This is a genomic window from Acinetobacter celticus, from assembly GCF_001707755.1.
Classification (GTDB): domain Bacteria; phylum Pseudomonadota; class Gammaproteobacteria; order Pseudomonadales; family Moraxellaceae; genus Acinetobacter; species Acinetobacter celticus.
On sequence record NZ_MBDL01000009.1, the window covers coordinates 230687 to 461372 of the forward strand.

A 230686-nucleotide genomic window follows, 5' to 3' on the forward strand; every position below is an offset into this window, starting at 1 on the left:
GGCCACAGTAAAATTTTGGAAAAGCATGGGGCTAACCCGCGTGATTTTGTCACGTGAGTTGTCTATGGATGAAATTGAGGAAATTAAACAAAACGTACCTGACATGGAAATTGAAGTTTTCGTACATGGTGCGTTATGCATGGCTTATTCCGGTCGTTGCTTACTTTCAGGCTATATGAACAAACGTGATGCAAATCAAGGCGCTTGCACCAATGCGTGCCGCTGGGACTATAAAATTCACGAGGCAGCAGAAGATAATACTGGTGATGTTATTCCAGTAACACAACTAGAAAAATCAACATGCTGTCAAAATAAAGATGCCGATGAGCAACACGCCATACAACAACACCAATTTGGCGAGCCGGTTTTATTACAACGCAATGAAGAAGAACAGTTCGTAGCTGAAGAAGACGAACATGGCACTTACTTCATGAACTCAAAAGATTTACGTGCCGTACAGCATGTAGAGCGTCTAACCCAAATGGGCATTCATTCGCTCAAAATTGAAGGTCGTACAAAATCTTATTTCTACTGTGCTCGCACCGCCCAAATTTACCGTAAAGCCATCGATGATGCTTTAGAAGGGAAAGCCTTTGATCCTGCATTAATGTCTCAGTTAGAAGGCTTAGCAAACCGTGGTTATACCGAAGGATTTCTGCGTCGCCATGTACATAGCGAATATCAAAATTACGAAACCGGTTCATCACGTTTTGACCACCAACAGTTTGTTGGAGAAGTTTTGGAGCGCAATGGCGATTACCTCAAAATTGAAGTCAAAAACCGTTTTGTTGTCGGCGACTCCTTAGAATTAATGACCACATCAGGCAATATCACTTTTACTTTAACCGAAATGAAAGATAAGAAAGGTAATCTGATTGAAGATGCAAAAGGTTCTGGTCACTTTGTAGATATTCCACTGCCTGCCGATGTTGATATGAACTACGCTCTGCTGATTCGAAACTTACCTCATTCTACAGCAGATATTTCAGCACCTTCTTTGGCCTATCAAGCAGTTTAATATGGCTTTATCGATTACAAATCAGTGTATTAACTGTGATATGTGTTTAGCTGAATGCCCAAATGACGCCATTTATGAAGGCACCAAGGTTTATGAAATAGACGTAGCACGTTGTACAGAATGTATCGGATTTTATGCACACCAAACCTGCGTTGCCGTATGTCCAATTGAGTGTATTGTTCCACACCCTGAGCATGTAGAAACACCAGAGCAACTGTTACATAAATTTAAGAATTTGAATTTATTCAAAACTTTAAAATGAAATAAAAATTATCTAATTAAAAAAAATAACCTTGGGGGAAGGCTAAATAAGAGGAACGCAAATTGTCAAAGTTCCCAATAAAAAAAGAATAATGAATATGATAAAAACTAACACACTGTGTTAAAGGGCAAAGTTGAAGTGCGTGGGGACACTTTGGCTTTGCTCTTTCTTTTTACGCTTAACCTAAAAGACACAACATCAAAATGAAAAAAGGAACTTTAGTGTTAGCGACCAAAGTTCCTATAAAAGTTAAATCTAATCTTTATTTTAAAATATTCAATATAAAGGAACTGAAGATGCGTACATCTTCAGTTCCTTTTCACTGTTTTACTGACCTGAACGAATAATGTAATCAAATGCAGATAATGCTGCTTTTGCGCCTTCACCTGTTGCAATGATGATTTGTTTGTATGGCACTGTGGTACAGTCACCCGCAGCAAATACACCTTTTACATTGGTTTCATTACGGTCATTAATCACAATTTCACCGCGGTTTGAAAGCTCAACGGTTGTCTCTTTTAAGAAATCGGTATTTGGTAACAAGCCAATCTGGACAAAAATACCCGCTAATTCAACCGTTTTAACTTCATCTGTTGCGCGGTCTTTGTATTTTAATGCAGTGACTTGTGAACCATCACCCACCACTTCCGTTGAAAGTGCATTCAAAATAACCGTGGTATTTGGCAAACTGTGTAATTTATCTTGCAATACTTGGTCTGCACGTAATTTAGTATCAAACTCAACCAAAGTGACATGTTCAACAATACCTGCAAGGTCAATGGCTGCTTCTACACCCGAGTTACCGCCACCAATCACGGCTACACGTTTGCCTTTAAATAATGGGCCATCACAGTGTGGGCAATATGCGACACCGCGTGTTTTATACTCTTTTTCACCTGGGACATTCATTTCTCTCCAGCGTGCGCCAGTTGAAAGAATCACCGTTTTAGATTCAAGCTTCGCGCCATTTTCTAAAGTCACTTCAACCAAACCATTTGCTGTTTGATCTGCGCCTTTTATGCCAGAGACACGTTGCAAATTCATAATATCAACACCGTACTCACGTACGTGTGCTTCCATTTCAGCGGCAAACTTCGGCCCTTGGGTCTTTTGAATAGAGGTATAGTTTTCAATATCCATGGTGTCCATCACCTGACCACCCATGCGCTCTGCCACAATACCAGTACGAATACCTTTACGTGCGGCATAAATTGCAGATGTATTCCCTGCTGGGCCACCACCAACAATAAGGACATCAAACGCTTCTTTTGCATTTAATTTTTCTGCATCTTTCACAGCCGACTGTGTATCTAACTTAGCGACAATTTCTTCCAAAGTCATACGACCCTGACCAATATGCTCACCATTTTGGAACACCATTGGAACAGCCATAATTTTGCGTTCTTCAACTTCATCTTGGAAGAAAGCACCATCAATCATGGTTGCTGTTGTACCAGGGTTATTAATGGCAATTAAGTTCAGCGCTTGTACAACGTCAGGACAGTTATGACAGCTTAAAGATACAAAGACATCAAAATCAGCTGTTAAGTTTAAACCCTTAATTTGCGCTAAAATTTCATCAGAAACTTTTGGTGCATAACCTGAAACTTGTAACAATGCCAAAATCAAAGACGTAAATTCGTGACCCATTGGCAAGCCTGCAAAATTTACACGTGGTTGCTCACCCACTTTTGCAATACCAAAACTTGGCGCACGAGAGTTTGTACCATCAAAACGCACTGTTACTTGATCAGAAAGTGCAGCAATTTCAGTTACCAGTTCTTTGATTTTGTCTGATTTATCAGAACCATTCAAAGTTGCCACAATTTCAATTGGGCTTTCCAAACGTTCAAGTAAAGTTTTTAATTGAGCAGAAGTATTTTGATCTAACATTGCTAACGCCTCCAAAGGAGTAAATATTTATTTGATGGAATAATCATAAGTGATTTAATTAAATAGATAAAACAGTTTGTTTTTATAACAATGATCGTTTTATTAAATCAAAGAATAAAAACAAGCTGAATAACAATAATTTATATATGAGGACAAAAGCCTAAAATTTCAATATTTATGATTCAAAACATGAATATTCATGTAGAAAAACGAAATCCGCTACCATTTTAATAAATACGTTGCTCAATCCGAATTACTCGACTTTTAATTCGTGAAGCCAATATAAACATCGCCATACTGATTAATGCAGTCACCACAATAATAAAAAGTAGCGCCCAATATACAACGCGATTTAAGATTTCAGCCTGAGCCACCTGCTTGCTCACACTTTCAGCCATGGGCGTTAAGGTTTGATTAAACAACTGGTTTTGCATCGTCCATAATTGTTCAGGCTTAAAACCATAGTCTAAAAAATGCGGGTCATTTTTTTCTGCCTGAATTAAAACCCGAACTTGCGGAATAGCCGTCGCCCGATCTATAGGTCGATGTAACATTGCCGTCTGTGCCAATAAATAAGATTTCACAGCGGGCGCAATTTCTGCATCCCTTAATTCTTGCGCTAATGCACTGTCCTGAATATTTTTATCATATCGCACCAGTTGCTGATATTCCTGATGATGATCATCGCGCAAATCATATTGCACATAAGTTAGCCCAGACCAAATAACAATAAAAGCAACAAGCCAACCGACAAATTTCAGAACAAATGATTGAAAGCGAATAGAAAAAAACTTAATTTTACGCAGTACATGTATTGTAAGAAATGCACCAATAAATGAAGCAAAAATCTTTAAAAACAGCCAACCAAACCAAGACAATAAATTCACAAAATAATCAGATTGGTAGCCAAAAGATGTCAGACTTTCACCGATACTACTGGGGATGTGCAACTGTTCAACTTGCGTACTTAGACCAAAAAAACTGTAGACAAAGTCTTGTTGCACAAACAATCCCATCACTGAAACCAATAAAATACTGGTCGAAGTAATACCCAACAACATCAAATTTCTCTGGCGCTTTTTTAATAGCTTCACGCCAGACTCAAGATGCTGTGGATTGAGTGCGTATTCATCTATAGCAGGCAAATAATTCTCCTGAACATCAATTAAAAGCAGTCTTTCTGCCGATTTGACATCAATATTTAGCTGGACTTGGAGTCGCCTGAGCTAGACTCAAGCACCAATTGATTCAAATTATTCTGAAGTGCACGTAAACGCGTGGTTGCTTCCTCACGCTTTTGTACCCCTTCTTTTTGGATTTGTATCACATCATTAACGGTTTTAATGAGGATATTTTGTACATGTTCAAGGGTTTCAATATCAATCACTGAACGCTGGTTGGCGCGTGCGGTATCTACAGAGTTTTGGTGCAACAAATCTGCATTGCGCTTTAACAGCTCATTGGTGGCATCATCTATCGTATTGGCTAATTGCACACTGTTCTTCTGCTCTTGTAACGAAATTGCCAAACTAATCTGATTTTTCCATGCAGGTAAAGTAATATTTTTAATGGCATAAAACTTATCAACCAACATTAAATTATTCGATTGAATAATACGAATCATCGGCAAAGTTTGCATGGCAGATTGTTGTAGTATCTGTAAATCACTCACCCGTTTTTCTAAATTATTCGCCAAATGATTTAAATCATAAATTCTTTGCGTGGTGTTTTGGTCTTGCACTTGCGCTGTTAAAGTAGAAATTTCTTGTTGAATTTCCTGCTCTTTCATTTTTCCTGCCGCAATATACACACCCAACTGTTTATATTCTTCCTGCACACCGCCAAACATCTTATCTAAAGTATTGACCCTAGCTTTTAAACCATTTTGCGAAGTTTCAATTTCTTTCACTAAGGCATCAATCTGTTCTTTAGTGGTATTAAAATGCTGATCAAAACTGCTTTTTGCCCCTCTAAATTTACTTAAAATACCGCCAAAAAAACCCGAACTTTTGGATTTATTTAAAATGCTACTGGTATTCAATTGCTGTGCCACCTGTACCACTTGATTCAACTTTTGTCCCGTTGTATCTAAATCTTTATTTTGCACCAAGTTCAGTAATTCATCGGTATAACCCGACGTTTTAGACGCAATATTTTTGCCATATTCAGCCACCGAATTGTGACTAATTTCAGCCAATTCTTTACGGGCAGCCATGACTTCCTGAAAGTCTGTGGCTTGCAACCCAATACTTTGTAAATCTAATTGCTGAAATTTTTGCTCTGCCAAATCTATTGTGGCTTCAATCGGTAAAATAGTTGATTCGGGATGGGTCATAGCTCACCTTGTACTGATTATGATTTAGAGGTTTTCTCTAATGATTTTCTTAAAGTTTTAATTAAGTCTTCACGGCTATTATCCAGTTTTTCAAGCGAACTTGTCGAGCCACTTTGCTGGCTTTGTTTAACATGATATTGCCATGCTGGAATCAGAACCTGCTGTGCCTCTTTAAAACGGTCTAACAATGAAAATGACAGTTGTTGCGACAGTTGCATTTGTGTAATGGCAATATCATTACTACTTTGTATGGTTCGTAATGTATAAATTTTCTTTGCCAAGCGCTCTGCAAAATTATCTAAGGGATGTTGATTTTGCACAAAAGTTGGATATTCACGCAAAAACTCTTCAGCGGCTTGTATGTATTTGGCCATTTGTTCACGCAGACCTTGTAACTGCTTAAACCGTGATTGAGATTTTTGAATTTCTAATTGTAATTTTTGGCTCAAATGATTGGCTTGATCTAATATTGCTTCTAAATTTTTATAATATTCAACCTGATTAGAACCAAACTCTAAATCGATACCCAACCATTTTTGCAGGGCGTTAAATTTTCGCTGTTTGAGCACTTTTTTAGAGGCAGACAATGTCTGAATCAATTGCTCAATGGTCTGACTAAGTTTCTGCGTTAATTGCGGATCAATTCCCTTCAAAAGGACAGACTGCGCTTGAATCAACGCATCTGCATAATGATTCAGCCGATATTGATCATTCAACAAAGGTACCAGTTCATTGCGTTTAATCGACAGCACTTCAGCCGGAATCACCGCAATGTCTGTTAATGGAACCAGAACCTCAATTTGAGACATAAACACTTAAACTCAATGAAATTATTTCTATATTACGTCTTTTATAACAAAGTTTTTGTCGCTTTTTGCAAATAAGTTTTAAGAAGTTTATTCACTGACCTAAGCGCTCATGCAATCATGACTTAAATTTAAAATGAGCAGTTCCTACTTGGACAGGTTAGTCTATTTCTTATCTTAAAAATCAACATCATACTTTATATCTTCTCGGCATTATTGCTGTTGAACTTTTTAGCATTGAACAATGCCTATGTGCGGCTTTATCTCGTCAATGAAAATAAAATTCAACGGTATTATCTATTTGTACAATACCTCATTATTTTTTCTCATCTTATTTTTAATTTATTATCGTAAAGCATTGCTGTAAAAACTAAAAAAGCCATGATCTACATGGCTTTTACAAACAAAAAGTGAGTGACTACTATAAATAGTCGCCTTCACGTTCTGGCTGATACAACACTTTTTCAATTTTAACTTTCATTGTATGCCCATCTGGTTGTGGCCATTCAATTTCTTGACCTTCAGCCAGACCTAAAATTGCGGCACCCACTGGTGCAAGAATGTTCACCTGCCCTTTATCACCACGGAAATCATGTGGATAAACCAAAGTAATTTCAGTCGGCTCAATTGCAGGTGCAATCGTAACCAATACCTTGGCATTCATACTGACCACATTCACAGGCACATCTTTCGGTGCCACAATTTGCGCACGTGCCAGTTCATCTTCTAAATGTTCCATAGTCGGCGTTAACTTAGACTGATGCTCTAACATCGTTTCCAAGCGGCGCAAATCCTGTTCAGAAAGAATGATACTTGGTTTTGTCATATCGTTTAATCCTTGGTAACTTGGTTAAATTAAATCAATTCGGTCGATTTATTCTTGTTATTACAGATTATTCTGTTATATCAGAATTTCGTCATATTGAATAATGTGCTTTTTTTACAGCTGTAAAAAAAGCCTCCTAAAAAGGAGGCCTTTTTAAAGTTCAAAACTTAGTTTGCGTATACAGGGTATTTCGCACAAACAGCTTCAACTTTCGCTTTCACAGTGTTAATCACTGCTTCGTCGCCTTTCGCATCTAAAATGTCAGCAATCCAGCCAGCCAAATCACGAACTTCAGCTACGCCGAAACCACGAGTGGTTACAGCTGGTGTACCAATACGGATACCAGAAGTCACAAATGGAGAGCGTGGATCGTTTGGTACGGCATTTTTGTTCACAGTAATGTGAGCAGCACCTAACCATGCATCTGCTTCTTTACCTGTTACGTCTTGTTTAATTAAAGACAAGAGGAACAAGTGATTTTCTGTACCACCAGAAACAATATCAAAACCACGTGCAATTAATACTTCAGCCATTGCTTTAGCATTTACCACAACTTGTTTTTGATATTCTTTATATTCAGGTGTCATTGCTTCTTTAAAGCAAATTGCTTTAGCCGCAACAGCGTGAACCAATGGGCCACCTTGGTTACCTGGGAATACAGCTGACTGTAATTTTTTCTCAATTTCTTCGTTGGCTTTTGCAAGGATTAAACCTGAACGTGGACCACGAAGTGTTTTATGTGTAGTCGTTGTTGTTACGTCAGCAATTTGCACAGGGCTTGGGTAAACGCCCGCAGCAACTAAACCAGCAACGTGTGCCATATCTACAAATAGGTAAGCGCCAACTTTGTCCGCGATGTCGCGGAAACGTTGCCAGTCTACAATTTGGCTATACGCAGAGAAACCAGCAACAATCATACGTGGTTTGTGTTCTAACGCTAAACGTTCAACTTCTTCATAATCGATTGCGCCAGTTTCAGTGTTTAAACCGTACTGAATCGCATTATATGTTTTACCAGAGAAGCTAACTTTTGCACCGTGAGTCAAGTGACCACCGTGAGCCAAGCTCATACCCAATACTGTATCGCCAGGGTTAAGAAGCGCTAAGTAAACAGCAGAGTTTGCTTGTGAACCAGCGTGTGGCTGAACGTTTGCATAATCTGCACCGAAAAGTTCTTTAGCACGGTCAATAGCAAGTTGTTCAATGATGTCTACATATTCACAACCGCCGTAGTAGCGTTTGCCTGGGTAGCCTTCAGCATATTTGTTTGTAAGTTTTGAGCCTTGTGCTTCCATTACTGCTGGTGAGCAATAGTTTTCAGAAGCGATCAGTTCGATGTGCGCTTCTTGGCGAGCATCTTCCTGTGTGATTGCTTGCGCGATTTCTGGATCAAATTCAGCAATTGAGATGTTGGCAAACATTAGCGAGGTCCTATTAAATTAGGGCTTTTAAGCCGTGCTAAGATTGGCGCATATTGTAGCATGAAGTTTATAAATTTCGAGAATGAAGTTTTCTCAGTTTTAAATAAAAAAAGCGCATGTAAATACAAACATGAGCTTTTTTTATTCAAATCAAGTTATTGAATTGGCATGAGAGATTTTACATCTACCACAATATTGTCAATATTCAATGTATAAGCGGTGTTGTGATCCCATTTTTCTTCATATACAGGTATAATCTTAGTTCCAAGTTTCGCTGCATTCGAAATCAACTCAGCTGTTGCATTTGCTGGAACAGTAGAATCATATCCACCTTGATATATCTTCACTGGCGTCGTAACTTTCACAGATAACGGCTGAGAAGTTGTATTCAAAAATGTTGTAATTGCAGGTATTTTCATAAAATTACTTTGTGTTAAATAACCTGATAATGAACTAGTTGCTGTTGCAGCAACTGTCATTTGAACACCAAAATTTTGGCCTAACGCTCCTGCACAAACTGTTCCAGCTTGAGTGGCTATTACTGCCGCATTCGGTTGAAATACTTGAATATATGTAGGAGCCGAAGATTGGTCTTGCATTCCAGCAGTAATCAGTGCCGCATAGGTATTTAGAGAAGCTAACATTGGGACTTGATCTATGGCTGGTAAATTAGCTACAAGATCCTCTCCTGTTTTAAAAATAGTTTTTAGATTAGATGCAGGAGCCACTGCCACTGTCCCTTTATAATTTAATTGCGCCCGCGATGCATATTGCGCTGCACCCAAAGCAGCTTGACCACCCTGCGAATGCCCAACAGTTACCCATTGCTTAGATGCTTTAGTACCCAACCAATTTCGCGCAGCAACCACAGCATCAGTAATGGAATATGCTTCACTTTTTACATTTAAGAAAGGATGATCGCCGGCAGAGCCCAACCCCTCATAATCTGGTGCAACAACAACATAGCCTTCTGCTAAAAACTTACTAATCATATTCTTAACATCAGAACCAAGTGCTAAGCGACTTGGCGCACAAATATCCGCTACACCTGTGGTACCATGTGCCCAAATTACAATCGGCCAACCATCCTTGGGTACTGGCGTTTTAGGTGTAAAAACTAGAGAAGTTGCTTGAACTTCTTTACCATTTACCCCCAACATTTTATACGTCATCACCACACTATCAGCAGCGGAGGCAGACATATCTGTTAAAGTATATGCAGTAGGTGTAGCTACAACTGGATTTACAATATTATTTTTCGGAATCCCATCATCAAATACAGAAGAATCATCATCTCCCCCACAGGCTGTGAGTAAAAATGCACTGCTCATTAAAACTGCCAATAACTTTTTATTCATCCCTAATTTCCTTCGTTTTTTGTTTTAAAATATTTATTTGAAATTTATTGCATGTATTTTCATCTAACACAATAGGATTACAGACCAATTACACACTATTCAAAAAATAAAGTGCTACAAAATTATTTCCTTTTGCTAAAAAAGGAAAAAAACTTAATCAATAGATTGAAACAATAATATTCACACGAAAAACAAAATGAGAAAATTAACTGATAAAACACAAATTTTATCAAATAGATAAAAGTTTGATGATTTAGCTATATTTCCATCATCCAAATGTTAAAGCGCCCACATTTAGAAGCCTTTCATTTGTGAATGTTCCATGCAAATGATAAATTGACGCTTTAATAATCTTCCAGATGAGATAAGCGATGCAAGCCATTATTCTCGATACAGAAACACATACTTTAAATGGTCAACCTATTGAGATTGCATACGCGCCAATTCAAATTTCCGACCATAAAATCACTTTAGATAAATCACAGCTTTTTGATCAACTTTATAGTGTGGATGAACCTATTTCTTTTGCTGCAATGGCTGTGCATCATATTCTTGAATCAGATTTAACTGATCAGCCTCATTACACAAGCTTTAAGTTACCCAAAGAAACAGTTTATATTATTGGTCATAATATTGATTATGATATTCGTGCCTTAGAAAAGTGTGGGGTTGAAACGTCCAATATTAAAGCTATTTGTACCCTTGCACTTGCCCGCCTTGTTTGGCCAGATGCCGAAGCACATAATATTTCTGCACTCATTTATATGATTAGTAAAGGCAGTGAGAAAGCGCGTGAAATGATTCGCAAAGCACACCGTGCAGACATGGATATTATTTTAACGGCAAATATTTTGATGCATATTGTGCATCATCTCAAACTCAATAGTATTGAAGAACTTTACGAAGCTTCTGAAGATGCTCGTATTCCGCGTAGTATTAATTTTGGTAAACACCGTGGTACAGCAATTACAGAATTACCATCAGATTATGTGCAATGGTTACTTCGCCAAGAAGATTTAGATCCTTATTTACGCAAAGCACTTGAAAATAAGGCAATTGCCACTTTATAAACTGACCTTAGATTCTCACTTAAAGTGCAATACCATGCTCTTGCAATAATACTAGACTCGGACTTTTAAATCCGAGTCTTTTTCTTGGACGATGATTTAACCCATATTTTTCTAGATTGATTTAACATTGAACAAATACGAAAAAATGGAAAGCCTCTTTCAATGTATAAAGCAAATAATAAGCAGGGTGAAATATGCAAGTCACGCAAAGTTTTGCCAATATGGCATCAAAATTATATTAACAGAATATCTATATGACTTATTTCTAAACGACATGCATGCTACAGGTAATTTTAATGCTCAAAAATTAAAAACCCGTAAGTAAATACTTGCGGGTTTTTAATTGAAGACTTAAATTGAACTTAGAACAAACGGTTCATACCATTTAATGTTGCTACACGGTACGCTTCAGCCATCGTTGGATAGTTAAACGTGGTTTCCACAAAATACTTAATAGTATTGTTTGGACTATTCATAACTGCTTGACCAATATGAATAATTTCCGCCGCATTATTACCAAAGCAATGTACACCAAGAATTTCTAAAGTGTCACGATGGAATAAAATTTTCAACTCACCTACAGTATCGCCCGTAATTTGTGCACGTGCCAAATGACGGAAAGATGCTTGACCAACTTCATAAGGAATTTTTTCCTCTGTCAGTTGCTGTTCATTCTTACCAATAGATGAAATTTCTGGAATAGTATAAATACCTGTTGGAATGTCTGTAACTGGTGCGACATCTTTTTCGCCACTCATATTCGCACCCGCGCAACGACCTTGGTCATATGCAGCCGACGCCAAAGATGGCCAACCAATGACATCCCCGGCAGCGTAAATATTATCAATTTCAGTTTGATATTTTTCATTTACCGTTAATTGCCCACGGCTATTCGGATGCAAGCCAATATTTTCTAAACCTAAACCATCGGTATTACCCGAACGGCCGTTACACCACAAAATAGCATCGGCTTTAATTTTTTTGCCACTTTGTAAATGCATCACAACATGGTCATCAAAGGTTTCTAAATGATCAATTTGTTCATTATGACGAATCAACACCCCTTGTTCACGTAAGTGATATGACAAAGCATCTGAAATTTCATCATCCAAATAACTAAGAAGTTTGTGCTGGGTATTAATCAAATCTACTTTGTGGTCTAAACCAATAAAGATAGATGCATATTCACAACCAATGACGCCTGCACCATAAATAATGATTTTCTTGATAGAAAAATCCAGATCCAAAATTTTGTCTGAATCAAACACACGTGGATGATTAAAGTCTAAAATACTTGGGCGATATGGACGCGAACCTGTAGCAATGACCAATTGTTGGAAAACAATCGTTTCCGTGATGCCGTCTTCGCTAAATACCAAAATTGTATTTTTATCCTGCACATACGCACGACCATGATAAATATCAATTTTATTACGATCATAAAAACGCGAGTGTGTATCAACTTGAAGCTGAATCACTTTGTGCGCATTACGAAGTACTTGCTTCATGGTGAACTGTTTCCAATCCCCCACTTTTTGAAACATTGGATCACGCTGATAGCGAATAATACTAGATACAGTTTGACGCAATGCCTTACTTGGAATTGTACCCACATGAGTACAGTTACCACCAAGCTGTTCACGCATATCGACAATTGCAACACGCTTGCCTGATTTCGCAAGTTTCATTGCCGCGCCTTCGCCCGCTGGGCCTGAACCGAGAACTACCGCATCGTATTTCACGAAATTCCCACTAATGACCTCTTTCTTACGTGGCATTCAACGCTCCTTTAAAACTAACTTTTCACTTATCTTGCCCATATTATGACTTAATTAATATGACTTTGCTGTATTTAGCTCACATATATTAAATGATAACTACATTTAGTAAATGAATAGTATTTTTACCCTATCATTTCGCATTTCCGCTATAATAATGATGCTATTTTTTTAGAATATCTCCTCGTCAAAACAGTGGAAAAGTTGAATATGTCTGAAAACCGTAAACCAGAACAGGGTGTCAAACTTCGTGGCGCAGAAAAGGTCGCCCGCATTCCTGTAAAAGTTATTCCTACGGTTGAAGCGCCCCGTAAGCCCGACTGGATTCGGGTAAAAATGGCCGCACCAGATGAAGTGCAGCGCATTAAAACAACCTTACGTGCGCAAAAATTGCATACTGTCTGTGAAGAAGCAGCTTGCCCCAATTTGCCTGAATGCTTTGGTGGTGGTACAGCAACCTTTATGATTATGGGTGATATTTGTACCCGTCGTTGCCCATTCTGCGATGTTGCACATGGTCGTCCAAATGCACTCGATGCAGATGAACCTCGTCATATGGCAGAAACCATTGCCAATTTAGGCCTTAAGTATGCCGTCATTACATCTGTAGACCGTGATGACTTGCTTGATGGTGGCGCACAACATTTTGTTGACTGTATTAAAGAAGCCCGTAATTTAAGCCCAAAAACCTTATTAGAAATTTTGGTGCCTGACTTCCGTGGTCGTATGGATGTGGCTCTTCGTATTATGACGGAATGCCCACCAGATGTGTTTAACCACAATATTGAAACTGTGCCACGTCTGTACAAAGCCATGCGCCCTGGTTCAGATTATCAACATTCTTTAAACTTACTGAAAATGTTTAAAGAATACTGTCCTGAAGTGCCAACGAAATGTGGTTTGATGGTTGGACTGGGTGAAACTGAAGAAGAAGTACTTGCATTACTGGATGATTTACGTGCACACGATGTTGACTATATTACGATTGGTCAATATTTACAGCCATCTAAAGAACATGCGCCTATTTCGCGTTTTGTAACACCTGAAGAGTTCGAACGTTACACCGCACATGGTCAAAAACTGGGCTTTCGCAATATCTGGGCAGCACCTATGGTACGTTCAAGCTATTTTGCAGACCGTCAATACTATGGCGAACCTGTTCCAGCTGTACGTCGTAAAGCAGATCCTGCTAAAAAAATTACCGTACAAACTATTGAAGCTTAATTAAACTTTAAGCCCTAAATCAGCCCTCATTATTGAGGGCTTTTTAATTGATCTATTTTTTAATTCCTTCTTTTCAATATTTCACCCTGTATTAATTACCTAACTCTACATTTCTTTGCATGAAGGTGCTAGCAATGTGTCGTTTTTTTATTCAATCTAAATCTAGAGCCAAATACTCTTCTTTCTATATTTTTAAGATTTCCTCTTATTTTTGTCATTTAGACCACATCAAGAACAGTTCAAGATATATTTTTATTTTAAGTAACGTTAACTGTTTCAATATGGCAAAAATACATAATAACCATTCACTGGAGGCAAAAAATAATGCTATTTATTCTCAGTGTCATCCTTTTACTTGTAGCCGTTTGGGCAATTTTTCTCTTTGAATTAGCTAGATTAACTGGTTCTTCCCTTCTTATTGTTGTGGTGCTATTGGTTGCTTTTCTTAGTCCGTGGTCACTCCTTTTGGGTATTCCATTAATTTTAATCAGTTTGATTGTACTCATTGAACCGCTTCGTATGCGCTTAATTAGCCAACCTGCCTATAATATTTTAGCCAATGCCATGCCCAGTATGAGTAGTACTGAACGTGAAGCACTGGATGCGGGCACCAGTTGGTGGGAAAAAGAACTGTTTATGGGAGCACCAGATTGGAAAAAATTCGATAGTTACCCCTACCCACAACTAAGTTCAGAAGAACAATCTTTTTTAGACAATGAGGTTGAACAACTATGTGGCATGCTGAATGAATGGGATATTCATCATAAACATAAAGATTTACCACCTGAAGCATGGCAATTCATTAAAGATCATGGTTTTTTGGGGCTCATTATTCCCAAAGAATTTGGCGGACGCCAATTTAGTTCCTTTGCACAAAGCCGAATTATGAGCAAAATTGCATCACGATCTTTAACAGCAGCGGTGTGTTGTATGGTCCCGAACTCTTTAGGACCCGGTGAATTGCTATTAAATTACGGTACAGAAGAACAAAAAAAGCGCTATTTACCCGGTCTCGCTAAAGGTGAGGAAATCCCTTGTTTTGGTTTAACCAGCCCTGAAGCTGGTTCAGATGCCGGCTCTATTCCAGATTCAGGTATGGTTTGTTATGGCCAGTTTGAAGGTCAACAAGTTCTAGGTCTGAAGATGAATTTTTCTAAGCGTTGGATTACCCTTGCGCCAATTGCTACCGTCATTGGTTTGGCTTTTAAAATGTATGATCCAGATGGTCTATTGGGTGATGCAAATAAAAAAGAATACGGTATTACTTGTGCCTTACTCCCCGCTAGTCATGAAGGTGTTGTGACTGGTCCACGGCATAATCCTGGCTCACCTTTTATGAATGGCACTGTTGAAGGTAAAGATGTGTTCATTCCGTTGGACTGGATTATTGGCGGTGTAAAAAATGCAGGTAAAGGCTGGCGCATGTTGATGGAATGCTTAGCGGTTGGTCGTGGTATTTCCCTACCCGCGCTGTCCACAGCAGCAGGTGAAATGGCCTATTTAAATGTCGGTGCATTTGCCAAAGTTCGTCAGCAATTTAAAATTTCTGTGGGTAATTTTGAAGGTGTGCAAGAAGCAACCAGTGAAATTGCCAGCGATGCTTACATGTTAGAGGCATTCCGCTATCTGGTCACTTGTGGTCTGAACCAAGGTGGTAAACCTGCTGTGATGACTGCAATGGCAAAATACTACGCTACAGAAACCATGCGACGGATGCTCAATCATGGCATGGATGTCGTTGGAGGTCGTGCCGTACAACTGGGTCCACGCAACTTTATTGCCCTTGGGTATCAGGCAATTCCTGTTTCGATTACCGTAGAAGGTGCCAATATCCTGAGTCGTTCACTGATGATTTTTGGTCAAGGGTCTATGCGTTGTCACCCTTATTTATTTGAAGAACTACAATTGTTACAGGCTGAAGATAAAAACACGGCACTCAAAACCTTCAATGACATGTTGTTTAAGCATTTAGCTTATACCTTCAACCGTACAGCGCGTGCATTTACTTATGGCTTTACAGGTGGTTCTGCACATGCCTCAGAAAATGCAGATACATTTAGTCGTCCTTATTATAAAATCATTAATCGTTTCAGTGCCAATTTCGCCCTAACCGCCGATATGTGTTTAGGTTTATTGGCCGGTGATATTAAACGTAAAGAAATGCTGTCTGGGCGTTTAGCCGATATTCATGCTCAAATGTTCATCGCCACAGCTATTTTGAAATTTTATGAACATGGGCAAAAAACAGATGCAGAGCAAGCTCATGCACGACTGGCCTTAGACAAAGCCCTCTACAAAACTCAAGATGCCTTTTATGATCTTTTTGAAAATTTCCCTATCAAATTCGCTTCGGCTTTAGTCAAATTTATCTGCTTCCCTTTGGGTCGTGCAGTAACCAAACCAACAGATCAATTAAAACGTGATGTTGCTACATATATGTTGCAAGACAATGCTTTTCGCCAGCAATTAAAACAACACGTTTGTTACAGCACAGACACGAATGACGTTTCTGGACGTATGGAATCTGCTTTTCAAATGTTGCTAAAAATAGAACCGCTTTGGAATAAATTCAAAAAGGCCGAATCTAAAGGACAATTTCAAGGTCTGACTTTTGAAGCACATATTGCCGATGCTGTGACTACGAATTTCATTACACAATCTGAAGCAGATCAGCTTATTGCATACAATATTCAACGCTATGACAGCATGCTCACCGATATTTTTGATGAACAACTATTCAATGAATTAACGCTAGATAATCCACATCTATTGCACAAAAAAACGGATTCAGCGCAACCCCAGAAAACGGACGATGAACCTGAGGCATTTCTACGATTTTAATTTCAAGCTAAAGTCAGGACAACTCAAAATAGATTGTTCTGACTCTCTACAATCATCAGCCCATGACACGATAACTTTAGCAATATTGGCAATGGAAAATAACAGAATAGAAGGTTTGAACAGAAACAGGAACATCTAAACCAATTTCTATCAAAGATGCTGAATGTATTCTAAAAACAAGTAACTAGGTAAAACTGTACATACCATTGTATTGCCTTGTAATTTATTACTTTCAATCACTTAAGCTAAATATCACTAATTAAACTCAATGTTTAAATTAAAAGGGCTGAGTCCTGTTGAATACAAAACTCAGCCCTTAAAAGTTGTTTAATCAATCCATCCAACTTATTGGAGGCAGATCATTATGCGAGATTTTTTTAGTGAAAATTAACGTGGCAATGGAATATATTGCGACTCGCCATTTTTCTCTTGTAGTTTTCTTTCAGTAATTTTGACATCAACAATCATTGGCTTCTTATCACGTTCAATAGAGACCCTTACGGTGCTATTTGGTGCTTGTAAAGCCACATAGTTAATTAAATGAGAGGCTGAAGTAATCACTTCATCATTCACTTTCAAAATTTTATCGCCACGTTTTAGACCCGCTTTAGCAGAAGGGCCATTAGGTTGTACATGCGCAACAATAACTCCTTGCTCTTTCGGTGCAAAAACATCTTCCTGTTCAATAGGAAGCAAACTAATCCCTAAATAACCACGTACTACTCGCCCATCCTTCAAAATAGCATTCAGGACTTGCTGACAAATTTTTGCAGGAATTGCGAAACCAATACCCAATGAACCGCCAGATTGCGAGAAAATTGCAGTATTTACACCAATTAAATTACCAGCAACATCAATTAATGCACCACCTGAATTACCGGGGTTAATGGCCGCATCGGTCTGAATAAAGTCTTCATAGGTATTGATGCCTAAATCTGAACGACCTGTTGCAGAAATAATACCCTGCGTTACGGTTTGACCAACGCCAAATGGGTTACCAATAGCCAGTACAACATCACCCACTTCATTGCCACTTAGTTTGAAAGGCAACACTGGAAGCTGATCCATTTCAATTTTAATTACTGCAATATCAGTGTCTGGGTCTGTTCCCACCACTCTTGCTTCTGCACGACGACCATCATTTAAAGCCACAATAATTTGATCAGCCTGAGCAATTACATGATTGTTGGTTAAAATATACCCATCTGGTCGTACAATAACACCTGAACCCAAACTATTTTCATTCGGTTCTTGCTTCAGTTGATCGGGGATTTGATTGCCAAAAAATTCACGAAATGCAGGATCATTTAACAAAGGATGATCTAGCTGTTTCACTTTTTGAGTGGTAAAAATATTTACAACAGCAGGTGCTGCTACTTTAACAGCAGCACTGTATGACACGACCCCACCTGTACGTGAAGTATTGATCAGTGGTTCTACTTTTTCTGCGGGTAGTTTTACCCCATCTGGAGAAATAGGTGCTTTTGGCTTTTGTAGTTGTTGCCAACCTAAAAAACCAATGATGACTAGAATCAGTAACACCCAAGGTAACCAAGTAAAGGTCCGGCGCACAGTTGTATCCTCTAAAATTTTTATTCGTTGATGACTCAATTATTTAAGTCATATTGTAAAGTAATTTTTCAACCATTCTTTAAAAAATATTCAGAGTTTTGTCACTCTTTAGTTACAATTAAATGCATGTTTAAATAGTAAAAATTGATTTTGAATTGGCAGAATACAGATGGCTCAGTTAAACGACATTATTCAGTGGTGTAATCAAACATTGAAGTCACATGAATTTAAAGATTATGCACCCAATGGCTTACAGATTGAAGGCAAATCTGAAGTTAATAAAATTGTATGTGCTGTCACGGCCTCTCAAGAAGCAATTGAAGCCGCTATTGCACAAGGTGCTGACCTTCTTTTAGTGCATCATGGCTATTTCTGGAAAGGCGAACCCTACCCCATTACAGGTATGCGTGGCAAACGCATTAAAGCGCTCATTCAGCATGATATTTCATTGGTTGGCTACCACCTTCCTTTAGATAGTCATCCTGTACTAGGTAATAATGCAGCCATTGCTGATATTTTAGAATTAGATAATATTGAAGCTTTAGATCCTGCGGAACGCAACCCAATTGGTAATATTGGTTATTTAAAACAGCCCATGTCTGCGACAGAATTTAAAGTGTTTGTATCGGAACGCTTAGGGTTTAACGCAATTCATCTACCCGCAGATAAAACCTCCATCCAAAAAGTTGGGTTTTGTACTGGCGGTGCGCAAGATTATATTTCCAAGGCAGCTGAACAAAATTGTGATGCTTATATTTCAGGCGAAGTCAGTGAACGGACATTTTACGAAGCCAAAGAATTAAACGTGCATTATTATGCCTGTGGCCATCATGCAACGGAAAAATATGGTGTTCAGCGCTTAGCAAAAGCTATTTCAGAACAGTTCAATATTGAGTATAGTTATTTCGAATTAAACAATCCGATTTAATTTAGTTAAGGCGTGCTTTTGGCATTTTTCTTTATACGTATACGTTCGAGCCTTATTCTGTATTGTTATTTATCAGCAATGCGCAATTTGAGTTCATAATCCATTACAATAAAGCCACTTAATGTCAAAACCCAGCAAAATGCAAGGAATTGAAAACATGACAACCATTACTTTACCTGCTCTACCTTACGGTTACGAAGATCTTGCGCCGTACATCAGCAAAGAAACTTTAGAATTCCATCACGACAAACACCATAACACTTATGTTGTTAACCTAAACAACCTTATCAAAGGCACTGACCTTGAAGGTAAATCTTTAGAAGAAATCATCAAAGCTTCTGCTGGTGATGCTGCTAAAGCAGGCATTTTCAACAATGCTGCTCAAGTTTGGAACCACACATTCTATTGGAACTGTATGGCTAAAAACGGTGGCGGTAAAGCAACTGGCGCTTTGGCTGCTAAAATTGATGAAGCTTTCGGTTCTTATGAAAAGTTTGCTGAAGAATTTGCAGTTGCTGCTACAACTCAATTCGGTTCAGGCTGGGCTTGGTTGGTTGCTGACGAAGTAAATGGCAACTTGTCTATTCTTAAAACTGCCAATGCAGATACGCCACTTGCTCATGGCAAAGTTGCAGTATTAACAATTGACGTTTGGGAACATGCTTACTACATCGACTTCCGCAATGCACGCCCTGTATATATCAAAACTTTCTTAGAAAGCCTTGTAAACTGGGATTATGCAAATGCTAAATATGCTGGTCAAGAAGCTGGCGTTGAAAAATAAGATTTGAAATAATTTTATTTATTGCACAAAAATCACCCGAAATGGGTGATTTTTTTATTTTTAAATCTTAAATGTCTATTAATAAAGCAAATGATTCATTTCTTTACATTATATTATTGACGGTATGGGTTTTCACCCCTAAAATGCGCATCAGATTCTCCAATAGCTCAGTCGGTAGAGCGACGGACTGTTAATCCGCAGGTCCCTGGTTCGAGCCCAGGTTGGAGAGCCATCTATTTATTCTTCCATAGCTCAGTCGGTAGAGCGACGGACTGTTAATCCGCAGGTCCCTGGTTCGAACCCAGGTGGAAGAGCCAAGATTATAAAAAGCCCATGCATTGCGACATGGGCTTTTTTTATTATCAGAATTTCTTTAAAGCAGAAGTAATATTCATATTTTCTAAGTTGCCTACATGGCAGTGAACAAGGTCACTTATTTTACCAAGTATCAAGTGGCTTTCTAAGCTGCCTACATGGCAGTGAACCTTGTGTTGGGTAAATTTTCCCAATTTGTAGGTTTCTAAGCTGCCTACATGGCAGTGAACATTAACACCGAGTTGAAGAAAATTCTAAATAATTTCTAAGCTGCCTACATGGCAGTGAACCATTGATTGAAATAACATCACCAACATTTGATTTTCTAAGCTGCCTACATGGCAGTGAACGGCTTATATCAAGCTATGGATGACTTGGAATCTTTCTAAGCTGCCTACATGGCAGTGAACTAAACTTAATGTCTCTGCATGCTGTTGATTCATTTCTAAGCTGCCTACATGGCAGTGAACGTAATACCTATCTTGTAATGCTTACAGGCCGTTTTCTAAGCTGCCTACATGGCAGTGAACAATGAGTTCAAAATCAACTTACTGGGTCGCTTTTTCTAAGCTGCCTACATGGCAGTGAACTGGTAACTCTCAAAATTATCGTCGCACTTGTTTTTCTAAGCTGCCTACATGGCAGTGAACAAGGCTTACTTGCAAAACCTTCATGATGAGAATTTCTAAGCTGCCTACATGGCAGTGAACAAAACAATCCCAAATCAGTTGGGATCGTTCAATTTTCTAAGCTGCCTACATGGCAGTGAACCCATGACCTTTAACCTCAACACACTTACCGTTTTTCTAAGCTGCCTACATGGCAGTGAACTTCTTTGTTGATGCGTTTAATGATCTCATTGATTTCTAAGCTGCCTACATGGCAGTGAACTGTCAGCCCAGCGAAGTGCAATTAATTCTGATTTTCTAAGCTGCCTACATGGCAGTGAACTAAATTATATTTACGCGTCTGCTGAATCTGCTTTTCTAAGCTGCCTACATGGCAGTGAACTGGTAAAAAAGAGGGAAGTCCGCTAAGCCCTTTTTCTAAGCTGCCTACATGGCAGTGAACCGTAAATTGAGATTCATCACCATTTACGCCAATTTCTAAGCTGCCTACATGGCAGTGAACTGCTCCGTCTTTCTTTCGTGGTTTTTAATACTTTTCTAAGCTGCCTACATGGCAGTGAACTTCGCCACAAAAATTATTTTATCTTTATTATTTTTCTAAGCTGCCTACATGGCAGTGAACATCACTTACTCCCTGATTACCTGATCCCTTCATTTCTAAGCTGCCTACATGGCAGTGAACAGCGTCAGAACAGATTACAGTAATAGTAGCCTTTTCTAAGCTGCCTACATGGCAGTGAACTTCTTTGTTGATGCGTTTAATGATCTCATTTATTTCTAAGCTGCCTACATGGCAGTGAACTGAACCAAATCGTTTTTTCTGCAATATCTTTGTTTCTAAGCTGCCTACATGGCAGTGAACTAGATAAAGCTAAACAAGACGTTTTAGACATCTTTCTAAGCTGCCTACATGGCAGTGAACTTTACTGTGAAATCCCGATGGATTTATCACAATTTCTAAGCTGCCTACATGGCAGTGAACACTCAACTTCTGGATGAAACTCATTGGCTTTGTTTCTAAGCTGCCTACATGGCAGTGAACAGTAATTTTATAGCAAAAAATAAAGTGATAACAGTAAGTTAACCCTATAAACTCACAAAAGACCCAAGTTTTTACTCATAGTAACAACTCATTGATTTTATTAATATGTTAAAGAATGAATTTTATATTGGAGTAAAAAACTCTTTGTCAAAAACTATTCAAAACATATAAAAAAAGCCAGAGCATTGCTCCAGCCTTCTGCCTTTTTACACCATAAACAATAAAGTAAATTAAATGGGTAAACCGCTATGGAAACGGAACATTTCATCTGGACTTAATATCAAGTTTTTTTCAACTTCACGAATATGTGCAATACGTTGCTGAATATCTTCTTTCGGATTTTTCAGTTTTGACGATGTTGCCACATCCATCGCCAATGCCAAATAATCTTCATAATGTCGAGATTCTGACTTCAGCAAATAACGATAATAACGTGCCAGTTCATCATCAACACGCGAAGCAAGCGCATAGAAACGCTCACATGAACGTGCTTCAACAAATGCACCAATAATCATGACATCAATTAAAGCCTCAGGCTCATAAGTCCGAATTTCTTTACGTAATACGCCTGCATAACGGCCAGCACTTAAACTCTTAAGTTCCAGACCACGCTTGCTCATCAACTCTAAAACTTGCTCATAATGCAACATTTCTTCGCGTACTAGTTGCGCTAGTTTCACTTGCAGATCTGTAAAAAAGCTGTAACGGAACATCAAATTCATGGCCGTACTGGCCGCTTTCTTTTCACAATTAGCATGATCAAGCATCAAAATATCAAGATTCTGTATTGCTTTATCTAGCCACTCTTTTGGGGTTTCACAGCCTAAAAAGCCAATTACAGGCTTCATCAGCTTCTCATAATCAATGTTCGACATATTTCTTTATCAATAACTTAACGGGCAGCTTGAATAACAGCTTTCATTTGTTGAACGGCTTGTGCCAAACCTACAAATACAGCATCGGCAATAATTGAATGTCCAATATTCAATTCATGGATTTGTGGAATTTTGGCAATAGGTGTGACATTTTCTAAATTTAAACCATGACCTGCATTGACCACTAAGCCTTTTGAAGACGCATATTCAGCACCCACAATAATCCGCTCAAGCTCATACTGCTGTGCTTCTGCGGTTTCTGCATCTGCATAAGCACCTGTATGCAATTCAATTGTCGGCGCGCCACAAGCAACAGCAGCATCAATTTGCGCTATATCCGCATCAATAAACAAAGAAACACCACAACCTAATGCTGTTAATTCCTGTGTTGCTTTCTTCACATCCTCAAAATTCCCCAATACATCCAAACCACCTTCAGTAGTAACTTCTTGACGCTTTTCAGGGACAAAACATACATGCTGTGGCTTAATCTCTTTGGCGAATTCGATCATTTCTGCTGTGACAGCTATTTCTAAATTCATTTGTGTTTTTAATACTGGGCGCATACGTCGTACATCTTCATCTTGAATATGGCGACGATCTTCACGCAAATGTAAAGTAATCCCCTCAGCGCCCGCTTGTTCGCAAATCAGTGCAGCATTAACAGGGTCAGGGTAAGTGGTGCCACGCGCTTGACGCAATGTTGCCACATGGTCAATATTTACACCAAGTAATGCAGCCATAATACTTTCCTAAATTACGATTATGTTTGAGAATTCTGTATCCAAAGTTGGCGACTCTTTAACGGTCGATCGCCCAGCAATGACGTAATCATTTGCCGATAAAGCTTAGACAATAATTGTAACTGTTCTGAATCAAAATCCCTACCCTTTTCATATTCACACATCGACAGGATTTGCTGTCCAGAGATTGCTAGGCGGGAGTCTTGCGCCGAAGGAATAAAACCATCATTTAATTGAAATAAGTAATGTTGGTTTGCAGTAATATTTTGTTGATTTGAGTCCATAGAAAAATCTAGAGGATAGCCCAACTCTTGTAATAACTCATGTTCAAACTGACGTAAAATCTGCTTTAAAAAATGGTTGGGATGGGTTTGTTTTGTAATGTGCTGTAATTGCGCCAAAGTTTCTGCATATTGCAAATACGTTTCTGGCATTTCAACTTCTGGTGGACAAAGTCGTAGTAAAATTTCATTTAAATAAAAACCTGAAAAAAAAGCATCACCAAAAAAGAAAATCGGCTGATTAACTATTTCTAGTTTCGTAAAATTTTTTAAATCAGATTTGCCCGAAGCTTGTAAACAAATGGGCTGATATTGCGGTGGTGGCGTTTGTCGCAGAATACCATCAACACGACCATGCTCCTGTGTAAACAGATGCACAATATGACTGCGTTCTCTATATTTTCGATGATGGATGAGATAACCATGCAATATTTCATTACGCATGATTAGATGAGTTAATCCTTATCTTTTTTATGGTCTTTTTCATCATCGCCATCCGGTATAACAGCGCCAACGACAGCTGCTGTACCTTTTACAACACCTTTTGTGGTCTTATAAGCGATTTTAACAGGAACGGTAACAATTTTATGAATACAGCCTTGCAAAAACAACACGCAAGCCATTATTGCCAATACTTTCATCATTACCATTCCTTCTTAGCTTAAGTAAAATGATTAAATATCGCTATAACCCAAACTCTTTAATGCTCGCTCATCATCAGACCAACCACCTTTCACTTTCACCCAAAGCGTCAGCATGATTTTTTGCTCAAACATTTTTTCCATATCGACACGAGCATCCATCCCGATTTTTTTCAGTTTAGCGCCCTTTTCACCAATCACAATCGCTTTTTGGCCTGGACGATCCACAAAAATTGTCGCATCGATATAGGTACAAGCAGGCTTTGGACGACCTGTTTTTTCATTAATTGTCGCATCTTCAGTCTTAAAAGACTCAATTTGTACAGTTAAATCATATGGAAGCTCTTCACCCAATTGACGCATGATTTTTTCGCGAATCACTTCAGAAGCAAGAAAGCGTTCTGAACGGTCAGTTAACTGCTCCATCGAATATAGCGGTGGCTGGAAAGGTAAATAATTTTCAATCACATTGCGCAAATGATCTAAGTTTGCACCACGCAATGCAGAAACAGGAACAACTTCTGCAAAATTCATTAATTTTGCACGTTCTTGAATCAATGGTAATGCATGATTTTTATTTTCAAGCGTATCAATTTTATTAATGACCAGAATAACTGGCATATCTGCGTTTTTAAGTTTTTCCAAAACAAGGTCATCGTTTTGCGTCCACTTATCTGCATCAAGAACAAACAATACCAAGTTCACATCACGCAATGCAGAAGATGCCGCACGGTTCATCATTTTATTGATAGCGCGAACTTCTTTTTTATGCATCCCAGGTGTATCAACAAACACCGCTTGAGATTTTTCACGTGAATCAATACCAATAATCTTATGACGTGTAGTTTGAGGCTTACGTGAAGTAATTGATAACTTTTGACCCAAAAGATGGTTCATCAGGGTAGATTTACCCACGTTCGGACGGCCAACAATAGCAACAAAGCCACTACGGTAGTCTGAAGGAATTTCTGTGCCTTGCGCACTGAAAAATTGACTAATAAGGTCGTTACTGTCGCTTTGCGACTCGTGATCAGCATCGTTGTGATCGGAATGAGTAGTCATTAAGACTTTTGCTCCAAAATTTCTAAAAAATCTGCCGCTACAGCCTGTTCTGCGAAGCGACGGCTTGATCCTTCACCATATTTAATTGGCATGCCTTCCACAATACATTCCACTTTGAAATGTTGATTGGGTGCATCACCTTGAATATCAACAACTTCGTAAACCGGGAGAGGCTTTTTACGCGCTTGTAAATACTCTTGTAAACGTGATTTAGGATCTTTCAGTTGATCTGTTGGTTCAATATGATCTAAATAAGGTATATACCATTTTAGAACAATGGGCTCCAGAATTTTTAAATCCTGACAATCTACATATATCGCCCCAATAATCGACTCTACGGTATCGGCAAGTATAGACTCGCGATGATGACCGCCAGATTTCAACTCACCTGTACTTAAAATTAAACTTTGGCTCAATTTTAAGTCATTGGCAATTTTACCTAAGGCTTCCTGACGCACTAACGTAGCACGCATGCGTGTCAGTCTACCTTCATTTTCATGCGGATATGCATGATAGAGATAATTAGCAACAATCATCCCCAATAAAGAATCGCCTAAATATTCCAGACGCTCATAGTTGTACTTATGGCTCACCGATCGGTGAGTCAAAGCCAGTTGTAACAATTCAGGTTGTTTAAACTGATAACCGATTCGACTGGCTAAACGTGCATCATTTAGCTTGGACTGAGCTTTGATCAAAACTTTTCTCGAACTTTAACACAATATCTATATTCAATAAGAAAGGCTTTCTTATCTCATAATCTTTTTTCACTTGTATGCCATCTACATCTGTCACTTGAGCGATATCTACAAATTTCATATCTATCATATTCATATTAAAGCGCTTATCCATTTCAGAAACAAATTTAGCAGGACTAAGGTTTTTAGGTCCATTTTTCAATTGCTCTTCAATTTGATTGTTAATCAATCGATCGTCAACGTAGGGCCCCCAAACTGCAATTGCAATTTTAGCCATAAATGCAAAACCAATCACTGCCAATAAAATGGCTATATATGATGCCCCTTTTTGATGTCGCATTGTTATTTTCCTAATTATGCATTAATCAATTTTACCGTTACGGCTAAATGACGGTAATTTAAACCCAGGTTCTTTATGCATCCATTTATAAAATGCACGACCTGTTAGGTTTTCTTCAGGTACAAATCCCCAAAAACGACTGTCAGCACTTTGATCGCGATTATCCCCCATCGCAAAGTAATGACCCGCTGGAACTTTGACTTCCCAATATAAACCATTTTCGTTCGAATATTTACCATTGTCGACATAATTAATAAATGGTGCCTGACGGGCAACATTCACCCCTTCCAGTTCACGCATAGTATACGTATGTTCACCCAAGGTTTCTTGGTGATAAATCGATGTTGGCGTATCTTGCACATCTTTAGCACGACTAAATTCCACAGGAACTTTAGGTACTTTTTTACCATTAATAATCAATTGACCATGATCATAAACAATATGATCGCCTGGTAAACCCACTACACGCTTAATATAACTGATGGTCGGTTGTGGCGGATAGCGAAATACAATCACATCACCGCGTTCGGGTTCGCTCACATCAATAATTTTTTTATTGATAATAGGCAAACGAACACCGTATTCAAATTTATTGACCAAAATAAAATCGCCTGTTTCTAAAGTTGGTACCATAGAATCTGACGGGATATTAAAAGGTTCATATAAAAAAGAACGTAGAACAAGAACAACCGCTAGTACTGGCCAGAAATCATACGCCCAAGTAATAATGACATTTTCATTGCCCTTGCCTTTGGTTTGCCTTTGTTTCCAAACCAATTTATCTAACAGCCACACGATGAAAAAAACCAATGTGACAGGTACAAGGATTAAATTAAAATCAAAATCCATGAGCGTAATGACCTCGAGTTATTATCTTTCTACTTTTAGTACAGCAAGGAACGCTTCTTGCGGAATTTCAACACTTCCGACTTGCTTCATGCGTTTCTTACCTTCTTTTTGTTTCGATAAGAGTTTCTTCTTACGTGAAACGTCACCACCATAACACTTGGCCAATACGTTTTTACGCATCGCTTTCACTGTTGAGCGCGCAATAATTTGTGCGCCAATAGCTGCCTGAATGGCCACATCAAACATTTGACGTGGAATCAATTCTTTCATTTTTTCAACCAAGGCAATACCACGATGACGAGCATCGTTACGGTGACAGATCATGGCTAAAGCATCGACTTTATCGCCATTAATTAGCACGTCCACCTTAACCAAAGATGAAGATTCAAAACGAACAAAGTTATAATCCAATGATGCGAAACCACGTGAACATGATTTCAAGCGATCAAAGAAATCCATGACCACTTCTGCCATTGGAATTTCAAAGCTAATTGCAACTTGGTTACCCAAGAACTTCATGTCTTTTTGCACACCGCGGCGTTCAACGCACAATGTCATGACATTACCTAAGTATTCTTGTGGCACAAGAATATTACATTCTGCAATCGGTTCACGTAGGTCTTCGACAGTAGAACCTTCTGGCATTTTAGATGGACTATCGACATAAATTGTTGCACCGTTCTTCATCACTGCTTCGTAAATTACAGTTGGTGCAGAACTAATGAGGTCTAAATCATACTCACGCTCTAAACGTTCTTGTACGATCTCCATATGGAGCATCCCCAAGAAACCACAGCGGAAACCAAAACCTAAAGCATCTGAACTTTCAGGTTCAAAAAACAAGGCCGAATCGTTGATTTGTAATTTATGTAAAGCTTCACGGAACGGTTCAAAATCGCTGGCATCAATTGGGAACAAACCTGCATATACCTGCGGTTTAACCTTTTTAAAGCCTGGTAACGTTGGAACATCTGGCGTGGTTGCCAATGTAATCGTATCACCGACTGGCGCACCAAAAATGTCTTTAATCCCTGCAATAATAAAGCCCACTTCGCCTGCTTCTAGCATACCTGTGTCAGTATGTTTTGGATTAAAAACACCCACAGAGGTAATAATGTGCGTTTGGCCTGTTGATTTCATCAACATTTTATCGCCTTTACGCACACGACCTTGTTTGATTCGAACCAAAGACACAACGCCTAAGTAGTTATCAAACCACGAGTCAATAATCAGTGCTTGTAAAGGTGCCTCACGGTCACCTGTAGGTGCAGGAATAATCTCTACCAGTGTTTCTAATACCGATTCAACACCAAGACCCGTTTTTGCAGAACACGTTGGCGCATGCGTGGCTTCAATCCCAATAATTTCTTCAATTTCGTGAATGACGCGCTCAGGTTCAGCTTGAGGCAAATCAATTTTATTCAAAACTGGAAGAACTTCTAAGCCTTGTTCAAGTGCGGTATAACAGTTCGCAACAGATTGTGCTTCAACACCTTGCGCTGCATCTACAACCAATAAAGCGCCTTCACATGCCGCCAAAGAGCGTGAAACTTCATAAGAAAAGTCAACGTGCCCAGGCGTATCAATAAAGTTCAACTGGTATTCTTGACCATTTGGATGCGTATAGTACAAGGTAACTGATGTTGCTTTAATGGTAATACCACGCTCGCGCTCCAACTCCATAGAGTCTAAAACTTGAGCCTGCATTTCACGATCTTGTAAGCCACCACACATTTGAATGAAGCGGTCTGCAAGTGTCGATTTACCATGATCGATATGTGCAATAATCGAAAAGTTACGAATGTTTTTAATATCAACAGATTTTTTAGCTTGCGCCATGAGTTACCTTGAAGAAAAACGCGCCATGCACACAGTTTAAAATGCACAGCAAAAGCTGAAAAGAAATTGCGAAGGATTATAGCAGATGGTTTTTTCAATGTATCCATAATAATGAACTCGTTTGTGCTTTAAACAGCAAGGTTGAGTTCCTGATAAATACAAAGTACCAAAATCATGTGTTAGTTAAGCATCGTAAGCGCTGAAATCCAGAGGGTTTTCTGTATCTAAAATAGGTTGATAGGCTTGCGTAAATGTCGGAGACATCCGTTTAGGACGACCTGTAGCAATTTCAATACATGCCCATTGAGTATTGCCCATGAACAATACTGCTTTGTCTTTTGGTCGATAGAACACATACTGCCGAAAAGAATACAGTGCATTAATATCATTCAACCAAGTGCGTAAAATAATTTCTTCGCCTTCTACCGCCGCTTTTCTGTATTGCACATGATGCTCTACAGCCACCATAGCGTGTTTTAACACGATATATTCTTTTAACCCTAAACCTAACTGCTCAATATGCGCAGTTGCAACATCTTGCATCCAACTGACATAAACCACGTTATTAACATGACCAAGCACATCAATATGTTCGGGTTGTACAGTCAGCTTTAAATCAAATACGCTACTCATTTCACCCTAATCCCTTTGCTTTAAATACTTTATTAATCATAGTCTACGGTACTATCACATGCGTAAATTGCAAAAACAAAAAACCGCTTAAAGTCAGCGGTTTTTTGTTTAATTTAAACGTTATTCAATCCGCATTCCAACAATTGCACGTTGACCTTCACGAATAATCGTGACACGTGCAACGGTGTTCTTTTTCAAGTCAGAAACCACATCCACAAAGTCTTTGGTATTATTAATAACCTTGTTATTAATTTGAGCCACGACATCTCCTGACATTAAACGAGCCTGAGCAGCAATGCCGTCACGGCGTACATCTTGAATTAAAATACCGCCTTTAATATCTAACTTACTTAATTCAGAGGCATTCAAATCACGAATACTCACTCCTAAAACAGGCCCTTTACTTGGTGGTTGAATGGCTTCTGATTTTGCTGGCGTATCATCTGGTGCGGTAGACAATGTTGCTGAAATATTACGACGACTGTCATCACGCAGTACTTCTAATTGAATACTTTGATTCGGAACAGCGCGGTTCAAATAATTTAATAATTCAGATGTTCTAGAAATTGGTAGGCCATTAAATTTCAGAATCACATCTCCAGCTTTAAAGCCTGCTTTGGCCGCAGGTGAATTGGGTGCAATTTGCGTAATTAATGAACCTTCTGGTTTGTCTAATTTATAAGACTCGGCCAAGTTACGGTCAATATCTTGCAAACTTACGCCCAAATATGCACGTGTAACTTTCCCATATTTTTTCAATTGATCTGCTACGTCCATAGCCACATCAATTGGAATGGAAAATGACAAGCCCATGTAGCCCCCCGTTCCACTAAAAATACGTGAATTCACCCCAACCACTTCACCACGTTGATTAAACAGTGGCCCACCCGAATTACCCGGATTTAATGCCACATCAGTTTGAATAAACGGTACAGAGGTTTCCCCCATCATATTGCGCATTTTAGCGCTAACAATACCCGCAGATGCTGAATAATCGAAGCCAAAAGGCGAACCAATAGCCAATACTGGTTCACCTACTCTCAGCTGACCAACATTGCCTGTACGTAATTCAGGAAAACCTGAGCCTGCCACTTTCAATAACGCCACATCTGTGCGCTCATCACTACCGACAACGGTCGCGTCTATTTCACGGCGGTCATTTAATACAATGGTCACTTTAGACGCATTTTCTACGACATGATGGTTCGTTAATAAATAGCCATCTTTACTGATAAAAAATGCACTGCCATAACCCGTTTTTTCTTGTGGAATTTGTTGCTGTGGAATAATGACCTGATTTCCAAAAAAGCGTTTTAAAATTTCAGGCACTTGTTGTTGCAAAAGCTCTTCTTGAGTCAATTTTTTAACAACACTCACACTTACGACGGCAGGACTCACTTGCTCAACTAAATTAGAAAAATCGACTGGCGTAGCTGCATGCGATTGAACAGCTACAACAGCAAATACCACTGCGTATAACCCTGTTTGCATTGTTTGAATTTTCATCTCAAGTATTCACTCAAATTATTGATGTTTTGGAATATGATCGGTTTTATCATAAAGCATCTAAGTGCTTCGTAATAAAATGTTTATTATGTTTTGTATAAACAGTAGCTTAATTCAAGCTTAAAATTTAGATCTTGATTCATATTATTCATCATACTAAAGCATTTATGCTCTTGCCTTTTGTGCAAAAAAGCGGTGTTATTACCAGACTTTTTTTCAAATTAGCTGATGGATATGTCTAATTTAGAAACAACACATCATTTTGATGTGATTATTGTGGGTAGTGGCGGTGCAGGCTTAAGCTTAGCGTTATCGCTTCCGAATCATTTTAATATTGCTGTTCTGGCGAAGTCGATACTGACTGATGCAAGTACTTATTTTGCGCAAGGTGGTGTGGCAGCAGTATTGGATCAGACGGACTCTATTGAGCAGCATATAGATGACACAATGATTGCAGGCGCAGATTTATGTGAATTTGGCGCTGTTAAACAGACTGTTGAAGGCGGGAAGCCCTCTGTAGACTTTCTATTAAAACATGGTGTGCAATTTACCTTAGATGAACAAGAACAATTACATTTAACCCGTGAAGGAGGTCATTCGCAGCGTCGTATTATTCATGCTGCCGATGCCACAGGACGTGCCATTTCAACTACGCTGGTACAGCGTGCACAAGAAAAATCCAATATTCATATTTTTGAAAATTATATTGCTATAGATTTAATTACCTCACACAAGCTAAATCTGGATGAAGACAACCGTGCATTGGGTTTATACGCCCTAGATGAAAAAAACGAAAAAGTGCATACCTTTTTAGCTCCATTCACAGCACTGGCGTGTGGTGGCGCAATGAAAGCTTATTTATATACATCCAATCCAGATATTGCCACAGGTGATGGCATTGCCATGGCTTACCGCGCGGGATGCCGTGTCGCCAATATGGAATTTAACCAATTTCATCCAACCTGTTTATATCATCCGCAAGCGCGTTCTTTTTTAATTACAGAAGCTATGCGCGGTGAAGGTGCTTATTTACGCCTACCTGATGGTGAGCGTTTTATGTTGCGTTTTGATGAGCGCGCTGAACTTGCACCACGCGATATTGTAGCGCGGGCCATCGACTACGAAATTAAGCGCTTAGGTATTCGTCATGTTTGGTTAGACATTACCCACAAACCTGAAAGTTTTGTAAAAGAACATTTTCCAACCTTGTATGAACGACTGCTTGAATTGGGTATCGACATTACCAAAGAAATGATACCCGTTGTACCTGCCGCACATTACACCTGTGGTGGCGTAGTGGTAGATGAAAACAGCGAAACCGATATTGCTGGTTTATATGCGATTGGCGAGACCTCTTATACAGGTTTGCATGGCGCTAACCGAATGGCCAGTAACTCACTTTTAGAATGCTTCGTATATGGCATGGCCGCCGCTAAACACATTGAAATTGGATTACCAACTGATTATCAATCGCCACAAGTGCCTGCTTGGGATGATTCGCAAGTGATGAACCCTGACGAAGACGTGGTGATTTTACAAAACTGGGATGAACTGCGCCAAACCATGTGGAATTATGTCGGTATTGTGCGTAGTACCAAACGTTTGCAACGTGCGTTACACCGTATAGAAATGCTCAAGCGGGAAATCACCGAATATTATCAAGACTATCAGGTCAGTAAGAATTTGATTGAATTACGTAATTTAGTCTTAGTTTCAGAAATGATTGTGCGCTGTGCCATGGAACGCAAAGAATCACGTGGTTTGCACTTCACTTTAGATTACCCTGAACTTGGCCCTGAACTGCGTAAAACTGTACTCACGCCACCAAACTTTCAAGTTGAACAACCTTTGCTGAATGCCTAGTATTTAAAAAGCCGAATCGAATGATTCGGCTTTTTATATCGCAAGAGTTATCAATAATAAGTTTTCAGCGCAGCCTCAAAAGTCAATAAATGCAATTTTAGTAAATCGGGCAAAGGTTGATACCCGCCAGCCAATACAAACATGATGGGCAATTGATGACGCTTGGCTAATTGAAAAACCATCTCTTCACGTTTTTGAATTAATTCTGTCGTCAACCAACTTGACCCAAACGGATCGAGCTGATGGCAGTCCATCCCTGCTTGATAAATAATTAAATCTGCACCCCAAGCCAAGGCTTGCTGAAAACCTTCATGCACAGCCATGGTATATTGCGCAAAATTCCCACGGTCTTTATGTATATGACAAGTCAGCGCACGCTCATAGGTCGGGCAACCAAAGGCTAAACCATAAATACTATAATTAAATAAATTATCTAATCGGCGGGTAAAATCGGCAGTACCATCGCCCCCATGCTGATCGCAATCTAAGATAAAAATTTTCTTGTCTGGGAACTGCTGCGCGACCAAAGCCAATCCATTAAAAGTACAAAATGAACCACCAAAGTGATAGGCCGCATGATGAAAACCTTGTGCAATATTGGCTGAAATACCATTTTTCAATGCCAATTCTGCTGCCAAAATCTGTCCTGCATTAATGCTTAATACCGCATCGCGGTGTTTTTCAGACCATGGTTTAAACCCTGACATGACTGCCAGTTTTTCAGGGGTTCCAGTCTGAAAAGCACTGACATAGGCAGGATCATGCAACAACTTCAGTATTTCAATATCTAAAGTTTCAGGCTCGTGAAATTGAATCCCTTGCCATGTACTCAGCGCATCAGCTACGGCTTTTAACTTCTCCATACTGTTGGTATGGGTCGTAGAAATATAATTCGGTGAATAACAAACATCCAACATAGAAAGCTACCTAAATTGTGTAAGCGCGACATCAAGTAACTGCTGAATTTGAGTCGTTTCTGGACTATATAGCCCATTTGCAACTTGCTGATCAAAATGCGTGCTAAATGCCCGTTTTCTATTTTTAGGCGATACTGCCAATGTCGTCAGTCTTAAAAACCAAAATCCATTAATAGCAGAATATGGCAGAATAAAACCTTTGAATTCTTTATTTGGGGTCTTATTTTCAATGTGCTCAGATGAATAATCGACAGAGAACAATGAGCCTTGAGGGACTCGAATACCATTCATCAAAATGGGTTTTAAACTAATACAAGAATGATTATCCCCCATATTTAATTTTTCCATCAGCAAAGGTTCATTTTGCTCATCGACAAAAATATTAATTGAACCACTGCGGAGCACACGGCGATGAGCAATTTTCAGGAAAAAATTTTCAGCCATGGGACACGAACCCACTTTAGGACGCTCGGCTAAACTTTTTAATTCTGTTAAACCCGTCTGCTGCGTATCTTTCGGTAAAATGATATCTTCAATTAGGTCGCAAATTAATTTACTTTCTTCTAATTCTGCATACTGGCTAATCTGCCTCAGTTGCTGTTGAAATTTGATTTCATTCTGCAAATGACTCAACTCATTGGGCGTATTTTGTACAAAATATTGCAACGGTGGCTGTATATCTAAATTATGCCAATCCGCTAAGTTATGAAGATGTTTTAGCTCACCAAGAGCATGTTGGCGTTTAACACTAAAATCATCAAAAATTTTTAAATCATAAAACGTATTACAGTCGCGTGGCGTATTAATATAATCGGCCAAAACACGCGTGGCTTGCGTATAACCACAGCCCCTACGTTCAGTTTGATGTGAATAATGCTCATTTAACATTTCTGTCAATTTTACCGATAACGGCTGAGCCCGCTCACGAAATAACTGTACAACTTCCTGCTCTTTTATAGTCATTTAGTTTCCTACTTGACGCTCTACTTTATTATCGTTTTTAAAATCATTTTCGCGATTTGACCCATTCAGCACCTTGCATTCAATGTGCATAAACTGAATCAGCTCATGTTTTAAAACCCCAAATGAAACACAAAAAAATCGGATTACCATCTCATTTTTTATACTTCGTTATACATTTTTAAAAGCGCAGACTCGCCCTTATTTAGCAAAATCGTTTGGTGGAATCGAATACGTTCCTGTCACATGCGCGACAGGATCATCCAAATCAACAGAATAAATCCAGACCTCGGCAACAATTAATGCTTTCCCTACTTTCATTAATTTACACGTCCCACGCAGGTTTTGGCTACCAGAGGGCTTACGTAAAAAATTAATATTCATATTGGTGGTCACAGCCAATCCCACAATCCCAATTTCACCCATAATGGCGACATACATGGCAAAATCAGCCAAGGCCATCATGGTTGGGCCAGAAATGGTATTTCCTGGTCGTAAATCATTTTCGCTCACACGCCACAATAAAGACGCGCCTTTTTCAGTCACGGCCTCAATATCACATTGAGCTAAACTTTGTGGAAAAAATTGCGTTAAAAATTGCAATATCTCTTGCTGTGTACTGCGCATAAAAAAAATCATCCATAATCATTATCATGCATGATTTTTTAAATGATTTTACCGAACAAAGCTATGGCATTTTAAATAGATTAAAAATACGTTAAAGCTTGCTCAAAAACCTGTTCTGGACTTTGAGATGCATCTAAACGCTTCACCCGTTCAGGATGGCGTACAGACAAAGTTTCATAGCCGGCCCTTACTTTCTCAAAGAAAGTAACTTTCTCTTGTTCAAAGCGATCGAGTTCACCCCGTGCACGTGCTCGATTCATCCCAATTTCAATGGGTGCATCTAGCCAAAAAGTGAAATCTGGCATACGACTGACAAAGTTAGCATTCAGCAACAGTAATTTGTCTTCACTTAAACCGCGACCAGCACATTGATAGGCAAAACTGGCATCGGTAAAACGGTCACACAGCACTGTTTTACCCGCTTCTAACGCAGGCAAAATCACTTGACTCAAATGTTGTGCACGAGCCGCATACATCAGTAGCAGTTCAGTGTCATTACACATTTTTTCTTCATGATTTACAGACAATAGCAATGCGCGAATTTGCTCTGCCATCGGTGTTCCACCCGGTTCACGGGTTAAGACCACATCTTGACCTTGTGCAATAAAATGATCATAAATTTTACGGATGAGCGTGGTTTTGCCAACCCCTTCGGTGCCTTCAAAACTAATAAACATGCTCACTCCTTAATTCTTTGAACGTATAACGGCAAGATAGTCCTGCACAGCGCGATTATGGTCCTGCAATGTTGCAGTAAAATTGTGCCCCCCATTACCTGTCGCCACAAAGTAAATATTGTTGGAACGATCTGGATGCATTGCGGCTTCAATGGCTTTTTTGCTTGGCAAGGCAATTGGTGTTGGCGGTAAGCCATTGATGGTATAGGTGTTATATGCTGTTGGTGTACGTAAATCTTGACGGGTAATATTACCTGCATATTTATCACCCATACCATAAATAACGGTTGGGTCAGTCTGTAGGCGCATCCCTAATTTCAAACGACGGACAAATACACCCGACACTTGTTCAAGCTCTTTATCTAAACTGGTTTCTTTTTCTACAATTGAAGCCATGATTAGGGCTTCATATTTATCTTTATACGGTAAATCAGCTGCGCGATTCGCCCAAGCCTGATCCAATGCTTTCATTTGGCGCACATATAAATCTTTCAAAATTTTCTTGTCAGATTCACCTTTGGCAAAGAAATACGTATCTGGTGCAAACAAACCTTCAGGATGATGATACGGAATTTCTAAGGCTTTCAAGATTTCATCATGGGGCAAATGACTGATGTCGTGCGTCACCAACTGATCTTTTTTCAGAGTATCGATTAACTGTTTAAAGGTTGTGCCTTCAATCACTAAAATACGGTTCATCTGCGCATTATCAACATTGGAAATCATCTGCATGACTTCACGTACACTCATGCCTTGACGCACTTCATACACCCCTGCTTTTAAGGTGTCATGAATCATCAGTTTTTGATAAAGTTTTAATATAATTGGGAAACTTACTTTATCTTCTTTGGCTAAGCGGTCAATAAAACCCGAATAGGTATCGCCTTCGCCAATGGCCAGCATTTGCTTTTTGCCTTCTATAGGATAAGCCTTAAATAGACTAGACCATAAAACAATGCAAAGTAGTACAACAAAGCCAACGGCAAACCCCAAAAAAACTTTCGGTTTAGACGTGGATTGTGAATTTTTCTTTTGGGCTTTTGGCTTGGCTGATGACATATTTAACGGATCTGATTCAATTGAAGCGTTTGAAATAGTTCAGTACAGGCCTGAACATCTAAAGGTTTTCCATTTAAACTGGATGCAATTTTCATGGGATGCAAAGCATTACAGAAGAAAACACTTTGAAATGTCGGTATTTCTTCCATATCGACCAATCGTTGTGTACACGTTATACCTTGCAATTGCATACGCGATAAAATTTCTGCGCGCATAGTCCCGTGCACGCCATTATAGCGAAGTTCGGGCGTAATCCACCTATCATTTATACGAATAAAACAATTACTGCTTACCCCTTCAACCACAGATCCCTGAATATCCATCACCAAGGCTTCTGCCCAACCCTTCTGGTCTGCTTCTTGTTTCAACAGAACTTGTTCTAAACGGTTTAAGGTTTTTAGACCGACTAAATTCGGCATACTAAAACCAATCACTTGCTCTAAAACACCACTGGAAAAGGTTTCATACTCAAAATCGGCAAGCTCTTTCGGATAAAAAAACACCCAAACATCGGCAGGATGTTCTGGCAAGCTATAACCACGTTGCCCTTCACCACGGCTTAGAATAATTTTTAAAGTGCCACTTGCAGAAGAATTTTGTTGTTGAATCAATTGTATGCTTTGCTGAACCAAGTTTAAATTTGCGCCTAAGTACAAACGCTCATTACTGTTATGCAAACGAGCAAAATGTAAATCATTTAGCTCAAGAACACCCTGTCGCATACGAGCCGTACTAAAACATCCATCGCCATAATGAAATGCGCGGTCTAATACTGAAACGGTATTCATTTCTTGTGCATTCTTAAAACATTGCATTAAAAAGACTTCCTGTTCATCGGCTTCTAGTTTAAGAACAGTCACACTGGTTTGATAGCTTTTTTATTCATATAAAATTCATTTCTTCTTATTTTTTCATCATAAAAGTTAACGTTACTCTTTGCCTTGTCATCACACCTATTTCAAATTTCAAGGATATCCACATGCGTACATTAAAAATTGGGGTTTTAGCCATACTTATTTCAGCAACATCATTTAGTGCCCTTGCAAAAGACTTTTTAAATGTCTCTTACGACCCCACTCGTGAATTGTATGAAAACTTTAATAAAGAATTTGGCAGTTATTGGAAAAAAAATACAGGTCAAGACATTAACTTTAAACAATCGCATGGTGGTTCTGGTAAACAAGCCCGCTCGGTCATTGATGGTTTAGATGCCGATGTAGTGACCTTAGCTTTAGCCGCCGATATTGATGCTATTGCAGAAAAATCAAATTTATTGCCAAAAGACTGGCAGAAAAAATTCCCAAACAATTCGACACCGTATACATCAACCATTGTATTTTTAGTACGTAAGGGCAACCCAAAAGGCATTAAAGATTGGGGCGATTTAATTAAAAATGATGTCGGTATTATTACCCCAAACCCAAAAACATCGGGTGGTGCGCGCTGGAACTATTTGGCAGCTTGGGCTTGGGCCAAACATCAAGCGGGTGGAACTGATGCCAAAGCACAAGAATTTGTCCGTCAAATTTATAAAAATACCAAAGTGCTTGATTCTGGCGCACGTGGCGCAACCACAACATTTGCTGAACGTGGTATTGGCGACGTATTACTGGCTTGGGAAAATGAAGCCCATTTAGCCTTACGTGAACAACCCGGAAAATTCGAAATTGTGACTCCGTCGCTGTCTATTTTGGCTGAACCTCCTGTCGCAATTGTCGAAAAAAATGCCCAAAAAGATGGCAACCTAACCCTTGCCAAAGCCTATTTGAATTATCTTTATTCCCCTGCAGGTCAGACTATTGCTGCCAACAATTTTTACCGTCCACGCAATACAGCAGTCGCAGCCAAATATAAAACCGTATTCAAACCTTTAAAACTGGTCACGATTGATAAAGAATTTGGAGGGTGGAGCAAAGTGCAAAAACGTCACTTTGAAAATGGTGGTGTGTTCGATCAAATCGTCAAAACCAACAGCACCAAATAATTAAAAACCAATAGGAAAAAACTGGCATTTTTTTATTGCTTGAATACTTGAAGTGTAGAGTAACCAACATATCTCTTTTATTCATATAGAATTCATTTTTTATTATTTTTTATGCATAAAAGAAGGCGTTATTCTGTCTTTATGTTACAAAATCATTCAGCATATTAGAGGTCTACATGAGCATTCCAACGCTTTCATTGGGTGCAGTCAAAAGACCTTTTCAATGTGTTTTATGATCCAATGCTTGAACGCTCTAAAAGTGTCAATCAAACATTTGGCAAATATTGAAAAAGTCGTACCAGTCAAAAAATTAATTTTAAACAGCTTTATGGTCGCTCTACTAAGCAAGCCCATAATGGTGGTTTTTCTCGACCAAAGCGTAAAAGCAAATAGCACTGAAAAATAGTACCAGAAGGATGAAGGAGTAACGACATGACTCATACTGTAATTGTTCCGGGTGTTGGTGGTAGTGAAAATACTCACTGGCAATCATGGTTACAACGCCAATTCATGTCGTGCTCTCGTGTGCATCAAGCCAATTGGAATCATCCTGTATTAAAGGATTGGGTGGCACAGTTTGTAAAAACTGTCACGCCAATTCAGGACGATATTCAAATTGTGGCGCATAGTTTTGGTTGCTTAACAACGGTGGCAGCACTAGCACAGCACCCAGAACTCAAACCTAAAATCAAAAAAATGATTTTAGTTGCACCTGCAAACCCTGCTCGTTTTGGTGATGCGGGTTTCGCCCATGATAGTCAAAATGATTATGCTACGTATTTTCATCAATTAAAAATTGATGTACCAACCACTCTGCTCATTAGTGAAAATGACCCTTGGCTGACCTTTAAAGATGCCAAGCACCTTGCAAAAACTTGGAAATTAAAGCCAATCAACATGGGCTTAGCAGGTCACATTAATGTTGCATCGGGTTATGGCCCTTTTCCTGAAATTTTTGATTATTTAATTTCAGAAAAAACCATGCAACATATTAATATTACTGATGAGCACAAGTACTTATTTAAATTTGCAATTTAGTCTTTGCAAATTATGCTTGATCCGAATTTTTATCTTTACTGACTGTATTTAATCAATTTTCTCTTTTTGGGAGTCATCATGTCACAGCGATCCCGAGTGCTGCCAGGATTTGGTCTTTCTCTAGGCTTTACCCTAGCGTATTTATCATTAATTGTACTGATTCCTTTGTCTGCGGTTTTTATTAAATCATTAGACATTGGTTGGGACGGTTTATGGGAAATTTTAAGCTCAGAACGTATCTTAAAATCTTTACAATTAAGTTTTAGCACCGCCATTATTGCAGCCTTAATCAATGTAGTCTTTGGTTTATTATTGGCATGGTGCTTAGTACGCTACAGTTTTCCGGGTAAACGTATTGTTGATGCATTGGTAGATTTACCTTTTGCACTGCCAACGGCTGTTGCGGGTATTGCCCTAACGTCTTTATATGCACCCACAGGATGGCTTGGTCAATATCTAGAACCTTTAGGGATTAAAGTTGCCTATACCCCAATCGGGATTACGTTGGCACTGATTTTTATTGGTATTCCATTTGTTGTGCGTACTGTCCAGCCTGTATTAAGTGACCTTGAAACCGAATTGGAAGAAGCCGCTTCTGCTTTAGGTGCAAACCGTTTTCAAATTATTACTAAAATTATTTTGCCTATTTTGCTTCCTGCGCTCATTACAGGTTTTGCTTTGGCATTTGCACGTGGTGTCGGCGAATACGGTTCGGTGATTTTTATTGCAGGTAACCAACCCTTTGAAACAGAAATTGCCCCACTGATGATTATTTCGCGCTTAGAAGAATATGACTATGCAGGTGCAACAACCATTGCCGTAGTGATGTTGGTGATTTCATTTACGATTTTATTTTTGATTAATTTAGTTCAAGCATGGGCAAGCCGTCGTACGGGGAGAACTGCACAATGAGTTCACATACCAACAGCAACGCCTTAGCTAAAAAACTACAATCACGCGATGCCACACGTGAACCCGCTATCGTCCGTATCATCTTAATTAGCATTGCACTTATTTTCTTTTTAAGTTGCTTAATGTTGCCCCTGATTTTGGTTTTTGTAGAAGCCTTTAAACAAGGTGTTGGGGTTTATTTTCAAGCTTTGGTCAACCCAGACACCTTATCAGCAGTGAAGTTAACCTTATTGACGGCAGCCATTGCTGTGCCTTTGAACGTGGTATTTGGTGTCGCTGCAGCATGGTCGGTTGCTAAGTTTAATTTCCGTGGTAAATCTATTTTAACCACCATTATTGATATGCCATTTTCAGTTTCACCGGTCATTGCAGGTCTAATGTTGGTACTGATTTTTGGTACACAAGGCTGGTTTGGTGGTTGGCTGATGGATCATGATATTAAAGTGCTATATGCCGTTCCTGCTATTGTCATGGCGACGATCTTTATTACTGTACCTTTTGTTGCACGTGAATTGATTCCACTGATGGAAGCACAAGGCACTGAAGAAGAAGAAGCGGCAATTGTACTGGGTGCAAATGGCTGGCAAACCTTTTGGAAAGTGACACTTCCCAATATTAAATGGGGTTTAATTTACGGCGTAATTCTGTGTAATGCCCGTGCAATGGGTGAGTTTGGTGCAGTATCTGTGGTTTCTGGTCATATTCGCGGCGAAACCAATACCCTGCCACTACACGTCGAAATCCTTTATAACGAATATACCTTCAGTGCAGCCTTTGCTGTTTCATCCCTCTTGGCATTACTGGCAATTGTCACCCTCATCTTAAAAACATGGGTCGAAATTCGTCAAGAAAAACAAGACCAACGCAATGAAGATTCAACTGCTTCTTAAGGAATGACCTCATGAGTATTCAAGTAAAAAATATTGAAAAACACTTTGGTGCATTCCACGCACTGAACAATATCTCTTTAGATTTTCCAGATGGCCAATTGGTAGCATTATTGGGGCCATCGGGCTGTGGTAAAACCACCCTACTGCGTATTATTGCGGGTTTAGAGTCTGCAGACGGCGGTCAAGTTATTTTAGAGGGTGAAGATGCAACCAATGTTCACGTGCGTGAACGTGAAGTTGGTTTTGTATTTCAGCACTATGCCCTGTTCCGACACATGACTGTGTTTGAAAACATTGCTTTTGGTTTACGTGTACGCCCACGTTCAACACGCCCAAATGAAGCAGAAATTAAAAAGCGTGTGACCCGTTTGCTAGATTTGGTGCAATTGAGCTTTTTAGCTGACCGTTATCCTGCACAGCTTTCTGGCGGTCAACGTCAACGTATTGCACTTGCACGCGCCTTAGCAGTTGAACCACGTGTATTATTACTCGATGAACCTTTTGGTGCTTTAGATGCCAAAGTTCGTAAAGAACTACGCCGTTGGTTACGGACTTTACATGACGAATTACACATCACTTCTATTTTTGTCACACACGATCAGGAAGAAGCCCTTGAAGTAGCTGACCAAATTATTGTGATGAACAAAGGAAATGTCGAACAGATTGGTTCACCACGTGAAGTCTATGAAAAACCTGCTACGCCATTTGTATTTGACTTTTTAGGACAAGCCAACCGCTTTGAAGGTCAAAATAGCAACGGCATCATTCAAATTGGGGAAGACCGCATTCAATTGCCACAACAACCCAATGCGCCACAAGGATCAGTCATTGCCTTTGCACGTCCAAATGAACTTCGTATTCATGCACAGCCTCAGGACAATGCCATTCAAGCCACCTTCCTTCGTGAAATCTGGATTGCAGGAAAAGTTTTAGCCGAACTACAAGATCGTCAAGGCAACTTAATTGAAATTTCACTGACGCCAGATGAAGCTAAATTGCATCAATACCGTCCAAACCAAACCGTTTGGCTCAGTGCATCTGCTTTGCATTTATTTGAAAACCAAGTCGCTTAAGGCTTTATGATGGGGTATAGCACCCCGTCAACTTAGAGGTACGCAACAACATGAATTTCCAACAACTTAGAATTATTAGAGAAACAGTTAGACAGAATTTCAACTTAACTGAAGCGTCGGCGGCCTTATATACCTCACAATCGGGTGTGAGTAAGCATATTAAAGACTTGGAAGATGAATTAGGTGTTCAGCTATTTATTCGTAAAGGCAAACGCTTATTGGGCCTAACTGAGCCCGGTCAATCTTTATTGGGTATTGTAGAGCGCATGTTGGTCGATGCAGATAATATTAAACGTCTTGCAGATGACTTTAACAAAGTCGATGAAGGCACATTGACGATTGCCACCACACATACGCAAGCACGTTATGTTTTACCGCCAATTGTGAATCAGTTTAAAAAAGATTTTCCAAAAGTTCACCTCATTTTGCAACAGGCCAGCCCTGTCGAAATTACTGAAATGCTTTTAAAAGGTGATGCCGATATTGGGATTGCCACGGAATCGTTAACAACCGAAGATAATTTGGCCAGCGTGCCATTTTATAATTGGCAACACAGCATTATTACCCCACAAAATCATCCACTGACATTCAATGAAAATATCAGCATTGAAGATTTATCACATTATCCTATCATTACCTATCATGGTGGCTTCACAGGTCGCTCTAAAATTGATGAGGCCTTTGAAGAGGCCGGCTTTGATGTTGATATTGTGATGTCTGCCCTAGATGCCGACGTCATTAAAACCTATGTCGAACTGAACATGGGCGTGGGTATTGTCAACAATGTTGCCTATGATGCAGAACGTGATTACCGTTTAAAACAAATTGCAACTGATCTTTTTGGCATTAACACCACATGGCTTGCCGTACGCAAAGGACATCTATTACGTGGCTATGGCTATGAATTTATTTCTCTGTGCTCACCAGATGCAGATGTGAAAGCTTTAAAAAAAGTGGCTTATCCAGAAGACTAAATAAAATAAACCACAAAAAAAGAGACCTAGGTCTCTTTTTTTAAGCGTAAATTTTTTTTTATTATCACATAATTACTACACATTAAAAAAACAAAAAACACTTTAAATTCTAGGCCAGATTGATTATGAAGAATAGGATACCGCTCTTATTAATTGTCTTGTGTATTTCTGTACACAGTCACGGTGCCGCCTTAGAAAAATCAGGCCAAAGTATTTTGCCTTTTTTTGAAAAGGGCAATTATGCAGAGTTTTCAGTTGGCCAAATTCACGCCGATATTAGTGGAAAAAATCCCAATACAGGCTTTTCATCTGGCAATTTGGTGGATGACTACCGTTTGTTTCAGGCAACCATTAAGGCTCAGCTTCATTCACAGGTTTCTATTGGTCTATTACTCGACCAACCTTTTGGAATTAAAGTCAATTACTTCTACGCTCCTGAAGCAAGCTCTGATCATGCGCCATCCGAAGCGGTTAATGTTGATATTAATACCTACAATATTACTGCTTTAACGGGTTTTCAGCCGACTGTAAACTGGAATTTTTATGCAGGTTTAACACGACAACGTTTTGAAGGAAATATCCATTTATTTGGCAAAAATTACTCCTTTTTAAATGGCTATACTGCACAATTAAAACCTGATGATGCAACGGGATGGTTGCTTGGTCTGAATTATCAGCGTCCAGAAATTGCCTTACGCACCAGCCTGACCTATCGTTCAGAAGTTAAACATCGTGTCCGTACCACAGAGCTTTCTCCTTTATATAATTTATCCGAACAATCGACAGCTATTGATACACCACAATCTGTAAATTTTGATTTTATGAGCGCCATCAGTACATCAAATTTAGTTTTTGGCACAGTGCGTTGGGTCAATTGGGAAGATTTTGAAATTCAGCCTGCGGGCTTTCAAAGTATTCTTAATCCATACATTCATATCCCCTCCGTTTCTGGTTTGAAGCTAATCAATTACCAATCAGATCAATGGTCTGCAAAACTTGGAATTGCCCATTTACTGAATGAAAAGTTATATCTCAGTGCAGAAACCTCATGGGATTCTGGAAGCAATAATCCTGCATCTGCAACCAATCCTGCCAATGGCTATAATGGTATTGGTGCTGGCTTTAGATATAATATTTCACCTAAAACATTTGTTTCTAGTGGACTCTATTATTTAAAGTTAAAGCCCGCAAAAACAGATACAACCAGTCTTGCCGTCACCTCTTTGTCCACCCTTGAAGATAAAGATGTATGGGCTTATGGTTTTAAGGTCGGCCATTATTTTTAAAATATAGAATTAAAAAACGGGCCAAAGCCCGTTTTTATTGCAATTACAGTTGAATAGATTTTACCAGTGGTAACTTACACCAACTTTACCCACTGGCATCCATTGGTATTTGTCATCTTGTTCAATACTACGTTGATGATCTTCAAGTAACTCACGGTCAGCAGTTGTACCACCTACAGCAGTTAATCTAGCAGTTGGGTTACCTGTATAATATGCACCCACTTCACCAAATACGCCCCAATTTTTATTCAATTTAGGTGCAAAACCGAATCCTAAGTATGGTGCAATATCGTTGTCATAAGAAACTTTACCATTTAAGCTTTCAAAAGAAGTTTTTTTGCCACCAATTTCAATTTCACCGCTTTTCGCTGTAGATTTCAAACCATATTCTGTGTCTACATAACCCACACCTGCAGCCACATAAACACCTTGAGCCCAACGGTTTGCGCTTGCGCCCCAAGGACGAATTTCAGCATTTAAATAACCTAGTGTGTTATCCATATCCATATCGTATTTCACACCATCTACAGATAAGTCGTCAGACCATGAAATATCGCCACCATTATAACCCAGTGCTAAACCCACATACGGGTTTGCAGTCCAAAGTAATGCACCACCGTAACCCGTGGTTCCCACTTCGGCACGAACACCAGTCGGAATTAATTTATTTTGATCAAAAATATAACCATCATCTATAACAGATGAATCTGCCATTGCAGTACCCGCAGATACCAATAGTGATGTTGCTAAAATTGTGCGTAAAATTTTCATTATGTTTTTCCTCAAATACAAACGTTTAAAATTATTGACCATTTGTATGGTTCCTTCGCATGCCGTGAAATATAAGCGATAAATTGCTCACCGTTTATTCAAATTTCACTTGGTTTTTGTTATTTTTTGATACATCTTTTTTCTTCATGTTAATTTAAAAAGGTTTTTCATCTTTCCTTAACTAAACGAAACAAAAAAATTCTACTTCTCATACTTTTAGTAATTAATTCCAATCTATTGTTCATTTTCCACCTCTTGCTCGCCCAATATAGTGTAAAATCTAGGAAATTTTTTTCTGGAAGGAAGATCATGTCTCAGCTTTCAACAATCATTGAACAAGCTTTTGAAGACCGTGCTAATTTTACAGCAGCGGATTGCTCAACTGAAATTCGCCAAGCCGTTGAAGAAGTTATTGCGGGTCTAGATAACGGTACTTTACGTGTCGCTGAAAAAATTGATGGAACATGGGTTGTTCATCAATGGGTTAAAAAAGCGGTATTGTTATCATTTAAATTAAATGACAACAAACCAATGGAAGCTGGCGATCTTCGTTTCTATGACAAAGTTGATACTAAGTTTGCTGATTGGACTGAAGAACAATTTAAAGCAGCGGGTGTACGTGTAGTTCCTCCTGCTGTTGCACGTAAAGGTTCTTTCCAAGCGAAAAATGTTGTGTTAATGCCATCTTATGTGAACATTGGTGCATATGTAGATGAAGGCACAATGGTTGACACTTGGGCAACTGTTGGTTCATGCGCTCAAATTGGTAAAAACGTTCATTTATCTGGTGGCGTAGGTATTGGTGGTGTACTTGAACCGCTTCAAGCCAATCCAACAATCATTGAAGATAACTGCTTTATCGGTGCGCGTTCTGAAATTGTTGAAGGCGTAATTGTTGAAGAAGGTTCTGTCATTTCTATGGGTGTGTTCATTGGTCAATCGACTAAGATTTATGACCGCGCAACAGGTGAAATCCATTACGGCCGTGTACCTGCAGGTTCAGTGGTTGTTTCTGGTAGCCTTCCATCTAAATGCGGTACTTACAGTCTTTATGCTGCAATTATTGTGAAAAAAGTGGACGCAAAAACACGTGCGAAAACGAGCTTGAATGATTTACTACGCGAAGACTAAGCATATGTCTTAATGCTCTTACGGAGCTATCGCACCTCATCTCTACGGTCAGCCATGATCGTAGAGATTTTTGTTTTTCTACATCTGGTTTAATTTTGTTATGAATACGCTTCGATCTTCCGCAATTCCTGTTTCCGATCCTTCTGCGGGGCTACGCATTACGGAGATTTTTTATTCTTTGCAAGGCGAAGCCAATGCCGCAGGTTTACCTACAGTTTTTATCCGTTTAACCGGTTGCCCTTTACGCTGTACTTATTGCGATACAACCTATTCGTTTGAAGGTGGTGAGCGAAAATCATTAGAAGAAATTATTCAAACCACTTTAGATTTTAAAACGCCTTATATTTGTGTGACTGGCGGTGAACCGCTTGCTCAACCCAATGCATTGCCATTAATGAGCCGTCTTGCAGATTTAGGCTGTGACGTTTCTCTTGAAACCAGTGGTGCTTTAGATGTATCTAAAGTTGACCCACGTGTTTCCAAAATTTTAGACTTAAAAACCCCCACTTCGGGTGAAGTTACACGCAATTTACTCAGCAACTTCGATCATTTAACTCAGCATGATCAGATTAAATTTGTGATCTGTAATCGCGAAGATTATGAATGGTCAAAACAGCAAGTTGAACAGTATGCTTTAAATGAGAAAGTCAGCACTGTATGGTTCTCTCCGGCTTTTGCTGTCGAAAAAGGCGTTGTGCGTTTGCCACAACTTGCACGTGATTTAGCACAATGGATTTTAGAAGACCATCTCCCTGTTCGTTTTCAACTACAGTTGCATAAACTGTTATGGAACGATGAAACTGGTCGTTAATTTTTTTCTATATTGTATATAGATTCATTTTTGGAGATTTAAATATGCGCCGTCGCGCCATAGTTTTATTATCTGGAGGCTTAGACTCAACAACTTGTTTGGCTTGGGCTCAAGCGCAATATGAATGTATTGCTTTAAGCTTTATGTATGGTCAGCGCTCAACCACAGAACTGGATGCAGCGCGTATATTGACTAAACAAGCAGGTGTAGAACATCGTGTCATTAATATCGATTTAGGTAACTTAGGCGGTTCTGCCTTAACAGACCTAAGTATTGATATTCCAGATCATGAACAAGAAGGGATTCCTATAACGTATGTCCCTGCACGTAACACGATTTTCTTATCTTATGCATTAGCAGCTGCCGAAGTTTTTGATGCAGAAGCCATTGTGATTGGTATTAATGCTGTTGATTACTCAGGTTATCCAGACTGCCGTCCTGAATTTATTGAAGCTTTTGCCAATATGGCTCGCCTTGCAACGAAGGTTGGCGTAGAAGGAAAACCGCTTAAATTTGAAACACCTCTGTTACATTTATCCAAAGCAAATATTATTCGCTTAGGTATAGAACATGGCGTAAACTACAGTCAAACGGTATCTTGCTATCAAGCAGATGACCAAGGGCGCGCTTGTGGTACATGCGATAGCTGTCGTCTTCGCAAACAAGGTTTTGCCGATGCGGAAGTTCAAGACCCAACCCGTTATATACCGAAATAACAAGGTTCAGTTTATGAAAAATTTAAAATCAAACATTATTCTTTCTGCTACATTCTCTGCTGTTGCCTTATTTGCATCGGCAGCGCACGCTGACAACGACAAACTTCAGCAAGCCTACAAAAGTACTAACGTAAAATCTGCGTTAATTAATGTTTGTAAAGAAGAAACGGGTAAAGGTAAAAAATTATCTACAGCAGAAGTAAGCAAATACTGTACTTGTGCTGTAGAAGCAGATGGTCGTTTGACCAATGCTCAAAAATGGGACATTCAAAGTACCATTAACCAAAAGAAAAGCCCTGCAACTTTAACTTTTGTTCAGAAACAAAATAAAGATTTACAAACTTGTTTTGGCCCACAGCTAACCAGCAAGCTTAAAAGCTTAACTGAAGAAGCAATGAAAGCTGCACAGGCTGCTCAAGCGAAAAAATAAGTTGATTTAAATACCACGAAAAGCCTGCAATTGCAGGCTTTTTTAGCTATGGATAATGTATGCAACACCAATGGAAAACCAACGCGAGCCAACAAAAATTTATCGTGTCTTATAGCGGTGGCAAAGACAGTACCCTCGCCTTGTATCACACAATGCAGGTCGGTAAAGCCCTTGGCTTAATTGTCATGCTTGAAGAACAAGGACTGCGTTCTCGTTCACATGCCATGAGCATGGAGATCATTCAAGCGCAAGCCAATGCCTTGGGCTTACCGATCATTACCGCATCTTCAAGTTGGAATGACTATGAAACTGAATTTTTAAAATTGTTAGCAGATGCCAAACAGCAAGGTGCAGACGTTTTAGTCACAGGTGATTTAGATATGCCTGAACATGGTTGTTGGCATGATCGGATGACGCAACAAACTGGGCTGAAACTCTGTATGCCACTGTGGCAACGCCCACATCGGGAAGTGATTGAGGAATTCATTCAGCTTGGTTTTAAGACCATGATTGTGACTGTTAATCTTGACTTGGGCATGAAAGTTGATGATTTAGGAAAAATTTTAACTCTGGACTATATTCAAGAATTAGAAAATCGAGGTATTGATCCTTGCGGTGAAGGCGGTGAATTTCACAGCACTGTGATTGATGGACCTTTATTTACAGCACCAATTGCTGTACGCAAAGGTGATATTCTATATCATGAAAATTATGCCTTTTTAGCACTCGAATTAGAAAGCAATTCATTTTAATCAAGGATTAAAGCATGACTGAAAATATTCAATTGCCAAACCAAGACTTCCCAACAACCACTGGCGAAGTTAACTTATCTACCCTTCCGTCAGAATGGCTGATTGTGTATTTTTATCCAAAAGATTCAACGCCAGGTTGTACGACACAAGCAGTCGATTTTTCTGCTTTGAAAGATCAATTTGAAGCGTTAAATACTACAATTATTGGTATCTCACGTGACTCGGTAAAAGCGCATCAAAACTTCACTGAAAAGCAATCACTGAGCATTAACTTGATTAGTGATAAAGAAGAAGTGCTGTGTAAGCACTTTGATGTGATTAAAGAAAAAAATATGTATGGTAAAAAAGTGATGGGCATTGAACGCTCAACCTTCATTTTCCATCATGGCAAACTGGTCAAAGAATACCGCAAAGTCAAAGCAGCGGGACATGCTGAACAAGTCCTAGAAGACCTTAAAGCACTTCAAGCTTAATTTTTCAATCTCAAAACCCCAAAATTATTGGGTTTTGAGATTATGTGTTTACTAGCAAAGAGCTTGCAATTCCCCACATGATGAAGGCAATTATGGCATCTAAAACTCGCCAAGCTTTTGGGCTTTCAAAAATTGGAATTAGTACACGCGCACCATAACCTAAGGCAAAGAAAAATAACCAAGATGCACTCACAGCACCTAACGCAAAATATACCGTGTGCTCAAATTGCGTTGAAATAGAACCCATAAAAATGACGGTATCTAAATAAACATGCGGATTGAGCCAAGTCAGTGCCAAACACATTAAAATACTCTGAATGAGATTACTTTCATTGCCAGAACTCATTTGCATTGTTTGCTGAGATTTCAATGCTTGTACCGCATGTTGATAACCATACCAAATTAGAAATAAAGCCCCGCCCCACTTCGCAAACTGAATAATCGAGGGGTAATGATGCAAAATGCTTGAAAAACCTGCTATTCCTAACGTAGTTAAAACTGAATCGGAAAGTGCACAAACAAAACACACCCAAAAAATATTTTGTTTCTTCAAGCCTTGTTTTAAGACAAAGGTATTTTGCGCGCCAATGGCCACAATCAAACTCAAACCAATCATCAAACCTTGTAAATATGTACTGAACATCGTGCTTAAACATTTAAATCGTGTGGCGCTATTATCTGTTCTTTTGTATTAAATTAAGTATTATTTAGAAAATATCAATTTAACTAAATTATTTTAAGTTAGGACAGGAATAGAGCATGCTAAATCATAAACAGTGTGATGCCTTTTTGGCTGTTGCTGAAACTGGAAGTTTTGATTTAGCTGCATCACGCCTTTGCATTACTGCCTCTGCCATTACGTTACGCGTACAAAGTTTAGAAAAAAATTTAGGTCATATGCTCATTGTGCGGGAACGCCCGTGTCGTGTGACAAAAGCAGGACAATCCCTCTTACATTATTTACAACATAGTCGGCTGTTGGAACATCGTTTAATGCAAGATTTAACGGGACAATCGGCTACAACTTTTTATCAAGTAAATATCGCCACAAATGCAGATTCACTTGCAACTTGGCTGTTGCCCCTCTTAAAACCTACCTTGATTGAACACAAAATTGTGGTGCATTTTCAGGTCGATGATCAATCGAAAACCCATCATTTAATGCAAGCTGGATTGGTAAATGCCTGTATCTCTACAGAATCTAATGCCATGAAGGGTTGCGTCACTCAGTTACTGGGTCAAATGACATATCGCATGGTGGCGACACCTGAATTTATTGAAAAGTGGTTTCATCAAGGTTTCAACCGAGAAGCTTTTAGATGTGCTCCCGCTATTATTTATAATAATAAAGATCATTTACATCATGATGTGATGCTTCAGCAATTTGGCTTAACTTGCGAAAGCTACCCACATTATTACATTCCATCTTCTCATGCATTTGCAGAAGCCATTTTTTTAGGCTTGGGTTTTGGCTTCGTACCTGACTATCAAATTGCTGAACGTATTCAGATGGGCGAACTGGTCGAAATTTTGCCTGAAACGCGGTGTAATTTACATTTATATTGGCATCATTGGAAACAACAATCTGAGATACTCAATACTTTAAGTGATGTTTTATTTACGCAAGCGGGTCAAGTTATGAATACTTTTAAATATTAATTACTTACTATTTCACTTGCCATTGACCAATCAGCTGTATATTGACCTTTTCACCCACGCCCCCATAGGCTTTTTTCATTCCAAAATCGCTTCGGTTAATTATCCCCGAAGCATCAACATCCAATAACTTTGGGTTCGAAACATTTGGCTTAAGCATGGCTTCAAAAATTACTGGCTTAGTAATGCCACGTAAAGTTAAATCACCTGCCACCGTATAATAATCTTGCCCTTGTGGTAAAAATTCTGTGCTTTTAAAAGTCGCTGTTTGATATTTTGCTGAATAAAAAAAACTTTCCCCCAATACAATAGCTCTTAAAGCAGGGTTATTAAACTTTAAGCTATTTGTGGGAAAAACTACCTGAACCGATGCATTTTGGGGTGTATTTATATCAAAATACAGCTTGGCCTGTGACTGATTAGAAACGCCCTTAACCGCTGAAAGTCCAACTGTTTTAATATCAAAACTAATACGACTGGTATCGGTCAATACCCAAGTTTTCGCATACACTGAGGATAATAGCCCCCAAACGACAAAACCAGTTAAAAGCCCGTGTTGTGCTAATTTTATAACGTTCATCCCATGCCCCACTTAACCATTTCTCCCCTTCACGTGCTGTTTACTGCTATAAAATTATGTCAATTCAAGATACCCAAATTCAGCTTAAATTGCTCTTATCTTTGGTCAAAAATTTGTGTTGTAATTGTAGATAGAGCGGTGTTTCTTTGAATTTTTGTAAAAAATCACGCGTACCTAGGGGAAAAGCAGCTTCAATAATTTCACCACGATAATAGGCTTCACGCATTGGTGTTGCAGACATTGAACCTTGCAGGCTATCTAGCTCGACCATTTCCCATTCAGGGAAAAACTTTAAATAATAAGATGAATCATCTTTAAAGTGCCCAATCAGACCAATATGATCTGTAAGTTGTGTTATATCCGAAACCAAAGATTTAACTAATGTTTGCCATTTGACATCGTCATATACATCAATCACGGGTACAAACTTAATTCGTTTTTGATGCTCCGCTGAAAAATTAGATAAGATCATTTCCTCTCGCTCATCTACGGTGAAAGGATTTTTAATATTGCGTTCATTTTGTGCAGAACCAAGCGCTAAAATGACGTAACGGCTTTCTTTTAGCGCTATTTGTATGGTTTGCATATGCGCCAAATGAAAGGGCTGAAAACGGCCAATAAAGACCAAATAATCATATTTATAGTTCATAACAAAATCATCGTTTTTTATGAACTCATGAGTTGCGCCAGCATGCTGAAAATGCGACATAATAAGCCCATAAAATTTGAATTAAATTGGAAGCAAGGATAGTACGATGACACTGAGCTGTATTCAACAACCTCATGAACATTTGGATGCGAATTTAGAAAATGGCGTACTGACTTTAGCCATTAATCGACCAAAAGCAAAAAATGCCTTATATGGCGAACTTTATTTATGGATTGCTAAAGCCTTAGATGAAGCCGATCTAGACAAAGACGTTCGCGTGGTCATTTTACGTGGTGCCGATGCTGATTTTAGTGCTGGTAATGACATGCAGGACTTCATGCAGTTTATTCAAACACCGTTGGCTGGAAAAGCAGGTGATGCTCCGCCATTTGTGGTATTAAAATCTGCCGCGAGACTCTCTAAACCACTCATCTGTGCTGTGCGCGGTGTTGCCATTGGCATTGGTGTAACCATTCTACTGCATGCCGATTTGGTATATAGCGATAACACTGCTTTATTCCAAATTCCGTTTGTCAGCCTAGGGCTTTCTCCAGAAGGCGCTTCAAGCAAATTACTAATTCAACAAGCAGGTTACCACAAAGCTGCTGAGCTTCTATTTACTGCACAAAAATTTAACAGTGAAAAAGCCTTAAATGCAGGTTTGGTCAATAGCATTGAAGATGATGTTTATGCGCATGCATTAAAACAAGCACACACTTTAGCAGCACTACCATTAGCTTCTATTAAGCAAACCAAAGCTTTAATGAAACATAATTTACAAGAAATTTTAGATTGTGTAGATGATGAAGCGGTAATTTTTATGCAGCGAGTTTCTTCACCAGAAATGGCTGAAGCCGTGGCTGCATTTATGCAAAAGCGTAAACCTGACTTTGCTCAATTCAACTAATCCTGTTGTCTTTAGTAAAAGATAGAAAAAACCACTTAGTACTATAAACAAAGTGGTTTTTTTCTTTTTCACCCTCATTGATTAATCATCCTTCAAAGAGTTCAAAGTAATGACTGAATCAACTAAAACTGCAAAAAATCGCTATTACGAACCAGCCCCGCAAGATATTGATGTCGAAAATTTTAAGAAGGTCATTACAAGCCGTCGTTCTGTACGCAAATTTACCGACAAAGCCATTCCAGCAGAGGTGTTAGATGACTGTCTAGATTTGGCATTACTTGCACCCAACTCATCTAATTTACAACCTTGGACTTTTTATGTGGTACAAACCTCAGCCAAAAAAAAGCAACTGGTAAAAGCATGTTTGGGTCAATTGGCAGCTAAAACTGCATCTGAATTAATTGTTTGCGTGGCACGTACTGACCGTGTAGATGAAATGGCAAAACTTAATATTTCTGAGTTTCCATTTCCTGAGGCACCTACAGCTGTACAAAAATATTACAAGTTTATTCCTTACAACTATAAGACCGGTTACTTTAATGCCCTAGGTAACTTTAAGAAAGTGGCTTTCAAAGTTGCACGTAGCTTAGATAAACAACTTCCTGTCACCGCATTTAACCCAGCAGATGCCAAATTATGGGCCAGTAAAACTACAGCTTTGGCCTGTGAAAATTTGGTCTTAGCTTTACGTGCTTATGGTTTTGACAGTTGTATGATGGAAGGTTTCGATGAGCCTTTGGTCAAGAAAATTTTAAACTTAAATGATCAGCAATTCCCTGTGATGGTGATTGGTGCAGGTGAACGTGCGAAAGATGGCGTATTTTTCCCGCAGTATCGTTTTGATCGTAAGTTATTTATTCAGAAGGTTTAAATTTCATAAAAATAAACAAATTACAGCCATTCGATACGCGGTAAAGTCATCAGCAACTGTTCGAGGCAGGATTAATATGCACCATAAAGTTTCTGTGATCAGTTTAATCGAATGATGGACTCTGCCGAGTTTTGCTGATGACAATGGTTTTGCCTACTTTTCCCGAAAGAAAAGTAGGTCGAACCGAAGGTTAAACCTTGCATCAAACATTAAACTTAAAGACACCGCTAAGGTTTTTTAATATCAAATCTCTACTATTTGAACAAACTCAAAAGCAGGCTCTTCATACGGATGGCTGGCTTTTAAAGCTTTTGCAACAACAGATGCTTTATCTTCAGGAACAATGGTTTCGACACGCCACTCTAGAATTTGCTCCAAAGTATCTAACGCACCTATAAACGGACTTGCCCCATTTATAGGTTTAAATTGTCCAGTTCCTAGAACTTGCCATGCACAATGTTCATAGTTACCAATACCACCTGCCCCTGCTTCAAAAATAGCAAGTTTGGTAGATTCAAGGTGGGTTTCAGGAACGTAGTAGATCAATTTGAGCATAGCGATTTAATGTAGATTTTATTAATATCAAATCAATCATATTGATCGACTGCACTTATGTCTAATAAAAATATTGCCCGTGAACTTACTTTAACTGCAACTGAAAATTTAGCAGATGAAATTATCTTTAAAACAGCCAACACTCTGCTAGAAGATACAATTAAATCTATCCCTTTTGCATCTGTAATTACAGGTTCAATTGAAAGCTATACCAAATTTCGTATTTTGAAAGAGCAAAAACAATTATTAGCTTTTATTCAAGAAGCTGAAAATATAAATATTGGATTTATCGAGAAGTTTTTTAAAGACAAAGACAATTTAGAATTAGGTCTTGAGGTTTTAGGAATACTTGATCAAACCTACCTAGAAAAACAAGCAAAAATGATGGGACGAGCCACCATTCTTTTTAAAAGCCTTAGTATTTCAAAGCAAAAATTTGATAAATATACTTATATTATTACTAAGTTAAATAATCATTTAATAACTATTATTGAACACTTACAAACTGAAATCACTACAAACTCGTCAATGTCGATAATTAGCCTACCTATACCCAATATGGATCTTATAAGCTTTGGATTTATCCAAAAACTACCTAACGGATCATGGTTTTCAGAGGCTCAAAATAAAACACCCTTTGATCATAAAATTACAGATGAATATTTCTACTTTTACGAAAACATCTTCAAAGACTAAAACCAATCACATGCTCTGCGACCTGAATATCGCACATTTAGCAGGGATATAAAGATCTATTCTCTGCCCAATAAAGGGGTTTTATCTTGCGAACTCAAAATATATTTTGAGAATCCTCATGTCCCATCAAAAGTAAAAGAAAGTATCAACCAATAAAAAACCATCTCATGGTGGTTTTTTAATTCACAAAATTACATCTGCAAAGCATAACCCAAAATCACAAAGACCACTTGCAAGCCCAAAACTATGGCAAACAACTTCCAGCCCTTTCTGCGTAGTGCAACTTTATCAACTACTTCATACGTAACTGTTTTAATCATGTCATCACCTTATACATGAATGTGGACACTAAATACTAAGCAATCCACCCTTTTATATAGCATGATCTTTAATCGACTGATTACACCATATCACCTTCACACAAATATAAAAGCAAAATCTAAACCAACGTCAGCACAAGAAATAAATAAAAGTACCATCCAATAAAAAACCACCCGAAGGTGGCTTTTCAAAACACTAGCTTTAAATTAACCAATGAACTTACGTGCATTACGGAACATACGTAACCAAGCACCATCTTCAGTCCAATCTTCAGGCTTCCAAGAATGCTGTATAGCACGGAAGTTACGTTCAGGATGTGGCATCATAATTGTTGCACGACCATCTGTAGACGTTACACCCGAAATTGCTTCTGGTGAACCATTCGGGTTCATTGGATACTGCTGTGTCGCATTCCCCAAGCTGTCTACATAACGCAGAATCACTTGATTACCTGCATTAAGCGTCGCAATATTCGCATCAGATGTAACTACACGACCTTCACCATGCGCAACCGCGATTGGTAAAATAGAACCGTCCATATCTTGTAATAACACTGAGTTTGATTTTTCAACACGAACGTTTACAGCACGCGCTTCAAACATTTCAGAAGTATTACGATGGAAACGTGGCCACGCTTCAGCACCTGGAATTAACGGTGCAAGTTGTGACAACATTTGGCAACCGTTACAAATACCTAAAGAGAAGGTTTCGTCACGATTAAAGAATTTTTCGAATTGGTCACGAAGTTTCGGGTTAAATAACACCGATTTCGCCCAACCACCGCCTGCGCCCATTACGTCACCGTAAGAGAAACCGCCACACGCCACTAAGCCTTCAAAATCATCTAAGTCAATACGGCCTGCAAGCAAATCACTCATGTGAACGTCCACAGTATTAAAGCCCACTTTATCAAATGCAGCAGCCATTTCCACATGACCGTTTACACCTTGTTCGCGTAAAATAACCATGTTTGGACGGCGTAAATTGATATACGGTGCTTCCACAGATTCATTCAAATCAAATGTCGGTAATGCGATTAAGCCTTTGTGTTCTTTATTAGCAATCAAGCTATATTCTTGATCTGCTGTTTCTACGTTGTCACGTAAGCGTTGAATTTGATGTGATACTTCAGTCCATGCTTGTTGTAACTCAACACGGTCAAAATTCAAACCATTTACAGTCAAAGCATCAGTACTATTCACTGTACCCACTACTGTAATTGCATCTTTCAAGCTAGATGTTGCAACTTCAGCTTCTAGTGCAGTCCAATCCGCTTTTGAAATTTGCAATACTGCACCAATTTCTTCTGCAAATAGGCTTGCTGTAGATTGATCTTCTAATGCTACGCCTAAACGTGAAGCGAACATCATTTCTGCAACAGTTGCCAATAAACCGCCATCACCGATGTCATGGTAAGCCTGAATTAAGCCACGGTTGTTCCAATCTTGCACCAATGCAAAGAAGGCTTTGAAGTCATCGAAGCTGTCTACATCTGGTGTGATTGAACCAATTGCTTTGTACACTTGCGCTAAAATTGAACCACCTAAACGGAATTGACCTTTAGACAAGTCAATACGTACAAGTACAGACTCTAGGTTTTTAAGTTCAGGGGTTAATGTTTTGCGAACATCAGTTACGGGTGCAAATGCTGTAATTACACCTGTCATTGGTGACGTTACAGACTTGTCGATACCTTCGTCATTCCACGTGGTACGCATAGACAACGAGTCTTTACCCACTGGAATTGCAATACCTAACGCAGGACACATTTCCATACCAATGGCTTTTACGCCTTCGAATAGGGCTTGGTCTTCGCCTTGTTGACCTGCAGCTGCCATCCAGTTTGCAGACAATTTAATGTCACTAATCTGGTCAATTTTGGCACACATAATATTAGAAATAGACTCTGCAACTGACAAACGCGCAGATGCCGCTGGATTTAACAATGCCACTGGCGGACGTTCGCCCATTGCCATTGCTTCACCCGTGTAACCCACTAAACTGGTCGTTGTAACTGCAGCATCCGCTACAGGCACTTGCCAAGGGCCAACCATTTGGTCACGTGCAACCATACCTGTAATTGAACGGTCACCAATGGTGATTAGGAATGACTTAGATGCAACCGTTGGATTTTTAAGAACACGGTAAATCGCATCTTTCAAATCTGTTACAGATTCGGCTGTGAAATCATCGCCTTGGCGTTCAATTGTTTCATATGAACGGCTCATACGCGGTGTACCACCAAGCATTACTTGCATTGGCATATCCACAGCTTTGTTTTCAAACAATGGATCTTCAACGGTTAAGTGACGTGCTTCAGTCGCCTCACCCAATACCGCAAACGGACAACGTTCACGTGCACAGATCGATTCAAATAACTCTAAAGAACTTGGACGAATTGCCAATACATAACGTTCTTGCGCTTCGTTTGACCAGATTTCCATTGGAGACATACCTGACTCTAATGAAGGAATCTTACGAAGGTCAAGCACCGCACCCAATTCATGGTCATTTACAAGCTCAGGCATCGCATTCGATACACCGCCCGCGCCTACATCATGTACAGACACGATTGGGTTGTAATCTTCCATGCGCCAGCAAGTATCAATCACTTCTTGGCAACGGCGTTCCATTTCAGGATTTTCACGTTGTACTGAAGCGAAATCTAAGTTTTCACCCAATTTACCGCTATCGACAGAAGATGCTGCACCACCGCCTAAACCAATCAGCATGGCAGGCCCACCCAAAACAATGAGTAAGTCACCCGGTAGAATTGGGTCTTTTTCGACATGATCTGGACGAATGTTACCGTAACCGCCTGCAATCATAATTGGCTTGTGAAAACCTTTTACATCGCCATTCACGTTTTGTTCAAAAGTACGGAAATAACCATTTAAAGCAGGACGGCCAAATTCGTTATTAAACGCTGCACCACCTAAAGGACCATCAATCATGATCTGAAGTGCTGACGCCATACGTGATGGTTTGCCGTAATTATCTTCCCAAGGTTGTTCAAAACCAGGAATATTTAAGTTTGAAACAGTAAACGCAGTTAAACCCGCTTTCGGTTTACCACCGCGACCTGTTGCACCTTCATCACGAATTTCACCACCCGAACCTGTCGCCGCACCAGCAAACGGTGCAATCGCTGTAGGATGATTGTGCGTTTCTACCTTCATTAAGATATGAGCAGCTTGACTCTTATATTTATAAACGTGACGACCATTTTCATCTGCTTTTGGATAAAAACGTTGTGTGTCAAAGCCCACAATCACTGATGCGTTGTCTTTATATGCTGACAATACATCTGTTGGTGATTCTTTATAGGTGTTCTTAATCATTTGGAACAATGACAATGGTTGTTTTTCACCATCAATTGTCCATTCAGAACCAAAAATTTTATGACGGCAATGTTCAGAGTTTGCTTGCGCAAACATCATCAATTCGATGTCATGTGGGTTACGACCCATTTTGGTAAATGCAGCGGTTAAATAATCAATTTCTTCATCAGAAAGTGCAAAACCGAACTCTGAATTGGCTTTCACTAAAGCAGGCTTGCCTTCACCCAAAATATCAATTGAGTTTAAAGGTTTTGGCTCAGTTTCAGAAAATAATGTCGATGCATCATCAATCTGATTGAACGTACTTTCTGTCATACGGTCATGCAACACTTGTTTAACTTCATCAGTGATGTTAGCAACACCTTTTAAAGTAAACAAAACACCGCGTTCAAGGCGGTGTATCGGGGTATTACAGTTAGCAAAAATATCGGTTGCTTTAGATGACCACGGCGAAATTGTGCCGACGCGCGGTGTAACAAAAATCTGAACTTCATCACTTGCAGCTGGGTGTAATGCAAAAGATTGACCATCATTCAAAAGCTGTAAAGCAGCTTGTTGCTGTTGCTCGTTGAGCGCTTGGTCAAACAGATAGACCCATTGGCTTTCTATTGATTGGACAGAACTGATTGACGATAGACGTGTTAATAGTTGCGTTTTCTTAAAAGAAGAGTGTGCAGATGCACCGGCCACGATAAACATGCTGATTTTGGCTCCACGGGCTGGTCTTTTGAACCATGCCGCAATGTGACTTGAAGAGAGCGCATATTCTACTGCTAAAGCATATTTTCAGCTAGTGGTTAAAGCGCATAACACGACTTTCCCTCACTTTTTTTCAGTAAATAATTCAGTTTTTCTCTAATATTTAAACTGAAAAAATCAAAATGCAGAAATTAAATTGTACAAAAATAAACCACTTATCATTTTTTAACCAACTTCGACTCATACTTTATACTGCCCAATAATCAGAAAAAGGACATAAAAATTGATTTTTTTATTTACAAAACAATCTTGAATTTAAACACAGTCAGACCACTCGCTTATATCCAAAATATTGCTTTAAAATTTTGTTACTCTTTTTATTTTTTGGCTAAACAATTCAAATGCCAATGTACTTAAAATAATGCAATAGGATGATTTTTAATGTTATATTTTAAATATTCTGTATTTATATACTTTTTTAGTTACTTTACCCACGCCCATATATCAGCATTCACACACAATAAACAAAGCATTCATCAATAAATTTGATATAAATATGCTAAGCTCACCCTACTGTCTCTTTTCAATGTCCATTCTATCGGGCTTATAGACCAGTATTCTCTATCTGCTGTAGTCACAGATCTCACGCGTGTTTTTCGACATCTCTCTTACATGACTTACTACAGCATCTTTCCGCTCTATCGTTGAGCATCAAACCTAACCACTTAATAATTCTAATAATAAATGGTCATTACTATCTTTCAGGAGTAACTATGTTTCAGTTCTCTAGTACAGCAATTGTACTATTGATGATCCTATTTTATGGCATTACCTTTTTAATCTCATTACGAATTGGTCGTAAACATGAAAATGTTGATGGCTATATGGTTTCAAATGGTTCCATAGGCTTTGGTATGTCCGCCGCTAGTATGACGGCAACATGGATCTGGGCAGCCTCTTTTTATGCAGCAGCTTCCGCTGGATATAAATATGGTCTTTCTGGTGCGCTGCATTACGGTTTTTGGGGCGCGCTAATGATTTTGTTTATTTACCCTTTTGGAAAGCGCTTTAGAAAACTTGCACCAAATGCACATACCCTTGCAGAAATTATGCATGCGCGACATGGTAATCAAAGCCAATTGATTTTGGCAGGCTCCAATATTATTGGTAGTGTCATTAGCCTGATGGTCAATTTCACAGCTGCAGGGGCGCTGGTTGAAATTCTCTCTCCTTTAAGCTTTACCCAAGGCGTAATTATTACCGGTATTGGGGTATTGTCTTATACCTTATGGTCGGGTTTCCGTGCCTCTGTCTATACTGACTTTGCACAACTTATTGCCATGATTGTTGCCGCTGTCGTGATTATTCCAATTTTATTCTTCACTTTAGGTGGTCCTTCATTATTCCAAACAGGTATGCATCACTTAAATGCCGAACAAATGGATTTTTTCTCTAAAACAGCAGCACTCGAACAAGGTGCACCATTTTTTGTCGCGGTACTGGCTTATGCCATTGGTAATCAAACCATTGCACAACGCCTATTTGCAGTCCGCCAAGATCTGATCAAACCCAGTTTCATCACTGCCACAATTGGCTATGGCGCTATTGTCATTGGCTTAGGGATGTTGGGTTTATTCGCTTTATTTGCAGGTATCCATCCAATTGATGGCGATTTAAATAACTTAATTCCACAAATGGCGGCGACGTATCTTCCGCCATTTTTAGTTGGATTGTTATTTATCATGGTTATTGGTGCTTTATCATCTACTGCTGATGCTGATCTTTGCGCCTTATCTGCCATTATCATGACCGATATTTATGGCAAACAAATTGCAAAAAATCGGCCTCATCCTCAAAAAATGCTTTGGATTGGCCGTATCACCATGATCATTGCAACTGTATGCGGCATCATTTTTGCCACGTTTAAATTCGATATTTTGTCGATGTTGATTTTTGTTGGTGCATTATGGGGCGCGATTGTTTTTCCCGTCATTTCCAGTCTGTATTGGGACAAAGTGACAGCCAAAGCCTTTAATTGGTCTGTACTCATTGCTTTTATTAGTTTTTTAATGGTTCGTTTAAATTGGGTTTCATTAACAGGAATCACGGCATATTTATTTGAAATTATTGCCACGATTGGTGCGGGTGTCGTACTGGGTTTAATGAGCTTTGGCTTTTTTGGTAAAAAAGTTGGCGTCATTGTTGGGTGTATTACAACCATTATTCTACTGCCATATTGTCTTGGTTTTTTACGTAATTATCTTACTTTACTGAGTTCCTTAACCGCCTATGGGGCAAGCGCATTGGTATGCACAGTCATTACATTATTGTCATCACAAAAACGTTTTGATTTCCGTCGCATTAATGAATTGGTTGTTGAGTTTCATAGCCTCTCTAAAAAGCAAAAATAAGGAAAATTTTATGTCTACTTCACTTTTAACTTTCTATGTTCTAATTTGGCCATTTATTGCTAGCTTAGTTTTATTCGTACTCTGCTATGGTCTTTATAAAGACATCCAAGAGGCCAAAACAACGGGTAATGAGTTGGTTTAATCTAACCAATGAGCATTACATAAAATCCCCCCCATCAAACAGGATTGACTACGTTCAATCCTGTTTTTCAATCCCAAATAACTGACTCAAAGATCTTGGTAGCAATTAAACGACATTACGAAAACAACCGACAATTCATGTCGCACGACTCTAGTGCTTTTTTTAGTTTTTTGGCATGATGTTTTTAGCAAATAACTGAATAATGATAAATGACTCAAATGCGTTGGCTTGAACTACTTTCCACAGTTCGTATTGGCAGTAAAAAACAAAGCTCTGAACAGGCACGTAGTCCTTTTCACAAAGATTATGACCGTATTATTTTTTCACAAAGCTTTCGACAACTAAACCGAAAAACCCAAGTTCACCCACTAACACAACATGATGGAATTCACACCCGTTTGACCCATTCATTGGAAGTGTCCTGTATTGGTCGCTCACTAGGTATGTTGGCTGCTGAAAAAATTAAAGACCAACTCCCTGTCTGGATTTCCCCCGCCGATGTTGGCGCGATTATTCAAGCCGCTTGCCTTGCACACGACATTGGCAACCCCCCTTTTGGTCATGCAGGTGAATATGCCATTCGCGAATGGTTTGATGATGCCTCTCATACCGACTTTTTACGCGATTTAAGCCCTGAACAAGAAGCCGATGTGCGCCAATTTGAAGGCAATGCACAAGGCCTACGCCTGCTCACTAAAATTGATTATCACCCTAATGATGGTGGTATGCGCCTAACTTACGCAACTTTAGGGGCTTACTTAAAGTACCCATGGCTGTCTAAAACCATTGCATCACAAGGTAATATCCCTGCCAGTCAACGTGCCAAATTTGGTTGTTACCAAGCCGAAAAAGATATTTTGCAACAAATTGCAGAGCAACTTGGTTTAATTCAACTAGGCGATTATCACTATTGTCGCCATCCGCTAACTTACTTACTCGAAGCTGCCGATGATATGTGCTATGCACTCATTGATTTAGAAGACGGTATTATTTTGAACATGTTGCAGTATGAAGAAGTTGAACCCATTTTTCTGGAACTGATTGCAGATTACGGCGTACCCGAAGAACTTTCTATGCAAACCACCACATGGCAACAAAAAATTGCAGCCTTACGCGGGCGCGCCATGAAACGTTTGGTCGATGAAGTATCTACAGCATTTGCCAAACACCATTTTGAAATTTTATCAGGTCAACTGAAAGGTTCTTTATTGCAGTATTGTTCACCAGATATTGAAATAGGCATCAACCGAGCTAAAGAATTGGCGCGTGATAAAATTTTTGAACATCCACAAAAAGCAGGGCTAGAAATTATTGCGCATCAAAGCCTACAAAATATATTGGATGCCTTTATTCCCTTAACCACGCCACACAAAACTTTAAGCTTTAAAGAACAACGTTTAATTTCTATTTTGAACCGTTCTGGCGCACACTTTAATGATGATCATTACAGCAATATTATGCAGGTACTGGATATTATTTCTAAGTTTTCAGATCATCAGGCTTATCATTTATCTCAGGAACTACAAGGCAATAAAGTCGGTCTGATTTAGAAAAACCCATCGACTGCACCTAAAAATGATGCTTAAAGCAACATATTTTTAAAAATTAACTGTGTGCATTTTGCCTTTCTAGCAAATGCTCACTACTATGCAACTATTGATAGATAAGTGAAAAATTTAAAATGATTGGATGTCTGATTGGTGAAGTATTAGCTTTAGAAGCACCCACTGTTTTACTGAATGTAAATGGTGTAGGTTATGAAATTGACACGCCACTCACCACATTTTGCCAATTGCAAAAAGGTCAAAAAGTCACACTATGGACACATCTGACAGTACGTGAAGACGCCCAATTACTTTATGGCTTCTTAAACCAACAGGAAAAAACTATTTTCCGTACCCTGTTAAAAGTAAATGGTGTTGGCCCTAAAATGGCATTGGGTATTTTATCGACTTTAAGTGTCGACATGCTGATTCATACTGTAGAACATGAAGATATCAACACTTTAATTAAAGTACCAGGTGTCGGTAAAAAAACCGCTGAACGTTTAATGATTGAACTGCGTGACCGATTCAAAGCCATGTCTTCTGGCTTCGCACCGACCAATTCAACCACAACGCAAATTAAATTTACAGGTAACTCGGCTGTGGCAGAAGCCGAAGCCGCCTTACAATCTTTAGGCTATAAACCACTCGAGGCACAAAAATTAATTAATGCGGTAAAAGCAGACTATACAGAAGCCAGTGATATCATTCGCGCAGCTTTAAAATCAATGAATAAATAAATTCTATTTTTATATTACATCTATATCTCTTAAGGTCTAAAGTTCTAGACAAAATTAGATATATGAAGGCGACATGGATGTCGCCGTTAAACTGTGCTACATGGAAGTAGCATCAGTTTAATAAATGGGTTTTGTCACTTTTGCCCAGTCAAAAGTGAGAAGCGCCTATAAAATGGCATATAAAAGTTCAATCACTTTTTGAGGCTATAGCTCCTCTTCAACGATATAGAGATTAGTTCAATCAATATGCAAGACCGTCTTATCAGTGGTTCAGAAAAACCTGAAGATCACTTTGATCGTGCCATCCGCCCTGCCACACTAGAAGACTATATTGGTCAGCCAGTCGTGCGCGAGCAAATGGAAATCTTTATTGGCGCTGCCCGTGGCCGTGGCGAGGCACTGGATCACACCTTAATTTTTGGCCCACCTGGTTTAGGTAAAACCACGCTGGCCAATATCATTGCACGTGAAATGGGGGGCAATCTGAAATCGACCTCTGGCCCAGTGCTTGAGCGTGCAGGCGATTTAGCGGCCATGCTCACCAATCTGGAAGAAGGTGATGTTTTATTTATTGATGAAATTCACCGTCTTTCACCCGTCATTGAAGAAATTTTATATCCTGCGATGGAAGACTATCAGCTGGATATTATGATTGGTGAAGGCCCTGCTGCCCGTTCAATCAAACTGGATTTACCACCCTTTACCTTGGTGGCCGCAACCACACGTGCAGGTTTACTGACCTCACCACTTCGTGACCGTTTTGGTATTGTGCAACGCTTAGAGTTTTATTCAGTAGAAGACCTAACGCATATTGTAACGCGCTCGGCTTTATTGATGGATGTACCCATGACAGGTGACGGCGCTAAAGAGATTGCCCGTCGTGCACGTGGTACACCACGTATTGCCAACCGTTTATTACGTCGTGTTCGTGATTATGCACAAGTCAAAGGCACAGGTGAAGTTAACCAAGATATGGCACAACGTGCTTTGGATATGCTGAAAGTAGATAAAGATGGTTTAGATACTTTAGACCGTCGTTATTTAAGTATGTTACTTGAACGTTTTGATGGTGGGCCTGCTGGTGTAGAAGCACTGGCTGCAGCTATGGCAGAAGACTCAGGAACCTTAGAAGATGTCATTGAACCCTACTTAATTCAACAAGGTTATGTAATGCGTACTGCACGTGGACGTATTGCCACCAATATGGCGTATTTACAATTTGGCATGACACCGCCTGAGCCAAAGTAAAACTTAAAAACTAAACCTGCTACTGACTTCATTTAGTCAGGTTTAGTTAACTCAATAGCTAAAATAGAACTGTCTTTTAATGTCTTGGTTATAAAAAACTAACGGTATCAACGTGATCTTTTAGAATCTTACATTTTTCAGCAATGTCATTTCTATTATTGGAAACTTATAATCGCTGTAAATCTAAGAAAGGCTCCTGCACTCTGTTTAAAATTTCAATAAGCTGACTCAACTTTATCTAACCCCCAAATAGCACCATCATACTTGAAATTTTATTTACCAATATTATCAAATAGATAAATTCATTTAAACTTTATTTTTATGTAAAACACAACATTACTTACAAAGAAGAAATCACCCTCACTTCTTCCACCAACATCAATTCACAAGCACCTGCACCCGTATCATCTCTACTTAAGGAACTGCGCCATGTCCAACCATCTGTGGCTATAACTTCCACCAATTGCCCTTTCAAAGAAATTAAATCATCTTTATCAATGCTTTTTAATTTTTGAGCAATGTCTGCCGTTGCTGGTATTAAATGTGTATTCGCGCTGTGTGTTGATATTTCATTGACAGGTATAGGCGGGTTATTTTCATAACGCCAATGATACCATCGCCCACTTTGTCGGATGGATAATTGCTGATACACACTCGGTTCAGCCATTGCACCCCAACCCAATGCAAAATCGACAGGGCTCAACTCTGCTTCACGCCCAAGACTATAATTTTCTTTAGATAACACACGAAATTCACCTGAATATGGTGCTAAATTGGTAATGGTATAGCCTTTAAACTGATGAACCGCTTCAGTTGCTGAACCTTGTGAATTTTCTAAAATACCAACGTCAGATTTGGGCCAATACGACCACAGTGCAAAACCAATCGCGATAATGATAAGAATTTTAAACCAACGGCTCATCTTGATCCCTCAAAAACCCACTTGCATATTAACTAATATTTATCTTAAAAATAATCAATCTAATTTGATTTGAAACCTTGTGCCATTGGTCTAAACACTCAGGATGCTAAACTCCACAGCGTTACAGCGCTTGACCTTCAACAAATAAAGCGTCACCTTAAATGGCCTTATTATCTTGCTTAATCATAGCGATAATTCAGCAAATAGATTCAAAACGGAACATACTCATGGCGAATAAATTCGAGTTCAACATTCGTGTCTACATTGAAGATACAGATGCGGGCGGCATTGTCTATCACGCTAACCACATCCGTTTTATGGAACGGTCACGTACTGAATGGCTTCGCGCATCTGGTATTAGTCACTACTGGCATCAAAAAGATTACAACTTTGTTGTACACAAAATAAATGTCAAATATTCACGTCCCATTTTAATGGATGATTTGATTACTGTTACAGCCAGCGTTGTTTCTTGTAAAGCTACGTCATTTGTATTGCAACAAAATATTTATCGTGGTGATATTATGCTTGCTTCAGGTGAGGTAGAATTGGCCTGTATCAGTGTAGATGGTATGCGACCTACTCGACTTCCAGAAGAAATTCGTCAGCTGATTCTGAAAGAATTGGAACAAGATTAAAAAAATTAATTGGCTCAATGTAACTATGGCAACTCAACTCGATTCAACGCTTCACATATCAGATCTTATTTTACAAGCAAGTCCTGTCGTCCAACTGGTTATGCTTTTGCTTTTATTGGCTTCGCTATACAGTTGGTATCTGATTGCCAAGTTGCATATGGGTTACAAAAAAGCGCAGGCAGATGATGAACATTTTCAAAAAATCTTCTGGTCTGGTGCTGAATTAAATACCCTATATAACAATGCCCAACTCAACTCTAAACGTGTTGGATTGGAAGATATTTTCTATCAAGGTTTAGGTGAGTTTTTAAAACTTAAAAAGCATAAAGCCCCTACTACGCAAATGGTCGAAGGCACTGAGCGTATGTTACGGGTCGGCTTAAGTCGCGACCAAAGTCAATTGGAACAAGGCTTAGGTGCTTTGGCCAGTATTGGCTCTGTTGCTCCTTATATTGGTCTATTTGGTACTGTTTGGGGCATTATGAATGCCTTTATTGGTCTAGCCGATGTAGACCAAGTCACGCTTGCAACTGTTGCACCCGGCATTGCAGAAGCCTTAATTGCGACTGCAATTGGTTTATTTGCCGCCATTCCAGCAGTATTGGCATTTAACCATTACACAGCAAAAGGTGAAACAGTCTACTCAGACCGTGCTTTATTTTCAGAAGAAATGGTGGCTTTATTACAACGTCAGTCATTGGGTTCTGATCAGGAACATCACTAATGGCTATTCAACGTTCTGGACGCTTCGAGCGTATTAAGAAACCACTAAAAAGTGATATGAATGTCGTTCCGTACATTGACGTCATGTTGGTGCTTTTGGTTATTTTTATGGTCACAGCACCCATGATTACCAGTGGGATTAAAGTTGACCTCCCTCAAGCCAGTGGTAATCCCATCGAATCTAAAGACGCCCCTGCAATGGTAACTTTAGATCAAGATGGTAAATACTATTTAGAATATAAAGAACATAAAGCTGAACCTTTAGACTTAGCACAACTCACTCAAGTTTTAACCGACGCTCAAATTCAAGCTAAGGCTGACAATAAAGAATTGAATGTGGTGATTCGCGGTCACAATACCCGTCCTTATGGAGATATTATTTCTCTTATGGGGGGGTTACAAGATGCGGGTTTAACTCAAGTTGGACTGCTGACAGAGCCATTAAAGTAATTTATGAAAGATTTTAAAAAGCCTCCTTTTCAACAAAAAGCAGTCGCAATTGGCTTCACCGTTGGTGTGCATGTCATTGTTATTGTGGGCTTGCTTTATCTTGGCATGAGCAAACCGCCTGAGCAGCCGAAACCCATTAGAACGGTCTTAATCAAACCCGAAGACTTAATTTCTACACCGCGTGAAGAAACTGAGTTTACTGAAACAGCACATGAAAATGTGGCCAAAGAAATCACTCAAACAGCTGAACCCGTGCAAGAACCTGCACCAGTGATTCCAACAGCAACACCTCCAATGCCAGTACCATTCCCTAAACCTGTGCCAGCAAAACCAGAAACCTCACAGCAAGATGCACAAAAAGCCGCTCAACAGGCAAAATTGGCTGAATTAGCAGCGCGTAAAATTGCAGATGACGCCAAACGTGTAGAACAAAAGCGCAAAGCAGATGAAGTTGCCCAACTTAAAGCACAAGCCGATGCGCAGGCTAAAGCAGAAAATAAGGCCAAAGCGGATGCACAAGCCAAAGCCAATGCAGATAGCAAACGCCAAGCCGATGCTGAAGCCAAAGCTGCACAAGCCAAGGCCAGCGCGGAGTCTAAACGCAAAGCAGATTTAGACGCAAAACGCTTAGCTGACAATGCCAAGCTAAAAGCTCAACAAGACGAAAAAGCTAAGGCAAATGCAGAGGCGAAAAAAATTGCCGATGCGAAAGCTAAAACTGACGCACTGGCCAAAGCAAACGCTGATGCAAAAACCAAAGCAGATGCACAAGCGAGAGCCAATGCAGACGCGAAAGCGAAAGCTGATGCAAAAACCAAGGCCGATGCACAAGCGAAGGCCAATGCGGATGCAAAAGCGAAAGCAGACGCAAAAACCAAGACGGATGCACAAACGAAGGCCAATACAGACGCAAAAGCAAAAGCTGATGCAAAAACTAAGGCCGATGCACAAGCGAAAGCCAATGCAGACGCGAAAGCGAAAGCAGATGCAAAAACTAAGGCCGATGCACAGGCCAAAGCCAATGCAGACGCGAAAGCGAAAGCAGATGCCGAAGCAAAAGAATATGCGGCTGCAGAAGCAAAAGCATCTTCAGCCAAAAAAGCCGCTGAAGAAGCTGCTCAGAAAAAAGCGGAAGCCAAACAAATTGCTTCTACTGCAAAACGTGACTTTGAAAGCAAAATTAAACGCGCTTGGGACACACCAATAGGTTCGACAGGAAAATCAGCAACTGCACGTATTACACTAACGGAAAGTGGTGCTGTACGTTCTGTCATTGTAAATTCTAGTGACCCCGATATGAAAGCCAGTATCGAAGCTGCCGTTCGTGCGGCTGCGCCATATCCAATGCCATCAGACCCTGATGCACGTCGTGAAGCACAAAATCTAACATCTACATTTAAATCATCCAATTAAAACCCAATACCCTTTGAACATTCAGAGGGTTTTTAAATATTAACCAATGACACAATGATGAAAATATTTAGAATGTCGCACCTATTTAAATATAGCCCCACCAAACAGTTCTTCTTCTGACATTTTTTCACAGTCGAATAACAGATTAGTCATAATGTTGTACTTTAAATATTTTTAAAACATGCCATTATGTGGCACATTCACATTAACAAGAATTCATAGATTTAGAGTATTTAGCGAATGATGGAAATGACGCGAAAACATCTGCTCTGCTTAACCGTATTAACCGCTTTAAGTCCAGTTTTAATAAGCCAATCACATGCACAGTTGCATTTGGAAATTACTAAAGCTCCCGAAGAAGCGCCTAAAATTGCGATTGTGCCGTTCAGTAATGATCAGAACCTTTATCCAATTATTGAAAATGATTTAAACCGTTCTGGAAAATTCACCAGTTCGTCAAAAAATCTGCCTGCAACCGCTACACTGAACAGTCCCAATGCTGAAGCTTGGCAAGCAGCAGATGTACCTTATGTGGTTACAGGATCAATAAAACCTATAGCCGATGGTTCATATGAAATTCATTATCAACTGTACGATGTACAAAAAAAGCAGTATTTACTGAATGAATTACTGACTGTACCTGCTTCACGTACCCGACAAGCAGCACACATGATCAGTGATGCGATTTATCAGGCACTCACAGGTATTGCAGGTGATTTTAGTGGTCGTATCGCCTATGTACTGCGTAATCCAACCACACCTGAACAGCGCTATACATTGCAAATTGCCGATACAGATGGCGAGCAACCTAAAACTATTTTAACGTCACGTGATCCAATTTTATCCCCTGCTTGGACACCTGACGCTAAAAAAATTGCCTATGTTTCATTTGAAACCAAACGTCCTGCTATTTATGTACAAGACCTAGCAACAGGTGGACGTGAAAAATTAGCCAGTTTCCGTGGGCTAAATGGTGCGCCAAGCTTCTCGCCTGATGGCAAAAGTATGCTGTTCACGGCATCTATGCATGGCAATCCTGAAATCTATCAAATGGATTTAAATACGCGTCAGTTAAAACGCATGACCAATGATAGTGCGATTGACACCGAAGCACGCTATGCCCCTGATGGTAAATCATTTATTTACACTTCTGACCGTGGTGGCTCACCGCAAATCTATCGCTATAATTTAGATGATGGCAGTAGTAAACGCCTGACCTTCCGCGGTGCATTTAATGCACGTGGTAGCTTAAGTGCCGATGGCAAAAAGCTGGCACTTGTCCATCGACCAAGTGGCAGTAATTACAAAGTCGCTGTACAAAATATTGACTCTGGCGTGACGAATATTTTAACCCCGACCAGTCTGGACGAATCACCAAGTTTCTCTCCAAATGGACAAATGGTGGTTTATGCAACGCGCGAAAATAACCGTGGCTTACTGTCTATTATGTCCTTAGATGGTCGTTTCCGCATGAACTTACCAAGTGAACAAGGTGAAGTGCGTGAACCTGCTTGGGCACCAAAATAATTTTTATTCAAAATCAATTTCATGGAGATAACAATGAACGCAGTTAAATTATTCATACTTCCAGTTTTAGCCACAGCTCTCATCATGACAGGTTGTGCGAACCGCAAACCGACAACAACAGTCGATCCAACACAAAACCCAAATGGTTCTTCAAGTGTAAATACTGATGGACTCAGCGAAGATGCAGCCCTTAATGCACAAAATCTTGTAGGCGCATCATCAAAAGGTGTAACTGAAGCCAACAAAGCATTTTTAGCAAAGCGTGTTGTACATTTTGACTATGACAGTACAGAACTTTCTAATACCGATTTACAAACCCTTCAGGCACATGCACAGTTCCTTGTTGCAAATGCAAATTCACGTGTGGCTTTAACAGGCCATACCGATGAACGTGGTACACGTGAATACAATATGGCACTGGGCGAACGTCGTGCGAAAGCAGTAGAAAGCTTCCTTGTGACAAGTGGTGTCAGCGCGAATCAGTTAGAAGCTGTCAGTTACGGCAAAGAAATGCCAATTAATGCAGGTCATGATGAAAACGCCTGGAAAGAAAACCGCCGTGTAGAAATCAACTACGAAGCCGTTCCACCGCTGTTAAAATAATTCGATAATTTATGACAGCACTATTTACTGTCTAAAGTATAAAAAAAGCACTCTATTTTGAGTGCTTTTTTTATAGACCTGAAAGAGCTATCGCATTTTCACTTTAAGCTTGTTCAGGTTTCTCTTCTGAGCTTTCTTGGGTATTTTGCATAGATTCAATTAAATCATGTTTATTGAACTTTTTATATTCAGCTTTAGACTCGTAACCACTCCACGCTTCTTTCACGTTATCTTTAGAAATTTCGTCTAAATTCAAGCCTTCACTCGCGGTTGGAGTCGCATCAAATTTTTGTGTAGTCATTGTTGTGCTCCGTGCATTCTATTTAATATCTACTTTCAACATAGCAGGTTCCCCAAGACTTGCAAGGGTAAAATCACAACAGATCGTACAGTTTAATTGTCCTTTTCCCTCATTCTCATCTAAAATACTCGGTTATTCTATTCCGATCATTTTTGACCGCTTTTAATTTTGGAGCATTCCCGTTATGTCACATTTAAGCCTTTCCCAATTTTTACAACAACAAAGTGGAAATTTAACACCTGCATTAGCACAAGTAATTGAAACTATTGGCGATACATGCAAAGCCATTGATCAATTATTACAAAAAGGCGCTTTGGCTGGTGTATTAGGCAGTGCACAACATGAAAATGTTCAAGGTGAAGAGCAAAAAAAATTAGATGTTATTTCTAATGATTATTTAATTGATGCGTTAAAAGTTCATCCACATGTTGGTGGTTTGGCTTCAGAAGAGCTTGATGAATTTACAGCGGGTCAAGAAAATGGCGACTATTTAGTATTATTTGACCCTTTAGATGGTTCAAGCAATATCGATATTAATATGTGTGTGGGTACAATTTTTTCTATTCTTCCTGCAAAAAATGCAGTGACGCAAGCTGAAGATTTTCTGCAAGCTGGTGTTCAGCAAGTCTCTGCTGGTTATGTCCTGTATGGCCCATCGACCATGATGGCTTTAACTGTTGGTGCTGGTGTGGTGTTCTTTACCTTCGACCCAGAAAGCCAAGAGTTTTTACTTACTACAAATGCGATTACCGTCGCTGCTGACACCAAAGAATATGCCATTAATGCATCTAATCAGCGTCATTGGGAAGAACCTGTAAAACGCTATGTAGATGAATTACTTGCGGGCACAACTGGTCCACGTGAAAAAGACTTCAATATGCGTTGGGTCGCATGTATGGTAGGTGATATTCACCGTATTCTTTGCCGTAGCGGTATTTTTATGTATCCATACGACCTTAAAGACCCTAAAAAAGCCGGTCGCCTACGTTTAATGTACGAAGCAAACCCAATGAGCATGTTACTTGAACAAGCTGGTGGCGCATCAACCACTGGACGCGTACGCATTTTGGATATTCAACCTACTGAACTTCATCAACGTGTGCCAGTCATTATTGGCTCTAAAAATGAAGTCGAACTGGTAACCAGCTACCATAACTAATTACTTAAACGGTGGTTAGTTGGTCTGATCACCGTGGACTATATCTCCCATGTCGACTATTTTTCTTGAATCTAAAGATAACCCTAAAATTAAACATTTACGTGGGTTAATCGAACAGAATTCTTTTCGTAAAAAGCAAGGCCAAACGGTTCTTGAAGGAACGCATTTAGCGCTTTCATGGTTACAAGCAAATAGAAAAATTAATTCTATTTTCACCACAGAACATGCACTCGAACACCCTGATTTTGAAGAAATTCTGAATAGCTACACAGGTCATGTTTTTGTAATTGGCGAATCTTTGTATAAAGATTTAAGTACACTTGGAACAACATTGGCATGCTTGGCAATTGTCGACTTACCAAACTCACGCCAAGCCTTACAATACGATCAAGACACCTTAATTTTAGAAAATGTTCAAGATCCTGGCAATGCGGGTACATTACTACGCTCTGCAGCTGCAGCAGGTATTAAGCAAGTTGTGTGTACCAAAGGTTCGGCATCATTATGGTCACCTCGCGTTCTTCGCGCAGGTATGGGCGCACATTTTTCATTGCAAACTTTTGAAAACTTAGTATTGGAAGATTTTCTAGAGCGCTTTGAGATTCCAGTTTATGTCACCAGCTCACACCAAGCTGAGAGTTTATACTCAAAAGACTTAAGCAAAGCCTGTGTCTGGGTTTTAGGCAATGAAGGACAAGGCGTAAGCGATTATGCCTTAGCACATGCAGAAGCCGTATGTATTCCACAGCCTGGAGGTCAAGAATCATTGAATGTCGCCATTGCGGGTTCAGTGTGTTTCTTTGAAATGGTTCGCCAACGCCTTTAAATCGTTATTTTATTTTAATTGAGCCCGCTCAGTTAAAAAAATAGATTAAACTAGAAAAATAACAATTTGTTTGTCAACCAAACCATCATTTTCAGCGTTGTATGTATATGAATTTGGAAATGATGGTGGGTATCCAATGACAGGATTTTCCATCTCTATGGATTTAGCGCCAAAACAGTCAGATGTGGCAGATTCTAGTGCTTTAAAAAGTACTGCTGAGTCTCGTCTAAAGAACTTCATGAAAGAAGTGACTGGTCGTGCGCTCGTTATGATGGAAAGTGCAACCCAAAGCCAACATGGCATTGCCACGGACTTGGTTCAGGAAGCGTTTATCTCATTGCATAAATCTTATGCAGATAAATCTACTGAAGAATGGTATCCCCTGTTCTACACCATCTTAAACAACAAGTTACAAGATTGGCGTCGTAAAGAAGCACGACGTGCTCAACCTTTCTCTTTCTTTAGAAAAGTGACTTTAGATGATGAAGACCTTGAGCTTAATGATGTTATAGATGAGTCCACACCAAATCCATTCGATTTTATTGACCGAGCTGTCACTGCTGATGAAATTAAAGCAGCGATATCTCAATTACCTGCCAGACAACAACAGGCTTTCATGCTTCGGGCTTGGGAAGGGTTTGATACACATACCACTGCTGAAATTATGAATTGTTCTGAAGGCAGTGTAAAAACGCATTATCATCGTGCTATACAAGGTTTACGTACTTCTCTGGCACATTTAAATCCTAATATGGGAGGGTCATCCGAATGAAACAAGATGATTTCTTAAAACAAGTAACTTCCAAACTTGATGGACTTGCACAGCAAAATAAACATAAAGCGACTGTGATGAATAATGTTCTTGAAGAAATTCATGAGCAAAAAACATCACGCTACAGCTTTTTGAAAATGTCAGGCTTTGCATTGGCTGCCGCCATTACTGGCTTTGTGATCTTGCCTAATGCTGTCACATTAAATGAGACGCCACAAACTCAAGTTGTTTCTGTACCTAAACTTTCACCGCAAATGGTAGAAGATTTAGAAATGTTGATGGTTTTAGGCGAGGACAAAACTCCCCATGGTAGCTAAAAAGTTGGTAATTGCTTTTTGCGCATTCAGTTTTCTGCAAACCAGTTTTGCTGGGTTTGATCGTTTTTGGCTTTTTTCGAAAAATGCCGATACACAAGTGAATGAAACATGGGGCTCACTTTCTGATAGTGAACAATCAGCGTTAATTAAACGCTATCAATCATTAAAAGAAATTCCGACGGAACAGAGTGTCAGCCTACAGCAACGTATGGATTGGTTTACCCAACTTCCTGAAACAGAAAAACAGAAAATGCGTGAAACTTGGCAAAAAATGAGTAGCCAAGAACGTAAAGATCTTGCTCATCGCCTACAAAAAGCAACACCAAATGAACGTAGTACGATTCGCGAAGAATACGTGAATAAATATCTGAATGTTGAAACCAGTGAACATTAATCAACCTACTTCAGTAATACCAAGCTAAAGACCGCCAATATTATTATCTATAATTTTAACTTAATCCTTATCATTGCCATTGAGCTTAAATCCCCCCTATAACTAGGTAATCCCAATCAATGAAGGGGTTTTACCATTAAGCCTTCTTAGCTTTTAGCTCTTTACGACAGGTTTTTATCTTTGTTGCTCTTCGTCTGAGAAGCTAAAAATCAAATACTTTAGATCAGCTTAAACAAGACATTCAAAATATATTTTGAGCCCGAAAAAAGCTTCTTGCGGTACACTTCATCTCGAAACTCATCAAATCTCTTTTATTGATTAATGAATCACAAAAATCTTGTTTTTTCAAAGCGATTTTGCCTCGAACCATTGCCGATGATGTGTGCATATATCGAAGATATCTAATGAATTTAAAAAAGAAAATGCCAGTCATTTTTAACTGACTGGCATTTCTATAAGTAGGGTTTTTTATTGCTTCCTACTGGTATTTTCTACTCTTTATAACTTTTACGCATTCTAAAGAAAGCCAAACCCGCCAGTGCTAGGACGCCAAATCCACCTATAGAACCACCACCACTTGAACTCGAATTCGTATCTTTTGCACCATTCAATAAACTGATCGTTGCGGTACCAGATTCAGCTCCTTCTGAGTCATAGACTTTATAGACAATATCGTATGAGAATTGGCTAAAATTATTTTTAGCTGAAAACTCCATTGTGCCACCATAACACGTGTTTTTCTCATTCACACCTGGACAAGGGCCACTATATTCAGCTGTAAAGTTTAGACCACTGGGAATATTTTCAAAGTAGATTGGAATATCTTTACCATCTATATTCTTGTGCCATAACTTCTTATCAGTTGGTAATTTTGATACAGGGCCATCTCCATCATCACTGTCATTTTCTAAAGGATTAACCCGAACTGTTAAATTGTTGTCCGTGCTTAATCCATATTGATCACTCAGTGCAATTGGGGCAATATTGCTAAACTTCGCTTTTAATATGCCTGAGGATTCAAGCTTACTGCCCGTTTTTTCTTTCAGTGTGTATTGGCAATATGCAAATTGATCTGGCGTTGTATTACCACCCTTCCGGTAAACTAATATTTTGCTTAAATTCGCATTCCACTCACAAACCAAATCAGATAAATCACCTTTTATTTGTGGCTTACCCGAACTATCCACAGTCAATTCAGTTCCAATTCCAATGGTTTTAACATCAACATCATAATTTTCAGCATTCACCATTTTATACTTTCGTTCTTCGGTACTGCCTACATTGATTTCTTGTGGTAGGGCCATTGCAAACGGGTTCATATAAATAGCACGGTAAATTAAATTATTTTTTAATTTAGATAAATAAGATTCAGCTTCTTTCAAATCTGCTTCATTGGCCAGCTTATACTCTTGACGCGCTGGTTCAGCAATATCTGCTTTTAATTGATCAATGACTGCTTGTATATCTGCGATCATTTCCTTCTGTGAAATATTACCTAAGTCGTCGACATCTGCTGCATTAAATTTCAGCATTTCAACTGAACCAATTTCACAAGAGTTCCTTAAACTGGTATTCAGCATTAAAGTAGCATCAGCATTTCGCGCAACACCACGCTGATCAAATCTAGAACAGTCATTTGCTCCAATATTTACTAAACTTACACCTGAAGCACTTTCTTTAGGGTAATACAGTGGTAAATACAGGTTATAAACTGATGCTTGCTGAAAATCAGTCAAAAGTGTCGAAAATGCCACACCCGAAATATCTAAATTTTTAGCACTATCTTTTGCTGCTTCTAGCGCTTTTGCTGGAAGAATACACTTATTTTCAGATAACTCTAGCGCATTATTGATCACGGTAAATGGTAATGTTTCATCTGGTGTCTGATTATTTAAATATCGACAAGATTGACCTTTGCCATCAGCTGTTCCGTTATATGCAATGATATTATAAGAAAAATATTTAGAGGCATTCGAGTCATAATAAAAAGTACTAAACGCATTATTTTGTACAATCGTATTGCTCTTCAAAACAATAACAGAATTAGAACTCAACCGATCCAGTTCACTAGAAACAGCTCGAATAATACTCCCATCTGAGGCACGTGCTGTATTTTTTGCAATAGTATTGGCTTCCAGACCAACCGTATTACTCCCACATAAATCCAGTACACTCAGACTATCTGCCTGACCATTATGAACAATACTGCTTTGAGAAATAGTAATAATCGGCTTATTATCATTCATATTCCCAAGGCAACTCATGGCCATCACACTACCTTTAGGCGCGTGGTTATTTTCAATTCGGGTATTATTAATTCTAATCTCTTTCTCTACATCAAGCGCAATGGTATAAATTGCACCTCCCGCTTTTACTGCTTTAGAATTCAATATTGCGCCACGAACAAGAGTAAAATTCCCACCCGCATAGACTGCACCACCATAATCTTTAGCATAACCATTTTTTAAAGCAATATCTGTTAATGTTAAATCTACGCGTGTTTCAGCCGTATTGAAAACTCGTGAATCACCCTCCTTAACTTGTATAATCGTTTGTATGTCTTCAAACTCTGGGTATTCATCCGTTAAAGCACTTCTCGTTTGATAGTTCTTTCGGCTCTTTCCTAATATTGTTACCGCAGACTCTGGCTTTAATTCACCACGCGTTAAAGTATATGTGCCTGCTTCTAATTCAATAACATCAGCTAGTCCAACACCAGTTCTGCCCGCATTACACCCGCCAAATGAGGTGTTTTTTTGGGCAGTTATAATTGCTTCACGCAGTGAACATTTATTCGGGTTTTCCCCCATTTCATCATCAAAAGTATTTACATAAATAGATTTACTATCTGCAGCCATTAATGACATGGCTGAAAGAACCATTATGCACAATAGCCCCTTTTTATACTGTTTCATGGCTTGTCCCTAATTATTATTTGAATCGACGCAAACCTAATAAGCCAAAGAGCGTTATTAGACCGTATAAACCAAAGGATCCACCAGAGGTTTCGACTGTTTTACTTTCCATTGTATTGTCTGGTTCTTGAAAAATGGTGACGGCTACATTGATGTACTTTGTTTCAACTTCTTGATTAAACCGTGTAGAGGAGGTAATCACCTGAATTTCAAAATCATCTGCACCATGCCAGTTTCCATTTGGGGTATAAGCCAAATCACCATCTAGATTAAGTTCTGTCCGACCTTTAGATACCGTATTACGTTGCTTTATCCGTAAACAACCGTCTTGCCATGGTGTACCTGCAGGATTAGGCCCTACTTCTGCATTACACTGTTCTTTTGGTAAAAGATCACTATCACCCAAGCTTGCAAGAATATTAAATTTTGCAATTTGACCCGGCTTAATATCTTGACCTAATTTACCAATACTGGTCGGAACTGTAACCTCAATTGCGCCACGGTCACACCAAATATCATTATCTAAACGTGCCGTACCACGCTGATCTGAGGCTTCACAATAAACAAAATTTTTATTTTCACTAGATTTCGTCTGCCCTTTATTCAAAATAGGGCTGGAAAATACGTCTACATACGTCAGTAAAATGCGTGGGCGTAAATACCCCAAAAATGCCTTTTCAGGTGTCGCATATGGACAGAATAATGCTGCACCATCTTCAAATAAGTTTTTACATGTAGCTTCATCATCACCAGCCAATAATTTGGGGTTTTCTACAATGGTATTTGCATTGCTACTTGCCCCAACTGGACAGTCGGCTTGAGACACCAAATTATTAAATAAAATGCTCTTATCTGTAGAAGCATTTTCAATTTGACAATCTTTAACTGAACTTGCTGTTCCATTCCCAACAATGACACTGTTGGCAACATAGCCATGATCATTCGTCACATCAAACGCGACACCGCCTGCATTTTGAATAATACTTAGGTTGTTTAACCCAATACCATTTTTAACATTCACAGCAAAGCCATTATTTTTAAAAAAGGTACTGCTGGCAATAATATTTAAGCGCGAAGGAAAAGTTAATTTTGAGGTGTCCGCTATACCATTCAAGGTATAGACAATCGCCCGACCTGAAGTACTGGTATTTCCCTTAAAGACAGAATTATAAATTTTAAAACTGGGTGCAAGCGTATAAATTGCGCCGCCATCCACGGCCTGATTATTTTCAACAAGCACGTTTCGTAGTTCGATACTACTAGACGCAATGGTCACATCTGAAGATAACCCGACGTTATAGATTGCCCCACCGAAGTTTGCGAAGCCGTTCTTTAATTTGACACTTTCTAAGGTTAAATTTTCATTGTTAAAAATAATGCCGCCTTTCTCCGCGCAGACATTTTTACCGCATCCTTGAAAGGTAATTTCTTTAATACTCACTCGAATTGATGAGTTATCATTATTATCAATATGGAAGATTTGGTCCTGACCGCTCATTTCAATTATGGCATTGTTCAGACCTGACACCGCATCTTCCGTGACAGCACTATCATAAAGCGTCTTTATATTCATAGATGCTTTAAGCTCGATCTTTTTTTCGAGTTTATAGACTTTGTTTTTTTCTAATACAATAATCGCTAAAGCATTTTTACCACCACAGCCCATATAACCAGCTTCGGGTCTGCTTTTTTCATCTATATTAAGATAGTCGACAGCTTCGCGAAGTGAACATTCTTTGTCATCTTTGACAATGTCTTCTGTGGTTGTAACAGCAATTTCTGCACTATAAGCATGTCCTGCAAAAAACAGCATACCTATCCCTATGCTCTGTTTGAGCATAACCTTCTCCTTAGTATCTTTTTATTTCTTTTTTTATTCTTTAGCCGCAAATTCCCTGCAGCATCGAATTATTTTGTGTACTTTGTCATAGCTTGAGTAATTACTCAAGAATTTTTATAGTTTATCGATATTCATCAATTAAGGCATAAATTTGGCGTAATGTGACATTGCTCAGCTTGGTTTTTTCGCCCTTAAGCAATTGAATTAATTGTTCTAACGTTTGTAACAACACCGATGCCTGATGGGGCCCATGCAATAATAAATAATCGACAATTTGCTGATCTATTTGAATTCCTCTGCGCGATAATACCGAAACCACTAAAGCCTGACGGTCTGCATATAAACTGCCATTCGGAACTCTGACACTGACAGCTTGCGTCAGGCGTGACTGTAAATCGGGCAATTCAAGTTTAAGTTCTATCGGGGCATAACGTGATGAAAATACCAGTTGCCCACCACCTTCATTATTATAATTAATTAAATGAAAAACAGCGCGTTGCCAATGTGGCACACCACTAATGGCTTCAATGTCATCTAAAGCCACCAAATCATATCGATCTAAAGCAGTTATAGCCTCAGTCGGTGCATCTAACAGTTCCAGTAAAGAGACTTGAATAGCGGACTTACCTATTTCTAAATAAGAATCGCAAATGGCAGACAATAAATGACTTTTTCCTGCGCCTGCACCACCATAAATATAGAAACGGCTCATCAACCCCGCGTGTAATTGGCGAACGCCATCAACCACATGCCCCCAACTTGGCCCAGAAAAATCGCTAATTCGGGCATCAAGCTGAGGTTCTATATCTAACTGCAATTGGCGCATATTTATGAATTGGCCTTATGAATCTTTATTGTTTGACGTATCGATCTTACTCGATTTTTCAAGATCTTGCAGAGGTTTTACCGTCGGTTCTTTGAGATCAATATCGACATTCATCTGGTCTGTTTCTATAGAAATAGAACCTGTGTTGGCATGTTGTGTAAGTACGACATTTGAGTCATATAACTGACTTTTTTCGTACCATTCACGTGCATGACGTAACAGCACAACAATAATAGCCGCCACTGGCAATGCGATTAACATACCGAGGAAACCAGCCAACTGTGCGCCCGCCAATACTGCAAAAACGACAGCCACTGGAGAAAGACCAATTTTATCGCCCAATAGGAAAGGTTGAAGAATATAACCTTCAATGGCTTGTCCAATCATGAACACCACTAAAACCAGTGCTAAATGTGTCCATTCCAAGCCAAATTGGAACAGTGCGGCAATAACGGCAGCAATAATGCCAACCCCAAAACCTAAATAAGGAATAATACTGGCCAGTCCCGCAATCATTCCAATAATTAAACCAACTTCAAGTCCAATTAACTGTAAGCCTACTGCATAAACAACGCCCAATAAAAACATCACCAGAAATTGTCCTTTAACAAATGCACCAAGTACACTGTGGCACTCACCTACAATTTTCAACGTACTTTCTTCATAAGGGCGTGGAATTAAACGACGTAGGCTTTCTAACATGCGGTCCCAATCGAGTAAGAAATAGAACGCAATAATTGGAATTAAAACAACAGTCCCACCAATTTGAATAAAGTTTAAGCCTGACTGAGCCACTTTTAACACTACAGATTGAATACTGTCCGCACTGTAATTGGTTTGAATATAATCCATAACCGCTTTAGAAATTTGGTCAGTATCAATTTCCATTGGAACAAGGTTAAACGTATGCGACAACCAAGGTAAAAACGTATAATTAACCCAATGAATACCTGCAGGAATACTGGTTTTGGCGTACATGAGCTGTTTCCACACCAAAGGCATTAAGTACCAAATCGCAATGGTTACTACTACACCAATTCCAACAAATACGAAACTGATAGACATCCAACGTGGTAAGCCTATTTTATGTAGTTTATCGACCAGAGGACTAAATAAGTACGCTATTAAAAATGCGCCAATAAAAGGAAGCACCACAGGCTTTAATAAATAAAGTACCCATAAGATGAGTGCTATGCCAGCAAGAATAAAAATGCGACGTAAGGTTTTATCACCCATGCAATTTCGCCCTTTTTTCAGTTTAATCGTTATAGTGAAAAAATATTTAAGTAAAGATAGCATTTTAGCGCATAAATAACAGATGTGTTTCGTATATTCAGGTTATAATCCCGCCCGCGAATGCGGAGACTTCATTATGAGCAACTCAACTTCTACTCCTACCACTGGTTTAAGCTATAAAGACGCGGGTGTCGATATTGAAGCGGGCGACGCGTTAGTCGATCGAATCAAATCTGTCGCTAAACGTACTGCCCGTCCCGAAGTTATGGGCGGATTAGGTGGCTTTGGTGCACTTTGTAAAATCCCTAAAGGTTATGAAGAACCTGTTCTCGTATCTGGCACCGATGGTGTAGGTACAAAATTACGTTTAGCCCTCAATTTGAACCGTCATGACACTATTGGTCAAGACTTGGTTGCAATGTGTGTAAACGATCTAATTGTTTGTGGTGCAGAACCATTATTCTTTTTAGACTACTATGCAACAGGCCACTTAAATGTGGACGTGGCGGCAAATGTCGTCACAGGTATTGGCGCTGGTTGTGAGCTAGCAGGCTGTGCATTAGTCGGCGGTGAAACTGCTGAAATGCCTGGTATGTATGAAGGCGAAGACTATGACCTTGCAGGTTTCTGTGTAGGTGTCGTTGAACAAAGCAAAATTATCGATGGCTCTAAAGTAAAATCAGGTGACGTTTTAATTGGTGTTGCATCTTCTGGCGCACACTCAAACGGTTACTCTTTACTTCGTAAAATTTTAGACGTGAAAAACGTCGATTTAACTCAAATTGTTGATGGTCGCCCACTTGCAGATGTTGCAATGGAACCAACACGAATTTACGTTAAATCATTACTTCAACTTTGCAAAGAAGTTGATGTTCATGCTATGGCACACATTACGGGTGGCGGTTTACCAGGTAACTTACCTCGTGTACTTCCAAACGGCGCTCAAGCAGTGGTGAATGAATCCTCTTGGGAATGGCCAGAATTGTTCAAACTTCTTCAACGTGAAGGTGGTGTTGAACAACACGAAATGTACCGTACATTTAACTGTGGCGTAGGCATGGTCATTGCTGTAGATGCAGCCGATGCTGAAAAAACAGTTGAATTGCTCACAAGCCTTGGCGAAAAAGCATGGAATATGGGTCATATTTTAGACAATGCTGAATCTGTAGCTGGCGCTGACGAAAAAATCCGCGTTATCTTTGCATAAGTATTTCGCATGATCAAAATTGCTGTGCTAGTTTCAGGCAGTGGAAGCAACCTGCAAGCCCTGATAGATGCCAATCTTTCAGGGAAAATTGCAGGTGTTATTTCCAATAAACCTGATACTTTTGCTTTAAAACGTGCTCAAAAAGCAGGTATTGCAACTGCTGTTATTGAACACAAACAATACCCAAACCGAGAAGCATTTGATGATGTTATGCATCAACAACTCCTTGATTGGGATATTGATTTAGTGGTTTTAGCAGGCTTTATGCGTATTTTAAGCACTAAGTTTGTGAACGCATGGGAAGGGAAAATGGTGAATATCCACCCTTCTTTATTGCCTCACTACAAAGGTATGCATACGCATCAACGTGTTTTAAATACGGGTGATACTTTGCATGGTTGCACTGTGCATTATGTGACTGCTGAATTAGATGCAGGTCAAGCTTTAGCACAAGGTGTTATCCAAGTGCATACACATGATAATCTTGCGACATTAGCAAGTCGTGTGCATGTGCTTGAACATGTTATTTATCCACAAGTTGTAGAATGGATTTGTACAGGTGCAATTCAGCATAGCGTACAAGGCGTTCTATATCGTGGGCATGTCATACAAGAGCCAGTTCAGTTCTGCAAAATCTAAAAAAATTATTTTCATAAAAAAACGCATCCTTGGATGCGTTTTTTTATGCTTCAAACATCTCAAATAGATTAAACATGCCCAGTATTTGATTGAATCAAGGACTTAATTAAATCTACCGTCTCTTGTGGCTTCTCTAATGGGAACATATGACTACCAGACATAACCTTGTATGGAATACCAAATTTCTTTTTCACCATTTGTGGAAATTTTCGTCCAATAAATGGCCCTTTTTCAGCAAAAACCAATTGAACAGGTACTTTCAGTTTTGGCTGTGGTAACCACCATAGTGATGGATTTGTACGGAAAATATTGACTTCATCCATCTTTGGAATCGTCAACTCCACCCCACCCCGTACTTTATCTTCGGTCAATGCGTAGTCAATATAAGCCTGAAAACAATCTGCATCAAAGGCTTTATAAAAGCCTTTAGGGCGCAATAATTCAGCTGCTTGCGCTCGACTTTGCCAATGATCTCTACGACGCAGTGACAAAGATGCAGGAGACATACGATCTACTGCTTTTAATTTAAATGTTTTTGCAATATGTAGCGCAAAACCATCTTTCCCCATAATCAACGGTGGGTCGAGCATAATGACTTGTGAAAACAGTTCAGGGTGTTTTAAAGCAGCCTGAAAGGTCAACACGGAACCCAATGAGTGACCTAAGCCAATCACTTTACGTCCCTGAGCCTGTTGCACAATACTATCAATCACCTGTTGCGTCAGACTGGCCCAATGATTATCAATAGGATAGCGTTTATCTGGCCCAAGTAATGACACAAAAATTATGTCATAGTCATCTTTTAACAGATCAAACAGCTTCTGGTAAACTTTAGATGGCACGCCATTGGCGTGCGCAAAGTGGATCAGTGGTTTCATTGTAATTTCGTCGTTTGCTCAGATTGAACTTGTTGAGACAATGACGTTGCAAAACCTTGCCCAATTGAACTTCCCATACGCCCTAGTACAGAATCAAAAGGACTATATTCAATAGTATAGTTCACTGCTTTGTCTGTTTTCAGTTCACGTTTTAACGTATTTAAACTGCCAACACGGTCTGCAATACCCAGTTTAATCGCTTGCTCACCTGTCCAGAACAAACCTGAGAAAATAGCTGGATCATTCGATTTCAATTTGTTACCACGGCCTTGCTTAACCGCATTAATAAAATGATCATGAACATTATCTAATAGTGCTTGAACATGCGCTTTTTGTGTAGCATCAACAGGTTGTGTCATCGACAAAATCGCTTTGTTCTCACCCGATGTCATTGTGCGGTCTTCAACACCTAACTTCTGCATTAAGCCACTTACACCATAGTTCGGCATGATGACACCAATGGAACCCACTAAGCTGGATGGATTCACAATAATTTCATCGGCAGCAGAAGCAATGTAATACGCGCCTGAAGCACCGGTATCACCAATCACTGCATAGAGTTTTTTATCCGCATGCTGTTTTTTCAAATATTGAATTTCTTGCCAGATTTCATCGGACTGAACAGGTGAACCACCCGGCGAATTAATATTTAAAACCACAGCTTTACTTTGTTTATTTTCAAAGGCTTTCTTTAATGAACGAATCGTATTAGTGCTGTTGACACTTTGCTTATCGGCCGCAATCGTACCTACAATATCAACTACAGCAATATGCGAACCTGTCGCACCAACATCTTCTGTAGATGTCGTACTGCAACTTTTACCCAATGCAATTAAAATAAATAACAAATAAGCAAAAGTTAAAAATTTAAAGAAAATTCCCCAACGACGTGCGCGCCGCTGTTCTTCAACCGAAGCCAAGACAACTTTTTCTAGCAATTTCCACTCATTGCCTGTCGGTTGTTGTTGCGTATTATGTGTTTCATTTTGAGGTTTTGGTGGCCAATCGGACATAAAAAATCCAAAAAACAGTTAAAATGTATCTCATTATATACACTGAAAATGCTAGAACTGTCTAAACAATCTATTTTATCCTATAATTAATTCATCACTTCCTTTTATTCGAATTGACAACAAGATAATGACCGATCAAAACCTGCAGAATACAACGTATCGTCTATTAAAATTTATTAGCCGTCAACCTATTCAATTTTCTCGTTTTTTTGCGAGGAATCTAGCAGGTTTAGTGAATATTTTAAAAGTTTCAAAAACATCTGAAACGATTCGTTTAAATTTAAAAATTGCACTTCCTGAATTGAGTGATGAAGCGCGTGAACAAATTACAGCACGGGCTATTCGTAATGAACTGATGTCTTATTTTGAATTTTTTAGTATTTGGGGTTCTAGTAATAAAAAAAACTTATCCCGTATCCATCATGTTTATGGCGAGCAATATTTCCATGAAGCCTTAGCTGAAAATAAAGGTTTGGTGTTGATTGTTCCCCATTTTGGTACATGGGAAATTATGAATGCTTGGTTTGCACAATATACACAAATGACCATCATGTATAAACCTGTCAAAAACCCCACTGCCGATGCCTTTGTCCGTAGTGCACGTAGCCGTGAACAAGCCAATTTAGTTCCAACAGATGAATCAGGTGTCCGCCAAATTTTTAAAGCCTTAAAACAAGGGGGTACGACCGTTATTTTACCCGACCATACACCCAATATGGGCGGAGAAATGATTCCCTATTTTGGTATCCCTTTGGCAACCAGTAATTTAAGCGCCAAGCTAATTCAAAAAACCAAAGCCAAAGCACTCTTTCTTTATGCCATCCGTCATGAACGTGGTGGTTTTGATATGCATATTGAGCCAATGGATGATGCTATTTATCAGGGTACGGCAAATGATGGTTCTAAAATCATTTTTAAAGCAATCGAAAATCTAATTCGAAAGTACCCTGAACATTACCATTGGAGCTATAAACGATTTAAAGCCAGTCCTGAAACCGATAATATTTATCATTTAAAATTAGATGAAGCTGTTGCATTGGCGCAGAGCATTCGCGAAAAGGCCCAAGAACAAAGCACAGCTGAATTCACTCCGCCAACTGAAATTATAGATTCATCTGCCAGTTAGTTTCTTTTTAGCCATTTCCAATGATCACGTGCATAACTTAAATGCACCTGATTACCCTGTTGCTTAAATTGAATGCTCCCCTGCTGTATGGTGGTTATCAATGGAATGTCTAACTGTGCCAAACGAGCTTGCGTAATTAAACTCGGATGTCCATAACGGTTAAATTTTCCTGCTGAAGCAATCACTAGCTTCGGCTTTAAGGCTTTTAAAAAGGCATAAGCAGAACTGTGTCGGCTACCATGATGACCTAAAACCAAAACATCGACCTGTAAATTCGGATAATCCTGTAACAATTGAAATTCAGTTTGCCAACCTGCATCGCCCATCAATAAAAAACTTTGATAGGGAAATCCATCTTTGAGTTGTACATACAGTACACACGAGCTTTCATTTTTATTTTGCGATGCCCATTTCACTTGTTCAGATTTTGGAGACAAAACTTCAATACTCAGCGTCTTGCTCCATTGCCAACGCTGTCCTTGCACACAATAATCAAATTTCGTCTGTGCGGGTGGGTCGAGCTTTTCACTAGAATATAACTGCTGAATAGGCAATTGATGTTTAATGGAAAAATAACCGCCACTGTGATCTTGATCCAAATGTGTTAAAACCAGCTGATCCAGTTTACTCACTGCATTTACCGACAAAAACGGCTGAATAATTTGTTTGCCAACACTGAATTTTTCTTCATTATAATGCCCTCCCATATCAACCATTATGCTACGTTGCTGATCTCGAATAAAAATGGCCTGCCCTTGTCCCACATCTAAAATCGTCAGTTCAAAAGGATAAGGCTTCGTGTCTTTCATCAATAAAGCCAACACACCTAAAACCACCCACCCCTTGGGCAATAAACCTTGAGGCATAAAGACGATTATTAACAATAGCGCCAAAAGTGCAACCATATAGCCATTTAGGGCAATTGGCTGTAATTGTGGTTCAAACAGCGCATCCAAGCCATCTAAAAAAGCCAACAGTAAACTTAGGCAAAAATCATTGAATTGAAATAATACTGCAGATAGCGATTCCGACACACTAAAGCTTAAAGCGGCCACAATATCTAAAGGAACGACGATAAGCCCTAGCCATGGAATTGCCACAATATTGCTCACAGGTGTAATCCAAGAAACTTGCTTAAAAAATAGAATCATTAAAGGAAATAAGGCACAAAAAATTTTCCACTGCGATTCAATCAATAACCGAAGATAAAACCACACTTTTTTTTGCCAAGTATGTGCTGTATTTAAGGCCTGCTGGTGTTGTTGCAAAGTTTGATAAATACGAAGCAAAATAAAACAAGCGCCATAAGACAACCAAAATGCAGCCGATAAAATACTAAAAGGATCAATGAACAATAAAAGTGAAGCACTGAACAGCAATAGTTTTAAAGGCTGAAGTTTTTGCTGTAACAGTAAAATCACACTACCTAAAACACACATCAACAAGGTTCGCACTGCTGGTATTTCAAAGCCCGCAAAAACACAATACATAGCTACACAGCAAAGAAACGGCAAAATGAGTAAATATTGTCTAGGAATCATCAAATACAATTGTGGTCGATATCTCGCAATTATTTTCTGCAATGTCCAACACACCATCATGGCAAAAATAACCACATGTGGACCTGAAATAGCCAGTAAGTGACTCATACCAAAGCGCTGAAACTGCATTTTTGTGTCTTTGCTCAGCAGACTTTCATCGCCTGTGAGTAAGGCTAATAGCAAGCCTTGATGTCTTAACGGTTGACGTTGAATAAATTCACGAAAATTTAAGCGCTGTTTTTCAATCCATAGCGGAAATTGATGAATGAGAGCTTGGTTCGATGCTAACACCCGTGAATATCCTAAAGCAGCAATTTGCTGTTCGGTTAAAGGTTCAATCTCATTCACTTTAAAACCAGAGGAGATATTTTGTTGTACGTACCATTTTTCTTGATCAAACGTACCTGCGGTCGCATAACCATGTGCTGGCCTAAGCACTCCATTTAAACGGTAATACTTTCCTAACTCGAGTTTAAGCTGCTCAGAAGCTTCTTTTGCTTTGGGCACATAAGCCAAATATTGCACAGTGGAATTTTCTATAGCATTTTTAGGCACATTCAACACAGTAATTTTTTGCTGAATGGTGTTTTCACTCAATTCATTCAAGTGTTCAATATAAACAATTAAAGTTTGAGATGAAGGCTCATGTACAACATTGGATAATCGCTGGTCTAGCGCATTATTGGCAAAACCGAAACCAAGCCATATCCCTAAAAACAGACTAAAGATGAGAGTGAAGAATGTGGCAAAAATAGAAATTTGTCGTAAATAAGGTTGTATCCATCTTTCAAACATCAACCAAATCAAAACGAAAAAAACAACCCAACCTGCAGTAATGTGGTAGTTCAGCCACATTTTTCCCATGTAGGCAATTCCTAAAATCCAGCCAAGGCAAAGCCATTGCAACATAATTGTTTTTCTTATTTATTGTTAGTGCGCGCAATAATAAAGCCCGCCGAGGCGAGCTTCAATCTATAGCGGAAAAATCAAATGAATTAGGTCTTATCTACCCAAAGTCCATCTTGCATATGTAAAACTGAGTCTGCAGACTGCGCCAAATGCTCATCATGTGTCACAATCAACATGGCCATATTGAATTCTTTACGTAACTCAGACAATAATTCAAAAATTTTCACAGCTGTTTTACGGTCTAAATTCCCTGTCGGTTCATCAGCCATCATCAACTTCGGTTTGGTCACTAAAGCGCGCGCTAAAGCCACACGTTGACGCTCACCGCCAGAAAGCTCCCCTGGCTTATGGGTTAAACGATGTGATAAACCAACACGTTCAAGCAAATATTCAGCCTGTTTTTGCACATCTTTATAATTGGTGCCTTTCCTTAACATCAACGGCATTGCCACATTTTCTAAGGCAGAAAATTCAGGTAATAAATGATGAAATTGGTACACAAAGCCAAGATGTTCATTCCGAATATAACCACGCTCTGCTTCACCCAAGGTATCAAAACGCTGTCCATGAATAAAAACTTGACCCGATGTTGGACGATCTAAGCCTCCAACTACATGCAGTAACGTACTTTTACCTGAACCACTTGAACCGACAATCGAAACAAATTCACCTGCTGCAACCTGCAAAGACAAACCACGAATGACATCAACCGTAGATTTACCATCTGTAAATGATTTGGTAATATTTTGAGCATCTAAAATTAAATTACTCATAACGCAATGCCTCCGCTGGCTGAATTTTGGCTGCACGGAAAGCTGGATAAATCGTGGCAATAAAACTGAGTCCTAAAGACAAACTGACAATCACCACAACATCTTGCCAGCGTAAATAAGATGGCAAATAATTAATAAAATACGCATCAAACATATTCAGTCCAAGTGTAGAGTTCAGCCAACCGACCAATCCACTAATACTTGATGCCGCGATAATACCTAAAATAGCACCCGATACTGTCCCAATCACACCAATCACTGTACCTTGAACCATAAAAATACGCGTGATGGTTGCAGGCGACGCACCTAAGGTACGCAAAATTGCAATGTCAGATTTTTTGTCAGTCACGACCATGACCAATGAAGACACAATATTAAAAGCAGCCACCAAAACAATAAGGAAAAGTAACAAGCTCACCATGGCTTTTTCCATCTGAATGGCACTGAACAAATTACCGTGTGTATATGTCCAATCTGATGCATAAAAATTTGCAGGCAAGTCACGTACAATTTCTTGCGACACTTGTGGGGCTGCAAAAATATCATCCAGCTTCATCCGCACGCCTTGTGCGCCATCGGGTAAGCGAAGCAAAGTTGAGGCATCATTTAAGGCGATATAGCCCATCATTGAATCAACTTCTGCACCTATACTAAAAATACCGACAATTTTAAAACGCTTGAAACGTGGTACAACCCCTGCAGGTGATGGCGTGGCTTCAGGTAGCACCAATGTGATGCTATCATTCAAGCCTAGGCCCAATGCATCGGTCATTTGTTTACCCAAGACAATACCAAATTCGCCTTTTTTTAGGTTATCAATACTGCCTTCAACCATGTGGTCCTGAATAATTGAAACCTTTTTTTCATACTTGGGTTCAATTCCCGTGACCATTACCCCAGAAACTTGGCCCTGCGCTGTGAGCATGCCTTGTAGCTGTGTAAATGGCGCCACGCCCACAACATGCTTATGTTTTTCAATTTTCGTTGCAAGTTCTGGCCAATTTGTTAAAATTTGTGTTGAAGAAACAGTGGCTTGAGGTATCATTCCCAAGACGCGATTTTTTAATTCCCGATCAAAGCCGTTCATAACAGATAAAACGGTAATAAGCACGGCTACACCTAGGGTGAGACCGATCATGGAAACCAGAGCAATAAAAGAAATAAAGTGGTTACTGCGCCGTGCGCGAGTGTATCTCAACCCTATATATAGCGAGATTGGTTTAAACATAACCATCTAGTCCGAGGTAATAATTATGGAAAATGTACAGCATCAAAGCGAAACGACGGAACGTCGCGTCATGTCACGTATCGATGCTGCCTTGCGAATTAATTATCAGATTATTTCTGATGATGTTGCGCTGAATGACCCTTACGATCCTAATTTTGTCTTGCCACGCTATTTTCTACTACTTGCAGAATTAGATCAATTTGATCATGCGCTTAACTACGAATTAGAACAATTAGCTGAAAAAGATCAACAAATTGCTCGAATATTATCCTTATTTAATAAAAAGTTAAACCTTATTACAGGTTCTTTATACGACACCATTGTACAAAGCATGTTACCGATTCCAGAACATGTGAACTTTTCAGAGACAGGTTTAAGCTTTTTTAGTGAGCGCCCAATTAAGGAGGGCACTTATTTACATGTGACTTTAAGTCACCCAGAAAACTTCTTTCACATTGCAGCAACTACTCAAGTGGTTTACAGCCGTGAAGAAGAAAATGGGCAATATCGTACAGGTGCGTACTTTATTAGCTTACATCCTCAGGACCGTGTGAAACTAGCAGAATCTGTTTCACTGTCCTCATTTAAAGTTTAATCAATCTGTTTTCATTTTGTGGGCGAGCGCTCTACTCGCCTTAAAATCTTGATAAAAATAGGCAAATAACCCTGAAAGTAACACTGCCGCACCAAGTAAAACCATCATGGTAATTTTTTCATCATTTAATATAGCACCCACCACCAATGCAAGAATGGGTGTAAGTACTGTCGTTAATGACAGCGTTGCGGGCTGAATGTTTTGTACCAGTTTGAAATAGCAAAACATTGCGACCAGCGATGCCATAACGACCGAATAGCTCAAACCAATAAGAGACCTTAGACCTGGCATCTCTGTCGGTGCGTAAGACCAAATAAATGGCAACATACAAGCAGCAAATAGGCTAGAAACCATAATTGAACCCGTTGCTTGCGCCATCGGTTCTAACGGTGCACCAATTTTTTTAACCCAGAAAATAGAGGCACAATAAATAAAGACACTCAGCAACATCAACCCAATACCCAATGGTTTTACCTGATGTTCACTGCCACCCAAACAAATAATGCCTAAGCCAGTGACCGCAATTAACATACCCAGCCATTGCATACGGCGCAAATGAATATGAAATACAAAATAGCCAATAAGCCCCGTAATAATCGGCGCAAGCCCAAACATTAAAGCGATAATGCCTGAACTTAAGTAAGTTGCTGCTAAATAAGTAAAAAACTGTGAACCAATAAAACTACAAGCGCCTGCAAGATAGCTATGTAACGACTGTGCATTAATGGGAAATTTAGCACGAACAATCAAAAGTAAAACAATAGACAAAGGCAAAGCAATAAAGAAACGCAATGCCAAAGCCCATAGGCTATGCAAATCTGTCACGCTCCAAATAATGGCTAATGGCGTGGTTGCCCAAATTAAAACCAATAAGACATATGTGGACATAAGATTTATTTTTGACGGTGTCATAAGCTTATAGATTCGCCGTTTTACGTTTTTGTTTCTGAATGGTCTGATCTAAACTACTAGAAAATTCACGCTTATCACGTTCTGAAATAGGCGGTGGTCCACCCGTTTGTACCCCTGCACCACGCAGGCTGTCCATAAAGTCACGTAAATGTAGCCGTGCTTTTACATTTTCTGTGGTGTATACCTCACCACGTGGGTGAATGGCAATGCCACCTTTTTCAATCACTTCTGCAGCCAACGGAATATCTTGTGTCATGACAATGTCATGCTCTTTCATACGTTCAATAATTTCTTTATCGGCAGCATCTGCACCGCTCATGACTTGAATAGAGTTAATACGAATTGAAGGCGTAATTCCCACATTTTGATTTGCAACAAAAGTGACTTCTAGTTGATAACGATCTGAGGCCCGAAGAATCACTTCACGCAAAATTTTAGGCAATGCATCTGCATCAACCCAAAGTTTAAATGGCAACACAATGATATCCAGTAGAAAAAACGAGAATCTTATTTTAACAAATCTATATGAGATAATTCAGTGAAACTATAGACAATTATGTAAGGTACGATTAAAGATTGATAAATCCAATCACCTAAATACTGACATGAGTTTAAATTCAGCCAGATCTAAATTAAAACAAAAATCTATTCTGCTATTTTGTGACATTTACAAGTTAAACGATATTTTTAACATGACAGACTTGAAAATTTCAAATAACCCTCGATTTAATAAATAAATACAACCCTATATCAATGGTGCATATGAAAAATCAAAACAGACCAGAAATTATCACTATTGAAGATCAAAACTTTGGTAGCCATGTCGAACATTGGAATTTGCTCACAGCTCAACCAAACACAGAAGTTCCTCAGTGGTTAGGTCAAGCGCTTGATGCACCAGTCATGCCAATGGGTTTATGCAAAGCAGAATGCGATATGGATGCCAATATTTGGCTGATTCAAGGCCCCAATAAAGCACCGGTTCAGTTAGCACAAGTGATTGAAGTTGAAAACAATAAACCGAAAGCGGTAAAAACTGCATTTCCTTGCTTCGACAGCCCTTACAAAATTAAAGCCAGTATCGACCGTATTATTACCTGTAAATCTAATGTTCAAGCAGTGCTCTGTCTAAACTTAGGTGCCGATACTGCCGTCTATGCATTTGATAGTCTTTACAGTGTAAACCATGACCAATACCAAAAAGACCAAGAGTATTTGGTGCAATTGAATGGCTGGGCTTATGAATTAGAAGCGGTCGCAGACCATGAACATCTAATTGTTGATGATCCTGCATCAATCAAACACCACCGCGCACTCAATGATATTTTAGCCGCCAATAATGGGGTTGCTCCCGCCAATCTTCAGGAACAAATTGAAGCATGGCAACCTAAATCTGATGATGACAAAGAACCCGTCACTGTCGATTTTTCTAAAATGGTCGCATACTTATACGGCGAAAATATGGGGCAAGAAGATGAAGCTTGGTTCCAAGGCAATATTGTAGGTAAATCGTCCATGCAATTTATGGATCAAGAATATACCTTATATGATGTCACGCTCATTCATGAAGAAAACCAACCTGCGGTTTTAATTCGTATTGCAACCAAAAATGCGGACTACAAAAACTTTAACATTGGTCAATTTATTCGTGGCAATATTTGGATTCAAGCCAATATTTACGCAAAATCTGCTTAATTTTCTTTAAAAAAACCGCTTTAATCTATAGCTAAGATAGATTAAAGCGGTTTTTTTATGGCGAAACTTTTCTTCACTTAAAGCGTTTAAATTATTTTTTCATCATCACGCAGATAAACTGAGTCAGTTTAGAGAAATCATTTCAAACACGCGCAAGAGAACAGTGTCAAAGAAATTATCAACATTATTAAAAATTGCATGTGGAAGCATATTAAAAAATGGACTAATCCATCAATATCATGATTAAAATTTTAAAAAACAGAGATGATATAAAACAATATAGAGGCTTAAGATTTTAATTTTTAATATATTTAGGATGAATTAGGACTTTAAAAAAAGCGAAAATGGTGCGCTCAGCGGGACTCGAACCCACGCCACAGGCTTCGGAGACCTGTACTCTATCCAGTTGAGCTATGAGCGCGCGTGCACATCATAACAAAAAAATCAGTAAGGTAAAGCACCTATCTACCACTCAGGCATTTTAGTGCCTATCCTTTATACAATGTTCTAAATTTGCAACGCAGAATTCCCTGCGAATTACTTGGTTTATTGTGTCAGATCACTCACAATACTCACATTATTACGAGGTGAGATGTTTATGACTGATGCATTGATGTTAAAAGATTTGTCTAAAACCTATAAAAATGGGTTTCAAGCACTTAAAGGTATTAACTTAACTGTACCTGAAGGCGAATTTTATGCACTTTTGGGGCCAAATGGTGCAGGCAAATCGACAACTATCAGTATCATCAGTTCTTTAACCAAGAAAACTGCGGGTACAGTCGAAATTTTTGGCCATAATTTAGAAACTCACCCATCTCAAGCCAAACAATGTCTAGGCATCGTTCCGCAAGAATTTAATTTTGGTCAATTTGAAAAAACATTTGATATTTTAGTGACTCAAGCGGGTTATTACGGCATTCCTAAAAAAATTGCAGAACAACGTGCCGAACAATATTTAGAAAAGCTTGGTCTTTGGGATAAACGTGGCATACAAGCGCGCATGCTTTCTGGTGGTATGAAACGTCGTTTAATGATTGCACGTGCCATGATGCATCAACCCAAACTACTGATTTTAGATGAACCTACTGCGGGTGTAGATATTGAATTACGCCGTTCGATGTGGGATTTCCTCACAGAAATGAATGAACAAGGCACATCAATTATTTTAACAACGCACTACTTAGAAGAAGCTGAGATACTTTGTCGCCGTATTGCCATTATTGACCGTGGCGTGATTAAAGAAGATACCAGTATGAAGAACTTCCTGAATCAACTCAGCGAAGAATCTTTCATTTTCGATTTAGCCGAACCTATTCAACCCTTGAACTTAGATATTATTGGCGTACGTTTCAATTTAATTGATTCCGTCACTTTAGAAGTCACTATGGATAAAGCACATAGCTTAAACCAGTTATTTTTGCTTATGGAATCTCAAGGTATTCAAGTTCGTAGTATGCGTAATAAATCAAATCGTTTAGAAGAACTCTTTGTGAAAATGGTAGAAAAAAATCTTGAAGGAGATGCGCAATGAATTTTAATCAATTAAGTATTGCGCTTTATACCCTCGTTCATAAAGAAATTCGTCGTTTCATGCGAATTTGGCCACAAACCTTGCTACCGCCTGCCATTACTATGAGCCTGTATTTTGTCATTTTTGGCAATTTGGTGGGTTCGCGTATTGGGCAAATGGGCGGTTTTAGCTATATGCAATATATTGTCCCTGGCCTAATTATGATGGCCGTCATTACCAATAGTTATTCGAATGTTTCTTCTAGTTTCTTTAGTGCGAAGTTTCAAAAAAGCATTGAAGAACTGATTATGAGCCCTGTTCCACTCCATGCCATTTTATGGGGTTATATTTTAGGTGGGGTATCTCGTGGTGTTCTGGTCGGCATTATTGTCACCACCATGAGTCTATTTTTTACTGACTTATATATTACCAATTGGTTTGTCACTATATATACTGTGCTCATTACATCTTTTTTATTTTCTTTAGGTGGATTCATCAACGCGGTTTATGCCAAATCATTTGATGATATTTCCATTATTCCCACATTTGTCTTAACGCCCCTGACCTATTTAGGTGGTGTGTTTTATTCAATTTCGGCATTAAGCCCATTTTGGCAAAACTTATCTTTAATCAACCCCATTGTCTATATGGTCAATGCCTTCCGTTTTGGTATTTTAGGCCATAGTGATGTCAATGTTGGCATCTCTTTGGGTGTTGTAACTTTCTGTTGCGCTGTACTCTATGGTGTTGCGTACTATTTACTTTCTCGTGGATCAGGAATGCGTGAATAATGAGTGTAGAACATTCTCTTTTAGGTAAAGACACCAATTACCCAACGGCTTATCAACCTGATGTGCTGTTCCCTATTTCACGTGCTCCAGCGCGTGAAAACTATGCCCATGTTGACGCGATTCAACAAGGCAAAGACTGGTGGCATATTTTTGAAATATCTTGGCTCAATCATGCAGGTATTCCACAAGTAGCCATTGGTCGTTTGACCTTACCAGCATCATCTCCTAACTTGATTGAATCGAAATCTTTAAAGCTCTACTTTAATAGTATGAACTTTACCCAGTTCGACAGCAAAGAGACTTTTATTGCCACAGTTGAAAAAGACTTATCTTTGGTCGTTCAAGCTCCTGTGACCATTGATCTGTTTCAAGCGGATGATTTAGCAATTACACAGCCTGAAGGGATTTGTATTGATGAATTATCGCCAGAGCGCTTAGAAAACCATCCAGATGCAAGCTTATTAAAACTGGACACCGAAAACCCAGAAGATATAGAGGTACAACTGTACTCACATTTGCTCCGAAGTAACTGCCCAGTCACGGGACAGCCTGATTGGGGAACAGTTTTTATTCGCTATCAAGGTAAAAAACCTTGTTATCGCAGTATTTTAGCTTATATTATTTCGTACCGTCAGCATAATGGCTTTCACGAACAATGTGTTGAACAGATGTATGCCGATATTTGGCAACTCTTAAAGCCAGAAAAGCTGATGGTATATGCAACTTATACGCGTCGTGGTGGTTTAGATATTAACCCTTGCCGTGTATCAGATTTAACATGGATGCCTCGCCCAATTCGATTGGCGCGACAATAAAATAAAGAACATTGAGGTTGAAACGATGCCATTTTTTGGTTTTATTCCATCAGAAGCACTCTTAGAGAGTATTCAAACAGGCCATCAAAAAAAGAATTCCAGTGAACCACTTTATCCTTTACGGGATAAAACGGCTTTATTGATCAATGATGAAATCATTGATGCGACAATTCTAGGACCTGTGCACTTATTTCCAGCCAGCGATAAACGTGATACTGCTGAAAAATTAGCAGGCTACGTCAAATCTACTGTTGCGGTTTTACTCAAACAGTTATTGGGGAAATCATCGAACGATGTGGTGCAACAATCTATTGAATTTTCTGAAAAGAGTCTATTTCAAGATGCTTCGGGTGCATATCGCGTCGGTGAGACTTTAGATGCCACTTTGGTGACTAATCTAAAATCGACGTATCAAGATATTAAAGCAGGAAATAACATCGATAAAACAGCTTTTGCTACTTTATATAAACAGTTTGCAGAAGCCACTGTTCGCCACTTCATGAATGACTTTAATAAGACCTTAGATTTGGGCCTAATTAAGCGCAAAGCTGCAGACCTAGGCTCTATGGCGGTTATTAAAGCGATTCATATTGCGATTGATAAAATCTTCCCCAATTTAACCAAGGAAGAACTTGGTGCACTGGCAGAAGCGCACGACCCAATGTTCAATCTTTAATCAACACCACGCTAAGTTAAAAAAACCGTACTTTCAATATTCAAAAAGTACGGTTTTTTTATGAACGCTTAAATGACGTTTTACAATCTGATTACTGCCAGTAAATAAAATTAGAGCATTATTTTTTAAATTCAGCCAAAATTTAACTCAAAAACCTGTTTTTCATCGCAATAACGATATAGATGCAAAATCAATAAACACTTTTCTCTTCATTTTTAAGCCATATGCATTGCCTCAAATCATCTTCGTTGCGCCTAAATCATTTTTTATATTTTTATCAATGGCTCATCTGTCTAATCAAAAACAATAAACTGTATTTCTCCTCATCTGACCGATCTTCTAAAAAAGACATTCATTGCCTATTTAAGTACAAAATATGGATTCTCTACTCTATATATGTATAACTCTGTTTGATTTTTTAGAAATACCACAAGTAATCCCTTTCTTTTGGTCAAAGCTTGTCTAGTTTTATAGAAGTTTTTGTTAACTTGTAGTCCATGAGTGTTATCTTAGGAAATTGAGTCATACGACTTTTTAAGTACGTATTTTTTGACACTTTATTTCCTCCTGTCATTTTTAGCGCGTTACCGTCATTAGACACGTATTGATAATAATTTTGGAATACAGCCCGATATGTTTAATTCGCATTTTTATAAAAAATTTAAAGTACTGGCTTTGCTGGCTGGTACATTTTCCGTGACCAGCTTCTGTCAAGCCAATGACTTTCAAAACAACCCTCAATACGCTAATTTTAAACAAAAAACGATGCAGAGCTATCAGCTCAGCGCAGAACAAGTCGATTGGGCAATGAATGGTTCAAAAAACCTACCCAATATTATCAATATCATGAATCGACCAGGCGAAAGTAAACCTTGGTATGAATATAAAACTAATTTTTTAGCCGAAGGCACTATCCAACGGGGTGTGCGTTTTAAACAGCAGTATGCAGACACCCTAAACCGCGCTGAACAGCAATTTGGTGTGCCCCAAGCCATCATCTTGGGTATTTTGGGTGTAGAAACAGGTTATGGCGCAAATAAAGGCTCTTTTGTTACCCGTGATGCCCTCGCAACATTGGGTTTTGGTTATGAACGTCGTGCCCAATACTTTCAAGATGAACTTGCCGCACTAATCGCATGGTCATATAAAGATGGCGTACCAGCCAACTCAATTGTCGGTTCATATGCAGGTGCTGTCGGCTACCCACAATTCATGCCCAGTAACATTCCTAAATTTGGCGTAGATTACGATGGAAATGGCCATGTTGATTTAAGAAATTCAGCCGTCGATGCCATTGGCTCTATTGCAAATTATCTTGCACAAAATGGCTGGCAGAGAAATCAACCGATTGCATTTGCAGCACGTTATACAGGCAATAATCCGCCATCTATTATTTCTACCGATTTAACGCAGCCAGTGCCTTATGGTTTACTCAAAACCCAAGGCATTACGCCATTGAATCCAATTGTAAAAATTGATGACCTTGATTTGGTCAATGTCATTCAATTGCAAGAAAGTTATGGCCCTATTTATTACATCACTTACCCAAACTTCCAAGTCATTACTACTTATAACAAAAGCCGTATGTATGCCACGGCTCTGTGGCTTTTAGGCACCGAAATTACCAGTCGATAAGACTGGTAATTTCCATACAACAACAAAAGTCAATAAAAAAAACCAGCAAAAAGATCACAAAAACACCTTTTTACATTATTTGTTACAAAATTGATTATTTTTTAACCAATTATTGTAATTTTTATAGGCATTTTTAATTTATTTTAATTAAATACTAGACAGCCTATCGACCGCATGAATATTATCCATTTCGTCAAATGCAGTTGCAAAAGTGAAATAACAGGCAAGTTTGCATGGTTTTCAAATACTTGTAAGCCTCATCAAAATGCCCTTGGGAGATAAACATTGCAGTCATCAATTATTAAATACGTCTTAGCGGTAGCAACAACAGTTGCCCTGAGTCAATCGCAAGCAGAGATGGTTCAGTCATCATTTACCAATGATAATGACAACTCTCGTTTAGCAGCACGTGCTTTAAACAAAGAAGCACAAAGTTTTAATTCAAACTTTAAAAACCTTAGCAGCCTTTCAATCACTGAGCGTTCGGGCGACAAAATTCGCAGAGAAACGATCGCCGCAAAAATTGAAATTCCTGAAAATGAGCCTTCAGTGATTGAAAAGTTGAATACCGTTGCATCAAATACTGTTCGTCGTTTTAGCCAAACAGGAACAGCTTCTTGGTATGGTCGCCAATTCCATGGTCGCAAAACAGCAAGCGGTGATACATTCGACATGAATGGTCTTACTGCAGCTCACCGTAGCTTGCCACTCAACTGTTTTATTCGCGTAACGAATAAAACCAATGGTCAAAGCGTTATTGTAAAAGTAAACGACCGCGGTCCTTTCCATGGTAACCGTGTACTCGATCTTTCTTATGGCGCAGCAAAACAACTTGGCATTACCAATTCAGGTACTGCAAAAGTTAGTATTGAACGTGTCGATGGTCCAAACTCTTAAGAAACTGCTTTGCTCTCATTTGACATTTTAAAAGCCACTTTGTGGCTTTTTTTATTCATGAGAAATTCGATATCGCGATGAAATATACTGAACGTATTGCCATTATTTTATTCATTCTTGTACTGCTCTTACTTTTGCAATGGATGATGCATGGCTTTGCTTAACATCATTCCCATAAAGTAGAAATTCATCCAGCAACCACACCACATCCCTCTCCCCCAATAATATTTTTTCTACAGGCCGTAAAATAAAGTTTGTGATGCCACAAAATTTGCAACCTTAAGTCAGTAATTCGCCAATTCGTAGATCACGATTTGGCATGAATTTAAACATTTCCTCCTCAAATTTTGAAAAATCAAAATCGCTAAACTGCTCACAAATAATCTTCTTAAGCTAAAGCTCTCTAATTCCGCCTCATTTTTCGTATTTGGCGTTTAAAGAAATACCTAGGGAAAGTTAGCTTTAAATGATCAATGACCCAAAAATCAAAAATGACGCCCATTTAGCGTTACTCTATTTCACACGCAATCAAAAAAACCATTAATTTTCATTTTTTCATTCTTTTTACCTATTTTTTGAATCATATTCAGCATATTTAATTTCTTAGATGATCACTTAAATCACATCACCATAATTCATGTACTAAAATAGAAAAAATAAAACTCAACAAAATACCCATTACTCATTTTTCGTGTCATGCGCCTAATTAGAATCGTACATATTGCGCCATAAAATAGTAATTCTTCACAAGCCTCACCCAGCTTTTATCTGGATCAAAAATAACAGTCTCAAGTTAGAGCCAAAAACGAAGGAAAATGATAAAAATACTGCCAACAACAGCGGACTTTATCCCGTATCCATAAAATGACCGTAACTAAAAAATAGCCACTAAAATGACTTTGAACAGTACCCCACATAATTGTATTGTCAGTGCAATATTTTGACCTTGTTTACACAAAATGAGAAATTTACCTAAATGACATTGCACCAAGCAGACACGAGTAGCAAAGCTGTATATTTTTTTAAATTAATCGAACAAATGCCAATGGTTTAAACCTACTCATTTGGTCAACGCGATTTCTTGATGGTCTTTTCTGGTTGATTGGCCCATATTTCCTGTATCTACCGGATCTTTTATTACGTTTATGGAAGAACGTTTCAATCTTTTTAAATTGTCTATGCTAACCTAGTAAATAAACCAAATACTGTACCGCTTTCCCTAAAAATGCCGTGCTCACCTCTTGAATTATTTTAAGTATTGAACCTATGATTCATTAGTAGCCATTCTGGTTTCAATGATAAAAGCTCTGATATGAACTTCATTCTTATTAAAAAACTCTATCCAAACCAGATGCAATATATTTATTTTATATAAAAAACAATGATATAAAATCATTAATCAAAAGTTTATTTCTCATACATAAAGACACCCATTCGATGCACACTAGAACATCATGGTCTTCAATTTCCACATAGAACAAAGTGACTCACTGAGCGTTAAGCACACACAAACCTTTACTGATAAATTTGTCCATTGTGCTTTAACCAACCATCTATATGGCGTTTATTCGGGTCTAAATGCGTCCAATGAATCACACCACCCTGTTGGGAATATTCATATTCGCCATAAAATTCAACCGTATCACCTTTTTGCAGACTTTGAATTCGCGGTGATAAATCAATATTATGTGCCACTAAAACAGTTTGTCCATTTTGTAGCTTTAAAATAAACATTTGATGGCGCAAACCTTCATTATCATCACGTAAAATAGCCTTCACCTGACCAGATGTATGTACTTGTACATTGCTTTGTTGTTGTGCAAAAGCTTGAGCAATCTTTGCAGTGTCGTCTTTAACACTACTTATAGAATGGTCTGTCGCAGAATTTTTTGTACTCGGCTTGTTTTGCTGAACAGCAACGTCATACGAAGATGCATTTTCGACTTTATTTGATTGTAGGTCTATGCCGAAATAAACGGCAATTAACAGTGTAATGACTACACCTATACCTATGTTTGCTTTATTTGCCATATACGCCCCTTATTTTGCATATTTTAAGCATAAAAAAAGCCCCAATTGGGGCTTTTTTTACAAAATTTCTTTTACTTTACAGTAAAATTATTTTGCAGCAGCTTGAGCAGCAGCAACTTCATCAGCGAAGCTCATTTCTACTTTTTTCTCAATGCCTTCGCCTACTTCAAAGCGAACAAATTGAGCAACAACAGTAGCAGTCGCTTTCAATACGTCAGCAACTTTTTTGTCATTGTCAATTACGTACATTTGACGCTCAAGTACAACTTCGTTCAAGTATTTTTCTACTGAACCAGTAACCATTTTCTCAACGATATTTGCTGGTTTGCCAGATTCAATTGCTTTCGCTTCAGCAATTTCTTTTTCTTTAGCAATAAGGTCAGCAGAAACATCTTCAGCTGTAACAGCAACAGGGTTGAATGCAGCAACGTGCATTGCAATACCTTTACCAGTAGCAGCATCACCAGTGTAAGATACAACTACACCAATTTTTAGACCGTGTTTGTAAACTGCAAGGTTTTCGCCTTCAACAATTTTCGCACGACGTACTTGGATGTTTTCACCGATTTTTTGAACAAGCGCGATACGTGCTTCTTCAACAGTTGAACCATCTTCAAGTTTCAATTCAGCAATTTGAGCAACATCAGTTACGTTTGCAGCAAGCGCAGCAGCAGCAACTTGTGCAGAGAAACCAGCAAAGTTTTCGTCTTTAGCAACGAAGTCAGTTTGACAGTTTACTTCTAAAAGAAGCGCTTTGTTGCCTTCTTGAGCGATTGTGATCGCACCATCAGCAGCAATGTTACCAGCTTTTTTAGCCGCTTTTGCTTGACCTGATTTACGAAGGTTATCAATTGCTAATTCAACATCACCATTTGATTCTGTTAATGCTTTTTTGCATTCCATCATTGCAAGACCAGTACGGTCGCGTAATTCTTTAACCATGCTTGCTGTAACTGCAGTCATGTTAGACTCCTAAATTCGGTAGAAAATGAATTCTTTTTTAAACAGAAACGGCCCAGAGGGATTCCCATGGGCCGTCTGCACATATGACGCTTACCTTACCACCATTACATGGCGTAAAAATGACAAGCTTACGTCAAACGCATTAAGCCTCTGGAGCTTCTTTAACTTCTTCAGCTTTTGCTTGCGCATTTGCTTGAGTCTGAGCATATTCTTTACCAGCAAGAATCGCATCAGCCATAGCAGAAGCATAAAGAGTAACTGCACGGATCGCATCGTCATTACCCGGAATAACGTAGTCTACGTTGTCTGGGTTAGAGTTTGTATCAACGATACCGATTACAGGAATACCAAGGTTTTTAGCTTCTTTAATCGCAATCGCTTCGTGGTCAACGTCAATTACGAATAATGCGTCAGGTAAACCACCCATGTTTTTAACGCCGCCAAGACCGCGTTCAAGTTTTTCCATCTCACGAGTACGCTCTAAAGCTTCACGTTTAGTAAGCTTAAGGAAAGTACCGTCTTGAGATTGAGTTTGAAGGTCTTTTAGACGGTTGATTGACTGACGAAGAGTTTTCCAGTTAGTCAACATACCACCTAACCAACGGTGATCAACATATGGTTGACCAGCGCGTTGAGCTTGCTCACGAATGATGTTAGAAGCAGCACGTTTAGTACCAACGAACAAAACTTTGTTCTTTTTGCTAGCCAAGTTGTTAGCAAAGTTCAAAGCATCATTTAACGCAGGAACAGTGTGCTCAAGGTTGATGATGTGAATTTTGTTACGCGCACCAAAGATGTATTCGCGCATTTTTGGGTTCCAAAAACGTGTTTGGTGACCAAAGTGAGCGCCTGCTTGAAGAAGGTCGCGCATGCTTACGTTGTAATCTGCCATTTTCTTTACCTTAAAGTTTGGGTTAGGCCTCCATATACCCGCATCCTCCACCCCAAAGGGCACCCAGAGAAATGTGTCGATATATGTGCGGATTTTATTGCCCCATCGCACAAAGCCCGTGAAATTTATTCACGAAAAAGCATTTGATAAAATGGGCGGCTATTTATACCATAGTCACATACAAATTTCCAAAAGTTTTTAAAGATCATGAACAGTACTTACCAAGCACCACGCCGTTTAATTAAAACACCAGACGAAATTGAAAAAATGCGTGTGGCTGGGCGACTGGCTGCAGAGGTTTTGGATATGATCAAACCGCATATTGTTCCAGGTGTGACAACCCTTGAGCTTGATACGATTTGTCATGACTATATTGTCAACAAACAAAACGCCATTCCTGCATGTTTAGGTTATGGTGCAGCACCGGGTCGTCCTGCATTCCAACACTCAATTTGTACTTCAGTAAATCACGTGGTGTGTCACGGCATTCCATCAGATGCAAAAAAACTAAAAAAAGGTGACATCTTAAATATTGATGTGACTGTCATTAAAGATGGCTACCATGGCGATACCAACATGATGTATATCGTGGGGGGCGAAACTTCAATTTTAGCAAATCGTCTTTGTACCGTAGCACAAGAAGCCATGTATCGTGGTATCGAAACCGTTAAACCTGGTTCGACCATTGGCGATATTGGCCATGCGATTCAACAATATGTAGAATCGGAACGTTTTGGTGTCGTACGTGAATATTGTGGGCACGGTATTGGTATGGTATTCCATGATGAACCGCAAGTGTTACATTATGGCAAACCTGAATCTGGCATGATTTTAGAAGAAGGCATGACCTTTACCATTGAACCCATGGTCAATGGTGGCGACTGGAAAACCAAGTTACTTGGCGACAAATGGACTGTTGTAACCAAAGATCATAGCCTTTCTGCGCAATACGAACATACATTATTGGTCACAAAAAATGGTGTAGAAGTATTGACTGCACGCCCAGAAGAAGACTTATCTCGTTTTCAACAATAACTAAAAATAGACAATAAAAGGTCACATTGATGTGGCCTTTTTCAATTTAAGTTTCTATTAATTTTAAGATGATCAGTCAACTTATTTTTATAGCGTCACGCTGTACTTCTCCAAAAAAATCACTCCCCCCTCTTTTCTTCAAATGAAAGCTTTTGATGTTGGATTGTTTAAATTTTCACTGAAAATATTTTAGACTTTTTTTTCATGATGAAGTAATTCTCGCTCCCCTTTATGTCTTATTTTAGGCTAAGATAATGTGCTTTTTAATTTTTAATCCCTATAAGAAGGAATACTGCCGTGGACGTACGTCTCTCTGATCGTGTAAATGCCATCAAACCGTCTCCAACGCTTGCTGTTACCAATAAAGCGGCCGAATTGAAAGCTGCTGGTAAAAACGTTATTGGTTTGGGCGCTGGCGAACCTGATTTCGACACCCCACAACACATCAAAGATGCAGCAATTGCAGCGATTAACAACGGCTTTACAAAATACACCGCTGTTGATGGTACGCCAGGCCTTAAAAAAGCAATTATTGCCAAATTTAAACGCGATAACAATTTAGACTATGCAGCAAACCAAATCTTGGTTTCTTGTGGTGGTAAACAATCTTTCTTTAACTTGGCATTGGCTTTGTTAAACAAAGGTGATGAAGTGATTATTCCTGCACCTTACTGGGTTAGTTACCCTGACATGGTGATTATCGCTGAAGGCGTACCAGTTATTGTCAAATGCGGTGAAGAACAACGTTTTAAAATTACACCTGCACAATTAGAAGCGGCAATCACTGACAAAACACGCTTAGTGGTACTCAACAGTCCATCTAACCCAACGGGTATGATTTACACCAAAGAAGAATTAGTTGCCTTAGCTGATATACTTCGTAAATACCCAGAAGTTTATATCGCTTCTGATGATATGTACGAACCAATCCGTTGGGATGACGAATTCTACAACATCGCAACTGTTGCACCTGACCTTTATGACCGCACAATCGTGTTAAACGGCGTGTCTAAAGCGTATGCAATGACGGGTTGGCGTATTGGCTATGCTGCAGGCCCTGCAAAGCTTATTGGTGCGATGAAAAAAATCCAATCTCAATCGACTTCAAACCCAACTTCTATTTCGCAAGTTGCTGCTGAAGCTGCATTAAATGGTCCTCAAGATGTTCTTGAACCAATGATTGAAGCATTCAAACGTCGTCATGACTTAGTGATGGCTGGTTTAAATGACATCAACGGTATTTCTTGCCTACCTGCTGATGGTGCGTTCTATGCTTACGCTAATATCAAACCGTTAATTCGTGCGAAAGGTTTAAAATCTTGCACAGAATTCTCTGAATGGTTATTGGAAGAAACAGGTGTTGCCGTAGTTCCTGGTGATGCATTCGGTTTAGGCGGTTTCATGCGTATTTCATATGCAACTGCTGATGAAGTGCTTGTCGATGCACTTGCACGTATTAAGAAAGCTGCCGATTCAATCGAAGGCGTAGACGCTGCGATTGCTTCAATTGCTGCTGAAAAATAATCTGCTTTAACAGCAAGATTTGAAAAACCCGCGATTTTCGCGGGTTTTTTATGGCTTAAATATCGTGCAACCCCCAATAGACTTCAGTCTTTGGTGTACAGAAAAAACCTTCAAATGAATGAATTTCTAAAATTTGATCCATAATTTTTTTAGAAGAAGATAAGAAAGTACAATGGCTGTCCCAATGCGTTGCAAATAAAAGTTGCTGATCTTCCGTATAATTACATGAATCAAGCCGATCATTTTCAATCAAATAATCAATCTTCATTTTTTTTGGTTCATTGACCCCATGCTCATCTACAGTCAACAGAAATTCATAACCTATTTCTTGCAATGAACCTAATAATTGATTTTCCAAGAACGGAGAAACATACCCATCATCACATGGATTAATAATATTTTGCTCCTCATACAACTTAAGTATTTCCTGTTCCCAATATTTATTTTGAAATCTAGTATTAATTCCACCAATCATCGTTCTTAACGCAACATCTATTTGGGAAATACTATCTAGCCCAGTCAAGCTTAAAATTTCATGCCATGTAATCGAATCACAACAATTAATAAAGTCATGTTTGTTAAGCCAAGTCTCAGAGTTATAATGACCCAAATCTAATGTGGCTGCTTTATAAAATGGATGCAGTAAAATATAAACCGCTTCAAAACTTTCTTGATAATATTCTAAAATTCTACCGTCATAAGGATAAGAAGCATAAGTTGGCACTTGGCTACTACTATCCTCTTTATTAGAGGCATACGACTGAATCATTTCTTTTAGTTTTCTAAACATTTTTATTTTCTACTGAAGCCCAAATCACCAAGGCAATTCCCACCAAAACAATCATGGTAGAAATGATGATTCGCCAACTTAAACTTTCACCAATAAACAGTGCACCACCTAAAATCGCTAAACACGGAACTGACAGTTGCACACTACTGGCTGTGAAACGGTCTATGCGCTTCACAATGGCATACCACAGTACATATGCACCACTAGAGGCCAAACCACCCGACAGTACAGCCAAAAAGACACCTTGAGGCTGTACAAAGCTCTGACGATAAAAAACAATATAAGCGAGTAAAACAAAAGGAGCCGCCATAATGAAGTTTGCCAAAGAACTGGCAAGCGGGTTCTGCATATTTTTGCCCGCTATGCTGTACATAGCCCAGCCAATACCTGAAAGCACCATCATAGAAGCATAGACCACATTTGGTGCTGATGTGCCGGGCAACAAAAGAATTAAAATACCCAAAATTGCAGTTACCAACCCAATACCACGGCGCAGGTTAATTCTTTCGCCATGACACAAACCATAGCCAACCATACTCAGCTGAACAGTCCCAAAAAGAAGCAAGGCACCCACGCCAGCATCTATATGCACATAAGCCATTGAAAATGCGACAACATACAGAGCAAGGAAAAAACCATTCTGAATATTCCATTCAAGTTGGGCTTTTTGTACAGAAAAAAGATAAAATACCCCTAAAACAGCAACACCACTTAATACCCGAATCAGACTAAAACTCATTGGGTCAATGTGCTGTTCAGCCAATGCCAAACGGCATAAAACTGAATTAGCAGCAAAAGCCAACATGGCGATGCAAATTTTAACAAGCAAGTTTGAGTATCCTTATTCAACAGCTTGGTTTAGATATAGCGAAACTATGTTTTTAAATCTACAAAGTTTTACTGATTCAATGTATCAACAACACAGATAAATAGATTACCTTCTATCAGTATCGACAAATTATTTTTCTTCATCTTTAGAAAATAGCGCCACCACATCGGCCTCAGTTAATTGCTCTGTAGAATACTTAAATTGATAAAAATCAGGTTTATTATCAATATAAATTTCTGTCGTTAGCTTTAAATCCTCTGGCTGTTGTTGCAGAGCAAAAACATTAATATTGCAATAACTACCGTCCTGTGTGCGCCAAAATAACGATGTACCGCAATGGTTACAAAAACCACGCTCTCCCCATTCAGAAGATTGAAACAAGCTTAAATGCTCTTGTTCTACAAACTTCAAACTGCTGGGTTCTATATCTACGCTCATTAGCACGCCACTTGATTGCTGACGGCACATTGAACAGTGGCAGGCATGCACATGATGATTTTTTAATTCTGCTTCAAATTTAGTTTGACCACATAAACATGATACTTTCATTTTTATTCCCTCAATTATTCTAATCTTGAAACAAACATGGCTAAAACTTTGTCCCTTTACTTATAAAGAATAGATTCCATAATTCATAATTTTATTCAAGAATTTTGCAACAATAATTTCTTTGCAATCCTATTACTTTAAACTCTAAAATATTTAAGATGAAAACGTACCGAGATTTTGAGTCAGCACATGCGATATAAAATTATTGACGTATATCAGAAAGAAAACTTAAAACGCTATGTCGCCAAATGCCTAAAACCGCACTCTCCGCAATTTATTGTGATAGAAAGCCCGCAAACGCTCTGCCTAAACATAGATATTATTGAGGTTAACCCACACACCGCTGTTGCGACGTGGGCAACTGGTGAAGCCATCTCAATGAAAATTTTACAACAATTTGATCATTTCGATAAAACCTATATGACCAATGCGCTCTAAAATTCTATTGTATAAGCATTGACGACCACTCATGTTCCTGATTAATGTATATTCAAGTTCTATTTTGAAACTTGAATATTTTTTAAGGACAAAAGAATCATGAATCCCAAAGAAATGACTGGCCTACAATTAATGCAAGCTATGTGTGCGGGCAAAATTCCTCCCGCAAGTATTAGTGAAACTATTCCTATGCGACCATTTGAGGTTTCAGAAGGAAGCATTCACTTTAAGGTTCAAGCAGACAGTCGTCATTTAAATCCGCTTGGTGGCGTACACGGCGGTTTTGCTGCTACTGTATTGGATTCTGTTACAGGCTGTGCCGTTCACACCTTACTTGAAGCGGGTATTGGCTATGGCACCATAGACTTAAATATTAAAATGTGCCGACCAATCCCAAAAAATAAAGAACTGCTCGCTGTCGGAACTGTGCTGAATTTGAGTAAAAATTTAGGTATTTCTGAGGGAAAAATTACCGATGAAGATGGAAAGCTTTATGCACATGCAACAGCAACTTGCATGATTATCCGTCCCTAAGGTTATCTCAAGGCATCGTACTGAAAAACCAAACTTTAAATCTCTTTTTTCAGAACGATGCTGTTGTAAGAACCAGTGACCTACCCCAATCTCAGTAAAACGGTACGATTGGACTAAATGGCTTTTTTAAGCGTTGCATTTAAAAAACTGGCACTGGTTTGAGGTCGGCTCAAACTTTTAAATACACAATAATAATGAAATAAGCTTTCTATGCTTAAAGCCTCGCTTTCTGAGGCATTGATAGACCATGCCTGTGCAGAATTTTGAGAAGTTAATAAATTTCCCTGAAGGCTAAATACATAACGATCAAATTCAGGCACAGCTTTCGTTTGATCACGCAAAATTGTATTAATAAGTGGCGCTTTTTCTGTATTTACAATCCATTTCTCACCTAACCACAACTGAAGCAAATCACCTAGATACAGTTGTTCTTTTCCAACAGGCCAAATGTTGATATAAGCATCAGCAACAGGCACAAAGTACTGTTCAGGGTTTTCAAGAATAGTGAGATATTGGTCTTTATAACTTTGAAGATTTAAAAATAGATGGGCAATAGTGAGCGTATTCATTCGCTTCTCCTGTTTTAGCCATTTTAGTGCTGGCAAGTTGGTTTAAATCCACACCGTTTAAGCTCTCACTTAAACACTCTGTTGTTAAATTCAGACTATCAAGTGAATTTCGCCATTGCAAGCACTTCAAGCAATATTTTCAAACACATCAAGCTTTTGTTTAAATAAGAAGCATATAACTTAAAAATGATAAAAAGATGACAGTTTTCACTTGACCCACTTTTAAATCTCCTTATAATCGCATGCAGATTCTCCAATAGCTCAGTCGGTAGAGCGACGGACTGTTAATCCGCAGGTCCCTGGTTCGAGCCCAGGTTGGAGAGCCAAAATTCAAAAAGCCCATGCATTGCGACATGGGCTTTTTATTGCCTAAAATTTAATTTAGGTTCCAAACTATCTCATTTTTTGCTGTTTTTCTGCATTATTCGATTAATTCAGCGACTTGTTTTATATCTTATACCGTACATCCAAAGCTAAAAAATATGAACTTCTCTTAGCTCAAAGCAACTATTTTTAGTTCATTGTTTTTAAAATTACCCTGCCATCCTCCATCCTCCATACACAAAACTCTCCAAAAACCCTTCAACAAAAAAGATGATGTCACTCTGGTTAAAATGTAAAAACAGCTCCCAAAGCGCCAAGAGTTTTATTTTAAATAATCAAAAAATTCAAATTAAAGCCAATTTGATTGTTTTTGGTTCAGTTAAAGCATTATTTTGAGTTTTTTCAGCATTCTGTCTTGACCTAATTGGCTTTGGTGTCTAAAATCCGCATCAGATTCTCCAATAGCTCAGTCGGTAGAGCGACGGACTGTTAATCCGCAGGTCCCTGGTTCGAGCCCAGGTTGGAGAGCCAAAATTCTAAAAGCCCACGCATTATGTCGTGGGCTTTTTCTTATGGTCAATTTTTCAGTGTTCGATTTCAGTCAGACTATTTTTTTTCTTATCGGCTGTTTAGCCAGTTTCGCATTATTTTGCATTCTTTTCCCGCGCCTATTTTTAAGCAAACAAAAGTTTTTTCCCAAACGGGTCATTACGAATTTTGAAAGTAAAATGTATACGCGACTGATTAGTGCATTCCCACAACATCATGTTTTGGCTCAAGTTGCATTCAGCGCACTCATTACCAGTCAAAATTATAAAATTCGTAATCAATTCAATCGTAAAGTCACTGATTTTGTTTTACTGGATAAAAACTGCAATGTAGTGGCTATTATCGAGTTAGATGATCCCTCTCACCTTGGTAAAGAACAGGAAGATGCGACTCGTGATGCCATGCTAGAAGAAGCAGGTTACCGCGTGTTGCGCTACACCAGCATTCCCAGTGTACAAACGCTACAAAAAGATGCTCTATAATCAAACGAGACCAAAAGGCACCAAAACGAAATCTATTCAACAAGCTCTTGTTGTTTTAAAAAGTGAATATTTTCCGATTTATGCAAACCACCTCACACAAAGCGTTCATTCAATTATATTTACTGAGATTTTAAATTAGCTTCAGAAGCTGCTTCTACATCAAGCTGAATTTGCTTGGCTTTTAATTTTTCATTGATACGCTCATCCATTTCTGCTCTTTGTTGCGCGTATTTTTGCTGATTTTTTGCATCACTTTTTACAGCTAAAAAAGAAATACTCAAAATAAACAACGGAATCACAATACCAAGACTCGCCAGCACAATCACTTTGGGTGTTAGTTTTGTAGTTGATTTCGTCATAGCGCGCCTTTCCAATATCCAAATTTAAATGAACTCACACTATAACAAAAAAAGAGCCTCAATCATGAGGCTCTTTTTTTAAGTATGAATGATTAATTCAACGTCGGTGATGGTGCTTTACAATGCGGACTTGTGCTGGCATCTTTTTGTTCATTCGTTAATACGATACCAGTACCCGCAGACATATATGTTTGAATAAAATCTACTGCTTCTGCATTTCTACATACAATTGCCTGCGTATGACTCGCATTAGATACAATGGTTAAATTATAGCCATCAGCATAGGAATTTTGCGGGAAAAACATAGTTGCTTTTGCTTTCATATTGACAAATAAAGCGTGCGTGACCACAGGCAATACCGCTTGATCATTTGCACCTTGAATCATGAGCACAGGGGTTTTAATGACTTTGGCAGCAGTCGCATTGGTTGCTGGTTGATTATCCGCCAAGAACTTCTGAACGACAGGATCTGATTTAATTTTATTTAAATCAATACCATACTGTGAAGTCCAGTGTGTAGGATCTTCCAAAAATGCAAGAATTCCAACCTTAAACTGCTCTTGCAATCCCTTTGCGCTATTCGGTGCAGGATACCCTAAACATGCACCATCATCACCTGTGCGTCCATAAGCACTTTCTGCAATTTCGGCAGCACCTGCTGTGAAGATATTTTTTAAATCATAATCAGGCTGATAGGCTTTAATACCTGAACTAGTCAGTGCTGCATAAGCCAAGAGTTCAGCATAACCATCCGCAATTTGGGCAATCAATGCTTGACCTTGCGCCTCCGGTAAGCCATTTGCCATTGCAATACGAACTTGCTGCAATTTATCATCCAAAATATTCAGACCATTTGCTTTAGGTACACCCTTCGCATCAACATTGAACTTCGGATCAAGATAAATTTGAATAATTTCGCCCAAACTCGAAGCTGGTGCGCCAGCAACTGCCCCTTTATATGTTTTATCTGTATTGGCAAACTCAGCTGTGCCCAATGAGGCATGTCCACCTTGTGATTGACCAATCGACATCCACTCCCCATTTAACTGTGTTCCATAATGATCTTTTGCTGCCTGAACAGCAAAAAGTGCAGACTTAGCCGCACTAGATAAATTCAAGTATGGATGAACCCCTGCTGTACCTAAGCCTTCATAATCAGGCGCAACAATGACATAACCAGCAGCCAGTAAACTATCTGCTAAAATTTTAAAGCGAGGATTAATCATATTTTTACTTGGTGCACAGTCATCTCCCCCACCGACTGTTCCGTGCTCCCACACGACAACACGATAACCATCTTTAGGCTTAATCGCTTTAGGGAATAAAACCATTGCCGTCGCTGTTGCTGTTTTCCCCTGCGCATTCGTCATGTTATAAGTCATGACTTTAATAGATGAACTATTCTCCACCGTATCTAAAGAATAATTTCCTTCAGACAAATAAGTAGGTTGCTGATTTGAAGCGGACGAATCACTATCATCATTACAAGCAGTTAAAGACAGCATTGAAACGGCCATTGTAATGGCGAATGCTATTTTTGAGCGTTTCATAAAATATCCTTTTATTCATTGTTTTTTAAGCATGAAACTACATGCCGTTTTATTAAGACATAAAAAAAGCGCCCTGTATAGGACGCTTTTCAACCAATTAATTACTTTAAATAGTTAATTCTAAAAAGATTCCGGCAAAAATAATCAATCCTACCCAACGATTGTGACGAAATGCCCAAAAACACCGCTGTGGATCTTTGTCTTTGGTTTTTGACCATTGATAAATAAAATCAACCACCACCACCAGCAACGCAATTAAGCCAAATGAGAACAATAAATTTTCAAGATAAAGCGCAGTACCAATTAAAATGACACTCACTGCTTGTAAAAGTGCAATGATTTGAATATCGAAACGACCAAATAAAATTGCAGTCGATTTCACCCCAATTTTTAAATCATCTTCACGGTCAGTAATCGCATATTGGGTATCGTACGCCACTGTCCAAGCTAGATTACCAAAATACAGTAACCAACACGTTAAGCCCAAAGGCTCGCCCACAGCTGTATAGGCCATAGGAATAGACCATGAAAATGCCGCACCTAAAAACACTTGTGGCAAATGGGTATAACGCTTCATAAATGGATAAATAAAAGCGAGAAACAGCGCCCCAAATGAACAGTAAAATGTTTCAATAGGCAAAAATAACAGCATGCAGGCACTAGCAATGACCAAAAATAAAAATACATAAATGGCTTCTTTAGCGCTAATCACCCCTGTCGCCAATGGCCTGTTTTTGGTACGTTCTACAGCCCCATCCACTTTACGGTCAGCAAAATCATTAATTGCACAGCCCGCGGCCCGCATAAAAATCGTGCCTAAAATCATTGGAATTAAGATGCTTAGACTTGGCATGCCTTGATTTGCAATCCATAAGGCCCACATGGTCGGCCAAAAAACCAATTCTGTGCCTATCGGTTTATCAAAACGGCAGAGATAATAATAGGCTTCTAAACGTTCACGCCAAGTAATGTGATGCGCAACTGTCATGACTATCCTTCATTTACTGAATTTTTCTTTTGTAAAAACTGCTCAAAACTTGCTAAAAAAGTTTCTTGAACAATGAATTTACAACCGTGCCAAGTATAACAACTCTGGCGTGTCCAACCCTCTTTAAGCCAGATCACACGTCGCTCACATACTGGGTTTGTTCGTTGAAATAAAAACCGACCAATTGGCTGAGTACCAATATGCTGAAAAATTCGAGCTTTTTTCTGCAAACTTAATATCGGGAAAATACTTTTAGCTTTCACCCAAGGTAGGTCTTCACAACCATATAAATAGCTTTCGCGCACCCATGAAGTATGGTGTAGTGGCATCCTCATCCATTTTGCATCAACAAAATTTAGGCGTTGAAAATGTTCTTGTGTCGGTTCTACTTTAAAACTACCGCTGGCTAAATCGGTCAACTGCTGTGTAAGCGAACCTGAAGCGTATAACCATGTTTTTAGTTCAACGGGGATTGGTTGCATAACATTACCTGTTTGATTGCTCTGCTTTATTCTCTAGCATTTTTAGTCTAAAAATCATTTCACAAAATGAATCCAATGATCAAGCTTTAACAATTGTCTGTTTTAGCAATCACTTCAAATTTACCCTGTGGTGTTTTAATGAGAATAAGACCCTCAGCGCTTAAATAAAAACTTTCAGGATAATCATAATCTAAAGCCAATTCAGGATTTTTAAGTGCTACAAACTGTGCTTGCTTATAACCTTCTAAGGTACGTCCCACTTCAATATAAGTCACCTGAGAAAAATTAAGTTTAAAGCCTTTATCATGGTCTTTTGCATCAATCCAAGGGTAGAAACTGGTGTGTTTTTTACGTTGTGCCATACATTCAAGAGTTTAATTGCAATTCATAAGCATGATGATACAAAAAAACCCGCTACAAGAGCGGGTTTTTTACAGTGAAATTCAGTTCAGAATCACAGGCTGTAGTACATTTCAAATTCAACTGGGTGAGTTGTCGTATTTAAACGGCGAACTTCTTCAGTTTTCACTTCAATATAGGCATCAAGCATATCTTTAGTGAACACGCCACCTTTCAATAGGTAGTCATGGTCTGCTTGAAGTGCTTCTAGCGCCATATCTAAGCTATGTGCAACTGTCGGGATTTTCGCTTCTTCTTCAGGAGGAAGATCATACAAGTTTTTGTCAGCAGCTTCACCTGGGTGAATCTTGTTTTGAATACCATCAAGACCAGCCATCAACAATGCAGCAAAACCTAAGTACGGGTTCATCATTGGATCTGGGAAACGTGCTTCAATACGTTTGCCTTTCGGACTAGAAACGTAAGGAATACGGATAGAAGCAGAACGGTTACGTGCTGAGTAAGCCAACATAATCGGCGCTTCGTAATGTGGCACTAAACGCTTGTACGAGTTTGTAGAAGGGTTTGTGATTGCATTCAATGAGCGTGCATGTTTAATAATACCGCCAATGAAGTAAAGTGCCATTTCTGATAGGCCTGCATACTCATCGCCTGCAAATAAGTTTTTGCCATCTTTTGCAATTGAAATATGAACATGCATACCAGAACCGTTATCGCCAACCATTGGTTTAGGCATAAAGGTTGCAGTTTTTGCATATTGATGTGCAACGTTCCAAACTGCATATTTGAACTGTTGAACTTCGTCTGCTTTACGTACCATGGTATTGAAGCTTACACCAATTTCTAATTGGCAAGATGCAACTTCGTGGTGATGTACTTCTACACGACCTGGGCCCATGATGTCTTCAATACGCGCGCACATATCAGCACGCATATCATGTGAAGAATCTACAGGAGGAACTGGGAAGTAACCGCCTTTCACACGTGGACGATGGCCAGAGTTGCCACCTTCGTAATCTTTGTTAGTTGACCAAGCCGCTTCTTCAGCAATCAATGTATGGCGCGCGCCAGACATATCAATTTCCCATTTTACTTCATCAAAAACGAAGAACTCTGGTTCTGGACCAAAGAATGCAGTATCACCAATACCCGTAGATTTTAAATATTCTTCTGCACGGCGAGCAATCGAACGTGGATCACGGTCATAACCTTGGCCAGTTGCAGGCTCGATAACATCACAAGTAACAACAACCGTAGGCTCAGCAAAGAACGGGTCAAGGAAACATGTTGCCGCATCTGGGCGTAAGATCATGTCCGATGCTTCGATGCCTTTCCAACCAGTAATTGAAGAACCATCAAACATTTTGCCGTCTTCAAATGTATCTTCGTCGATGGTATCTGCTGGGTAAGTCACATGGTGCTCTTTACCCTTAGTATCAGTAAAACGAAAATCGACCCATTTTGCGCCACTTTCTTGGATGAGTTGAAGGACCTTGTTCGCCATGCTCATTTTGCTCCGATGATTTTTTTGCTGCACTTGTGAGTGCGTGTTAGTAGTTGGCAGTTATTATGCAAGTAGCGTACCAACTCTTTAAAAGCAAAGTTAAAATATTGAATTCATTATCAGAAGTGAAGATCAAGATACTTTGCTTTGCGCTTATTATACTGTGTAGCCACGTAAATGCACCATATTCATACATGAGATATTTAAATCTGTCTAAAATTTAATTAAATGCTCTTAAATAGTGCAATATTATTTTTATTTTTTTATCTCTATGCTTTTAAAATAGAACTAATACAAAAATATCAATAGCTTAAAAAAGATTCATTTTATTTCTTATTGCACCCATTCAAACACTATGCACCATTTTAATTCATTCAAACTGATAATTTTTTAAATTTCAATTCCTATTTAAATTTAAAAAAAGCCCTAAACTATTCCTAAATAGAACTCTATGAAAAACACTTTAAACTCATTGTGTAGCATAATGTTACCAACATCAAAAACCTCTTAATTGGAGCATTGTGTTCATCTGATCTTGCATAAAAATTAAATTTTACAAACCTACTATCCAATCCAATTTTTTATAGCCAAACATCAATACACTTTCATACCGACCTATCTTCATTATCACTTCCTAGAGGAACCTTGTAGACATATTTGGAAAATGGAGAGCCAACATCAGTGAAATGCTCTGTGATTTTCACTTCATCTTTGTACTTTCCCCTATAAAGAAACATCTGTAAAAAGAAAAAATATATGGTTTTAATGAAAAGAGATTAAAGAAAATAATTAATACTCATTCAGGGGTAAAAGAATGAAAATCATCCATGATTTTGTTCTCAATCTTTATCATAACTTTCAAAGAAAAATACTACTGGATCAGACTTTATTTCAGTCAAGCCAATGTGCGTGAATTTGCTAATCGATTAAATGTAACCACTGCAACTTTATACAATCGAATTAAAGAAGGTGTTGTTCAGGCCCCCTCTAAAGATGGGAAACTAAGTTACTGGCTTAACTCTTATGTAAATTCAGTCGTCACACAAGCCCCAAACTCTGATAAAGTAGCCGCTTAAACCAGCGGCTTTTTTTTAATTTCGCTAATTTATGCAAAATTTCTAATGTGAGTAACATTGTGAGTAACACTTTAACGTGTTCTTAGTTACCATGATATAAAACAGAGGTTTACATCCAAAATGCTTCTCATGATCGACAACTATGACTCTTTTACCTATAACATCGTGCAGTATTTTGGCGAGTTAAATCAGGAAGTAAAAGTAGTCCGTAATGATGCCGTGACATTGGAAGATATAGAGCGATGGCAACCAAAGTATTTGGTCATTGGCCCCGGCCCTTGTTCACCTTCTGAAGCAGGTATTTCAATTCCTGCAATTCAGCATTTTGCTGGCAAAATCCCATTACTGGGTGTTTGTTTAGGACACCAAGCGATTGGGCAAGCATTTGGTGGTGATATTGTTCGCGCTAAAAAAGTCATGCATGGTCGATTATCTGACATGTATCACAGCGATAAGGGCATTTTTAGCAATTTACCTTCGCCATTTTCTGCAACTCGCTATCATTCTTTAGTGATTGATCAAACGACTTTGCCTGAATGTTTAGAAGTGACTTGCTGGACCAATGAACAAGATGGTTCTATGGAAGAAATTATGGGCATAAAACATAAGACATTAGCTGTTGAAGGCGTGCAGTTCCACCCAGAATCAATCCTAAGCCAACATGGCCACAAAATTTTCCAAAACTTTTTAGAAATTTACGCTTAAATACGCGCAGTTAAAATTATGAATATTCAACAAGCTTTAAATAACATCACTAAAAATATCGAACTCACTCAACCACAAATGGAAGAAGTGATGCGCACCATTATGAATGGTGAAGCAACAGATGCACAAATTGGTGCATTCATGATGGGCTTACGTCAAAAAGGCGAAAGTATTGATGAAATTACCGCTGCAGCTCGAGTCATGCGCGAATTTGCCATCAAAATTGATGTCAGTGATTTGTCATATTTAGTCGATATTGTCGGTACAGGTGGTGACGGTCAAAATCTTTTTAATGTTTCAACCGCTTCTTCTTTTGTGATTGCGGCTGCTGGTGCAAATATTGCCAAGCATGGTGGTCGCGGTGTGTCTTCTAAATCTGGTTCTTCAGACTTATTAGAACAAGCAGGGATTAATCTTGACCTTAGTATGCAACAAACAGAGCGTTGTATTCGTGACTTAGGCATCGGATTTTTATTTGCACCCAACCATCATAAAGCCATGAAATATGCAGCTGGCCCTCGTAAAGAATTGGGCTTTCGCAGTATTTTCAATTTACTGGGCCCGCTTACGAATCCGGCTGGGGTAAAGCGCTTTGTGATTGGGGTATTTTCTACAGAACTGTGCCGTCCTATTGCAGAAGTGTTGAAACAATTGGGCGCAGAACACGTGATGGTGGTGCATTCTAAAGATGGTTTGGATGAAATCAGCCTTGCATCGTCAACCTATGTTGCCGAACTGAAAAATGGCGAAATTACCGAATGGGAAATTCAGCCAGAAGCTGTTGATATCGAATCTCAAACTTTAACAGGTTTATCTGTCGATAGTTCAGCCGAAAGCTTAGCTTTAATTAAAAATGCCTTGGGCAAGAAAAAGTCACCTATTGGTGAAAAGGCCGCAGGCATTATTGCATTAAATGCGGGCGCAGGCATTTATGTATCTGGTCTAACCAACTCATATAAGCAAGGCGTGGCACTTGCACATGACATTATCTATGGCGGACAAGCTTTAGAAAAAATGGATGTGCTCTCAGAATTCACTAAAACTTTAAAGCAATACGACGCTTAATCGGTCAAGGAATACATCATGGTTGATATCGCAAATACCATCTTAGGAAAAATCGTTGACCGTAAGCAGGAAGAATTTGCTACACGTTTAAAGCAACGTAGCTATAAAGATCTTGAAGAACTGGCACAGGCAGCATCGCCTGTCCGCGGTTTTGTACAATCGTTACAAAGTAAACGCCCTGGCGTGATTGCTGAAATTAAAAAAGCCTCTCCATCAAAAGGCATCATTCGCGAAAATTTTAATCCTGCAGAAATTGCACAGCAGTATCAAACTGCAGGCGCAACCTGTTTATCCGTGTTAACAGATGTGGACTTTTTCCAAGGTGCAGATGAAAATATTCAGATTGCCCGCACACATTGTGACTTACCTGCCCTACGTAAAGATTTTTTGATTGATCCGTATGGTGTCATTGAAGCACGTGCCTTACACGCTGACTGTATTTTGTTAATTGTTGCCTGCTTGTCTAATCAGCAATTAGAAGAAATGTCGAAAACGGCTTTTGAGCACAATTTAGATGTACTGGTTGAAGTACATGATGAAGAGGAACTTGAACGCGCTTTACGCCTTTCTGAGCGTTGTTTATTGGGTGTAAATAATCGCAATTTAAAAACCTTTGATGTGGATTTAAATACATCACTGCGTTTGAAAAAACTGTTAGAACCTGCGCGTCTATTGGTGACTGAAAGTGGTATTGCAACGCCTGATGATGTTGCGATGATGCAAAAAAATGATATTCACACCTTCTTGGTGGGTGAAAGTTTTATGAAGCAACCACGCCCAGATCTAGCCTTTACTGAATTATTTGGTACGCCACAGCCTGTATAAAAGGCTATGAAGTTCAGGGTAATACATTACCCTGAACTTCTATCATCTATGGAATTTTGAGTATCCAATAGACTTTTTCATCAGTCACGGTTCTATCTATTATTGACCTTTCAAAAGTAGAAATAATACCTACGAAAGGGTATCAAAACTAAATCACTCCAATAATATAATGCTGTTTTTAAATGAATATTTTTTGATTTATGCAATTTATCTAAACTAAAAAATAAAAAACGAGTAAGCTTCTCTATTAAAATGCATTATTTTTTCGCATTCAACTTCAGGTTTTTTTACTTATTCATTTTTAACAATCTGAAATTAAAGCCTGCTCTGTAAATACGTTCAAAATGCTGTCGAACCAATTCAGTTCAAATATGTGCTATTTCAGACTATAATTAGCATCAAACCTCTTATCATCCATATTTTTCAATTATGAGCAAAAATGATTCATCGCTTTCAAAAGATCAGTACAACTTACTGAAATCTTTTAAAAAGCAAATCACCCATCCTCATTCCTCTGCCCTTGCAAAACAAGCTAAAGTTCAAGCTGTGGAACAAGAACAGGAAGATGATCTGGATTTTTTCCGAAAGCAAATGCAAGGTGTTCAAAAAATGGATGCGAGCAATATTGCCAAGTTGGGAAAAAATAATAAGAAAAAACCTGACGCACAAACTTTGGCTAAACGCGCTTCAGCAATAGGCCCAATGGACGTAGATAATGCAGCCTTGTCAGATACGCAGGCAATGTTAAATCCGGTTGCCAGCCAAGCCAAACTGAGTTATCGCATTGCAACCTTGCAACATAAGGTCTTTGAAGATTTAAAAGCAGGAAATTTACGATGGTTTGAAGCTGTGGATTTGCATGGTTGCACCGTTGAAGATGCGCGTAGTGCAGTCCTACAAATTATTCAAATTGCTAAAGATGAAAATCAAAATGTACTTAAAATTGTGCATGGTAAAGGCCCAGAAGCCATTTTAAAAACCCATGTGAACAGTTGGTTACGTCAGCACCGCGATGTACTGGCTTTTGTCAGTGCTCCTGAAAATCAGGGGGGCACTGGTGCGGTTCTGGTTCTGTTAAAACGCGCAGAAAAGAACCCAAAGTTTAAACAATAATCGGATTTACCCCCCAAAAGCAGGCATTGTAATAGTTTTCTGATACAATGCCGTCCTTGTTTCAATCTCTATGTGTAAGTGAACACGTCTTATGTCTATGCAGCAATCCTACGCTAACATTCTTACTGCCGTTGGTGAAGATCTGAATCGCCCAGGTCTAAAAGATACTCCCATGCGTGCTGCTAAAGCTTTTTCGTATCTGACATCTGGTTATAGCCAAACATTGGAAGAAGTGACCAATAATGCGGTCTTCCCTTCCGACAACCGTGAAATGGTACTGGTCAAAAATATTGAGTTCTACTCTCTTTGTGAACATCATTTATTGCCGTTTTATGGCCGTGTACATATTGCGTATTTGCCAGAAGGCAACGTTTTAGGGTTGTCTAAGTTTGCACGCATTACTGAAATGTTTGCACGCCGTTTACAGATTCAAGAAAATCTAACGCAACAAATTGCAGAAGCAGTCGCAGAAATTACTCAAGCACGCGGTGTAGCCGTCATGATTGATTCAGCACATATGTGTATGATGATGCGTGGTGTCGGCAAACAAGAGTCGACCACACGTACCGTTTCTTTTATTGGTGACTTTAAAACCAATAAAGAAGACCGTCGTGAGTTTTTAGGTGCTTTACCTGAAAATTACTAATTTAAAAGTTATGTATTTATAGTATTCATTAAGCCTCAACTCGTGTTGGGGCTTTTTTACCCATAACGTTAAAGTACCGTTTTTAAATTTCATACATGAGGCATTGGCAATGTCAAAAATATATTTAGCAGGTCACGGTCAGACACAAAGCAATTGTACGATAGACTTTCCCCGTCCCGACCGACTTGTCACAGGCAACCCTAAGCGACAGACTTATAGTCTGTATGAACACCCCAACATGGACTGTGGTATTTGGCATTGTGAAGTTGGTACATGGAACATTGTCTTTGCAGACAATAAACAAGAATTTTTTAATGTGATAGAAGGACTTGTACGCTTACATGATAAAAACTCAGATACCATAATTGAAGTCGGTGCTGGTGAAGCAGGTATTATTCCGCCCAGTTTTGAAGGAATATTTGAAGTAGTAGAAGCTGTTAAAAAATACTATGTGATTGTAGAAGCTTAATGCTTATAGATTACAGTTTCATAAGCTAAAGTTCACTGTAATCTATAAAAACAATTATTTAAGATGCCAATAACCATTACGCTCACGTGTTCCAAGAATCTTCAAAACCAAAACAAGGCTTAATAAAAGCAATAAATACCAAGAGCCTAGCTTGCCCCAACCCACCATATGCCATGCATCGACCTGACTTGGGTACAGCCAAATTTTATAAAAAGTACTAATATTTTCTGCAATCCAAATAATAAAAGCCAACAAGATTAATATGGGTAACATCGGCAATTGGAATTGATGCTGTTGTAATTGAAATTTAATTTTTGTTTTCCAAAATAGCCACACACTCCAAGCGAATAAAATCATGCGGATATCGGGAACAAAAAATTTGCTCATAAAATTCATATAAGACAGCAGTGCTAAAATGAGCATACTGCCAAAGCTTGGCAAATTTTCAAATGAGACCTGATATAAACGCAATGATCGAGCAAAAAAACTTCCGACTGCCGAATACATAAAACCTGCAAATAACGGTACAGTCAAAATTTTAAATACTGCAGGTTGTGGGTACTGCCAAGAGGCGATTTGCGGATGCGTCAGGAAAATTTCCATCACCATGGCCATGACATGAAATAAGGCAATAACTTTCGCTTCTTCCCAAGATTCTAATTTTAAATACAGTAAACAAATTTGAATAAGTACGGCATAAAACAATAAATAGTCATAACGGAAAAAACCGTAAAACTCTTGACTGCCCATGGATGCTGTAATAACAAATGCAATTAACAGTAATATCCCAAATAAGGCAGCCGAAGCTGCCTTAAATGAGAACTCAAAACATGCTTTAAATATCGAGATCAACATTAAATTCTAAAGAGTCCACATCTGAACAAATTATAAGTACTTTGCACTGTACTCATGTACAGTATCAATAAAGGCTTTCGGACGTTCAGGGTCGACCCATTGTGTAATGCCATGACCTAGGTTGGCCACATAACCAGTTTTTTCACCATTTGCATAAGCATCATCAAGCATAGCCTTGGTTGCTTTTACAATTGATGCAGGTGAGCCATACAACGTTGCAGGATCTAAATTACCTTGTAAAGCCGCGCGTCCTGCTACCGTTTGGCGCGCCACATTTAGTTGTGTTGTCCAATCTAGGCCAAATGCATCCGCACCCGTCGCAATCATTGGTTCTAACCATTGCCCGCCACCTTTGGTAAATAAAATTACCGGTATTTTTCGTCCATCTTTTTCACGCTGTAAGCCTGCGACAATTTTCTGCATATAATTTAAAGAAAATTCAATATATTCGCGGTGTGCCAGCGCACCACCCCAGCTATCAAAAATTTGTACAGCTTGCGCCCCTGCATCAATTTGTGCATTTAAATAGTCAATGACCGCAACAGCCAAGCGATCCAGTAAAGCGTGCATTACTTCTGGCTGCGCATACATCATATTTTTGGTAAAACGGAAATCTTTACTTGAACCACCTTCAACCATATACGTTGCGAGTGTCCATGGGCTACCTGAAAAGCCAATTAAAGGAACTTGACCACCCAAAGCAGAATGAATCGTGCGGACTGCATTCATCACATAGTCTAAATCTGACTTGGCATTAAATGCAGGTAAATTGGCAACATCTTGTTCAGTACGTACAGTTTTGTGAAATTTTGGCCCTTCGCCTGCTTCAAAATATAGACCTAAACCCAATGCATCTGGTACGGTTAAAATATCAGAAAATAAAATTGCTGCATCTAGATCATAACGACGCAAAGGTTGGAGCGTTACTTCACAGGCAAAGTCTGCATTTTTACACAGTGATAAAAAATCACCTGCTGTTGCACGGGTTGCACGATATTCAGGTAAATAACGGCCTGCCTGACGCATCATCCATACAGGGGTCGTGTCCACAGGCTCACGAAGTAAAGCACGCAGAAAACGATCATTTTTTAAGGTCGTCATTTACTATCTCTTCTGTTTTTAACTTTGCCCTCAATCATACCAAAAAGCCTTCAAATTTAGTAATTTCTCACAACTTTTAAAAATAAGCTTTATCTCAGATAAAAATGAGGTTTACACAAAAGATATACTGCATCTGCAAAATTTTTCTGTAATACTTGCAAACGTTTTTCCATATTGTAAATGAATAATTCTTAAGGTTGAGTTACATGTTCGTTCGCACAATGCTCGCATTGAGTTTAAGTTGCATATTTGCTGGCACAACTTTCGCCGCATCTACTGCTGAACAACCATTAAAGCCCCAAGCTATCACAAATGTAGCTGTTCAAGACCCCATTGATCCCCTTGCTGCAGATTCAGCGTCATCTGCATCATCACAGATTACATCTCAAGAACAACAAGATTTAAATAAAGCGTCTCAAACGCTGAATGATCTGCAAAAAACTGAAGATCAAAATGCACCAGTAGGCACCTCACCTACAGCACCTACGTCTAAAACAGTTACACCTTCTTCATCTAGTGCTGCAAAAGTTGCATGGACTTTAGATGGCATTAATAATGCACAGTGGTATGACAATATTGGTAAAGGTCAATTCCCTGTCTATGCACGTGCGCATGTCATGCTGAATAATGCCCATGCATCACCGGGTGCAATTGATGGCTCTAGTGGTAAAAATACCCTTAAAGCCATTGCATCTTTCCAGCAAATTGTGGGTATTAAGCCAACTGGAATCCTAACCAAAGAAACTTGGGATGCATTAGTTGCCAACCAAGGGGGCAAACCTGCATTTGTAGAATATACAATTACGCAGAAAGATCTTGACGGCCCTTATGCCAAATCTATTCCGCATGATTACGCGCTACAAGCCCAAATGAAAGGCTTGTATTACACACGCGTGAGTGAAATGTTGGCTGAAAAATTCCACATGGATGAAGATTTCTTAAAGAAAATGAATCCTAAAGCATCTTTTAGCAAAGTGGGTGAAAAGCTTGTTGTGGCAAATATCCGCAATGAAGTACCAGAAGACATTCATTTGATTGTTGCCCATAAAGGTGCGAAACAGCTGTATTTATTTAACAGTCGTAATCAAATGATTGGTTCATTCCCTGCGACCATTGGTAGTTCTGATACACCGTCGCCAACAGGTACTTATAAAGTGACTGGTGTAGCACCAAATCCTTGGTATGGCTATTCACCAAGTAACTTTGTTCAAGGTAAAAATACTAAAGCACTGTCTTTACCACCCGGTCCAAATGGCCCAGTAGGTAATATCTGGATTGGTTTAAGTAAAAAATCATTTGGTATTCACGGTACACCAAATCCATCTGCAATTTCTAAAACTGCATCGCATGGTTGTATCCGTTTAACCAACTGGGATGCAAATGATTTAGGCAAAAAAGTTAAATCTGGCGTTACAGTTAAATTCTTAGAGTGATCATTTCACTCTAGAAATTCCAAGGTGCTTCTACTGTTTTAGTAGAGCACCTTTTTTATATTTCAAATATGAGCTTTTATTTCAAGATTAAAGCCAATACTTAGTTTTTATAAAAATAACCTTCGATCATCAATCGATCATAAACAACTCAAGTATTCTGCCTCTATCCACTTTCAAGTCATGCCTATAGATATATCTATTAATATCTTTGCCCACTCTATTGGCTGTAAAAATTGGCTCTACATTTAAAACAATACCAATAAAAAACAATTACCTAGATTCAGTATAATTATTGACATTAGTTCAGCAATCTAGGTTGTTTCATTACTCAAAAGAATTTAAGTGTATTCATAAGTATCATTTATTTACGCTATTGTAATCTTAAATAGTCCGTAGTCGAATTATCTTAAATTTGCAACGCTGTATTGCGAATACACCACTTTCACCCTTAATTTAAAACACTAAAATAGACTCAAGTTAAATATTAAAGGAACAAGAATATGAATGCTTTTGTCCATCCAAGTGAAAATCGTGGCCACGTCAAAATGGGTTGGTTAGAATCTAAACATAGTTTTTCTTTTGGCAATTGGTATAACCCTGAATATATGGGTGTGAGTACCCTTCGGGTCATCAATGATGATTTAATTGATGGTCATCAAGGGTTTGGTCAACATCCCCACGACAACATGGAAATTTTGACCTGTGTCTTAAAAGGTACTATTACCCACAAAGACAGTATGGGAAATCATGGTGGAATTACTGCCGGCGAATGGCAATTAATGAGTGCTGGTACAGGCATTCGCCATAGTGAAATGAATCAGGGAGATGAACCGGTACATTTATTGCAAATTTGGATTATTCCCAATGAGCGTAATGCTATGCCGAATTATCAACAAATTCAGCTCGACCCACACGATGCACCAAATCAATGGCATCTAATTTGTGGCCCCAATGACAATGCGCCGATGCATATTCGCCAAAATGCTGAAGTAAAAACCGCTGTCGTAATAAAAGGGCAAAAATTACCCATTGAAGCAACTCAACATGTCAATTATGTTCATGTGATATCAGGTAAAGTTCAAATTGCTGAACATACTGTAGACGCTGGCGGTGCACTCGGTTTCTTAGAAAACAGTGAGCTGCAAGCATTGGAAGATACACAGGTCATTTGGTTTGATTTACCTGAACATATTGAATAAGCACATACAATCAGTCTGAATTTATAAACTTAACAGGCTCTCTTCATGAATAATGTTAATCAGTTAAAACGCTTTACTTTAACTTTTTAATTCTTCACAACAGAGCCTCATTTTTTAAATCTTAGATTCTCAAGCGAAGTGTAACAAAGATTAATTAACTAAGAAGTAAGATGAAAAAGCATTTTGGGTGCGTAAGAAAGGCATCTTGAAATGCACTGTACAGCAAAATTAGTCAGATCCTTGCTGGAGCCTTATTAAAGATAAAAATTCAGCTTAAGACCTAATTTAATAGAAAAAATCTACATCTAAAACTGTTCAAAAAATAGTTATGAAAAAAGATCTATAATTTTTTTAAATGTAGGTACCAATAATCTAAGCCCTACTGGGCAATACTATTTTTCAATATGTGACATACATAACATTAGTTCAGCTTAAAAATAACATATTTTTATTTTTTTATTACTCATCAGTTCTATTTTTAATTTAACTAAAAACAAATAGTTAAAAACTAGTTTTGAATAAAATTAGTGCATTTGCTCCAATATAAGAGGTTTTTATTTTATTTTTTCCACCTAGAGCATTTACTCTTATTTTTTTTGTGCTATTTTTGTCACATGGAGTAACAACTTAGCGTATTGGAAGCCAAAGATTCATCCATACCAATGCCCTCTGTAACCTCAAATAAAAATGCAGTAACTTCAATTTGTACACCAAGGAAAGATGAAGAATGAAATTAAAAAAGCTAACAACAGCCTTAATTCTTGCAACATTACCAGCAACTGGCGCATTTGCAGCTGCGCTTGATCGTTCTGGTCAGTCTATTGCTGCATTTTTACAGCCTGGCAACTACTTTGAAGCAGGTATTTCTGTTTTAGATCCAAATGTATCGGGTAAAATGAATAGCACTGCCCCTGCAAGTAATCCAACTTTAGGAGCACTTGCAAACACATCATTAGATGATATGGCTGGAGATTATTATTTTCCTCAAGCTGCACTAAAATTACAGTTAACTGACAACTTCTCTTTTGGTATTATTTATGATCAGCCATTTGGTGCTGATGCTACTTATAGCTCAAGTGATGCGACATTATCCGCACCAGGTGCACCCGGTGCCTTTCAATTAATGGGTGAGACAACCGAGGTTGAAGTAAAAAGTCAAAATATTTCAATGCTTTTTGGTTTCCAGCCAATTGAAAACATTAATATTTATGGTGGTGGTGTTTACCAAACTGTAAAAGGTGATGTTAAACTTCGTGGTATCGCATATGGTGCTAACCAAGCTCTTGGATTATATAATGCCAGTATAAAAGAGGACAGCGCTGTTGGTTGGTTGGCTGGTTTAGCTTATCAAATTCCTGAAATTGCTCTTAAAGCCTCAGTTACATATCGTTCTGAAATCAAACATGAAGCTGGAACAACAGAGTCTGGCGTGAGTGCGCTACTAGGTGGTCCTTTTTCATTAAACTCGAATACTAATATTACTACACCACAATCTGTAAACCTCGATTTCCAAACAGGCATCATGGCAAATACAGTCGCATTTGCTAACGTTCGCTGGGTAGATTGGTCAAACTTTGCAATTCGCCCTACCGCTTTTGGTAATGCATCTGAAACATTAGGGGCGTTAGGTCGTGGCCCTGTGGGTGGTTTTGATCTTGTTGCTTATACTGATGATCAAATCAATGCCACAGTTGGTATTGGTCGTAAAATTAATGAACAATGGGCAGGCAATGTCTCTGTAGGCTGGGACTCTGGTGCAGGTAATCCTGTTTCCACACTTGGTCCAACTGAAGGTTATTGGAACGTAGGTTTAGGTGTGCAGTTTAGCCCAGCACCGAATTACTTTATTGCTGGTGGTGTTAAATACTTCATGCTAGGTGATGCAGAAGCTCAGCCAGCGTCTATGTTCGGTACAAACGAGTCTGTTGCTAAATTTGAAGACAACGATGCTTGGGCATATGGTCTAAAAATCGGTTACAAGTTTTAATTAAATAGCAAATTAAGAAGACCATAGCTAACTATGGTCTTCTTATCAATTTTAGTAACGAATCAACCGTTGTAAAAACAAACATTTAAAAAATCTCATAATTACATCTAAATATTAAAATAAACACTCTATTTTTTATTAAAAATCATTTAGATAGATTACTCCAAATAGACTTTTTGCTCTATACAACTACTTTTTTTGTATTCCCGCGTTCATTTCTAGAGTGTGTTGGAGTATTTACTCATTTTTTTATTATGTTACTTTCCTTGCATTGATTACCCATGAAAAGTTACAAACAGGGAAAACTATGCAACTCAGCCAGTTATCTAAAGCGATTCTAATCAGCTTATTACCAGCCACTTCTGTTTTCGCTGCAGGACTAGACCGTTCTGGTCAGTCAATTTCGGCATTCCTTCAAGCTGGAAATTACGCAGAAGCAGGCCTTTCAGTTTTAGACCCCACTGTAAAAGGTAAAGATAGAAGTAACAATCCAGTGGGTGACATGGCTGATGATTACTATTTCCCTTCTGCAGCTATAAAAATTCAAGCAACTGATAAAATTTCCTTAGGCCTTTTATACGACCAACCTTATGGTGCAGATGCAACTTATTCAGTTGATGGCTCAAATTTTGCAGATAGCACTGAAGGCACTCAAGTTCAAGTACGTACTAATAACTTAACTGCATTGATTGGTTATCAACCAACTGAGAACTGGAACTTTTATGCGGGTCCAGTGTGGCAAACCGTAGAAGCTGATATTAAATTGCGTGGAAAAGCCTATAGTGGTTTGAGTTATGACATTAAAGTAGAAGAAGAAGAAGCTTTTGGCTGGTTAGCTGGCTTTGCTTACCAAATACCAGAGATTGCTTTAAAAGCATCTGTGACCTACCGTTCTGAAATTGAACATAATGCAAAATCGATAGAAACCGCTAATATCAGCCCTATCCCTCTTCATAGCTCTTTAAATGCCACGACCCCTCAATCTGTAAATATTGATTTACAAACAGGCGTTGCACCAAACACTTTAGTCTTCGCAAATATGCGCTGGGTACATTGGGATCAATTTACCGTAAGCCCTACATTATTAGGTAAAGTTGGTCAGGACTTAATTAGCTATTCTGATGACCAATACTCTGTCACTGCCGGAATTTCCCGCAAATTCAATGCAAAATGGGCAGGTACTGCAGCAGTTGGTTGGGACTCAGGTGCAGGTAACCCTGTAACAATTTTAGGTCCAACTGAAGGCTATTGGTCCATCGGTCTTGGCGGTCAATACAGTCCAGCTGAAAACTACTTTATTCAAGCAGGCGTGAAGTACTTTTGGCTAGGTGATGCAGAAGGTCAAACTGGCGGTGTGGTTAAAGGCGAATTTAGCGATAACCATGCAATCGGCTACGGTATGAAAATTGGGTACCGCTTCTAATTTGTATGATAGAAGTAAAATTCAATAAGAAAGGGCGCAATTAGCGCCCTTTCTTATTGCACATCAATATACTTTTAAGCAGGAATATCACGTACAGAAGCATCACGAATAGCTTCTTTTAATGCGTCATAACCACGAATTGATGGAAATTGTGGAAATTCAGCAATCACATTTTCAGGCGCGTCAAATAAGAAACCATGATCGGCTTCACCTAGCATTGTAGTGTCGTTATACGAATCACCCGCCGCAATCACGCGAAAATTCAACCCATGTAATGCTTGTACAGCTTTACGTTTCTGATCGGGTTGACGTAATTTATAGTCAACAATCATACCTTGTTCATCTGTTTCTAACTTATGGCAGAAAATTGTTGGCCAATCTAATTGCTTCATCAGTGGGTGAGCAAATTCATAGAAGGTATCTGACAAAATAATCAATTGAAAATGCGTACTTACCCATTTTATAAATTCTTTTGCACCCGGAAATGGCCCCATATCCGCAATTACAGCTTGAATATCATTTAAGCCCAGACCATGTTGTTTTAAAATATTCAAACGTTGTGTCATTAACACATCGTAGTCAGGAATATCTCGTGTTGTGGCTTCAAGTTCTTTAATCCCTGTTTTTTTAGCGAAGTTAATCCAGATTTCTGGAACTAACACACCCTCAAGATCAAGACATACGATTTCCATGGGTTCTCCCAATGTCAGTGAAAAATTTTGCACTATCATAGCTTAAGAATGATTTTTTGCATCGTTCTTTTTTAAATCTATTTTTTTCATAAGTATCTATTTTTTAGTGATAAGTCTGTTTTAGTAATTCTATTAAAATGAATATGAAATAAACTAACATAGGTTTTGACGTTCCAAGCCTATAGCCAGGACAAACATGACCATCATTCCAAGCATTAATATTGTAGATGCACTTGCTTCTGAGTATGCAGATAAATCTCCAAATGAAATTATGGCGCTTGCACTAAGCCAAGAAGGTGAAATTGCCATTTCATTTTCAGGTGCAGAAGACGTTGTGCTGATTGATATGGCATCGCACTTAGGTAAACCTTTTCGCGTATTCAGTCTTGATACAGGTCGTCTACATGCAGAAACCTATCAATTTATAGAGACTGTGCGTAAGCATTATAATATTGATATTGAAATCTGTTTCCCAGAAACAGAGGCTGTGCAAAAGCTAGTCAGCCAAAAAGGTTTTTTTAGCTTTTATCAAGATGATCACAAAGAATGTTGTGGTATTCGTAAAGTACAGCCTTTGCGTAAAAAACTAGCAACTCTAGATGGCTGGATTACTGGTCAACGTAAAGACCAAAGCCCGGGCACACGTCATGAAATTCCAGTTGTGCAAGCAGATGTTGGTTTTTCTGGCCCAAGTAAACAATTAATTAAATACAATCCACTGGCAAACTGGTCAAGTGCAGATGTTTGGAACTATATCCGTTTAATGGAAATTCCTTATAATCCTTTGCATGAACGTGGTTTTATTTCCATTGGCTGTGAACCTTGCACACGCCCAGTATTGCCTAATCAGCATGAACGTGAAGGTCGTTGGTGGTGGGAAGAAGCGACACATAAAGAGTGTGGTTTACACGCTGGCAATTTAAAAAAATAATCAAGTCCAAACCACTGTAAAATACAGTGGTTTTTTCGACGCATAGATACACATAAAATCAGTTTTTTTCTGAATTAAAAACGCTATACTTTATCTATCTAATTTAATAATTCTAACAAGGCTACTCATACAAGAGTGCCCGTAGACATGCAGTGAGGCAATCCACGCTATGCGTCCATTACACCCAATTGATTTTATTTTTCTCAACTTAGAAAAACGGCAACAACCTATGCATGTTGGAGGGTTATTTTTATTTACCATTCCAGAAAATGCCCCAGCGAGTTTTATTCAAGACTTAGTCACTGATATTCGTAATTCAAAATGTATTCCAATCCCACCATTTAACAATCGCTTAAATGGTTTTTTTTGGGATGAAGATGAAGAGTTTGACTTAGACCACCATTTTCGCCACATTGCCTTGCCACAACCGGGACGTATTCGTGAGCTACTCACTTATATCTCACAAGAACACAGTACCCTAATTGACCGTGCAAAACCCCTTTGGACTTGCCATATTATTGAAGGTATTGAAGGCAACCGCTTTGCCATGTACTTTAAAATACATCATGCTATGGTCGATGGCATTGCAGGTATGCGCCTAGTCGAAAAATCACTGTCTGATGACCCGAATGCAAAAAGTATTGTGCCACCATGGTGTGTGGAAGGGCCACGTTCAAAACGCTTAAAACAGCCAAAAGTCAGCCGTATTAAAAGTTTACTAGATGGACTCAAGGGACAACTCGATTCAACACCGCGTGTGTTTTATGAATTGTCACAAACCATTATGAAAGATATGGGTCGCAATCCCGATTATGTTTCTAGTTTCCAAGCACCAAGCTCTATTTTAAATCAGCGCGTGAGTTCTTCACGTCGTTTTGCCGCACAGTCTTTTGATTTTTCCCGCCTATCTCATATTGCAAAAGAATTGAATGTCACCATTAATGATATTGTTCTGGCCATTTGTTCAGGCGCATTACGTGAGTATTTAATTAGCCAAAATGCACTACCCAAAAAACCATTGATTGCGATGGTACCTGCTTCTGTTCGTACAGATGATTCAGAAATATCGAACCGAATTACAATGATTTTGGCAAATTTAGGCACAAACAAAGAAGACCCACTAGAACGACTTCAAATTGTACGTCGTAGTGTCTTGAATGCTAAAGAACGCTTTAAACGCATGAATGCCAATCAAATTTTAAATTACAGTGCATTTGTTTATGGTGCTGCAGGCTTAAATATTGCTTCTGGTTTAATGCCAAAACGCCAAGCGTTTAACTTGGTCATTTCTAATGTACCTGGCCCACGCGAACCACTGTACTGGAATGGTGCTCGTTTAGATGCACTCTATCCTGCTTCTATTGTTTTGGATGGACAGGCGCTGAATATCACCATGACCAGTTACTTAGACAAATTAGAAGTAGGTTTAACCGCCTGTCGCAATGCCTTGCCTAAAATGCAAAATCTGCTGACACATTTGGAAGAAGAAATTCAACGCTTTGAAGAGATAGTCAATAAAGATAACCCAAAGCTTAAAGCGGTCAGCTGACCGCAAACTTACTGGAAGAATTTGCCAATTAATTTAGGTATAAATATTTCACTAAATTTTTATAAAATGAACAAAAAAATTAAGGGGCTTTAAATAGCCCCTTAATTTTTAATATTTCGACATTGTTTTAATAATTGATGACACGCTGTACGAATCATTAATGCTGTAATCTGAACCTCATTACCGCGTTCATCTACAATACAAGCTGAATTAATTGTTTTAGCATCTAGTACATGCTTTAAACCAGTACTCATCACTGCTTTACTAATACCCATAACACACCTCAGTTTGCTAAGCCGAAAGAGAGAAACGGCTTTGGCTATTCGATGTGTTAAGTATTCAAAATTACAGATCAAAAGTAAAATTTCAGTTGTAACAAGTGTTTAACGACATCCTGTTACAATTTCAATTCAAGATGATATCGTATTGCTCTTGCGTATATAAATTTTCGACCTGAAACTTTATCACACCAGTAATAAAGTGCTCTAAATCCGCCACTGCAGGAGCTTCTGCTGTTAATAATCGGTCTATCACCAAAGGATGCGCGACGACAGTAAAGCCACTCTGATTTTCAAATGCACGTGCATAACGCAAAATCTCCCGAAAGATTTCGTAACACACTGTCTCGGCAGTTTTTACATATCCTCTGCCCTGACAGGTTGGGCAAGATTCGCAGAGCAAATGTTCTAAAGATTCACGTGTGCGCTTACGGGTCATTTCCACTAAGCCCAGTTCAGACACCTGTGTAATTTTCGTTTTGGCATGATCACGTTCCAGCATTTTTTCAAACTGGTTCATCACCTGTTCACGATGATGCGCTTCTTGCATATCAATAAAATCAATGATGATAATCCCACCCAAATTACGCAAGCGAAGCTGTCGCGCAATAATCTGTGTGGCTTCCATATTGGTTTTAAAAACGGTGTCTTCTAAGGTGCGACCACCAACATATGAACCGGTATTGACGTCAATGGTCGCCATAGCTTCGGTCTGATCAATCATCAGATAGCCACCAGACTTTAACGCAACACGTGTCTGCAAGGCTTTTTGAATATCTTCTTCGACATTATACAAGTCAAATATTGGACGCTCACCCGGATAGTGAACAAGTCGCTCACGCATATTCGGTACAAATTCATCCACAAACTCTTTAAGCTTGGCATGTATTTCACGTGAATCGACATGAATTTTAGCAGTTTCATTATTGGCTAAATCGCGAATAACACGCTGAGGTAATGGCAGTTCTTCAAAAACTAATGACGGAACGGCAATAATTTTTTGCTTGCGTTGAATAAACTCCCAAAGCTTGGCTAAATATGCCATATCTTGTGCAATGGCTTCTTCTTCAATTCCATCTGCAGCAGTACGTACAATCACCGATCCTGGTAATTTATGTTCTGCCTGAATATGTTCAATAATTGAACGCAAACGATCTCGTTCTTCTTCAGATTCAATCCGTTGCGATACACCAATATGGTTACCAAAAGGCATCATCACCAAATAGCGCGAAGGAATAGAAAGATCTGTGGTTAAACGTGCACCCTTAGTCCCCAACATATCTTTCATGACTTGAACAGTCAGAATTTGTCCGGGTTGGAGCAATTCAAATACATTAGGCGTAGGCTGGTTTTTTGGCCAAATCATATCATTGATATGTAAAAATGCCGTCCGAGACAAACCAATATCGACAAAGGCTGCCTGCATTCCGGGAAGTACGCGAACGACCTTTCCCTTGTAAATATTACCGACCAAACCGCGCTTGACGGTACGCTCAACAAATAATTCATTGACCGTGCCATTTTCAATTAACGCAACACGACACTCCATCGGTGTGACGTTAATTAACAACTCGTCAGACATAATAAAACTCAAAACATTATAAAAATTCTTTTCTGCAGTTAATTTAGTACCTTAACTGTCTGTAATAACTGTACAGTTTCATGCAAGGGCAAGCCCACTACATTTGAGTAACTACCATCAATTCGTGGAATATAGCGCGCAGCAATTCCTTGAATGGCATAGGCACCTGCCTTTCCAACAGGCTCACCCGTTGCCCAATAACTTTCCATATCACCTAGGCTTAGGCGCTGAAACTCAACCTGAGTCCGTACTACTATACTGCAAATTTGATCTTTTGTACGGACACAAACACCTGAAAAGACATCATGTTTTCGACCTGAAAGTTGCGCCCACATTTCAAAAGCATGTTGTTTAGATTCAGGCTTACCCAGTATTTTACCATCTAGACCCAAACTGGTATCTGCAGCAATAACAATAGCATCTGGGAAATGCTGTTGCACTACTTCCGCTTTAACACGTGCTAAACGCTCTACATAAACCGATGCCGATTCATCTTTGAATATCGATTCATCAATATCTGGACTCTCAATATCGAAAGTCAGTCCGAGCTGCGCTAATAATTCACGGCGTCTAGGCGAACTTGAAGCAAGAATTAGATGCGCCATTTTTTCAACAGATAATAAATGATTGGCCAAACCAAAATACTAGACAACAAGGGTTGCCAATGCCGAGCAAAAGAGAAATGTACACCACTCATGACTTGGGCAATCCATATAAAGAACAGATGTGCCACCGTAGCAAGAGATGCAATAATCCACAAATTACCGAAAGTTAAAATACGGCGTTCGCGGGTTAAAAATCTGGACATAAAGGCAATGACAACAAAACTGAGCCCATTCATTCCAAGCGGTGCATCGACCAGTAGATCGGCAAAAATTCCAGTACAAAATGCAAACCAGATACCACACCATGTTGGCTGACACAGCACCCAAAAGAGCGTCACTAGCATCATAAATAACGGGCGCCAACCCGAAAATTCATAAGATAATGGATAAACCACCAGTACCGAAGCCAAAATCACCGAAATGATAATGGCAATCAGTGGATCTCTATGGGTAGGACGGTTTAATTTAGCGATCGGCATTGGGTTGCTCCATCGCTAAAGAATCAGAAAAAAGCACAACCACATGATGTCCACCAGCCAGTTGCGCGGATGGAACGACATCAATTTTTGAAAATTCACCTGAATTATGGCGTTGTACTTTAGAAACAGTTCCGACCAAATAGCCAGCAGGGAAATGTGCCCCAAGCCCTGAACTATACACTTTTTCACCCACTTTGATATCGGCGCTTGTAGGAACGTATTCCATCTTTAAACGCCCTAAATCACCCGTACCTGAAACAATCGCACGCATTCCTGTTCGTTCTAAGCGTACAGAAAGCGAATGTTCTTTATCCGACAACAGCATGATTCGACTACTATGTGGATAGACATTAACAATCTGCCCCATAATGCCTTTATCATCAAGTACCGTTTGCCCTACTCTCAGTTGGCTACTAGCACCACGATTAATCACAATAATATGTCGAAGTGGGTCAGCATCGGTTCCAATCACTTCTGCAATTTCCATACGACCATCAATAATTAAAGGCGTATCTAATAAACCTCGTAAACGAGTGTTTTCAGCAGAAAGTTCTGAAAGTTTTTGCGAACGCACTTGAGCCTGTAAGAGTTCGGCTTGCATCGCGGTATTTTCACGGCGCAATTGAGCTTCAGACTTGGTTTGTTGATTGAGCCATTCTCGCGATAACACTGGATAGCTTGCAGCAGCATAAATTGGATTATATGCCGCATACAAGACGTCTCTTGCCGGTTGAATCACATGTGGCATGCGCCAATTAAAAAATAGCACCACCAAACATGCAATGACCGCAATGATAAATGAGCGAAAAGATGGCGGTTGTCTTGAAAACAGTTGAGTTTGCACCCGCCGCGTCCTTTTCTTAGCCTACAAACAGCATGTCATGATTTGGGTTGTCAAAGAACTCAAGCACTTTACCCCCGCCACGTGTCACACACGTTAAAGGATCTTCAGCAACCACAACAGGCAAACCTGTTTCTTTTGCTAAGAGTTTGTCTAAATTACGTAACAACGCACCACCACCTGTCAACACAATACCGCGTTCTGCAATATCAGATGAAAGTTCAGGCGGTGTTTGCTCTAAAGCAGACTTCACAGCAGAAACAATATTTTGTAATGGATCAGAAATGGCTTGAGTAATTTCATCAGAAGTTACGGTAATTGCACGTGGTACACCTTCTGCAAGGTTACGGCCACGAACTTCAATTTCCAAAGGTTTTGCACCTTCGTCTGGAAGTGCCATGCCTACTTCTTTTTTAATAATTTCAGCAGTGGTTTCACCAATCACACAACCATGTGCTTTACGTACGTAGTTTATAATTTGTTCATCAAATACATCACCACCAATACGCAATGAATCTGCATAGACGCAACCTTGCAATGAAATAATAGCGATTTCAGTTGTACCACCACCAACATCAACCACCATTGAACCGCATGCTTGCTCTACAGGCATGCCAGCACCAATTGCCGCAGCCATTGGTTCTTCAATTAGACGTACATCACGAGCACCAGCATTAAAAACTGCTTCACGGATTGCACGGCGTTCGACTAAAGTCGATTTACAAGGGACACACACCACAACACGTGGTGCAGGCGGAAACAAACGCTTTTCATGTACTTTACCAATAAACTGGTTCAGCATTGTTTCTGTCACTTCAAAATCTGCAATCACGCCATCTTTCATTGGGCGAATTGCAGAAATATTTGCCGGTGTACGACCCAGCATTTGCTTCGCATCAAGACCGACAGCAGAAACAATTTTCTGTGAACCACTGTGACGAATCGCCACAACCGTCGGTTCATTTAATATAATGCCTCGTCCTGGCGCATAAATAAGTGTATTTGCTGTACCTAAATCAATGGCTAGATCAGGCGAAAACAAGCCAATTAGTCGTTTTAAAATCACGGAGACGTTCTCGATTAAACTTTATGTGGGCGCAAGGTGGCAACTTTAACTAAATGTGATGATTTGAACAAGTCAATCGCTTATTATAACGCACGATAATTTGAAATTTTTTAATACTGAATTAGGTAATGTTATGTCTACATCGGATGCACAGCATTCAACAGATCTAAATGCACAAACAGTTTCAGCCATTGCCAATTTGGCAAGATTGTCACTGAGTGAGACGCAATCTGCTGAATATGCTCAAAGTTTAAATAAAATTTTAGGCATGATGGAGACTTTAAAGGGTATCAATACAGATGGTATTGAACCGCTTAAAAGTCCATTCGACAATCCACAGCCATTACGTGAAGATGTGGTGACTGAAGAAAATCATCGTGAGGAATATCAAGCCGTTGCACCTGCAACTCAAGATGGTTTGTACCTTGTCCCACGTGTAATTGAGTAAAAACCACTCAGTTCATCTATTTTCTTAAAATTAAACGTAAAGAATTATTTCCCATGACTGATTTACATCGCTTATCAATTCGTGAAATGACTGAAGGTTTAGCCAGTGCTCAATTTTCTTCACGCGAAATAACTGAACATTATTTGAAACGCATTGAAAAAATCGATGCTCAAGTCAAATCTTATGTCACTGTCACCCCTGAACAAGCTTTAGCCGAAGCTGATGCCGCCGATGCTTTACTGAAAGCAGGTGGCGCAAATGTGCTAACAGGTGTTCCCCTTGCCCATAAAGATATTTTTTGTACCCAAGGCGTTAAAACCACTGCGGGCTCAAAAATTTTAGATAACTTTATCTCTCCATACGATGCAACTGTCGTTGCAAAAGCGAAAGCAGCCGGCCTTGTGACTTTAGGTAAAGTGAACATGGACGAATTCGCGATGGGGTCTACCTCTGAATCGTCTTACTTTGGTGCAACAGCGAACCCTTGGGCGCTAGACCATGTACCGGGTGGTTCATCGGGTGGTTCTGCGGCCGCTGTAGCAGCTGACCTTGCACCCTTTGCAACAGGAACAGATACAGGTGGTTCAATTCGCCAACCGGCCTCTTTTTGTGGCTTAACGGGTCTTAAACCGACTTATGGTCGTGTTTCTCGCTTCGGTATCATCGCGTATGCATCCTCTTTAGACCAAGCAGGCCCTATGGCGCGTTCGGCAGAAGACTGTGCTTACCTGATGAATGCGATGGCTGGACATGATGCCAAAGACTCAACATCGGTCAATAAAGACGTTGATAACTATGTCGCCAACTTAAATGGCACATCAGTCAAAGGTTTACGCATTGGTATTCCAAAACAGTACTTTAATGTTGCTGGTTTAGATGCTGACGTGAAAGCACGTGTTGAAGAATCGCTGAAAAAGTTAGAAGACATGGGCGCGATCTTGGTTGAGATTGATCTCAACATGACGGAAAGCTATGTACCGACTTATTATTTGATTGCTCCAGCAGAAGCCTCTTCTAACCTGTCACGTTATGACGGCGTGCGTTACGGCTACCGCTGTGAAAACCCTGTGGACTTGATGGACTTGTACAAACGTTCACGTTCAGAAGGTTTTGGCCCAGAAGTGCAACGTCGTATCCTGATTGGTACATATGCCTTATCTGCGGGTTACTACGATGCTTACTATGTGAAAGCACAAAAAGTGCGTCGTTTAATTCAACAAGATTTCTTAAAAGCATTTGAAGCTGTGGATGTGATTGCGGCACCGTCTGCGCCAACGACAGCATACAAGATTGGGGCAAATCTTAGCCCAACAGAAATGTACTTAGGTGATATCTACACCCTTGCTGTGAACTTAGCAGGTTTACCTGCCATTAACGCACCAGTTGGTTTTGATAAAGACAACTTACCTGTTGGCTTACAGCTGATTGGTAACTATTGGTCTGAATCTCAATTATTGTCTGTGGTACATCAGTATCAACAAACAACTGATTGGCACACCAAACGCGCTGCAATTGCTGAGGAGAACGCATAATGACCAGTTCACAAAAATCGGCTCAACCAAAATCGAACTTGATTGATGGCTGGGAAGTGGTGATCGGAATTGAGATTCATACTCAGCTTGCGACCAATACCAAAATCTTCTCTGGTTCTTCAACCACTTTTGGTCAAGACCCCAATACCCAAGCCAGCATTGTCGATTTAGCCATGCCGGGTGTGTTGCCAGTATTGAACAAAGAAGTGGTTGATTTGGCCATTCGCTTTGGTTTGGGTATTGATGCCTACATCGATCAAGCATCTGTATTTGCACGTAAAAACTATTTCTACCCAGATTCGCCTAAAGGCTACCAAATTAGCCAAATGGACAATCCAATTGTTGGCTTAGGTCATATCGATATTCAACTGGAAGATGGTTCTATTAAGCGTATTGGTGTCACCCGCGCGCATCTTGAAGAAGATGCGGGTAAATCAATCCATGACCAATTTGAAGGCATGTCAGGCATTGACTTAAACCGTGCAGGTACGCCATTACTTGAAATTGTGTCTGAACCAGATATGCGTTCGGTTGAAGAAGCCGTGGCTTATATTAAGTCAATTCACACGCTTGTGCGTTGGTTAGGCATTTCTGACGGCAACATGGCCGAAGGTTCGTTCCGCTGTGACTGTAACGTGTCTTTACGTCGTCCGGGCAATGAGTTTGGTACACGTTGTGAATTGAAAAACCTCAACTCGTTCCGTTTCATTGAACAAGCGATTAACGTTGAAATTGAACGTCAAATGGATATTTTGGAAGATGGCGGTAAAATCGACCAAGAAACACGTTTATTTGATCCTGTGAAAATGGAAACGCGTTCAATGCGTTCGAAAGAAGAAGCGAACGACTATCGTTACTTCCCAGATCCAGATTTACTACCTGTAATTATTTCTGATGCGCAGATTGAAGTTGCTCGTGCAAAACTTCCTGAATTACCTAAAGCACGTCGTGCGCGTTTTATCGCTGATTTAGCAGTGACTGAGTACGATGCACATGTTCTTACGCTTTCACGCGAAATGGCAGACTTCTATGAAGCTGTTGTGACGGCTTCTGGCGGTGTAGCTCAAGGTAAAGTGGCTGCAAACTGGGTGATGGGTGAATTCTCTGGCGCTTTAAATAAAGCCAGCTTAGAACTTCAAGACTCTCCGGTTTCTGCTGAGAAATTGGGCGGTATGATTGCTCGTATTGTGGACAACACCATCAGCGGTAAAATTGCGAAGCAAGTGTTTGGCTTTATGTGGGATGAAGGTAAAACTGCGGACGAAATTATTGCGGAAAAAGGCTTGAAGCAGGAAACTGATACAGGCGCGATTGAAGCGATTATTAAAGACGTTCTTGCTGCCAACGAGAAGATGGTTGAAGAATTCAAAGCAGGCAAAGAGAAGGCCTTTAATGGTCTTGTCGGCCAAGTGATGAAAGCGTCTAAGGGGAAAGCTAACCCTGCGCAAGTGAATGAGTTGATGAAGAAGTTGATTGGTTGATCTAATCTTTCTTTAAAAGAAAACCCGCTTTAGAGCGGGTTTTCTATAAATTGATCAGGTAAGTATTCAGAATTTACCATTTCATTATAAACACCCAAAGAGTCTACAATTGTAATCACTTGTCCATTATAAAAATCTAGTTGAATATATTTTCTAACATTTTCAGCAAATACATTAAAGCTGTAAACAAAATTGTTATGTTTTCTATACAGTTCATTTATCCAGACAGTATCTCTTTCACTTTGTTCATCAAAATTGCTTACCCATTTTTGTCTCCAAGATTTATCAAGACGATAAAAATTCGAATCCAATCTTACTAAATTCCCGCTGAAATGCTCAGCTAAATCAAGAATAGCTATACCTAATTGAATAATAGAATTATTTAAAGATTCATACACACCTGACAATTGAGTTTTGTTAATCAGTAAATTTGCTTTATAGAAATTATCTAAAGCAGAATCTTGAATTGCATTAGCTATCAAATTCTCACTAGTTCTAACCCAATTTGGAATATCTAGGATTTTAATAAGCTGATCAGCTAGAAATTTATAGATATTTTGGTGTACATTCTGCGAGTCTAACAAAGGAATAATACTAATTTTTTGCTCTGGCTTTAGATCATGAAAAAAGTTTTGTAAATCTTGAGCAAGTATTACTCCTGTCTTATCTAATCCATTCTCAACTCTAATTTCTTCTAAAAGTTTACTAATATGAGGACCAACGCCTTGATATTTATCATTAACAACAAAATAATACTCTTTTAATGGAGCAATTTTATCCCAATATTTTTTTAATTTTATAAAATCAGCTTTTGCTTTATTTAGAACATCCGTACTATTTTTAGTGACATCCTCAGGTGCATATACTTGATAATAAATACCTTCATCTTTTATCCAACCATCGTTTCCACGATCACCAATATTTCCATGTGGTCTTACAGGCTGAAAGCCATTTTTATAAGCCCCCATAATTTTCACAAATAAATCCTCATATCGCTGTGCATTTGCCTCAAGAACACATAGTCTAAAATTCAAATACATTTTCCCTCACCCTAAAAAATTAATTAAATATAACAAATTAAACATACCATTTATTTCTAAGAATACTTATAGTTTAAGGAGTAGTTTTAATTAATCCTTTCAAATATTTCACAAAACTAAACTCCTCAAACAAAAAACAATATGACCATCAAAAAAGTATCTTCTATAAACAAGCTCCAAGACCTAAAATGTATTCAACGGTTAAAGTTCTTATTTATGCGAAGTTTCACCCTCCCTTTCCTTGTGAAGCTTTGCTTCTCACCTTTAATGAAGAGCTAAAACACACCACCTATCTAATTCCCCAAAATCCACTACACTAAACACATTCTATTTTTAAAAATTAACTACTTTAAAAATCAAAGGACAAAAATGAAAACTACCATTCTTACACTTTCTGCGCTTGCTCTACTTAGCACCAACACATTTGCAGAAACCAAACCCAATGTTTCAGCTAAAGAAGCCAGCCAAATCTTTAAGGTCGCAGGCTTTGCAAAAACAAAAAATGGCTGGGAAGGCAACTGCGACACAGGTGAAATTACCACATACAAAGACTTAAATAGTGATGGACTAAAAGACGCGGTCATTTCAGACTACAGCACTATGTGTTATGGCAATACAGGTGTCGGCTACCACATCATTTCTCAGCAAAAAAATGGAACATGGAAAAAAATCTTTGAAAATGCAGGCATTCCGACCTTTCTAAAAACAAAAGGGAAAGACGGCTGGCCTGATATTGAAAATGGCGGCCCTGGATTTTGTTTTGCCGTTTACCGCTGGAATGGTCAAAAATATGATGTAAACCGTTATGAATATAATGGTAAGGCATGTTCATTAAACTAAAAGCTTAGATTTCGCTAAAAAAACCCCTCAATTTTAGAGGGATTTTTTTAAATCACTTCCGAATGACACCCAACTTATTAAACAAATCTGGCGTTAGAAAAGTCATCATCAATTTATTCAAATCCAAATAACGCACCACACCTTTTAACTGCTGTTTCACTTCTGGGTTCTTTAAAATTTCTTCACCAGTAATACTTCCTAACTCTTGAAAACTGTCGCCAACAGCCTGCAAACCTTCAGCCTGAATCACGGCTTTCGCTTGTGCAGAACACTGTTCGACCAATATTCGCTGTAATGTTTGAGCCAACTTTTTATCCAACTGCGTTCTTTGCTCATCTGTAACATTGCTATAGGCTTTCAAGTCTGGATGTACAGACAGCGCTACAAATGTCCATTGTAAAACAGCCGTTTTATCTGTTGCTGTGGTGGACTTCACCAAACAATCACTCAGTTGGTCTACCGTTGGCCCTGCAACTGCAAATTGGGTCGCTCCAAGCAATACAACTGTCATGAATAAAGAACGGCTTATAAGTGGAATTTTTTGACGAAGAACAACAGAGGTATGGTGTGACATAAGAAGCACGCTTAAGCAAAATCAAATTCTTTGTATCACATCTGCTATCCATTCACCTGTTATGACTCTGTAACTTAAAGCCTTATTGCTTGAACCACATAATCATTAATTAACAATTAATATCAAAGTTTTAGTTAAAAAAATCACAACTATGCTTATAAACCATCTGTTAAATATCTCTCTTCAAACAACCTTTTTCACAGTATAATTACCGCAAACATATAATTTTGGTTTTCCAAACCATTTCTGAGTGCAGAATGTCAAAAAATATCGCAACGCTCATTGGCTTTACTGCAATCTTACAATGGTCTTCTATCGTTGGATTACTCAAAACCATCAGTAGCAAGATTGGCGCTGATCTCGCGGTTACATGTATGTACACCTTCAGTGCCATCATTTTATTACTCTTGTTTCGTATCCCCAACTTAAAACAAATTTCTAAATACTATCTTCTTTTTGCCACCAGTTTATTTGTGGTCTATGAACTGTGTTTTTCTTATGCGATTGCGCTTACACAAACACCTGAACAAGCCATCGAAATTAGTTTAGTGGGCTATTTATGGCCAAGCTTAACCATTGCAACTTTAATTATATTTAAAGAACTCAAATTTAATTTTTTAGTGGTGATTGGTCTTGTCATTAGTTTGAGCGGAATTATCCTAATTCAAACAGGTAATGGTGCTTTCAGTTGGGTATCGGTATTACACAATATTCAACAAAACCCGATCAGTTATATTTTAGCGCTACTGGGTGCAAGTTTATGGGCACTGTATTGTGTCATCACCAAAAAATACAGTAATGGTCACAATCCCATTGCACTGTTTTTTCTGGTCGTTGCCGTTGTACTTTGGCTAAAAATGTTCATTTTACATGACATTAAAAGTATGCCGAGCATCGACACAACCACCCTTATTTATATGGCAATTTTATCTACCGTGACTGCATTGGGTTATGCCGCATGGAATATTGGTATTATCAAAGGAAATATAACCATATTAGTGACCCTCTCTTATTTTAGCCCTGTTTTCTCGCCCTTCATTTCTATGCTGATTTTACAGACCAGTTTATCTAGCAATTTTTGGAGCGGTACTATTTTAGTCACTTTGGGTTCATTAGTTTGTTGGATCTCAACTAACTGGCAACCCATCAAAGCCAAACTGCTTGCTCTAAAAATGAAATACACCTGTGATTAACCCAATATCATTAAGCAAATTAAAAACATAAAAAGTTCGACTAAAGAAAATAATAAACGCCTTAAAACTAAAAGTTTATTGTGCTATTTTTAAGCTAAAAGATCATATAAATCACATCAAAATAAAGGAACATACATGTCAAAACAAATCTTAATGCTCGTCGGTGATTATGTCGAAGACTATGAAGTCATGGTGCCTTTTCAGTTCCTCACCGGTTTAGGCTATACCGTACACGCCGTTTGCCCAGACAAAAAAGCGGGTGACAGTATTGCAACCGCTATTCATGATTTTGAAGGAGAGCAAACCTATAGTGAAAAACGTGGCCATAACTTTGCCATTAACTACGATTTTAACGCAGTCAACACCCAAGACTATGTGGGTTTAGTCATTCCTGGTGGTCGCGCACCCGAATACTTGCGTATGAACCAACGTGTCATCGACATTGTTCGTGAATTTGATGCGGTGCAAAAACCGATTGCATCTGTTTGTCATGGTGCGCAACTTTTGGCGGCGGCTGACGTCCTTAAAGGTCGTACCTGCTCGGCCTACCCTGCTTGTGCTGTAGAAGTGAAATTAGCTGGCGGGAAATATGCCGATATTGCTGTTACTGAAGCGGTAACAGATGGACACTTAGTGACAGCACCTGCTTGGCCTGCACACCCTGCATGGATGGCGCAATTTGTAAAAGCTTTAGGTGCAACCATTACGCTATAAGTCATATTTTATGGCCTTCTGTGCATCACAATTTCAATGAAGCGCAGAAAGCCATTAAATGATTCATTATGTTTGAATACGACACTACAACATAGCGACATTACTTCATTTGATTCAGCATATGCTTTGCACCTGCATGATTATAATTATTGGATAAATTCTGCAAAATACCCGTCGCCTTTGCTTTAGCATTAGGGACTTGGCGATTATAAGCAGGCACAGACGTTAAACACCGTGCAAGTAAGACTCCAGATTCAGCATATACATTCGAAGCATTAGCACCATGTAATTTGCCATAATTATAAGCACGTTGAGCATTATTACAGGCAGCTGCTCGATTTTCTCCTTTGGCTAAGTCACGACGTGCAGCCACATAATATTGCATTTGTTGTTGCTGTGCGGTCAGTGCAGGTTGAACTGTTCGCTTCACTGGTTCTGCGACAACAGGTTCCTTTTTCTCTTCAGGTTCTTTCACCACAGGTTTAACGACATTATTTTTTGTCGTGGTGACCACTGTCGACTTTTTAGTGGCATTCACACTTGGTGCGTTGTTTTTATAAAAACGTCGCGCTTCTTCTGCACCCATAATTTCAGCTTGTAAGCGTACTGCTCGCGCATCGGCATACTGGGTAGATTTGACTTCAGATACAGGTTCGATGGAAACAATCCAACGTTGGCCATTTTTTTGGATGCACTGATAAGCACCAATTCCCTGCTTCACATTTTGATTATTCGCTAAAATATTTCGATCTTTTACATCGTTAACCAAGTGCAACGTGCTTTTATGTAATAACGAAAAACGACCTGCTTTATCGTGACAATAGTTGCTTAAATATTTCCGCGGATACAACGAATGAGGTTCTGCTTGTTTATTTTTCGCTCCCCATGCGTAGACATATTCTTTAGCCGTACCATTTGATTGATTAATATTTTTCTTAATAATGAAATCTTGCGCACTTGTATACTGCGCTAAGGAATTTGAACTCAAAGTCCCGAGACTATTACAGGCCTGTAGCAATATGCTTAAGCCACCAATCAACACTATTTTTTTAAAATCCACACACTCAGTCTCAACCATGCTGAAAAACAGAACATATACCAAATATCACTAAATCTCAAACTTAAGCGACTGTTTTTCATGTTATTTCAATTCAAAACCACAATACAGTTTAATCATAAACCACCAACTTGATAAACATCTACAATTATTAGCCGAATTACAGCACACTCTTGTTTAAATATAAAAATACAATTTACAAAATATTGTCTTATACAGCACATTTTCAAAGCAATAAAACCCGCAACGTGAATTACGGGCTTTATTCTTTATGAGTCTAAAGTCGATTCAAATGCTTTCAAACGCTTATAAATAGAAAGTAGCTCAATAATGGTTGGCCATGATGCAATTAAATACTGAAAAGACTCACGTACTTTGCCAAAAACATTGGAAATTTGCATCATCAAACCCAGTGTAATGGCACCCGCCGCAATACTTGGGAAAAGAACAAATAAACCATAAATATTGTCTAACTGCATGTACCAAATTCGCACCAAATTAAAATAGGCATAGTGGAAATACAATCTGAAATAGTTAAAGCGCACTTTACTGAACAGCTCCTTTAAAGTTAGCGGATCTGCACGTTCAGGATTATCTTCCCCATAAACCAACTCTTTACGATAAGCAGCTTCTACTTTTTGATTATTAAATTCTAATCCAGGCAATTTATAGCCCACTAACATCAATATACCTGTACCCAATACCGCCCAAGAAATAGCAGCCCAGACCAAAGCATGTGGAATTTCTCCGACAATCGGCAAGTCTTTAACATGAGAGGACAATGAAAATAAAACAGGCATAAATGCCAACAAAGTCATTAATGCCTCAACCAAACTCACGCCTAAGCCTTCCATAGTCTTGGCAAAACGCATGGTATCTTCTTGAATACGTTGCGATGCCCCTTCAATATGACGTAGTTTTTCCCAATTGGCGGTATAATACTCGTTCATTGCGGTGCGCCAGCGAAACACATAATGGCTGACAAAGAATAGGTTAAAGACCGCTGCCGTGACATATACCATCGCCACATATAGAAAAGTCATCACACCACGATAAAGTAAAGTAACATCCCCGCCCCCATGACTAAGCATCTGTTGAATTAGGTCATAAAATGGGTTGTACCATGCATTTACCACAACACTGACCTGCACACCAAACCAAATATTAAATAAGATGAATGCAGAGCCCCACACTGACCATGCCTGCCAAGGGTTTTTCGATTTTATTTTCCAAAAAATAGCAAAAATAGCCGTTGATACAAAAAACCAAATATAAAACCAGATAAATGCAGGCGACCAAAAACGACTGACCCCAATGGCCAATTCAGCAGTGGCATAATTTGGAGGCAAACCCAAGAAAGTTCCCCAACCACTACCACCGCTGTACCAAAGGGCGACATTGACGGCAAACCAAAGTATCAGTGATCCAAAAAAGAATTTTGGATTTGGAAAAAAAGATTTAAACATGCTTGCTACCAATGTCCTTTATTATTGCTTTGAGGAATGTACACTGATCATAAAACTTAAAAATTCTTTTTTCTTTTAAAAATTGAATTTTTTAGAAATTATATTTCTTGCATTCAAAAATCAGCGTAACGGTTTTCAAATCATTTATTATTGTTACGATCTCCTAGAAAGTAATTTTTCTGCTCAGAAAGTCCTCTTCCAAGGTTCAATTGTTACTTAAAATATAAAACAAAATATGGTGCTATCACCATCTAAGCAACAACATCCTTTAAATACATACATTTATTTTCATACCAACCACTAAAATAACATCAGTATTCATACAACACTAATCTCTGCACATTATCCCAGTCATTTTATGAACATCTTGCTAGACTTTTCTGAAGAGAATATGAATTATTTCTTTGTTGAAAAATCCAATAAAATGATCACTATTTGTACTTTTGGTTAAAAAACCATAGAATATGCTAATATTAAACAATAAGTATATTTACTTTAAGGGGAGCGAAATGGAAAAACTAATTGTTGAATTACTTCAACCCATCACACTAAGAAAAGAAAATTGTAGCCCATTGGTGTTTGAATCGGGGACGGTATTAAAAGTCGTCATGCATACACCTGAAGGCTTATTGGTCAGCAATGATGATAACTTTAACTTTATGATTTCCCTCAAAGATCAAGATACCATTTGGCGTGAAATTTAAAGACTAAAGTTGATCAAGCTACATTTAAGTTTTTTGATTCCCCAATAAAATTCAGTTTTTTTAATAATGGCCTTGTATAACAAAGCCATTATTTTTTATTTGAGATTTTTTAAAAAATTGATGTCCTATCAAGTATTATAAAACTTAAAATTATTCTTCATTCCCAGCGTCTTTCAACCAATCAATAAAAGCATCTATTTTTGGCCATTTACGGTCTTTGAGTGAGGCCACATAATAATGCTGATCACAGCGTAGATACATCTCTGGAAATGGCATCACCAATTCGCCAGTTTCGATGTCCTTTTGTACCAACCTTTTTCTGCCCATGGTAATGCCTAAATGATTTTTGGCAGCAATAAGAGCAAGGTCTGAACGATCAAAGCTCATTCCGACAGAACTATCAATATTGACATTAAAATGTATCGCCCAACTATTCCATTCATCCGTTCCAGTACCATTACTCCATGCTTGACAATCGTGTAATAAAGTACACAGAACAAGGTTGTCCAAGTTCCCCATTAAATTAAACTTTGCTGCATACTCTGGGCTACACACTGGAATAATATGTTCATCCATCAAATAGTGATAATCCAATTGAAAGGATGGCTGATTATCAAAATAAATGGCTAAATCAATTCCAGCCCGCTGAAAATTAATATTTTCATTTCCTGTCAAAATGGACAGCTGAATAAATGGATAGCGTTGAATAAAATCAGAAAGTTTAGGAACCAACCAACACTGTGCAATTGAAGGTCTGGCATAAATCGTGAGCGACCCTGCTAATGCCTGATTTTGAATGGCTTTAATTTCAGTATTTAAATGATCTAATGAGGATTGTAAGGCCCAAAAAACACGCTTACCCTCACTGGTTAATTCTACTTTACGGTGCAAGCGTAAAAATAATTTTATATCCAGCTCTTTTTCTAATAAATTAATCTGATGACTGACCGCACTGGGTGTCAAAAACAGTTCTTCTGCGGCTAAAGCGAATGACTCATGTCGAGCAGCAACTTCAAAAGTATACAGTTTTGACAACTGAAAACCTGTCAGGCTTTTATGTGAATTGGTCATTCATTTCCTCTCAGCCTATCGATCATATTATGCATCAGAAAATAAAATTCATTTACGACACAATACAACATTGGACTCAAAATTGATTTAAAGATCAATGCTTATTTCAATCCATTTTTTCAGGTGAATTATTTTAACCTAAACGCAAAATTTCATCATTTGACGCTCTATCTATATTCCACTCAAATAGATTCATAGGAATTTTAGTCATGGAGACGCAAGGTATGGAAGCCAATTTCTGGGATGTCGGTATCTTACTGACCAGTATATGTTTAATCATTTTTACTATTTTAAAATTCAAACTACACCCTTTTTTGGCTTTGCTCCTTGCCAGTTTTTTTGTGGGTGTGGCTATGCAAATGCAACCACTCGAGATGATCAGTGCCATTGAAAATGGTATTGGAAGTACTTTAGGTTTCCTTGCAACAGTCATCGCCCTAGGCACCATTCTGGGTAAAATGATGGAAATTTCTGGGGCAGCCGAACGTATTGCACTCTCCCTGCAACGTTGCAAGTGGCTATCCACAGACATCATTATGGTACTGATTGGCTTACTGTGTGGTATTACCTTATTTGTTGAAGTCGGCGTCGTTTTATTAATTCCTCTTGCCTTTTCCATTGCCAAACACACCAAAACCTCTTTATTTAAATTAGCCATTCCTCTTTGTACGGCATTAATGGCTGTGCATTGCGTGGTTCCCCCTCATCCTGCAGCACTTTATGTCACCAATAAATTAGGCGCAGATGTCGGAACCGTCATTATTTTCGGTCTTATGGTTGGCTTGACAGCAGCTCTGGTTGGTGGCCCACTATTTTTAAAATTACTGGGAAATCGCCTACCATTTAAAACTGTTCCTGAAGAGTTTTCGAATTTAACGCTTAGAGAAGAACATACTTTACCGTCATTAAAAATAACATTATTCACGGTGTTTTTACCGATTGGCCTGATGCTCATTAAGACCATTGCTGAATTGCACTCTAAATCGCAAACAGGTCTTTATCAATTTTTAGACTTTATTGGCAACCCAATCACAGCCATGTTTATTGCAGTATTTGTGGCTTACTACACCTTGGGTTTACGTCGTCACATGAAAATGGCGGCTTTATTAAAAGACACTGAAAACTCTTTTTCATCTATTGCCAATATTCTATTAATTATTGGTGCAGGTGGTGCCTTTAACAGCATTTTAAAAGCCAGTGGCTTAGCCGATTCCATGGCTGTTCTACTTTCACATTTACACATGCATCCAATCTTACTTGCATGGTTAGTTGCCTTGCTTCTACATGCCGCAGTTGGTTCTGCAACAGTAGCTATGATGGGAGCGACTGCGATTGTCGCGCCTATGTTACATCTATACCCTGACATTAGCCCTGAAATTATGGCCATTGCGATTGGTTCAGGTGCGATTGGCTGTACCATCGTGACAGATTCATTATTTTGGTTGGTTAAACAATATTGTGGCGCGACCTTAAGTGAAACCTTCAAATATTACACTTCAGCAACTTTCATTGCCTCACTGATCGCGCTGGGTTGTACCTTCCTATTGTCTAATTTTATTTAAGCTTTTATGAGAACTCTTATGAATTCTGATCAACTCAATCAACTTATTGCGCAACACCCTATTGTTAAGGATCTGATCGAACTGAAAGAAACAGCTTGGTTTAATCCTAATTTCACCACACTTGCAGAAGGTCTACCTTATGTAGGGCTTAACCAGACAGATATTGATGATGCTCGTGACCGCTTAGCACGTTTTGCACCCTACCTCATGGCAGTTTTTCCAGAAACGGCTGCCACTGGCGGTATTATCGAATCTGAACTGGCTGCCATTCCAAACATGCAACAACAGCTTGAACAACATTTTGACCAAGCGATTGGCGGGAAACTTTGGCTGAAAAAAGACAGTCATTTACCTATTTCAGGTTCAATTAAAGCCCGTGGTGGTATTTATGAAGTACTCTGCCATGCTGAAAAACTTGCATTGCAAGCTGGCTTATTAAGCACTTCAGATAACTATGCCAAACTGAATAGTCCTGAATTTAAACAATTCTTTAGTCAATATAGTATTGCTGTCGGTTCTACAGGAAATTTAGGTCTGTCTATTGGTATTATGAGCGCGCAGTTGGGCTTTGATGTGACTGTACATATGTCAGCTGATGCACGTCAATGGAAAAAAGACAAATTACGTTCTCACGGCGTAACAGTGGTTGAATACGTTGAAGATTACGGTGTCGCAGTCGAAGAAGGTCGTAAAGCCGCGCTACAAAATCCAAACTGTTTTTTCATTGATGATGAAAACTCACGAACGCTATTCTTAGGTTACTCTGTTGCCGGACAACGTCTAAAAACCCAACTAGAGCAACTGAACATTGTTGTGGATCAAGCGCATCCTTTATTTGTTTATTTGCCTTGTGGTGTTGGTGGTGGCCCAGGTGGCGTTGCATTTGGTTTAAAAATGGCATTTGGCGATCACGTGCATTGTATTTTTGCCGAGCCTACGCATTCACCATGTATGCTGCTTGGCGTTGCCACAGGTTTGCATGATGAAATTTCAGTACAAGAGATTGGTATAGACAACATCACTGCGGCAGATGGCCTAGCTGTGGGTCGTGCATCTGGATTTGTCGGTCGTGCTATGCAAAGACTGCTTGATGGTTTTTACACACTTGAAGATGAAACCATGTATTTATTACTTGGGATGTTGAATCAGTCTGAACACCTTAAGTTAGAGCCTTCTGCTTTGGCTGGAATGTTAGGCCCAATCATCGTCAATCAACGTCAAGACTATGCAGCGCTGCACCATTTTACTGAGCAACAATTACAAAATGCCAATCATATTGTTTGGGGCACTGGCGGTGGTATGGTTCCTGCTGAAGAAATGGATAAATACTTAGCTAAATCTAAAGCTTAAAATATATTTGCTTTCTAAGACCCTAAAAAATAGATCGCATATAGCAAGACAGAGGAGATTTGATCTCCTCTGTCTTTATGTCATTGACGGTATAGATTATTTTTATAGCTCATTTTTCACTTAACTCAATATTGTAAATTTCAGTATTTAAATTAAACTTTAAACCAAGCCTTTTCCCTCTATTTCTATAGAGTTTTCATAACCTTTTAAAGCGCTGAAGTACCGCTTTTCTTGAATTAAATGCCTTTCAGCAGTCACTTTTCGACCAATATAAATGATGCCTAAAGCCAAAAATAATTTTAAAGATATTCGATTAAGGCATAAGAACAGAATTAATCAAATACAATAGGCTGACTTTTTAAAGAATCCAAAACCATCTATTGCCACTTTACACTTACATCAACCTAAGATTTGCTATTTTTAGTATGCATGATCGATTGTATTTTAATACATATGTATATTTTACTATAGCATTATTGTTTTTCTTCTTTTTCTGAAGATGCTGTATAAATCTGTCTACTGTATTTATGATTAAATTTTTACCATCTGAACAGCTACCAGCGAGTAGTTTTTTGAAGTAGATTCATTTTTTAGAGCGAATCAAATCGATTTTTATATAAAGAATAATTCTTGAAGTTATCATTTGTTAAAATAATATTAGTTATTTTAACATAAAAAAAAATAGGTCTTTACGTCAACAGTTTAAGTACAAAAGCAATTCATCCCCTATAGATAGCTTAGATATTATGTATAAAATATTAGAAAATATAGTGACTAAATTACAAAAAACAATCGTTCGTTTTATAAACGCCTTAAGTTCACTATTTAATCACTGGAATTTATAATCTAAATTTGAACAAAAAACAACTTATGAAGTAAATCTAACAACCTATAAATAAAACGAATAATTCTATATTTCAAACGTCCCTTTTATAATTAAAATTATACGAATTCTCAACTTATAAAATGATTATAAATGCCAATGCTTATCATTAATATTGCTGTTAAATTAAGCGAACATTCAAGTGAAATGTTATCATTTAAAAATTTATATAAAATAATGGGGGATATATGGCAAAAGTTTCATTGGACACTTTGACTGAAATTGATGGTTTTGTGGCAGCAGCACTGGTTGATAGTGAAAGTGGTCTTGCTCTAGCAACTCAAGGTAATAATTTAATTGACTTGGAGCTTGCAGCAGCAGGAAATACTGAAGTTATTCGTGCAAAGCGAAAAGTAGCAAAATCACTAAATTTGAATGATTCAATTGAAGACATTTTAATTACTCTAGGTAAACAGTATCACTTGATTCGTCCACTCGATTCAAATGATGCACTGTTTTTATACCTTGTATTAGATCGAAATAAAGCAAATTTAGCTATGGCGCGCCATGAGTTAAAACGTTTTGAAAAAGAATTAGATTTCTCTTAAGTAAATATAAGGTTATTACCTCTGGTAATAACCTTAATTATTGTTAATTAAATTATGAATAATGTCTATATATCTATATTCGGTTTAAACCTCTCAACAATCAATGATTTTAAAAATATCATTAATAATCAGATTTCAAGTGACTATAAAATCAACTGGACGAATATTACAGATGATCGTTTAGATATTTTACTGATTAATGAAGATTTTTCCGAAATTAATCATGTTAAAAACATCAACAAAAAAACGACTAGTATTTTAAAAGTAAGTAAAAATGAAAAATCAGCAGGTGAAATTCAAAATAACCACCTCTATTTACCTCTAGTTTCTTCAAGAGCAGTGAATTTATGGCTAGATGAAGCCTTAGAAAAAAAACAACAATTACAACAATCGAATACAAGAATGAGTTTTCCAACTGAGGAAGAAAAAGAAAAACATAAAAAAATAGATTATAAGCATATCTCTTCTACATTTAGCCATATTTATAGTGAATATCCAGATATTAGTAATTTCACCATTTTAAATAAAGACATTGCAATTGCTGTATTTGACTTAAATAATAATTTATTTTATCTAGATTCTGAATTTAACCTTGAAAATATTAGTGATTTCATCATTATTCCGGCAGAAATAAATACGATTATTAAGTTTAAAAAACACTTTAAACCTAAAGATTTACATCATGCTTTTTGGCAATTTGTATGGGATATTTCACCCTATGAAGTCCCTCAGTACAATAATACTTATCGATTACTTAAATGGCCACAACCCAATTTAAAATTTAATCGACATGCACTTTTAAAAATTTCAGCCTATTTAAGTAAGGGATGTTCGATTCAATACATTCATGAAAAAACCAATATTAGTGTAAATACTATAAATCGTTATTTATTTGCATGCGATATTGCTCAGATGATGGAAGAAATTCCGAGTCATGAAGCTTTGGTCAATGTACCAATGGTGGTCGAAACAAATGAAATAGGTGCAGTTCGAGGTTTTTTTAATAACTTACGTAAGAAACTTGGTTTATAACGGAAAATTATGATTTTACATCAATATAAAGTTGTTTTTGCAGGAACAATGGGGGCTGGTAAAAGTGAAGCAATTAAAGCATTATCAAGTATAGATGTTGTATCAACTGAAGCTATTAATACAGATACTCAATCTCATACTAAAATGTTCACTACAGTAGGAATTGATTATGGTGAATTAATTTTAGAAGATGGTACAACAGTTGGTCTATATGGAACACCTGGTCAAGAAAGATTTGATTTCATTTGGGATGTTATTTGCAAAGGTGCTTTAGGAACAATAATTTTAATTGATCATAGTATTGATGACCCTATTAGCCATTTAAATTTTTATATTGATTATTTTAAAACCCTTGCAGACAATATTATTATTGGTATAACACATTTAGATATTAAAACTTCAAATACGACAGCAATTTACCGTGAATGGGAAGATAGTCAAACAGAAAATAGATACCCACTTTTCTTTGTCGATGCACGCAATAAAGAGGATCTACTTCTGCTCATTGAAGCATTGATTGTTAATGCTGAAGTTCAATTCGCTATTTAAGGTCTAAATTTATGCAAATAAATCATTTAAAACGTCAGGTCCCAACCGAACTCATTGAGTTTATACATAAACGTATGGGTACACTTCTTATAGAAGTTTCTGAAATTGAATTTGCCATGGTATGTAGTACCGATGGTTTTGAACTCAGCTCTGTATCTAAAAAAAATATAGAAAATGCAGGAAAACTAGCAGCAGTTAGTAGCTCGATTTTAGCGATGGTACATGCTTTTATGGGGGAAATTAATCTAGATGGATGCCAAAGCCTGACTCTAGATGCAGCCAATGGTAAAGCCATATTAACTGCAATCCCAAATGAGAATCACCCAATGATTTTAGTCGTTTTATCTTCCAAAAATGTTCTATTAGGCCAGTTATTGTATTTAATTAAAAAAATAACTGAAGAAATTTCCAAAAAGTAGAAATATCAGCGAATAAGAAAGCTTAGATAAGTAATAAAACAAACCTTTATTTGCTGTAATTCTGCACTAACATTTTTTGATATTTCATGCATAATTTATGTATGAAATATCAAAAAATACATAAAATGACTAACTATCAATTCCAACGCCTGACTAGAATCTCCTGACCTACTTATAAAATAATCATTAATGTATTTCTATTTATTATTAATGAGTAGCCTCTAAATTATTAATAGAACATCAACCCAATAAAGCTAAACTTATATTTACAAGTAAAGTAGAAAAATAACCTGATTTTGACGAACTGAACTTAATTTACAATCATGCTTTTGAAAGTAAATTTATTGGGATTTAAACAATAAACCACGACTACTACCATAATATTCACCATAAAATTATGGACTGAACCATGACGTGAATGTTCAACTTGATGCAAATTTTTTAATTGATCATTCCCTATTTCAATTAAACCTCGTAGCGATAATAATTCTTTTTCCTGTGAGGTCTTTAAATGCAATATCCTTAATATTCTTACGGGATGGCGTTAATAATTTCAATCCTCTTACTGCTAAAGCTTCCGCTTTGCTTAGGTAGCCTTTATCTCCGAGTAACATTTAAAAGTAAGTGCTTCAATGACTGATACATCATGAATATTAGCTGATGTGACTTTCAAATTAATAATTTCACCCAAATTATTGATCACAATATGCAATTTAAACCTATAAAACCACCCTGTACTACTTTTCCCACGATTTGCCAAACCTTTAAATACGCGATGTCTTTTAATTCTGAGGTTATACAAACCACTAATTTAGCTGAGTCAATGACACTGATATCAGTGTCATTGACTTGCCGAAAGAAAGGACTCACGGTCTGTAAACAACGAGGTATAATTGCAATAAACTGGTTATAGCTAAGAAATTTGGGAAAAGCCTATTTCCAGCAAGACACCAACATATGGCAATAAAAATATTTAAAGAATTGGTAGCCCCTTACGAGTAAGAACTCTCATGGAATAAGATAACAATGGTCATGACTTCAGCGGGGCTTAAAGCTGATTTTAGTGTGGGTTTATTTTGATTAGTAATTTCTCTAATGATTGATTCAAAATTTTGTAAAAACCATCCAGAATACAAAATAATTCGGCAGTATTATCCATGTAAAGCCTTATTTTATAACGATTTATAATAAAAACCAATACATTGCAAATACTAAGGCTTTTTTCTACTCTTTTTTAGGTCGAACTCAGGTTATTCGACCAAAATTTAATGAACTGCTGTAAATCCTTTTAAATATCTACCACGAAATTACTGAATAGAATACCCACCATCAATGACATACTGTGAGCCAGTAATAAATTTTGCTCGATCAGATAATAGAAAACTCACTAACTCGGCAACTTCTTCTGGCGTGCCTAATCGGCCAACAGGGTGCTTTTTTGCTAGAAACTGATGATCAATATGTTCAATCAGTGGCGTTTCAATATAACCTGGATGAATTGAATTGACCCGAATCTGTTGCTCCGCATAATCCAATGCTACAGCCTTGGTCATACCAGTCACAGCATGCTTACTGGTCACATAAGCGGCTCTATTTTTGGTTGCGATTATACCCAACATTGAAGATGTATTAACAATAGCACCACCACACGATTTCAACATCAATGGAATTTGAAAATGCATACAGTAATAAACACTATTGACATTTACATCCATAATTTGCTGCCACTCTTGAATGTTCAAATCGGCAATTGCTTTAGCCGCTGAGGTCATTCCTGCATTATTCAAAGCGACATCTAGCCGACCAAACCTTTGCTCAATTTGTTGAACAACAGATTGAATAAATTCAGCATTTGTAACATCTCCGCTTTGCACCATTACAGCTGTTTTTAACGCTAACTGTTCAGAAAGTACATCCAATTTCTCTTGATTCAAATCAACTAGACATAACTGATACCCTTGCTCTGCCAGAGTAACCGCAACAGCTTTTCCTATCCCTGAAGCAGCACCTGTGATCATGGCAACTCGTTGAAAATTTTCCATGTTTAATCCTTATATTTAAATTGCATCATATATGACAATAAATGTGTTTTTACTTGATTTGGAATCGCTTGTTTTTGAAAGGTGGTCGGGTTCACGATCACAATTACACTCTTGCCAATGGCAACAATATTCCCTTGTTGCTTGCTCACAATTTCATACAACATCGTAAAACTGGTATGACCCACATCTGTGACATAAGAGCGCGTGATTAATACATCTGGATAAGTCACTGGATGCTGATATTCGCATTCATTTTTAAGAATTACGCTATATAACTTGGCATCAAAAAAACGAAGTTGATCTAAAAATGCTATCCGTGCATCTTCTAAATAACGGAAATAGTGGACGTTATTTAAATGACCAAATAGATCCATTTCGCCCCATGACATTGGGCGATGCACCTCTGAAAATTCGACCACCTCAGTCACGATACAACCCACCATTTACATGAATATTTTCACCTGTAATATATGAAGCACCTAAACTGCATAAGAAGGCAATTACTTGGGCAATTTCATCTGGCTGTCCTAAACGTTTTAACGGGGTGCTATTTATCATGGCATTACGTTTTTCATTACTCATACCTTGCAACATAGCAGTATCAATTAAGCCTGGCGAAACTGTATTTACTCGTGTTCGTGGAGCAAGTTCAATGGCTAAACTTTTGGTTAAAGCAATGACACCCCCTTTGGCGGTAGCATAAGCGGTATGGGCAATACTCCCTTGATGGCCTGCAATTGAAGCAATATTCACAATTGCACTGTTCTCGGATAAAAGCGGTAATAAACTTTTAATTAAGTAATAATTTGCGCTTAAATTGATTGTAATTTGTTGGTTCCATTTATCATAACTTAGGTCTGCAAGCTCAATATGCTGATATAAACCTGCAGCATGAATAATTAAATCTACTTCTGCATACAACGTGCTCACCCTATGCTTAAGTTGATCTACCACTTCAGTAGAAGCAATATCCATTTGAAAATAATGCCATTTACTACTTAAACTAGATAAAAATGCTGTATCTTCATCGACAACATCAAGCAAAATAAAATTCATTTGATATGCGTCTAGTACGCGAATCGTTGCTTTTGCAATGCCTCCTAATGCACCTGTAATCACCACAGTTTTATTGCTTAATCCGTTCATTTTCAATTCCTTTTAGCTTCATGTCCTTGATTCTTATATTCAGTATTAATATTTTTTCGGGATGCTATTTCCAGTTAAGGGAAATGTACCCTTAACTGACTTTTGATAAGTTTAAAATTTATAAGTGGTCACGAAGTTTAAACGCGATACATCAAATACCTTGCCATCAAACTGTTCGCGTTTACCATGATGATATTCCAAACCAACATCTACCGTTTTTACAGGTGTGTAGAACACATTGGCAGCAAGATCAGACACTTGTTTATTGGTTGTTGGATTATTTTTTGCAAAATTAGTCGTGTCATCATAATCAAACAATGACGCGGCAAAGTTGGTACGCCATTGATCAGATAATTGATGCGAATAACCTAAAACATACGTGTTCACTTTATTTTGATCCAAATCGTTTTGGCTATCATTGATACTAAAATCACCGCCACTGCTATAACCGTTTACAGTCCCCGCCGTTTGTTGTGTATAAGACACAAACTTTTGGTCACCCTCAACATGATAGAAATGACCTTGGATTGAGTTCACTGGTGAAAATTTATATTTCAAACCAAAACCCATTCCCCAAGCCCATTTATCGATGTCTTTTTCTGAACCACTGACATTTAAGGTTGCACGCTTTTCATTCACAAAACCTTGTGCAACAGCTGTTAAATTCTCTTGCTTATAGACATATTTTGCGGTCAATGCAGGTAATTCAGATGCACGTGTATCAACATATTCAGCCGCTACTTTTAGGTTGTGCGCAGGAGCCAAATCAAAGTTGTAGCGGATTTGCGGATTACGCGTCCATGCATACCCCATAAATAAAGTGTAATCAACACTTTCGGTATTGGTTTCAAAATTTCCCATATTTGAAGATGTTTGACCTAACAGCCAGTTATTAAAATCTACATAAGCATGTCGAATACGCAATTTACCATTGCCTTCTAAACCATCCCAAAAGTCCATTTCTATTTTGGCTTTGATATCAGTAGTATTCACTTTTTTCGACATATCCATGCCTAGACGCGTGGCAGTTAAAGTGAATGCAGATCGGTTCCCCGCTGGAGATCGATCAACTGCTGGGGTTTGATTACTGACAAATGGTGCAGCAGTGGTATCTTTAAAATCGACAGCCCCATCCATACGTACAATACCGTAAAACTTAATATTGGTATCACTGAAAACATTGACCGATTTTGTATTTTGCTGTGTTGATTGATCTACATTTTCCAGTTTCTGTTGTGCTTTTAAGGATTGAACTTCTTGCTCCAAAAAAGCAATGCGCTGATTCACATCCTCAGCAAATACTGGTGAATTTCCAAGTAAAAACATAGATATAACCAATACTTTCATTTCTTGTTTCATTTTTTTCATCCTGAAAAAAAGTTGAATTCTTCCTATCCCACCCATTATTGAATAGGCAGGAAAGATTTAAATTGATTAATTATTTATATGAATTTTTTACTGTCTTCATAATCAACATCACGTAGCGAGCGGCCACCTGTTTCTTTCAGCATGACAATTGCAATAATAGAAATAGTGATTACAAATAAAATGTAGAATGTAATGGGCAATGTACTATCAAACTTTTTCCATAATAAGGTCGCAATCATAGGTGCGATTGAACCTGCAAGGATTGACGAAATTTGATAACAAAATGACGCACCTGAATAACGCATGCGAGTTGGGAAAATTTCTGACAAAACAGCACCTTGCCCTGCATAACACATTCCTTGGAATAATAATCCTGTACACATTGACAGTAGAACTAACCAAAACTCTCCAGTGTTCAGTCCAAAGAAGTAAAATGGAATCCATGCAATCAGACCTGCATACCCAATATACATGGTCTTTTTACGACCAATTTTATCAGACAAATAACCGCAAGAAATCATAGAGAAAAATTGGAATGCATTTGCACAAAGTAAAAGTGCCAAAATGGTTGAATAGGTAAATTGCATTTGAATAGAAAGATAAGCAATTGAAAATACTACAATAATATAATATGCAGAGTTCTCACCAACACGCATCAACATGCCACAAATTGCTTGCTTTGGATAATGCCGTAATACCTCTTTCATTCCTGCTGAAGCTTTTTGTTGTTCCTCTTGGCGCTGAATCGACTCTTTAAAAACATCTGACTCTTCAACATTTTTGCGAATATAGTAACCAATAAAAACAATAATTGCAGAAAGCCAGAATGCAACTCTCCAGCCCCATGCAAGAAAGTCTTCAGCAACCAATAATGCAGAGAGACCCAATAATACTAAACTAGCCAGTACATTACCTGCACATGCCGCTGCTTGCGGAAAACTTGTCCAAAAACCACGCTGATGTTCAGGACTATGCTCTCCCACCAATAGCATTGCGCCACCCCATTCACCACCCACTGCAAAACCTTGTATAAAGCGCAATATAACCAGTAATGCAGGTGCTGCGTATCCAATACTGGCATAAGATGGTATACATCCCATCATAAAAGTTGCAAAGCCAACCATAATCAAACTAATTTGTAATAGTCGTTTACGTCCATATTTATCGCCATAATGACCAAAAACTAATCCACCCAATGGCCTAGCTAAAAAACCAACTGCATATGTTGCAAATGCAGCAATAATGCCCATAAGAACACTACCATCCCCCATCACAGGGAAAAATAGTTTTGAAAATACTAATGTGCTCGCGATCCCATAAATAAAAAACTCATACCATTCAGCAATTGTTCCCGCCATAGCAGCACCAACAACTTTTTTAATATTTGATTTTTCATTTACGGTACTTTCAACATCCTCTATTTTTGTGACCATTTCCATCGTTAAAATCCTTTTATCATTTATTATCAAATTTTTTATGTCTTAAGATATGTTTCCTATACATACATACTTTATTTCTAGATATTCATCTAAGCCATATTTAGATCCCTCTCTTCCTATTCCTGATGATTTCACCCCGCCAAAAGGTGCAGCAGCATTTGAAATGAGACCGGTATTTACACCCACCATGCCGTATTCCAAGCCACGTGATACTCGAATAAATTGATTCATATCTTGAGTGAATACATACGAGGCAAGACCAAACTCGGTATCATTCGACATCGCCAGAGCTTGCGCTTCATTTTCGAATTTAAAAATTGGGGCAAATGGTCCAAAAGTTTCTTCTTTAGCACATAGCATGTCTTGCGTAACATCTTTAACAAGTGTCGGGACACACCAATTGGCATCACTATTTTGGGTTTTACCTGCAACCAAGATTGCGCCTTTACTTAATGCGTCTTGAATATGTTCTTCCACTTTTAAAATGGCTTTACGATTGATTAAAGGACCAATATCTGTATCTGGATCTAAACCATTACCGACTTTCAAGGCTTCTACTTTGACTTTAAGTTTTTCAATAAAAGCATCATAAATTTCGCTTTGCACATAAATACGATTAGCACATACACACGTCTGACCTGCATTACGAAACTTGGTATCCATTACCCCTTGTACGGCTTGATCTAAATTAGCGCTGTTAAATACCAATACTGGCGCATTACCGCCCAGTTCTAACGACAATTTTTTTATTGTAGGTGCACTTTGTGCCATAAGCTTGACACCAGTTTCAGTCGAACCAGTAAAACTTAGCTTTTTAACAATAGGACTTTGGGTAAAAATTTGACCAATACGGGTTGACGATCCAGTAAGGACATTAAACACTCCGGCTGGGAAACCCGCTCGTTCTGCTAATTTGGCAATGGCCAAAGCCGTTAATGGCGTTTCTGACGCAGGCTTCACTAAAATTGTACACCCCGCTGCTAATGCAGGTGCCACTTTACGTGTGATCATGGCCGCAGGGAAATTCCATGGTGTAATTGCAGCACATACCCCGACCGCTTCTTTAAATACTAAAATTTCACTGGTCGCATTACTTGGAATAATATCGCCATAAGCACGTTTGGCTTCTTCACTAAACCATTCCACATAACTTGCAGCATAGGCAATTTCACCTTTGGCTTCTTTAAAAGGTTTGCCCTGTTCAAGCGTCATAATGGTCGCGAGCTCATCTTGATGCTGTATCAACAAATCAAACCAATTACGTAGCAAACGGCTACGCTCACCAGTGGCAACATTTTTCCACTTTTTTTGTGCTATTTCTGCATCTAATAAAGCTTGTTCTATAACAACATCATCCAATACAGGGACAGTCGTCAATATTGAATTATCTAGAGGGTTTTTAACCTCTAAAGTTTCTTGAGCACTAATCCATTGCCCATTCACCCAACATCTATTTTCAAAAACAGATAAACTTGTGATATCCATATACCATTTCCTAAATTGATTACTGTTTAAAGCGCGTAATTTTTTTGACCAATGTCGATTGTTCAACACCTAAAGCTTCTGCTGTTGCTCGCGTTGAACCATGAATATTTAGAGCCTCTACAATAAGCTCGTACTCATATGCCAAAACTTTATCTTTCAACGTCACCCCTTGTTTGGGCAACTGCTTTTCATGATGTAAATAATCAGGCAAATCATGCATACTAATTTCTGTATGTGTTGTACTCACCATTAGACGCTCAATCACGTTAACCAATTGGCGAATATTCCCTGGCCAATCATGTAGCGTCAGTGACTCAATCACTTCTGGACTAAATTGCTTATCCATCTGATATTTTTCATTAAAGGACTTTTGAGATTGCTGTATTAAAGGCAAAATTTCAGAGTTACGTTGACGAAGTGGCGGTAATTCAATATCGACGACATTGATACGGTAAAATAAATCCTCACGGAATTCCCCCGCTTTTACCATCTCCTCCAAATTACGGTGTGTTGCTGAAATAATCCGAATATCGACCTCTTTAAACTCTGTCGAACCTACGGGAAGAAAGCGATTTTCCTCAATCACTTTCAGCAATTTCACTTGCATACTTAGCGGTAAATCACCAATTTCATCTAAAAATAAAGTTCCTTGATGTGAAATTTCCAATAGACCCTTTTTACCTTTGGTGGACGCACCCGTAAATGCACCAGGAACATACCCAAACAATTCAATTTCAAGTAAATTGTCTGGAATTCCTGAACAATTGAGCTCCAAGAAGGCATGAGTCGCTCTAGGACTGATACTATGGATATAACGAGCCAATTTGCTCTTTCCTGTACCAGTTTCTCCACGGAGTAAAACCTTGCTGTTATATTTGGCCACGTTCGTAGCCAAATCAAATATCTTTTGGGTTTCACGCGAGATAATCAGCTCTTCTGAAAAAGATGAAATTTTATACTGTGACTGACTACGGAATAAATTTTCAAGCTGTTCTTGTGCATGCTTTGCACGTAATAGCTCAGTAATATCTCGAACACTGGTTACCACACACATTAATTGTTTACGTTCATCAAATACTGGACTACCTGTGACCAATATTTTTTGAGAACCATTAATAGTTTGAACGAGAGTGACTACTTCCTGACGTTTCAATACTTCCAAAGAAGCTGAATTGGAAAGATAACCGAGCTTAACTAAGTCCCCCATATAGCGACCAATTAAAATGCTTCGATTCAATCCTGTAATTCGCTCATAAGACCGATTTACAGCAATGGTGACGGCTCTAGCATCGGTGATATAAATGCCATCTTGAATTGCATCAATAATTGAACGAATCGGCTCAACATCAAATATAGAACGCCCATCTTGTCCTTGTAGAGAAAAACGATCTTTATTGACTTTCATAAAAGAAATCACTTCATCCATACTCATGTCTGCCGTCCTCCAATCAATACGCTTCGCGATAAATTGCTTCAATATCTGCAACTGATAATCGGCGCGGATTATTTTTCAATAAACGCTCGACCTTAATCGCCTCAGTAGCCAATGCTGGAATATCATCCTCAGCAATGCCAAATGCACGTAAACCTGTCGGAATATTTAATTGCGCACAGAATTGGCGAAGAAAATCGACCAACAGTTCTGCATTACGAAGTTGATTCTGTGTAACATCTAGTTTTAATACGTTGGCGATATGGCTTAAGCGTTCAGAACATCCAATCACGTTCCACTTCAAAACATATGGCAACATCAGTGCATTGCTGACCCCATGTGGCATTTTATATTTACCACCCAATGGATATGCCAAAGCATGTACTGCACCCACACCCGCATTTCCAAATGCCAAACCAGCCATTAAGCTTGCAGTGGCCATTTTTTCACGTGCAATTAAATTGCTTGGCAATGCATAGGCTTTTGGCAAATATTCTATAATTAGTTCAATAGCTTGAATTGCTAAAGCATCAGTAATGTCTGAATGATTCACCGAAATATAGGCCTCCACAGCATGAACCAAAGCATCCACGCCACTGGCTGCTGTCACAGAAGCGGGACAACTGACTGACATAATCGGTGAAACAATCGCAACATCAGGCAGTAAATAATCACTGATAATGCCTTGCTTCATTTGATTGACCGTATCAGATAAAATCGCAACATTCGTCACTTCTGAACCTGTACCTGATGTCGTTGGAATCACAATGAGTGGGATATTACGGTTTTGAATTTTATCTATCCCAATAAACTCATGAATTTCAGCAGATTGCCCTGCTAAAGCAGCAACACATTTAGCAATATCCAGCGCACTTCCACCACCAACAGCAAGCACTGAATCACATTGCTGCTGACGATAGACATCAATGCAGTCTTGTACTTGTTCTAATTCAGGCTCAGGTTTAACCTCATCGAAAATTGAATATTCGATCGTTAATAAATCCAATACATGCTGTAACGTGCCCGACTTCACGACACCTTGATCTGTCACAATCAATGGCTTCTGAATATTAAATTTTTCAATTGCTTGCACTAAATATTGCAAAGCCGATTGACCTGTAACTAACTTATTTGCACTTTTAAATGTTGCAAAGCTCATTGGCGTTCCTTATTTTTTTAAATTTTCTGAGCAATATATTTGCCAATCTGCGCTAAATATTGTTCAGCGACTGGCAACTTTCCTGCCATGGTAAATATTCCATGCATCAACCCACCTAAATGGTGATATTCCACATTTAAGCCAGATTGAATCGCCTTAGATAAATACAACATAGCTTCATCACGTAATGGATCATGTTCAAGCGTCATTAAATAAACATCGCCATTTCGTCTATCGAATGGTTGATTTAACAAGGAGATCGCTTGTTGATTTTGCTCTGACTCAAACAACTGATCAAAAAACCAATGCATCGTACTGGCCACCAATGGAAAGCCTGATTGATAATTTTGATAACTTTCAGATTCGGGGTAATAACCAATCACTGGATAAAGCAAAACTTGCGCCTTAAGCTCAAATCCATAGTTTTGATAAAAGCTTTGCCCAAGATGTGCAGCTAAATGTGCCCCTGCACTATCTCCCATGAAAACCATACGTTTTGGGTCAACCTTTAAAGCATCTGCGTGATCGATCACATATTGTAAAGCACGCTGACAATCTTCAAATGGCACTGGAAATTTCACTTCAGGTGATAAACGATAATCCACTGCAATCACACGAACATGCGCGGTATCCGCAATTTTTCGACAAATTGAGTCATGCGTATCAAGATCGCCAATTACCCAACCGCCACCGTGAATAAACAATACCGTTGGTTGGGCTTCTTCCCGTTCAAGCGTCGTATCATAAAGACGTAAATGGACTGGCTCACCCAAAATCACATCTGAAATATTGAGCGTTTCAACCTGTTCTAAACCCTTGATTGCGACTAGACTACAATTGGTTTTATATGTACTTCTTAGATTCGAAATCTCACCCATTTTCTCGAAAGATTTACCGCCATTGGCAATAAATGCATCGATAATCGGTTTAGCTTCGGAATGAAGGACAACGCTCATGCTGGTTCACCTTGATTTACTTTCGATTGAACAAGATAATCAGCTGCGTTAAATTGTGCGTAGTCACGGTAAGATTCAACATTGAGTGGCCAGTTGTTAATCACTTTACCATCTGCATTTTTATACCAACTTGAACAGCCTGATGAAAATGCAGAACTTCCCATTTGAGCTTGAATATCAGTATTATAAGCAGTAAAAAGAGCGGTCTTCACATCAATAGAGATGTTGTTTTTTAAGATATGTTGAATGGCCTTAACGATATATAAGTGTTGAATTTCCAACATTGTGACAATTGAATTATGGTTTAAATTGGTATTTGGCCCATACACCAAAAACATATTGTTAAATGTCGGTACAGTTAAACCTAAATAAGCTTCAGCACCATTAGACCAAGCTTCAGATAAACTTTCCCCACCATTACCAATAACATCAAGTTCCCCATTGAAATTTTGACTAGCGAATCCGGTTCCAAAAACAATTACATCTGCGTCTATGACATCGCCTGTACTTGTGATTACGCCATTTTCTGTAATTTCAGCCACAGCATCGGTAATCAATGACACATTATCCCGATTAAGGGCTGGGTAATAATCGTCTGTACGTAAAATACGTTTACAGCCAAATTCATAGTCGGGTTTTAGTTTTTGCTGTAATGTTTTATCTGAAATATTCTTATGTAAGAAATCTAAGGCAATACGCATACCTTCTTTTTGTGAGTCAGACCCTTGTTGCGTACGTGCAAAACCATCCTCACGCATTTGGTGAATGTAATTACGACTTTCAAAGAATTTATCTGGATTCGCCTCAAATTCATCAAGTTCAGCTTCACTAAAAATTTGCTGATCGCGGGGCATGATCCAATTGGCACTACGCTGAAAAACAGTTAATTGACTCGCAACTTTTGCTATTTCAGGAATGTATTGAACCGCACTTGCTGCATTGCCAATACTAATGACTTTTTTATCTGTTAAATCAACAGAATAATCCCAATTTGCTGAATGAAATACTGCTCCTTTAAAACTTTCCAAACCTTTAAATGTTGGAATAACATGCTTATTTAACTGCCCCCATGCAGGTACAAAAACCTTTGCTTTGACTGGTGCAGAGTTTTTAATATCTAAATTCCAGAGTTGTTCGGTATCATTCCACGTTGCTTTAATAATTTCAGCGTTATATTGAATATGTGAGTTCACATCAAAATGTTGAGCTAAACATTGCAAATAACCAAGCAATTCATCCTGTCCAGCATACATTCTACTTACGCGTAAATGAGGGAAATAACTAAAACAGTAAATATGAGATTGCGTATCACAGGCAGCACCCGGGTAAATATTGTCACGCCAGACACCACCAAGTTCAGATGCTTTTTCGAAAATTTTAAAGTTCTCAATTCCATGACGTTTGAGTTGCGTAGCCATTCCTAAGCCACCATAGCCAGAACCCAAAATTGCAACATCTATTACATTACTATTCATTTTAAATCCTTTTAACAAGCTTCACGATCAATATGAAATATTTCATCACTCATAATCAATCAAGAATCATGCCAACACCAATAAAATAAATAAACCACTGTTTTATATTTACTTTTACTAACTATTAGTTTAATCCTCAATTGAGGATTGATGAATATATTCTTAATCTAGAGTTTTTTAGATGAATTTTTTCATCATTTTAATTATTAAACCTAATTTTTTAATATTTAATTGAAAAATATCAATGTTTTTTTCTATGACTATAAACTTGATTATTATTCTGTTTGATAAAAAGGTTCTAGATGTTTTGAATTAAATATTATGAAAATTTAAATTCTAAGCAGAAGTGCAACAAAAATTAATTTAAATAGGGAGTCGGATATCAGATTTATGCTTGATTACGTGAAGGTTTTTTCCAAACAGCCTATTGCAACATGCTCCATCAACTATTTCCAGAGCAATCAAAAAATACGACGTTAAAAGTCTGAGTCTAGTTATTATTGCAAGAGCATGGTGTTGCACTTCAAATGATAATTTAAGTTTTCTTCAATCAAAAATTTTATGTGAGGTAAACCATTAGACAAGAAAAAAGCCCTTGTGTTATCACAAGGGCTTTTCAATATTTGGCGGAAGCGGTGTCAGTCAAACCAACAAACTAAATAATTGATAAATAACAACTAAATATTTTTAATTTAATTTTTTACTACTATTTTTACCACCATAAAATTTATGATTATTTTAATAGTTTAAACTCTTCTTCACAAAAATAATCAATTTTTTATACCATTTCAGGATCTAATGATCAAACTAGATGAGATTCATCAGATGTTAACTTTAAAATAAATGTCAACCTATTTTAGGATTAGACACCTTAAAAAGATAGGTTTGTATAACAAAGCCGTTTGAAACGGTAAAAATAACATCACCTTTAAATTTAATTAATTGTTTCAGACAATCTAGCTTAAGACCATATATATCGCTATTTAGAACAAGTATACAAATACCAAAATACACACTGTCCGTGAATGTTATTCATATACGCCTCAATCTAATCTATATTTCTATTTAATAATAAAAGTATCAATCAAATTTTTTATCTATCAGTGTGAAATTAATATTCCATCACTTCATGTTTTTCCATATGTACTTCAACCATTAAGATGCCAGTCAAAATGCATATTGAGAAACATGAAACGACGTTATGCCAACAGCTCTTTTTAAGATTAGAACTGGTGGCATAACGCTTAATTATAGGCTTAGAAAGCCTATAATTAAGTAAACAAATTAACCAATAATGATTTGCTTATTCGCTAATAAGTCACCTAAATCAAAGGCATTTGGTTGATTCAATAGTACAACCAGATTTTCTGATTGGTATTGCTCTGCCGAACCATCACGATCAATTGAAATAACAGCTTGATCATTCTCAGCATCGTAATCCACTGTAATGAACTCAGCTAAATTACTTGCATTGGCATCATCAGAGAGTAATGTGGAAACATCAATTACATCGTTAGAGTCACCAAATGTAAATTCATCAATGGTTTGGAGTTCATTACCATCTAAATTATCATTACTTAATAAATCCAAAATAACTGAATTATCATCGGATGGTGACATAGACATCACTTGAATTGTCTCTGCAGTTGCAGGATAAACACCAATATCCTTCACGTACAAATCATCTGATGTTACATCACCTGCCACTGTTGATTGTTTCACATCCCAACGTAATGAAACCGATGTATCTCCAGAAATAGCTGGTAAATAAATTTCCCAGTTATTCCATTCAAATGAATTTCCAGATGGATCACCACCATCTTTCTCATAAGCAGGGGCGCTAAAGAACTCTACGTTACCAGATGCGCCATTTTCATAGGTAATAAGTGCTTGTCCGGTTTTATCTACAGGTGAGCCGTCGCTATTAGAAGGTGTAGTTACTGTTGCATAAACTATACCATTCACCATCAGCTTAAATACTGTCGATTCACCTTGTCCTGACTCAGTTTGGAAACCATTATTCCAAGCTAACTGCATTGCAATTTTAGAACCATTTACAAGGCTATTCGTTGCAAGAGCTCCTGAACGTAGACCTACCTCCATAACGCCAGCACTATCCTGACGGATACCCATGCTTGTACTATCTTTATAATTAGACCAATAATTTACTGTACTATTAGTTACCTCCCAAGGATTTTCCTGGGCAGACAATCCCTTTTCAGTAACTTTGTCCGTCGGTGCATCTGTTTTAATTAAGCTTTCTGTTTCATAGCTTACATCAAAAATTTCAGCATCCTCTACTTTAACCTCAAATTCTAATGTAGATGATGAACTATCTCCATTTGATTTTTCAGTAGAAGTTACTTCCAAGGTGACATCAAGTAACGCATCCGTTTTGTCTCCAACTTTGAGTTTAAAGTCAGTGTATTCGGTTGTACCTGTAGCATCCTTTCCTGGCGTATAACTAGCTTTTCCATCAGGCCCTACAGTTATTGTATGTTCTATATCATCTGCATCTTTAAAACTCAGTATTGCACCCTTAGGTAAACCAGACATTACAAATGATAAATATTCAGAACCATCTGTGTCTGTTGCTTGCAGATGAATACCAGTTAAATCAATACTATCGTCAGAATTGCCTTGATACCCCATATTTACTGGATAGAAACCAGTGTCATTACTACCATCCTCGCCTTCATCATAATCACCTAATACATAAGTAGTATCTTTAAGGCTCTCTTTTATCGCATCAACATTCGGATAGAAAATTGGATCATTACCATTTTCATTTTCAACTATAAAGTCATAGTTCCCAATACCGTCTGCATTATGTGCATAAAATTGGAAACTATAGAAACCTGACTGATTTACAGTAAAGTCACCCTTTCCACTGATGGACGTACCTTCCCAATTTACGTGTAAGGAAGAAACACCATCACCAATGATAATTGCAGCACTATCATCTCCCTGACCCTTGTAGATATAAGTTTGACCTGCTTCAAGGTATATGTAGCCAGAAATATAAACAGCACCATATTCACCCAAATCAGTTGAAGTTAAATCCTTGGTTTGACCTGAATCATTTGAGATAATTGCTGTCTCTCCCTCTCCATCATTAATAATGATCTTATCTTTATTCGCAGGATCACGTAAAAAGTCAATTACAGCAAGCAAGTCCTCTTTACTTGCACCATCTCCCCCATTCTTCAATAAGTTATTACCATTAATATTTTTTACATTAGACCATGTTTGAATATTTAAATTTAATGGTGGTGGCGTAAATTCAAACTTACCCACGACAGGCTGGTCTGCAACAGCCTCCACTTTAATATCTAAAATAGCTGTATCCGTCTGAGTACCGTCACTTACAGTATATGTAATATCAGGAACCTCACCGCTATAGTCTTTTACTGGGGTAAATGAATATGTTCCATCTGCAGCAATATTGACCGTACCAACCTTTGGAATATCAATATTTTCACCTACTCCATAGTCAACACCATTAATTCGAACACTCGTCACTGTCAAACCAGGCTTATCATTTTCCAGTACGTTTCCAGATTTGGTTCCTGTATCTTCACTCATGGAAATAAGGTCATTGTTTGCTAACCTGTCAGGCACATCCTCAAAGGTCACTGTACCTGTATCTTCACCACCTTTGCCATCAGTTACCGTGTAGTCAACTGGTGGGACTGCACCCACATAACCAGGCTCTGGCGTAAAGATTAAATTACCGTCTTTATCAATCGTGATTGTACCCACACCTGGAATATCAGCCGTTTCATCTGGTTGATACTTGTCACCGTTAACAGTGAAGTCTTTAACTTCCAATGGATCGCTTTCTGGGTCACTGTCATTGTCAAGAATGTTCTTCTCAACTGGCGTATCGTGCTCCGTCGTTACAGTATCATCTACAGCAACTGGTGGCTTATTCGGTGCAATCGTAGACCCATTATTATTTTTATCACCACCACCACTACCAGCAATAATCCCACCAACGACACCTGCACCAACAAGCCATGGGAGAAGTGCGCCTAGCTTGCTTCCTGCTTCTGGCAATAATACTTCAAGTCCTGGAATTCCCTTAAAACCTGAAACACCATCAAACCAATATAAAACACAGCCATCTTCTTCAAAAACTAAATCTGAAGCAACGTTATCGTATTGAATAAAAAAGTTTTCAATAACAACAGTTTCGCCATTTTTTAGCTTCAACACTAAGTTGTTACCATCGCGAATAAACTCAGCAACATCCTCACGGCTCATTTTGGTATGAACAATAGAAGCTTCGGTTAATGTAATATTTGCAGAATTAACCGTAGACTTACTTAATGAGTCTTTCTCAATTACAATAAAATTAGTCATATTTTACCCAATAAATTATATTTTTTAAATTTCAAACTTTTAACCAATCTGAGTTACGGATAAGGAATTTTCCCTTTAAAATCATAAAATAGAAATAATATATCAATTCAATACCATTAATTTTTCTGACTTTCCGCATCAAATCGCGATCTTTTGGACTCTAAATTAGTCCCTTATGCTCAAGAAAAATAAATAACCTTTCTTAAACCAGCTTCAGGTTAACTATTTAGAAAGACCTGTAATTTCAACAGTTACACGGCGGTCAGGCTGTAAACACGCTTTGAGTTCTTCACGTTGCTTCACATCAAAACAACCATTTGTTACAGGTTGTTGCTTACCTGCACTTGCTGTAGAAACAATATTGCCAGCTACCCCGTTTTGTACCAACAAACTACGTACCGTATCTGCACGGTTTTGACCCAATTGCTGGTTATAACTGTCACTGCCTAAACGGTCAGTATGACCAGTTAACTTAATGTGACGAACAGAAACAAAATCCGTCGAAATTTTTGATGCAACATTAAGAACTTCTTGATGACCTTTAGGAAGTAGGTCATTTAAAGATGAACCATTAAATTTAAATAATGTATCTGCAGCTAAATCAATTGTTACTGTATGCTCGGTAGGTGCCTCATTAGACTTTACTTCACACACTAAAGGTTGCCCATTATTTGAAATAAAAGGTTTTCCTTTACCATCAACCGAAAGCATAAAGTTATTATTCGCTAACTGACCAACCGCTAAATCTATATCACAGCTTTGACAGTCAGTACCTGTCGTACAGTTTTTAACTTTAAAGTTATAATTTTCTGGTTTTAAATAGTATTGAGCAGAATTGTTAACGTAAAAACTACCCGCTTGAATGTTATCAATATAAAAATTAATTGGGCAATTTTGTTGCTCTGCCGTATCTTCAGCGCACAAAGTCCCATCGCGCTTTAAAGTAATGACTTGATTATTTTCTTGCGTTTTTTTCTGAAAACGTAAATCTGTTGGCTGTAAATACTGGTTTGATGCACAAGCAGTCACCCCCATTGATACAACAACCGCCCAAAGTGGAAACTTAAACATAAAAATACCCCTCAACAACTCTTTATAAATTAAATTGATTGCTAAAAACAACTCAAATAACGTGAACTAAATCACATATACTACCATCTATTTTTACATAAGCTGGATGTATTTCAAACAGTTAATTATTACATGAATAAGGTATATTAGCTTTTCTTCCTAAGTTACTTTTTGGTTAATTTAAGGAGGGTCTGTTGACACTTCACAATAGTAACCAAATAAATATACAGGCTAAAGCAACTGAATTTCCATAATTCTGCTTTAGCTTGTCATAGCGTGTAGCAATTCCTCTAAATTACTTAAGTCTTGCAAATGTGTTTTCAACTAAGTGTCTAATTTTATATAAATGCCAATCCATGTCGTCGTTATTTGAAAGGATGTTGGATTTCTTTGAAATATTCGCTTTAGTTGTTATTTTCACTATTTTCTCTCTCAATGATTCTGAGTCATATCCTTTATCTGCGCAAAGTACATCAGTATCTTTTAAATCTATACAATCAATGCAGGTGCGAATTTCACATTATGAGTTGTACCATCATGGATAAGAAACTGAATCGGATTTCCATTTGAACCTACTGCCAAATGAATTTTAGAACTATACCGTCAATACTTCTTGAAATAGCCTGATTTTTAATTCCTGCGACATGTTGATAAGCTCGGACATGACTGCCATCAATAAAAACCCACTCTAGATTTGCATATTTTGATAATAATTTAAATATTTCTAGTAACTTATTATCTTTAGACCATCAGGTAAAGCATTTAAAAATTGCGTTAGATTTGCAAAAAGACTTAGGTAAATCCCGCCAAGGACATCCTGTTCTAATTCTATATTGGTCTTGGCCCCAACCCTGAAGTTTCTTTAGCTGAAGCCCGTGCTAAAGCAACTGAATTAAGACTTCAAATACGAAGTGGTATTGATCAAGCGTATGCATGAACAGAAATTAAAAGAAAATGGCTTAGGCTATATTGATCCTAAACAAAATCGAGTAATTACGACACATGGTTTTCGTTCTACATTTCGTGATTGGTCAGCTGATAAAACGGATTATCCACGTGAGGTCTGTGAGCATGTGCTTGCTCATAAATTACCAGATGAGGTTGAGGCGGCTTATTTACGTGGAGCATATCTTGAAAAACTTAAAAATTTGATGGCTGATTGGGCTCAGTTTTGTTATTTAAATATTTTCCGATAATAGATTGGACAAAGAAATAAACAATAATAGATGAATTTAAATAGACATAATATTAAAAAATAATTATGGTACAAGATTAGTGTAGAAAATTCTTCTGTCATCAAGAGACCACGATCTAAAAATAGTTTTCAGCTTGTCGATACCTCTTAAGTTATCCACACTATACTTTAAATTCTATATATTCACCTAAACCATCCACCAACATAGCTATACCAAAAACAACATCACTATATACTTCTATCTTAAACACCATGTCTTCAAATACGGTTTTTACAATCTGCCGAGCCTCCTCCCTTTTTGCAGAGCAGAAATACTATTAGAGTTAAGTACAGACTCTCATTGTTGATGCTAAAGGCCAAGGTTGGAAAAATGGTGGTAATTTCGGGACTGATGGCCGTATTGGCTTTGTTATTGTTTCGACGAATTAAACTGAAATAACATTGCATCACGTGAAATGTGTTAGACGAGGTAACTATCGAAAAAATATGCCGAAATTATCTCGTCGCGCATCACGCTACTATCATAACTAGCACTCACAGCGTGATTGCTATCAACATCATTTTGTCCTGCAATCACAGTGAAATCTTTTGCCCAAAGCCCAGCATTAATTTGTGTCGCTTGGCTAAATCATTGCTCCAGTAGAAACCACGGTCTGCTGCTAGAGTCAGATCCCCATCAAAACCGCGTACCGTATGTATCTTCCACCAATTGAAAGTCGGTATTGGATGTCAGTGGCGTATCATTGTATTGCGCTCTAAAAGCACTTGAGTAGCTATTTTAAAAGACAATTGAGCTCTCGCTCAATTGTTAAAAGATAATCCTACAGATCAAGTGTAATTTCTTTACCTTTCGCACGTGAAACACAAATCATCATAGACTGTTGTGAGGCTTTTTCATCATCACTTAAATATTGGTCATAATGTTCTGCTTCACCTTGCAAAATTGCAGTTTCACACGTTCCACACACGCCCTCACGACATAAACATTCAACATCAATATTTAAAGATTCAATCGCCTGAAGAATGGTTTGATCTGCCATCACTTCAATACGTTGGTTTGATTTAGCCAGTACGACAGTAAACGCTTCACCATTTTCAGGGACAGTTGAAGAAAATTGCTCCCAATGAATATTTTCATCACGATAACGGTTTTTATTACACGTATCGATGACTGCATCAATCATCGGTTTAGGCCCACACACATAGACATGTGTTCCTTTGGGTTGACCTGCAATCAGTGCATTCAAATCCAGTTTAGAGCCTTCACTGTCAATATAACTAAAGACTTTATCAGCATGCTGACTTTGTTTGAGTTCGTCCAACAATGCTGCATGTTCAGGCGCACGAAATGCATAATGCAATTCATAATTTACACCGCGTTCAAGCAGTTCATCCATTTGCGGAATAAATGGCGTAATTCCAATCCCACCGGCAATTAAAATATGCTTTTCACCATGCGGTGACAGTTCAAATAAATTTTTGGGTGAAGAAATTTCCAGCTGAAAATCTTTTAGACATTGATCATGCATAAAGATTGAACCGCCTTTACCTTCTGCATCTTTACGTACACAAACTTGGTAAGTCGATAGATCTTTTGGGTTACTCATGAGTGAATAAGCATTGGAAAGCTTATCGTTCATTTTCACAATAATATGACTTCCACCTGTAAACGCTGGAAAGTCCAGACCATCTTGACGTTTAAACGTAAAACGTTTAATGAGCGGTGTGAGTTGTTCCACTGTAGTCACTACAGCAGGAAACATTTGATAACTCTCAGTCATTTTTAAATCCTAATTTTGCAATACTATGGTGTTTAAAAACTTAAACACCAAGACATAAGTATTTGATTATCATAAATTCCTCTAAACCATATTTAGAGCCTTCACGACCAACACCTGATTGTTTCACACCACCAAATGGCACAACTTCATTTGAAATCGCAGTGGAGTTCATTCCGACCATGCCATATTCTAGTTGTTCTGAAACCTTGAAAATACGAGAAATATTTTCTGTATAAATATAAGCTGCCAAACCAAAAATGGTGTCATTGGCTTGTACAATCACTTCTTCATCAGTTTCAAAACTAATCAATGGCGCAACAGGGCCAAAAATTTCCTCCCCTACAATCTCCATAGATTGATCAACATTAGTAAGTACTGTTGGTTCAAAGAAACTATAACCTAGTTCATGCTTTTTACCACCGCAGGCAATAGATGCACCTTTAGAACATGCGTCATCAATCAGTTTTTGTGCCTTAAGGACTGCCTTTTCATTAATTAAAGGACCAATTTGTGTACCTTCATCTAAGCCATTGCCCACTTTCAATGCTTTAACCGCAGTAACAAATTTTTCGCTAAATGCTTTATAAATATTTTTATGTACATAAATACGATTGGCACAGACACAGGTCTGACCCGCATTACGATATTTCGCGAACATTGCACCTTGTACCGCTTTATCTAAATCAGCATCTTCAAAGATGATCAGAGGTGCATTCCCGCCAAGTTCAAGCGCCAGTTTTTTAATGGTTGGTGCACATTGTTGCATCAACAAACGACCCACTGGCGTCGAACCTGTAAAGGTTAATTTCTTCACTTTTTCATGTGAGGTAAACACTGCACCAATTTCAGCAGACTTACCTGTAATCACATTAATGACACCTTTTGGTATCCCTGCTTTTTCTGCCAGTTTGGCAATCGCTAAGGCGCAATAAGGTGTTTCATTGGCAGGTTTAATCACAATGGTACAGCCTGCTGCAAGTGCAGGTGCGGCCTTACGGGTGATCATCGCAATAGGGAAATTCCACGGCGTAATGGCAGCAACAACTCCTACAGGCTCTTTGGTTACCAAAAAGCGTTGGCCTGCATTGGTCGTTGGAATCACATCGCCATAGATCCGCTTGCCTTCTTCAGCAAACCATTGAATAAATGAAGCTGCATATTTAACTTCACCTAAAGCTTCAGCCAATGGCTTACCTTGCTCAATGGTCATAATTTGTGCCAATTCATCGGCATGTTCTAAGGTTAATTTATGCCAAGCAAGCAGTAAATCGGCGCGGGCTTGAGCTGTTAATGCTTTCCAAGACTGTAACGCTTGATACGAACTTTCAACAGCCTGTATAGCTTCAGCTTGCCCCATATTTGGAATCGAGCCAATCCGTTCTTCATTTGCAGGATTGGTCACTTCTATACGGTGTTGGTCTTGAGCTTCAATCCAAGTGCCATCAACGAAAGCGTTTTGCTGAAATAAACTATTATTTTGTAATGCTGACATCTGACTATCCTTATGTATTTTATCGCGAGTAACACCGTCGCTCATCTAGGCTCAACGTATGGGCCTAAATGAGCATACTAAGCCATCAATTAACGGTGAATTTTCGATACTAAGTTTTGGAAGTAAGCAATACCATGCTCACTAATTCCTGAGCGCTCTCTATCCGTCATAATACGGCCTTGCCCACGATAACCACGAGACTTCAAACCACGTTGTACACTTTCAACCAATTCTAAATCTTCTGGACGGAATACATTTCGGTACCATTCGATTAAATCTTTCTGATCCTGTGTTAGCTCTTCATTAGTGAAGTAAATATCATAATGTTGTAACGTGGTTTCAGCATCAACAGGAAATTCATAGATCACCGTCATAAAATTACTGCCCGGTGGGACATTAAACATGGTACTTGGCCAAGTCCAAAAACCATGAAACTCTGGGTCGGTAATAGATGGGTCTATTTTGAAAGATTTCTCTGAAGAACGTGCATAGCCATACTGTAAAGTCCAGTTTTGATGGGTAGTATGCCAGTATTTATCTACTTGTACTGAGTCCGCAAAACCAGGGTGTGCTGGGCCACAGTGGTAACATTCAAGGTAATTATCAACAATCACTTTCCAGTTTGCAGGTGTTTCTGTAACAAAACGAGCAGCCAATTTAAGGTCTTTGACTACAGTACACGCTTCTGCGAGTTTAGCCGCAAAACCCGGTAATTGATCTTCTACACACGTTGCATTTTCATCCATATTAATGAAAACGAAGCCTGCATATTCTTCAACTTTAAGCTGTACCATGCTTGATTTTTCTTTGTCGAAATTCTCTACATGGTCACAGTTTCGAGCCAATGCCAAACTACCATCAAGCTTAAATGTCCAAGCATGATATGGACAAGTAATCACGTTTTTAGCTTTACCACTCCCACTGAGTAACTCATGACCACGATGCGGACACACATTATAAAATGCGCGTAGTACCATATCTTTACCACGAATAATTACAATGTTTTCATCAATGACTTTGCGGGTAATATAATCATTGGAATTAGCTAACTCACTGCCGTGGGCAACACAAATCCAACTTTTTGCAAAAATTTCCTCTTTTTCACGCTCATAAACCTGTGATGAGGTATAGAACACTTTTGGGAAAGTCCATGCATTATCCGGGTCTGCACAAAAGTCTTGTGGTAAGGTTTCTGGTGAATTCATGATTGTAACTCCATTCATTTTGTCTATAGTTTTCAATTTTAAATTAGGTTTAAATCTTGTGAATCATCTGTTGTATTGCATTTAACATGTGCTGATAGAGCTGTTGTACTTCAGGGCAATCACGCATTAACCGTAATCCACCATGCAACATCCCTTGAGCGACATAAAGCTGCTGAGTAATACCTGCTTGTGCCAATTTTTCAGCAAAACATTTACCGTCATCTGCAACAGGGTCAAACTCAGCCACCGCAATAAAAGTTTCTGGCATATCTGAAAAATCATCAGCCAATAATGGCGCTAAACGCAGATCATTCCATTGCGAATCATCGGGTGCATATTCGCGTAAGTAATACTCACAATCCGCACGTGTTAATAAAGGTGCATTAGCGTGCAAGCGATAAGCTGGCAAATCAAAACGAGTACTCAACATTGGATAAACCATGACCAAACCTTTGGCCTGCTGACCTGTATGCTGTAAAGCCACCGTTACGGCTGCTGCTAAATTCCCACCTGCGCTATCACCTGCAATAATGATGTTATCGGCATCAATATTCCATTGATCGGCATGTGCTTTAAGCCATGTATAGGCAAATTCACAATCGTCATGGGCGGCTGGAAAATGATGTTCTGGCGCTAAGCGATAGTCGACACACAACACAGCAATGTTCAAATCTTGGCAAAGATAGCTGAGTAAAAACTCATGTGAATCTAAACCACCGACCACAAAACCACCACCATGGAAATACAACACACACGGCCAACCTGTTACAGGCGCTTGCACTGCTTTAGGTTGATATAATCGAACACCGATCTTCTGGTTTTTATGTTCAATAACATGATCTTGAATATCAATACGATCATCTCTAGGTAGGGTGTAATGCATACACATCGCATCATAGGCTGCTCGACATGAGTCTAAATCCATATCTGCTGCGCTATAAACACTGTTCCAATACACTAGACGTTGCATTTCTTCGCTTAGAACATACGCTGTATTGATTTGAGTCATGACACACCACCTCTTTCAATATTTTCACGCACCAACTCTGCGGGTTTTAACACTTCGATGGATACATCACGACTATCTATATGGTCAGAAGTTGATTCCGCTTCTTCAAAGCTTTTTTGCTCAATCAAATGTGACGGAATTTTAGAATAGTCTTCAATCAACCACTTAATTAAGCCATAAGTCTGAATCAAAATAATCACGATAAATGGTAAGGCAGTAATAATGGTTGCCGTTTTCATAGTATCTAGCGGTGCTTTAGAGAAAATCATCGCAATTGGCACTAGCGTCAACATCACACACCAAAATAAACGCGCTTTCGGTGAAGGATCTTGTCCTTCTTGTAGGCCACGTGTACAGGTTGCAGTCACAGCATAACCGACGGCATCCATATGTGCGGCCAAAAAGATCACCATAATGCCAAGGAAAATCCACATCATCAATTGACCCGCAGGCAATAGACTTAATAACTGGCCAATCGCAACCTCACCACCTTGTTGGCTTAAAATCTGTGGCACATTCACAGCACCATGAATAAAGTTGTAGACACTGAAGCTTTCAAAGACACCAAAAACAAACCACAAGCCCACACTACCGCCCACAATCATGGCCAAAATAATTTCTTTAATGGTACGGCCTTTAGATACACGAGTTACAAATAATGCAACACCCGGCGCATATGAAATCCACCATAACCAATAGAATACGGTCCACTCACGGGTAAACTTTCCATCTCCCATTGGGTCAGTAAATAAACTCATATCGACGAAATTAGTAGCCATTAAGCCAAAACTTGTCAAAGAATTATTTAAAATAAATTGAGTTGGGCCAAAAACCAGTACGTATACAGCGAAGAGCACCACTCCAAAACAGACCATGCTGCTTAAACGCTTCATGCCATTTTCCATACCGACATAAGAGCTCAGCGCAAAGACCATAGATACAGCCAAAATAATAATCACTTTGGTGGCGAAAGTATTTGGAATACCCGTCAACAATGACAAAATATTGGTAAAGGTCACAGCTGTCAGCACCAATGAAATCGTCAAGGCACCAAACATACACAATAAGAACAAGAGGTCGACTAGACGCCCCACCACACCCGTGGCTTTAAAGCCTGTGACCGCTTCAATAATAGAGGCTAAGCTCAAACCTTTATTCTTACGGACATGGAAGCTATAACATAAGGATACTGAAGCCAGTGCGTAAATCGCCCATGCACTCGCACCCGAATGAAAAAATGAATAAGCCACACTATATTTCAAGGCTTCCGCAGATTCAGGGGTTAAACCTAACCCTGGTGTCTGATAGTAATAAGCCCAGTCTAAAAAGCCCCAGTACAAACTTGAAGATCCAATGCCCGATAAAATGAACATAAAAATCCAGGACATGGTGCTATATTCAGGCTTACCTTCACCCATTTTAATTTTGCCATATTTACTAAAAGCTAAAATTAAAGTGAAAATAATGGCTAAGAATGCAAATAATAAGACAGGTGTTGTGAACAATGAGGTTGCCCAAAACATCATCTTTTCTGCCAAGTGAATCGACTCTTGCGAATAAATAGCCAGTCCAGCTACAGAGATAAAAACCACCAGCAAACTAATAGATGCCAGTACTTTATCTGTATAAACTTTTGGTTTTTGATTTTCCATATCAATTAATCCGTTTTAAATAGATTTTTATTCCATGACAAATAAATCCATCATTTTTTGCTAATCAATAATGCAATCGCATCCCCTACTTCATGCGTTTTTGCGGTTCCACCAACATCTGCTGTTTTAGGACCATTGACTAAGACATGCTCAATAGCTTGCATAATGTCTTTACTTGCATCTTCAAAGACTTTTTCACCATTACCCAAGAATTCAAGCATCATTGCACCCGACCAAATTGCAGCAATCGGATTGGCAATTTTTTGACCAAAAATATCGGGAGCTGAACCATGTACTGGTTCAAACAAAGATGGAAAATCACGTTCTGGATTTAAATTGGCTGAAGCTGCTAAACCGATCGTTCCTGTACATGCAGGGCCTAAATCAGACAGAATGTCGCCAAATAAATTCGATGCCACGACAATATCAAAACGTTCAGGTTGCAGGACAAAGCGGGCCGCTAAAATATCAACGTGTTGCTTATCTGCTTTCACATCAGGATATTGTTTTGCCATTTCATCCACACGGCTATCCCAATACGGCATACTTACTGCCAATCCATTTGACTTAGTGGCTGCAGTAATTTTTTTCGCTTTACGTGTATTTGCCATTTCAAAGGCATACTTCAAAATTCGGTCTACGCCATGACGCGTAAATACAGCTTCCTGCAACACAAATTCACGGTCTGTGCCTTCAAAGGCTTTTCCACCAATCGCAGAATATTCACCTTCACTGTTTTCACGAACCACAAAGAAATCAATATCACCCGGTTTTTTATCTGCTAGTGGAGATTTCACACCTGGCATTAAACGTACAGGACGTAAATTAACATATTGATCAAAACGACGACGAAATTGTAATAACGACCCCCATAATGAAATATGGTCAGGAACTTTATCTGGCCAACCCACAGCACCAAAGAAAATTGCATCGTATTGCTGTAAAGTCTCGAACCAATCGTCTGGCATCATCTTGCCGTGCTCTAAATAGTAGTCACAGCTTGCCCAATCAAAAGCATCCATTTGAAGCGCAATATCGTACTTTTGTGCGACAGCCTGAACAACCTTAATCCCTTCAGGCAAAACCTCTAAACCAATGCCATCACCTGCAATCGTGGCTATTTTATATGTCCGTTCCATTCTATCCCTTGACTATGTTAGTTAAATTCCATCATGCTGTTAACATGATCTTTTCATGTAGAATGATCAATATTCAAACCATCAAGCTTATGGACACGGATCGTGAACAATCTTCCTAACTTATCGGATTTTAAAGTTTTTTGTGTTGTGGCAAAGCGACGAAGTTTTGTCGAATCGGCAGAAGAGCTGGGTTCATCTCCTGCTTACGTCAGTAAACGGATCAATATTTTAGAAACCAATTTAAACTGTAAACTTTTCCATCGAAGCACTCGGCATGTCAGCCTGACAGAAGACGGCAAATTAATTTTAGAAAAAATAACCCATATCTTGGATGAGTTTGATGCGTTAAGTGAGTTACTCAACAACCCCTTAGGTTCGCCCACAGGTCATTTGGATATTGTCAGCAGTTTTGGTTTTGGCCGTAAACATGTTGCACCAATTTTATCTAAACTATTGAATATGTATCCAAAACTTACCATTCACTTCAATACGATTGATAATACCAAGGACTTAATTCAGCACAGCATTGATCTAGATATCCGTATTGGCAATGAAATTGCACCCAATATGATTGCGAAAAAATTAGCCCCTAATTTTCGAATTTTATGTGCTTCACCCAGCTATTTAGCTAAAAATGGCATTCCTGAGACTATTGAAGACTTACAACATCATGACTGCTTAACCATCAGTGAACGAGACCAATCTTCTGTTTTACTCAAGTTGAGACACAAAAATGAAGATATCGTGACGCATGTGCGACCACGTTTTGTGTCCAATAATGGTGAAATCATTCATCAGCTAGCTATTGATGGACAGGGTATTATTTTACGCTCTGTCTGGGACGTTGCAGAAGAATTAGCATCTGGAAAACTGCAACATATTTTACCTGAATATTGGCAAGATGCTGATATTTGGGCAGTGTATCCATCTCGATTAAAAACCTCATCCAAACTTCAAACCTGTATTTTATTCATTCAGCATGAACTTTCTAATCGACTACATTTAATTCAAAACTTAAATCGTGGTGAATTAATTTCCCCTATAGACAATATTCATCCACTAACTGAAAAAGTGTTTTTATAATAAAAAATCGCCCAGATTTAATGGGCGATTTTTTTAATCTAAACAATAATTTTAAAAATAATAACCTAAAGATAAATAGAACAATTGATTCCAACGATTACTATCGCCTTGTGCTAAGCCATTACCACTACCGCCCGTCATTGGATCATTCTTGCTCCAAATATATTCACCCTGTACACCAATCGCCTTGTAATTGAAATAAACACCAGCCATGAGACGCTCTGAATCTTTGAAACCTGATTCATCTTTTAGAAATTGACTATAGGAAATATAAGGTTTGATATTTTCAAGTTTAAACAGTGGCTTATCTACAGCATAACTGAGTTCATTTACCACAAATTTAGCCTTGTTTGCCACTTGATATGGAAAATCAAATGCGCCGATGGTTGAATACTGCGGATGTAGATCATCGGCATTTTTAATATCTTGCGCACCTGCCACAAATAACCATTGCCATGCATTCAATTCGGTTAATGCAAATACATTCCAAGCATCGCGAGTACCATCAAGACCTGTTCTTTGGTTTTCTAAATCGGAATGCCAATACGATGCACCAATTTCTGTTTTTAAAGCATGAGCCTTATTTAAGTTAATTTTTTTAGAGGCGCGTCCAATCCACATATTTTTTTCTTCAATATTGGTTCCTTCATTTAAGTCATCTGCTTGAACGAAGTTGCCAGAATACCGACTAGAATCTTTTGATGTTCCTTTAAAATTACCGCCGTCACGTGGGTAAAACCCAAGTGCCAAATGATAGTCCTCATTTTTAAACCGATATTTCACACCTAAATTTTGAATATCTTCAAGGCCGACAGTATTCAAAATAGTTTCATAATAACTATTTCCCCATAAACGGTCATAGCCGAAATCAACAAACTGTAAACCAGCCGTTAAACGTTGTTCATCATTGAACTTGTAGCCTGCCCAAGCATCTTTTAAAAAGACAGCATCACACAGCGAATCATATTGATAGCATCTAGTGTCAACTGAAGCGATCCAATTCGGATTTTCATAACTTAAAACCAATTTAATATCAGACAGTTTCCAATCATCATTCTTGGTTCCTTGTATCGCTTGATCAGCATAATCTTTATGTAAAAAACGTGTTCGCACCGCACCAGAAACTTTGAACTGACCTTCTTTGGTAGCAATATCACCCCAAGCTAAATTTTCTGCAAAACTAATAGGACTAAAAAATAGTGACGCCAATCCGAGCGATAATATCGATTTTTTCATTTGAATCATCCTTGATAAAGATATCAAAATGAAGAAAAGCCACTATTTAATCAATCATACAAATATGTATTGAAAATTCACGAAGTGTGTTTAATTAACGGATAATTCAACTCAATATTGATTTTCTTACATTAAAATAATTATATTTGAGCAACTATCAATCACCTTGCTAATCTACAAGACCATTTAAATAAGAACTCACTACGCCAAAATAGTAATTAAGATCAAAATTTTCATGCTAATTTATTCAAATCATTTTTTTATTACCCAAATGCAAAAAATCGTATGAATTCATACGATTTTTTATGGTGTATTACTACCTAAATAGAAATGATCAATTAAACCTTGATGAAGGAAATTTCTGCCCAAGTATACTCTATACCTTCATTTTTACATGATTAACTCTATGCAATTATTTATATAATAGTCTTATAAATCAAATAATTTACCTGGGTTCATAATCCTGTTTGGATCGAACACCAGTTTCAATGCTTTCATGTATGCAATTTCTTCTGCTGAACGTGTGTAGCCCAAATATGGCTTTTTGGTCATCCCCACACCATGCTCTGCTGAAATTGAACCATTATATTTTTTCACGGTTTCAAAGACATATTTATTCACCACCTGACATTTGGCAAAAAATTCATCTTTGCTTAAATCCGCAGGTTTTAAAATATTTAAATGCAAGTTACCGTCGCCAATATGGCCATACCAACAGACTTCAAAATCGGGATAATTTTTTGTAACAATCATATTAATTTCTTTAACGAATATAGGTACATGGGTAATTAAAACTGAAATATCATTTTTGTACGGCGTAAATGGTGCAATAGACTCTGAAATATCTTCACGCAAACGCCATAAACTATGGACTTGCTCTAAACTTTGGCTTAATACACCGTCCAGTACCCAGCCTTGTTCCATGCAATGCTCAAAAATCTCCATCGCCGCATCCATAATGGGTTCATACGGTGCTTCAAATTCTAGCAAAACATAAAATGGGCATTCCGTTTCAAACGGACGCTGTACATGACCATGATCTAAAACTTTTTGCATAGCAAGCTCACCAAAGAACTCAAATGCCGTCAGGTCAATTTTTGCTTGGAATGCATGTAATACAGGCATAATCGCATCAAAGTCAGGTACACCCAGTACCATCACTTGCAAGTCATGCGGTTGACGCTCTAGTTTAATTTCAGCTTCAGTGACTAAACCGAGCGTCCCTTCACCACCAATAAATAAATGTTGAAGTGCATAGCCTGTCGCGTTCTTAATCATGCCTTTGTTTAAACGCAGTACATCACCTTTACCTGTCACCACGGTTAAACCCAGTACCCAGTTGCGGGTCATGCCATATTTAATGACTTTAATACCGCCTGCATTGGTGCCAATGTTACCACCTATTTGCGATGAACCCGCAGAGGCAAAATCAACGGGGTAATACATGCCCTGCTGTTCTGCATAATTTTGTAATTGTTCAGTCACCACACCTGCTTGTACACGAACCATACGGTCGGCTGGGAAAAACTCCAACACTTGGTTCATTTTGTCCATGCTCACCACAATTTCGCCGTTGGCAGCCACCGCACCCGCAGATAAACCAGTACGACCACCTGAAGGCGTAATCGCCACATTAAATTGATTGGCAAGTTTCACAATGGCTTGAACTTGTTCTGTTGACGATGGAAATACGATGACCGATGGGTTTGGGTCGAAGTGCTTGGTATGGTCACGTCCCCAATTTTCAAGACTGTCCGCATCAGTTTTTATGCGGTTTTCACCGACAATAGCAGTCAATTGGGTTAATAACTCTGGGGTTAAAGCAACTTGAGCATTCATCGTTTATAGACCTAGTAAAAAGTAAACATATGATTATTTTTTGAATTAAAAATATAAATCCTTAACTCTCAAATGAGGTTTATTGAGTAAAATCAAAAATATAATTATATGCGGCAAACTAAAATCTAAATATTTCAGGCCACACTACCAGATCATTTTTACATATAAATACGAGTTGGATATAGTTCAAGATGTATAGCTAGTAATTACAAACTGTGTATAATTCCATTAAGTAATACATATAAATAAACTTCTCTTATAAATTATTTTTGTTCAATTTTATGCCAAAATTTCAACAATATACGAAAGTACACCCCAGCTAGCTATTTAGCCTTGAAAAAAAATAAGGGAGAATTACGTCTCTTACCTTTATCGCTGTGTAATTTTCAGCTCCAGCCAGCCATGATTTTCTATTATACGTAGCTAGTTCGAACATCTATTAAATTAATCTTTGTTGCACTTCGTCTGAGAACCTAAGATATGCCAAGAACAAGAATATAATCCCCATATTCCAATGAGATCAAATCACAAAAGGTCGAAGAAGGCGTTTGATAAATATCTATATAAATTAAGACATTTAGTTGAAAATGCCTTTGCGAGATTGAAGCATTTCCATGCTATTGCAACTCGATTTGATAAACGAACATGCAATTATCAGTCTATGATTCGTATCGCCTATATATTTATTTGATGCAAAGCCAAATGAGGGCACGCCCTAGTCTGTTCTGATCTATTTCAATCTAAATTTTTATGTGGGGTAAAACCATAGGCAAGAAAAAGCCCTTGCAATAACAAGGGCTTAATTCAATATTTGGCGGAAGCGGTGAGATTCGAACTCACGGAGGGGGTAAACCCTCGTCGGTTTTCAAGACCGGTGCATTAAACCGCTCTGCCACGCTTCCATGGACGCCATAATACGGCGCTTTACGAATAATGACAAGAAAAACTTCAGGCTAAATCATTCAAATGCATATTGTTTCGCCAATTCCCTATAATTTGGTTGCAATTTCTGCACCTTCACGAATAGCACGCTTCGCATCTAACTCAGCAGCCAATTTTGCACCACCAATAATATGATAATTTGCCAAGGTTTTTTCAGTCTCTAGTGGCATTAAATCTTTAATCGACTCTTGTCCAGCACAAACTACAACAGTATCAACACGTAATAACTGATCATGGCCTGCCATTTCAATCCATAAACCTTCATCAGTCACTGCTTTATATTGCACCCCACGAAGCATACGCACATGATGTTTTTTCAATTGTGCACGATGTACCCAACCCGATGTTTTTCCTAAGCCTGCGCCTAAAGCTGTGGTTTTACGCTGAAGCAAATAAATTTCACGAACAGGTGGATGAACAATTGCAGGTTGTGTCCCGCCTTCTGAAATATAATTTGGGTTCGGATCAATCCCCCATTCCTGTTGCCAAGTAGCTAAAGGCTGTGGTTGTGGCTGATGTGGCGGTTTTAATAAAAACTCAGAAACATCAAAACCAATACCGCCTGCGCCAATTATAGCAACACGATTTCCCACTGGTGCACCACGAAGAACTTCGGCATATGACAATACTTGTGGCAAGTGACTACCTTCAATTTTCAACGCACGTGGAACAACACCTGTTGCCACAATCACCTCTTCAAAGCCTTCGCGTTCTAATTGTTCACGATTTACTTTAGTGTTTAAACGTAGTTCTACGCCAGTTTTTTCAATTTGAACTTTAAAATAACGAATGGTTTCGTGAAATTCTTCTTTACCCGGAACAGCTTTCGCCAAATTAAACTGACCACCAACATCATTACTGGCTTCAAATAAAGTCACCTCATGACCACAACTGGCTGCAACAGTGGCTGCGGACAGTCCAGCTACACCACCACCCACCACCGCAATACGTTTTGGCTTTTTGGTCTTCACATAGACCAATTCAGTTTCAAAAGCTGCACGTGGGTTCACCAAACAGGTTGCCCGCTGATTTTTAAAAGTATGGTCTAAGCAAGCTTGGTTACAGGCAATACAGGTATTAATTTCATCGACACGATTTGTCGCTGTTTTATTAACCCAAAATGGATCGGCCAATAATGGGCGAGCCATCTGCACCATATCGGCTTTACCTGTCGCCAAAATTTCTTCAGCCGTTTCAGGCATATTAATACGGTTAGAAGCAATAACTGGAATAGCAACATGCTTTTTCACTTCTGCAGTGTAGTCGACGAAAGCAGCGCGTGGTACAGATGTTACAATGGTCGGAATACGTGCTTCATGCCAACCAATCCCCGTGTTTAATAAAGTCACGCCTGCTTGTTCTAAAGCTTTAGCAACAATAATAACTTCTGCCATCGTATTGCCGTCTTGCACTAAATCTAGCATCGACAAGCGGAAACAAATAATAAATTTTTCGCCAACTTCAGCTCGAATGCCTTTTACAATATCCACTGCCAAACGCATACGATTTTCAATATCGCCGCCCCAACGGTCTGTACGCTGGTTCACATGACGGCTTAAAAACTGATTCAGTAAATAACCTTCTGAACCCATAATTTCAACGCCATCATAACCTGATTTTTTGGCTAAACTGGCAGTTTTAACATAGTCTTGAATGGTATCTACTATTTGTTTATCGCTTAGCTGACGTGGCTTAAAAGGAGAAATGGGCGATTTAATTGGGCTTGCAGAAACTACAAATGGTTGATAACCATAACGACCTGCGTGCAAAATTTGCATTAAAATTTTAGCACCATGCTTATGTACGGCATGGGTGACCAGTCGGTGCGGTGCAATATCTCCAAGCGTGTTCATCGTACCGCCTGCAGGCAGCAACCAACCTTGACGGTTTGGCGAAATTCCCCCTGTGATAATCAGTCCAACACCACCTTTTGCACGTTCACCGAAATAAGCAGCCAGTTTTGGATAATTATAAAAACGGTCTTCTAATCCTGTATGCATTGAACCCATCACGACACGGTTTTTAATGGTCGTAAATCCTAAATGTAAGGGCTTTAAAATATTTGCATAGCTAGTCGTTGTCATGATGAATCCTTTTATATTTGGCTTTGCAACTTGTTGCATACTACTTTAGCGCTTTTAAAAAAATTTAGGATGACAATTTATAAAATATTCTGCGTATTTAAGGTCAATACAACGCCTTTTTGTTCGACAATAAAAAAGCCAGTCATGATGGGTGACTGGCTTTTTCTACAAAAATATAACTTTATTCAAGCAATAAAAATGAAAATTATTCCCAATGTTTCAATTTACTGGTGTGACCAATTCCCACATTAAAACTATTGGTCGGATCTAACTTTTGATAATGATTTTTCAGTGCAGGTTTCGCTACATATAAATGACCGACATTATGCTCTGCAGGATATTCTGCACCACGTCCATCCAGTAAATGCCACATTTGATGTTCCATTGCCAATGGGTCTACACCCTTTTTCACAATATAGTCTTGATGAAAAACATGACACAAAAAATGACCGTAATACAATTTATGAACGATTAAATCGTCCATTTCTTTGGGTAAGGTTTCGACCCATTCCCGATCATTGCGACGCAAAGCAATATCCAGAGCCACAATATCTTCTACTTCCGAACGATGCGTATCTCGGTAACGAATGGCGGCACCAGCGACCGCAAAACGATGCAAAAAGGCTTTACGTCCTTCCTCTTCGGTGCAATGAAAAAAATCACCTAACGTTTTGTCTTGGAAATAATTGCTTAGAAAAGCTTCAACCTCAGCAACATCCTGATTTTCAATACGAATCACCAAATGATGTTCATACAAATCTCGAAATTCATTCATCCGTTTCGGTAAATGATTGGGCATGAATTTAGTCACCAGTTGCAACAGCTGATCTGACAGACCTTTCATTCCAATCTTTTCAAGATAACCATCGACTTTGTCTTTCATTGCGAATGCAGCAGGTACTTTAGCTGTACCAAATTTCTCAATAAAGACAAAAGTATCTTTACCGTATTCAGCACCAATGTCATACGCCACGCGGTGAATGTATTCCCCAGCAATGGGTAAACGCGGTAAATCTTTCAATAAAAAACGGCGAATTTCAGTCAAATCATCTTGCGAATTGGTGCCCACATAAAACACTTGACTTGGAATTTTTTCAAAGGTATCCAATCGCACCGCAAAAACACAAACTTTACCCGCAGAACCTGAAGCTTCAAATAAACGCGTTGGATCTGCATTAAAACGTGCAGGTGAATTTTCATCGACCTGCTTTACATCATGTGCATAGCGCTTATCGGATGCACAGCAACTTGAATTATTAATGATGTCATTCAGCTGATAGTTTTTATTTTCCAGTTGAGTCAGTATCTCTTCAGGTGATGTACCCAAGTTCACACCCAAATGATTCACCAACTCCAATTCACCTGAGGCATTAACCTGAGCATAGAGTGCCAGCTCGGTATAGGCTGGGCCACGACGTACCAATGCCCCACCCGAGTTATTACACACCCCGCCTAAAACCGACGCGCCAATACACGATGAACCAATGACCGAATGCGGTTCACGGTTAAATTGAGCCAATTCTTTTTCCAGACGGTCTAAGGTTGCACCCGGCAGACAAATCACTTGCTTGCCATCATTAATCACTTGAATTCCCGCTAAACGGCGAGTGCTCATTACAACCACTGGACGATCATAATCATCACCAAAGGGGGTTGAACCGCCCGTTAGACCTGTATTGGCCGCTTGCATAATGACAATACAATCTGCGTCAACAGCGGCTTTAAGTACCTGCCATTGCTCAAGTAACGTTCCAGGAACAACAACCGCTAAAACCTGACCTGCACCATAACGACGACCTTGGCGATAAAGTCGTGTGTCAGCATCATCGGTTAAAACATGTTGTTTACCGACAATATTAGTCAGATTTTGAATGGTGTGTTGTGAATCTGATTGGGATTGCATATTCCATATCCTGTTTACGAATCCTTATTCAATATCAATCAACAAGGCATTCATTACGACGGAGTCTTTTCAATATTATTTATATTTAGGGATAAACCTTCGGTTCGACCTACCTTGCGAAATATATTTCTCATTTCGGGAAAAGTAGGCAAAACCATTATCATCTGCAAAACTTGTTAAATACCCTCTTTGATTCCAATGCTTCGCAGAAACATTATCTTTTTAAAGAAGTCCTGCCTCAAACAGTTGCGGATGATGTTCACGTGTATCAAATACAGAAATTTGAATTATATTTAAGAACATCAGAAATATATTATTCAGTGAGTTCTCTTTCCAATCTCACCAAACAATTTTCCGTAATATCTGCAATGGTTTTCGCACCAGTCAACGTCATTGCTACTCGCATTTCTTTATCAATTAACTCTAAAAGATGTGAAACACCTTCACCACCTGCAGCACCAAGCGCATAAACAAAGGCACGACCTAACATACAGGTATCGGCACCCAATGCCAGCATGCGTACAACATCTAAGCCATTACGAATACCTGAGTCTGCCAAAATTTTAATGTCGCCTTTCACAGCATCCGCAATAGGTGGTAAAGCACGTGCAGACGATAAAACGCCGTCCAATTGGCGACCACCATGATTGGAAACAATAATGCCATCGGCACCGAAACGTACCGCATCCTTGGCATCTTCTGGGTCTAAAATACCTTTAATGACCATCGGGCCATCCCAAAACTCACGAATCCACTCTAAATCTTTCCACGAAATAGATGGATCAAAGTTATTGCCTAACCAGCCAATATAATCTTCTAAGCCTGTTGGTTTTCCTAAGTATTTAGAAATATTCCCCAAGTCATGCGGACGCCCCATTAAGCCAACATTCCATGCCCAATGCGGATGCATACAAGACTGCATATAACGGCGCATTGCCGCATTTGGCCCACTCATCCCTGAATGTGCGTCACGGTAGCGTGCACCCGGCACAGGCATATCGACGGTAAAAACCAAGGTGGAACAGCCCGCAGCTTTCGCACGTTCCAAAGCATTTTTCATAAAGCCACGGTCACGCAATACATACAACTGAAACCACATTGGGCGCTGAATAGCCGGTGCGACTTCTTCAATTGGACAAACAGAAACGGTCGATAATGTAAAAGGAATACCTTTTTTATCGGCAGCCACAGCCGCTTGTACTTCACCACGACGTGCATACATCCCTGTCAAACCAACAGGTGACAAAGCAACGGGCATGGACAATGTTTCATCAAACAGCTTAGTTTCTAAACTTAATTGCGACATGTCATTAAGTACACGTTGCCTTAAAGCGATTTTTGATAAATCTTCCACATTACGTTTTAAGGTATATTCCGCGTATGCACCACCATCAATATATTGAAAAAGAAAAGGTGGCAAACGGCGTTTCGCGGCTTCACGATAATCATTCGCAGAAGAAATAATCATGCTTATATCCTGTTTAATCTACTGGCACGCTGACGACGAGCTTCTTCTTCATCAATCAAACGAACCTGTTGAACTACAAACTCAATGTGTCCACACACTGCGTTTCGAGCAGCATCTGGGTCACGACGTTCAATTGCATCCATCACTTGAAAATGTTGGTCACGCAATTGATCAAAACGGTGCGCATCGGTATAGACTTTTCGTCGCCCTAAAACGACGTTAAATTTTAATAAGTCAAATAGACTACGCATCATTTGTATTAACACTAAATTATGTGAAGCTTCAGCAATTGCCAGATGGAATTTGGCATCTGCCATAGAGGCCTGCGTATCATCGCCAATAGACTGATAGTAGGAAATCTGCTCATAAAAATGGCGGATATTTTCCATATCTTTCGCTGTTGCACGTTGTGCCGCATACCAAGCTGTGCCACCTTCTAAAATACTCCGTGCCTCTTGTACATCAAAGCGATACGCAGGGTCTTGATCAATCAAATTGCTTAAGGGTTCTACAATTTGAAGATTTGACCAGTTAGAGGGCAACTGCTGTAAAAAACTCCCCGAACCTGCTTTGCTCACCAACATTCCAGTACTGACCAAATGCTGTATCGCTTCACGTAACGAAGAACGGGAAATTCCAAGCTGTTCACATAATTTACGTTCAGCAGGTAAACGATCTCCGACCTGCATATTGTTCTGTTCAATCAACATGCGAAGTTGCTGTACGGCTTGGTCGGAGACTTTCATCTGCTTTACTCAACTGTTTTATTTGGTTCCTATTATGGAATCATCCACGGGAACACATAGGCTTGTAAGGTAATCAAAATACCCATCATGACGGTAAACGTTATACTGTGTTTTACCGTAAAACGGAACAAATCCGATTCTTTACCCACAAGGCCGACAGCAGCACAGGCAATTGCAATGGACTGCGGAGAAATCATTTTCCCTGTCACACCGCCACTGGTATTGGCAGCCACCAACAACACTTCTGGCACACCAATTTGTTGCGCCGTTGTTGCCTGTAATGCAGAAAACAAAGCATTTGCAGAAGTGTCTGAACCTGTCAGGAATACCCCGATCCAACCTAAAAATGGCGAGAAGAAGGTAAATGCTTTACCCGTATGTGCCAGAGCCAATGCCAAAGTCGCAGACATCCCTGAATAATTCGCAATAAAGGCAAAAGCCAACACCATACCAATTGAATAAATAGGCACTTTTAATTCATTTAATGTTTCACCAAAAGTAACCACGGCATCTTTTGGCTTCATCTTTAAGAAGAAAATGGTAATCAGTGCTGCAATAAAAATTGCAGTTCCTGTTGCAGAGAGCCAATCAAACTTATAGATAGCATCGTAATCTTTAAGTTCAGGCACAACTGGGGGCAGTTTTTGCACCAGTTGATGTAAATAAGGCACTTTAATTGAAATTACCAAATCACTTAATGCACCATCTTTAGCAAACAAATCTTTAAAAGGCTTGATGCTCCAGATCGTAACCATTGCTGTTAATATTGCAAATGGCGACCACGCTTTGGCAATTTGACCTATGGTAAATTTCTGTTGTTTTTGCGCTTCGAGCTCTTCAGCCGCTGTTTGATCTAAACTTGCATCGTCATTTGAAAAACGGAAAATATGTTTAGGTTTCCAAAATTTCAGCAAAATAGTCAACGACACTAAAGATGCAATGGCCGCTGTAATATCAGGTAATTCAGGCCCAACGAAGTTTGATGTTAAATATTGCGCAATCGCAAAAGAGCCCGCGCCAACAATCACCGCAGGCCAAGTCTCTTTCACACCGCGCCAGCCATCCATAATGGCCATAATCCAGAACAGGACAATGGGCACCATAAACGGCAATTGACGGCCCACCATCTGGCTAATTTCCATCGTGTCTACGCCAGAAACCTGACCAGCCACAATAATTGGAATTCCCATCGCACCAAAAGCCACAGGTGCTGTGTTCACAATTAAACACAAACCAGCAGCATACAACGGTTTAAAACCAAGACCAACCAATAAAGCTGCGGTAATCGCAACCGGTGCACCAAACCCTGCAGCACCTTCAAGGAAAGTACCAAAAGCAAAGCCTACCAATAACATTTGCAGACGCTGATCTTCAGTAATCGATAAAATTGAAGATCGAATGATATCAAATTGACCTGTTTTTACAGAAATCTTATACAGGAAAACGGCGCCAATAATGATCCATGCAATGGGCCATAAACCATAAAAAAAGCCATAAATCATCGATGCAAAAGCCATTGCAACTGGCATTTTATAGGCAAAAAGCGAAACAATTAGCGCCAAAACAACGGTAATGGTGCCCGCAACACTTCCTTTTAATCGAAAGATGGCGAGTGCTAAAAAGAAGAAAACAATTGGAATAAGGGCCATTAGACTTGAAAGCCAAATATTCCCCATTGGGTCATAAACTTGTTGCCATTGCTGAAGCATTGTCATCTCCTTGAAATGCTTGCTAAAACGTGGAGTGTGCTTTAATTATTAACTTATTTCCAATAATTGGTAAGACCAATTAATATTTAAAATAAAAAAAATACACAATTTTCGCCTTAATCTTAATTTTTGCTGATTTAAAGATCAATAGGAGATACTACATTAATAAATTTGGTCTGACCAAAAATACTGATCTTTTAGCTAATTCTGGGTAAATTTCCGTAGAAGAAAATAAACTAGATATCTAAAATAGTCTGTTTTTATTAAAATTTTTAAAATAACTGAGCGTTTTATACAACTTTAGTCGAATAATGTTTTTAAACTCACTTTTAAGCGAATAAATCGAAGGAAGATACAAAGTAATGATTGGTCTGATCAGTTACTCCATTATGCAATTCCAGTCGTACCATTAAAAAAGCAAAATCAATGTTCTTTCACTGACTTTGCTGTGTATCTCAATGAGAAAATTATTAAAAATGCTAACACCCCGCCCTCTTTTACGACTATTTGCAAGGCAAAGGAATTATCGTTTTTTTCTTCATTTTAATATTTAAAGAACTGGCAACAATACCAGAACAAATAAAGGCAGCCCCTACCAAAATATTCAATGTCATCGGTTCATGCCAAAGCACATAACCAAAGAACAAACTCAGCAAAGGAATACACATGATCGAAATTGACGCGACAAAGGTATCGACCTGACTCACAATCCAATTCCATAGTGCAAATGCAAAACCTGTTCCAACCACTGCAATGTATAAAAGAATTGAATCATTCAAGAGGGTTATCCAAACCTGAACATCTATAGGTTCAAAAATAAGCGCACCACTGAATAGGACACATCCTCCTATCAATAATTGCCAAATGGTTAATTTTATTTTGTCATAGCTTGCAAAATTCTGTTTGATATTGACGGTAGTCAGCGCCCAAAACAAGCCAGATAAAATTAGAATGATTTGCCCCATTAAAGAAAGATTTAAATGAATATGATGTAATTGTGGCCATAAAATGGCAATTAAACCCAATGTTCCTAAAACCAATCCGATCATTTTTTGCGTATTCAAACGTTCTTTTAAAATGAAGTGCGCCAATACCCCAATAAAAATGGGCATGGTAAAAACTAAAACCGCGGACAATCCTGAATCGACAAATTGCATTGCAAACGTTTGTGTTGCATAAAAGCCAATACAAATCATTAAACTAGAAATGATCAGTTTCTTCCATTCCCCTTTTGCAGGCAAAATCGATTTTCTTAAAATCCTTTGAACAATCATGAGGGTCAACCCAGCCAAAATTAGTCGTAAGGAAATAAAAAGAAAAGGTGGGAAAATCTGCAAGCTGTGTTTGACTAGTCCCCACAAAGAACCCCAAACAAGGCACAACACCACAATTGCACCAATCACTCTAATATTCATGAGTTTTACTCGGCAGATAGAAAGTTTGCTCAGTATAAAAAATAAATAACATCATGAATAATGCTATGTTTTAATACATACATCATTTTTTTTGATGTCATGGACTTTCATTTCATACACTGGTGTGAAAAACCAACATCTAAATATCCGTAGTGACATATAAGGAAGTTGCATGAATATTGATATGGGAGATATTAAATCATTTGTAACCGTGGCTGAGCTCAAAAGCATTACCGCAGCAGCCCATAAACTCAATTATTTACAATCCAATATGACGGCAAAAATTAAAAAAATTGAGAATCACTATAAACGCCAATTATTTATTCGAAAACCCAAGGGCGTCGAGCTTACCGAATCTGGGATGAATTTGTATCAACAATACAAAAAGATGATTTTTACATGGGAAGAAACTGAAAATAAAATCTATCAACAAGAAACCAATTTACGTTTTGGCACCAATACCAGTTTAGGTGGCATGCGTTTTTATCCCTCATTTAGTCAACTTTATGAAACCTATCCTGAGCTTTCAATCACCATGAAAACGGGTTCAACCGGTTATATTGAAGATGAAATTTTATGTGGAAATTTAGATATCGCCTATGTATTGGGTCATCCCAAGCAGAAAAATATCCAATATATTCAAAAAGCAGATGATCAACTGGTGATTATTGGGAAAAATGTCATTAACTATGACCGCCTTGAAGACTGCCTCAATCATCAAAATATTTTACTTGCTTCAGAAGAATGCTGTTATGCCACGACTTTGGATCATATTTATACAGATTATAATTTAACAAAAGGTGAGCTCACCCATATTTATGACCATGAAGCCTTGGTTCATTTCACCCAGTTGGGCATGGGCATTTCGATGATTGCAAAATCCTTGATCAATAAGTTTAATATTCAATACTACAGAGAAACACCAGAACAATATCGGGATATCGGTTTATATCTTATTGCACGTAGTGAACATGTATTTACGCCCATTGAAAATCAGTTCATCGGATTAAATGATCAGCTTTAATCAAAATAAATCCCAACTACCAACATTCATGTTCATTTTTAGGAAAAATACTTGGTAATTGCCTTTTTTAATTTTGTCTAAAAAGCGTAAAAATAAGACAGCCTATTGAGTCAATGACTCTTGATAGATACATGGTCTAACAAGATATTTTTTACATATTAATCTATTTTTTAAATGAAAAAAATTAGATTCCTCTCTACAACAGCCAAAAAAACTGTATTGAAGGGTGCTATAATATTGCGTTTATAAAATTCTTTTTGTGGTCGCCCGTAATGGGGACTATTTGAAATAAGTTAGGATTAACAATGTCTGATAATGCAACTATCTTGCAGCATGTCCCAGTAGGCAAAAAAGTTGGTATTGCCTTCTCTGGTGGTCTTGATACTTCAGCTGCTTTATTGTGGATGAAACAAAAAGGCGCAGAACCTTATGCTTACACAGCAAATTTAGGTCAGCCTGATGAAGATGACTACAATGCAATTCCTCTAAAAGCGGAAGCGTATGGCGCGGTTAAAGCTCGATTAGTTGATTGTCGCTTACAACTAGCGCTTGAAGGCATTGCTGCTATTCAGTGTGGCGCGTTCCACATTAGCACTGGTGGCATTCCTTATTTCAATACCACACCATTAGGCCGTGCTGTAACAGGAACAATGCTTGTTACTGCAATGAAAGAAGATGACGTTAACATTTGGGGTGATGGCTCTACTTATAAAGGTAACGACATTGAACGTTTTTACCGTTATGGCCTATTGACCAACCCTGCACTTAAAATTTACAAACCGTGGTTAGACCAAACTTTTATTGATGAATTAGGTGGCCGTGCAGAAATGTCACAGTTCCTCATCGACAATGGTTTTGACTACAAAATGTCAAAAGAAAAAGCCTACTCAACAGATTCAAACATGTTAGGTGCGACACACGAAGCAAAAGATCTTGAATACCTGAATGCAGGCATCAAAATTGTCGATCCAATTATGGGCGTTGCTTTCTGGAAAGATGACGTAGAAGTTAAAGCTGAAGAAGTTTCTGTTACTTTTGAAGAAGGCTTCCCAGTTGCATTAAACGGCAAACGTATTGAAGATCCTGTTGAGTTCATTCTTGAAGCCAACCGTATTGGTGGTCGTCATGGTCTAGGTATGTCGGATCAAATTGAAAACCGTATCATTGAAGCGAAATCTCGTGGTATTTATGAAGCTCCAGGTATGGCGCTTCTGCATATTGCGTATGAACGTTTAGTGACTGGTATTCACAATGAAGACACCATTGAACAATACCGTATTAACGGTTTACGTTTAGGCCGTCTTCTGTATCAAGGCCGTTGGTTCGACTCTCAAGCGCTGATGCTTCGTGAAACTGCACAGCGCTGGGTGGCTAAAGCCATTACAGGTACTGTGACTTTAGAACTACGTCGTGGTAACGATTTCACCATCATGAACACTGAATCTGAAAACCTCACGTATGAAGCTGAGCGTTTGACTATGGAAAAAGGTGATTCAATGTTCTCGCCTATGGATCGTATTGGTCAACTCACCATGCGTAACCTAGACATTACCGATACACGTCAAAAATTAGGTATCTATACAGGCGCTGGTTTACTTGCCGTAGGTACAGGTTCTGCTGTGCCACAGTTAAAAGACAAAAACAAATAAGTTTGTTGAATGTCAAAAAAACCGCTCTTATGAGCGGTTTTTTTATCAAGGTGAAAACTCTGAATAGGTTGATTCCCCCATTTTAAGCCACTTGCACCGAACGAATAGATTGATAATAAATCTGATTTCGCCCCAACTGTTTCGCGCGGTACAAAGCCTGATCTGCAATAGACAATAAGTCTTCTTTAGACAATTCTTCCCCACGAAACACCGTAATACCTAAACTAATGGTGACATGATTGGAAACAGGAGATTTAGCATGTGGAATCCCTAAACGATCAATCGATTTATAAATATTAGAGGCGACTGCATATGCGCCATGTGCATCTGTTTCAGGCAAGAGCACCACAAATTCCTCTCCCCCATAACGTGCCACAAAATCCATATGGCGAATCGCATTTTTTACTGTTTTGGCAATTGATGAAATGACATCATCCCCTTTTTGATGGCCATAAAAATCGTTATAGTTTTTAAAATGATCGACATCGATAAATAAAACAGACAATGCACTTTCATCGCGTTTAGCCTGATGATAAAAAGTATCCAACATTTCATCAAAAGTTCGGCGGTTGGAAATTTTGGTTAATTCATCGTGCTGACTTAAATGTAATAATTCTGCGGTATGAATACGATGAATTTTTTCACTAATATCTGCGCGCAACATACTCAAATAAATCATTCGTTCACGTGCACAAAGCATTTTACTGATGGTAAAACCAAAAATACAGCTTCCTACCAGCACACGCGCCATGACCATCGCATCAAACTTCAAGTAAGAGGCAAACAGCATCAACATGGTCACCACTGCAGCCATTAGACCTGTCATGAGCATTTGTATGGGTTTTACACCCGTCAAAATAAAACCTAAAATATAGATCATACAAATAATCATCATTGATTGTTGCTTTAACGCTGGCGTATAAATTGTCATGGTTAACCACGACATAGAAATAATAGCCCAAAAAACAACAAACATAGCCGCATGCGAAAAATACGGAATCAGTTTTTTATATCGTGAAAAAACAAATAATGTTAACAGACAAAAAGCGCCATTTAGTAAACCTAAAAGGCAACGGATAAAGTCATGAGTAAAATGAGTTTGATCAATAATCCAGTAATCACCAGAAATAATAAAGACAATTAGAATAAAGTAAGTCAGCACACCCGACCAAACATAGTTATTAACGTTATTACGTGCTCTATCTGCATTTAGTCTCCAAAATTGCGTTTCTAATTTTTTAGGAAATATTTGCCCGACACGACGATTTTGACGTGCAATCAATTCTTCTAATTTTTCTTTATCGTATTGCAATTTTGCAAGATTGTACTTGTATTCCATTGCCAAGCATTAATGTAATTATTTTAGTCCCTTTAAAATAACATAATTTTTAGAATTAATTTATATCTACAGCGTCATTTGTCATTAAAACTCGTTACCATTTTCACACTTTATGCATTATCATTTGTTTTATTTGTCAGTTTGAAATCACCTTGAATACGATTACTCTTCTTCAGCCAGATGATTGGCACGCTCACCTTCGTGATGGTCCGGCTTTACAGCGTACGGTTCCAGATTTAGCCAATCAATTTGCCCGCGCTATTTGTATGCCAAATCTTGTTCCTCCTGTTAAAACAGTTGAAGAAGCAAATGCTTACCGTGAACGTATTTTAGCGCATGTTCCTGAAGGTGTACATTTTGACCCACGTATGGTGTTGTATTTAACCAATAATACCGCACCAAGTGAAGTGCTCAAAATCAAGCAATCTGACTATGTCAATGCGATTAAACTTTACCCTGCTGGTGCAACCACTAACTCAGACAGCGGTGTCAGTGACATCAGTAAAGTCTATGGGGTCATTGAACAACTGGAAGAACACCAAGTCCCATTATTGCTACACGGTGAAGTAACACATAACCATGTTGATATTTTTGATCGCGAAAAACGCTTCTTAGATGAAGTGCTTTCTCCATTATTAAGACAATTTCCAAAACTTAAATTAGTTTTAGAACATATCACAACCAGTGAAGCGGCTCATTTTGTTCTAGAGCATGATCGCCACGTCGCGGCCACTATTACGCCACAACATTTATTGTTTAATCGTAATGACATGCTTGTGGGTGGCATCAAACCACATTTTTATTGCTTGCCTATTTTAAAACGTCAAACTCATCAGCAGACCTTGCTTGAAGTGGCGACCAGTGGCAGTCCTAAATTTTTCTTGGGTACAGACAGTGCACCACACTCAAAAGATGCCAAAGAAAATGCATGTGGTTGCGCAGGGTGCTATAGTGCGCCTACAGCAATCGAGCTTTACGCTCAAGCATTTGATCAAGTCGGAAAAATTGAGCGCCTTGAAGGCTTTGCTAGCCATTTTGGTGCAGACTTTTATGGCCTTCCGCGTAATACCAATACCATTACCCTGGTAAAAGAAGATCAAGTAATTCCTGAAAGTTTAGACTATTTGGATGGTGAAAAAATTATCCCTCTACATGCGGGTAAAACCATTCAATGGAGAAAAGTGTGACAGATGAAACTCTACCAATAATTGGTCAGCGTTTCCGTGGTTTTTTGCCTGTCGTTGTCGATGTTGAAACCGCAGGCTTTAATTCACAGACCGATGCATTATTGGAAATTGCAGCCATACCAATTGTGTATGATGCTGATGGCAAATTTGTGCCTGGTGAAGCGTACCATGCGCATATCAACCCATTTGAAGGCGCAAATTTAGATCGCCGTTCATTGGATTTTATTGGGGTTGACCCATTTAACCCAATCCGTATGGCGATGGCTGAAGATGAAAAAACTGCATTAAAGCGTATTTTCAAATCAGTCAATGACGTTCGTCGTAAGCAAAATTGTACGCATGCCATTTTGGTTGGTCATAATGCACATTTTGACTTAGGTTTTGTACAAGCAGCCATTGCGCGTACAGGGACTAAAAATCAAAACCCATTTCACAGTTTTTCTGTGTTTGATACAGTGACTTTAAGTGCTGTTGTATTCGGTCAAACCGTTTTAGCAAAATCATGTATTCAAGCAGGAATTAATTTTGACGGTAAAGAAGCACATTCTGCTTTGTATGACACGCAAAAAACGGCTGAATTGTTTTGTTTTATTCTAAATAAACTTGGCCCACATTTACTTGAAACCTTGGTGGCGGATTAATAAATCTCGCCCCCTTTGCAAAGTCCCTTTCGTTTTAAATTTTAAATATTGTTTATGTTTTTATAACTCTGGCTAAAATTTAAATTCGTCTAGGGACTGCAATTTTTTCATTTTCCCCTTTAATGATTTAGATAATTAAGTTTTAATAATTAAAATCCCTATAAGCGCAAAACTCAAAATAGGATTAAATTTTATAGTAAAAATTGACTCATATTTTGTGCGCATCCTCCAATTGACCATCATTTTATAGCCGATATTACATAGAAGTTTTAAATACAATGTCACTATGTTTGCTCCACTCAAACATTTTAATACGCATTTCCCCTCTGCTTTCGCTATACTTCTGTCCGACTTTTACTCAATAAATCTACTGTATGATGAAAAATATTTTATTGGTTTTGATGATTTTACTTCCTACTGCTCTTTATCTGTACACCATAAACAAAAGTGATACTGTAACGACGCAAAAACCAACACATATTGAACATTCAACACCTGATTCAAAGCACTAAAAATAAGACTCTAAGTATCTATTTAAAATTAATTTGTAAAAATTATAAGAAAAAAAAAAGATTAATGTTAATTTTCACATTTCCAAACGATAAACTATCTTTTGGGAACTAAATATTTTCACTATACAGCCTTCCTCTTCAGCAATTTGGCGCAAATATGATTTTAAAAATTGAATGGGTGTAGTCACTTTTAGCACAGTTATTTTCTGAATGAATATTTGCTAAAGTCAGTTTAGTTTCCGTCGTCAGTGGCTAAAACAAGGGCATCACGTAAACGAATTAAAACTCCATACACCTTGGTTTCCTTTATTCGTGCTAGTGCCCATTTTAGGCTTTATTTGCTACACAGCAACGAATCTAAGTATGACCAACAGACTCTGAAATGCCATCAGGTTTTATGGGTTGCTTATTGTTTATGGTGGCCTGTTATACAAGCTCCTATTGGCTTTATCACAATAAAAATGAATTAACTCCACATCCAAACTGAATAAAAGTGCAGTTTATAAGCTGTACTTTTATCCTAAAAGTCATTTTTCATACAATTAATTCAATATATTAAAAATAACCCCTATTCTAATTTGACAGATAATTCAAAAATACATAATATAGCCCACACCTCAAAACGTCCCTATCGTCTAGAGGCCTAGGACATCGCCCTTTCACGGCGGTAACCGGGGTTCGAATCCCCGTAGGGACGCCATCTTTTGATCTTATCTGATCAACACTTATTCATAATTACTATTATTTCATTGCAGATTTGTGGTTTTTCACTACAATAGCCTGCTTCATTCTTCGTTATTTTTTCATACTTTATGCACTCATCTCCGAATGATGCTTCGCATCAGGGCAATTCTGCGCCGTTAAAACGCGCTATGAGTACTCGACATCTGGTCATGATTTCGCTTGGTGGCGCAATTGGGACAGGCCTATTTTTAGGGTCGGGTGAAGTCATTGCACAAACGGGGCCCATTGGTGCAATTTTTTCATATTTTTTAGGCGGTGTTATCGCCTATATGGTCATGCTCTGCTTAGGTGAGCTGGCTGTTCATATGCCTGAATCAGGCTCTTTTGGAACATATGCCACCAAATATATTGGCCCAGGTACGGGTTATACCATTACGTGGTTATATTGGCTCACGTGGTCTGCTACTTTAGGCACTGAATTTACGGCTGCCGCTTTGCTCATGCAAGAATGGTTTCCACATGTTTCCGTATGGTTATGGACACTGATTTTTGCAGCCTTTGTATTCCTAATGAATATGAGTTCAACGCGTTGGTTTGCAGAATCCGAATTCTGGCTGGCCTTAATTAAAGTCATTACTGTCGTGGTCTTCATTGTATTGGGCTTAATGGCTATTTTTGGCTTAGTCAGCTATCAAGGCTTTGAATCTGCGCCACTATTTAGCAATTTAACGGCACAAGGCTGGTTCCCTCAAGGGCTCTTCCCTATTTTTGCAACGATGCTGATTGTAAACTTTGCGTTCTCAGGGACTGAATTGATTGGTGTGGCTGCCGGTGAAACCGAAAATCCCACCAAAAACGTGCCGAAAGCCATCAACACGGCCATTTGGCGCCTGCTCATTTTCTTTGTCGGTACGATTATCGTAATTAGTGCCTTACTGCCTCATCAAATGGCAGGCTTAGACGCAAACGGCGTGAGTAGCAGTCCATTTGTAACGGTCTTCAATCATATTGGTATTCCATATGCAGAAGATATTATTCGTTTCGTGATTATTACAGCTTTACTGTCAGCAGCCAATTCAGGTCTATTTGCCGCCTCACGGATGATGTGGTCGCTGTCTTATAAAAAGATGCTTCCTGAGGTGTTTTCGCGTTTAAACCGTAGAGGCGTTCCGTATGTAGCGATTATTGTCACCATGTTCGGCGCATTACCTGGTTTGCTTTCTGAAAAGTTCGCACCGGAAACCATCTTTAAGAACTTGCTCGGTATCGCGGCATTTACCATGGTTGTGGTGTGGATGAGCATTTGTTTGAGTCAGTTTAATTTCCGTCGCCAATGGTATAAAGATGGTCATAGCGCCAAAGAACTTGGCTTTGCTGCACCTTTATTCCCTATTGTGCCAATACTCGGTTTTGTATTCTGCTTTATTACTGGTATCAGTATGGTCTTTGACCCTGAAATGCTTCCGGGTTTTATTGGCTGTATGATTTTCATTGTGTGTTGCTACATCAGCTATTACAGCATCTATCACAAAAAAGCTTAATTACGAATTGCTGCAAATTAGAGTGACTCAGGTCGCTCTTTTTTAGGTATATAAGAAAGTATAGGGGCAATAAAAGACAACATTCTATGAAAATTATCTTTATTCATGGCATGAATCAACAAAATTACAATGCAAAAAGTTTACGTCAGCATTGGCTAAATATTTTCAAACAAGGTCTAAAATGTAGCAAATACCCCAATTTTAATTTCAATACGCTACATATTGACCTGCCTTTTTATGGCGATTTACTGACTCAACATCACCAACAAAACACACTAGATTTAAATACTTTTTTGCCCAAAACATGGTTGAATTTCCCTTTACACTTGCATCAAGCTCAAGAAAAATCCATCGAACATACCGATTTTATTCCATTTTTACCTCACTATAGTGTAAGTCAAAATTTGCCTATTTCTGAAAAACTTAACCTTTTCACGGCACTGGCCAAAGACTTAGCATTGAAAGAATTTTCTATTTTATTGAACCATTTTCCCAAATTACATGAGCAACTGATTCATCAATTTTTAATTGAAACGTACTTATATTTATCCAATGAATGCTTTTTACAAGAGGTTCATGCTCGAATTCTGAACTGTATGAACACTTCAGAAAAATATATTATCGTGGCACACTCTTTAGGTACCGTAATTGCGTATAACCTGTTATATCAACACCCCGAATTTAACATCCAAAATTTTATTACCTTAGGCTCCCCCTTGGCATTTCGTGTCATTCAAGACCGTATTCAACACCCGATTATTCGACCAAAAGGTATTCGGGGTAATTGGTTAAATTTTTACTCACCCGATGACTTTTTAACGGCATTCCCACTTACCAATGCACCATTTTGCTTTAGCCCCCCTATTATTAATCAAATGATCTCAACATTTACCAATAAACCACATGAGATTATGGGGTATCTACAACACCCTGCTGTTATACAATCAATCATCCAACCGCTCATAAAATGTTAAATTTCGCCTTTTATTTAAACAAAAATTCAAATTATGCCCATAATTTACCCACTCAATCTATTTTCATGATTTTATTTCCGAAAAGCGTTTGACACCCTTCCATTTTCGCCATAATATACGCCCACCTCTGAAACGTCCCTATCGTCTAGAGGCCTAGGACATCGCCCTTTCACGGCGGTAACCGGGGTTCGAATCCCCGTAGGGACGCCAATTTCAGAAGTAATGTTTGTATTTAGTCCCTATCGTCTAGAGGCCTAGGACATCGCCCTTTCACGGCGGTAACCGGGGTTCGAATCCCCGTAGGGACGCCATTAACTTCAACATGAAAGCAATGGTTTATAAATAATTACTTCACGCTGTCCCTATCGTCTAGAGGCCTAGGACATCGCCCTTTCACGGCGGTAACCGGGGTTCGAATCCCCGTAGGGACGCCATATTTGAGACCTAAAACATCTCTTTAAAAAAGCTCAAGCATTATGACTTGGGCTTTTTTATTGCCAAAAAAATGGCTACATATTTTATAGTTTTACTGTATCAATCTATTTATGATGAAGACTGAAATTTTAATTATAAAAATGGCATGGAACTCAAATTACATCACTTAATTAATTCACGCTCGCAACGTATTCTTTGGCTATTAGAAGAGTTACAGTTAGATTATGAGCTGATTATTCATCCACAAAAAGTTTTGAATGCGGATGCTCCTCCACATAAATTTCCAACCTTACTGTTACAGCAATCGGGTCATGAACAGACCTTAACGGAAAGTAGTGCCATTGCAGCTTATCTTTGCCAACAAAAACAGGCGCTGATTTTAAACAGCTCGGCGCATCATTATTGGGACTTTTGCTTTTATACACATTTTAGTGATGGCAGTTTTATGCCTAATTTAGCGCTCAAGCAGGTTTTTTCACAAATTGTGTGCCAAACCCCATGGCCTGTGCGTTTTATCAGTCTAGCCGTTAAGGCAACATTCAATAAGTCATATTTAAACCCTGAAATAAAAACCCAATTAGCACTCCTGAATGACCATTTAACCAAAAACACATGGTTGGCTGGAGATCAGTTTAGCTATGCCGACATCTTGCTCTGGTTTCCCTTACACGCGTGTATGCACGCCTATCCAGACTTTCAGGCTTACAACACCCTAGAATGCTATTTAAGGCAAATAAAAAGCAGACCAGCCTTCCAAGCCGCGTTGCTCAAAGGTCAATGGTCTGCTGATGAATTTCAACGCTATTGGGAAATGACCCAATAGCGTTAGGCAAATTCAGTCTCAAAATTATGTGATCATCACACGCTCAATTTAAGCCGATTTACGTGAATTGACATGCCCCTTAATTACTGCGGTTAAATTGCCCTTTAAATATTTAAAGAAGACTTTTAATGGTGATAATTTTGGATTCGGCTGTTTGCCTTCACCAATACTTTTAAACTGCGCGGCATACCAAATAATTTCCATGATTGCCATTTTATCAACCATAGGAATTCCTGTTTTGATTTTATCTACACCATAACGAACATCTTGACCCGCAATCAAACGATTGGCTAAATCTGTTTCTACGGCAAATGGGCGAGCAATACCCACAAATTCACAGGCACCACTGTCTAGGGCTGCATTCATCCCTTCAACTGTACGAAAACCACCTGTTACCATTAAATGGCATTTTACTTGTTTACGAATTTTTTCTGCAAAATCTAAGAAATAAGCTTCACGAGCAATGGTACTGGCTTTACGTTTATCTTCTTTTGCGCCTGCCATTGCGGGTGCTTCATAACTACCGCCAGAAATTTCAATAAGGTCAATGCCTGCATCATCGATGGCTTTAAAAACTGTTACAACATCTTCTTCGCTAATACCACCACGCTGAAAATCGGCTGAATTCAGTTTCACTGAAATAATAAAATTTTCTGAAGTGGCTTTACGCACTGCTGTATACACTTCCAATAAAAAACGCATACGGTTTTCAATAGAACCGCCCCATTGGTCTTGACGCTTATTGGTCAAAGGCGACAAAAACTGACTAATTAAATAACCATGCGCCCCATGTAATTGCACCCCTTCAAAGCCTGCCTGCTCACACACTTGAGCGGACGTCGCAAAGCGCTGGATAATATCCAAAATTTCATCTTCATGAAGGGCTCTTGGCGTACCAAAAGTAGTGGCTAACATGGGACTAAATGGCACAGCAGACGGTGCTACAGTTTCCTTATTTAAACCTTTTGGACACTGACGCCCCGGATGTGACAGTTGAACCAACTGCACCATGCCATGTTGTTTTCCGACATTTGCCCACTGTTGTAGCAAGGCTAAATCGCGATCAGATTCTACAGCCACCACACCAGGTTCATTTTTAGCGCGAATATCGACCATGACATTGCCTGTAATGGCACAGCCTAGCCCACCTTTTGCCCATGCTTGGTACAAACCAAAATGTAGATGGTTTGGCTGGCCTGCTGTATTGGCCAAGGCTTCACTCATGGCCCCTTTAATCAAACGATTTTTAAAGTGGATGTTTTTTATTTGAATGGTTTCTGCAAGATGAGTCACGATCATTATCCATTTACCTATTTAGAGTTATCACTCTAACTGGATTTTCTTGATCGTCAAGACCATTTTGACAATCAATCTTGTCAAAATAGATAATTATTTCATCTGAGCTCATATTGACTGGCTTCAATCAACTTACGGGTATATTCAGTTTGTGGATGCGCAAAGAGTTGCGTGGTTTCCTGAAACTCCATCACTTGTGCATGATGTAACACCAATACTTTTTGGCACAGCGCCTTAACCACTTGTAAGTCATGACTAATAAAGATGTAGCTCATCTGATATTCCTGCTGTAAATTGCGCAATAAAGTCACAATCGAACGCTGTGTGCTACGATCTAAAGCCGATGTTGGTTCATCTAAAATCAACAATTGAGGTCGTAACACCAAAGCTCGCGCCAAGGCAACGCGCTGACGCTGCCCACCGGACAATTCATGTGGATAACGCGACTTAAAAGAAATCGGGAGTTCCACCTTCTGTAAGGCTTCATCAATCTGTGCCTGTATTTCAGAAGCATCTAACTTTCTTATTTCCAGTCCTTCCCCAATGGTTTGCTCTACATTTAAACGTGGGTTTAAACTGCTAAATGGATCTTGAAAAACCATTTGAAAATGACTGCGTAACGGTCGCAATTGCTTCTCTTTTAAGTGATTCAAGTTCTGTCCGCGCAGCATGATTTCACCTTCGCTTTCAATTAAGCGTGCCACAGCCAAAGCCAGTGAACTTTTACCTGAACCACTTTCGCCGACTATCCCAATAGACTGGCCTTGCTCTACGTGAAAACTCAAAGGCTCTACGGCCACAAAATAATCTTTCACTCGGTTCAATAGACCGTGCTTAATTGGAAATTTGACTGCCAACTGATTCAATTGCAATAACACAGCCTGCTCAGCTACAACCAATGCCTCACCAAAATCATGACGAAGCAAGTCGCGCGTATAAGCTTGCTCAGGTGCTCTAAATATCTGTTCAGTGGGGCCTTGCTCAACCACATAACCTTTATGCATCACCAAAACTTGGTCGGTATAACGGCGCACTAAATTTAAATCATGGCTGATTAAAATCATGGCCATATTGCGTTGTTGTTGCAAAGATTTGAGTAAGTTTAGAATTTGTGCCTGTAAGGTTACATCTAGCGCAGTTGTCGGTTCATCCGCAATTAAGATATCAGGTTCTAATGCCAAAGCCATAGCAATCATGACTCGTTGTCGTTGCCCTCCTGAAAGCTCGTGCGGATAGCGCTTTAACTTATCTTCTGCTTCTGTAATACCGACATCTTGGAGCAACTGAATTACACGTGCGCGGGTTTTATCTTTAGACCAACCTTGCAACACCAAGGTTTCACCGACTATCTTTTCAACACGATGCAACGGATTTAATGCCGTCATCGGCTCTTGAAAAATCATGGCAATTTTTTGGCCACGAATTTGTCTAAGTTGTTGCGGAGGAAGCACCAACAAATTTTGACTCGCTAACAGTGCCTGCCCTGTAATTTTTAAATTTTTTGGCAGTAAACCCAACAATGCCAAACTACTAATTGATTTACCCGAACCACTTTCACCTACAATCGCGACAGTTTGACCTGCATACACATCAAAACTTAAATTTTGAACCAAAAACTGCTGATCATGCTGAATGTTTAAATCCTGTACACGAAGCAAAACGGGTGTGTTCTTACAGTAATTAACGTCTTGGATCGAATGCATCACGTGTCGCCTCCCCAATATAAATCAATAGCGACAGCACAATGGCCAAAGTAAAAAAGCCTGACAACGCCAACCACGGTGCATTTAAATTGTTTTTCCCTTGCAAGAGCAATTCACCCAGTGAGGCAGCATCTGGCGGTAAACCATATCCTAAAAAATCGAGTGCAGTTAAAGCGGTAATATTGGCCGTTAACATGAAGGGAAGTTGCGACAAACTAGAACTCATGGCATTGGGTAAAATATGTCGAAACATAATCGTATGGTCATAAACGCCTAAGCTTCGAGCAGCTCGCACATAATCTAAATTTCGCGTACGTAAAAATTCTGCTCGAACCAATCCCACCAAGGTTGGCCAGCCAAATAACAACATAATGGCAAATAACCAATACACGCTGGGAGTAAACATGCTGACCAAAATCATCACCATGAATAACATGGGTAAACCGCCCCAGACTTCCAATATGCGTTGTCCAATTAAATCCACCCAGCCCCCGTAATAACCTTGAATAGCACCTACCACAATACCCAATACAGCAGATGCTAAGGTCAAGGCAAAACCAAACAGGAGTGATACACGTAAACCATATAAAATGCGGGCCAACACGTCACGGCCTTGGTCATCTGTTCCCAACCAATTTTGTGTGGTTGGTGCTGAAGGTACTGGAACCGCTAAATCTAAATTTGGCGTTTGAAATGAATATCCTATAACAGGCCAAAGCGCCCAACCTTTAGCCTGAATAAGTTGCTGAACTGCAGGATCTTTATAATCTGCCTCAGTTTCAAATACCCCACCAAAAGTTGTTTCTGGATAGCTTTTGAACACAGGCACATAAAAACTTTGTTCGTATTTCACCAGAAGTGGTCTATCGTTGGCAATCAATTCTGCGCCCAATGACAAGCCAAAAATAATTGAAAAAATAATCAAACAACCCAAGCCAAGTTTATTCTGTTTAAAACGTTGTAGTCGTTCACGCATCATTGGAGACATTATTTTGTCCCCTGTGAATCAAAATTAATTCGTGGGTCAATGATTTGGTACAACACATCACTTATTAACCGCAACACAAGACCCAGTAAGGTAAAAATAAATAAGGTGCCAAAAATTACAGGATAGTCACGCTGTACAATGGCTTCAAAGCCCAGCAATCCCAAACCATCTAAATTAAAAATAATTTCAATGAATAAATTACCCACAAAGAAAATGCCAATTAATGCTTCTGGTAAACCCGCAATCACAATCAACATGGCATTTCTAAATACATGGCCATACAATACCCGTGATTCCGTTAAACCTTTAGAACGCGCAGCCAACACATATTGTTTATTCAATTCTTCCATAAATGAATATTTAGTTAGATAAGTCAGTCCCGCAAAGCCGCCAATCACCATAGCCAACAAGGGCAAAGTCATATGCCAAAAATAATCGGTTATTTTTCCCAAAATCGTCAGTTCAGCAAAATTTTCTGAGACCAAGCCCTGTAACGGAAACCATTGAAAATATGACCCACCTGCAAAGAACACAATGAGCAAAATGGCGAATGCAAAAGCAGGAATGGCATAACCTACAGCCAAGAGCATGGATGTCGATTTATCAAAAAATAAACCATGCTGACGGGCTTTTTTAATGCCTAAAGGAATAGACACTAAATAAATCAGCAAGGTACTCCACAGTCCCAAAGACAGTGAAACGGGTAGTTTTTCCCACAACAATTGCGTAACTGGCTTGTCTTTAAAAAAACTAATGCCAAAATCAAATGATGCATAACTTTTTAACATTTGCCAAAAACGTTCTGGTGCAGGCTGATCAAAACCATATTGGGCTTCAATTTTTTTGACCATTTCTTCACTTAGGCCTTTAGCACCTTGGTATTTTGCAGTGGCATTGGTCGTTTCGCCACCCGCACCTGCTCCCATACCTTGAAATGCTTCAGCTTGTTGAATGGCTTGCTCGACTGGCCCGCCCGGTGCAATTTGAATGACCATAAAGTTGATCAGTAAAATGACCAATAATGTTGGAATAATCAGTAGCAGCCTTTTTAATATATATATGCCCATGAATGATGATCCTTCTGCGTTGGGCTTATTGCTGACGTAAGTAGTTTGCCACTTTTTGAGCCTGCGTTGCGTTGCTCCACCAATATTCAATTCCCGTTGAAAGTTTGGGTTTGACTTTGGGTTGTTGATACATATTCCAATATGCCAACCAATTTTCACCCTTACCATAAGTCGGAATTTGATAATACCCCGCTCGTAACAAACGGTCTAAAGCACGTGTGCGAATGACCAACGCTTCCCGATCGGGTGCACGAATTATTTGTTGAATGATGGCATCTATGGCTGGATTTTTAATCCCTGCATAATTGTAATTACCCGGCTGATCTGCCGATGAACTGCCCCAAAATTGTGCTTGCTCATTGCCCGGACTTAAAGACTGAGGCAAGGCATTAGTGGTCATATCAAAATCTTTACTACGCATACGTTCAATGTACTGAGGGACATCGACCTGACGGATATTGACCTGAATTCCTAAGCGCTTTAAATTGCGAACAAATGGCATTAAGGTTCGCTGCAAACCATCTTGATGAATTAAAAACTCTAATTCAATGGGCTTACCCGACTTATCCAACAAACGTCCATTTTCAACTTTATAGCCCGCTTGAATTAACAATTGTCGCGCAACCAATAAATTCTGTCGATTAAAGCCAGTCGCATCAGAAACTGAGTATTTCCAATTTTTGAGCACCCCTGCACGTTGCACAGGGTCTAACTGTCCCAAATAAGGCTTTAAAACGGTTAATTCTGCGCGTGAAGGCAAACCTTTTGCTTCTAGCTCACTGTTGGCAAAATAGCTTTGTAAACGCGTATATTGTCCATAAAATAGAGCTTTATTTTGCCATTCAAAGTCATAGGCATAGGTGAGTGCCTGACGCAAACGAATGTCTTGAAATGGACTACGGCGGGTATTAAAAACAAAACTTTGTGTGGTAATTGGGTTTTGATGCTGAAAACGGTATTTCACCACCATCCCTGCTTTTACCGCAGGAAAGTTATATTCAGTCACCCATTTACGTGCTGTATTTTCCTCATGCAAAGTATATTGCCCAGACTTAAAACCTTCAAAAGCAATTTCTAAATTTCGATAATAAACGTATTTCAAGCGATCAAAATTATAGCGCCCTGTATTGACAGGCAAATCTTTGGCCCAATAATTGGGATTTCGTTTATAGGTTACGCTACGTCCTGCATCAATACGGTCAATTAAATACGGCCCAGAACCTAAAATAGGTTGCATGGTAATGCGGGTAAAATCTTTTTTAGCCCAATCTTTCTTTGAATAAATTGGCATCTGCGCCAAAATTAGTGGCATTTCAGCATTGTTGTCCGATTTAAAACGCATCTTGACCTGATATTTAGACAACACTTCCGTTTGGTCTAAATCGGACAAATACATCTGTAAACCTGGATTAGATTTAGTCTGAAATGTATCGAAGCTGTATTTAACGTCCTCTGCCGTGACCGCAGAGCCATCACTAAATTTAGCTTTGGGATTTAAATAGAAAATGACAAAAGACGTTTTCTTTGGGTCAAACGTTACTTTTTCGGCCAACAGTGGATACATCACACCCGGTTCATCTAAAGAACTACTCATGAGCGTATCAAATAAATAATTTACACCATCAACAGCATTACCTTTGCCATTCATGCTGTTCAAGTTATCAAAAGTACCGTTGCCAGACGTACTTAAATAACCACCTTTGGGTGCATGAGGGTTGGCATAAGGCATTGCGGGAAGGTTTGCATAACGTGGCGCACTGTGAATCGCAATAAAAGGCGTGGTTTGCAAAGCAGCCCACGCCCCTTGTGTCAACACAGATACACCACATGCGAAAACCCAATGTTTTACTGCAAACGGCATCTTCATACTGCTCCGTGTATAGCGCCCAGTTTAATTTGGAACTTTGATAACGTCGCCAATCCGTAATTGCGCAGAAGGCTGCATATTATTCATATCTGCCAAAACATTGCTTTCCATACCATAACGACTAGCCAAGCCAATAAGCGTATCACCACGTTTAATGCGATATTCACTGATGGTTTTTGGAAGAGCAATTTTCTGTCCAATGCGCAATCCTGCACGCGCACTCAAATCGTTCATTTCAGCCAATTCTGTAACACTCATCCCGACTCGGTTCGCAATTGAATTTAACGACTCGCCAGACTTCACCACATAGCTTTCTGTATTTCGAGATGTGCTGACTGGAGCCGTAGATTTAACCACTGCTGTCACTACTTCTTTTTCAGCTTCGGGAAGATTGCCTACAATTTTTAGTTTTTGACCAATGCGTACCGTACTGGTACGTGATAGTCCATTTAACTCAGCCAAATAGTTCAATTGCAAATGATATTTCTGTGCAATAGCAGTTAGGTTTTCACCTGATTTCACCACATGTGTTTGCTGAACTTCACCTGCATTACCACGAGTTTGATTTTTCACTGTAAGCTTGGTTTCAGTTTTAACTTCTGGTTTTTCTTCAACCACGTCGCCAGTTAATTTTAAACGCTGTCCAACTCGTAAACCTGTATTACGGTTAATACCATTTACGTTCGCCACATAGTCCATGCCTAAATTATAACGGCTTGCAATACCTGTTAAGGTATCACCCGATTGCACGGTATATTGTTCTGGCACAGTTGAACCCGCAGGAATTTTAATACTTTGTCCAATACGTAAACCACTATTGGCAGAAATGTTGTTTAACTCTGCCAGTTCACTCATCGCCATTTTAGACTGTGAGGCAATGCTATACAGCGTATCACCACGTTGGACAGTATAACTTTCGGTTTTAACTGTTGAATCTGCTTTGGTTTCAAGCTTCACATTAGAAACCAGTTTTTTCTCTTCCTGTTTTGTATTCAATGGTGCATTTGAACTGGCATTAACTTCATTCAAAGGCACATTAATTTTTTGTCCTACCATCAAGCTACTGGCAGAGGTTAAACCTGAAGTTAAATTAGCCAATTCCTGATTAGACAAGGCATAACGGTCTGCAATCAGTTTGAGATATTCACCGCGTTTAACTATATAAGATTTGCTCGGAACTTTAAGTTCTTTCTTCTCAGCTTCGGCTTTTTTATTATCAGCATCTAGTTTCGCTTTAGAAGCTGCTGTTTCTTTTAAAGAAAGTTTCTGGCCAACCAATAAACCACTGGTGGTATTTAAATTATTAAAGTCTGCCAATTGTTTTACAGATAAGCCAAACTGGCTGGCAAGGCCTATCAAACTATCATTGGCTTTCACAATATAACTTTCTGGCTGTAACTTGGCTTTAGATGCTTCTGGCGCAGTTATAGGTTTCGCATCATACAAATAAATACTGGTGCCCACATATAATTTGGCATCGGCATCCATCTGATTCCATTTCGCGACGTCACGCCAGTTCACCCCATTTTTCATCGCAATAACCACTAGGGTATCGCCAGATTGAACGGTATAGGTACTGCGCTTGCCCTTCGGTGCAACCATCACCACTTCAGAGTCCGTTTTAATGTAATTTTTGTCTAAATTACGTTTGGCTTCATCAGAATCTGGGCGGGTATTTTCCGCAACCCCTTTAGGATATGAAAAGCCCTTGGTGAGTTCTTTGCCTTGTTGTTCCGCTACCGACAAACTGGTTTGAATAGCAGTTAACTTAATTTTGCCATCATAAGGATCGACAATTTCAGTCCCACGTGGCGCTAAAGCCGTGAGTTCTTGAACCACCTCATCTTGCTCTGCTTTGGTTGCAACAGGTTTCAACACCTCATCTACAGTTTTAGTTTGCCCTTCCGCCTGAATGGCAGCCCTAATCTGCTCACGTTCCTTCGCAGAAAGTGCCGGTTCAGCAGTCACAGCTTTAACCGTCGATGCGACAGGTGTCACCGCTACAGGAATACGGGGTGCGCTTGGAATATCCGTACTGGCAGCAAATGCGGCCAATGCAGATGAACCTTGTGGCGTTTTCGCTTGAGGTCTACCCAATACAGCGCTTGAAACTGCCGTACTTGGTGGCGCTACCGATGATGGCTTAACCACAGGCGGTTTAGTTGCTACCGTAATCACAGGGGGTATTGTTTTAGACGGCGTAATGACGTTGCTATTTAAATCGGGTGGTGTCACTTTAGAGGGCGTAATAATGACATTATTTTTAGGTAAATTTTGACTTGCACCACCCGCCCAGTAACCCCCTGAGCTTGATTGCATTTTCTTCAGTCTTTCATCTACAGATGGACTGACATCTGCAGGAATCAAAATTTTCATTGGGCTTGATGTGTCAATCACCTCACCGCGATGCCCCGGATTTAACGCATACAGTTCTGCACGGCTTAAGCCCGTAATCGATGAAACTTCATTTAAGTTTGCAGGCCCCACCATCACTTCTCTAAAGTGTGGGCGGTTGGCAATAGGCGGTAAACTCACACCATACGCATTTGGGTTTTTAATAATTTGTGCTACCGCCAAGAAACGTGGCACATAATTCATGGTTTCTTGTGGCAGTTTTAATGACCAATAATCGGTTGGTAAACCCGCAGCTTTATTACGGTTAATCGCCTGTTGAATACGACCTGGGCCTGCGTTATACGACGCTAAAGCCAATTCCCAAGAACCGAACTGATTATATAAACTTCCTAAAAACTCATAAGCTGCACGGGTCGACTCCACAACATCACGGCGCCCATCGTACATATTGGTTTGTTTTAAACCATAAATACGCCCCGTACTTGGAATAAACTGCCACAAACCAGCGGCAGCCGCACTTGATGTTGCTGCAGGATCATACGAGCTTTCAATCACAGGAAGTAATGCCAATTCTGTTGGCATACCACGGCGTTCCGCTTCTTTCACAGTGTGATAAAGATAACGTGATGCACGTGCACTTAAACGGTCAATATACGGTTGACGGGATGCAAACCAGCCACGCTGTGCTTCAATACGTGTATCCCAATGGTTTAAATCCATTTTAAAACCAACGGTCATACGCTTCCACACATCACCATGTTTTAACACTTGCAGACGGTCACCTTCTACTGCACGCATATCGGTTGCAGAAAGCAAGTCTTCCAAGCCATCTAAACTATTGGCATCTAAATAGCCCGCTGAACCAACCATTTTCGACTTCGATGCTTTTGTTGCACCAGAAGATGATGAGCAGCCCGTCAAACCTAGAGTAGCTAACGCTGTCCCCAGTACTGTAATTTTAAATAATGCAGGCAAATTAGGCTGACACCAGATTGTGGTTGGTTTATACATAAAAAAATCCAAACAACTCGTATAAAATTTATTTTTTAGATATGCCATTGTAGTGAAGCGCGACGCAGACACAAGGCGTTAATTTAGCGCGAATTCAGTATAAATGTTACAAGAAATTAAAAAAACGTAAGGATATCGCTTTCGCAATTGCAATTGCGTTATACAATAGCCAACAGAACTTAGCCTTAATTATTCGGATTCATATTTATGTCACAAACAATCACGCTTTATGTCGATGGCGCTTGCAAAGGCAACCCCGGTTTAGGCGGATGGGGGGCATACATTATTACAGAATCTGAAGAGCATAAAATTTGTGGTGGCGAAGCCGAAACCACCAATAATCGAATGGAACTTACAGCAGCCATCGAAGGTGTATTGTTTTGTCCTACCGATGCCAAATTGATTATTTGGACAGACTCCAACTACGTCAAACAAGGGATTACCGAATGGATTCATGGTTGGAAAAAGAAAAACTGGAAAGATGTTAAAAACCCAGACCTATGGAAAAAGTTAGATTCTGTTTGCCAAGGTCGTGAAATTGAATGGAATTGGATTAAAGGCCATTCTGGTCATGCAGGCAACGAAATGGCCGACCAATTAGCCAACCAAGGTGCAGAAGAAATGCTTCAAAGCTTAAAACAGAACGCAAACGGTATCGATGCTTCAAAAAAAAAAGCTGAACCAGACTGGCTATTAAACGATCCTTTTGGCTTAGATTTGGCCGATGCTGAAGATTTAGATTCACCTGACTTGCTAGACGATGATGCTTTAGAAAGTGAAGATGCTGTTATTGATACGTCTGTAGCGTCTTCTGTAGAAGACCTTTCTGCAGATGCTGAAGTCATTACAATGCAAACTACAGCAAAGAATTCTTTACACCCACAGATTGTCATTACCCCTGCTACAGTCCATGCACAAGGCCCGCGCCAACTTATTTTAGATACAGAAACCACTGGTTTTTACTTTCAAGATGGTGACCGAATTATTGAGGTCGGTGCTATTGAGATGATCAATCGCAAGCTCACGGGTGGCTCTATTCATATTTATATCAACCCTAAAAAGCTCGTGGGTGATTCAGAAAGAATCCATGGTATTACCGATGAGTTCTTACAAGATAAACCCTTATATGCCGATATTGCAGACACCTTGTTTGAGTATTTAAAAGGCGCAGAAATTATTGCGCATAATGCGACCTTCGACATGAACTTCTTGAATATGGAGTTCACACGTGCAGGCTTACCGACACTGTCGAGTGTGTGTGATGTCACCGATACCTTAGCAATGGCAAAAGCCAAACATCCAGGGCAAAAAAACTCATTAGATGCCTTGGTGCGTCGCTATGAAATTCCACAGCGTGACCGTACCTTCCACGGCGCATTACTCGATGCTGAAATTTTATCCGACGTCTATTTAGCAATGACCGGTGGACAGGTTGCATTTGATATTGATGCCCTAACCCATAGTGATGATCCGTATGCACAAATTGCACGGGGTGCAGTTCAAATTCAACCTCCTGTTATTCTGCCAAGTGAAACAGAACTTGAAGAGCATGCGAATTGGGTCAAACAATTTGAAGAAAAACAGGGCACGCCTTGCCTTTTTGTAAAATAAAATCTAAATTTGCTGTTACTTTTTGTATTTAAACCCTGAATACATACGTTATAGTAAAACGATAAGATGGTCCGCCTAAACCTAGGCGGTTCACAAACAAGATAAAACCCTAGGAAAGGTGCAGATCCATGTCTTACCAAACCTCTATTCATTTTGATCCAACGGCATTACTGATAATAAAAAGTGAAGTTGATAACTCAATCAAATTGGTCGAATCAGCAGTCAGCACCTTAGTTGAAGATCAAACCCTGCCTTTTGGTATAGATGATGCACTCAATCAATTTGAACAATGTGCACAAGTTCTAGCACTGATTGATATGGCAAGCTTAGCGAAAATTGCACAATACTCAGCCGAATTAATGCGCAAGATTATGGGGAACCCTGCGGTTATTAATACAACTGATGTGATTGCACTGAGCGAAGGCACAACTATGCTTAAGCGCTATATCGAATTCATCTGCTTACGTGAAGTGAAAATCCCGCAGTTCTTACTCGATACGCTCAACCGTCTTGAACTGGCTTTAGGCAAACCACTCACTTCAGAAGGCCAACATATTGAAAAATTGTTGGACTGTATTACCCCCGATTTTGATTTACCTCAAGCGCCTGCACTGGAAAAGTCAGCTTATGTGCATCGCTTATACAAATTGTCTTTGAATAAACTGCTTAAGCAAGAAGAAACCGAATTAGATCTACAAGCCATTAAGCTCGTAGGCACTTATTTGGCAGGATTATCTGAAAAGCATCCGAGCAAACAATATTGGAATTTAGTTTTTGTAAGCTTCAATCAAATTGATCAGTTACTGATTAGTGAGCCACGCTTACGCACGCTGGTCAGCATTGAACGTAATATTGCACAATATTTTAATGCAGCAGATCGCTTCAAACCGTCTATAGCGGATATTGCCAATATTTTAAGCTTATGCATTAGCCAAGAAGATGATGTATCGCAACATATTCGTGGCAAACTCAATATTGGTGATGAATTACTCACCGACACCCAATTACAAGTATTCAGCCGTCATTTATATGGCCCCGACTTTGACACCATGCATACCATCAGCGCTTTAGTTACTGCTGAAATGGCCCAAATTCGTAATGATATTGAATTCAACTATCAAAATATGACGCCTGAAAAAACGCAAGAACTTCAGGATAAATTACTGCAACTGGCCAATATTTTTAAAGTTCTCAATTTAAATGAAGCTTGTAACGATCTTTCACGTCAAGCAGCCTCATTAAGTCAAAGTGAAATTTTAAAAGATGAAAACTTTGCACAGCAACTGATGAATTGTATTTTGTCGGCCATGAACTCTATTGGCGTACTTGAGCGCCATCACACTTCTAGTCGCCTGCAACTTCGTGTGAACAACATGAATATCTCACTTGACCGTTTAGACGAAGCACATGAAGCTCTGCTGAATGAAACCAAAATATTGATTAATAGCGCCAGCCAAGCATTGGTACAGTATGTTAGTGATCAAGATTTAGCTCCGTTAGCCACGGTTCCCGTGCAATTACGCGAGATTGGTGGTGCATTACAGTTCTTAAATGCAGAATCTGGTCAAGATGCACTGAATGTTGCATCACGTTTTGTTCAAAATTATATCGACTCCTCAAATGCAATTGGCCCAGAAAATATCAATCATATTTTAGATACCTTGGCGAGCGCAGACATGTTGATTGATAATTTAAAAAACAAACAACCTGTATTACACGCGATGTTTAAGATAGCATTGGACAGTAGCGATAAACTAAAAGCAGCAGCCTAATAATGACTCTCTCACTTGCCTATATTTTCAAGCAACAACAATTGTTGGTTGATGAACACTATCAACTTCCTCAGGTCGAAAGCGTAGCAAGTGATTTGTATATTGGTACGGGTGATCAAGTGATTGCCCGTGACCTGCTAGATGAAGAACCCATTCCAGAAGGTTTGCAACTTATTCCCATTCGCCAATTACTCCAACTTTGGAATATTAAACAGTTTGAACAAGCCAGTCGGGCAATTCAGCTATTAGAATGGCGGCGTAACCATAAATTTTGTAGTCATTGTGGCCAGAAAACCGAAGTACATACTCGTGAATATGCCATGGTCTGCCCTGCTTGTGGCTATCATCAATACCCACGCGTCAACCCTTGCGTCATTACCGTCATTACCCGTGGTCAAGATGAAGTTTTACTGGCTAAAAGTGCCCGTAATAAAAACAGTGAAATGTATGGCTTAATTGCAGGTTTCATTGAAGTCGGTGAAACACTAGAAGATGCGGTTCGTCGTGAAACGCTAGAAGAAGTTGGTTTAAAACTAAAAAATATCCAATATTTAGCCAGTCAACCTTGGCCCTTCCCGAGTAATTTAATGATTGCCTTTAAAGCAGAATATGCTTCTGGCGACATTGAACTACAAGTGGATGAAATTAGTGAGGCAGCCTTCTTTAAATTTGATCAGCTTCCTGAAATTCCATTTAAAGGCAGTATTGCGCATGCCATGATTATGCATGTCATTCAAGGTACAGTCGTCGCAGATGATACGCAGGCTTGGCTGTAAATAAAACCAAGCCCTTTTTATCTCATTATTTTAATGCATCATCCAAGGCCCGCATAATGGCATTTTTGGTGCCAAAGAATCGGCTGAATAAACTAGAAACCGAACCAATCATGGTAATGTGCCCGACAACGGGTACAGAAATGAGCTGGCTATAATTGCCCAATTCTTTGAGTTTAGTATCTAAATCTGAACTATTGCTGTGTCCAACAACGGTGTCGTTGGCTGCGGTAAATAAATAATGCTTAATGCTATTTGGCTCTACAAAATAATACGGCATGACTTGCTGATATGGCAGACTTTGATCAAAGGCATCGGCGCAAAGTGGATCACCTTTGTAATCAAAATGATACGGCCCAGCCAAACCAATAATTGCACGAATCTTGTCTTTGCTTTGTAGTGGATAAGGATGCGGGTTGTATACAGCTGACATGACATTAAATGCCCCTGCCGAGTGACCCATGAGCACAATATTTTCGACTGAAATTTTCAATTTAAGTTGTGACTGATTTAAATAATTCAGTGCCAAACTTAAGTCATCTATATAACTGGGGAAAATATGTTCAGGGGCTAAATGGTAGTTAATCACAGCTACATCAAAACCTTCTTTAGCGAAAGCTTCGCCTATAAAGCTATAATCTTTTTTGTCCCCATGCATCCACGCACCACCGTGTACAAATACAATCAGTGGGCGTTGCTGGCGCGGTGCATTGCTTCGATATAAATCTAGTCGATGACGTGCTTTAAGGCCATAAGGTACATGATTCTGAACCGTATAACCCTGCTTTGGCGTTAAACGATTGAGCGCGTAACTGCCAAAGTCATAAATGCGAAAATTTCGATACATAAATTTCGCAAGTTCAATTTTTTCATTGAGCTGGTTTTTCCAGCTTTTTACATTAAGGTGCATTATTCGGTTCAGCTGTATCCGGATCAATTGCTACTGGGGTTTGTGTCTCTGCCACACCATTTACAAGGGGGGATGAAAAACTAGAAGTATTTGAGCGTGCTTGTGTGTTTTGATCAATATTATCAACCAAAGTTACGATTTTAGTCACATTACCCACTTGCTGTAGCACCTGATTTAAATCGTTAATTTCGGCTGTATTCAAGCGACCCATAACATACAGCACACCATCTTCGGTATGAATATTGACTTTGCTATCTGACACAACAGGTGCTTTCATTATTAAGCCACGGGTATTTGCGGTCACGGCTGTGTCTTGCATAATGGTGTTATAGCTAATTTGATTACCGACTGTAATAAAATTATGAATCGATTTTACATCACTCATGGCTTTGACATTGTCTTCTGCCAATTGTTTTAAATGCACATCTGGCACTTGACCAGTCAGTAGCACATTACCGTGAAAACTATCAATATTAACGCGAGACTGTTTAAAACGTGCATCTAACTTATATAAATTAATTTTTGCCGTTCTTACAATGGAAGAATCAATAAATACCTGACCCAAAGAACGTGCACCACTATCTGTTCCAACTGGGGCACTGCCCGTACCGCCAGAAATAAAACTTGCACAACCTGATAAACTTGCGACACATAACATTGTCATTGCAATACGCTTCAACACTCAGCAAGACTCCTTAATATTTTAATCATTTTCTATCTATGCAGTTACACTGTATATTTTGTTCAAAGATTAATAAACTCTTGATCAAAAGTAAAAGCATTTTCTATCCATTGCTGATCATAAGGGAAATTGGAAAAATCATGCTGTAGTGATTTTGCAAACTGTTGATAAAAATCAAAACAAATCACATCAAAGCGACAGTAATACTGCTGAAATTGGGGGTATTGATTTAAAAAATATAGGGCAGTCTTTAGCATTTTATGTTGTTTGTGTATGGAAACCGTTTCAACAGCCTGTGCATAAGTCGTTTTTGAGCGGGCTTTCACTTCTATAAATAAAAGTTCTTGTTCACGTTGCACAATTAAATCTATTTCACCATATCGGCTATGATAATTGGCCTGTACCAAACAATAACCCTGTGTTTCTGCCAGTTTTAGGGCGTGTTGCTCTGCCCATTGTCCTAAATTCATTGATGTACCCCTATAAAATGACAACACCATGACGAGTATTTTTAAAACAATGGGGCGTGCGTTGAATGGTATTTCCTTGAATCTGGATTAATCCTGTACGTCCTTCAAAAGAAGCCTCTTGTAGTTTTGAATTGTGTAAATACATTTGCGTAATTGTCCACGCATCTCCACCAAAAGCCATTAAGCGTTGATACGACATGGTCGAAGGATTCCTTTCATACGCAGTATACATATCTGTCCAGCCAGAACTATACAACGCAGGTGTATCGCAAAATTTGAGTCCTTGTGGAATTGGCAAATCTTGTTCAATTGCATTCGATAAAGCATAAATCTGTTTTTTGGGCAATTTGCTTTGACTGTTCATCCATTCGTTACTTCCCAATAACAGTAATGCCTGATGTTTTTTTATTTTTTGTGGAGGTTCTTTGAGCACATGTAGTGGTATGGAAATTTGCGTCATTAAAGCCATTAAAAACAGTTCATGCTCATTTTCCGTCCCCGCCTGACGTATGGCATAAATCTCTTTCATCTGATCTTTTTCTAAGAGGTTTTTTAATGCGCTTGCATCATGCTTTTTTGCTAAGCTAAATTGTGAAATATTAGTAACCTGCGTTGAGCCTTCATTTAAAGCCAATACACGTATTTTCGGTTTGGCCTTTATTAAAGCATCGACATCATTACGTGATAAAGGCCCAATAATCATTTTAGTTTTTTTCGTGATGTGCTTTTTTAACAGCTGCGCCATTGAATTTTGATCTGAATTTACAAATTTAATTGGTTCTTTTTCATCAGAAGCCTCATATGCGCTTTGAAAACCAAGTTTGATACTCGAAGCGACTCGCGCCATAGGCCCTGATTCGGGTAAAATAACCAGAACCTCTGCTTGGGCGTAAGTCACACCTCCTATCAACGCCACTACAAGTAATTTTTTCTTATTCTTTCGCTTATTATTAAACATGGAGAAACCTATGGGTGCTCAGTTATTTGTTGTTGCGACTCCAATCGGGCACTTAGATGATATTAGTTATCGTGCAATTAATGTACTGAAATCGGTCGATATTATTGCCGCTGAGGATACACGAACTTCAGCACAATTGCTCAAACACTTTAATATTCCAACACCTTTGACCGCCTGTCATGAGCACAATGAAAGCAATAAAATTACTCATCTAATTCAACGTATGCTTAAAGGCGAAAGCATGGCTTTAATTAGTGATGCAGGCACACCGCTGATTAGTGACCCTGGTTTTAAGTTGGTTCGCGCAGCCCAAGAGCATAATATTCAAGTCATTCCTGTACCTGGTGCATGTGCAGCGATAGCCGCATTAAGCGCTGTAGGTTTACCCAGCGACCGCTTTAGTTTTGAAGGCTTTTTACCCTCTAGACAGTCACAGCGTATAATTGCTTTACAAAAATTAAAAGA

Annotated in this window: 206 protein-coding genes, 10 tRNA genes, 5 pseudogenes and 1 CRISPR repeat array (2 of these 222 cut by a window edge); of the genes and pseudogenes, 106 read left to right on the top strand and 115 right to left on the bottom strand. The window is 38.8% G+C overall.

Annotated features, from left to right (window positions below; genetic code table 11):
* Window positions 1-1018, top strand: the 3' portion of a protein-coding gene (gene trhP, locus BBP83_RS07860) for a prephenate-dependent tRNA uridine(34) hydroxylase TrhP (RefSeq protein WP_068887667.1). The gene continues 380 nt to the left of window position 1, outside the view; 1018 of the gene's 1398 nt are visible here — the last part of the coding sequence; the start codon falls outside the window, past its left edge; its stop codon occupies window positions 1016-1018.
* Window position 1019: 1 nt separating this feature from the next.
* Window positions 1020-1280, top strand: a complete 261-nt coding sequence (locus BBP83_RS07865; protein WP_068887203.1) for a YfhL family 4Fe-4S dicluster ferredoxin — start codon at window positions 1020-1022, stop codon at window positions 1278-1280.
* Window positions 1281-1607: 327 nt separating this feature from the next.
* On the opposite strand, the gene ahpF is transcribed toward BBP83_RS07865, so the two are convergent.
* The 7 genes from ahpF to BBP83_RS07900 form a co-directional block, all read right to left on the bottom strand.
* Window positions 1608-3173, bottom strand: a complete 1566-nt coding sequence (ahpF, locus tag BBP83_RS07870; RefSeq protein ID WP_068887205.1) for an alkyl hydroperoxide reductase subunit F — start codon at window positions 3171-3173, stop codon at window positions 1608-1610.
* Window positions 3174-3400: 227 nt separating this feature from the next.
* Entirely contained in the window at window positions 3401-4318 is a 918-nt protein-coding gene (locus tag BBP83_RS07875; protein WP_068887207.1) for a hypothetical protein, read from the bottom strand.
* Between the two features lie 56 nt (window positions 4319-4374).
* A complete protein-coding gene (locus BBP83_RS07880; RefSeq protein WP_068887209.1) occupies window positions 4375-5508 on the bottom strand; it encodes a toxic anion resistance protein in 1134 nt (377 codons plus the stop codon).
* 17 nt (window positions 5509-5525) lie between these two features.
* Window positions 5526-6317 (bottom strand): tellurium resistance protein, encoded by a 792-nt coding sequence (locus BBP83_RS07885; RefSeq protein ID WP_068887211.1) that lies wholly within the window; start codon window positions 6315-6317, stop codon window positions 5526-5528.
* A gap of 418 nt (window positions 6318-6735) precedes the next feature.
* Window positions 6736-7140 carry a nucleoside diphosphate kinase regulator gene (gene rnk / locus BBP83_RS07890; protein ID WP_068887213.1) on the bottom strand — a complete coding sequence of 135 codons (405 nt, stop codon included), beginning with the start codon at window positions 7138-7140 and terminating at the stop codon, window positions 6736-6738.
* Between the two features lie 167 nt (window positions 7141-7307).
* Complete coding sequence (gene glyA, locus BBP83_RS07895; protein ID WP_068887215.1) at window positions 7308-8561, bottom strand: serine hydroxymethyltransferase; 1254 nt, start codon at window positions 8559-8561, stop codon at window positions 7308-7310.
* 155 nt (window positions 8562-8716) lie between these two features.
* Window positions 8717-9919, bottom strand: coding sequence for an alpha/beta hydrolase family protein (locus BBP83_RS07900; protein WP_068887217.1), 1203 nt, complete (start codon window positions 9917-9919; stop codon window positions 8717-8719).
* A gap of 371 nt (window positions 9920-10290) precedes the next feature.
* Here BBP83_RS07900 and BBP83_RS07905 point away from each other — a divergent pair, with 371 nt between their 5' ends.
* Window positions 10291-10989, top strand: coding sequence for an exonuclease domain-containing protein (locus BBP83_RS07905; RefSeq protein ID WP_068887219.1), 699 nt, complete (start codon window positions 10291-10293; stop codon window positions 10987-10989).
* Window positions 10990-11351: 362 nt separating this feature from the next.
* Here BBP83_RS07905 and sthA read toward each other — a convergent pair whose 3' ends face one another.
* Window positions 11352-12767 (bottom strand): Si-specific NAD(P)(+) transhydrogenase, encoded by a 1416-nt coding sequence (gene sthA, locus BBP83_RS07910; protein WP_068887221.1) that lies wholly within the window; start codon window positions 12765-12767, stop codon window positions 11352-11354.
* A 210-nt stretch (window positions 12768-12977) separates the two neighbouring features.
* On the opposite strand from sthA, the gene lipA reads away from it, so the two are divergent.
* On the top strand, window positions 12978-13991 hold the full coding sequence (gene lipA, locus BBP83_RS07915) for a lipoyl synthase (RefSeq protein ID WP_068887223.1): 1014 nt from the start codon (window positions 12978-12980) through the stop codon (window positions 13989-13991).
* A 324-nt stretch (window positions 13992-14315) separates the two neighbouring features.
* Window positions 14316-16832, top strand: a complete 2517-nt coding sequence (locus BBP83_RS07920; RefSeq protein WP_068887225.1) for an acyl-CoA dehydrogenase — start codon at window positions 14316-14318, stop codon at window positions 16830-16832.
* Between the two features lie 387 nt (window positions 16833-17219).
* On the opposite strand, the gene BBP83_RS07925 is transcribed toward BBP83_RS07920, so the two are convergent.
* A complete protein-coding gene (locus BBP83_RS07925) occupies window positions 17220-18404 on the bottom strand; it encodes a S1C family serine protease (RefSeq protein WP_068887227.1) in 1185 nt (394 codons plus the stop codon).
* Between the two features lie 169 nt (window positions 18405-18573).
* Here BBP83_RS07925 and BBP83_RS07930 point away from each other — a divergent pair, with 169 nt between their 5' ends.
* The 4 genes from BBP83_RS07930 (at window position 18574) to BBP83_RS07945 (ending at window position 20433) form a co-directional block, all read left to right on the top strand.
* Window positions 18574-19332, top strand: coding sequence for a Nif3-like dinuclear metal center hexameric protein (locus BBP83_RS07930; RefSeq protein ID WP_068887229.1), 759 nt, complete (start codon window positions 18574-18576; stop codon window positions 19330-19332).
* Window positions 19333-19489: 157 nt separating this feature from the next.
* Entirely contained in the window at window positions 19490-20116 is a 627-nt protein-coding gene (locus tag BBP83_RS07935; protein ID WP_068887669.1) for a superoxide dismutase, read from the top strand.
* 156 nt (window positions 20117-20272) lie between these two features.
* Window positions 20273-20348: transfer RNA gene (locus tag BBP83_RS07940), tRNA-Asn, on the top strand.
* Window positions 20349-20357: 9 nt separating this feature from the next.
* A tRNA-Asn gene (locus BBP83_RS07945) sits at window positions 20358-20433 on the top strand.
* 80 nt (window positions 20434-20513) lie between these two features.
* Window positions 20514-22102: a CRISPR direct-repeat array (repeat unit 28 nt; unit sequence TTTCTAAGCTGCCTACATGGCAGTGAAC).
* Window positions 22103-22332: 230 nt separating this feature from the next.
* Here BBP83_RS07945 and BBP83_RS07950 read toward each other — a convergent pair.
* The 11 genes from BBP83_RS07950 to BBP83_RS08000 form a co-directional block, all read right to left on the bottom strand.
* Window positions 22333-22977: a MiaE family protein gene (locus BBP83_RS07950; protein ID WP_068887231.1), complete on the bottom strand. Its 645-nt coding sequence runs from the start codon at window positions 22975-22977 to the stop codon at window positions 22333-22335.
* A gap of 17 nt (window positions 22978-22994) precedes the next feature.
* Entirely contained in the window at window positions 22995-23720 is a 726-nt protein-coding gene (gene pdxJ, locus BBP83_RS07955) for a pyridoxine 5'-phosphate synthase (protein WP_068887233.1), read from the bottom strand.
* A gap of 20 nt (window positions 23721-23740) precedes the next feature.
* The gene (recO, locus tag BBP83_RS07960) at window positions 23741-24445 is read right to left on the bottom strand and encodes a DNA repair protein RecO (protein ID WP_068887235.1); all 705 of its coding nucleotides are present in this window, start codon (window positions 24443-24445) and stop codon (window positions 23741-23743) included.
* Window positions 24446-24456: 11 nt separating this feature from the next.
* Complete coding sequence (locus BBP83_RS07965) at window positions 24457-24645, bottom strand: NF038104 family lipoprotein (RefSeq protein WP_068887671.1); 189 nt, start codon at window positions 24643-24645, stop codon at window positions 24457-24459.
* Window positions 24646-24675: 30 nt separating this feature from the next.
* Entirely contained in the window at window positions 24676-25704 is a 1029-nt protein-coding gene (gene era, locus BBP83_RS07970; RefSeq protein ID WP_068887237.1) for a GTPase Era, read from the bottom strand.
* On the bottom strand, window positions 25704-26402 hold the full coding sequence (gene rnc, locus BBP83_RS07975; RefSeq protein ID WP_068887239.1) for a ribonuclease III: 699 nt from the start codon (window positions 26400-26402) through the stop codon (window positions 25704-25706). The genes era and rnc overlap by 1 nt, the downstream gene beginning before the upstream one ends.
* Window positions 26374-26742 carry a DUF4845 domain-containing protein gene (locus BBP83_RS07980; RefSeq protein WP_068887241.1) on the bottom strand — a complete coding sequence of 123 codons (369 nt, stop codon included), beginning with the start codon at window positions 26740-26742 and terminating at the stop codon, window positions 26374-26376. Before BBP83_RS07980 ends, rnc begins: the two co-directional genes overlap by 29 nt.
* A 21-nt stretch (window positions 26743-26763) precedes the next feature.
* A complete protein-coding gene (gene lepB, locus BBP83_RS07985) occupies window positions 26764-27591 on the bottom strand; it encodes a signal peptidase I (RefSeq protein WP_068887243.1) in 828 nt (275 codons plus the stop codon).
* 21 nt (window positions 27592-27612) lie between these two features.
* A complete protein-coding gene (gene lepA, locus BBP83_RS07990) occupies window positions 27613-29430 on the bottom strand; it encodes a translation elongation factor 4 (protein ID WP_068887245.1) in 1818 nt (605 codons plus the stop codon).
* A gap of 183 nt (window positions 29431-29613) precedes the next feature.
* Window positions 29614-30063: an acyl-CoA thioesterase gene (locus tag BBP83_RS07995; RefSeq protein ID WP_068887247.1), complete on the bottom strand. Its 450-nt coding sequence runs from the start codon at window positions 30061-30063 to the stop codon at window positions 29614-29616.
* Window positions 30064-30183: 120 nt separating this feature from the next.
* Entirely contained in the window at window positions 30184-31569 is a 1386-nt protein-coding gene (locus tag BBP83_RS08000) for a Do family serine endopeptidase (RefSeq protein ID WP_068887249.1), read from the bottom strand.
* Window positions 31570-31797: 228 nt separating this feature from the next.
* On the opposite strand from BBP83_RS08000, the gene nadB reads away from it, so the two are divergent.
* On the top strand, window positions 31798-33432 hold the full coding sequence (nadB, locus tag BBP83_RS08005; protein ID WP_171258062.1) for an L-aspartate oxidase: 1635 nt from the start codon (window positions 31798-31800) through the stop codon (window positions 33430-33432).
* A 50-nt stretch (window positions 33433-33482) separates the two neighbouring features.
* Here nadB and BBP83_RS08010 read toward each other — a convergent pair whose 3' ends face one another.
* The 6 genes from BBP83_RS08010 to pabC form a co-directional block, all read right to left on the bottom strand.
* Window positions 33483-34349 (bottom strand): arginase family protein, encoded by an 867-nt coding sequence (locus tag BBP83_RS08010; protein ID WP_068887251.1) that lies wholly within the window; start codon window positions 34347-34349, stop codon window positions 33483-33485.
* 6 nt (window positions 34350-34355) lie between these two features.
* Window positions 34356-35312: a hypothetical protein gene (locus tag BBP83_RS08015; RefSeq protein WP_068887253.1), complete on the bottom strand. Its 957-nt coding sequence runs from the start codon at window positions 35310-35312 to the stop codon at window positions 34356-34358.
* 198 nt (window positions 35313-35510) lie between these two features.
* Entirely contained in the window at window positions 35511-35936 is a 426-nt protein-coding gene (locus tag BBP83_RS08020; RefSeq protein WP_068887255.1) for a PaaI family thioesterase, read from the bottom strand.
* Between the two features lie 80 nt (window positions 35937-36016).
* Window positions 36017-36613, bottom strand: coding sequence for a dTMP kinase (tmk, locus tag BBP83_RS08025; protein WP_068887257.1), 597 nt, complete (start codon window positions 36611-36613; stop codon window positions 36017-36019).
* A gap of 9 nt (window positions 36614-36622) precedes the next feature.
* A complete protein-coding gene (mltG, locus tag BBP83_RS08030) occupies window positions 36623-37693 on the bottom strand; it encodes an endolytic transglycosylase MltG (protein ID WP_171258070.1) in 1071 nt (356 codons plus the stop codon).
* Window positions 37675-38487 (bottom strand): aminodeoxychorismate lyase, encoded by an 813-nt coding sequence (pabC, locus tag BBP83_RS08035; protein WP_068887261.1) that lies wholly within the window; start codon window positions 38485-38487, stop codon window positions 37675-37677. Before pabC ends, mltG begins: the two co-directional genes overlap by 19 nt.
* Before the next feature lie 164 nt (window positions 38488-38651).
* Here pabC and BBP83_RS08040 point away from each other — a divergent pair, with 164 nt between their 5' ends.
* From BBP83_RS08040 to BBP83_RS08070, 7 genes are all read left to right on the top strand, one after another.
* Window positions 38652-39656 (top strand): sulfate ABC transporter substrate-binding protein, encoded by a 1005-nt coding sequence (locus BBP83_RS08040; protein WP_171258063.1) that lies wholly within the window; start codon window positions 38652-38654, stop codon window positions 39654-39656.
* Window positions 39657-40088: 432 nt separating this feature from the next.
* On the top strand, window positions 40089-40694 hold the full coding sequence (locus BBP83_RS08045) for an RBBP9/YdeN family alpha/beta hydrolase (protein ID WP_068887266.1): 606 nt from the start codon (window positions 40089-40091) through the stop codon (window positions 40692-40694).
* A 78-nt stretch (window positions 40695-40772) separates the two neighbouring features.
* Complete coding sequence (cysT, locus tag BBP83_RS08050) at window positions 40773-41606, top strand: sulfate ABC transporter permease subunit CysT (RefSeq protein WP_068887268.1); 834 nt, start codon at window positions 40773-40775, stop codon at window positions 41604-41606.
* The gene (gene cysW / locus BBP83_RS08055) at window positions 41603-42496 is read left to right on the top strand and encodes a sulfate ABC transporter permease subunit CysW (protein WP_068887270.1); all 894 of its coding nucleotides are present in this window, start codon (window positions 41603-41605) and stop codon (window positions 42494-42496) included. Before cysT ends, cysW begins: the two co-directional genes overlap by 4 nt.
* Window positions 42497-42507: 11 nt before the next feature.
* The gene (locus tag BBP83_RS08060) at window positions 42508-43569 is read left to right on the top strand and encodes a sulfate/molybdate ABC transporter ATP-binding protein (RefSeq protein ID WP_068887272.1); all 1062 of its coding nucleotides are present in this window, start codon (window positions 42508-42510) and stop codon (window positions 43567-43569) included.
* Between the two features lie 50 nt (window positions 43570-43619).
* Window positions 43620-44543, top strand: a complete 924-nt coding sequence (locus BBP83_RS08065; RefSeq protein WP_068887274.1) for a CysB family HTH-type transcriptional regulator — start codon at window positions 43620-43622, stop codon at window positions 44541-44543.
* A gap of 125 nt (window positions 44544-44668) precedes the next feature.
* Entirely contained in the window at window positions 44669-45829 is a 1161-nt protein-coding gene (locus BBP83_RS08070) for an OmpP1/FadL family transporter (protein ID WP_068887276.1), read from the top strand.
* 60 nt (window positions 45830-45889) lie between these two features.
* Here BBP83_RS08070 and carO read toward each other — a convergent pair whose 3' ends face one another.
* Window positions 45890-46600, bottom strand: coding sequence for an ornithine uptake porin CarO (gene carO / locus BBP83_RS08075; RefSeq protein ID WP_068887278.1), 711 nt, complete (start codon window positions 46598-46600; stop codon window positions 45890-45892).
* Window positions 46601-46909: 309 nt separating this feature from the next.
* Between carO and dapD the strand changes: the two genes are divergently transcribed.
* The 6 genes from dapD to BBP83_RS08105 all read left to right on the top strand — a co-directional run bounded on the left by dapD (window position 46910) and on the right by BBP83_RS08105 (window position 50913).
* The gene (dapD, locus tag BBP83_RS08080; protein ID WP_068887287.1) at window positions 46910-47731 is read left to right on the top strand and encodes a 2,3,4,5-tetrahydropyridine-2,6-dicarboxylate N-succinyltransferase; all 822 of its coding nucleotides are present in this window, start codon (window positions 46910-46912) and stop codon (window positions 47729-47731) included.
* 100 nt (window positions 47732-47831) lie between these two features.
* Entirely contained in the window at window positions 47832-48542 is a 711-nt protein-coding gene (queE, locus tag BBP83_RS08085; RefSeq protein ID WP_068887289.1) for a 7-carboxy-7-deazaguanine synthase QueE, read from the top strand.
* Between the two features lie 44 nt (window positions 48543-48586).
* Window positions 48587-49258, top strand: a complete 672-nt coding sequence (gene queC, locus BBP83_RS08090; protein WP_068887292.1) for a 7-cyano-7-deazaguanine synthase QueC — start codon at window positions 48587-48589, stop codon at window positions 49256-49258.
* Between the two features lie 13 nt (window positions 49259-49271).
* Complete coding sequence (locus BBP83_RS08095; RefSeq protein ID WP_068887294.1) at window positions 49272-49688, top strand: hypothetical protein; 417 nt, start codon at window positions 49272-49274, stop codon at window positions 49686-49688.
* Window positions 49689-49747: 59 nt separating this feature from the next.
* On the top strand, window positions 49748-50440 hold the full coding sequence (locus BBP83_RS08100; RefSeq protein ID WP_068887296.1) for a Dph6-related ATP pyrophosphatase: 693 nt from the start codon (window positions 49748-49750) through the stop codon (window positions 50438-50440).
* 14 nt (window positions 50441-50454) lie between these two features.
* Entirely contained in the window at window positions 50455-50913 is a 459-nt protein-coding gene (locus BBP83_RS08105) for a peroxiredoxin (protein ID WP_068887298.1), read from the top strand.
* Between the two features lie 40 nt (window positions 50914-50953).
* Here BBP83_RS08105 and BBP83_RS08110 read toward each other — a convergent pair whose 3' ends face one another.
* Window positions 50954-51556: a LysE/ArgO family amino acid transporter gene (locus BBP83_RS08110; protein WP_068887300.1), complete on the bottom strand. Its 603-nt coding sequence runs from the start codon at window positions 51554-51556 to the stop codon at window positions 50954-50956.
* Between the two features lie 116 nt (window positions 51557-51672).
* Between BBP83_RS08110 and BBP83_RS08115 the strand changes: the two genes are divergently transcribed.
* A complete protein-coding gene (locus BBP83_RS08115; protein WP_068887302.1) occupies window positions 51673-52572 on the top strand; it encodes a LysR family transcriptional regulator ArgP in 900 nt (299 codons plus the stop codon).
* 7 nt (window positions 52573-52579) lie between these two features.
* On the opposite strand, the gene BBP83_RS08120 is transcribed toward BBP83_RS08115, so the two are convergent.
* Window positions 52580-53149 carry a YceI family protein gene (locus tag BBP83_RS08120; protein WP_068887304.1) on the bottom strand — a complete coding sequence of 190 codons (570 nt, stop codon included), beginning with the start codon at window positions 53147-53149 and terminating at the stop codon, window positions 52580-52582.
* Window positions 53150-53228: 79 nt separating this feature from the next.
* Window positions 53229-53798: a nicotinate-nicotinamide nucleotide adenylyltransferase gene (locus BBP83_RS08125; RefSeq protein ID WP_068887674.1), complete on the bottom strand. Its 570-nt coding sequence runs from the start codon at window positions 53796-53798 to the stop codon at window positions 53229-53231.
* A 106-nt stretch (window positions 53799-53904) separates the two neighbouring features.
* Between BBP83_RS08125 and BBP83_RS08130 the strand changes: the two genes are divergently transcribed.
* Together BBP83_RS08130 and BBP83_RS08135 are read left to right on the top strand one after the other, a co-directional pair.
* Window positions 53905-54705 carry an enoyl-CoA hydratase-related protein gene (locus BBP83_RS08130; protein WP_068887306.1) on the top strand — a complete coding sequence of 267 codons (801 nt, stop codon included), beginning with the start codon at window positions 53905-53907 and terminating at the stop codon, window positions 54703-54705.
* A 109-nt stretch (window positions 54706-54814) separates the two neighbouring features.
* Window positions 54815-55576, top strand: a complete 762-nt coding sequence (locus BBP83_RS08135) for a nitroreductase family protein (protein ID WP_068887308.1) — start codon at window positions 54815-54817, stop codon at window positions 55574-55576.
* Between the two features lie 243 nt (window positions 55577-55819).
* Here BBP83_RS08135 and BBP83_RS08140 read toward each other — a convergent pair whose 3' ends face one another.
* Window positions 55820-56131 (bottom strand): YqfO family protein, encoded by a 312-nt coding sequence (locus BBP83_RS08140; protein WP_068887310.1) that lies wholly within the window; start codon window positions 56129-56131, stop codon window positions 55820-55822.
* A 57-nt stretch (window positions 56132-56188) separates the two neighbouring features.
* On the opposite strand from BBP83_RS08140, the gene BBP83_RS08145 reads away from it, so the two are divergent.
* Complete coding sequence (locus tag BBP83_RS08145; RefSeq protein WP_068887313.1) at window positions 56189-56827, top strand: hypothetical protein; 639 nt, start codon at window positions 56189-56191, stop codon at window positions 56825-56827.
* A 191-nt stretch (window positions 56828-57018) separates the two neighbouring features.
* Here BBP83_RS08145 and BBP83_RS15595 read toward each other — a convergent pair whose 3' ends face one another.
* A complete protein-coding gene (locus tag BBP83_RS15595; RefSeq protein WP_281181021.1) occupies window positions 57019-57147 on the bottom strand; it encodes a KGW motif small protein in 129 nt (42 codons plus the stop codon).
* Between the two features lie 207 nt (window positions 57148-57354).
* Window positions 57355-61188 (bottom strand): phosphoribosylformylglycinamidine synthase, encoded by a 3834-nt coding sequence (purL, locus tag BBP83_RS08150; protein WP_068887315.1) that lies wholly within the window; start codon window positions 61186-61188, stop codon window positions 57355-57357.
* Window positions 61189-61961: 773 nt separating this feature from the next.
* Between purL and BBP83_RS08155 the strand changes: the two genes are divergently transcribed.
* The 5 genes from BBP83_RS08155 (at window position 61962) to ruvB (ending at window position 67273) form a co-directional block, all read left to right on the top strand.
* Window positions 61962-63599 carry a sodium:solute symporter family protein gene (locus tag BBP83_RS08155; protein WP_068887317.1) on the top strand — a complete coding sequence of 546 codons (1638 nt, stop codon included), beginning with the start codon at window positions 61962-61964 and terminating at the stop codon, window positions 63597-63599.
* A 10-nt stretch (window positions 63600-63609) separates the two neighbouring features.
* Window positions 63610-63741, top strand: coding sequence for a putative transporter small subunit (locus tag BBP83_RS15350; RefSeq protein ID WP_213030440.1), 132 nt, complete (start codon window positions 63610-63612; stop codon window positions 63739-63741).
* Window positions 63742-63950: 209 nt separating this feature from the next.
* Window positions 63951-65291 carry a deoxyguanosinetriphosphate triphosphohydrolase gene (locus BBP83_RS08160; RefSeq protein WP_068887319.1) on the top strand — a complete coding sequence of 447 codons (1341 nt, stop codon included), beginning with the start codon at window positions 63951-63953 and terminating at the stop codon, window positions 65289-65291.
* A gap of 131 nt (window positions 65292-65422) precedes the next feature.
* A complete protein-coding gene (ruvA, locus tag BBP83_RS08165) occupies window positions 65423-66025 on the top strand; it encodes a Holliday junction branch migration protein RuvA (protein WP_068887321.1) in 603 nt (200 codons plus the stop codon).
* Between the two features lie 246 nt (window positions 66026-66271).
* Complete coding sequence (ruvB, locus tag BBP83_RS08170; RefSeq protein ID WP_068887323.1) at window positions 66272-67273, top strand: Holliday junction branch migration DNA helicase RuvB; 1002 nt, start codon at window positions 66272-66274, stop codon at window positions 67271-67273.
* A 340-nt stretch (window positions 67274-67613) separates the two neighbouring features.
* Here the strand turns inward: ruvB and BBP83_RS08175 are convergent, their stop codons facing one another.
* Window positions 67614-68195, bottom strand: coding sequence for a hypothetical protein (locus tag BBP83_RS08175; protein WP_068887325.1), 582 nt, complete (start codon window positions 68193-68195; stop codon window positions 67614-67616).
* 227 nt (window positions 68196-68422) lie between these two features.
* Here BBP83_RS08175 and ybgC point away from each other — a divergent pair, with 227 nt between their 5' ends.
* The 6 genes from ybgC to pal all read left to right on the top strand — a co-directional run bounded on the left by ybgC (window position 68423) and on the right by pal (window position 73549).
* A complete protein-coding gene (gene ybgC, locus BBP83_RS08180; RefSeq protein ID WP_068887327.1) occupies window positions 68423-68833 on the top strand; it encodes a tol-pal system-associated acyl-CoA thioesterase in 411 nt (136 codons plus the stop codon).
* A 25-nt stretch (window positions 68834-68858) separates the two neighbouring features.
* Window positions 68859-69557, top strand: coding sequence for a protein TolQ (gene tolQ, locus BBP83_RS08185; RefSeq protein ID WP_068887329.1), 699 nt, complete (start codon window positions 68859-68861; stop codon window positions 69555-69557).
* Entirely contained in the window at window positions 69557-70006 is a 450-nt protein-coding gene (gene tolR / locus BBP83_RS08190) for a protein TolR (protein ID WP_068887331.1), read from the top strand. The genes tolQ and tolR overlap by 1 nt, the downstream gene beginning before the upstream one ends.
* A gap of 3 nt (window positions 70007-70009) precedes the next feature.
* Entirely contained in the window at window positions 70010-71419 is a 1410-nt protein-coding gene (tolA, locus tag BBP83_RS08195) for a cell envelope integrity protein TolA (protein WP_068887333.1), read from the top strand.
* 243 nt (window positions 71420-71662) lie between these two features.
* Window positions 71663-72946, top strand: a complete 1284-nt coding sequence (gene tolB, locus BBP83_RS08200; protein WP_171258071.1) for a Tol-Pal system beta propeller repeat protein TolB — start codon at window positions 71663-71665, stop codon at window positions 72944-72946.
* A 33-nt stretch (window positions 72947-72979) separates the two neighbouring features.
* Window positions 72980-73549 (top strand): peptidoglycan-associated lipoprotein Pal, encoded by a 570-nt coding sequence (gene pal / locus BBP83_RS08205; protein WP_068887337.1) that lies wholly within the window; start codon window positions 72980-72982, stop codon window positions 73547-73549.
* Window positions 73550-73652: 103 nt separating this feature from the next.
* On the opposite strand, the gene BBP83_RS08210 is transcribed toward pal, so the two are convergent.
* Window positions 73653-73850: an NF038105 family protein gene (locus BBP83_RS08210; protein WP_068887339.1), complete on the bottom strand. Its 198-nt coding sequence runs from the start codon at window positions 73848-73850 to the stop codon at window positions 73653-73655.
* A 184-nt stretch (window positions 73851-74034) separates the two neighbouring features.
* Here BBP83_RS08210 and BBP83_RS08215 point away from each other — a divergent pair, with 184 nt between their 5' ends.
* The 5 genes from BBP83_RS08215 to BBP83_RS08235 all read left to right on the top strand — a co-directional run bounded on the left by BBP83_RS08215 (window position 74035) and on the right by BBP83_RS08235 (window position 77318).
* On the top strand, window positions 74035-75009 hold the full coding sequence (locus tag BBP83_RS08215; RefSeq protein WP_068887341.1) for a class 1 fructose-bisphosphatase: 975 nt from the start codon (window positions 74035-74037) through the stop codon (window positions 75007-75009).
* A 49-nt stretch (window positions 75010-75058) separates the two neighbouring features.
* On the top strand, window positions 75059-75835 hold the full coding sequence (locus BBP83_RS08220; RefSeq protein ID WP_068887343.1) for a TrmH family RNA methyltransferase: 777 nt from the start codon (window positions 75059-75061) through the stop codon (window positions 75833-75835).
* 157 nt (window positions 75836-75992) lie between these two features.
* Window positions 75993-76607: an RNA polymerase sigma factor gene (locus BBP83_RS08225; protein ID WP_068887345.1), complete on the top strand. Its 615-nt coding sequence runs from the start codon at window positions 75993-75995 to the stop codon at window positions 76605-76607.
* Window positions 76604-76924 carry a hypothetical protein gene (locus BBP83_RS08230; protein ID WP_068887347.1) on the top strand — a complete coding sequence of 107 codons (321 nt, stop codon included), beginning with the start codon at window positions 76604-76606 and terminating at the stop codon, window positions 76922-76924. Before BBP83_RS08225 ends, BBP83_RS08230 begins: the two co-directional genes overlap by 4 nt.
* The gene (locus BBP83_RS08235) at window positions 76914-77318 is read left to right on the top strand and encodes a DUF3106 domain-containing protein (protein ID WP_068887349.1); all 405 of its coding nucleotides are present in this window, start codon (window positions 76914-76916) and stop codon (window positions 77316-77318) included. The genes BBP83_RS08230 and BBP83_RS08235 overlap by 11 nt, the downstream gene beginning before the upstream one ends.
* Before the next feature lie 491 nt (window positions 77319-77809).
* Here the strand turns inward: BBP83_RS08235 and BBP83_RS08240 are convergent, their stop codons facing one another.
* The 4 genes from BBP83_RS08240 to cxpE form a co-directional block, all read right to left on the bottom strand.
* A complete protein-coding gene (locus BBP83_RS08240) occupies window positions 77810-80233 on the bottom strand; it encodes a CSLREA domain-containing protein (protein ID WP_068887351.1) in 2424 nt (807 codons plus the stop codon).
* Between the two features lie 16 nt (window positions 80234-80249).
* A complete protein-coding gene (gene rbtA / locus BBP83_RS08245) occupies window positions 80250-82073 on the bottom strand; it encodes a rhombotarget A (protein ID WP_068887353.1) in 1824 nt (607 codons plus the stop codon).
* Between the two features lie 121 nt (window positions 82074-82194).
* Window positions 82195-82899 (bottom strand): DnaA regulatory inactivator Hda, encoded by a 705-nt coding sequence (hda, locus tag BBP83_RS08250; RefSeq protein ID WP_068887355.1) that lies wholly within the window; start codon window positions 82897-82899, stop codon window positions 82195-82197.
* 15 nt (window positions 82900-82914) lie between these two features.
* A complete protein-coding gene (cxpE, locus tag BBP83_RS08255) occupies window positions 82915-84135 on the bottom strand; it encodes a chloramphenicol efflux transporter CxpE (RefSeq protein WP_068887357.1) in 1221 nt (406 codons plus the stop codon).
* A 136-nt stretch (window positions 84136-84271) separates the two neighbouring features.
* On the opposite strand from cxpE, the gene purM reads away from it, so the two are divergent.
* Together purM and purN are read left to right on the top strand one after the other, a co-directional pair.
* Window positions 84272-85342: a phosphoribosylformylglycinamidine cyclo-ligase gene (purM, locus tag BBP83_RS08260; RefSeq protein WP_068887359.1), complete on the top strand. Its 1071-nt coding sequence runs from the start codon at window positions 84272-84274 to the stop codon at window positions 85340-85342.
* 9 nt (window positions 85343-85351) lie between these two features.
* Window positions 85352-85981 (top strand): phosphoribosylglycinamide formyltransferase, encoded by a 630-nt coding sequence (purN, locus tag BBP83_RS08265; protein WP_068887361.1) that lies wholly within the window; start codon window positions 85352-85354, stop codon window positions 85979-85981.
* A 68-nt stretch (window positions 85982-86049) separates the two neighbouring features.
* On the opposite strand, the gene BBP83_RS08270 is transcribed toward purN, so the two are convergent.
* Complete coding sequence (locus BBP83_RS08270) at window positions 86050-86859, bottom strand: alpha/beta fold hydrolase (RefSeq protein WP_068887363.1); 810 nt, start codon at window positions 86857-86859, stop codon at window positions 86050-86052.
* Entirely contained in the window at window positions 86856-87872 is a 1017-nt protein-coding gene (sppA, locus tag BBP83_RS08275) for a signal peptide peptidase SppA (RefSeq protein WP_068887365.1), read from the bottom strand. Before sppA ends, BBP83_RS08270 begins: the two co-directional genes overlap by 4 nt.
* Before the next feature lie 127 nt (window positions 87873-87999).
* On the opposite strand from sppA, the gene BBP83_RS08280 reads away from it, so the two are divergent.
* Window positions 88000-88998 carry a lysophospholipid acyltransferase family protein gene (locus tag BBP83_RS08280; protein ID WP_068887367.1) on the top strand — a complete coding sequence of 333 codons (999 nt, stop codon included), beginning with the start codon at window positions 88000-88002 and terminating at the stop codon, window positions 88996-88998.
* On the opposite strand, the gene BBP83_RS08285 is transcribed toward BBP83_RS08280, so the two are convergent.
* The 3 genes from BBP83_RS08285 to BBP83_RS08295 all read right to left on the bottom strand — a co-directional run bounded on the left by BBP83_RS08285 (window position 88995) and on the right by BBP83_RS08295 (window position 93449).
* Window positions 88995-91448, bottom strand: coding sequence for a DNA internalization-related competence protein ComEC/Rec2 (locus BBP83_RS08285; protein ID WP_068887369.1), 2454 nt, complete (start codon window positions 91446-91448; stop codon window positions 88995-88997). The two genes, BBP83_RS08280 and BBP83_RS08285, sit on opposite strands and share 4 nt — an antisense overlap.
* Window positions 91449-91534: 86 nt before the next feature.
* Window positions 91535-92221, bottom strand: coding sequence for a lipoprotein-releasing ABC transporter ATP-binding protein LolD (lolD, locus tag BBP83_RS08290; protein ID WP_068887371.1), 687 nt, complete (start codon window positions 92219-92221; stop codon window positions 91535-91537).
* Window positions 92214-93449, bottom strand: a complete 1236-nt coding sequence (locus tag BBP83_RS08295; protein WP_068887373.1) for a lipoprotein-releasing ABC transporter permease subunit — start codon at window positions 93447-93449, stop codon at window positions 92214-92216. The genes lolD and BBP83_RS08295 overlap by 8 nt, the downstream gene beginning before the upstream one ends.
* Window positions 93450-93474: 25 nt before the next feature.
* Between BBP83_RS08295 and BBP83_RS08300 the strand changes: the two genes are divergently transcribed.
* Window positions 93475-94044 (top strand): PilZ domain-containing protein, encoded by a 570-nt coding sequence (locus BBP83_RS08300; protein ID WP_068887375.1) that lies wholly within the window; start codon window positions 93475-93477, stop codon window positions 94042-94044.
* Here BBP83_RS08300 and BBP83_RS08305 read toward each other — a convergent pair whose 3' ends face one another.
* Window positions 94045-94956: a DMT family transporter gene (locus BBP83_RS08305; protein ID WP_068887377.1), complete on the bottom strand. Its 912-nt coding sequence runs from the start codon at window positions 94954-94956 to the stop codon at window positions 94045-94047.
* A gap of 4 nt (window positions 94957-94960) precedes the next feature.
* The gene (locus BBP83_RS08310) at window positions 94961-95434 is read right to left on the bottom strand and encodes a YaiI/YqxD family protein (RefSeq protein ID WP_068887379.1); all 474 of its coding nucleotides are present in this window, start codon (window positions 95432-95434) and stop codon (window positions 94961-94963) included.
* 284 nt (window positions 95435-95718) lie between these two features.
* Here BBP83_RS08310 and BBP83_RS08315 point away from each other — a divergent pair, with 284 nt between their 5' ends.
* Window positions 95719-96651, top strand: coding sequence for a hypothetical protein (locus BBP83_RS08315; protein WP_068887381.1), 933 nt, complete (start codon window positions 95719-95721; stop codon window positions 96649-96651).
* 345 nt (window positions 96652-96996) lie between these two features.
* On the opposite strand, the gene BBP83_RS08320 is transcribed toward BBP83_RS08315, so the two are convergent.
* Window positions 96997-97072, bottom strand: a tRNA-Arg gene (locus tag BBP83_RS08320).
* Between the two features lie 177 nt (window positions 97073-97249).
* Here BBP83_RS08320 and BBP83_RS08325 point away from each other — a divergent pair.
* From BBP83_RS08325 to BBP83_RS15600, 7 genes are all read left to right on the top strand, one after another.
* Window positions 97250-98185 (top strand): ABC transporter ATP-binding protein, encoded by a 936-nt coding sequence (locus BBP83_RS08325; RefSeq protein ID WP_068887383.1) that lies wholly within the window; start codon window positions 97250-97252, stop codon window positions 98183-98185.
* Entirely contained in the window at window positions 98182-98955 is a 774-nt protein-coding gene (locus BBP83_RS08330) for an ABC transporter permease (RefSeq protein WP_068887385.1), read from the top strand. The genes BBP83_RS08325 and BBP83_RS08330 overlap by 4 nt, the downstream gene beginning before the upstream one ends.
* Entirely contained in the window at window positions 98955-99770 is an 816-nt protein-coding gene (gene queF / locus BBP83_RS08335) for an NADPH-dependent 7-cyano-7-deazaguanine reductase QueF (RefSeq protein ID WP_068887387.1), read from the top strand. The genes BBP83_RS08330 and queF overlap by 1 nt, the downstream gene beginning before the upstream one ends.
* Before the next feature lie 25 nt (window positions 99771-99795).
* Entirely contained in the window at window positions 99796-100446 is a 651-nt protein-coding gene (locus BBP83_RS08340; RefSeq protein ID WP_068887389.1) for a hypothetical protein, read from the top strand.
* Between the two features lie 633 nt (window positions 100447-101079).
* Window positions 101080-102081 carry a lytic murein transglycosylase B gene (gene mltB, locus BBP83_RS08345; protein WP_068887391.1) on the top strand — a complete coding sequence of 334 codons (1002 nt, stop codon included), beginning with the start codon at window positions 101080-101082 and terminating at the stop codon, window positions 102079-102081.
* A gap of 285 nt (window positions 102082-102366) precedes the next feature.
* Window positions 102367-102978, top strand: coding sequence for a septal ring lytic transglycosylase RlpA family protein (locus tag BBP83_RS08350; RefSeq protein ID WP_068887393.1), 612 nt, complete (start codon window positions 102367-102369; stop codon window positions 102976-102978).
* A 41-nt stretch (window positions 102979-103019) separates the two neighbouring features.
* Entirely contained in the window at window positions 103020-103142 is a 123-nt protein-coding gene (locus tag BBP83_RS15600) for a hypothetical protein (protein ID WP_281181022.1), read from the top strand.
* 1351 nt (window positions 103143-104493) lie between these two features.
* Here BBP83_RS15600 and BBP83_RS08355 read toward each other — a convergent pair.
* The 3 genes from BBP83_RS08355 to rpsB form a co-directional block, all read right to left on the bottom strand.
* A complete protein-coding gene (locus BBP83_RS08355; RefSeq protein ID WP_068887395.1) occupies window positions 104494-105009 on the bottom strand; it encodes a DUF3465 domain-containing protein in 516 nt (171 codons plus the stop codon).
* Between the two features lie 87 nt (window positions 105010-105096).
* Window positions 105097-105972: a translation elongation factor Ts gene (gene tsf, locus BBP83_RS08360; RefSeq protein WP_068887397.1), complete on the bottom strand. Its 876-nt coding sequence runs from the start codon at window positions 105970-105972 to the stop codon at window positions 105097-105099.
* Window positions 105973-106114: 142 nt separating this feature from the next.
* On the bottom strand, window positions 106115-106864 hold the full coding sequence (rpsB, locus tag BBP83_RS08365; protein WP_068887405.1) for a 30S ribosomal protein S2: 750 nt from the start codon (window positions 106862-106864) through the stop codon (window positions 106115-106117).
* A gap of 207 nt (window positions 106865-107071) precedes the next feature.
* Here rpsB and map point away from each other — a divergent pair, with 207 nt between their 5' ends.
* On the top strand, window positions 107072-107899 hold the full coding sequence (gene map / locus BBP83_RS08370) for a type I methionyl aminopeptidase (RefSeq protein ID WP_068887407.1): 828 nt from the start codon (window positions 107072-107074) through the stop codon (window positions 107897-107899).
* A gap of 297 nt (window positions 107900-108196) precedes the next feature.
* Entirely contained in the window at window positions 108197-109423 is a 1227-nt protein-coding gene (locus BBP83_RS08375) for a pyridoxal phosphate-dependent aminotransferase (protein WP_068887410.1), read from the top strand.
* A 55-nt stretch (window positions 109424-109478) separates the two neighbouring features.
* Here BBP83_RS08375 and BBP83_RS08380 read toward each other — a convergent pair whose 3' ends face one another.
* The 3 genes from BBP83_RS08380 to BBP83_RS08390 form a co-directional block, all read right to left on the bottom strand.
* A complete protein-coding gene (locus BBP83_RS08380; protein WP_245669720.1) occupies window positions 109479-110213 on the bottom strand; it encodes a DUF2711 family protein in 735 nt (244 codons plus the stop codon).
* The gene (locus BBP83_RS08385) at window positions 110206-111042 is read right to left on the bottom strand and encodes a DMT family transporter (protein WP_068887412.1); all 837 of its coding nucleotides are present in this window, start codon (window positions 111040-111042) and stop codon (window positions 110206-110208) included. The genes BBP83_RS08380 and BBP83_RS08385 overlap by 8 nt, the downstream gene beginning before the upstream one ends.
* A gap of 129 nt (window positions 111043-111171) precedes the next feature.
* Window positions 111172-111591: a GFA family protein gene (locus BBP83_RS08390; protein WP_068887414.1), complete on the bottom strand. Its 420-nt coding sequence runs from the start codon at window positions 111589-111591 to the stop codon at window positions 111172-111174.
* A gap of 189 nt (window positions 111592-111780) precedes the next feature.
* Between BBP83_RS08390 and BBP83_RS08395 the strand changes: the two genes are divergently transcribed.
* Window positions 111781-112029 carry a hypothetical protein gene (locus BBP83_RS08395; RefSeq protein WP_068887416.1) on the top strand — a complete coding sequence of 83 codons (249 nt, stop codon included), beginning with the start codon at window positions 111781-111783 and terminating at the stop codon, window positions 112027-112029.
* A 96-nt stretch (window positions 112030-112125) separates the two neighbouring features.
* Window positions 112126-112563, top strand: a complete 438-nt coding sequence (locus BBP83_RS08400; protein WP_171258073.1) for a PaaI family thioesterase — start codon at window positions 112126-112128, stop codon at window positions 112561-112563.
* Window positions 112564-112676: 113 nt separating this feature from the next.
* Here the strand turns inward: BBP83_RS08400 and BBP83_RS08405 are convergent, their stop codons facing one another.
* On the bottom strand, window positions 112677-113132 hold the full coding sequence (locus BBP83_RS08405; protein WP_068887422.1) for a hypothetical protein: 456 nt from the start codon (window positions 113130-113132) through the stop codon (window positions 112677-112679).
* A gap of 250 nt (window positions 113133-113382) precedes the next feature.
* On the opposite strand from BBP83_RS08405, the gene BBP83_RS08410 reads away from it, so the two are divergent.
* The 3 genes from BBP83_RS08410 (at window position 113383) to BBP83_RS08420 (ending at window position 114487) form a co-directional block, all read left to right on the top strand.
* Window positions 113383-113458: transfer RNA gene (locus tag BBP83_RS08410), tRNA-Asn, on the top strand.
* A gap of 453 nt (window positions 113459-113911) precedes the next feature.
* Window positions 113912-113987 (top strand) — tRNA-Asn (locus tag BBP83_RS08415).
* Window positions 113988-114028: 41 nt separating this feature from the next.
* Window positions 114029-114487 carry a DUF2726 domain-containing protein gene (locus tag BBP83_RS08420; RefSeq protein WP_078055414.1) on the top strand — a complete coding sequence of 153 codons (459 nt, stop codon included), beginning with the start codon at window positions 114029-114031 and terminating at the stop codon, window positions 114485-114487.
* Window positions 114488-114606: 119 nt separating this feature from the next.
* Here BBP83_RS08420 and BBP83_RS08425 read toward each other — a convergent pair whose 3' ends face one another.
* The 6 genes from BBP83_RS08425 to glnA all read right to left on the bottom strand — a co-directional run bounded on the left by BBP83_RS08425 (window position 114607) and on the right by glnA (window position 119736).
* Window positions 114607-114846 carry a hypothetical protein gene (locus tag BBP83_RS08425; RefSeq protein ID WP_068887424.1) on the bottom strand — a complete coding sequence of 80 codons (240 nt, stop codon included), beginning with the start codon at window positions 114844-114846 and terminating at the stop codon, window positions 114607-114609.
* Window positions 114847-114938: 92 nt separating this feature from the next.
* Complete coding sequence (locus tag BBP83_RS08430) at window positions 114939-116396, bottom strand: alpha/beta hydrolase family protein (protein WP_068887436.1); 1458 nt, start codon at window positions 116394-116396, stop codon at window positions 114939-114941.
* Window positions 116397-116502: 106 nt separating this feature from the next.
* Window positions 116503-117384 (bottom strand): 4-hydroxybenzoate octaprenyltransferase, encoded by an 882-nt coding sequence (ubiA, locus tag BBP83_RS08435; RefSeq protein WP_068887438.1) that lies wholly within the window; start codon window positions 117382-117384, stop codon window positions 116503-116505.
* Window positions 117385-117386: 2 nt separating this feature from the next.
* Window positions 117387-117866 (bottom strand): chorismate--pyruvate lyase family protein, encoded by a 480-nt coding sequence (locus BBP83_RS08440; RefSeq protein WP_068887440.1) that lies wholly within the window; start codon window positions 117864-117866, stop codon window positions 117387-117389.
* 86 nt (window positions 117867-117952) lie between these two features.
* A complete protein-coding gene (locus tag BBP83_RS08445; protein WP_068887442.1) occupies window positions 117953-118228 on the bottom strand; it encodes a hypothetical protein in 276 nt (91 codons plus the stop codon).
* A 92-nt stretch (window positions 118229-118320) separates the two neighbouring features.
* Window positions 118321-119736 (bottom strand): type I glutamate--ammonia ligase, encoded by a 1416-nt coding sequence (gene glnA, locus BBP83_RS08450; RefSeq protein WP_171258065.1) that lies wholly within the window; start codon window positions 119734-119736, stop codon window positions 118321-118323.
* A 1190-nt stretch (window positions 119737-120926) separates the two neighbouring features.
* Between glnA and BBP83_RS08460 the strand changes: the two genes are divergently transcribed.
* From BBP83_RS08460 to BBP83_RS08485, 6 genes are all read left to right on the top strand, one after another.
* A complete protein-coding gene (locus BBP83_RS08460; protein ID WP_068887446.1) occupies window positions 120927-121511 on the top strand; it encodes an anthranilate synthase component II in 585 nt (194 codons plus the stop codon).
* 18 nt (window positions 121512-121529) lie between these two features.
* A complete protein-coding gene (trpD, locus tag BBP83_RS08465) occupies window positions 121530-122576 on the top strand; it encodes an anthranilate phosphoribosyltransferase (RefSeq protein ID WP_068887448.1) in 1047 nt (348 codons plus the stop codon).
* Window positions 122577-122594: 18 nt separating this feature from the next.
* Window positions 122595-123401, top strand: coding sequence for an indole-3-glycerol phosphate synthase TrpC (gene trpC, locus BBP83_RS08470; RefSeq protein ID WP_068887450.1), 807 nt, complete (start codon window positions 122595-122597; stop codon window positions 123399-123401).
* A 429-nt stretch (window positions 123402-123830) separates the two neighbouring features.
* Complete coding sequence (locus BBP83_RS08475; RefSeq protein WP_068887452.1) at window positions 123831-124514, top strand: Smr/MutS family protein; 684 nt, start codon at window positions 123831-123833, stop codon at window positions 124512-124514.
* 97 nt (window positions 124515-124611) lie between these two features.
* The gene (gene folE, locus BBP83_RS08480) at window positions 124612-125160 is read left to right on the top strand and encodes a GTP cyclohydrolase I FolE (protein WP_171258075.1); all 549 of its coding nucleotides are present in this window, start codon (window positions 124612-124614) and stop codon (window positions 125158-125160) included.
* A 109-nt stretch (window positions 125161-125269) separates the two neighbouring features.
* On the top strand, window positions 125270-125629 hold the full coding sequence (locus BBP83_RS08485; RefSeq protein ID WP_068887456.1) for a cupin domain-containing protein: 360 nt from the start codon (window positions 125270-125272) through the stop codon (window positions 125627-125629).
* Window positions 125630-125683: 54 nt separating this feature from the next.
* Here BBP83_RS08485 and BBP83_RS08490 read toward each other — a convergent pair whose 3' ends face one another.
* Together BBP83_RS08490 and hemE are read right to left on the bottom strand one after the other, a co-directional pair.
* On the bottom strand, window positions 125684-126484 hold the full coding sequence (locus BBP83_RS08490; RefSeq protein WP_171258066.1) for a DUF817 family protein: 801 nt from the start codon (window positions 126482-126484) through the stop codon (window positions 125684-125686).
* Window positions 126485-126514: 30 nt separating this feature from the next.
* Complete coding sequence (hemE, locus tag BBP83_RS08495; RefSeq protein WP_068887458.1) at window positions 126515-127585, bottom strand: uroporphyrinogen decarboxylase; 1071 nt, start codon at window positions 127583-127585, stop codon at window positions 126515-126517.
* A 206-nt stretch (window positions 127586-127791) separates the two neighbouring features.
* Between hemE and BBP83_RS08500 the strand changes: the two genes are divergently transcribed.
* From BBP83_RS08500 to BBP83_RS08515, 4 genes are all read left to right on the top strand, one after another.
* Window positions 127792-129018: a L,D-transpeptidase family protein gene (locus BBP83_RS08500; protein WP_068887460.1), complete on the top strand. Its 1227-nt coding sequence runs from the start codon at window positions 127792-127794 to the stop codon at window positions 129016-129018.
* A 500-nt stretch (window positions 129019-129518) separates the two neighbouring features.
* Complete coding sequence (locus BBP83_RS08505) at window positions 129519-130217, top strand: pirin family protein (RefSeq protein ID WP_068887462.1); 699 nt, start codon at window positions 129519-129521, stop codon at window positions 130215-130217.
* 727 nt (window positions 130218-130944) lie between these two features.
* Window positions 130945-132204 carry an OmpP1/FadL family transporter gene (locus BBP83_RS08510; protein WP_068887464.1) on the top strand — a complete coding sequence of 420 codons (1260 nt, stop codon included), beginning with the start codon at window positions 130945-130947 and terminating at the stop codon, window positions 132202-132204.
* Between the two features lie 307 nt (window positions 132205-132511).
* On the top strand, window positions 132512-133627 hold the full coding sequence (locus tag BBP83_RS08515) for an OmpP1/FadL family transporter (protein ID WP_068887466.1): 1116 nt from the start codon (window positions 132512-132514) through the stop codon (window positions 133625-133627).
* A gap of 74 nt (window positions 133628-133701) precedes the next feature.
* Here BBP83_RS08515 and thrH read toward each other — a convergent pair whose 3' ends face one another.
* Complete coding sequence (thrH, locus tag BBP83_RS08520; RefSeq protein WP_068887467.1) at window positions 133702-134319, bottom strand: bifunctional phosphoserine phosphatase/homoserine phosphotransferase ThrH; 618 nt, start codon at window positions 134317-134319, stop codon at window positions 133702-133704.
* Window positions 134320-134515: 196 nt separating this feature from the next.
* Between thrH and BBP83_RS08525 the strand changes: the two genes are divergently transcribed.
* Window positions 134516-135250, top strand: a complete 735-nt coding sequence (locus BBP83_RS08525; protein ID WP_068887469.1) for a phosphoadenylyl-sulfate reductase — start codon at window positions 134516-134518, stop codon at window positions 135248-135250.
* A gap of 169 nt (window positions 135251-135419) precedes the next feature.
* Window positions 135420-136799: a WS/DGAT/MGAT family O-acyltransferase gene (locus tag BBP83_RS08530; protein ID WP_068887472.1), complete on the top strand. Its 1380-nt coding sequence runs from the start codon at window positions 135420-135422 to the stop codon at window positions 136797-136799.
* A gap of 101 nt (window positions 136800-136900) precedes the next feature.
* Here the strand turns inward: BBP83_RS08530 and BBP83_RS15265 are convergent, their stop codons facing one another.
* The 6 genes from BBP83_RS15265 to BBP83_RS08555 form a co-directional block, all read right to left on the bottom strand.
* On the bottom strand, window positions 136901-137074 hold the full coding sequence (locus tag BBP83_RS15265; RefSeq protein WP_171258067.1) for a PA1571 family protein: 174 nt from the start codon (window positions 137072-137074) through the stop codon (window positions 136901-136903).
* 130 nt (window positions 137075-137204) lie between these two features.
* Window positions 137205-138659, bottom strand: a complete 1455-nt coding sequence (rng, locus tag BBP83_RS08535; protein ID WP_068887474.1) for a ribonuclease G — start codon at window positions 138657-138659, stop codon at window positions 137205-137207.
* A 38-nt stretch (window positions 138660-138697) separates the two neighbouring features.
* On the bottom strand, window positions 138698-139264 hold the full coding sequence (locus tag BBP83_RS08540) for a Maf family nucleotide pyrophosphatase (protein ID WP_068887475.1): 567 nt from the start codon (window positions 139262-139264) through the stop codon (window positions 138698-138700).
* Entirely contained in the window at window positions 139252-139743 is a 492-nt protein-coding gene (gene mreD, locus BBP83_RS08545) for a rod shape-determining protein MreD (protein WP_068887477.1), read from the bottom strand. The genes BBP83_RS08540 and mreD overlap by 13 nt, the downstream gene beginning before the upstream one ends.
* The gene (gene mreC / locus BBP83_RS08550; protein WP_068887478.1) at window positions 139730-140587 is read right to left on the bottom strand and encodes a rod shape-determining protein MreC; all 858 of its coding nucleotides are present in this window, start codon (window positions 140585-140587) and stop codon (window positions 139730-139732) included. The genes mreD and mreC overlap by 14 nt, the downstream gene beginning before the upstream one ends.
* 16 nt (window positions 140588-140603) lie before the next feature.
* The gene (locus tag BBP83_RS08555) at window positions 140604-141650 is read right to left on the bottom strand and encodes a rod shape-determining protein (RefSeq protein WP_068887480.1); all 1047 of its coding nucleotides are present in this window, start codon (window positions 141648-141650) and stop codon (window positions 140604-140606) included.
* A gap of 133 nt (window positions 141651-141783) precedes the next feature.
* On the opposite strand from BBP83_RS08555, the gene gatC reads away from it, so the two are divergent.
* From gatC to gatB, 3 genes are read left to right on the top strand one after another with little or no spacing between them, the layout of a single operon-like run.
* Complete coding sequence (gene gatC / locus BBP83_RS08560; RefSeq protein WP_068887482.1) at window positions 141784-142098, top strand: Asp-tRNA(Asn)/Glu-tRNA(Gln) amidotransferase subunit GatC; 315 nt, start codon at window positions 141784-141786, stop codon at window positions 142096-142098.
* A gap of 53 nt (window positions 142099-142151) precedes the next feature.
* Window positions 142152-143630 (top strand): Asp-tRNA(Asn)/Glu-tRNA(Gln) amidotransferase subunit GatA, encoded by a 1479-nt coding sequence (gatA, locus tag BBP83_RS08565; RefSeq protein WP_068887484.1) that lies wholly within the window; start codon window positions 142152-142154, stop codon window positions 143628-143630.
* Window positions 143630-145111, top strand: a complete 1482-nt coding sequence (gene gatB, locus BBP83_RS08570; RefSeq protein ID WP_068887486.1) for an Asp-tRNA(Asn)/Glu-tRNA(Gln) amidotransferase subunit GatB — start codon at window positions 143630-143632, stop codon at window positions 145109-145111. Before gatA ends, gatB begins: the two co-directional genes overlap by 1 nt.
* Before the next feature lie 29 nt (window positions 145112-145140).
* Here the strand turns inward: gatB and BBP83_RS08575 are convergent, their stop codons facing one another.
* The gene (locus BBP83_RS08575; protein WP_068887488.1) at window positions 145141-146151 is read right to left on the bottom strand and encodes a hypothetical protein; all 1011 of its coding nucleotides are present in this window, start codon (window positions 146149-146151) and stop codon (window positions 145141-145143) included.
* 369 nt (window positions 146152-146520) lie between these two features.
* Here BBP83_RS08575 and BBP83_RS08580 point away from each other — a divergent pair, with 369 nt between their 5' ends.
* Window positions 146521-146991: a hypothetical protein gene (locus tag BBP83_RS08580; RefSeq protein ID WP_068887490.1), complete on the top strand. Its 471-nt coding sequence runs from the start codon at window positions 146521-146523 to the stop codon at window positions 146989-146991.
* A gap of 52 nt (window positions 146992-147043) precedes the next feature.
* On the opposite strand, the gene BBP83_RS08585 is transcribed toward BBP83_RS08580, so the two are convergent.
* Window positions 147044-147565, bottom strand: a complete 522-nt coding sequence (locus BBP83_RS08585) for a hypothetical protein (protein WP_068887492.1) — start codon at window positions 147563-147565, stop codon at window positions 147044-147046.
* A gap of 257 nt (window positions 147566-147822) precedes the next feature.
* Between BBP83_RS08585 and yddG the strand changes: the two genes are divergently transcribed.
* Together yddG and BBP83_RS08595 are read left to right on the top strand one after the other, a co-directional pair.
* Complete coding sequence (gene yddG, locus BBP83_RS08590) at window positions 147823-148758, top strand: aromatic amino acid DMT transporter YddG (protein ID WP_068887494.1); 936 nt, start codon at window positions 147823-147825, stop codon at window positions 148756-148758.
* 135 nt (window positions 148759-148893) lie between these two features.
* Window positions 148894-149472 (top strand): DJ-1/PfpI family protein, encoded by a 579-nt coding sequence (locus tag BBP83_RS08595; protein WP_068887496.1) that lies wholly within the window; start codon window positions 148894-148896, stop codon window positions 149470-149472.
* 100 nt (window positions 149473-149572) lie between these two features.
* On the opposite strand, the gene BBP83_RS08600 is transcribed toward BBP83_RS08595, so the two are convergent.
* Both BBP83_RS08600 and sbmA read right to left on the bottom strand, forming a co-directional pair.
* Entirely contained in the window at window positions 149573-150532 is a 960-nt protein-coding gene (locus tag BBP83_RS08600) for a hypothetical protein (protein WP_342669289.1), read from the bottom strand.
* Between the two features lie 266 nt (window positions 150533-150798).
* A complete protein-coding gene (gene sbmA / locus BBP83_RS08605; protein WP_068887499.1) occupies window positions 150799-151995 on the bottom strand; it encodes a peptide antibiotic transporter SbmA in 1197 nt (398 codons plus the stop codon).
* A 509-nt stretch (window positions 151996-152504) separates the two neighbouring features.
* Between sbmA and BBP83_RS08610 the strand changes: the two genes are divergently transcribed.
* A complete protein-coding gene (locus BBP83_RS08610; RefSeq protein WP_068887501.1) occupies window positions 152505-152699 on the top strand; it encodes a hypothetical protein in 195 nt (64 codons plus the stop codon).
* Window positions 152700-152849: 150 nt separating this feature from the next.
* Here the strand turns inward: BBP83_RS08610 and dsdC are convergent, their stop codons facing one another.
* Window positions 152850-153770 carry a DNA-binding transcriptional regulator DsdC gene (gene dsdC, locus BBP83_RS08615; RefSeq protein ID WP_068887503.1) on the bottom strand — a complete coding sequence of 307 codons (921 nt, stop codon included), beginning with the start codon at window positions 153768-153770 and terminating at the stop codon, window positions 152850-152852.
* A 209-nt stretch (window positions 153771-153979) separates the two neighbouring features.
* Between dsdC and dsdX the strand changes: the two genes are divergently transcribed.
* The 6 genes from dsdX to BBP83_RS08645 all read left to right on the top strand — a co-directional run bounded on the left by dsdX (window position 153980) and on the right by BBP83_RS08645 (window position 160113).
* Window positions 153980-155332: a D-serine transporter DsdX gene (gene dsdX / locus BBP83_RS08620; protein WP_245669721.1), complete on the top strand. Its 1353-nt coding sequence runs from the start codon at window positions 153980-153982 to the stop codon at window positions 155330-155332.
* Between the two features lie 18 nt (window positions 155333-155350).
* Window positions 155351-156682, top strand: coding sequence for a D-serine ammonia-lyase (gene dsdA, locus BBP83_RS08625; RefSeq protein WP_068887505.1), 1332 nt, complete (start codon window positions 155351-155353; stop codon window positions 156680-156682).
* A 1071-nt stretch (window positions 156683-157753) separates the two neighbouring features.
* Window positions 157754-158113 (top strand): roadblock/LC7 domain-containing protein, encoded by a 360-nt coding sequence (locus BBP83_RS08630; protein ID WP_068887506.1) that lies wholly within the window; start codon window positions 157754-157756, stop codon window positions 158111-158113.
* Between the two features lie 54 nt (window positions 158114-158167).
* Window positions 158168-159145, top strand: a complete 978-nt coding sequence (locus BBP83_RS08635; protein ID WP_245669722.1) for a hypothetical protein — start codon at window positions 158168-158170, stop codon at window positions 159143-159145.
* Between the two features lie 9 nt (window positions 159146-159154).
* A complete protein-coding gene (locus tag BBP83_RS08640) occupies window positions 159155-159694 on the top strand; it encodes a GTP-binding protein (protein ID WP_068887510.1) in 540 nt (179 codons plus the stop codon).
* Window positions 159695-159705: 11 nt separating this feature from the next.
* Complete coding sequence (locus BBP83_RS08645; RefSeq protein WP_068887512.1) at window positions 159706-160113, top strand: roadblock/LC7 domain-containing protein; 408 nt, start codon at window positions 159706-159708, stop codon at window positions 160111-160113.
* A gap of 310 nt (window positions 160114-160423) precedes the next feature.
* On the opposite strand, the pseudogene BBP83_RS15660 reads toward BBP83_RS08645, so the two are convergent.
* From BBP83_RS15660 to BBP83_RS14980, 14 genes and pseudogenes are all read right to left on the bottom strand, one after another.
* Window positions 160424-160915: pseudogene (locus tag BBP83_RS15660) on the bottom strand (transposase).
* Between the two features lie 505 nt (window positions 160916-161420).
* Window positions 161421-162155, bottom strand: a complete 735-nt coding sequence (locus BBP83_RS08655) for an SDR family NAD(P)-dependent oxidoreductase (protein WP_068887514.1) — start codon at window positions 162153-162155, stop codon at window positions 161421-161423.
* Window positions 162156-162157: 2 nt separating this feature from the next.
* On the bottom strand, window positions 162158-162583 hold the full coding sequence (locus BBP83_RS08660; RefSeq protein ID WP_068887685.1) for an acyl-CoA thioesterase: 426 nt from the start codon (window positions 162581-162583) through the stop codon (window positions 162158-162160).
* Complete coding sequence (locus BBP83_RS08665; RefSeq protein WP_068887516.1) at window positions 162576-163301, bottom strand: SDR family NAD(P)-dependent oxidoreductase; 726 nt, start codon at window positions 163299-163301, stop codon at window positions 162576-162578. Before BBP83_RS08665 ends, BBP83_RS08660 begins: the two co-directional genes overlap by 8 nt.
* Before the next feature lie 111 nt (window positions 163302-163412).
* The gene (locus BBP83_RS08670) at window positions 163413-164660 is read right to left on the bottom strand and encodes a DcaP family trimeric outer membrane transporter (protein ID WP_245669723.1); all 1248 of its coding nucleotides are present in this window, start codon (window positions 164658-164660) and stop codon (window positions 163413-163415) included.
* 83 nt (window positions 164661-164743) lie between these two features.
* Complete coding sequence (locus BBP83_RS08675; protein ID WP_171258077.1) at window positions 164744-166102, bottom strand: MFS transporter; 1359 nt, start codon at window positions 166100-166102, stop codon at window positions 164744-164746.
* A 48-nt stretch (window positions 166103-166150) separates the two neighbouring features.
* Entirely contained in the window at window positions 166151-167593 is a 1443-nt protein-coding gene (locus tag BBP83_RS08680) for an NAD-dependent succinate-semialdehyde dehydrogenase (protein ID WP_068887519.1), read from the bottom strand.
* A gap of 19 nt (window positions 167594-167612) precedes the next feature.
* On the bottom strand, window positions 167613-169025 hold the full coding sequence (locus tag BBP83_RS08685) for a sigma-54 interaction domain-containing protein (protein WP_078055418.1): 1413 nt from the start codon (window positions 169023-169025) through the stop codon (window positions 167613-167615).
* 16 nt (window positions 169026-169041) lie between these two features.
* Window positions 169042-170184: an iron-containing alcohol dehydrogenase gene (locus BBP83_RS08690; protein WP_068887521.1), complete on the bottom strand. Its 1143-nt coding sequence runs from the start codon at window positions 170182-170184 to the stop codon at window positions 169042-169044.
* Between the two features lie 17 nt (window positions 170185-170201).
* A complete protein-coding gene (locus BBP83_RS08695; protein ID WP_068887523.1) occupies window positions 170202-171140 on the bottom strand; it encodes an alpha/beta hydrolase in 939 nt (312 codons plus the stop codon).
* Complete coding sequence (locus BBP83_RS08700) at window positions 171137-172615, bottom strand: flavin-containing monooxygenase (protein WP_068887525.1); 1479 nt, start codon at window positions 172613-172615, stop codon at window positions 171137-171139. Before BBP83_RS08700 ends, BBP83_RS08695 begins: the two co-directional genes overlap by 4 nt.
* Before the next feature lie 1284 nt (window positions 172616-173899).
* Complete coding sequence (locus tag BBP83_RS08705; RefSeq protein WP_068887527.1) at window positions 173900-176980, bottom strand: Ig-like domain-containing protein; 3081 nt, start codon at window positions 176978-176980, stop codon at window positions 173900-173902.
* 222 nt (window positions 176981-177202) lie between these two features.
* Window positions 177203-178051, bottom strand: coding sequence for an OmpA family protein (locus BBP83_RS08710; protein WP_068887530.1), 849 nt, complete (start codon window positions 178049-178051; stop codon window positions 177203-177205).
* A gap of 202 nt (window positions 178052-178253) precedes the next feature.
* Window positions 178254-178884, bottom strand: a pseudogene (locus BBP83_RS14980) (IS5 family transposase); the annotation flags it as partial.
* On the opposite strand from BBP83_RS14980, the gene BBP83_RS15665 reads away from it, so the two are divergent.
* Both BBP83_RS15665 and BBP83_RS08715 read left to right on the top strand, forming a co-directional pair.
* Window positions 178884-178988 carry an Arm DNA-binding domain-containing protein gene (locus tag BBP83_RS15665; RefSeq protein WP_141689963.1) on the top strand — a complete coding sequence of 35 codons (105 nt, stop codon included), beginning with the start codon at window positions 178884-178886 and terminating at the stop codon, window positions 178986-178988. The pseudogene BBP83_RS14980 and the gene BBP83_RS15665 sit on opposite strands and share 1 nt — an antisense overlap.
* Window positions 178969-179247, top strand: a pseudogene (locus BBP83_RS08715) (tyrosine-type recombinase/integrase); the annotation flags it as partial. The gene BBP83_RS15665 and the pseudogene BBP83_RS08715, both read left to right, overlap by 20 nt.
* Before the next feature lie 572 nt (window positions 179248-179819).
* Here the strand turns inward: BBP83_RS08715 and BBP83_RS15670 are convergent.
* The 7 genes and pseudogenes from BBP83_RS15670 to BBP83_RS08745 form a co-directional block, all read right to left on the bottom strand.
* A complete protein-coding gene (locus tag BBP83_RS15670; RefSeq protein WP_415502329.1) occupies window positions 179820-179969 on the bottom strand; it encodes a ShlB/FhaC/HecB family hemolysin secretion/activation protein in 150 nt (49 codons plus the stop codon).
* A 98-nt stretch (window positions 179970-180067) separates the two neighbouring features.
* The gene (gene cntB, locus BBP83_RS08720; RefSeq protein ID WP_068887534.1) at window positions 180068-181027 is read right to left on the bottom strand and encodes a carnitine monooxygenase, reductase subunit CntB; all 960 of its coding nucleotides are present in this window, start codon (window positions 181025-181027) and stop codon (window positions 180068-180070) included.
* Window positions 181028-181067: 40 nt separating this feature from the next.
* Window positions 181068-182519: an NAD-dependent succinate-semialdehyde dehydrogenase gene (locus tag BBP83_RS08725; RefSeq protein WP_068887536.1), complete on the bottom strand. Its 1452-nt coding sequence runs from the start codon at window positions 182517-182519 to the stop codon at window positions 181068-181070.
* A gap of 89 nt (window positions 182520-182608) precedes the next feature.
* On the bottom strand, window positions 182609-183724 hold the full coding sequence (gene cntA, locus BBP83_RS08730) for a carnitine monooxygenase subunit alpha (RefSeq protein ID WP_068887538.1): 1116 nt from the start codon (window positions 183722-183724) through the stop codon (window positions 182609-182611).
* A 49-nt stretch (window positions 183725-183773) separates the two neighbouring features.
* Window positions 183774-184733, bottom strand: coding sequence for an alpha/beta hydrolase (locus BBP83_RS08735; protein WP_068887540.1), 960 nt, complete (start codon window positions 184731-184733; stop codon window positions 183774-183776).
* Entirely contained in the window at window positions 184730-186391 is a 1662-nt protein-coding gene (locus BBP83_RS08740) for a BCCT family transporter (protein ID WP_245669729.1), read from the bottom strand. Before BBP83_RS08740 ends, BBP83_RS08735 begins: the two co-directional genes overlap by 4 nt.
* Before the next feature lie 21 nt (window positions 186392-186412).
* Window positions 186413-187524, bottom strand: a pseudogene (locus BBP83_RS08745) (tartrate dehydrogenase).
* Window positions 187525-187626: 102 nt separating this feature from the next.
* Here BBP83_RS08745 and BBP83_RS08750 point away from each other — a divergent pair.
* Window positions 187627-188607 carry a LysR family transcriptional regulator gene (locus tag BBP83_RS08750; protein ID WP_068887547.1) on the top strand — a complete coding sequence of 327 codons (981 nt, stop codon included), beginning with the start codon at window positions 187627-187629 and terminating at the stop codon, window positions 188605-188607.
* Window positions 188608-188658: 51 nt separating this feature from the next.
* Here BBP83_RS08750 and BBP83_RS08755 read toward each other — a convergent pair whose 3' ends face one another.
* Complete coding sequence (locus BBP83_RS08755) at window positions 188659-189843, bottom strand: porin (RefSeq protein ID WP_068887549.1); 1185 nt, start codon at window positions 189841-189843, stop codon at window positions 188659-188661.
* Between the two features lie 429 nt (window positions 189844-190272).
* A complete protein-coding gene (locus BBP83_RS08760) occupies window positions 190273-191682 on the bottom strand; it encodes an FAD-binding oxidoreductase (protein WP_068887552.1) in 1410 nt (469 codons plus the stop codon).
* Between the two features lie 508 nt (window positions 191683-192190).
* Between BBP83_RS08760 and BBP83_RS14985 the strand changes: the two are divergent.
* Window positions 192191-192373: pseudogene (locus tag BBP83_RS14985) on the top strand (IS5/IS1182 family transposase); the annotation flags it as partial.
* A gap of 121 nt (window positions 192374-192494) precedes the next feature.
* Here the strand turns inward: BBP83_RS14985 and BBP83_RS08765 are convergent.
* The 7 genes from BBP83_RS08765 to BBP83_RS08795 all read right to left on the bottom strand — a co-directional run bounded on the left by BBP83_RS08765 (window position 192495) and on the right by BBP83_RS08795 (window position 201949).
* Window positions 192495-192584: transfer RNA gene (locus BBP83_RS08765), tRNA-Ser, on the bottom strand.
* Window positions 192585-192671: 87 nt separating this feature from the next.
* Window positions 192672-194708: an NADPH-dependent 2,4-dienoyl-CoA reductase gene (locus tag BBP83_RS08770; protein ID WP_068887554.1), complete on the bottom strand. Its 2037-nt coding sequence runs from the start codon at window positions 194706-194708 to the stop codon at window positions 192672-192674.
* A 205-nt stretch (window positions 194709-194913) separates the two neighbouring features.
* A complete protein-coding gene (gene dld, locus BBP83_RS08775; RefSeq protein ID WP_068887556.1) occupies window positions 194914-196611 on the bottom strand; it encodes a D-lactate dehydrogenase in 1698 nt (565 codons plus the stop codon).
* 313 nt (window positions 196612-196924) lie between these two features.
* Entirely contained in the window at window positions 196925-198079 is a 1155-nt protein-coding gene (gene lldD / locus BBP83_RS08780; RefSeq protein WP_068887558.1) for an FMN-dependent L-lactate dehydrogenase LldD, read from the bottom strand.
* Between the two features lie 2 nt (window positions 198080-198081).
* Window positions 198082-198825 carry a transcriptional regulator LldR gene (lldR, locus tag BBP83_RS08785; RefSeq protein ID WP_068887561.1) on the bottom strand — a complete coding sequence of 248 codons (744 nt, stop codon included), beginning with the start codon at window positions 198823-198825 and terminating at the stop codon, window positions 198082-198084.
* A gap of 32 nt (window positions 198826-198857) precedes the next feature.
* A complete protein-coding gene (gene lldP, locus BBP83_RS08790; protein WP_171258068.1) occupies window positions 198858-200540 on the bottom strand; it encodes an L-lactate permease in 1683 nt (560 codons plus the stop codon).
* A 497-nt stretch (window positions 200541-201037) separates the two neighbouring features.
* Complete coding sequence (locus BBP83_RS08795; RefSeq protein WP_068887564.1) at window positions 201038-201949, bottom strand: DMT family transporter; 912 nt, start codon at window positions 201947-201949, stop codon at window positions 201038-201040.
* 172 nt (window positions 201950-202121) lie between these two features.
* Between BBP83_RS08795 and BBP83_RS08800 the strand changes: the two genes are divergently transcribed.
* Window positions 202122-202973, top strand: coding sequence for a LysR family transcriptional regulator (locus BBP83_RS08800; RefSeq protein WP_068887566.1), 852 nt, complete (start codon window positions 202122-202124; stop codon window positions 202971-202973).
* Window positions 202974-203278: 305 nt separating this feature from the next.
* Entirely contained in the window at window positions 203279-204622 is a 1344-nt protein-coding gene (argG, locus tag BBP83_RS08805) for an argininosuccinate synthase (RefSeq protein WP_068887568.1), read from the top strand.
* 82 nt (window positions 204623-204704) lie between these two features.
* Here argG and BBP83_RS08810 read toward each other — a convergent pair whose 3' ends face one another.
* Complete coding sequence (locus tag BBP83_RS08810; protein WP_068887570.1) at window positions 204705-205961, bottom strand: GGDEF domain-containing protein; 1257 nt, start codon at window positions 205959-205961, stop codon at window positions 204705-204707.
* A 152-nt stretch (window positions 205962-206113) separates the two neighbouring features.
* On the opposite strand from BBP83_RS08810, the gene pyrC reads away from it, so the two are divergent.
* The 9 genes from pyrC to BBP83_RS08855 all read left to right on the top strand — a co-directional run bounded on the left by pyrC (window position 206114) and on the right by BBP83_RS08855 (window position 212758).
* Window positions 206114-207148 (top strand): dihydroorotase, encoded by a 1035-nt coding sequence (gene pyrC / locus BBP83_RS08815; protein WP_068887572.1) that lies wholly within the window; start codon window positions 206114-206116, stop codon window positions 207146-207148.
* Window positions 207133-207789 (top strand): ribonuclease T, encoded by a 657-nt coding sequence (gene rnt, locus BBP83_RS08820; RefSeq protein ID WP_078055420.1) that lies wholly within the window; start codon window positions 207133-207135, stop codon window positions 207787-207789. Before pyrC ends, rnt begins: the two co-directional genes overlap by 16 nt.
* Before the next feature lie 1136 nt (window positions 207790-208925).
* Window positions 208926-209001: transfer RNA gene (locus BBP83_RS08825), tRNA-Glu, on the top strand.
* Window positions 209002-209113: 112 nt separating this feature from the next.
* Complete coding sequence (locus BBP83_RS08830; protein ID WP_068887576.1) at window positions 209114-210526, top strand: amino acid permease; 1413 nt, start codon at window positions 209114-209116, stop codon at window positions 210524-210526.
* An 86-nt stretch (window positions 210527-210612) separates the two neighbouring features.
* Entirely contained in the window at window positions 210613-211500 is an 888-nt protein-coding gene (locus tag BBP83_RS08835) for a hypothetical protein (protein WP_068887578.1), read from the top strand.
* Between the two features lie 134 nt (window positions 211501-211634).
* Window positions 211635-211710 (top strand) — tRNA-Glu (locus tag BBP83_RS08840).
* Window positions 211711-211735: 25 nt separating this feature from the next.
* Window positions 211736-211811, top strand: a tRNA-Glu gene (locus tag BBP83_RS08845).
* 47 nt (window positions 211812-211858) lie between these two features.
* A tRNA-Glu gene (locus BBP83_RS08850) sits at window positions 211859-211934 on the top strand.
* A gap of 146 nt (window positions 211935-212080) precedes the next feature.
* Window positions 212081-212758: a glutathione S-transferase gene (locus BBP83_RS08855; protein ID WP_068887580.1), complete on the top strand. Its 678-nt coding sequence runs from the start codon at window positions 212081-212083 to the stop codon at window positions 212756-212758.
* A 48-nt stretch (window positions 212759-212806) separates the two neighbouring features.
* On the opposite strand, the gene BBP83_RS08860 is transcribed toward BBP83_RS08855, so the two are convergent.
* The 6 genes from BBP83_RS08860 to BBP83_RS08885 all read right to left on the bottom strand — a co-directional run bounded on the left by BBP83_RS08860 (window position 212807) and on the right by BBP83_RS08885 (window position 223045).
* Window positions 212807-214051 (bottom strand): NADH:flavin oxidoreductase/NADH oxidase family protein, encoded by a 1245-nt coding sequence (locus tag BBP83_RS08860; RefSeq protein ID WP_068887692.1) that lies wholly within the window; start codon window positions 214049-214051, stop codon window positions 212807-212809.
* Window positions 214052-214152: 101 nt separating this feature from the next.
* Window positions 214153-215757, bottom strand: coding sequence for an ABC transporter ATP-binding protein (locus tag BBP83_RS08865; protein ID WP_068887587.1), 1605 nt, complete (start codon window positions 215755-215757; stop codon window positions 214153-214155).
* Window positions 215735-216745: an ABC transporter permease gene (locus tag BBP83_RS08870; RefSeq protein WP_068887588.1), complete on the bottom strand. Its 1011-nt coding sequence runs from the start codon at window positions 216743-216745 to the stop codon at window positions 215735-215737. Before BBP83_RS08870 ends, BBP83_RS08865 begins: the two co-directional genes overlap by 23 nt.
* Window positions 216745-217812 (bottom strand): microcin C ABC transporter permease YejB, encoded by a 1068-nt coding sequence (locus BBP83_RS08875; protein WP_068887589.1) that lies wholly within the window; start codon window positions 217810-217812, stop codon window positions 216745-216747. Before BBP83_RS08875 ends, BBP83_RS08870 begins: the two co-directional genes overlap by 1 nt.
* Window positions 217813-217837: 25 nt before the next feature.
* Window positions 217838-219673 carry an extracellular solute-binding protein gene (locus BBP83_RS08880; RefSeq protein ID WP_141689964.1) on the bottom strand — a complete coding sequence of 612 codons (1836 nt, stop codon included), beginning with the start codon at window positions 219671-219673 and terminating at the stop codon, window positions 217838-217840.
* Between the two features lie 30 nt (window positions 219674-219703).
* On the bottom strand, window positions 219704-223045 hold the full coding sequence (locus BBP83_RS08885; protein WP_068887592.1) for a lytic transglycosylase: 3342 nt from the start codon (window positions 223043-223045) through the stop codon (window positions 219704-219706).
* Between the two features lie 207 nt (window positions 223046-223252).
* Here BBP83_RS08885 and dnaQ point away from each other — a divergent pair, with 207 nt between their 5' ends.
* From dnaQ to nudC, 3 genes are all read left to right on the top strand, one after another.
* Window positions 223253-224656, top strand: a complete 1404-nt coding sequence (gene dnaQ, locus BBP83_RS08890) for a DNA polymerase III subunit epsilon (protein WP_068887594.1) — start codon at window positions 223253-223255, stop codon at window positions 224654-224656.
* A 128-nt stretch (window positions 224657-224784) separates the two neighbouring features.
* The gene (locus BBP83_RS08895; protein WP_068887595.1) at window positions 224785-226428 is read left to right on the top strand and encodes a chemotaxis protein; all 1644 of its coding nucleotides are present in this window, start codon (window positions 224785-224787) and stop codon (window positions 226426-226428) included.
* Between the two features lie 2 nt (window positions 226429-226430).
* Entirely contained in the window at window positions 226431-227204 is a 774-nt protein-coding gene (gene nudC, locus BBP83_RS08900; protein ID WP_068887596.1) for an NAD(+) diphosphatase, read from the top strand.
* Window positions 227205-227229: 25 nt separating this feature from the next.
* On the opposite strand, the gene BBP83_RS08905 is transcribed toward nudC, so the two are convergent.
* The 4 genes from BBP83_RS08905 to BBP83_RS08920 form a co-directional block, all read right to left on the bottom strand.
* On the bottom strand, window positions 227230-228111 hold the full coding sequence (locus tag BBP83_RS08905) for an alpha/beta hydrolase (RefSeq protein WP_068887598.1): 882 nt from the start codon (window positions 228109-228111) through the stop codon (window positions 227230-227232).
* Entirely contained in the window at window positions 228101-228793 is a 693-nt protein-coding gene (locus tag BBP83_RS08910; protein ID WP_068887600.1) for a BON domain-containing protein, read from the bottom strand. The genes BBP83_RS08905 and BBP83_RS08910 overlap by 11 nt, the downstream gene beginning before the upstream one ends.
* Before the next feature lie 62 nt (window positions 228794-228855).
* The gene (locus tag BBP83_RS08915) at window positions 228856-229263 is read right to left on the bottom strand and encodes a YraN family protein (protein WP_068887602.1); all 408 of its coding nucleotides are present in this window, start codon (window positions 229261-229263) and stop codon (window positions 228856-228858) included.
* A gap of 10 nt (window positions 229264-229273) precedes the next feature.
* Window positions 229274-230221 (bottom strand): penicillin-binding protein activator, encoded by a 948-nt coding sequence (locus BBP83_RS08920; RefSeq protein ID WP_068887604.1) that lies wholly within the window; start codon window positions 230219-230221, stop codon window positions 229274-229276.
* Window positions 230222-230231: 10 nt separating this feature from the next.
* Here BBP83_RS08920 and rsmI point away from each other — a divergent pair, with 10 nt between their 5' ends.
* Window positions 230232-230686 carry the 5' portion of a 16S rRNA (cytidine(1402)-2'-O)-methyltransferase gene (gene rsmI, locus BBP83_RS08925; protein WP_068887606.1) on the top strand. Its footprint extends 394 nt past the window's final position, so only the first 455 of its 849 coding nucleotides appear in the window; the start codon lies at window positions 230232-230234; the stop codon falls past the right edge of the window.

Excerpts from the sequence above, each read along its gene's own strand:
- BBP83_RS07865 (WP_068887203.1), top strand. The coding sequence starts at position 1,020 with ATGGCTTTATCGATTACAAATCAGTGTATTAACTGTGATATGTGTTTA.
- ahpF (WP_068887205.1), bottom strand. The coding sequence starts at position 3,173 with ATGTTAGATCAAAATACTTCTGCTCAATTAAAAACTTTACTTGAACGT.
- BBP83_RS07880 (WP_068887209.1), bottom strand. The coding sequence starts at position 5,508 with ATGACCCATCCCGAATCAACTATTTTACCGATTGAAGCCACAATAGAT.
- BBP83_RS07885 (WP_068887211.1), bottom strand. The coding sequence starts at position 6,317 with ATGTCTCAAATTGAGGTTCTGGTTCCATTAACAGACATTGCGGTGATT.
- rnk (WP_068887213.1), bottom strand. The coding sequence starts at position 7,140 with ATGACAAAACCAAGTATCATTCTTTCTGAACAGGATTTGCGCCGCTTG.
- glyA (WP_068887215.1), bottom strand. The coding sequence starts at position 8,561 with ATGTTTGCCAACATCTCAATTGCTGAATTTGATCCAGAAATCGCGCAA.
- BBP83_RS07900 (WP_068887217.1), bottom strand. The coding sequence starts at position 9,919 with ATGAATAAAAAGTTATTGGCAGTTTTAATGAGCAGTGCATTTTTACTC.
- BBP83_RS07905 (WP_068887219.1), top strand. The coding sequence starts at position 10,291 with ATGCAAGCCATTATTCTCGATACAGAAACACATACTTTAAATGGTCAA.
- sthA (WP_068887221.1), bottom strand. The coding sequence starts at position 12,767 with ATGCCACGTAAGAAAGAGGTCATTAGTGGGAATTTCGTGAAATACGAT.
- lipA (WP_068887223.1), top strand. The coding sequence starts at position 12,978 with ATGTCTGAAAACCGTAAACCAGAACAGGGTGTCAAACTTCGTGGCGCA.
- BBP83_RS07920 (WP_068887225.1), top strand. The coding sequence starts at position 14,316 with ATGCTATTTATTCTCAGTGTCATCCTTTTACTTGTAGCCGTTTGGGCA.
- BBP83_RS07930 (WP_068887229.1), top strand. The coding sequence starts at position 18,574 with ATGGCTCAGTTAAACGACATTATTCAGTGGTGTAATCAAACATTGAAG.
- BBP83_RS07935 (WP_068887669.1), top strand. The coding sequence starts at position 19,490 with ATGACAACCATTACTTTACCTGCTCTACCTTACGGTTACGAAGATCTT.
- BBP83_RS07950 (WP_068887231.1), bottom strand. The coding sequence starts at position 22,977 with ATGTCGAACATTGATTATGAGAAGCTGATGAAGCCTGTAATTGGCTTT.
- pdxJ (WP_068887233.1), bottom strand. The coding sequence starts at position 23,720 with ATGGCTGCATTACTTGGTGTAAATATTGACCATGTGGCAACATTGCGT.
- recO (WP_068887235.1), bottom strand. The coding sequence starts at position 24,445 with ATGCGTAATGAAATATTGCATGGTTATCTCATCCATCATCGAAAATAT.
- BBP83_RS07965 (WP_068887671.1), bottom strand. The coding sequence starts at position 24,645 with ATGATGAAAGTATTGGCAATAATGGCTTGCGTGTTGTTTTTGCAAGGC.
- era (WP_068887237.1), bottom strand. The coding sequence starts at position 25,704 with ATGACTACTCATTCCGATCACAACGATGCTGATCACGAGTCGCAAAGC.
- BBP83_RS07980 (WP_068887241.1), bottom strand. The coding sequence starts at position 26,742 with ATGCGACATCAAAAAGGGGCATCATATATAGCCATTTTATTGGCAGTG.
- lepB (WP_068887243.1), bottom strand. The coding sequence starts at position 27,591 with ATGGATTTTGATTTTAATTTAATCCTTGTACCTGTCACATTGGTTTTT.
- lepA (WP_068887245.1), bottom strand. The coding sequence starts at position 29,430 with ATGGCGCAAGCTAAAAAATCTGTTGATATTAAAAACATTCGTAACTTT.
- BBP83_RS07995 (WP_068887247.1), bottom strand. The coding sequence starts at position 30,063 with ATGAGTAGCGTATTTGATTTAAAGCTGACTGTACAACCCGAACATATT.
- BBP83_RS08000 (WP_068887249.1), bottom strand. The coding sequence starts at position 31,569 with ATGAAAATTCAAACAATGCAAACAGGGTTATACGCAGTGGTATTTGCT.
- nadB (WP_171258062.1), top strand. The coding sequence starts at position 31,798 with ATGGATATGTCTAATTTAGAAACAACACATCATTTTGATGTGATTATT.
- BBP83_RS08010 (WP_068887251.1), bottom strand. The coding sequence starts at position 34,349 with ATGTTGGATGTTTGTTATTCACCGAATTATATTTCTACGACCCATACC.
- BBP83_RS08015 (WP_068887253.1), bottom strand. The coding sequence starts at position 35,312 with ATGACTATAAAAGAGCAGGAAGTTGTACAGTTATTTCGTGAGCGGGCT.
- BBP83_RS08020 (WP_068887255.1), bottom strand. The coding sequence starts at position 35,936 with ATGCGCAGTACACAGCAAGAGATATTGCAATTTTTAACGCAATTTTTT.
- tmk (WP_068887257.1), bottom strand. The coding sequence starts at position 36,613 with ATGTTTATTAGTTTTGAAGGCACCGAAGGGGTTGGCAAAACCACGCTC.
- pabC (WP_068887261.1), bottom strand. The coding sequence starts at position 38,487 with ATGCAATGTTTTAAGAATGCACAAGAAATGAATACCGTTTCAGTATTA.
- BBP83_RS08040 (WP_171258063.1), top strand. The coding sequence starts at position 38,652 with ATGCGTACATTAAAAATTGGGGTTTTAGCCATACTTATTTCAGCAACA.
- BBP83_RS08045 (WP_068887266.1), top strand. The coding sequence starts at position 40,089 with ATGACTCATACTGTAATTGTTCCGGGTGTTGGTGGTAGTGAAAATACT.
- cysT (WP_068887268.1), top strand. The coding sequence starts at position 40,773 with ATGTCACAGCGATCCCGAGTGCTGCCAGGATTTGGTCTTTCTCTAGGC.
- cysW (WP_068887270.1), top strand. The coding sequence starts at position 41,603 with ATGAGTTCACATACCAACAGCAACGCCTTAGCTAAAAAACTACAATCA.
- BBP83_RS08060 (WP_068887272.1), top strand. The coding sequence starts at position 42,508 with ATGAGTATTCAAGTAAAAAATATTGAAAAACACTTTGGTGCATTCCAC.
- BBP83_RS08065 (WP_068887274.1), top strand. The coding sequence starts at position 43,620 with ATGAATTTCCAACAACTTAGAATTATTAGAGAAACAGTTAGACAGAAT.
- BBP83_RS08070 (WP_068887276.1), top strand. The coding sequence starts at position 44,669 with ATGAAGAATAGGATACCGCTCTTATTAATTGTCTTGTGTATTTCTGTA.
- carO (WP_068887278.1), bottom strand. The coding sequence starts at position 46,600 with ATGAAAATTTTACGCACAATTTTAGCAACATCACTATTGGTATCTGCG.
- dapD (WP_068887287.1), top strand. The coding sequence starts at position 46,910 with ATGTCTCAGCTTTCAACAATCATTGAACAAGCTTTTGAAGACCGTGCT.
- queE (WP_068887289.1), top strand. The coding sequence starts at position 47,832 with ATGAATACGCTTCGATCTTCCGCAATTCCTGTTTCCGATCCTTCTGCG.
- queC (WP_068887292.1), top strand. The coding sequence starts at position 48,587 with ATGCGCCGTCGCGCCATAGTTTTATTATCTGGAGGCTTAGACTCAACA.
- BBP83_RS08095 (WP_068887294.1), top strand. The coding sequence starts at position 49,272 with ATGAAAAATTTAAAATCAAACATTATTCTTTCTGCTACATTCTCTGCT.
- BBP83_RS08100 (WP_068887296.1), top strand. The coding sequence starts at position 49,748 with ATGCAACACCAATGGAAAACCAACGCGAGCCAACAAAAATTTATCGTG.
- BBP83_RS08105 (WP_068887298.1), top strand. The coding sequence starts at position 50,455 with ATGACTGAAAATATTCAATTGCCAAACCAAGACTTCCCAACAACCACT.
- BBP83_RS08110 (WP_068887300.1), bottom strand. The coding sequence starts at position 51,556 with ATGTTCAGTACATATTTACAAGGTTTGATGATTGGTTTGAGTTTGATT.
- BBP83_RS08115 (WP_068887302.1), top strand. The coding sequence starts at position 51,673 with ATGCTAAATCATAAACAGTGTGATGCCTTTTTGGCTGTTGCTGAAACT.
- BBP83_RS08120 (WP_068887304.1), bottom strand. The coding sequence starts at position 53,149 with ATGAACGTTATAAAATTAGCACAACACGGGCTTTTAACTGGTTTTGTC.
- BBP83_RS08125 (WP_068887674.1), bottom strand. The coding sequence starts at position 53,798 with ATGAACTATAAATATGATTATTTGGTCTTTATTGGCCGTTTTCAGCCC.
- BBP83_RS08130 (WP_068887306.1), top strand. The coding sequence starts at position 53,905 with ATGACACTGAGCTGTATTCAACAACCTCATGAACATTTGGATGCGAAT.
- BBP83_RS08135 (WP_068887308.1), top strand. The coding sequence starts at position 54,815 with ATGACTGAATCAACTAAAACTGCAAAAAATCGCTATTACGAACCAGCC.
- BBP83_RS08140 (WP_068887310.1), bottom strand. The coding sequence starts at position 56,131 with ATGCTCAAATTGATCTACTACGTTCCTGAAACCCACCTTGAATCTACC.
- BBP83_RS08145 (WP_068887313.1), top strand. The coding sequence starts at position 56,189 with ATGTCTAATAAAAATATTGCCCGTGAACTTACTTTAACTGCAACTGAA.
- BBP83_RS15595 (WP_281181021.1), bottom strand. The coding sequence starts at position 57,147 with ATGATTAAAACAGTTACGTATGAAGTAGTTGATAAAGTTGCACTACGC.
- purL (WP_068887315.1), bottom strand. The coding sequence starts at position 61,188 with ATGTTTATCGTGGCCGGTGCATCTGCACACTCTTCTTTTAAGAAAACG.
- BBP83_RS08155 (WP_068887317.1), top strand. The coding sequence starts at position 61,962 with ATGTTTCAGTTCTCTAGTACAGCAATTGTACTATTGATGATCCTATTT.
- BBP83_RS15350 (WP_213030440.1), top strand. The coding sequence starts at position 63,610 with ATGTCTACTTCACTTTTAACTTTCTATGTTCTAATTTGGCCATTTATT.
- BBP83_RS08160 (WP_068887319.1), top strand. The coding sequence starts at position 63,951 with ATGACTCAAATGCGTTGGCTTGAACTACTTTCCACAGTTCGTATTGGC.
- ruvA (WP_068887321.1), top strand. The coding sequence starts at position 65,423 with ATGATTGGATGTCTGATTGGTGAAGTATTAGCTTTAGAAGCACCCACT.
- ruvB (WP_068887323.1), top strand. The coding sequence starts at position 66,272 with ATGCAAGACCGTCTTATCAGTGGTTCAGAAAAACCTGAAGATCACTTT.
- BBP83_RS08175 (WP_068887325.1), bottom strand. The coding sequence starts at position 68,195 with ATGAGCCGTTGGTTTAAAATTCTTATCATTATCGCGATTGGTTTTGCA.
- ybgC (WP_068887327.1), top strand. The coding sequence starts at position 68,423 with ATGGCGAATAAATTCGAGTTCAACATTCGTGTCTACATTGAAGATACA.
- tolQ (WP_068887329.1), top strand. The coding sequence starts at position 68,859 with ATGGCAACTCAACTCGATTCAACGCTTCACATATCAGATCTTATTTTA.
- tolR (WP_068887331.1), top strand. The coding sequence starts at position 69,557 with ATGGCTATTCAACGTTCTGGACGCTTCGAGCGTATTAAGAAACCACTA.
- tolA (WP_068887333.1), top strand. The coding sequence starts at position 70,010 with ATGAAAGATTTTAAAAAGCCTCCTTTTCAACAAAAAGCAGTCGCAATT.
- tolB (WP_171258071.1), top strand. The coding sequence starts at position 71,663 with ATGGAAATGACGCGAAAACATCTGCTCTGCTTAACCGTATTAACCGCT.
- pal (WP_068887337.1), top strand. The coding sequence starts at position 72,980 with ATGAACGCAGTTAAATTATTCATACTTCCAGTTTTAGCCACAGCTCTC.
- BBP83_RS08210 (WP_068887339.1), bottom strand. The coding sequence starts at position 73,850 with ATGACTACACAAAAATTTGATGCGACTCCAACCGCGAGTGAAGGCTTG.
- BBP83_RS08215 (WP_068887341.1), top strand. The coding sequence starts at position 74,035 with ATGTCACATTTAAGCCTTTCCCAATTTTTACAACAACAAAGTGGAAAT.
- BBP83_RS08220 (WP_068887343.1), top strand. The coding sequence starts at position 75,059 with ATGTCGACTATTTTTCTTGAATCTAAAGATAACCCTAAAATTAAACAT.
- BBP83_RS08225 (WP_068887345.1), top strand. The coding sequence starts at position 75,993 with ATGGATTTAGCGCCAAAACAGTCAGATGTGGCAGATTCTAGTGCTTTA.
- BBP83_RS08230 (WP_068887347.1), top strand. The coding sequence starts at position 76,604 with ATGAAACAAGATGATTTCTTAAAACAAGTAACTTCCAAACTTGATGGA.
- BBP83_RS08235 (WP_068887349.1), top strand. The coding sequence starts at position 76,914 with ATGGTAGCTAAAAAGTTGGTAATTGCTTTTTGCGCATTCAGTTTTCTG.
- BBP83_RS08240 (WP_068887351.1), bottom strand. The coding sequence starts at position 80,233 with ATGAAACAGTATAAAAAGGGGCTATTGTGCATAATGGTTCTTTCAGCC.
- rbtA (WP_068887353.1), bottom strand. The coding sequence starts at position 82,073 with ATGCTCAAACAGAGCATAGGGATAGGTATGCTGTTTTTTGCAGGACAT.
- hda (WP_068887355.1), bottom strand. The coding sequence starts at position 82,899 with ATGCGCCAATTGCAGTTAGATATAGAACCTCAGCTTGATGCCCGAATT.
- cxpE (WP_068887357.1), bottom strand. The coding sequence starts at position 84,135 with ATGGGTGATAAAACCTTACGTCGCATTTTTATTCTTGCTGGCATAGCA.
- purM (WP_068887359.1), top strand. The coding sequence starts at position 84,272 with ATGAGCAACTCAACTTCTACTCCTACCACTGGTTTAAGCTATAAAGAC.
- purN (WP_068887361.1), top strand. The coding sequence starts at position 85,352 with ATGATCAAAATTGCTGTGCTAGTTTCAGGCAGTGGAAGCAACCTGCAA.
- BBP83_RS08270 (WP_068887363.1), bottom strand. The coding sequence starts at position 86,859 with ATGAAACCACTGATCCACTTTGCGCACGCCAATGGCGTGCCATCTAAA.
- sppA (WP_068887365.1), bottom strand. The coding sequence starts at position 87,872 with ATGTCCGATTGGCCACCAAAACCTCAAAATGAAACACATAATACGCAA.
- BBP83_RS08280 (WP_068887367.1), top strand. The coding sequence starts at position 88,000 with ATGACCGATCAAAACCTGCAGAATACAACGTATCGTCTATTAAAATTT.
- BBP83_RS08285 (WP_068887369.1), bottom strand. The coding sequence starts at position 91,448 with ATGTTGCAATGGCTTTGCCTTGGCTGGATTTTAGGAATTGCCTACATG.
- lolD (WP_068887371.1), bottom strand. The coding sequence starts at position 92,221 with ATGAGTAATTTAATTTTAGATGCTCAAAATATTACCAAATCATTTACA.
- BBP83_RS08295 (WP_068887373.1), bottom strand. The coding sequence starts at position 93,449 with ATGTTTAAACCAATCTCGCTATATATAGGGTTGAGATACACTCGCGCA.
- BBP83_RS08300 (WP_068887375.1), top strand. The coding sequence starts at position 93,475 with ATGGAAAATGTACAGCATCAAAGCGAAACGACGGAACGTCGCGTCATG.
- BBP83_RS08305 (WP_068887377.1), bottom strand. The coding sequence starts at position 94,956 with ATGACACCGTCAAAAATAAATCTTATGTCCACATATGTCTTATTGGTT.
- BBP83_RS08315 (WP_068887381.1), top strand. The coding sequence starts at position 95,719 with ATGAAAAATCAAAACAGACCAGAAATTATCACTATTGAAGATCAAAAC.
- BBP83_RS08325 (WP_068887383.1), top strand. The coding sequence starts at position 97,250 with ATGACTGATGCATTGATGTTAAAAGATTTGTCTAAAACCTATAAAAAT.
- BBP83_RS08330 (WP_068887385.1), top strand. The coding sequence starts at position 98,182 with ATGAATTTTAATCAATTAAGTATTGCGCTTTATACCCTCGTTCATAAA.
- queF (WP_068887387.1), top strand. The coding sequence starts at position 98,955 with ATGAGTGTAGAACATTCTCTTTTAGGTAAAGACACCAATTACCCAACG.
- BBP83_RS08340 (WP_068887389.1), top strand. The coding sequence starts at position 99,796 with ATGCCATTTTTTGGTTTTATTCCATCAGAAGCACTCTTAGAGAGTATT.
- mltB (WP_068887391.1), top strand. The coding sequence starts at position 101,080 with ATGTTTAATTCGCATTTTTATAAAAAATTTAAAGTACTGGCTTTGCTG.
- BBP83_RS08355 (WP_068887395.1), bottom strand. The coding sequence starts at position 105,009 with ATGGCAAATAAAGCAAACATAGGTATAGGTGTAGTCATTACACTGTTA.
- tsf (WP_068887397.1), bottom strand. The coding sequence starts at position 105,972 with ATGACTGCAGTTACAGCAAGCATGGTTAAAGAATTACGCGACCGTACT.
- rpsB (WP_068887405.1), bottom strand. The coding sequence starts at position 106,864 with ATGGCAGATTACAACGTAAGCATGCGCGACCTTCTTCAAGCAGGCGCT.
- map (WP_068887407.1), top strand. The coding sequence starts at position 107,072 with ATGAACAGTACTTACCAAGCACCACGCCGTTTAATTAAAACACCAGAC.
- BBP83_RS08380 (WP_245669720.1), bottom strand. The coding sequence starts at position 110,213 with ATGTTTAGAAAACTAAAAGAAATGATTCAGTCGTATGCCTCTAATAAA.
- BBP83_RS08390 (WP_068887414.1), bottom strand. The coding sequence starts at position 111,591 with ATGAAAGTATCATGTTTATGTGGTCAAACTAAATTTGAAGCAGAATTA.
- BBP83_RS08395 (WP_068887416.1), top strand. The coding sequence starts at position 111,781 with ATGCGATATAAAATTATTGACGTATATCAGAAAGAAAACTTAAAACGC.
- BBP83_RS08405 (WP_068887422.1), bottom strand. The coding sequence starts at position 113,132 with ATGAATACGCTCACTATTGCCCATCTATTTTTAAATCTTCAAAGTTAT.
- BBP83_RS08420 (WP_078055414.1), top strand. The coding sequence starts at position 114,029 with ATGGTCAATTTTTCAGTGTTCGATTTCAGTCAGACTATTTTTTTTCTT.
- BBP83_RS08425 (WP_068887424.1), bottom strand. The coding sequence starts at position 114,846 with ATGACGAAATCAACTACAAAACTAACACCCAAAGTGATTGTGCTGGCG.
- BBP83_RS08430 (WP_068887436.1), bottom strand. The coding sequence starts at position 116,396 with ATGAAACGCTCAAAAATAGCATTCGCCATTACAATGGCCGTTTCAATG.
- ubiA (WP_068887438.1), bottom strand. The coding sequence starts at position 117,384 with ATGACAGTTGCGCATCACATTACTTGGCGTGAACGTTTAGAAGCCTAT.
- BBP83_RS08440 (WP_068887440.1), bottom strand. The coding sequence starts at position 117,866 with ATGCAACCAATCCCCGTTGAACTAAAAACATGGTTATACGCTTCAGGT.
- BBP83_RS08445 (WP_068887442.1), bottom strand. The coding sequence starts at position 118,228 with ATGGCACAACGTAAAAAACACACCAGTTTCTACCCTTGGATTGATGCA.
- glnA (WP_171258065.1), bottom strand. The coding sequence starts at position 119,736 with ATGAGCATGGCGAACAAGGTCCTTCAACTCATCCAAGAAAGTGGCGCA.
- BBP83_RS08460 (WP_068887446.1), top strand. The coding sequence starts at position 120,927 with ATGCTTCTCATGATCGACAACTATGACTCTTTTACCTATAACATCGTG.
- trpD (WP_068887448.1), top strand. The coding sequence starts at position 121,530 with ATGAATATTCAACAAGCTTTAAATAACATCACTAAAAATATCGAACTC.
- trpC (WP_068887450.1), top strand. The coding sequence starts at position 122,595 with ATGGTTGATATCGCAAATACCATCTTAGGAAAAATCGTTGACCGTAAG.
- BBP83_RS08475 (WP_068887452.1), top strand. The coding sequence starts at position 123,831 with ATGAGCAAAAATGATTCATCGCTTTCAAAAGATCAGTACAACTTACTG.
- folE (WP_171258075.1), top strand. The coding sequence starts at position 124,612 with ATGCAGCAATCCTACGCTAACATTCTTACTGCCGTTGGTGAAGATCTG.
- BBP83_RS08485 (WP_068887456.1), top strand. The coding sequence starts at position 125,270 with ATGTCAAAAATATATTTAGCAGGTCACGGTCAGACACAAAGCAATTGT.
- BBP83_RS08490 (WP_171258066.1), bottom strand. The coding sequence starts at position 126,484 with ATGTTGATCTCGATATTTAAAGCATGTTTTGAGTTCTCATTTAAGGCA.
- hemE (WP_068887458.1), bottom strand. The coding sequence starts at position 127,585 with ATGACGACCTTAAAAAATGATCGTTTTCTGCGTGCTTTACTTCGTGAG.
- BBP83_RS08500 (WP_068887460.1), top strand. The coding sequence starts at position 127,792 with ATGTTCGTTCGCACAATGCTCGCATTGAGTTTAAGTTGCATATTTGCT.
- BBP83_RS08505 (WP_068887462.1), top strand. The coding sequence starts at position 129,519 with ATGAATGCTTTTGTCCATCCAAGTGAAAATCGTGGCCACGTCAAAATG.
- BBP83_RS08510 (WP_068887464.1), top strand. The coding sequence starts at position 130,945 with ATGAAATTAAAAAAGCTAACAACAGCCTTAATTCTTGCAACATTACCA.
- BBP83_RS08515 (WP_068887466.1), top strand. The coding sequence starts at position 132,512 with ATGCAACTCAGCCAGTTATCTAAAGCGATTCTAATCAGCTTATTACCA.
- thrH (WP_068887467.1), bottom strand. The coding sequence starts at position 134,319 with ATGGAAATCGTATGTCTTGATCTTGAGGGTGTGTTAGTTCCAGAAATC.
- BBP83_RS08525 (WP_068887469.1), top strand. The coding sequence starts at position 134,516 with ATGACCATCATTCCAAGCATTAATATTGTAGATGCACTTGCTTCTGAG.
- BBP83_RS08530 (WP_068887472.1), top strand. The coding sequence starts at position 135,420 with ATGCGTCCATTACACCCAATTGATTTTATTTTTCTCAACTTAGAAAAA.
- BBP83_RS15265 (WP_171258067.1), bottom strand. The coding sequence starts at position 137,074 with ATGGGTATTAGTAAAGCAGTGATGAGTACTGGTTTAAAGCATGTACTA.
- rng (WP_068887474.1), bottom strand. The coding sequence starts at position 138,659 with ATGTCTGACGAGTTGTTAATTAACGTCACACCGATGGAGTGTCGTGTT.
- BBP83_RS08540 (WP_068887475.1), bottom strand. The coding sequence starts at position 139,264 with ATGGCGCATCTAATTCTTGCTTCAAGTTCGCCTAGACGCCGTGAATTA.
- mreD (WP_068887477.1), bottom strand. The coding sequence starts at position 139,743 with ATGCCGATCGCTAAATTAAACCGTCCTACCCATAGAGATCCACTGATT.
- gatC (WP_068887482.1), top strand. The coding sequence starts at position 141,784 with ATGTCTACATCGGATGCACAGCATTCAACAGATCTAAATGCACAAACA.
- gatA (WP_068887484.1), top strand. The coding sequence starts at position 142,152 with ATGACTGATTTACATCGCTTATCAATTCGTGAAATGACTGAAGGTTTA.
- gatB (WP_068887486.1), top strand. The coding sequence starts at position 143,630 with ATGACCAGTTCACAAAAATCGGCTCAACCAAAATCGAACTTGATTGAT.
- BBP83_RS08575 (WP_068887488.1), bottom strand. The coding sequence starts at position 146,151 with ATGTATTTGAATTTTAGACTATGTGTTCTTGAGGCAAATGCACAGCGA.
- BBP83_RS08580 (WP_068887490.1), top strand. The coding sequence starts at position 146,521 with ATGAAAACTACCATTCTTACACTTTCTGCGCTTGCTCTACTTAGCACC.
- BBP83_RS08585 (WP_068887492.1), bottom strand. The coding sequence starts at position 147,565 with ATGTCACACCATACCTCTGTTGTTCTTCGTCAAAAAATTCCACTTATA.
- yddG (WP_068887494.1), top strand. The coding sequence starts at position 147,823 with ATGTCAAAAAATATCGCAACGCTCATTGGCTTTACTGCAATCTTACAA.
- BBP83_RS08595 (WP_068887496.1), top strand. The coding sequence starts at position 148,894 with ATGTCAAAACAAATCTTAATGCTCGTCGGTGATTATGTCGAAGACTAT.
- sbmA (WP_068887499.1), bottom strand. The coding sequence starts at position 151,995 with ATGTTTAAATCTTTTTTTCCAAATCCAAAATTCTTTTTTGGATCACTG.
- BBP83_RS08610 (WP_068887501.1), top strand. The coding sequence starts at position 152,505 with ATGGAAAAACTAATTGTTGAATTACTTCAACCCATCACACTAAGAAAA.
- dsdC (WP_068887503.1), bottom strand. The coding sequence starts at position 153,770 with ATGACCAATTCACATAAAAGCCTGACAGGTTTTCAGTTGTCAAAACTG.
- dsdX (WP_245669721.1), top strand. The coding sequence starts at position 153,980 with ATGGAGACGCAAGGTATGGAAGCCAATTTCTGGGATGTCGGTATCTTA.
- dsdA (WP_068887505.1), top strand. The coding sequence starts at position 155,351 with ATGAATTCTGATCAACTCAATCAACTTATTGCGCAACACCCTATTGTT.
- BBP83_RS08630 (WP_068887506.1), top strand. The coding sequence starts at position 157,754 with ATGGCAAAAGTTTCATTGGACACTTTGACTGAAATTGATGGTTTTGTG.
- BBP83_RS08635 (WP_245669722.1), top strand. The coding sequence starts at position 158,168 with ATGAATAATGTCTATATATCTATATTCGGTTTAAACCTCTCAACAATC.
- BBP83_RS08640 (WP_068887510.1), top strand. The coding sequence starts at position 159,155 with ATGATTTTACATCAATATAAAGTTGTTTTTGCAGGAACAATGGGGGCT.
- BBP83_RS08645 (WP_068887512.1), top strand. The coding sequence starts at position 159,706 with ATGCAAATAAATCATTTAAAACGTCAGGTCCCAACCGAACTCATTGAG.
- BBP83_RS08655 (WP_068887514.1), bottom strand. The coding sequence starts at position 162,155 with ATGGAAAATTTTCAACGAGTTGCCATGATCACAGGTGCTGCTTCAGGG.
- BBP83_RS08665 (WP_068887516.1), bottom strand. The coding sequence starts at position 163,301 with ATGAACGGATTAAGCAATAAAACTGTGGTGATTACAGGTGCATTAGGA.
- BBP83_RS08670 (WP_245669723.1), bottom strand. The coding sequence starts at position 164,660 with ATGAAACAAGAAATGAAAGTATTGGTTATATCTATGTTTTTACTTGGA.
- BBP83_RS08675 (WP_171258077.1), bottom strand. The coding sequence starts at position 166,102 with ATGGTCACAAAAATAGAGGATGTTGAAAGTACCGTAAATGAAAAATCA.
- BBP83_RS08680 (WP_068887519.1), bottom strand. The coding sequence starts at position 167,593 with ATGGATATCACAAGTTTATCTGTTTTTGAAAATAGATGTTGGGTGAAT.
- BBP83_RS08685 (WP_078055418.1), bottom strand. The coding sequence starts at position 169,025 with ATGAGTATGGATGAAGTGATTTCTTTTATGAAAGTCAATAAAGATCGT.
- BBP83_RS08690 (WP_068887521.1), bottom strand. The coding sequence starts at position 170,184 with ATGAGCTTTGCAACATTTAAAAGTGCAAATAAGTTAGTTACAGGTCAA.
- BBP83_RS08695 (WP_068887523.1), bottom strand. The coding sequence starts at position 171,140 with ATGAGCGTTGTCCTTCATTCCGAAGCTAAACCGATTATCGATGCATTT.
- BBP83_RS08700 (WP_068887525.1), bottom strand. The coding sequence starts at position 172,615 with ATGAATAGTAATGTAATAGATGTTGCAATTTTGGGTTCTGGCTATGGT.
- BBP83_RS08705 (WP_068887527.1), bottom strand. The coding sequence starts at position 176,980 with ATGACTAATTTTATTGTAATTGAGAAAGACTCATTAAGTAAGTCTACG.
- BBP83_RS08710 (WP_068887530.1), bottom strand. The coding sequence starts at position 178,051 with ATGTTTAAGTTTCCACTTTGGGCGGTTGTTGTATCAATGGGGGTGACT.
- cntB (WP_068887534.1), bottom strand. The coding sequence starts at position 181,027 with ATGACTGAGAGTTATCAAATGTTTCCTGCTGTAGTGACTACAGTGGAA.
- BBP83_RS08725 (WP_068887536.1), bottom strand. The coding sequence starts at position 182,519 with ATGTCAGCATTACAAAATAATAGTTTATTTCAGCAAAACGCTTTCGTT.
- cntA (WP_068887538.1), bottom strand. The coding sequence starts at position 183,724 with ATGAATTCACCAGAAACCTTACCACAAGACTTTTGTGCAGACCCGGAT.
- BBP83_RS08735 (WP_068887540.1), bottom strand. The coding sequence starts at position 184,733 with ATGACTCAAATCAATACAGCGTATGTTCTAAGCGAAGAAATGCAACGT.
- BBP83_RS08755 (WP_068887549.1), bottom strand. The coding sequence starts at position 189,843 with ATGAAAAAATCGATATTATCGCTCGGATTGGCGTCACTATTTTTTAGT.
- BBP83_RS08760 (WP_068887552.1), bottom strand. The coding sequence starts at position 191,682 with ATGAATGCTCAAGTTGCTTTAACCCCAGAGTTATTAACCCAATTGACT.
- BBP83_RS08770 (WP_068887554.1), bottom strand. The coding sequence starts at position 194,708 with ATGACAACGACTAGCTATGCAAATATTTTAAAGCCCTTACATTTAGGA.
- dld (WP_068887556.1), bottom strand. The coding sequence starts at position 196,611 with ATGCAATCCCAATCAGATTCACAACACACCATTCAAAATCTGACTAAT.
- lldD (WP_068887558.1), bottom strand. The coding sequence starts at position 198,079 with ATGATTATTTCTTCTGCGAATGATTATCGTGAAGCCGCGAAACGCCGT.
- lldR (WP_068887561.1), bottom strand. The coding sequence starts at position 198,825 with ATGAAAGTCTCCGACCAAGCCGTACAGCAACTTCGCATGTTGATTGAA.
- lldP (WP_171258068.1), bottom strand. The coding sequence starts at position 200,540 with ATGACAATGCTTCAGCAATGGCAACAAGTTTATGACCCAATGGGGAAT.
- BBP83_RS08795 (WP_068887564.1), bottom strand. The coding sequence starts at position 201,949 with ATGAATATTAGAGTGATTGGTGCAATTGTGGTGTTGTGCCTTGTTTGG.
- BBP83_RS08800 (WP_068887566.1), top strand. The coding sequence starts at position 202,122 with ATGAATATTGATATGGGAGATATTAAATCATTTGTAACCGTGGCTGAG.
- argG (WP_068887568.1), top strand. The coding sequence starts at position 203,279 with ATGTCTGATAATGCAACTATCTTGCAGCATGTCCCAGTAGGCAAAAAA.
- BBP83_RS08810 (WP_068887570.1), bottom strand. The coding sequence starts at position 205,961 with ATGGAATACAAGTACAATCTTGCAAAATTGCAATACGATAAAGAAAAA.
- rnt (WP_078055420.1), top strand. The coding sequence starts at position 207,133 with ATGGAGAAAAGTGTGACAGATGAAACTCTACCAATAATTGGTCAGCGT.
- BBP83_RS08830 (WP_068887576.1), top strand. The coding sequence starts at position 209,114 with ATGCACTCATCTCCGAATGATGCTTCGCATCAGGGCAATTCTGCGCCG.
- BBP83_RS08835 (WP_068887578.1), top strand. The coding sequence starts at position 210,613 with ATGAAAATTATCTTTATTCATGGCATGAATCAACAAAATTACAATGCA.
- BBP83_RS08855 (WP_068887580.1), top strand. The coding sequence starts at position 212,081 with ATGGAACTCAAATTACATCACTTAATTAATTCACGCTCGCAACGTATT.
- BBP83_RS08865 (WP_068887587.1), bottom strand. The coding sequence starts at position 215,757 with ATGCATTCGATCCAAGACGTTAATTACTGTAAGAACACACCCGTTTTG.
- BBP83_RS08870 (WP_068887588.1), bottom strand. The coding sequence starts at position 216,745 with ATGTCTCCAATGATGCGTGAACGACTACAACGTTTTAAACAGAATAAA.
- BBP83_RS08875 (WP_068887589.1), bottom strand. The coding sequence starts at position 217,812 with ATGGGCATATATATATTAAAAAGGCTGCTACTGATTATTCCAACATTA.
- BBP83_RS08880 (WP_141689964.1), bottom strand. The coding sequence starts at position 219,673 with ATGCCGTTTGCAGTAAAACATTGGGTTTTCGCATGTGGTGTATCTGTG.
- BBP83_RS08885 (WP_068887592.1), bottom strand. The coding sequence starts at position 223,045 with ATGTATAAACCAACCACAATCTGGTGTCAGCCTAATTTGCCTGCATTA.
- dnaQ (WP_068887594.1), top strand. The coding sequence starts at position 223,253 with ATGTCACAAACAATCACGCTTTATGTCGATGGCGCTTGCAAAGGCAAC.
- BBP83_RS08895 (WP_068887595.1), top strand. The coding sequence starts at position 224,785 with ATGTCTTACCAAACCTCTATTCATTTTGATCCAACGGCATTACTGATA.
- nudC (WP_068887596.1), top strand. The coding sequence starts at position 226,431 with ATGACTCTCTCACTTGCCTATATTTTCAAGCAACAACAATTGTTGGTT.
- BBP83_RS08905 (WP_068887598.1), bottom strand. The coding sequence starts at position 228,111 with ATGCACCTTAATGTAAAAAGCTGGAAAAACCAGCTCAATGAAAAAATT.
- BBP83_RS08915 (WP_068887602.1), bottom strand. The coding sequence starts at position 229,263 with ATGAATTTAGGACAATGGGCAGAGCAACACGCCCTAAAACTGGCAGAA.
- BBP83_RS08920 (WP_068887604.1), bottom strand. The coding sequence starts at position 230,221 with ATGTTTAATAATAAGCGAAAGAATAAGAAAAAATTACTTGTAGTGGCG.